The sequence below is a fragment of the Streptomyces sp. JLSY215 genome (genome assembly GCF_059682825.1).
In genome coordinates this window covers 2471865-2699115 of record NZ_CM185022.1, presented here as the reverse complement: position 1 = coordinate 2699115, position 227251 = coordinate 2471865, and the positions used below count along the sequence as shown (strand labels likewise).

Annotated in this window: 203 protein-coding genes, 1 other RNA gene and 2 riboswitches (2 of these 206 only partly in view); of the genes, 93 read left to right on the top strand and 111 right to left on the bottom strand. The window is 72.5% G+C overall.

All coding sequences use genetic code 11. From position 1 onward, the window contains the following. On the bottom strand, positions 1–474 hold the 5' portion of the coding sequence (locus AC5677_RS12085) for a glycosyltransferase family 2 protein (protein ID WP_497195038.1). 258 nt of this gene lie to the left of the window's left edge; only the first 474 of its 732 coding nucleotides appear in the window; its start codon is at positions 472–474; its stop codon lies beyond the left edge, outside the window. A gap of 238 nt (positions 475–712) precedes the next feature. Between AC5677_RS12085 and AC5677_RS12080 the strand changes: the two genes are divergently transcribed. Both AC5677_RS12080 and AC5677_RS12075 read left to right on the top strand, forming a co-directional pair. Next, positions 713–907, top strand: coding sequence for a hypothetical protein (locus AC5677_RS12080; RefSeq protein WP_497195037.1), 195 nt, complete (start codon positions 713–715; stop codon positions 905–907). Positions 908–919: 12 nt separating this feature from the next. Continuing rightward, positions 920–1255, top strand: a complete 336-nt coding sequence (locus AC5677_RS12075) for a hypothetical protein (protein ID WP_497195036.1) — start codon at positions 920–922, stop codon at positions 1253–1255. A gap of 36 nt (positions 1256–1291) precedes the next feature. Here AC5677_RS12075 and AC5677_RS12070 read toward each other — a convergent pair whose 3' ends face one another. Next, positions 1292–2746 (bottom strand): hypothetical protein, encoded by a 1455-nt coding sequence (locus tag AC5677_RS12070; RefSeq protein ID WP_497195035.1) that lies wholly within the window; start codon positions 2744–2746, stop codon positions 1292–1294. A 399-nt stretch (positions 2747–3145) separates the two neighbouring features. On the opposite strand from AC5677_RS12070, the gene AC5677_RS12065 reads away from it, so the two are divergent. After that, positions 3146–3676 (top strand): hypothetical protein, encoded by a 531-nt coding sequence (locus AC5677_RS12065; RefSeq protein WP_497195034.1) that lies wholly within the window; start codon positions 3146–3148, stop codon positions 3674–3676. A gap of 123 nt (positions 3677–3799) precedes the next feature. Here the strand turns inward: AC5677_RS12065 and AC5677_RS12060 are convergent, their stop codons facing one another. Next, on the bottom strand, positions 3800–4396 hold the full coding sequence (locus AC5677_RS12060; RefSeq protein WP_497195033.1) for a hypothetical protein: 597 nt from the start codon (positions 4394–4396) through the stop codon (positions 3800–3802). 206 nt (positions 4397–4602) lie between these two features. Between AC5677_RS12060 and AC5677_RS12055 the strand changes: the two genes are divergently transcribed. Together AC5677_RS12055 and AC5677_RS12050 are read left to right on the top strand one after the other, a co-directional pair. Then, complete coding sequence (locus tag AC5677_RS12055; RefSeq protein WP_497195032.1) at positions 4603–5154, top strand: DoxX family membrane protein; 552 nt, start codon at positions 4603–4605, stop codon at positions 5152–5154. A gap of 197 nt (positions 5155–5351) precedes the next feature. Beyond that, on the top strand, positions 5352–5852 hold the full coding sequence (locus AC5677_RS12050; protein ID WP_497195031.1) for a VOC family protein: 501 nt from the start codon (positions 5352–5354) through the stop codon (positions 5850–5852). 63 nt (positions 5853–5915) lie between these two features. On the opposite strand, the gene nicT is transcribed toward AC5677_RS12050, so the two are convergent. From nicT to AC5677_RS12035, 3 genes are all read right to left on the bottom strand, one after another. After that, positions 5916–7025, bottom strand: coding sequence for a Nickel transporter NicT (gene nicT / locus AC5677_RS12045; RefSeq protein ID WP_497196592.1), 1110 nt, complete (start codon positions 7023–7025; stop codon positions 5916–5918). Positions 7026–7056: 31 nt separating this feature from the next. Then, positions 7057–7303, bottom strand: a riboswitch (cobalamin riboswitch). Positions 7304–7350: 47 nt separating this feature from the next. After that, complete coding sequence (locus tag AC5677_RS12040) at positions 7351–8199, bottom strand: alpha/beta fold hydrolase (protein WP_497195030.1); 849 nt, start codon at positions 8197–8199, stop codon at positions 7351–7353. 97 nt (positions 8200–8296) lie between these two features. Beyond that, a complete protein-coding gene (locus AC5677_RS12035) occupies positions 8297–8848 on the bottom strand; it encodes a MarR family winged helix-turn-helix transcriptional regulator (protein WP_497195029.1) in 552 nt (183 codons plus the stop codon). A gap of 98 nt (positions 8849–8946) precedes the next feature. Between AC5677_RS12035 and AC5677_RS12030 the strand changes: the two genes are divergently transcribed. Beyond that, a complete protein-coding gene (locus AC5677_RS12030; RefSeq protein ID WP_497195028.1) occupies positions 8947–9348 on the top strand; it encodes a hypothetical protein in 402 nt (133 codons plus the stop codon). Here AC5677_RS12030 and AC5677_RS12025 read toward each other — a convergent pair. Both AC5677_RS12025 and AC5677_RS12020 read right to left on the bottom strand, forming a co-directional pair. Next, complete coding sequence (locus tag AC5677_RS12025) at positions 9311–9967, bottom strand: nucleoside/nucleotide kinase family protein (RefSeq protein ID WP_497195027.1); 657 nt, start codon at positions 9965–9967, stop codon at positions 9311–9313. The two genes, AC5677_RS12030 and AC5677_RS12025, sit on opposite strands and share 38 nt — an antisense overlap. 46 nt (positions 9968–10013) lie before the next feature. Then, the gene (locus AC5677_RS12020) at positions 10014–10499 is read right to left on the bottom strand and encodes a cupin domain-containing protein (RefSeq protein WP_497195026.1); all 486 of its coding nucleotides are present in this window, start codon (positions 10497–10499) and stop codon (positions 10014–10016) included. Between the two features lie 117 nt (positions 10500–10616). Here AC5677_RS12020 and AC5677_RS12015 point away from each other — a divergent pair, with 117 nt between their 5' ends. Further along, positions 10617–11198 carry a TetR/AcrR family transcriptional regulator gene (locus tag AC5677_RS12015; RefSeq protein ID WP_497195025.1) on the top strand — a complete coding sequence of 194 codons (582 nt, stop codon included), beginning with the start codon at positions 10617–10619 and terminating at the stop codon, positions 11196–11198. Positions 11199–11268: 70 nt separating this feature from the next. On the opposite strand, the gene AC5677_RS12010 is transcribed toward AC5677_RS12015, so the two are convergent. After that, entirely contained in the window at positions 11269–12432 is a 1164-nt protein-coding gene (locus tag AC5677_RS12010) for a methyltransferase (RefSeq protein ID WP_497195024.1), read from the bottom strand. Between the two features lie 194 nt (positions 12433–12626). Here AC5677_RS12010 and AC5677_RS12005 point away from each other — a divergent pair, with 194 nt between their 5' ends. Continuing rightward, positions 12627–13529: a universal stress protein gene (locus AC5677_RS12005; RefSeq protein ID WP_497195023.1), complete on the top strand. Its 903-nt coding sequence runs from the start codon at positions 12627–12629 to the stop codon at positions 13527–13529. Between the two features lie 43 nt (positions 13530–13572). On the opposite strand, the gene AC5677_RS12000 is transcribed toward AC5677_RS12005, so the two are convergent. The 5 genes from AC5677_RS12000 to AC5677_RS11980 all read right to left on the bottom strand — a co-directional run bounded on the left by AC5677_RS12000 (position 13573) and on the right by AC5677_RS11980 (position 18542). After that, positions 13573–14145 carry a GNAT family N-acetyltransferase gene (locus AC5677_RS12000; RefSeq protein WP_497195022.1) on the bottom strand — a complete coding sequence of 191 codons (573 nt, stop codon included), beginning with the start codon at positions 14143–14145 and terminating at the stop codon, positions 13573–13575. A gap of 106 nt (positions 14146–14251) precedes the next feature. Next, positions 14252–14908 (bottom strand): DedA family protein, encoded by a 657-nt coding sequence (locus AC5677_RS11995; RefSeq protein ID WP_497195021.1) that lies wholly within the window; start codon positions 14906–14908, stop codon positions 14252–14254. Between the two features lie 235 nt (positions 14909–15143). Then, positions 15144–15608, bottom strand: coding sequence for a DoxX family protein (locus AC5677_RS11990; RefSeq protein WP_497195020.1), 465 nt, complete (start codon positions 15606–15608; stop codon positions 15144–15146). Between the two features lie 60 nt (positions 15609–15668). Then, on the bottom strand, positions 15669–17621 hold the full coding sequence (locus AC5677_RS11985) for an FAD/NAD(P)-binding protein (protein ID WP_497195019.1): 1953 nt from the start codon (positions 17619–17621) through the stop codon (positions 15669–15671). Positions 17622–17897: 276 nt separating this feature from the next. Further along, positions 17898–18542, bottom strand: coding sequence for an HNH endonuclease family protein (locus tag AC5677_RS11980; RefSeq protein ID WP_497195018.1), 645 nt, complete (start codon positions 18540–18542; stop codon positions 17898–17900). Positions 18543–18753: 211 nt separating this feature from the next. Between AC5677_RS11980 and AC5677_RS11975 the strand changes: the two genes are divergently transcribed. Both AC5677_RS11975 and AC5677_RS11970 read left to right on the top strand, forming a co-directional pair. Further along, the gene (locus tag AC5677_RS11975; RefSeq protein WP_497195017.1) at positions 18754–19512 is read left to right on the top strand and encodes an ABC transporter permease; all 759 of its coding nucleotides are present in this window, start codon (positions 18754–18756) and stop codon (positions 19510–19512) included. Positions 19513–19691: 179 nt separating this feature from the next. Beyond that, positions 19692–20273, top strand: coding sequence for a TMEM165/GDT1 family protein (locus AC5677_RS11970; RefSeq protein ID WP_497195016.1), 582 nt, complete (start codon positions 19692–19694; stop codon positions 20271–20273). 87 nt (positions 20274–20360) lie between these two features. Here the strand turns inward: AC5677_RS11970 and AC5677_RS11965 are convergent, their stop codons facing one another. After that, positions 20361–21023, bottom strand: a complete 663-nt coding sequence (locus tag AC5677_RS11965; protein ID WP_497195015.1) for an HAD-IA family hydrolase — start codon at positions 21021–21023, stop codon at positions 20361–20363. A gap of 203 nt (positions 21024–21226) precedes the next feature. Beyond that, a complete protein-coding gene (locus tag AC5677_RS11960; RefSeq protein ID WP_497195014.1) occupies positions 21227–22180 on the bottom strand; it encodes a peptidoglycan-binding domain-containing protein in 954 nt (317 codons plus the stop codon). Positions 22181–22373: 193 nt separating this feature from the next. On the opposite strand from AC5677_RS11960, the gene AC5677_RS11955 reads away from it, so the two are divergent. The 5 genes from AC5677_RS11955 (at position 22374) to AC5677_RS11935 (ending at position 27581) form a co-directional block, all read left to right on the top strand. Further along, a complete protein-coding gene (locus AC5677_RS11955; protein WP_497195013.1) occupies positions 22374–24506 on the top strand; it encodes an MFS transporter in 2133 nt (710 codons plus the stop codon). A gap of 411 nt (positions 24507–24917) precedes the next feature. Beyond that, the gene (locus AC5677_RS11950) at positions 24918–25052 is read left to right on the top strand and encodes a keywimysin-related RiPP (protein ID WP_169314248.1); all 135 of its coding nucleotides are present in this window, start codon (positions 24918–24920) and stop codon (positions 25050–25052) included. 33 nt (positions 25053–25085) lie between these two features. Then, positions 25086–26921, top strand: a complete 1836-nt coding sequence (locus AC5677_RS11945) for a lasso peptide isopeptide bond-forming cyclase (protein WP_497195012.1) — start codon at positions 25086–25088, stop codon at positions 26919–26921. Next, the gene (locus AC5677_RS11940) at positions 26905–27156 is read left to right on the top strand and encodes a lasso peptide biosynthesis PqqD family chaperone (protein ID WP_497195011.1); all 252 of its coding nucleotides are present in this window, start codon (positions 26905–26907) and stop codon (positions 27154–27156) included. Before AC5677_RS11945 ends, AC5677_RS11940 begins: the two co-directional genes overlap by 17 nt. Further along, on the top strand, positions 27153–27581 hold the full coding sequence (locus tag AC5677_RS11935; RefSeq protein WP_497195010.1) for a lasso peptide biosynthesis B2 protein: 429 nt from the start codon (positions 27153–27155) through the stop codon (positions 27579–27581). Before AC5677_RS11940 ends, AC5677_RS11935 begins: the two co-directional genes overlap by 4 nt. A 12-nt stretch (positions 27582–27593) precedes the next feature. Here the strand turns inward: AC5677_RS11935 and AC5677_RS11930 are convergent, their stop codons facing one another. From AC5677_RS11930 to AC5677_RS11900, 7 genes are all read right to left on the bottom strand, one after another. Continuing rightward, positions 27594–28112, bottom strand: coding sequence for a GNAT family N-acetyltransferase (locus AC5677_RS11930; RefSeq protein ID WP_497195009.1), 519 nt, complete (start codon positions 28110–28112; stop codon positions 27594–27596). 132 nt (positions 28113–28244) lie between these two features. After that, positions 28245–28562 carry an antibiotic biosynthesis monooxygenase family protein gene (locus AC5677_RS11925; RefSeq protein WP_482712329.1) on the bottom strand — a complete coding sequence of 106 codons (318 nt, stop codon included), beginning with the start codon at positions 28560–28562 and terminating at the stop codon, positions 28245–28247. A 190-nt stretch (positions 28563–28752) separates the two neighbouring features. Next, a complete protein-coding gene (locus AC5677_RS11920; RefSeq protein WP_497196591.1) occupies positions 28753–28959 on the bottom strand; it encodes an EF-hand domain-containing protein in 207 nt (68 codons plus the stop codon). 136 nt (positions 28960–29095) lie between these two features. Beyond that, complete coding sequence (locus AC5677_RS11915) at positions 29096–30211, bottom strand: DUF2330 domain-containing protein (protein WP_497196590.1); 1116 nt, start codon at positions 30209–30211, stop codon at positions 29096–29098. A 315-nt stretch (positions 30212–30526) separates the two neighbouring features. Further along, positions 30527–32011, bottom strand: coding sequence for a glycine betaine/L-proline transporter ProP (proP, locus tag AC5677_RS11910; RefSeq protein ID WP_497195008.1), 1485 nt, complete (start codon positions 32009–32011; stop codon positions 30527–30529). A gap of 547 nt (positions 32012–32558) precedes the next feature. Further along, positions 32559–33569 (bottom strand): CU044_5270 family protein, encoded by a 1011-nt coding sequence (locus AC5677_RS11905; protein WP_497195007.1) that lies wholly within the window; start codon positions 33567–33569, stop codon positions 32559–32561. Next, on the bottom strand, positions 33562–34101 hold the full coding sequence (locus AC5677_RS11900; protein WP_497195006.1) for an RNA polymerase sigma factor: 540 nt from the start codon (positions 34099–34101) through the stop codon (positions 33562–33564). The genes AC5677_RS11905 and AC5677_RS11900 overlap by 8 nt, the downstream gene beginning before the upstream one ends. A gap of 81 nt (positions 34102–34182) precedes the next feature. Here AC5677_RS11900 and ctaD point away from each other — a divergent pair, with 81 nt between their 5' ends. After that, positions 34183–35862, top strand: a complete 1680-nt coding sequence (gene ctaD / locus AC5677_RS11895) for an aa3-type cytochrome oxidase subunit I (protein WP_497195005.1) — start codon at positions 34183–34185, stop codon at positions 35860–35862. Between the two features lie 62 nt (positions 35863–35924). Next, the gene (locus tag AC5677_RS11890) at positions 35925–36269 is read left to right on the top strand and encodes a hypothetical protein (protein WP_497195004.1); all 345 of its coding nucleotides are present in this window, start codon (positions 35925–35927) and stop codon (positions 36267–36269) included. 131 nt (positions 36270–36400) lie between these two features. Here the strand turns inward: AC5677_RS11890 and AC5677_RS11885 are convergent, their stop codons facing one another. Further along, positions 36401–37633, bottom strand: coding sequence for a cytochrome P450 (locus AC5677_RS11885; protein WP_497195003.1), 1233 nt, complete (start codon positions 37631–37633; stop codon positions 36401–36403). A gap of 426 nt (positions 37634–38059) precedes the next feature. On the opposite strand from AC5677_RS11885, the gene AC5677_RS11880 reads away from it, so the two are divergent. Together AC5677_RS11880 and AC5677_RS11875 are read left to right on the top strand one after the other, a co-directional pair. Beyond that, complete coding sequence (locus AC5677_RS11880) at positions 38060–39229, top strand: steroid 3-ketoacyl-CoA thiolase (RefSeq protein WP_497195002.1); 1170 nt, start codon at positions 38060–38062, stop codon at positions 39227–39229. A 115-nt stretch (positions 39230–39344) separates the two neighbouring features. Continuing rightward, complete coding sequence (locus AC5677_RS11875) at positions 39345–40670, top strand: alpha/beta hydrolase family protein (RefSeq protein WP_497195001.1); 1326 nt, start codon at positions 39345–39347, stop codon at positions 40668–40670. 90 nt (positions 40671–40760) lie between these two features. On the opposite strand, the gene AC5677_RS11870 is transcribed toward AC5677_RS11875, so the two are convergent. The 6 genes from AC5677_RS11870 to AC5677_RS11845 all read right to left on the bottom strand — a co-directional run bounded on the left by AC5677_RS11870 (position 40761) and on the right by AC5677_RS11845 (position 47887). Continuing rightward, the gene (locus AC5677_RS11870) at positions 40761–41660 is read right to left on the bottom strand and encodes an ECF transporter S component (RefSeq protein ID WP_497195000.1); all 900 of its coding nucleotides are present in this window, start codon (positions 41658–41660) and stop codon (positions 40761–40763) included. Continuing rightward, the gene (locus tag AC5677_RS11865) at positions 41657–43291 is read right to left on the bottom strand and encodes an ABC transporter ATP-binding protein (RefSeq protein ID WP_497194999.1); all 1635 of its coding nucleotides are present in this window, start codon (positions 43289–43291) and stop codon (positions 41657–41659) included. The genes AC5677_RS11870 and AC5677_RS11865 overlap by 4 nt, the downstream gene beginning before the upstream one ends. Next, positions 43288–44463, bottom strand: coding sequence for a CbiQ family ECF transporter T component (locus AC5677_RS11860; RefSeq protein WP_497194998.1), 1176 nt, complete (start codon positions 44461–44463; stop codon positions 43288–43290). Before AC5677_RS11860 ends, AC5677_RS11865 begins: the two co-directional genes overlap by 4 nt. Continuing rightward, positions 44460–45113 carry an SCO2322 family protein gene (locus AC5677_RS11855; RefSeq protein WP_497196589.1) on the bottom strand — a complete coding sequence of 218 codons (654 nt, stop codon included), beginning with the start codon at positions 45111–45113 and terminating at the stop codon, positions 44460–44462. Before AC5677_RS11855 ends, AC5677_RS11860 begins: the two co-directional genes overlap by 4 nt. 17 nt (positions 45114–45130) lie before the next feature. Then, positions 45131–46420 (bottom strand): SCO2321 family membrane protein, encoded by a 1290-nt coding sequence (locus AC5677_RS11850; protein WP_497194997.1) that lies wholly within the window; start codon positions 46418–46420, stop codon positions 45131–45133. Between the two features lie 196 nt (positions 46421–46616). Beyond that, a riboswitch (cobalamin riboswitch) is annotated at positions 46617–46731 on the bottom strand. Positions 46732–46807: 76 nt separating this feature from the next. After that, positions 46808–47887 (bottom strand): Strvi_7410 family MBL fold metallo-hydrolase, encoded by a 1080-nt coding sequence (locus AC5677_RS11845; RefSeq protein ID WP_497194996.1) that lies wholly within the window; start codon positions 47885–47887, stop codon positions 46808–46810. Positions 47888–48241: 354 nt separating this feature from the next. Here AC5677_RS11845 and AC5677_RS11840 point away from each other — a divergent pair, with 354 nt between their 5' ends. Beyond that, complete coding sequence (locus AC5677_RS11840; RefSeq protein WP_497194995.1) at positions 48242–49699, top strand: aldehyde dehydrogenase; 1458 nt, start codon at positions 48242–48244, stop codon at positions 49697–49699. Beyond that, positions 49699–49932, top strand: coding sequence for a ferredoxin (locus tag AC5677_RS11835; RefSeq protein WP_497194994.1), 234 nt, complete (start codon positions 49699–49701; stop codon positions 49930–49932). The genes AC5677_RS11840 and AC5677_RS11835 overlap by 1 nt, the downstream gene beginning before the upstream one ends. Positions 49933–50228: 296 nt before the next feature. On the opposite strand, the gene AC5677_RS11830 is transcribed toward AC5677_RS11835, so the two are convergent. Further along, complete coding sequence (locus tag AC5677_RS11830) at positions 50229–50864, bottom strand: TetR family transcriptional regulator (RefSeq protein ID WP_403824506.1); 636 nt, start codon at positions 50862–50864, stop codon at positions 50229–50231. 321 nt (positions 50865–51185) lie between these two features. Here AC5677_RS11830 and AC5677_RS11825 point away from each other — a divergent pair, with 321 nt between their 5' ends. From AC5677_RS11825 to AC5677_RS11810, 4 genes are all read left to right on the top strand, one after another. Next, positions 51186–52538 carry a glycosyltransferase family 4 protein gene (locus tag AC5677_RS11825; RefSeq protein ID WP_497194993.1) on the top strand — a complete coding sequence of 451 codons (1353 nt, stop codon included), beginning with the start codon at positions 51186–51188 and terminating at the stop codon, positions 52536–52538. An 88-nt stretch (positions 52539–52626) separates the two neighbouring features. After that, positions 52627–53499 (top strand): class I SAM-dependent methyltransferase, encoded by an 873-nt coding sequence (locus tag AC5677_RS11820; RefSeq protein ID WP_497194992.1) that lies wholly within the window; start codon positions 52627–52629, stop codon positions 53497–53499. Further along, a complete protein-coding gene (locus AC5677_RS11815) occupies positions 53496–54566 on the top strand; it encodes a prenyltransferase/squalene oxidase repeat-containing protein (protein WP_497194991.1) in 1071 nt (356 codons plus the stop codon). The genes AC5677_RS11820 and AC5677_RS11815 overlap by 4 nt, the downstream gene beginning before the upstream one ends. A 177-nt stretch (positions 54567–54743) precedes the next feature. Next, a complete protein-coding gene (locus tag AC5677_RS11810; RefSeq protein ID WP_497194990.1) occupies positions 54744–55313 on the top strand; it encodes a hypothetical protein in 570 nt (189 codons plus the stop codon). A 50-nt stretch (positions 55314–55363) separates the two neighbouring features. Here the strand turns inward: AC5677_RS11810 and AC5677_RS11805 are convergent, their stop codons facing one another. From AC5677_RS11805 to AC5677_RS11790, 4 genes are all read right to left on the bottom strand, one after another. Then, complete coding sequence (locus AC5677_RS11805; protein ID WP_497194989.1) at positions 55364–56374, bottom strand: LLM class F420-dependent oxidoreductase; 1011 nt, start codon at positions 56372–56374, stop codon at positions 55364–55366. Positions 56375–56586: 212 nt separating this feature from the next. Beyond that, positions 56587–57492 carry a hypothetical protein gene (locus tag AC5677_RS11800; protein ID WP_497194988.1) on the bottom strand — a complete coding sequence of 302 codons (906 nt, stop codon included), beginning with the start codon at positions 57490–57492 and terminating at the stop codon, positions 56587–56589. Positions 57493–57700: 208 nt separating this feature from the next. After that, the gene (locus AC5677_RS11795) at positions 57701–58672 is read right to left on the bottom strand and encodes an N-acetylmuramoyl-L-alanine amidase (RefSeq protein WP_497194987.1); all 972 of its coding nucleotides are present in this window, start codon (positions 58670–58672) and stop codon (positions 57701–57703) included. Positions 58673–58729: 57 nt separating this feature from the next. After that, entirely contained in the window at positions 58730–59380 is a 651-nt protein-coding gene (locus AC5677_RS11790) for a class I SAM-dependent methyltransferase (RefSeq protein ID WP_497194986.1), read from the bottom strand. 414 nt (positions 59381–59794) lie between these two features. Between AC5677_RS11790 and AC5677_RS11785 the strand changes: the two genes are divergently transcribed. The 3 genes from AC5677_RS11785 to AC5677_RS11775 all read left to right on the top strand — a co-directional run bounded on the left by AC5677_RS11785 (position 59795) and on the right by AC5677_RS11775 (position 65169). Then, entirely contained in the window at positions 59795–61975 is a 2181-nt protein-coding gene (locus tag AC5677_RS11785) for an acyl-CoA dehydrogenase family protein (protein WP_497194985.1), read from the top strand. Positions 61976–62170: 195 nt separating this feature from the next. Continuing rightward, positions 62171–63364: a lipid-transfer protein gene (locus tag AC5677_RS11780; RefSeq protein ID WP_497194984.1), complete on the top strand. Its 1194-nt coding sequence runs from the start codon at positions 62171–62173 to the stop codon at positions 63362–63364. 359 nt (positions 63365–63723) lie between these two features. Beyond that, positions 63724–65169 (top strand): MFS transporter, encoded by a 1446-nt coding sequence (locus AC5677_RS11775; RefSeq protein WP_497194983.1) that lies wholly within the window; start codon positions 63724–63726, stop codon positions 65167–65169. Positions 65170–65197: 28 nt separating this feature from the next. On the opposite strand, the gene AC5677_RS11770 is transcribed toward AC5677_RS11775, so the two are convergent. The 4 genes from AC5677_RS11770 to AC5677_RS11755 are packed head-to-tail and all read right to left on the bottom strand — an operon-like array spanning position 65198 to position 68903. After that, on the bottom strand, positions 65198–65803 hold the full coding sequence (locus tag AC5677_RS11770; protein WP_497194982.1) for a response regulator: 606 nt from the start codon (positions 65801–65803) through the stop codon (positions 65198–65200). Next, positions 65800–67230 (bottom strand): sensor histidine kinase, encoded by a 1431-nt coding sequence (locus AC5677_RS11765; protein WP_497194981.1) that lies wholly within the window; start codon positions 67228–67230, stop codon positions 65800–65802. Before AC5677_RS11765 ends, AC5677_RS11770 begins: the two co-directional genes overlap by 4 nt. 6 nt (positions 67231–67236) lie before the next feature. After that, a complete protein-coding gene (locus AC5677_RS11760) occupies positions 67237–67959 on the bottom strand; it encodes an ABC transporter permease (protein ID WP_497194980.1) in 723 nt (240 codons plus the stop codon). Continuing rightward, the gene (locus AC5677_RS11755) at positions 67959–68903 is read right to left on the bottom strand and encodes an ABC transporter ATP-binding protein (RefSeq protein ID WP_497194979.1); all 945 of its coding nucleotides are present in this window, start codon (positions 68901–68903) and stop codon (positions 67959–67961) included. Before AC5677_RS11755 ends, AC5677_RS11760 begins: the two co-directional genes overlap by 1 nt. Positions 68904–69288: 385 nt before the next feature. Between AC5677_RS11755 and chsH3 the strand changes: the two genes are divergently transcribed. The 3 genes from chsH3 to AC5677_RS11740 all read left to right on the top strand — a co-directional run bounded on the left by chsH3 (position 69289) and on the right by AC5677_RS11740 (position 72478). After that, entirely contained in the window at positions 69289–70164 is an 876-nt protein-coding gene (gene chsH3 / locus AC5677_RS11750) for an enoyl-CoA hydratase ChsH3 (protein ID WP_497194978.1), read from the top strand. 80 nt (positions 70165–70244) lie between these two features. Then, positions 70245–71330 carry a Zn-dependent alcohol dehydrogenase gene (locus AC5677_RS11745; RefSeq protein ID WP_497194977.1) on the top strand — a complete coding sequence of 362 codons (1086 nt, stop codon included), beginning with the start codon at positions 70245–70247 and terminating at the stop codon, positions 71328–71330. 176 nt (positions 71331–71506) lie between these two features. After that, on the top strand, positions 71507–72478 hold the full coding sequence (locus tag AC5677_RS11740; protein WP_497194976.1) for a 3-oxoacyl-ACP reductase: 972 nt from the start codon (positions 71507–71509) through the stop codon (positions 72476–72478). Positions 72479–72576: 98 nt separating this feature from the next. On the opposite strand, the gene AC5677_RS11735 is transcribed toward AC5677_RS11740, so the two are convergent. Then, the gene (locus AC5677_RS11735) at positions 72577–72744 is read right to left on the bottom strand and encodes a hypothetical protein (protein WP_497194975.1); all 168 of its coding nucleotides are present in this window, start codon (positions 72742–72744) and stop codon (positions 72577–72579) included. Between the two features lie 8 nt (positions 72745–72752). Continuing rightward, positions 72753–74195, bottom strand: coding sequence for a hypothetical protein (locus AC5677_RS11730; protein WP_497194974.1), 1443 nt, complete (start codon positions 74193–74195; stop codon positions 72753–72755). Positions 74196–74389: 194 nt separating this feature from the next. On the opposite strand from AC5677_RS11730, the gene AC5677_RS11725 reads away from it, so the two are divergent. From AC5677_RS11725 to AC5677_RS11715, 3 genes are read left to right on the top strand one after another with little or no spacing between them, the layout of a single operon-like run. Then, positions 74390–75256 carry a Nif3-like dinuclear metal center hexameric protein gene (locus tag AC5677_RS11725; RefSeq protein WP_497194973.1) on the top strand — a complete coding sequence of 289 codons (867 nt, stop codon included), beginning with the start codon at positions 74390–74392 and terminating at the stop codon, positions 75254–75256. Then, positions 75253–75996, top strand: a complete 744-nt coding sequence (locus AC5677_RS11720) for a zinc ribbon domain-containing protein (RefSeq protein WP_497196588.1) — start codon at positions 75253–75255, stop codon at positions 75994–75996. Before AC5677_RS11725 ends, AC5677_RS11720 begins: the two co-directional genes overlap by 4 nt. Before the next feature lie 3 nt (positions 75997–75999). Next, positions 76000–77199, top strand: a complete 1200-nt coding sequence (locus tag AC5677_RS11715; RefSeq protein ID WP_497194972.1) for a bifunctional RNase H/acid phosphatase — start codon at positions 76000–76002, stop codon at positions 77197–77199. Positions 77200–77415: 216 nt separating this feature from the next. On the opposite strand, the gene AC5677_RS11710 is transcribed toward AC5677_RS11715, so the two are convergent. Together AC5677_RS11710 and yaaA are read right to left on the bottom strand one after the other, a co-directional pair. Continuing rightward, positions 77416–78129, bottom strand: coding sequence for a bifunctional 4-hydroxy-2-oxoglutarate aldolase/2-dehydro-3-deoxy-phosphogluconate aldolase (locus AC5677_RS11710; protein WP_497194971.1), 714 nt, complete (start codon positions 78127–78129; stop codon positions 77416–77418). An 88-nt stretch (positions 78130–78217) separates the two neighbouring features. Continuing rightward, positions 78218–79015, bottom strand: a complete 798-nt coding sequence (yaaA, locus tag AC5677_RS11705) for a peroxide stress protein YaaA (protein WP_497194970.1) — start codon at positions 79013–79015, stop codon at positions 78218–78220. 224 nt (positions 79016–79239) lie between these two features. Here yaaA and AC5677_RS11700 point away from each other — a divergent pair, with 224 nt between their 5' ends. Next, complete coding sequence (locus AC5677_RS11700; protein WP_497194969.1) at positions 79240–80724, top strand: RNB domain-containing ribonuclease; 1485 nt, start codon at positions 79240–79242, stop codon at positions 80722–80724. Here AC5677_RS11700 and AC5677_RS11695 read toward each other — a convergent pair. Further along, complete coding sequence (locus AC5677_RS11695) at positions 80711–81325, bottom strand: hypothetical protein (protein WP_497194968.1); 615 nt, start codon at positions 81323–81325, stop codon at positions 80711–80713. The two genes, AC5677_RS11700 and AC5677_RS11695, sit on opposite strands and share 14 nt — an antisense overlap. Then, the gene (locus AC5677_RS11690; RefSeq protein ID WP_497194967.1) at positions 81322–82146 is read right to left on the bottom strand and encodes a MerR family transcriptional regulator; all 825 of its coding nucleotides are present in this window, start codon (positions 82144–82146) and stop codon (positions 81322–81324) included. Before AC5677_RS11690 ends, AC5677_RS11695 begins: the two co-directional genes overlap by 4 nt. Positions 82147–82223: 77 nt before the next feature. Between AC5677_RS11690 and rnpB the strand changes: the two genes are divergently transcribed. Next, an RNA gene (gene rnpB / locus AC5677_RS11685) (RNase P RNA component class A) lies at positions 82224–82635 on the top strand. A gap of 245 nt (positions 82636–82880) precedes the next feature. Then, entirely contained in the window at positions 82881–83258 is a 378-nt protein-coding gene (locus tag AC5677_RS11680; RefSeq protein ID WP_497194966.1) for a DUF6193 family natural product biosynthesis protein, read from the top strand. Positions 83259–83320: 62 nt separating this feature from the next. Here the strand turns inward: AC5677_RS11680 and AC5677_RS11675 are convergent, their stop codons facing one another. Continuing rightward, positions 83321–83473 carry a hypothetical protein gene (locus tag AC5677_RS11675; protein WP_497194965.1) on the bottom strand — a complete coding sequence of 51 codons (153 nt, stop codon included), beginning with the start codon at positions 83471–83473 and terminating at the stop codon, positions 83321–83323. A gap of 710 nt (positions 83474–84183) precedes the next feature. Here AC5677_RS11675 and AC5677_RS11670 point away from each other — a divergent pair. Beyond that, a complete protein-coding gene (locus AC5677_RS11670) occupies positions 84184–84435 on the top strand; it encodes a hypothetical protein (protein ID WP_497194964.1) in 252 nt (83 codons plus the stop codon). A gap of 426 nt (positions 84436–84861) precedes the next feature. Here AC5677_RS11670 and AC5677_RS11665 read toward each other — a convergent pair whose 3' ends face one another. Both AC5677_RS11665 and AC5677_RS11660 read right to left on the bottom strand, forming a co-directional pair. Beyond that, a complete protein-coding gene (locus tag AC5677_RS11665) occupies positions 84862–85764 on the bottom strand; it encodes a PhzF family phenazine biosynthesis protein (protein ID WP_497194963.1) in 903 nt (300 codons plus the stop codon). Between the two features lie 121 nt (positions 85765–85885). Next, entirely contained in the window at positions 85886–86728 is an 843-nt protein-coding gene (locus AC5677_RS11660; protein ID WP_497194962.1) for an SDR family oxidoreductase, read from the bottom strand. A 241-nt stretch (positions 86729–86969) separates the two neighbouring features. On the opposite strand from AC5677_RS11660, the gene AC5677_RS11655 reads away from it, so the two are divergent. The 4 genes from AC5677_RS11655 to AC5677_RS11640 all read left to right on the top strand — a co-directional run bounded on the left by AC5677_RS11655 (position 86970) and on the right by AC5677_RS11640 (position 92293). Next, positions 86970–88622 carry an alkaline phosphatase D family protein gene (locus AC5677_RS11655; protein ID WP_497194961.1) on the top strand — a complete coding sequence of 551 codons (1653 nt, stop codon included), beginning with the start codon at positions 86970–86972 and terminating at the stop codon, positions 88620–88622. A 140-nt stretch (positions 88623–88762) separates the two neighbouring features. Next, entirely contained in the window at positions 88763–90175 is a 1413-nt protein-coding gene (locus AC5677_RS11650) for a multidrug effflux MFS transporter (protein WP_497194960.1), read from the top strand. Between the two features lie 77 nt (positions 90176–90252). Continuing rightward, positions 90253–91302: a serine hydrolase domain-containing protein gene (locus AC5677_RS11645; protein WP_497194959.1), complete on the top strand. Its 1050-nt coding sequence runs from the start codon at positions 90253–90255 to the stop codon at positions 91300–91302. A 40-nt stretch (positions 91303–91342) separates the two neighbouring features. Next, the gene (locus AC5677_RS11640) at positions 91343–92293 is read left to right on the top strand and encodes a small ribosomal subunit Rsm22 family protein (RefSeq protein ID WP_497194958.1); all 951 of its coding nucleotides are present in this window, start codon (positions 91343–91345) and stop codon (positions 92291–92293) included. A 44-nt stretch (positions 92294–92337) separates the two neighbouring features. Here AC5677_RS11640 and AC5677_RS11635 read toward each other — a convergent pair whose 3' ends face one another. Continuing rightward, entirely contained in the window at positions 92338–92514 is a 177-nt protein-coding gene (locus tag AC5677_RS11635; RefSeq protein ID WP_497194957.1) for a DUF6243 family protein, read from the bottom strand. Positions 92515–92648: 134 nt separating this feature from the next. Here AC5677_RS11635 and AC5677_RS11630 point away from each other — a divergent pair, with 134 nt between their 5' ends. Then, positions 92649–93248 (top strand): TetR/AcrR family transcriptional regulator, encoded by a 600-nt coding sequence (locus AC5677_RS11630; RefSeq protein ID WP_497194956.1) that lies wholly within the window; start codon positions 92649–92651, stop codon positions 93246–93248. A gap of 141 nt (positions 93249–93389) precedes the next feature. Continuing rightward, positions 93390–94130, top strand: coding sequence for a bifunctional DNA primase/polymerase (locus AC5677_RS11625; protein ID WP_497194955.1), 741 nt, complete (start codon positions 93390–93392; stop codon positions 94128–94130). A gap of 77 nt (positions 94131–94207) precedes the next feature. Here the strand turns inward: AC5677_RS11625 and AC5677_RS11620 are convergent, their stop codons facing one another. The 4 genes from AC5677_RS11620 to efeO all read right to left on the bottom strand — a co-directional run bounded on the left by AC5677_RS11620 (position 94208) and on the right by efeO (position 98607). After that, positions 94208–95143, bottom strand: a complete 936-nt coding sequence (locus tag AC5677_RS11620; protein ID WP_497194954.1) for an SCO2278 family lipoprotein — start codon at positions 95141–95143, stop codon at positions 94208–94210. Then, a complete protein-coding gene (gene efeU / locus AC5677_RS11615; RefSeq protein ID WP_497194953.1) occupies positions 95073–96065 on the bottom strand; it encodes an iron uptake transporter permease EfeU in 993 nt (330 codons plus the stop codon). Before efeU ends, AC5677_RS11620 begins: the two co-directional genes overlap by 71 nt. A 69-nt stretch (positions 96066–96134) precedes the next feature. Then, positions 96135–97424 (bottom strand): iron uptake transporter deferrochelatase/peroxidase subunit, encoded by a 1290-nt coding sequence (efeB, locus tag AC5677_RS11610; protein WP_497194952.1) that lies wholly within the window; start codon positions 97422–97424, stop codon positions 96135–96137. Positions 97425–97452: 28 nt separating this feature from the next. Continuing rightward, positions 97453–98607, bottom strand: a complete 1155-nt coding sequence (efeO, locus tag AC5677_RS11605) for an iron uptake system protein EfeO (RefSeq protein ID WP_497194951.1) — start codon at positions 98605–98607, stop codon at positions 97453–97455. A gap of 418 nt (positions 98608–99025) precedes the next feature. Between efeO and AC5677_RS11600 the strand changes: the two genes are divergently transcribed. Next, positions 99026–99760 (top strand): PhzF family phenazine biosynthesis protein, encoded by a 735-nt coding sequence (locus tag AC5677_RS11600; RefSeq protein WP_497194950.1) that lies wholly within the window; start codon positions 99026–99028, stop codon positions 99758–99760. Positions 99761–99835: 75 nt separating this feature from the next. On the opposite strand, the gene AC5677_RS11595 is transcribed toward AC5677_RS11600, so the two are convergent. Then, entirely contained in the window at positions 99836–100531 is a 696-nt protein-coding gene (locus AC5677_RS11595; RefSeq protein WP_497194949.1) for a biliverdin-producing heme oxygenase, read from the bottom strand. A gap of 124 nt (positions 100532–100655) precedes the next feature. After that, positions 100656–101513, bottom strand: a complete 858-nt coding sequence (map, locus tag AC5677_RS11590) for a type I methionyl aminopeptidase (RefSeq protein ID WP_497194948.1) — start codon at positions 101511–101513, stop codon at positions 100656–100658. A gap of 67 nt (positions 101514–101580) precedes the next feature. On the opposite strand from map, the gene AC5677_RS11585 reads away from it, so the two are divergent. Continuing rightward, complete coding sequence (locus tag AC5677_RS11585; protein ID WP_497194947.1) at positions 101581–101835, top strand: hypothetical protein; 255 nt, start codon at positions 101581–101583, stop codon at positions 101833–101835. A gap of 6 nt (positions 101836–101841) precedes the next feature. Here AC5677_RS11585 and AC5677_RS11580 read toward each other — a convergent pair whose 3' ends face one another. Beyond that, positions 101842–102468 (bottom strand): hypothetical protein, encoded by a 627-nt coding sequence (locus tag AC5677_RS11580; protein ID WP_497194946.1) that lies wholly within the window; start codon positions 102466–102468, stop codon positions 101842–101844. 54 nt (positions 102469–102522) lie between these two features. Beyond that, positions 102523–103494, bottom strand: coding sequence for a dihydrodipicolinate synthase family protein (locus AC5677_RS11575; RefSeq protein ID WP_497194945.1), 972 nt, complete (start codon positions 103492–103494; stop codon positions 102523–102525). A 224-nt stretch (positions 103495–103718) separates the two neighbouring features. Between AC5677_RS11575 and AC5677_RS11570 the strand changes: the two genes are divergently transcribed. Continuing rightward, positions 103719–104402, top strand: a complete 684-nt coding sequence (locus tag AC5677_RS11570) for a FadR/GntR family transcriptional regulator (RefSeq protein ID WP_497194944.1) — start codon at positions 103719–103721, stop codon at positions 104400–104402. 7 nt (positions 104403–104409) lie between these two features. On the opposite strand, the gene AC5677_RS11565 is transcribed toward AC5677_RS11570, so the two are convergent. Continuing rightward, positions 104410–104985: a TetR/AcrR family transcriptional regulator gene (locus AC5677_RS11565; RefSeq protein WP_497194943.1), complete on the bottom strand. Its 576-nt coding sequence runs from the start codon at positions 104983–104985 to the stop codon at positions 104410–104412. A 104-nt stretch (positions 104986–105089) separates the two neighbouring features. Here AC5677_RS11565 and AC5677_RS11560 point away from each other — a divergent pair, with 104 nt between their 5' ends. The 7 genes from AC5677_RS11560 to AC5677_RS11530 all read left to right on the top strand — a co-directional run bounded on the left by AC5677_RS11560 (position 105090) and on the right by AC5677_RS11530 (position 111599). Beyond that, positions 105090–105536 carry an anthrone oxygenase family protein gene (locus AC5677_RS11560; protein ID WP_497194942.1) on the top strand — a complete coding sequence of 149 codons (447 nt, stop codon included), beginning with the start codon at positions 105090–105092 and terminating at the stop codon, positions 105534–105536. Positions 105537–105783: 247 nt separating this feature from the next. Continuing rightward, positions 105784–106881 carry a sialidase family protein gene (locus tag AC5677_RS11555; protein WP_497194941.1) on the top strand — a complete coding sequence of 366 codons (1098 nt, stop codon included), beginning with the start codon at positions 105784–105786 and terminating at the stop codon, positions 106879–106881. After that, positions 106878–108209, top strand: coding sequence for an ABC transporter substrate-binding protein (locus AC5677_RS11550; RefSeq protein WP_497194940.1), 1332 nt, complete (start codon positions 106878–106880; stop codon positions 108207–108209). Before AC5677_RS11555 ends, AC5677_RS11550 begins: the two co-directional genes overlap by 4 nt. Next, positions 108206–109186, top strand: a complete 981-nt coding sequence (locus AC5677_RS11545; RefSeq protein WP_497194939.1) for a carbohydrate ABC transporter permease — start codon at positions 108206–108208, stop codon at positions 109184–109186. Before AC5677_RS11550 ends, AC5677_RS11545 begins: the two co-directional genes overlap by 4 nt. After that, positions 109183–110043, top strand: a complete 861-nt coding sequence (locus AC5677_RS11540; protein ID WP_497194938.1) for a carbohydrate ABC transporter permease — start codon at positions 109183–109185, stop codon at positions 110041–110043. The genes AC5677_RS11545 and AC5677_RS11540 overlap by 4 nt, the downstream gene beginning before the upstream one ends. 39 nt (positions 110044–110082) lie before the next feature. Further along, positions 110083–110814 (top strand): NADPH-dependent F420 reductase, encoded by a 732-nt coding sequence (gene npdG, locus AC5677_RS11535; protein WP_497194937.1) that lies wholly within the window; start codon positions 110083–110085, stop codon positions 110812–110814. 575 nt (positions 110815–111389) lie between these two features. Further along, positions 111390–111599 (top strand): hypothetical protein, encoded by a 210-nt coding sequence (locus AC5677_RS11530; RefSeq protein WP_497196587.1) that lies wholly within the window; start codon positions 111390–111392, stop codon positions 111597–111599. An 8-nt stretch (positions 111600–111607) separates the two neighbouring features. Here the strand turns inward: AC5677_RS11530 and AC5677_RS11525 are convergent, their stop codons facing one another. Next, positions 111608–112414, bottom strand: coding sequence for a site-2 protease family protein (locus AC5677_RS11525; protein WP_497194936.1), 807 nt, complete (start codon positions 112412–112414; stop codon positions 111608–111610). A gap of 446 nt (positions 112415–112860) precedes the next feature. Here AC5677_RS11525 and AC5677_RS11520 point away from each other — a divergent pair, with 446 nt between their 5' ends. Further along, positions 112861–116337 carry an AfsR/SARP family transcriptional regulator gene (locus AC5677_RS11520; RefSeq protein WP_497194935.1) on the top strand — a complete coding sequence of 1159 codons (3477 nt, stop codon included), beginning with the start codon at positions 112861–112863 and terminating at the stop codon, positions 116335–116337. Positions 116338–116388: 51 nt separating this feature from the next. Here the strand turns inward: AC5677_RS11520 and AC5677_RS11515 are convergent, their stop codons facing one another. The 3 genes from AC5677_RS11515 to AC5677_RS11505 form a co-directional block, all read right to left on the bottom strand. Next, positions 116389–117219 carry an ABC transporter permease gene (locus AC5677_RS11515; RefSeq protein ID WP_497194934.1) on the bottom strand — a complete coding sequence of 277 codons (831 nt, stop codon included), beginning with the start codon at positions 117217–117219 and terminating at the stop codon, positions 116389–116391. Between the two features lie 73 nt (positions 117220–117292). Continuing rightward, on the bottom strand, positions 117293–118321 hold the full coding sequence (locus AC5677_RS11510) for an ATP-binding cassette domain-containing protein (RefSeq protein WP_497194933.1): 1029 nt from the start codon (positions 118319–118321) through the stop codon (positions 117293–117295). A gap of 201 nt (positions 118322–118522) precedes the next feature. Further along, positions 118523–119329: a TetR/AcrR family transcriptional regulator gene (locus AC5677_RS11505; RefSeq protein ID WP_497194932.1), complete on the bottom strand. Its 807-nt coding sequence runs from the start codon at positions 119327–119329 to the stop codon at positions 118523–118525. Between the two features lie 120 nt (positions 119330–119449). On the opposite strand from AC5677_RS11505, the gene AC5677_RS11500 reads away from it, so the two are divergent. Beyond that, the gene (locus tag AC5677_RS11500; RefSeq protein WP_497194931.1) at positions 119450–119668 is read left to right on the top strand and encodes a hypothetical protein; all 219 of its coding nucleotides are present in this window, start codon (positions 119450–119452) and stop codon (positions 119666–119668) included. A 129-nt stretch (positions 119669–119797) separates the two neighbouring features. On the opposite strand, the gene panB is transcribed toward AC5677_RS11500, so the two are convergent. Continuing rightward, positions 119798–120679 (bottom strand): 3-methyl-2-oxobutanoate hydroxymethyltransferase, encoded by an 882-nt coding sequence (panB, locus tag AC5677_RS11495; RefSeq protein WP_497194930.1) that lies wholly within the window; start codon positions 120677–120679, stop codon positions 119798–119800. Between the two features lie 225 nt (positions 120680–120904). Here panB and AC5677_RS11490 point away from each other — a divergent pair, with 225 nt between their 5' ends. From AC5677_RS11490 to AC5677_RS11475, 4 genes are all read left to right on the top strand, one after another. Further along, positions 120905–122524, top strand: coding sequence for an MFS transporter (locus tag AC5677_RS11490; RefSeq protein WP_497194929.1), 1620 nt, complete (start codon positions 120905–120907; stop codon positions 122522–122524). Then, positions 122521–123189 carry a TetR/AcrR family transcriptional regulator gene (locus tag AC5677_RS11485; protein ID WP_497194928.1) on the top strand — a complete coding sequence of 223 codons (669 nt, stop codon included), beginning with the start codon at positions 122521–122523 and terminating at the stop codon, positions 123187–123189. The genes AC5677_RS11490 and AC5677_RS11485 overlap by 4 nt, the downstream gene beginning before the upstream one ends. Before the next feature lie 306 nt (positions 123190–123495). Continuing rightward, positions 123496–124500 (top strand): endonuclease/exonuclease/phosphatase family protein, encoded by a 1005-nt coding sequence (locus tag AC5677_RS11480; RefSeq protein ID WP_497196586.1) that lies wholly within the window; start codon positions 123496–123498, stop codon positions 124498–124500. A gap of 166 nt (positions 124501–124666) precedes the next feature. Beyond that, positions 124667–125869: an MFS transporter gene (locus tag AC5677_RS11475; protein WP_497194927.1), complete on the top strand. Its 1203-nt coding sequence runs from the start codon at positions 124667–124669 to the stop codon at positions 125867–125869. Between the two features lie 544 nt (positions 125870–126413). Here the strand turns inward: AC5677_RS11475 and AC5677_RS11470 are convergent. After that, the gene (locus tag AC5677_RS11470; protein WP_497194926.1) at positions 126414–128165 is read right to left on the bottom strand and encodes an NAD+ synthase; all 1752 of its coding nucleotides are present in this window, start codon (positions 128163–128165) and stop codon (positions 126414–126416) included. A gap of 133 nt (positions 128166–128298) precedes the next feature. Next, positions 128299–129939 (bottom strand): multicopper oxidase family protein, encoded by a 1641-nt coding sequence (locus AC5677_RS11465; protein ID WP_497194925.1) that lies wholly within the window; start codon positions 129937–129939, stop codon positions 128299–128301. A 503-nt stretch (positions 129940–130442) separates the two neighbouring features. Here AC5677_RS11465 and AC5677_RS11460 point away from each other — a divergent pair. Further along, positions 130443–131171, top strand: a complete 729-nt coding sequence (locus AC5677_RS11460) for a DUF998 domain-containing protein (protein ID WP_497194924.1) — start codon at positions 130443–130445, stop codon at positions 131169–131171. Further along, positions 131168–132052: an alpha/beta fold hydrolase gene (locus AC5677_RS11455; protein WP_497194923.1), complete on the top strand. Its 885-nt coding sequence runs from the start codon at positions 131168–131170 to the stop codon at positions 132050–132052. Before AC5677_RS11460 ends, AC5677_RS11455 begins: the two co-directional genes overlap by 4 nt. On the opposite strand, the gene AC5677_RS11450 is transcribed toward AC5677_RS11455, so the two are convergent. Genes AC5677_RS11450 through AC5677_RS11440 form a run of 3 tightly spaced genes read right to left on the bottom strand, consistent with a single transcriptional unit; the run spans position 132018 to position 133950 of the window. After that, positions 132018–132662 (bottom strand): hypothetical protein, encoded by a 645-nt coding sequence (locus AC5677_RS11450; protein ID WP_497194922.1) that lies wholly within the window; start codon positions 132660–132662, stop codon positions 132018–132020. The two genes, AC5677_RS11455 and AC5677_RS11450, sit on opposite strands and share 35 nt — an antisense overlap. Before the next feature lie 38 nt (positions 132663–132700). After that, positions 132701–133648 (bottom strand): WXG100 family type VII secretion target, encoded by a 948-nt coding sequence (locus AC5677_RS11445; protein ID WP_497194921.1) that lies wholly within the window; start codon positions 133646–133648, stop codon positions 132701–132703. Beyond that, positions 133645–133950, bottom strand: a complete 306-nt coding sequence (locus tag AC5677_RS11440) for a hypothetical protein (protein WP_497194920.1) — start codon at positions 133948–133950, stop codon at positions 133645–133647. The genes AC5677_RS11445 and AC5677_RS11440 overlap by 4 nt, the downstream gene beginning before the upstream one ends. 320 nt (positions 133951–134270) lie before the next feature. Here AC5677_RS11440 and glnA (AC5677_RS11435) point away from each other — a divergent pair, with 320 nt between their 5' ends. Both glnA (AC5677_RS11435) and AC5677_RS11430 read left to right on the top strand, forming a co-directional pair. Next, positions 134271–135632 (top strand): gamma-glutamylpolyamine synthetase GlnA2, encoded by a 1362-nt coding sequence (gene glnA, locus AC5677_RS11435; protein ID WP_403509370.1) that lies wholly within the window; start codon positions 134271–134273, stop codon positions 135630–135632. Between the two features lie 26 nt (positions 135633–135658). Further along, on the top strand, positions 135659–138682 hold the full coding sequence (locus AC5677_RS11430; protein WP_497194919.1) for a bifunctional [glutamine synthetase] adenylyltransferase/[glutamine synthetase]-adenylyl-L-tyrosine phosphorylase: 3024 nt from the start codon (positions 135659–135661) through the stop codon (positions 138680–138682). 31 nt (positions 138683–138713) lie between these two features. Here AC5677_RS11430 and AC5677_RS11425 read toward each other — a convergent pair whose 3' ends face one another. Then, a complete protein-coding gene (locus AC5677_RS11425; protein WP_497194918.1) occupies positions 138714–139322 on the bottom strand; it encodes a TetR/AcrR family transcriptional regulator in 609 nt (202 codons plus the stop codon). 185 nt (positions 139323–139507) lie between these two features. On the opposite strand from AC5677_RS11425, the gene AC5677_RS11420 reads away from it, so the two are divergent. Next, positions 139508–141115: an APC family permease gene (locus tag AC5677_RS11420; RefSeq protein ID WP_497194917.1), complete on the top strand. Its 1608-nt coding sequence runs from the start codon at positions 139508–139510 to the stop codon at positions 141113–141115. Between the two features lie 75 nt (positions 141116–141190). Further along, positions 141191–142831: an amidohydrolase gene (locus AC5677_RS11415; protein WP_497194916.1), complete on the top strand. Its 1641-nt coding sequence runs from the start codon at positions 141191–141193 to the stop codon at positions 142829–142831. A gap of 115 nt (positions 142832–142946) precedes the next feature. On the opposite strand, the gene AC5677_RS11410 is transcribed toward AC5677_RS11415, so the two are convergent. The 3 genes from AC5677_RS11410 to AC5677_RS11400 all read right to left on the bottom strand — a co-directional run bounded on the left by AC5677_RS11410 (position 142947) and on the right by AC5677_RS11400 (position 146653). Then, positions 142947–143807: a phosphatase PAP2 family protein gene (locus AC5677_RS11410; protein WP_497194915.1), complete on the bottom strand. Its 861-nt coding sequence runs from the start codon at positions 143805–143807 to the stop codon at positions 142947–142949. Between the two features lie 148 nt (positions 143808–143955). Further along, positions 143956–145005 carry a LacI family DNA-binding transcriptional regulator gene (locus AC5677_RS11405; protein WP_497194914.1) on the bottom strand — a complete coding sequence of 350 codons (1050 nt, stop codon included), beginning with the start codon at positions 145003–145005 and terminating at the stop codon, positions 143956–143958. 25 nt (positions 145006–145030) lie between these two features. Further along, on the bottom strand, positions 145031–146653 hold the full coding sequence (locus tag AC5677_RS11400) for a glycoside hydrolase family 13 protein (RefSeq protein WP_497194913.1): 1623 nt from the start codon (positions 146651–146653) through the stop codon (positions 145031–145033). A gap of 224 nt (positions 146654–146877) precedes the next feature. Here AC5677_RS11400 and AC5677_RS11395 point away from each other — a divergent pair, with 224 nt between their 5' ends. The 10 genes from AC5677_RS11395 to AC5677_RS11350 all read left to right on the top strand — a co-directional run bounded on the left by AC5677_RS11395 (position 146878) and on the right by AC5677_RS11350 (position 160960). After that, positions 146878–148164 (top strand): extracellular solute-binding protein, encoded by a 1287-nt coding sequence (locus AC5677_RS11395; protein ID WP_497194912.1) that lies wholly within the window; start codon positions 146878–146880, stop codon positions 148162–148164. Next, on the top strand, positions 148161–149096 hold the full coding sequence (locus AC5677_RS11390) for a carbohydrate ABC transporter permease (RefSeq protein WP_497194911.1): 936 nt from the start codon (positions 148161–148163) through the stop codon (positions 149094–149096). The genes AC5677_RS11395 and AC5677_RS11390 overlap by 4 nt, the downstream gene beginning before the upstream one ends. 2 nt (positions 149097–149098) lie before the next feature. Beyond that, positions 149099–149950, top strand: a complete 852-nt coding sequence (locus AC5677_RS11385; protein ID WP_497194910.1) for a sugar ABC transporter permease — start codon at positions 149099–149101, stop codon at positions 149948–149950. 1 nt (position 149951) lies between these two features. Further along, positions 149952–151568, top strand: coding sequence for a glycoside hydrolase family 13 protein (locus AC5677_RS11380; RefSeq protein ID WP_497194909.1), 1617 nt, complete (start codon positions 149952–149954; stop codon positions 151566–151568). Further along, positions 151565–152608, top strand: coding sequence for a LacI family DNA-binding transcriptional regulator (locus AC5677_RS11375; RefSeq protein WP_497194908.1), 1044 nt, complete (start codon positions 151565–151567; stop codon positions 152606–152608). Before AC5677_RS11380 ends, AC5677_RS11375 begins: the two co-directional genes overlap by 4 nt. 111 nt (positions 152609–152719) lie before the next feature. Further along, positions 152720–153805 carry a hypothetical protein gene (locus AC5677_RS11370; RefSeq protein ID WP_497194907.1) on the top strand — a complete coding sequence of 362 codons (1086 nt, stop codon included), beginning with the start codon at positions 152720–152722 and terminating at the stop codon, positions 153803–153805. 121 nt (positions 153806–153926) lie between these two features. Next, entirely contained in the window at positions 153927–156368 is a 2442-nt protein-coding gene (locus AC5677_RS11365) for a hypothetical protein (protein WP_497194906.1), read from the top strand. Positions 156369–156411: 43 nt separating this feature from the next. Then, on the top strand, positions 156412–156582 hold the full coding sequence (locus AC5677_RS11360; RefSeq protein WP_497194905.1) for a hypothetical protein: 171 nt from the start codon (positions 156412–156414) through the stop codon (positions 156580–156582). Positions 156583–157052: 470 nt separating this feature from the next. After that, positions 157053–159794, top strand: a complete 2742-nt coding sequence (gene pulA / locus AC5677_RS11355; protein ID WP_497194904.1) for a pullulanase-type alpha-1,6-glucosidase — start codon at positions 157053–157055, stop codon at positions 159792–159794. Positions 159795–159841: 47 nt separating this feature from the next. Further along, the gene (locus AC5677_RS11350; protein ID WP_497194903.1) at positions 159842–160960 is read left to right on the top strand and encodes a hypothetical protein; all 1119 of its coding nucleotides are present in this window, start codon (positions 159842–159844) and stop codon (positions 160958–160960) included. A 5-nt stretch (positions 160961–160965) separates the two neighbouring features. Here the strand turns inward: AC5677_RS11350 and AC5677_RS11345 are convergent, their stop codons facing one another. The 9 genes from AC5677_RS11345 to AC5677_RS11305 all read right to left on the bottom strand — a co-directional run bounded on the left by AC5677_RS11345 (position 160966) and on the right by AC5677_RS11305 (position 172336). Further along, on the bottom strand, positions 160966–161487 hold the full coding sequence (locus tag AC5677_RS11345; RefSeq protein WP_497194902.1) for a GNAT family N-acetyltransferase: 522 nt from the start codon (positions 161485–161487) through the stop codon (positions 160966–160968). A gap of 427 nt (positions 161488–161914) precedes the next feature. Continuing rightward, the gene (locus AC5677_RS11340; RefSeq protein WP_497194901.1) at positions 161915–162616 is read right to left on the bottom strand and encodes a TetR/AcrR family transcriptional regulator; all 702 of its coding nucleotides are present in this window, start codon (positions 162614–162616) and stop codon (positions 161915–161917) included. A 71-nt stretch (positions 162617–162687) separates the two neighbouring features. Next, the gene (locus tag AC5677_RS11335) at positions 162688–163788 is read right to left on the bottom strand and encodes a PDR/VanB family oxidoreductase (RefSeq protein ID WP_497194900.1); all 1101 of its coding nucleotides are present in this window, start codon (positions 163786–163788) and stop codon (positions 162688–162690) included. A 2-nt stretch (positions 163789–163790) separates the two neighbouring features. Then, complete coding sequence (locus tag AC5677_RS11330) at positions 163791–164705, bottom strand: metal-dependent hydrolase (RefSeq protein ID WP_497194899.1); 915 nt, start codon at positions 164703–164705, stop codon at positions 163791–163793. 114 nt (positions 164706–164819) lie between these two features. Then, complete coding sequence (locus tag AC5677_RS11325) at positions 164820–166790, bottom strand: hypothetical protein (RefSeq protein WP_497194898.1); 1971 nt, start codon at positions 166788–166790, stop codon at positions 164820–164822. A gap of 76 nt (positions 166791–166866) precedes the next feature. Next, complete coding sequence (locus AC5677_RS11320) at positions 166867–167097, bottom strand: DUF397 domain-containing protein (RefSeq protein WP_497194897.1); 231 nt, start codon at positions 167095–167097, stop codon at positions 166867–166869. Between the two features lie 83 nt (positions 167098–167180). Continuing rightward, on the bottom strand, positions 167181–170336 hold the full coding sequence (locus AC5677_RS11315) for an alpha-N-acetylglucosaminidase (RefSeq protein WP_497194896.1): 3156 nt from the start codon (positions 170334–170336) through the stop codon (positions 167181–167183). Positions 170337–170396: 60 nt separating this feature from the next. Continuing rightward, positions 170397–171044 (bottom strand): LuxR C-terminal-related transcriptional regulator, encoded by a 648-nt coding sequence (locus tag AC5677_RS11310; protein ID WP_497196585.1) that lies wholly within the window; start codon positions 171042–171044, stop codon positions 170397–170399. Beyond that, complete coding sequence (locus tag AC5677_RS11305; RefSeq protein WP_497194895.1) at positions 171035–172336, bottom strand: sensor histidine kinase; 1302 nt, start codon at positions 172334–172336, stop codon at positions 171035–171037. Before AC5677_RS11305 ends, AC5677_RS11310 begins: the two co-directional genes overlap by 10 nt. A 132-nt stretch (positions 172337–172468) precedes the next feature. Here AC5677_RS11305 and AC5677_RS11300 point away from each other — a divergent pair, with 132 nt between their 5' ends. Genes AC5677_RS11300 through AC5677_RS11290 form a run of 3 tightly spaced genes read left to right on the top strand, consistent with a single transcriptional unit; the run spans position 172469 to position 174934 of the window. Then, on the top strand, positions 172469–173329 hold the full coding sequence (locus AC5677_RS11300) for a GNAT family N-acetyltransferase (protein WP_497194894.1): 861 nt from the start codon (positions 172469–172471) through the stop codon (positions 173327–173329). A gap of 41 nt (positions 173330–173370) precedes the next feature. Beyond that, positions 173371–174249, top strand: a complete 879-nt coding sequence (locus AC5677_RS11295; RefSeq protein ID WP_497194893.1) for a lysophospholipid acyltransferase family protein — start codon at positions 173371–173373, stop codon at positions 174247–174249. Further along, a complete protein-coding gene (locus AC5677_RS11290; protein ID WP_497194892.1) occupies positions 174242–174934 on the top strand; it encodes a DedA family protein in 693 nt (230 codons plus the stop codon). Before AC5677_RS11295 ends, AC5677_RS11290 begins: the two co-directional genes overlap by 8 nt. Before the next feature lie 21 nt (positions 174935–174955). On the opposite strand, the gene AC5677_RS11285 is transcribed toward AC5677_RS11290, so the two are convergent. The 6 genes from AC5677_RS11285 to AC5677_RS11260 all read right to left on the bottom strand — a co-directional run bounded on the left by AC5677_RS11285 (position 174956) and on the right by AC5677_RS11260 (position 181510). After that, positions 174956–175621 (bottom strand): winged helix-turn-helix domain-containing protein, encoded by a 666-nt coding sequence (locus AC5677_RS11285; protein WP_497194891.1) that lies wholly within the window; start codon positions 175619–175621, stop codon positions 174956–174958. 307 nt (positions 175622–175928) lie between these two features. Then, entirely contained in the window at positions 175929–176678 is a 750-nt protein-coding gene (locus AC5677_RS11280) for a rhomboid-like protein (protein WP_497194890.1), read from the bottom strand. Position 176679: 1 nt separating this feature from the next. Next, the gene (locus AC5677_RS11275) at positions 176680–177588 is read right to left on the bottom strand and encodes a DUF6891 domain-containing protein (protein ID WP_497194889.1); all 909 of its coding nucleotides are present in this window, start codon (positions 177586–177588) and stop codon (positions 176680–176682) included. Positions 177589–177699: 111 nt separating this feature from the next. Beyond that, positions 177700–178722, bottom strand: coding sequence for a glutamine synthetase (glnII, locus tag AC5677_RS11270; RefSeq protein WP_497194888.1), 1023 nt, complete (start codon positions 178720–178722; stop codon positions 177700–177702). 182 nt (positions 178723–178904) lie between these two features. Then, complete coding sequence (locus AC5677_RS11265) at positions 178905–180038, bottom strand: ARPP-2 domain-containing protein (protein WP_497194887.1); 1134 nt, start codon at positions 180036–180038, stop codon at positions 178905–178907. Continuing rightward, on the bottom strand, positions 180035–181510 hold the full coding sequence (locus tag AC5677_RS11260) for a hypothetical protein (protein WP_497194886.1): 1476 nt from the start codon (positions 181508–181510) through the stop codon (positions 180035–180037). The genes AC5677_RS11265 and AC5677_RS11260 overlap by 4 nt, the downstream gene beginning before the upstream one ends. 270 nt (positions 181511–181780) lie before the next feature. Here AC5677_RS11260 and AC5677_RS11255 point away from each other — a divergent pair, with 270 nt between their 5' ends. The 3 genes from AC5677_RS11255 to AC5677_RS11245 all read left to right on the top strand — a co-directional run bounded on the left by AC5677_RS11255 (position 181781) and on the right by AC5677_RS11245 (position 184931). Further along, positions 181781–182680 (top strand): Gfo/Idh/MocA family protein, encoded by a 900-nt coding sequence (locus AC5677_RS11255; RefSeq protein ID WP_497194885.1) that lies wholly within the window; start codon positions 181781–181783, stop codon positions 182678–182680. Between the two features lie 173 nt (positions 182681–182853). Continuing rightward, positions 182854–184449 (top strand): AMP-binding protein, encoded by a 1596-nt coding sequence (locus AC5677_RS11250; RefSeq protein WP_497194884.1) that lies wholly within the window; start codon positions 182854–182856, stop codon positions 184447–184449. A 209-nt stretch (positions 184450–184658) separates the two neighbouring features. Further along, on the top strand, positions 184659–184931 hold the full coding sequence (locus AC5677_RS11245) for a hypothetical protein (RefSeq protein ID WP_497194883.1): 273 nt from the start codon (positions 184659–184661) through the stop codon (positions 184929–184931). A gap of 84 nt (positions 184932–185015) precedes the next feature. Here the strand turns inward: AC5677_RS11245 and AC5677_RS11240 are convergent, their stop codons facing one another. From AC5677_RS11240 to AC5677_RS11230, 3 genes are all read right to left on the bottom strand, one after another. Then, on the bottom strand, positions 185016–185570 hold the full coding sequence (locus AC5677_RS11240) for a PadR family transcriptional regulator (RefSeq protein WP_497194882.1): 555 nt from the start codon (positions 185568–185570) through the stop codon (positions 185016–185018). Positions 185571–185609: 39 nt separating this feature from the next. Continuing rightward, positions 185610–187625 (bottom strand): oxidoreductase, encoded by a 2016-nt coding sequence (locus tag AC5677_RS11235; protein WP_497194881.1) that lies wholly within the window; start codon positions 187623–187625, stop codon positions 185610–185612. 118 nt (positions 187626–187743) lie between these two features. Continuing rightward, a complete protein-coding gene (locus tag AC5677_RS11230) occupies positions 187744–188391 on the bottom strand; it encodes a TetR/AcrR family transcriptional regulator (RefSeq protein ID WP_497194880.1) in 648 nt (215 codons plus the stop codon). Positions 188392–188555: 164 nt separating this feature from the next. On the opposite strand from AC5677_RS11230, the gene AC5677_RS11225 reads away from it, so the two are divergent. The 5 genes from AC5677_RS11225 (at position 188556) to AC5677_RS11205 (ending at position 195522) form a co-directional block, all read left to right on the top strand. Then, positions 188556–190109 carry an APC family permease gene (locus tag AC5677_RS11225; protein WP_497194879.1) on the top strand — a complete coding sequence of 518 codons (1554 nt, stop codon included), beginning with the start codon at positions 188556–188558 and terminating at the stop codon, positions 190107–190109. A 119-nt stretch (positions 190110–190228) separates the two neighbouring features. After that, positions 190229–191260: an agmatine deiminase family protein gene (locus tag AC5677_RS11220; protein ID WP_497194878.1), complete on the top strand. Its 1032-nt coding sequence runs from the start codon at positions 190229–190231 to the stop codon at positions 191258–191260. A gap of 99 nt (positions 191261–191359) precedes the next feature. Further along, positions 191360–192475 carry an agmatine deiminase family protein gene (locus AC5677_RS11215; RefSeq protein ID WP_497194877.1) on the top strand — a complete coding sequence of 372 codons (1116 nt, stop codon included), beginning with the start codon at positions 191360–191362 and terminating at the stop codon, positions 192473–192475. 199 nt (positions 192476–192674) lie between these two features. After that, entirely contained in the window at positions 192675–195263 is a 2589-nt protein-coding gene (locus AC5677_RS11210; RefSeq protein ID WP_497194876.1) for an MDR family MFS transporter, read from the top strand. Position 195264: 1 nt separating this feature from the next. After that, complete coding sequence (locus AC5677_RS11205) at positions 195265–195522, top strand: hypothetical protein (protein ID WP_497194875.1); 258 nt, start codon at positions 195265–195267, stop codon at positions 195520–195522. Between the two features lie 117 nt (positions 195523–195639). On the opposite strand, the gene glnA (AC5677_RS11200) is transcribed toward AC5677_RS11205, so the two are convergent. After that, complete coding sequence (glnA, locus tag AC5677_RS11200) at positions 195640–197049, bottom strand: type I glutamate--ammonia ligase (protein ID WP_497194874.1); 1410 nt, start codon at positions 197047–197049, stop codon at positions 195640–195642. 277 nt (positions 197050–197326) lie between these two features. Between glnA (AC5677_RS11200) and AC5677_RS11195 the strand changes: the two genes are divergently transcribed. After that, positions 197327–197794, top strand: a complete 468-nt coding sequence (locus AC5677_RS11195) for an RDD family protein (protein WP_497194873.1) — start codon at positions 197327–197329, stop codon at positions 197792–197794. Positions 197795–198007: 213 nt separating this feature from the next. Here AC5677_RS11195 and AC5677_RS11190 read toward each other — a convergent pair whose 3' ends face one another. From AC5677_RS11190 to lipB, 4 genes are all read right to left on the bottom strand, one after another. Next, the gene (locus AC5677_RS11190; RefSeq protein ID WP_497194872.1) at positions 198008–198727 is read right to left on the bottom strand and encodes a DUF4191 domain-containing protein; all 720 of its coding nucleotides are present in this window, start codon (positions 198725–198727) and stop codon (positions 198008–198010) included. A 10-nt stretch (positions 198728–198737) separates the two neighbouring features. Next, complete coding sequence (locus AC5677_RS11185; protein ID WP_497194871.1) at positions 198738–198953, bottom strand: SCO2195 family GlnR-regulated protein; 216 nt, start codon at positions 198951–198953, stop codon at positions 198738–198740. A 208-nt stretch (positions 198954–199161) separates the two neighbouring features. Then, on the bottom strand, positions 199162–200112 hold the full coding sequence (gene lipA, locus AC5677_RS11180) for a lipoyl synthase (protein ID WP_497194870.1): 951 nt from the start codon (positions 200110–200112) through the stop codon (positions 199162–199164). 156 nt (positions 200113–200268) lie between these two features. Next, positions 200269–201027, bottom strand: coding sequence for a lipoyl(octanoyl) transferase LipB (lipB, locus tag AC5677_RS11175; RefSeq protein WP_497196584.1), 759 nt, complete (start codon positions 201025–201027; stop codon positions 200269–200271). Positions 201028–201392: 365 nt separating this feature from the next. Here lipB and AC5677_RS11170 point away from each other — a divergent pair, with 365 nt between their 5' ends. After that, positions 201393–202850: an NsdA family TPR-like regulatory protein gene (locus AC5677_RS11170; protein WP_497194869.1), complete on the top strand. Its 1458-nt coding sequence runs from the start codon at positions 201393–201395 to the stop codon at positions 202848–202850. 20 nt (positions 202851–202870) lie between these two features. Here AC5677_RS11170 and AC5677_RS11165 read toward each other — a convergent pair whose 3' ends face one another. The 3 genes from AC5677_RS11165 to AC5677_RS11155 form a co-directional block, all read right to left on the bottom strand. After that, positions 202871–204127 (bottom strand): FAD-dependent oxidoreductase, encoded by a 1257-nt coding sequence (locus AC5677_RS11165; RefSeq protein ID WP_497194868.1) that lies wholly within the window; start codon positions 204125–204127, stop codon positions 202871–202873. Positions 204128–204338: 211 nt separating this feature from the next. Beyond that, positions 204339–205223, bottom strand: coding sequence for a TIGR01777 family oxidoreductase (locus AC5677_RS11160; RefSeq protein ID WP_497194867.1), 885 nt, complete (start codon positions 205221–205223; stop codon positions 204339–204341). A gap of 56 nt (positions 205224–205279) precedes the next feature. Further along, the gene (locus AC5677_RS11155) at positions 205280–205798 is read right to left on the bottom strand and encodes a DUF4240 domain-containing protein (protein ID WP_497194866.1); all 519 of its coding nucleotides are present in this window, start codon (positions 205796–205798) and stop codon (positions 205280–205282) included. A 381-nt stretch (positions 205799–206179) separates the two neighbouring features. Between AC5677_RS11155 and AC5677_RS11150 the strand changes: the two genes are divergently transcribed. Next, positions 206180–208117 carry a hypothetical protein gene (locus AC5677_RS11150; protein WP_497194865.1) on the top strand — a complete coding sequence of 646 codons (1938 nt, stop codon included), beginning with the start codon at positions 206180–206182 and terminating at the stop codon, positions 208115–208117. 27 nt (positions 208118–208144) lie between these two features. Here the strand turns inward: AC5677_RS11150 and AC5677_RS11145 are convergent, their stop codons facing one another. Beyond that, the gene (locus tag AC5677_RS11145) at positions 208145–208324 is read right to left on the bottom strand and encodes a hypothetical protein (protein WP_497194864.1); all 180 of its coding nucleotides are present in this window, start codon (positions 208322–208324) and stop codon (positions 208145–208147) included. Between the two features lie 223 nt (positions 208325–208547). Here AC5677_RS11145 and AC5677_RS11140 point away from each other — a divergent pair, with 223 nt between their 5' ends. Continuing rightward, a complete protein-coding gene (locus AC5677_RS11140; RefSeq protein ID WP_497194863.1) occupies positions 208548–209471 on the top strand; it encodes an SDR family oxidoreductase in 924 nt (307 codons plus the stop codon). An 86-nt stretch (positions 209472–209557) separates the two neighbouring features. Here AC5677_RS11140 and AC5677_RS11135 read toward each other — a convergent pair whose 3' ends face one another. From AC5677_RS11135 to AC5677_RS11105, 7 genes are all read right to left on the bottom strand, one after another. Beyond that, a complete protein-coding gene (locus AC5677_RS11135) occupies positions 209558–210583 on the bottom strand; it encodes a helix-turn-helix transcriptional regulator (RefSeq protein WP_497194862.1) in 1026 nt (341 codons plus the stop codon). A 492-nt stretch (positions 210584–211075) separates the two neighbouring features. Beyond that, a complete protein-coding gene (gene aceE, locus AC5677_RS11130) occupies positions 211076–213754 on the bottom strand; it encodes a pyruvate dehydrogenase (acetyl-transferring), homodimeric type (RefSeq protein WP_497194861.1) in 2679 nt (892 codons plus the stop codon). A gap of 278 nt (positions 213755–214032) precedes the next feature. Next, complete coding sequence (locus tag AC5677_RS11125; RefSeq protein WP_497194860.1) at positions 214033–214656, bottom strand: GntR family transcriptional regulator; 624 nt, start codon at positions 214654–214656, stop codon at positions 214033–214035. 220 nt (positions 214657–214876) lie between these two features. After that, positions 214877–216610: a 2-oxoglutarate dehydrogenase, E2 component, dihydrolipoamide succinyltransferase gene (sucB, locus tag AC5677_RS11120; protein WP_497194859.1), complete on the bottom strand. Its 1734-nt coding sequence runs from the start codon at positions 216608–216610 to the stop codon at positions 214877–214879. A gap of 53 nt (positions 216611–216663) precedes the next feature. Next, positions 216664–218052, bottom strand: coding sequence for a dihydrolipoyl dehydrogenase (gene lpdA / locus AC5677_RS11115; protein WP_403834695.1), 1389 nt, complete (start codon positions 218050–218052; stop codon positions 216664–216666). Between the two features lie 341 nt (positions 218053–218393). Next, positions 218394–219923: a leucyl aminopeptidase gene (locus AC5677_RS11110; RefSeq protein ID WP_497194858.1), complete on the bottom strand. Its 1530-nt coding sequence runs from the start codon at positions 219921–219923 to the stop codon at positions 218394–218396. A 683-nt stretch (positions 219924–220606) separates the two neighbouring features. Further along, entirely contained in the window at positions 220607–221428 is an 822-nt protein-coding gene (locus AC5677_RS11105) for an adenosylcobinamide-GDP ribazoletransferase (RefSeq protein ID WP_497194857.1), read from the bottom strand. A gap of 95 nt (positions 221429–221523) precedes the next feature. Here AC5677_RS11105 and AC5677_RS11100 point away from each other — a divergent pair, with 95 nt between their 5' ends. After that, positions 221524–222261, top strand: coding sequence for a hypothetical protein (locus tag AC5677_RS11100; protein WP_497194856.1), 738 nt, complete (start codon positions 221524–221526; stop codon positions 222259–222261). On the opposite strand, the gene AC5677_RS11095 is transcribed toward AC5677_RS11100, so the two are convergent. The 4 genes from AC5677_RS11095 to AC5677_RS11080 form a co-directional block, all read right to left on the bottom strand. After that, positions 222236–222940, bottom strand: a complete 705-nt coding sequence (locus AC5677_RS11095; protein WP_497194855.1) for a hypothetical protein — start codon at positions 222938–222940, stop codon at positions 222236–222238. The genes AC5677_RS11100 and AC5677_RS11095 overlap by 26 nt on opposite strands. A gap of 347 nt (positions 222941–223287) precedes the next feature. Further along, the gene (gene cobT, locus AC5677_RS11090; RefSeq protein WP_497194854.1) at positions 223288–224334 is read right to left on the bottom strand and encodes a nicotinate-nucleotide--dimethylbenzimidazole phosphoribosyltransferase; all 1047 of its coding nucleotides are present in this window, start codon (positions 224332–224334) and stop codon (positions 223288–223290) included. Positions 224335–224350: 16 nt separating this feature from the next. Further along, a complete protein-coding gene (locus AC5677_RS11085) occupies positions 224351–225001 on the bottom strand; it encodes a class I SAM-dependent methyltransferase (RefSeq protein ID WP_497194853.1) in 651 nt (216 codons plus the stop codon). 62 nt (positions 225002–225063) lie between these two features. Further along, positions 225064–226317: a bifunctional adenosylcobinamide kinase/adenosylcobinamide-phosphate guanylyltransferase gene (locus AC5677_RS11080; protein WP_497194852.1), complete on the bottom strand. Its 1254-nt coding sequence runs from the start codon at positions 226315–226317 to the stop codon at positions 225064–225066. A gap of 239 nt (positions 226318–226556) precedes the next feature. Here AC5677_RS11080 and AC5677_RS11075 point away from each other — a divergent pair, with 239 nt between their 5' ends. Then, positions 226557–226769 (top strand): hypothetical protein, encoded by a 213-nt coding sequence (locus AC5677_RS11075; RefSeq protein WP_497194851.1) that lies wholly within the window; start codon positions 226557–226559, stop codon positions 226767–226769. 78 nt (positions 226770–226847) lie between these two features. On the opposite strand, the gene AC5677_RS11070 is transcribed toward AC5677_RS11075, so the two are convergent. After that, positions 226848–227251, bottom strand: the 3' portion of a protein-coding gene (locus tag AC5677_RS11070) for a DUF3043 domain-containing protein (RefSeq protein WP_497194850.1). The gene runs 193 nt beyond the window's last position; only the last 404 of its 597 coding nucleotides appear in the window; its start codon lies off the right edge, out of view — the gene reads right to left on this strand; its stop codon occupies positions 226848–226850.

Here is a 227251-nt window from a genome sequence, read left to right as displayed (position 1 = left end):
GAATGTGGTCGCCTGGACGGACAGACGGTCCTCCAGCACCTCGCGGTAGAAGCGGGCGGGCTCCAAGGGGCCACCCGGAGGGTCGTAGGGACCCGGCGCAGTGCTCCCGTCCTCGTGGAGGTCGACGCAGGCGGATACACACCACGGAACGCGTTCCAGGGCCTCGATGTCCCGCTCCAGCGCGCCCGGCAGCAGCACATCATCCGCGTCCAGGGTCCGAATCAGGTCTCCTGTCGCGCGCGCGAGGGCGTGTGTACGTGTCACCGCTATACGCGCTTGCAGCCCTGTCCCGTAGGTGACCCTGGGGTCGGTGGGCAGGCTGTTCGCAGGGATGCCGGAGGTGCCGTCCTCCTGTATGCACCATTCCCACTGCCAGTCGTCCGGGAGCTTTTGGTCACGCAGGGATTCATAGGTGTCACCTATGAAGTGGTGGCCGCCGTTGTGCACAGCGGTGATGACGCTGATGGTCCGCATCGAATGGATCCTGACAGGGGGATTGGCTTTTCGGGATCATGACATGAGTCAATGGCCAAGGCTTTACTGTCGGCGCCCAGCGGGTCTCGCACGAGCCGGGAACTCGCGGCTCTCGGGAACTCGCGGCTCCGGGAGAGAGGCTCTCGCCGACTCCATCCACTCCGCTGACGGCAGTAGTTGACGAGACCGGGCCTGCGCCCAGTGCCCTTTGATGTGGGCGGTCGCCTAGCCTGTGGCCATGGATCAGGTGGAGGACGGTCGGCTGTCGGACGAGGAGTTCAAGGAGTTCCGCAGCTTCTTGAAGAGGTTCTGCTCCCACGATCTGGATCAGTGGGAGGCATTGCAGACCGCCACTCCTTCCGGTCCGGTCTACGTCACCATGTCCAGAAGCCTTCCGCCGGGCACCGACCCGAGCGCCTTCCGCTCGATCTGAACGGCGGCGAGTGTGTCCGTAAGGCTTCCGCAGTGTCCGCGCTGCGCTCAGGACTGGGTTCATCCCTACCGGTTCAAGGACGACGGGGCGGCCTTCTCGCTGTGCACGGAATGCGACTCCTTCTGGTGGCCGCATGAGGACCTGGAGATCTCCACCGCACGCTTCCTCGATGACGTGGTGGCCGCGCGGCTCGGGGTGCACGGCAACCCCTGGTCAACTCGGGTCTGGGCCGATGTCATCGAGCCGGCCGGGGCGGACGCCACGGGTGCATGTACCGGCGTACTCCACGCACTCCACCTGCGGCGGAACCCGCCAGCGTCACCGCCACCGCCACCCGGCCTCGGCTGAGCCGAAGCCGGGTGGCGGTCGGAAGTCTCGTCCGTCTCAGGGGCGTTTCGTGCCGGTGCGCACCGCGCCCTTGCCGCTCGCGAGCTTCCACTCGCGGTTCAACGGGCCGAGCGGAATGCTGCGCTCGAAGATCGGCGTGCCGAAGATGTCCAGATGCGCCCGGAGCGCGCCGGACAGATCGATCCCGCCGAACGCCGCCCACTTGCCGGCCGCCGAAGCCGTACCGTCCGAGGAGCCCGTGGCCGTGCCCGCCACCTCGGCACGCAGGTACGGGGCCACCGTGCCGGTGACGCCCACGGTGCCGTAGAGGCCGACACTGGCTTCGGCGCCGAGGGCGGCCTTCACCGTGCCGGCGGCGGTCGCGGTCGCCGTCACCGGCGTTCCGTTCATGCGGGCCTTGGCGATCGGCGTCCAGCCCTTGGCCCGGTTGTACGAACCGCCGACCCGGAAGCCGCCCTTGACCGCCTGCTTGACGTCGACGCTGACCTTTCCGTCCGCGTCGATCTGGAGATAGCAGGTGAGGTCGAGGTTGACCACGACCGGCACCGCACCGACCTGGATGACGGGGTCGGCATGCAGCTTGGCGAACGGTATCCGCAGCGGTTTGCCGTCCGGAGTGGACGCCGCCGCCTGCCCCTTGAACTCCCACTGCGAGGACCAGTCGCCGGCCAGGCTCAGGGACGCCGTTCCCGGCGTGCCGGAGGTGAGGGCCCTGCCGTCGTAGGAGAAGTCGACCTCGGGGGCGAGTTGGACGAAGCCCGAGGCGGAGGCGTCGATGGAGCCGGCGGAGCCCTTCACCGTGGGGAGCGCGGCGCTGACGTCGACCCGCAGACTGCCCAGCGGCAGCCGCGCGCCCTCGGGCCCGAAGTGCACCCCGCCGGTCTTCGCCCAGGAGACCTTCACCTTCGGGGCGAGCGGCTCGACCTTCACCGCGGACGGGTCCACGGGCACCTGTCCCTTCGCCGTGGAACCGCCCAGCAGGGCGCCCAGGGTGGCGGGGGCGGTCTTGACCTCGGTGCCCTTCCCGGTCCTGCCCACCACCTCGGTGACCTTGGCCAGGACGCCCTGGGGCGCACCGGGAGCGGGGGCGCTGGCGATGACGTCCCCAACGGCGATGGGCGCCACCGGCTTTGGCGTCGTCGGCCTCGGCGTCGCTTCCTTGCGCTGCGGGGGAGTGGCGTCGTTCGGACCGGAGAGGACGGCCCGTCCGCTGCGCTTGTCGAACTCGGTGACCTTCAGCGACGACTTGGCCGCGGGCCGGCCGCTCGCCGCGGGTGTCGCCACCGCGCTGGGCGCGGCGGTGCCGGCGGGTGCCGCGGCCACGGCGAGCGGCGGCTGCGGGTCAGCGTTCCGGGTGGCGGCGGCCACCGGCTCCCTGTCGTCGGCCGGCCCCGCGGCGGAGGGCCCGGAGGAACCCGCCCCACACCCGGCGACGAGCAGGGACGCGGCGGTCAGTGCCGGTAAAGCGGCATACCTGGTGGTTTTGCGCACAGTTGGTTCCTCGGGGGCGTGATGTGGGGGCGGCCGGAGGGAGTCGACACTCGGGCCGATGCGTTACTCGCTAGTAACGATCGCCAAGATCGTGCCACGGGGCATGTGTCCGCTGAGCCAATGTGCCGGTCATGGAGAGATGATCTGGATCACATCAAAGGTTGTCATCCCGGGTAACGGGCGGATGTTGGCGCTTTGGGGGCGTCTTTCCGTCATCGGATGAAAGGGGGGAGGCAGCTCTCGCGCGATCCGTCCGAGGTCGCCGTCGGGACCCGCCCGCACACCGGTAGCCCTTCCGCCCACCCGCATCCGCACCCGCATCCGCGACGCCGCCTCCATGTCCCTGCCGCGTCGCGCGTGCTCGCCGTTCGTGGTGCCGGTGCTCGCTATGGTCCGTGCATGCAAGCAGGAGATATCGCCACATGGGCGGGCGTAGCGGTCACACTGCTCATTTCGCTCTGCGCCTGGACCGACTCGCGGCGGCAGGCCCGCATCGGTCAGGAGGCCAACGAGATCAGCCATCTGCAGGCGGAGGCGGCCGAGCGGCGGGCGAGTGCGGTGGAGGACGCCCTTTCCGCGGCGCTGCGCATTCTGGGGGAGCGGGCGCCGGGGCCCTCGCCGGAGTTGCCCGAATCCTGTGGCGGGGGGCGTGGTGAGGTGCGGTGGGAGGTGCGGCGCCACGGCAGGCACCGGTTCGTACTCCGGAATGTGGGCTCGGACACCGCATTCGCGGTCCGTATCGATCCCGATGGGCTGGGGGCGGGTGCGCGCAACCTCCCGCAGGACGCCACGGTCCGGCCCGCGGAGTCCGTGCAGTTCGTGCTGGCGGCGGGCTTCGGGCGCCGGCTTCCGGGCGAGGTGCGCGTCCGGTGGTACGGGGGCGGGCGCGGGGAGGCGCAGGCGCAGGTGGTGGCGGTGCCCGTCGGGTGACCCGCGCTTCCCTAGGAGCGGCATGGCCGCGGCTCGATCGCACGGCCCGTCGGCCGCTGCCCGGCGGGGATCGCCCCGTTCCCAGTAGGGACCACCCCGTGCCCGGCAGGGGCCGCCCCGTTCCTAGTAGGGACCGCCCCGGAAGAACGCACTCCCGCGCATGCGTGGCCGGTCGCCCCGCGGATGCGCGGCATCGGAGCGGTCGCTCGGTGCCGAGCGTTCGGCGAGAGCCCGCAACCTCTCCAGGCCTTGCAGGACTTGGGGGCGATTGCCGGCCCGCTTCATCCAGACCGGAAGCCGAGGGAACATCGCATGCGTCGGCGAAGCGGTGTGCTGCCGCAGTGTGGCGCTGACGTAAGCGGTCAGCTCGTCGATGTGCTTCTCGTTGTACGCCCACAGAATCCGCCCGGAGCAGCGCGTCTGCAGCCACAGGGGCCGGCGGAAGAACGGATCCTCGGTGCCGCCCATCGCCGCGCCCGCAAGTGCGGCGCCCTGCACCTCGGCCTCCCATGCGTCGGTGGCCCCGCACGCCGCGCACACGAGACGGCGCGGCATGAACATCAGCTCACTGAAGAACCGTGGCGCATCGAGGTCGAGCCTGGGTACGACGAGGGCGCGGCCCCCGCAGCGCGGGCAGACCACCAGCATGCGGTCCGCGAACTGCACCAGCCACCGTCCCATGTCGATGTGGCGCGCCGGACCGCTCGGCTCAGGCTTCATGGCGAGCACCATGGCACACCCGCGGCGCGGCGTTCGACGGACGGTCCTTGGGCGGTCTTCCTCCGCGGGGTGGTGTGGCTTGTTCGTGGTTGTTCGTGGTTGTCCCTCTCGGGGTCGGTGTGTATGGTCGGGCAATGATTTGAACTTTCAAGTAAATCTTGATGCTGTTCGGCCCGCCCGACCTCGACACGGGAAGAGCGCTCGCTATGACGTCCCCCCTCAGTACTCTCCAGACCCCCTTGCTCGGCGCCGAGACGCGCCCGGCCCCGTCCCCGCACGGCTACGACACCGGGCTTCTCCTGCTGCGCCTCGCGCTCGGGCTGACCATGGCCGCTCATGGGGCCCAGAAGCTGTTCGGCTGGTTCGGGGGCGGCGGGCTGACGGGGACCGGGCAGTTCTTCGCGATGAGCGGCTATCCGTCGGGGACGACGATGGCCCTGGTCGCGGGGCTGAGCGAGACGCTCGGCGGGCTCGGGCTGGGGCTCGGGCTGCTCACGCCGCTCGCGGGCGCGGCGGTCGTCGGCACGATGATCAACGCGCTCGCCGTGAAGTGGGGCGGCGGCTTCTTCGCGCCCAAGGGCGTGGAGTACGAGCTGCTGTTGACCGCGGGCGCGGCCGCGCTGGCGCTGACCGGCCCGGGCCGCTATGCCGCCGACCGTCTTCTGCCCGTGCTGCGCGCGCACCGGCTCGCCCATGGGGTGGTCGCGCTGGTGCTCGCCGTGGTGGTCGCCGGGGGCGTGCTGCTGGTCCGGAAGTAGCCCAGACCGGCCTGCAGAGGGGCGGGCCTGTCCGCCGAAGCCGGGATGCGCCGCGGCAGGGATGCGCGAAAGCGGCGGTCCACAGAAGTAGCGATGCGCGGAAGCCACGATCCGCGGTGGCAGTGATGCGCAGAAGTAGCAGAAGTAGTCGGGCCGTGGCGTCCTGAGGGCGCCGCGGCGGGAGTTGGGAGAGAGTCTTGTCCGTACGCCGTCTCAATCACGCGGTGCTCTACATCCGCGATGTAGCGCGGTCCGTCGCCTTCTATACCGAAGCCCTGGGGCTGACGCTGGACGTCGAGATACCCGGGCGTGCCGCCTTCCTCAGCGCGGCCGGCTCGCTCAACGACCACGACCTGGGGCTGTTCGCGGTGGGAGCGGACGCACCGGGCCCCGAGGCCGGCCGGGCCGGGCTCTACCACCTGGCCTGGGAGGTCGGCACGCTCGGCGAACTCGCCGCGACCGAGGAGCGGCTCGCGGCCCGCGGTGCGCTGGTCGGCGCCACCGACCACCTCGTCTCCAAGTCCCTGTACGCCAAGGACCCGGACGGCAACGAGTTCGAGGTGATGTGGCGGGTCCCGCGGGAGGAGTGGCCCGGCCCCGACGAGACGAACCGGCTGCGCCCGCTCGATCTTGCGGCGGAGCTCAAGCGCTGGGGGCCCGACCTGATGACCGGCGCGGCGGCCGGCTCGGCCACCTGACGGCCGCACGCAAGCGGGGGGCGTACGGCCGCCGGTGCCCGGCCATGACCGGTCGGGCACGCCCTAGGCGTCCGACGCCGCCCGCGCCGCCCAGCGCTTTTCGACGCCGGACAGGCGCCAGTACGCCAGCGCCGCCGCCCACACCACCACGAACAGGCCGACGATGACGAAGCCGACGTTGTCGAGGTCCAGGCCCGAAATCCAGCCGGTCACCGGGTCGTTGAGGGCCAGCTTGTCGTGCAGCACGGTCACCAGCTCGATGGTGCCGATGAAGAAGGCGACGGCGATCGACAGGCCCGTGATGGTGAGGTTGTAGTAGACCTTGCGCACCGGGTTGGAGAACGCCCACTGGTAGGCGAAGTTCATGAACGTGCCGTCGAGGGTGTCGAACAGGCTCATTCCGGCGGCGAACAGCAGCGGCAGGCACAGGACGGCGTACCAGGGCAGGCCGGCCGCGGCGCCGCTGCCCGCCATCACCATCAGCGTCACCTCGGTTGCGGTGTCGAAGCCGAGCCCGAAGAGGAAGCCGAGCGGGAACATCTGGCCGGGGCGGGATACCGCGCGGGTGAAGCGTCCCAGGATGCGGTTCATGAAGCCGCGCGAGTCGAGGCGCTGCTCCAGCTCGGCCTCGTCGTACTGGCCGTCGCGCATCCCGCGGAAGACCCGCCAGATCCCGGCCAGCGCGATGAGGTTGAGGGCGGCGATGATGTAGAGGAACGTCCCCGAGACGGTGGTGCCGATGGTGCCCAGGACCTGGTGGGTGCGGGACTCGTCGTTGAGCAGCGTGCCGGCCAGCTGGGCGCCGCCCGCGACCAGCGCGGCCATCGCGACGACCACGCTGGAGTGGCCCAGGGCGAACCAGAAGCCCACCGAGACCGGGCGCTTGCCGTCGGCCATCAGCTTGCGGGTGGTGTTGTCGATCGCGGCGATGTGGTCGGCGTCGAAGGCGTGCCGCATGCCGAGCGTGTACGCCGTGACGCCGAGCCCGACGCCGAAGACCTGGCTGCCGACGGAGTAGTGGTACGGGACGACGAGCAGGAACAGCACGCCGAACGCGACGACGTGCAGGCCGGCTATGACGGCCATCAGGCCCGCGGTGCGGACGGTGTCCTGCCGGCGCCAGCGGAACGCGGCGGTAGCAGGGGTGGTCGGGGTATCGGTGGACAGGGCCATCCGGCGGTCACGCTCCAGCACCTCGTGGATCAGTTCGTGAGATGCCGTGGCCGGTCTCCTGGCTTGGGGGTACCACCCTGCTCCATGAGAGCTTGGGGGAGGGTGAACGCTTCCGGTCCCGCCTTCCCGGCCGCGGGCTGCGGTCAGTGGCGCCGTAGGCGCGGCTGCGCATACGGATGGGCCGAAAACTCCCCGATCACAGTGGCGAGGGCCGCTCCGGACTGGGACCACAAGGTCCGTCACCGGTCTTCCCGAACACCACGGCACCGCCACTCTAACCGCCGCCTCCACTCGGCGCGGACGACGGCCCTCGGGGCCGGCGGCGTCAGCGCGGCAGGGAGGAGAGGAAGACGCGCAGCTCGTGGTCGAAGAGCGTGACGTTCTCCAGGTTGACCATATGGCCCGCGCCCGGTATCCGGACCCTGCGGGCGCCCGGGACGGCGCGGGTGATCGCATCGGCGTTGGCGGCGATGTCCGAGCTGTCGAGATCTCCGTCGAACACGACCGTCGGCACCCGTATCTCCGAGAGCCGGTCGGCGGCGCCCACCTCGATCGGCATGCCGGCGCCCACACCGTCGGCGTGCGCCTCGACCGTGGCCACCGCCGAGGCGCGCATCCGCTCGCGCAACCCGGGATGCACCTGGGACGGTTGGCGGTACGGGCCGTCCACCCACATCCGCAGGAAGTGCTCGACATAGCGCTCCTGGCCGTCCGGTGCGCCGATCGCCGCCACCTGCTCCTTGATGTGCGCCAGGACGAACGGGTCGGTGAAGGGCCGACCGCTGACGCCGGGGGCGGCGAGCGCCAGGGCGGCGACCCGCTCCGGATGGGCGATGGCGGTGTCGAGGGCGACCCGGGAGCCGTGCGAGAGACCGACGAGGATGGCACGGGGGACGTCGAGGGCGTCGAGCAGGGCGCACAGATCGTCGTGGTTGGCCCAGTCCCCGGTCACGGTGGAGGACAGGCCGTGGCCGCGGGAGTCATAACGGATGACGCGGTGGCCGGAGCCCACCAGCCAGGAGAACTGCTCGTCCCACATGCGCTGGTCGAGCATGCCGCCGTGCAGCAGTACCAGTGCCGGGCCCTCGCCTGCCGTTTCGTAGAACAGCTCGCCGCCCTTGATCGGCACGGTGCCGTTGTCGAGCTCGGACCATGCGGCGAACGGGTGGGTCATTCTCTCTGCACTCCCTTGGGTGAGCATGTGGTGGCGCGGTGGTGTGGTGGCGTGGAGTCCTCGGGCCGTTGAGCCTTTGGGCCCTGGGGCTCGGCGGCTAGGGGTGGTCTTCGGGCCGGTTGTCCTGGGTGTCCGCACTCTCCGGGGTACTGCGTGGGCCGTTCGCGAGGCGCCGGAACTCCTCGCCGAGGCGGTCGAGCACATGAAGCGTCGTGCTGACGTCGCCGGCCGAGAGGTCGGCCAGTCCGCGGCGCAGCTCGGCGGCCTCGAACTCCTGGATTCCGCGCATCACCTCGCCGCCCTCGGGGGTGAGCTCGATCAGCGACGAACGGCGGTGCGCGGGGTTGGGGGCCGTCACCACCAGGCCCAGCTCCGCCGCGTGGTTCACCCAGCGCTGCACCGGCTGCCGGTCGAGCCCCATCGTGCGGGCCAACTGCGGCACGGTCCGGGGGCCTTCGCTGCGCAGCGCGTCGAGGAGAGCGTGCTCACCGGCGGTCATGCCCGTGCCTTCCAGCTCCCGCTCCACCGCGCGCACGATCGTGCGGTGCAGGGGCCACAGGCGTCGTATGACGTCGTACAGCAGCTCTTCGGCGGTGGCCGGCCGGTCGCCGCCACCATCCCGCTGAACATCCCTCTCAACGACACTCATGATGTCATGATGACATCGAAGATGTCGTTTGGGAAGGGGCTTGGCGCGGAAGGATCCAGGCGAGGTGTCCGGTGGATTCAGCCTGGGAGGGACGGAAGATGACGGTGCGTCTGCTGCGCGCGGTGGGGGCGGCGACCGCGGTGTACGGGGTCGCGGTGGCGGCGCTGCCCGATCTGCTGGCCCGTCCCTCGGGGCTGGTCAACGACGACGGACGGAGCGAGCGGGCCACCCGGACCTCGCTGCGGCCGCTCGGCTGGCGTGATGCGGCGAGCGGGCTCGCGATGGCGCTGGCTCCCGAGGGGCCGGCGCTGCGCACGGCGGCGTATCTGCGCATCGCGGCGGATTTCGGGGACGCCGCGCTGCTCGCCGCGACCCTGCCGGGGCGCGAGCGGAAGGCGAAAGCGGTGGCCGTGTCGGTGGGGTGGGGTGCGCTGTCCGTCGTGGGTTTGCTGGGGGCGATGCCTAGTCGGCGTCGGGGAGGGGGGCTTCTTCGGGGGTGAAGGTGACGATGAGGTCGGCGCGGTCCCGGGTCGCCGCCACGGTGCGGGCATTGGCTTCGTCCGAGGTGCGGACGAAGCGTTCGGCGTCGGCGCGCGGGCGGCCGAAGCGTTCATGGCGGTCGACCAGGCGGCGGATGCGTTCCGGCGTGTCCAGGTCGACGTACCAGACCTCGTCGAGGAGGGCGCGGATACGGGACCAGGGTGCGGAGTCGAGAAGGAGGTAATTGCCCTCGGTGACGACAAGGGGGATATGGGGCGCCACGGGGATGCTCCCGGCGACCGGCTCCTCGATGCGGCGGTCGAAGGCCGGGGCGTAGACGGCGGTGTCGGGTTCCGGGGAGCGCAGCCGGGTCAGCAGCGCCGCGTACCCGGCGGGATCGAAGGTGTCGGGTGCGCCCTTGCGGTCGGTGCGGCCCAGGCGGTGCAGCTCCGCCTCGGCGAGATGGAAGCCGTCCATCGGGACGAGTACCGCCTGCCCCGCCAGCTCCGCCACCACGTGGGCGGCGAGGGTGGACTTGCCGGCGCCCGGCGGCCCCGTGATGCCGAGCAGGCTGCGCCGGCCGGGACGGGCGCCCGCGGCGAGCCGGCGGGCGCGGGGCAGGAGGTGCTGGGGATCCATGATGGGTCCATCGTGCCCGATGGGCGGCTCGTCGCAGGGCCGCGCGTCAGTCCTGGTACTCCATCCCGTACTTGGCGCCGATCTCATTGAGGCGGCCGAGGTCGGGGTGCCCGTCCTTCATGACCACCGGGCCCGCCTCGAACATGTCCTCCACGAACGCCTCCCAGCCGCCGGGTGAGGAGATCTGCAGGCAACGGGCGGGCGGCTGGGAGGCGTTGCGCAGGGCGTGCGGCACGCCGTGCGGCAGCAGGGTGCACATGCCGGGAGTCAGCCGGTGGGTCGCGCCCTCGATGTCGACCTCCATCTCGCCCTCGAGGATGTAGAGGAACTCGTCCGCGTGGTGATGGACGTGCGGCGGGATGTCGATGTCGAGCTGGGTCTCCAGGACGGAGAGCCGGCCCTCGGTCTCGTCCGCGCGGGCCTTGACGGCGAAGCCCGGCGGGAGGGGCACGCGCCCCGGTCGCCGTTCCCCGGCCGGCAGCACGAAAAAGCGCTCGGCGGGCCGCCTGGGTTCGTCTGTCTCGTTGCGCATGGTGATCGCTGATCCTCTCCGGAGGCGGAAGGGGCGTACGGGTACGGGCGGGGCAGAGACTGAAAGAGGAATCGGAATCCGATTCCATTTATGGAGCGTAGCAGTAGCATCGGCCCTGTGACAGCTTCCTCGCCCTCCTCCGCGCCGCAGCGCCGGCCGCGTGCCGACGCCGAGCGCAACCGCACCCGTGTGCTCGACGCCGCGCGCGAGGTGTTCCGGGCACGGGGTGACGAGGCGCAGATGCCCGAGGTCGCGCGTGCCGCCGGGGTCGGTGTCGGGACGGTCTACCGGCACTTCCCCAGCCGGGCGGCGCTGATCGCCGCCGTGGGGGAGCAACGGCAGGCGGAGATCGTGGAGTTCGGGCGTACGTCCTGTCTGCCGTGTGCGGAGGCGGCGGAAGGGCTGGCCGCCTACATCCGGCACATCGGCGAGGTGCTCAGCGCCGAACGCGGGCTGTCCGCGTCCATCGAGGCGGCCTTCGGGTCCACCGAGCCGACCGGGGAGGGGCGGGCGCGGGCCGAGGGGATCGCCGCCCAACTCCTCGCCCGCGGCAAGGAGGAGGGCACCGTACGGGCGGATGCCGAGGTCGCGGACGTGGTGATGATCGTGTGCGGGCTGGCCGCGGTGATCCGCAACGACGCCGGGGACTGGCGCCGCTATGTGCACAACGCGTGTGCGGGGCTGCGGAATCCGGGCTGAGGGGCCGACGAGCCGACGGGCTGAGGGGCCGACGGGCCCGTGCGGCCGACGGCCCCCGGCCCGTACGGTGTCAGCCCGCCGCGCCCAGCCGCCACAGGGACGTGACCTCGGCCGCGCGGGCGACGTACAGCGGGTCGGAGGTATCGCGGGCGCGGGGATGGCGCGGCGTGATGTCGAGCCGGTCCAGGACCGTGAGGCCGCCGCGGGCGAAGGCGTCGAGGAGCTCGGCGTGCGGCCGCAGGCCGAGGTGTTCGGCCAGGTCGGACAGGATCAGCCAGCCCTCGCCGCCCGGTGTCAGATGCTCCGCCAGGCCACCCAGGAAGCCGTGCAGCATCTGGTTGCCCGGGTCGTACACCGCGCGCTCCACCGGGGACGTCGGTTTGGCGGGCACCCACGGGGGGTTGCAGACGACCAGCGGGGCGCGCCCGGCCGGGAAGAGGTCGGCCTCGACCACCTCCACCTGCCCGGCGACACCCAGCCGTTCGGTGTTCTCGCGGGCGCACGCCAGCGCACGCGGATCCTGGTCGGTGGCCACCACCCGCCGCACGCCCCGCCGCGCCAGCACCGCGGCCAGGACGCCGGTGCCGGTGCCGATGTCGAACGCCAGCTCCCGGCCGGGCAGCGGCGCCTCGGCCACCAGGTCGACGTACTCGCCGCGGGCCGGTGAGAAGACCCCGTAGTGCGGATGGATCCGGTCGCCGCCGAGCGCCGGGATCTCGACGCCCTTCCGGCGCCATTCGTTGGCGCCGATGAGGGCGAGCAGTTCGCGCAGGGAGAGGACGGAGGCGGTGCCCGGGGCGTCGGGCGCCGCGGAGCCCGGGGCCGCCGGCGGGCCGTACGCCCCGGCGCAGGCCTCGCGGACATCCGGCGCGCGGTGCAGCGGGACGGCGTAGGACGCATCGAGCGGGATCAGCAGCATGCCCAGGATGCGGGCGCGCTGGTTCTGGGCGGCGCGGTGCAGATGGAAGGCCTGCGTGACGTCGGCGGGGGGCGTCTTGCGCGGGCGGCGGTCGATGCGCCGGGCCATCGCCGTCAGCAGCTGGCGGGCGTTGTGGAAATCGCCGCGCCACAGGAGCGCGGTGCCTTCGCAGGCGAGTTTGTAGGCGTCGTCGGCCTTCGTGCGGTCGTCGGCGATGACGATCCGGCGGGGCGGCGGGGAGCCGTTCTCGGAACGCCAACGGGCGGAGCGGGCCTCGTCGGCCTCGGTCCATTCGACGACCGGCGGAGAGTTCACCGAAATGTGCCTTGCGTGAGTGGTTCGGGCCCCGCGCTGCGCAGGGGGGATGGTCGACTTTACTCCGTGCCGGGCCCACATCGCCGTCCGCTGTCGTCGGCACCCGCGCGGGCGCAGCATGGAGAGAGGCGGACAAACAGGGCGCAGAGGACATGGCGCCGTCGCCGGAGATGCCGAACGTGATGGGGGTGTCCATGCCGGAGAGCGGGAGCCTGCCGGTCATTGTCGCGGTGGACGGATCGGTGGACAGCGAGCGGGCGTTGCGCTGGGCCGCGGAGGCGGCGCGGCTGCGGTCCGCGTCGCTGCAGGTGGTCCATGTCTGGCCGTATGTCACCGCCGAGCGGGTCGCCGACGACGACGGGACCGGGGATCCGGTGCTGGACGAGCTGCGCGCGCAGCCGCTGGCCTGGGGCCTGCCGGACGTGGAGTTCCGCAGCCTCAGCGGGCTGACCGACACCCAGCTGCCCGCGCTCGGTGCCGAGGCGCAGCTGCTCGTCCTGGGCTCGCGCGGGCGGGGCGGCTTCGCCAGCCTGCTGCTCGGCTCCAACGGTCTGGCCTGCGCCGCCCAGTCGGCCTGCCCGGTCGTGGTGGTGCCGCGCCCGGACCGGGGCGGCGCGCGGCGCGACGAGAACGGTGAGGCGGTGCCGCCGCCCTCCCCGCAGCTGACCCTCGGCGCGGACGCCTCCTCCGAGGAGCCCGGCGCGATCGGCTTCGCGCTCGCCGAGGCGAGCCGCCGCGGCGCCCGGCTCAAGGTCGTCTCCGGCTACTCCTGGCCGATGCTGATGCCGCCCGCGTTCGAGTACGTGACGGCGTACGAGACCACGCAGCGGGAGTACGAGGACGCGCTCGGTACGCAGCTGGCGGACGCGCTCGCCCCGCACCGCGCCCGCCACCCGGAGGTCGACGTCCAGGTGGAGCTGCGGAACGCGGACGCCGCCGGACAGTTGGTGGAGGCGTCCCGGGACAGCGATCTCGTGGTGGTCGCGCGGCGCCGCCGCAGGCTGCCGATCGGCCGGCGGCTGGGGACGGTGGCGCATGCCGTACTGCTGCACGCCGTCTGTCCGATCGCGGTCGTGCCGGAGGACCCGGCGGCGTAGGGGCGCCCGGGGATCCGGCCGGTGGGGGGCCGGGCGGCCGCCGTCAGTCGATGCCGAAGGCCGCCGCATAGCGGACCGTGCCGCGCGGGGGTGCGCTGCCGTCCAGGGAAAGCGCCATGAAGGCTTCGTCGGGCCACGGCTGCGGGGGCAGGACGCCGAAGCGGCTGACGGCCGGTACGAAGCCGAAGCGCGGGTAGTACGGCGGGTGGCCGAGCACGATCGCGGTGCGTTCCCCGGCGGCCCGCGCCGCCTCCAGCAGTGCCTGGATGACGGCACCGCCCGCACCCCGCTTCTGGTGCTCGGGCGCCACCGCGCACGGGGCGAGCGCCACCGCGGGGACATCGTCGACGTAGCAGCGCGTCAGCAGGGCGTGGGCGGCGACCGTGCCGTCCGGGGCGTCGGCGACGTACGACAGGCCCGGGAGCCAGGCCGTACCGTCGCGGCGCAGCGCATCGACGAGGTCCGCCTCGGCGGCCGTCTCGAACGCGGCGAGGTTGATGCGGCGGACGGCCGGTATGTCGGCGGAGGTCTCGGGGCGGGGCCGCCAGGGGCCGGTACGTCCGGTGTCGGTGCCGTCCGTCTCGTTCACATCGCTCGCTTCGTTCGCACTGCTCATGCGGACAAGCGTCGCATCAGGGTCCGGCAATGGGCCACGCGTTTTCCGACCGCTGACCGCTGACCGCCGAGTACCGGCCGACCCCGCCGACCGCGCCCCGCCGCCCTCAGTGAGCCGCCCGGCGCTCCGGCCGCCGCATCAGGAACACGGCCGCCGACCCCGCCGCGAACAGGGCGAGCACGGACAGCGCGGGCCCCACCCAGGACGTGCCGAGCCACTGGCCGCCGAAGTAGCCCAGGCTCACGCTGTACGCGGCCCAGGCGAGGCCGGCCAGCGCGGACCAGGGCAGGAACTCGCGGACCGTGCGGTGTGCGACACCGGCGCCGAGGCTGACCACCGAGCGGCCGGCGGGCGCGAAGCGGGCCAGGACGACGATGCCGCCGCCCCCGCGGGTGAGTGCCGCGCCGAGACGTTCCTGCGCGGCGGACAGCCGGCGGGAGCGTCCGATGGCCCGGTCGAAGCGATCGCCGCCGCGCCAGGCCAGGCGGTAGGCGACCATGTCGCCGAGCACGGAGGCGGTGGCCGCACACAGCACCAGGGAGAACATTTCGGCCAGGTGGGGCGTCCCGCCGTGGGCGGCGACACCGGCCCGCACGGAGTCGACCGCGTCGGCTGCGGTGCCGGTGCCGGCGGCCGTGGTGGCCGCGGCGATCACCAGGACCCCGCTGGGCAGGATCGGCACAAAGACATCGAGGACGATGGAGAGGCTGACGATCACATACACCCAGGGGGTATCTCTGAGGGACCCCAGGCTTTCCAACAACGCGCCACTCCCGGTCCGGACCCCGCCGCGACGTCGCTCGGTGCGGCAGGGGCGGCTCTACAGCCATACAGCGTACGCCTGGCCTTCTCGGCCGTCTGACCTGGGGCGCAAATTGTTGTATGGGTCACGTATGTGGGGTGGCGGGGCCCGGTCGAGACGCGGTACGGCCCGTACGGCAGCGGTGCCGTACGGGCCGTGAAGGTGCCCGGGGTGCGGAGGTCCCGGGGCGGGAGCGTCAGACGGTGCTGGGCTCGGGCTCCGCGGCCGGCGCCTGCTCGGCCTGGCGGTCGCCGAAGAAGAGACGGTCGAGGGACCAGGCACCGGGGCCGATGAAGACGATCAGCAGGAAGGCCCAGCAGAACATCGCGGACGCTTCGCCACCGTTCTGAATCGGCCACAGTGCCGAGCCCTGGTGGGCGGAGAAGTACGCGTACGCCATCGAGCCGGAGCTGATGAACGCCGCCGCGCGGGTGCTGAGGCCGACCATCACGAGGAGGCCGCCGGCCAGCTGGATGACCGCGGCGTACCAGCCGGGCCAGGCGCCCGTCGGGACGGTGGCGCCGGTGCCCATGGCGCCGCCGAGAACGCCGAACAGCGAAGACGCGCCGTGGCAGGCGAAGAGCAGCCCGACGACGATGCGGAAGAGCGCGAGTATGTGCGGGGCCGATCTCTGGGTGAAGGCGTTCAGGGGAGCGGACATAGGGATCTCCTACGGTTTCTGGGGACGAGGGAACCGTTTGGAGGCATAGGTTAGGCGAGCCTAATCTGTACTTGCAAGTTCAACTTCTGTCCGAACCGCCGGTTCCCGCGCCGCCCTTGGCTCCCGCGTCGCCACCGCGAGCGCCGCCCGCGCCACCGCGTCCGTATCGGCCAGTGTCACCGACCCCACCCCGGGGCGCGCGCCCGCCGCCGTCACCCAGTGCACGCCTTCCGTCGGCACGCCGACCGCGAACCGCCGCGGATGGCTCCTGCCGTCGGCCTCGATGAGGCGGTACGGGCTCGGCGACACATCCAGGCCGCCGGTCTCGTAACCGTCCACCGTGTGCGGCCGGCACCCCCCGTCGGCCAGCAGGCCGGCCAGCAGCTCATCGGCGGTGCGCCGCAGATCGGGTTCCGGCAGCCGCGCCTCTATCAGGGCCGCCGCCGTCACCTCCGACCCCGGGACATCCGGCGAATGCGCCGTGAAACCCGGCCCGTGGCCGTCCGCGGCGCCGAGCCGTACCTCCATCCGGGGCCCGATCACCTCCAGCACCCCCGCCGCCATCAGCGCCGCCATCTCCTCTATGCGGCGCCGCGGCGGCCCGATGGACAGGAACGCGTTGAGCGGGGTGTACCAGCGGTCCAGGTGGTCGCGGCGGGAGACGCCCCGCAGCCCGCCGTGGTCGACGATCTGCCGCAGCTCGTTGCGCAGATCGCGCAGCACGTCCAGCGCCGCCTTGACGGGGCCCGCGACATTGCCGCGCCGGGCGTCCGCGACGTCCTGCCGCAGCCGCGCCAGCAGCCATCCCCGGAAGGCGGCGCGGCCGGCGAAACGCCGGTCCCCGTGCGGGCGGGAGACCCGCTCCCAGTCCCAGCGCTCGGCCGGGGCGATGCCGAACGCATCCAGGGCGGCGGCCTCTTCGGGACTGCGGTGCGCGCTGCCCAGGAAGCGCGCCCGGAACCCCTCCCGGCCCGGGGCGCCGCCCGGTGCGCGGCCGGCCAGCAGCGCCTCGTAGTAGACCGTCTCCACCTCCTTGGCCACCAGGGGCCACACCTCCGTCAGGAAGTCGGGCAGGTCCCCGGAGTCGGCGCGCTCGCGGAAGGCGGCGATCACATCCTCCGTGAGCAGCAGCGGCAGATGACGGCCGTGCGCACCCTTGGCGTTGTCACCGCGCGCGTGGTACGGAACGCCGCGCCGGGAACCCGCGTACAGCCGGGGCTCGCGCCCGGACGGCTGATAGACCAGCGTCCCGTCCGCGCCCCGTACGAACCGGCCGCCGCGGGCCGTCGTCAGCAGCGCCATGTGATCGAAGAAGTTCAGGCCGAGCCCGCGCAGCAGTACGGGGCGGCCCGGGGCCAGCGCCGCCAGCTCCGCGGCGAGGTCGGCGGGGTTGGCGGGCGGGAGGTAGTGCAGGCCGCGGACGGCGGCGTAGTCGGCGAGCCGCCGCTGCTCCGGGTCGGCCGCGGACGGCAGATGGCCCTGGGCGAGCACCACCGCGCCCAGGCCGCGCAGCGTCCGGCCGTCGTCCAGGCGCAGCGTCTGGGAGCCGTCGGCGGCCTCCGTCAGACGTACCGCGCGGGCGGCGTGCGGCACGACCGTCACCCCCTCCGGGGCGGTGCGCACCACCTCGCCGTGGAACCACTCCAGATAGCGGCCGTACAGCGCCCGCCCCGGATAGTCGTCCGGGCCGACGTCGCAGCCCTCCCAGGCGTACAGGCTCGGCCCGGTACGTATCGGCCCCGCGCAGGCCACGCTCTCGTCGGTGAACAGCGTGACCTGCGAGGCCACGGTGTTCATCAGCAGCTCGGGCGACTGGGCGGTGCGCCATACCTGGCCGGCGCCGGGCGGCGCGGGGTCGATGAGATGCACCGTCGGGCGGGCGTCCGCGGCCAGTCCGGCGGCCGAGGCGCAGATCCGCTCCAGGACACTCGTGCCGCGGGGCCCCGCGCCCACGATGGCGATGGCGGGCCGGGTGTGGCGGTCGGCGATGTGGTCGGCGGCCAAGAGAGGCACTCCCTGGAGCGAAGGCGAAGACGCGGCCTATCATCACCGCCCGCCCCCGCCGTACGGCACCCGGGTCGGCAAAGAAATTCCCCGGATGCGCGCGCCGCTCACCAGGGCGGTTGCCGTTCGGAGGGCGCCGATCCGTCCGCATCACCGCTTTCCCCGGCAACCCGCGCACCGGCGGCAAAAACCGGCCGGACCGCCCCGATTCCCACGCCGCCCGCACGCCGCGGCGCCCGCCGCCCGGTGGTCCCGGACGGCGGGCGCGAGAGGTGTCCGGACGGTTCAGCAGCCGTCCAGGATCTTCTTCAGCGCGGCCTTCTCCGCCGAGTCCGCGGTCATGCCGTACTCGTGCTTCACCCACACCCACATCCGGGCGTACTCACAGTGGTATGAGGCCTTCGAGGGCAGCCACTTCGCCGGGTCCTTGTCGCCCTTCTCCTGGTTGACGTTGTCGGTGACGGCGATCAGCTGGGAGTGCGTCAGGTCGTTGGCGAGCTCCTGGCGGCGCGCCGTGGTCCACTGCGCGGCGCCCGACTTCCATGCCTCCGACAGCGGGACGACATGGTCGATGTCCAGATCGGATGCCTGGGTCCAGGTCGCCCCGTCGTACGGCGAGACCCACTTGCCGCTCACCGCCGCACAGCTGCCGTCCTGCTGCACGTCCGTACCGTCGCGCTTGAGCACCACCTCGCGGGTGTTGCAGTTGTTCCCCTGGTCGATCCAGTGCGGGAACTTGTCGCGGCTGTATCCGTCCTGCGGACCCTCGGGCTGCTCCTTGATCTCACCGAGGTACGTCCGGGCGGTGGCCGCGTCCGGCGGGCTGGGCGGCGCCGCCACGGCGGTCTGGCCGCTCAGCATCAGCGTGCAGACCAGCGCCGTGGCCGCGCCCGCGGCGACGGTCACTCGACGCGCGTAGAACTTGGGCATCGAAACTCCCTTGAAGTGGGGGGAAGTTGAGCTGCGGTGCGGGCCCATGGTGGCGACGTGGGGTTTCCACCGGATGGGCACCAGGTAACAGAGTGGCGACATGCTCACGTCAGTTCAAGTGGTCCGGGGAAACGTGCTGATGGAGCGCCATGAGCGGGCCGGAGCAGTCCGGTTGGGCCGCGCCCGCGCATCCGCCCCCTACAGTGAGCGCGTGCTGCTGCCGGTGAACGTCACTCTCGGGGTCGTCCTCGCCGTCCTGTTGGCCGTCGCCGTGGCCGTCGCGGCCGTGGCGCGCCTCGGCCATGCCAGGGCCATCGCCGCCGCGGGCCTGCGCGCCGCCGCCCAGCTGGCGGCCGTCTCTTACCTCATCGGCTGGGTGGTGCGGGCGCTCCCCTGGCTGGTCTGCTTCCTCCTGCTGATGTTCGCGGTGGCGGTACGGACCGCGGGCCGCCGGATCACCCAGAACCACACCTGGTGGTGGGCCGCCGTGCCGATCGCCACCGGCGTGGCCCCGGTCATCGGCCTGCTGCTGCTCACCGGCCTCCTCCCGCCGCGCGGCCTCACCCTCGTCCCCGTCACCGGCATCCTCATCGGCGGGGCGCTGACCGCCACCGTCCTGGGCGGGCGGCGGGCGCTGGACGAGCTGGAGAGCCGGCGCGGGGAGTTCGAGGCGGGCCTCGCGCTCGGGCTGCTGGACCGGGACGCGCGGATGGAGGTGGCCCGCCCGGCCGCGTCGGACGCGCTGCTGCCGGGGCTGGACCAGACCCGGACGGTGGGGTTGGTCACACTTCCCGGGGCCTTCGTCGGGATGCTGCTGGGCGGCGCCTCGCCCGTACAGGCCGGTGCGGTACAGCTGTTCGTGCTCGTGGCGCTGCTGGTGGTGCAGGCGGCGGCCTGTGCGGTGGTGCTCGAGCTGGTCGCGCGCGGACGGATGCACCGCGTACCCTTGGCGGCAGCAGAAGGGGAGTAGCTCTCCGCCGGACCGTCGACATACTGCGCGCCCTCGTGGCGCGCCGGCGCCCGGAGCGCGGTAGGTAACCCGTACCGCGCCAGCGAGACCTTCGGCCGCAGTGTTTGACGCTGCCGTGCCGAAGCGACCCCTCTTCCGGGCCCTTTTGGTACGGCCCGACCGATCGAGGTATTCACCCCGTGTTCAGCTTCACCGTCGCCGCCGTCGTTTTCGGCGTCATCTTCCTTGCCGAGCTGCCCGACAAGACCGCTCTCGCGGGCCTGATGCTCGGCACCCGTTACCGGGCCTCCTACGTCTTCGCCGGCGTCGCCGCCGCCTTCCTGGTGCATGTCGCGCTCGCCATCGCCGCGGGCAGCGTGCTCACCCTGCTCCCGCACCGCGTCGTCCAGGCGGTGGTGGGTGTGCTGTTCCTGGCGGGCGCCGCCGTCCTGCTGTTCAAGAAGGACGACGACGAGGAAGAGGTGACGAAGCCCGCCGACCAGAGCTTCTGGAAGGTCTCCGGGGCGGGCTTCATGATGATCCTGGTGGCGGAGTTCGGCGATCTGACGCAGATCATGACCGCCAACCTCGCCGCCCGTTACGACAACCCCCTCTCGGTCGGCGTCGGCGCCGTCCTGGGGCTGTGGGCCGTGGCGGGCCTGGGCATCCTGGGCGGCCGCACGCTGATGAAGTACGTACCGCTCAAGCTGATCACCAAGATCGCGGCGGGCGTGATGGCGCTGCTGGCGGGCTTCAGCCTGTACGAGGCGATCGCCGGCTGAGGCGGCGGAAGGCCCGGACGGACGGGCTGACGGCCGGAAGAACGGGCGGCAGGCCGGGTGGACCGGCCGCCGTCCGCCCGGCGCCGGTCAGGCCGCGATGTGCACGGCTATCAGGCCGTCGGCCAGCGCCTCGACGCGGATCCCGGTGAGGTCGCGCACCTGCGCGGTGGGCGCGAAGGCGGCGGCGCGCTCGCCGACCCCGACGACCCGCATGCCGGCCGCCCGGCCGGCCGCGATGCCCGCCTCGGAGTCCTCGAAGACGAGGCAGTCCTCCGGGGCGTGGCCCAGTTCGGCGGCGCCCTTGAGGAAGCCCTCCGGGTCGGGCTTGCTGGCACTCACGCTCTCCGCCGTGATCCGCACGGACGGCATGCGCAGCCCGGCGGCGCCCATCCGGGCATCGCTGAGGGCGATGTCGGCGGAGGTCACCAGGGCGTGCGGGAGCCGGGCTATGGCGTCCATGAAGGCGGGCGCACCGGGGACCGGCACCACACCGTCCATATCGGCGGTCTCCTGCGCCAGCATCCGGCGGTTGTCCGCCAGATTGAGCTCCATCGGACGGTCGGGCAGCAGCGCGGCCATGGTGGCCCAGCCCTGCCGCCCGTGGACGACCTCGAGCACCTCGTCCGCGGCCAGGCCCTGCTCGGCCGCCCAGCGGCGCCAGCAGCGCTCGACGACGGCCTCGGAGTTCACGATCGTGCTGTCCATGTCCAGCAGCAGTACGCGGGCGGTGAGCGTGGTGGTGGCCGTCATCGGCGGGCTCCTGGGCGCTACGGCGGTGGGACAGGCGGGACGCGCGGAGATGCGCGCAGACACAAGCGGTCCCGCCCGCCGGTCAGGGAATGCGGGCGGAACCACTTTGTTTCTACACGATACAAAACGGTCCCGGGTCCGGACAACCGCCCCCCGTCACGGGCCCGCCTTCCAGCCGTCCCGCCTTCCAGCCGTCCCGCCCCTCACGGCTCGTCGGTCTGCGATTCCAGGGACGCCCGGGTCTGCTCCCCGTAGACGCCGTCCTGGTCGCCGGTCACTCCGTACGCCTGCTGATAGCGCGACACCGCGTCCCGTACGTCCGCGTCGTACCGGCCGTCATCCGGATCCAGGTAGCGGCCCAGCTGCCGCAGCCGGTTCTGCAGCTCCGCCACCTCCGGGCCGCTGGACCCCTCGCGCAGCACGATCGGGCCGGTGGGCGCGGAGCTCGGCCGCCCGCCGGGGGTGTGGCCGATGCTGCCGGAGGCCCGGGTGGGGGCGGGGGGAGGCGGCGTCGGCGTCCGGTAGGGCGTGATCGTGTCCCGGGGCGCCGGCCCGTTGCCGGGGCGCCGCGAGGGCGACCGGTGCGTGGGCGGGGCGGCGGGGGAGACGGTGGGGGAGGGGCGGGTGCCGCGTGTGGGGAAGGCGGCGGTGGGGGCGGCCGTGCCGTGGTCGGGCGGCGCGGCCCGGTCCCGTTCGCCGCCGGAGAGCGCATCGCTGCCGATCAGCACCGCGGTGGCCGCCACGGCGGCGCCGGCGACCGCCAGTACGGCCGGTAAGGCGCGCTTACGGGGTGCGGTGCGGACGGCCGGGGCGTCCGGGGAGGCCGGCCCGCCCGGGGAGGCCTCGGTGAACGGTGCCGCATCGGACGAGAGGAACGTCCTGGAGGTGGGGCCGGAACGGCGCGGCCGGGGAACGGTGGGCAGCGCCTCGGGGACGGCGGAGGCCGCTCCCGTACGGGGGTCAGGACGGGAGCCTTGCGCGAAGCCGTCCCAGGAGCCGTCCCGCTCCTCGTCGGCCCCGTCCTGGCCGGGTAACGACACATACGGCCTGATGCGCAGCGGATCGAAGTCCTCCGCGCCGACCGCCGCGCACAGGCAGGTCGGCCGCCCGTCGCCGCGTACGGGGGCAAAGCAGTGCGGGCAGGTCTGTGCCGTCACGAACGGTCGCCTCCAAGGAGCTGTCGAGCCCTCGAACAGGCAGCGATTATCCAGAGCCCGCCCGGTCCGCGCAGGCGCTCCGGGACATCCGCCGGGCATCTCCCCGATGTCCACCGGGCGACCACCGCCACGGGATGCGCCCGCCTCCGGCCATACCCCGCTCGGCGGGCCATTTCGGGCGGAACCCACCACGATGGAAGGACGCGAAGGGCGGCCCGCGCCGGGGGAGAGCCGTCCCGAACCGAGGGAGACGCATATGGCGCAGGACATCGGCGCCCCGGCCGTACCCGGCGCGGGCCAGTCCCGGCGGACGGTCCTGGTCGCGATCGGCGCGCTGCTGCTCGGCCTGCTGATCGCGGCGCTCGACCAGACCATCGTCGCCACCGCGCTGCCCACCATCGTCAGCGAACTCGGCGGCCTCGACCACCTCTCCTGGGTGGTCACCGCCTACCTCCTGGCCTCGACGGCCGCGACCCCGCTGTGGGGCAAGCTCGGCGACCAGTACGGCCGCAAGAGGCTGTTCCAGGCCGCGATCGTGATCTTCCTGATCGGCTCCGTGCTGTGCGGCATCGCCCAGGACATGGGGCAGCTGATCGCCTTCCGGGCCCTCCAGGGGCTGGGCGGCGGCGGCCTGATCGTGCTGTCGATGGCGATCGTCGGCGACATCGTGCCGCCCCGTGAACGCGGTAAGTACCAGGGCCTGTTCGGCGCCGTCTTCGGCGGCACCAGCGTCCTGGGGCCGCTGCTGGGCGGGCTGTTCGTCGACCACCTCAGCTGGCGCTGGGTCTTCTACATCAACGTCCCCATCGGCATCGTCGCGCTGGCCGTCATCGCCGCCGTACTGCACATCCCGCGCCACCGCACCCCGCACCGGATCGACTACCTGGGCACCGCGCTGATCGCCGCCGTCGCCGCCTGCTTCGTGCTGATGACCTCCCTCGGCGGCGTGACGTACCCCTGGGGCTCCTGGCAGACCGTGGGATTCGGGGTGCTGGGCGTCCTTCTGCTCGGCGCGTTCCTCCTGGTGGAGCGCCGGGCCGCGGAACCCGTGCTGCCGCTGCGGCTGTTCACCCTGCGCACCTTCTCGCTCTGCGCCGTCATCGGCTTCGTCATCGGCTTCGCGATGTTCGGCTCGATGACGTATCTGCCGACGTTCCTGCAGGTCGTGCAGGGGGTCACACCGACGATGTCCGGTGTGCACATGCTGCCGATGGTGCTCGGCATGCTGCTCTCGTCCACCGCCTCGGGCCAGATCGTCTCCCGCACCGGCCGCTACAAGGTCTTCCCGATCACCGGCACCGCCGTGGTGGCGCTCGGCCTTCTCCTGCTCCACCAGCTCGACCCGGCCAGCGGCGTCGCCGAGATGAGCGCCTACTTCTTCGTCTTCGGCGCCGGACTCGGCCTGGTCATGCAGGTCCTGGTGCTCATCGTGCAGAACGCCGTCCCCTACCAGGACCTGGGCGTCGCCACCTCCGGCGCCACCTTCTTCCGCTCCATCGGCGCCTCGTTCGGCGTCTCCATCTTCGGCACGGTCTTCACCGGCCGGCTCCGCCCCCGGATCGCCGAGGCCCTCGCCGGGCACCCGCTGCCGCCCGGAGTCGGCCCGGCGAAGATCGCCGAGGACCCGCGGACCGTCGCCCGGCTCCCGGCCGCCCAGGCCGCCGGCGTCCTGAACGCCTACTCCGTCTCCATCACCGACGTCTTCGTCTACGCCGTCCCCGTCGTCCTCGTGGCCTTTGCCCTGGCCTGGTTCCTCAGGGAGGAGCCGCTGCGCCGCAGCGTCACCGCCCCGGAGACCAGCGAGGTGCTCGCCTCCAACCCCGTCGAGCGGTCCTCGCGCGACGAATGCGCCCGCGCACTGTCCAAACTGGGCAGCCAGGAAGGCCGTAAGCACATCTACGAGAAGATCACCGCGCGGGCCGGCCTCGACCTCAAACCGGCCGCCGGCTGGCTGGTGCTGCGCATCCACCGCTACGGATCGGTGGAGGCGGCGCTGCTCGCCGAGCGCACCAATGTGCCGCTCGGCGTGATCTCCGAAGCCATCCGCCAGCTGGAGGAACGCGGCCTGGCCGAACGCCAGGGGCTGATGCTGCTGCTCACCGACCGCGGCCGCGAGACGGCCGGCCGGCTCTCGGCCGCCCGCCAGGAATCACTGGCGGAACTGCTGGGCGACTGGTGGACCAAGGACCGCCCCACCGACCTGACCGACCTCGTGCGGGAGCTGACGGCGGAACTGTGCGGATCGGACGCGGAGGAGCCGCACAACGGCGATGCCCGCCCGACCGTGCCCCGTACGCCGCACGGCCGGCCGGGGGTGTCGAAGTGAGGGGACGCCCGCGCCGCGGGCCGGGGAGGCGCCGGGGATTGTCAGTGGGCTCGTTTACGGTCGGGAGCAGGTGCTGAGAAGCGCCGGAGGGCGCTGCGGGGGAGGGGATCGGGAGTGGCCGGGCATCGGGAACTCGCCGTGCACGAAACGCATTTCATCGAGAAGCTCGCGCGGCGGCGCACGACATTCGACCCGCCGGGGTTCGCCGATGCCTGCCCGGCTCTGCGGGAGAAGTGCGCCCGCTCAGGGCGCACAACACCCCTGCCACCAGCGGCATTTCTCCGGAACCTAACCGTCCGGATCGGACATGACCAACCAGATCGTAAAAAAATTCGATCAAGTCCCTGGTACGGGTGTTAACTTGTGAGCCGGTAGTCGGATGACTGCCGGTTTGTACTGAAGGAGGCTGTTATGGAAGAGCAGACCGAGCTGTCGAACGTGGAGCCTTACGCGCCCCCGATGCTGGTCGAGGTCGGCGAGTTCAGCGAGGACACGCTGGGCTTCATCGGCTGGGGCAAGGACATCTTCGGCCACTACGGCGGCTGATCGTCGACAGCTGACTCTCAGGAGCAAGCAGCAATGACCGGTGCTGGGTTCGTGGTTCTGCCGGACACGGCGTCCGCAGTCGAGGTGCGCGCGGCGCTGCCCTGGGCGGCGCCGCGGGTGCACTCGCATGCGTCGGGGCGCCCATGGCTGGTAGGACGGTGGTCGCCCGGAGAGATCCAGGTGGTCACCGCGGGCCCGGTACGCGTGGCGGTGATCGGGGTCTGCCCGGTCACCGCCACGCGGTTGTCCGAACTCACCGCGCGGATAAGGACGGTGTCCGATGTGGACGCCCTCGCGGCGGCGCTGCCCGGCTCCTGCCACGTCGTCGCCTCCGTCGACGGCCGGCTCCGCGTCCAGGGCAGCCTGACCGGCCTGCGCCGGGTGTTCCACACCCGGGTGAACGGCCTGACGGTGGCCGCGGACCGGGCCGACGTCCTGGCCTCGATGACCGGTGCCGGAATCGACGAACGCGCCCTGGCGGTACGGCTGGCCTGCGGCGGGCTCGTCCCGTCCCCGATCGGCGACCTGCCGCTGTGGAAGGGCATCACCCCGCTGGCTCCGGACCACTATCTGGTGTGGGACGGCGAACAGGCCCGGGACGTACGGTGGTGGCGGCCGCCGACCCCCGAACAGCCGCTGCCGGACGGGGCGCGGGCCGTACGGGAGGCGCTCACCGCCGCCCTGCAGGACCGCGGACCGGCCGAGGGCCGGTTGAGCACGGACCTGTCCGGCGGTATGGACTCCACCTCCCTGTGCTTTCTCGCCGCTCGCAACGTCCCGGACCTCCTGACGTTCCGATGGGGCGAGGCCGAGGCGGGCAACGACGACGCCGCCTTCGCCGCCCACTCCATCGGCTCCCTCGACCGGGCCGACCATGTGGTGGTGCCCCCCGGCGAACTCCCCGCGCTGTTCGCCGATGCGGGGACACCGGTCGACACCGAGGAGCCCTACCCCTTCGTCCGCACCGCCGCGCGCACGCACCACACCGCGCGGCTGCTCGCCGACCGGGGATCGCACCGCCATCTCGCCGGTCACGGCGGGGACGAACTCTTCACCCCGTTCCCCGGCTATCTGCACGGGCTGCTCCGGCGTCATCCGGTGGCCGCGCTCCGGCATGTCCGCGGCTATGCCGCGCTCAAGCGCTGGCCGCTGCTGCACACCCTGGGTGCGCTGGTGCGACCCGGTGACGAGGCGTCATGGTGGCGGGCGCAGGCCGACCACCTCACCGACCCGCCGCTGCACAAACGCCGACCCGGTCTGGGCTGGGGCCTGTGGCCGTTGCGCGCCCCGTCCTGGGTCACCGGCACGGCCGTCGCCGAGGCCCGGGACATACTGCGGCAGACCGCGGACACCACCCGGCCGCTCTCCCGTGACCTCGGGCAGCACCAGCTGCTGCGCGCCGTGCGCACCAGCGCCCCCTGGTACCGGCTGCTGGCCCGCCCGTTCGCCGACGCCGGTGTGCAGCTCGACTCGCCGTTCTTCGATGACCGCGTCGTCGAAGCCGTGGCGGGTGTCCGGGTCCACGAGCACTCCGGCCCGTGGCGCTACAAGCCACTGCTGGCCGAGGCGATGCGCGGCATCGTGCCCGAAACGGTGCTCGGCCGCTCCACCAAGGGCGAATTCAGCGAGGAGGCCAGCTCCGGCCTGCGCCGCAACCTCCCCGCGATTCTGGAGCTGTTCGCCGACTCCGCCCTGGCCGCCCACGGCCTGATCGACCCCGACGAACTGCGCACCCGCCTGCTGGCCCCGCAGGCGGACAACGCCACGGGCATCGCCCTGGAACCGCTGATCGGCTGCGAGACCTGGCTGCGCGCCGCCACCCGACCCACCCCTGCTTGGAGGTTCGACGCCCATGCGTCTGCATCCTGACGTGGTCTCCACCGACACCGACGACGGCACCGTCCTGCTCAACGGACGCACCGGACGCTACTGGCAGCTCAACGCCACCGGGGCCCATGTGCTGCGTGGGCTCCTCGACGGCCACAGCCCCGACGACATCGCGGCGGGCGTCGCGGCCCGGCACCGGATAGACCGGTCCCGGGCCGAGCGGGACGTCACCACCGTGATCGACCAACTCCGTACCGCGGGGCTGGTGATCGCGTGAGCATGCCCGTCGCGCTGGCCGAACGCCGCCGATTGCCCCTGCACCGACGGCTCGTGCCCCTGCTGGCCGTCGGCGTCGCCCGTCTGCTCGCCAAGGCCAAACCGGCCCGGCTGCGCACCGTCCTCGCATTCGCCCGCCGTGGCGCCGCCCCGGCCACGGCCGACCAGGCCCTCGCGGCCCGGGAGGCGGTCGTCTCGGTCAGCCTGCGCTGTGCCGGTCAAGGCTGTCTGCAACGCTCCATCGCCACCGCACTGCTCTGCCGCATACGCGGCGCCTGGCCCACCTGGTGCACGGGCGTACGCACCCACCCCTTCGCCGCCCACGCCTGGGTGGAGGCCGACGGCAGGCCCGTCGGCGAACCCCACCCCAAGGGCCACTTCAAACCGCTGATCTCCATACCTCCGCTGCGGGGGGACGAGGGATAGCCGGCCCCGGACTCACCCACCGAGCCGCTTCTCGAAGAAGATCTCCGCGTAGATGTCGTCGTGGTAGCGCGGGATCTCCGTGAAGCCGTGCCGCCGGTAGAGGGCGATCGCCTCCACGAGATCGAGCCGGGTGTCCAGCCGGATGCGTTCGGCGCCCATCCGGACCGCGGCCGACTCGGCGGCCGCGAGCAGTCCCCCCGCGCCACCCTGGCCGCGGTAGGGGACGCGGAGGAACATCTGCTTGAGTTCCGCGGTCCGCTCGTCCAGCAGCCGTACCCCGGCACACCCGGCGGCGGCGCCGCCGTGCCGGGCGATCAGCAGCACGCCATGAGGAGGCGTCAGATGGTCGTCCGGATACCCCGCCAGGCCTTCCGCGATCTCCTCGGCCGTCGCGCGCCGCCCCTCGTGCAGCTCGAAGTAGCGATCGGCGACCTCGGTGTAGTAGTCGCGCAACAGCGACCGGCCGTCCGGCGAGAGGAAAGGCTCGGCGGAGACGGCCCAGGGAAGGCGCAGGGCGGCGGTCTGGCTCATGGCGACATTGTCGCCGCGGCCGGGGAGCGGGACGCAAGGGATTTTGGCGGCGCGGGCGGTCGCAGCCGGCTCGGGCCGCTCGCCGCCCTCGGCGCCGCCGACGTCCCCGCGGATCCGCGCCGCGAACCGCGGCTAGGCGTTCTTGGGCGCTGCCTGCTGCACGACCTCGAACGACCACACGGTGGAACCGCTGGCGGCCGGCTTCGGCCGGTCGCTGCCGCCCTGGTGAGCCGCCTTCATGGGTCCCTCCATCCACGCCTGGAACGACTCCTCGTCACGCCACCGCGTGTACACCAGGTAGTCGTCGGTGCCCTCGACCGGGCGGAGGAGCTCGAACCACTCGAAGCCGTCCGAGCTCTCCACCGCATGGGCGCGGGAGGCGAAGCGCTTCTCGAGGGTTTCCCGCTGCTCGGCGGGGACAGTCAGTACGTTGATCTTGACTACGCTCATGGCCCCATCTTGCCGCATGGGACATCGGCGGCAGCGAGCGGCACCGTGGCGGATCACAGCACCCGGGAGGCGCGGTTGGAGCGCCCGGGAGGTTGCGGTCGAACAGCCCCGAGGCCGGTGGGACGGGGTACTCCTCCCGCGCGCGCCTCAGGGCCGGTGCATCAGCGACGTGCTTACTTCATCGACGTGCTTACTTCATCATCTGCTTGAACTCGTCGAAGTCGATGATGCGGTCCTTGTTCGCATCCGACTTCATGGCGTTCTTGGCCTTCTCCCTGAGCTGGCCCTGATGCCCTTCGCGCTTGAAGTGGTTGGCCATTTCGACGATGTTGATCTGCCCGTCACCGTCGGTGTCGATCTGCTCGAACAGCTCTCTGGCCTCGGTCTCGGTCATGATGTCCTCTCGTTGACGGTGTGCTGAAGACCCGAACGGTCAACGGAAGAGTGGCTGGATAGCCGGGCATATAACCCTTCAGGACTGTCGATTCATTCCAATGCGGGTCAATTCAGGCACCGGGATCCGAGGCCTTGCCTCACTCGCTCGGCGCAGCCGACGACGACGGCTCCGCCGCCTGCGGTACGGGCCCCGCGGGCGGCGGCACCGCACGGCGCCGCCTGCGCCCCCGCAGCACCAGCGCGGTCACGGCCACGCTCACCGACATCAGCGCCGCCGCCCCGACCACCGTGAGGAGCCAGGCCGGGACGCCGCCCACCTTCATCAGCACATAGGTGTAACGGACCCGCTGGAACGGCGTATCGGTGGTCGCGCGCCGCAGCTCATGGTCGCCGGTGATGCGCTCCGGCTGCGGGAAGCTCTGGTCGATGGCGGTCAGAAACGCCCCGCCGCGGCCCGCGAGGTCACCGACCGCGGTGCCCCTGGGCTTGATCCGGCCCGCGAAGAAGACCTCCGGCCTCGCGCCGCCGATGCTGCTGCGCGGCTCCATCCGGTGCGGCGCCAGGACGTAGAGGCCCAGCGACTGCGGTGTTTTGGCGAGCCGGGACAGGCGCATGGGATAGACCAGCCGCTCGCTGGCGAAGGACAGATGCAGCGGATCGAGGGTGCCGTACAGACGGCCGTACCGCTCGGCGGGGGCCAGCCGGATCGCGACGTACTCCCAGTGCTGCGCCACGTACGGGCGCAGTGCGGTCGCGAGCGCCCCGGGCAGCCGGAAGCCGTGGGACTTCAGCCAGCCGCGCAGCGCGTCGGGGTCGGTGGCGGTCAGCCGGGCCACGTCGAACGGGCCCAGGCGCTCCCGGCCGACGACGCCGACACCGGGGCCGCCGGCCCCGGGCATCGGGGCGTCGGCGGTGTCCCCGCCGCCCCATCGGAACGGCCAGTCGTCGCTCCGGGGCCAGAAGTAGGAGCGTTCCTTGTCGGCCGGTGCGGTGATCCCGGCGAGCTCGCTGAACAGGGCGGAGTCGCCGAGCTTCACCGTCGCCCGGTGCGGCACCGGCATGATCCAGGCGGCGTCCGGGGCGGTCCCGTTCACCGTCAGGCTCATGACGATCTGCTCGGTCCTGCCGTCCCAGCGCACCACGGAGGTCTCCCGGTCCACCGACAGGGTGGTCTTCGGGTCCACGACCATCGCACCGCAGCCGCAGGCGTACGCGGGTCTGGCCAGCGACACCAGCTGCACGGCCAGCAGCATCAGCACCACCAGCACGGCCCGCTGCCGCCGCGCCGCCCGGTGTTCCCTCGCCACGCCCACCGTCGTCCCCCGTTCGTTCGCTGCCCGTCGATGTGATCGGCAGCGACTCAGACGGACGGGACGGTACGGACGGTTCCCCTTTCCGGGTTCCGGCGGGTGCGGTGCGGGTTGCGGCGGGCGTGGGGGTGGGCGTGCGCGTGCAGCGGCTGCGTGCCGTGCACCCCGCGGAACGCAGGAAGGCCGCCGGGGGACCGGCGGCCTTCCTGGGGGTGCGCGGGGGGAGCGGACCCCCTGCTTACGGGGAAGCGTCCGGGGTCAGGCCGCGGATCCGACCTCGGCGCGGCGTGCCGCGCGGACGATCTCGCGGGCCTCGGCCTCCGTCTCGACGGCCGGCGGCGAGCCGGGCAGCGGCCTGCGGGCGCTCTCGGACATCCGCCAGACGGCGATACCACCGATCACGGCCGCCGCCATCATGTAGTACGCGGGCATCATCTTGTTGCCGGTCGCCCCGATGAGGGCGGTGACCACCAGGGGAGTGGTCCCGCCGAAGAGGGAAACCGAGATGTTGAAGCCGATCGACAGCGAGCCGTAGCGGAGCTTGGTCGGGAAGAGCGCCGGCAGCGCGGAGGGCATCGCGGCGGTGAAGCACACCAGCAGCAGCCCGAGCGCCGCCATGCCCAGCGCGATGGCGGCCAGCGAACCCTGCCGGATCAGCAGCAGCGCCGGCACGGACAGCACCAGGAAGCCGACGCAGCCCGCGGCGATGACGGGGCGGCGGCCGAGGCGGTCGGCCAGCTTGCCCGCGAACGGCTGCACACCCATCATCACGACCATCACGCCGAGCACCACCAGCAGCCCGTGCGTCTCGTCGTACTTCAGCTCCGAGGTCAGATAGCTCGGCATGTACGACAGCAGCATGTAGTCGGTGACGTTGAAGACCAGGACCAGCCCGACGCACAGCAGCATTGCCCGCCACTGACCGAAGACCATCTCGCGGAGGCCGATCCGCTTCTCGGCCTCGCGGCGCTCCTTCTCCTTCGTCCGCGCCTCCTTCTCCAGCCGGGCGAAGGCCGGGGTCTCCTCGAGACGCATCCGCAGATAGAGGCCGATGATGCCCATCGGGCCCGCGATCAGGAACGGGATCCGCCAGCCCCACGCGTTCAGGTCGTGGGTGGACAGCAGCGCGGTCATCAACGTGACCAGGCCGGCGCCGCCGACGTAGCCGGCCAGCGTGCCGAACTCCAGCCAGCTGCCGAGGAAGCCGCGCTTCTTGTCGGGCGCGTACTCGGCGATGAAGGTGGACGCGCCGCCGTACTCACCGCCGGTGGAGAAGCCCTGCACCAGCCGCGCGACGAGCAGCAGGATGGGCGCGCCGACGCCGATGGTGGCGTAGGAGGGGATCAGGCCGATGGCGAAGGTGCCCGCCGCCATCATGATCATGGTGATCGCGAGGACCTTCTGCCGGCCGATGCGGTCGCCGAGCGGTCCGAAGACCATGCCGCCGATGGGACGCACCAGGAACGCCGCCGCGAACGCACCGAAGGTCGACAGCAGCTGCGCGGTCGGGTTCCCGGACGGGAAGAAGACGTGTCCGAGGGTCACCGCGATGTAGCTGTAGACGCCGAAGTCGAACCACTCCATCGCATTGCCGAGGGCCGCCGCGGACACCGCTCGTCTGACCATCGCGGGATCGACGACGGTGACCTCGTCCGACGCCCGCTTCTCCAGGTCGGGTGCGGCATCGGTACGGCTGCGGCCGTGGGAAAGGGGCCCGGGTGCGACGGGGGACTGCGTCGGCACGTGTTCGCTCGCCTGCGCTCTCTTGGACGACTGCATGACATGCCCCGCCGTGGGGTGACGGGGCGGAGCCCGCCATGGGGTGACGGGCAAAGGTCGACCATAGGGGCAGAACGGATCATCACGGACAGTGTGCGGATGGCCGCGCGGTCGGTCGTATACCCGCTCCTTGCTGGGCAAACGCCTGTCTCGAAGGATTTCTGCGGGACTTCCGTCTGTGATCCATCTCGCGGCGATTCACTGCAACCATCACGCTCTGTGCTGCATGGCGTGCCGAATACGCCGTGGGGGGTACGGCCGGAATGTCATCGGAAACGTCGATGGCGTCACCCGGCGCTTCCGGCGCATCACAGGGCGCGTCCGTCATGCCGCCGGCCGCGGACACGAAGACGGCGCGGCGGCGTTCTTCGCCACCGCGCCGATGGATCGTCGCGCCCCTCAAGGATCGGCCATGCGCGCGGACCCCGCCACCTGAGCGGCGGGCGGGGGTGACGCGCTCAGGGAAGCGGCCCGCTCCCGGAGGCGCCCCACGGCCGGATGCGGAGCGGACTCACGGCATCCACGCCTCGTACGACAGCACCTCCCCGGCCTTGATCCGGAACTCCGGCAGAGCCTTGGTGAAGGTGACCTCGCTGCCCAGCAGTTGCCCGGTCCGGGGGTCGAGGATGACCATCTGGCGGGTGGCGTTCATGCCGCCGTCCGGACCGTCGTAGACATACGCCTGCCCCCGGCGGCCCAGCCGGTCGGTGACCGTGCCCGCCGGACGCAGTCCCTCCGCATCGGCCAGCACCCGGACGATGGCCGCCGTCTCCCGCGGCCCCGGAGTCCATTCCTGACGCAACGACGAGAGCGCCGACAGCAGCTGGGGCGTCCTGGGGCCCGCGCCCCCGTACAGCGCCGCGAGCATCTCGCGCAGTGCCTCGGGGTCGGTCGGCGGCTTCGTGCGGGCGACCAGGCTGCGCTGCCCGCCCGCCGAGCCCGCCGGATAGGACTTACGGTGCAGCACCTTGCCGTCATGCACGGTGCGCCAGCCGCCGCCGGTGTCGTCGATCACCGGGCGCCCCGGGTGCCGGGGGTCGGTGGCCACGACGAGTTCGGAGCCGCTGCCGTCGGCGCGCCAGCGGGTGATGCGCTCCTCCGGCACGGTGACCGGCGGCGCGGCGTCGGGGCCCGCCTCCATACTCAGATTCCAGCTCTGCAGATGGCTGCCCCGGCGCGGCCCGTCCGCGGCACCGGCCGCCCGCGCCCTGGCCTCGGCCCTCCGGGCCAGCTCGTCCAGCGCCACGGACGGGGCGCCGGTGCGCGGGGCCAGCGCGACGGGCACCGCGACGGCCTTGGCGGCGCCGGCGTCGGAGAAGGTGAACGCGAGCACGGCCCCCAGCGCGAGCACCGCCGCCTCGGCCCGCAGGACGAGGCGGCGCCGGGCCTGCCGCGTCCGACGGCTGTGCAGCAGCCGGTTGAGGCCGCGCTCGGCGCGGGCGGGCAGCGGGCGGTCCCGCCAGGGACCTTCGCCGTTCCGTACGGGGTTGGCCGCGCGCAGCAGATCCAGTTCGTCACTCATGGCCACAGCCTCCAGCTCGTACGGACACGGTCATCCGCGTACGGTCGATCTCCGCGCGCAGCCGCCGCCGCGCCCGGTGCAGCCGCATGGCCGCCGCGCTCTGCCCGCACCCCAGGGCCACCGCCAGCTCCTCGAGGGACAGTTCCTCCCAGGCCGTCAGCCGCAGCACCTCCTGGTCGGCGGGCGACAGACGGGCCAGCGCGTCGTGCACCCAGGAACCGGGCCCCTCCGCATCCGGACTCTCCACCGTCTGCTTGCGGTGCGCCGCCTCGTGATTGCCGATCCGGTGCAGCAGCCGCCGGTAGCGCCCCAGCCCGCGCACCGTGTTGGCCAGGCAATTCCGGGCCACCCCGTACAGCCAAGGCAGCGGGGGATCGGGAAGTTCGGCGCGGCGTCTCCAGGCTATGGAGAAGACCTCCGCCACCACTTCCTCGACCTCGTGTGCCTGCCCGTCCAGCCGCCGCGCCACAAAGCGGCTGACCGCCCAGTAGTGCGCGCGATAGGCATCGGCGAAGGCGTCGTCCGTGCTCATGAACCGTCTGTGTCCGGCATGGCCCCGATCTTCACACCCAAAACCGGTGAATATTTCCGGGGCCCCGGACACCTACCGGGCATGACGGCCCTCACGACGACCCCCACATCCTCCACCTCCCCCGGGCCCCCCGGGAAACGACCCTCGGGGACCCGGCAGGCGGTGAACTGGCTCACGACCACCGACCACAAGACCATCGGCACGCTCTACCTGGTCACCGCGTTCGCCTTCTTCTGCGTCGGCGGCCTGCTGGCCTTGCTGATGCGCGCCGAACTGGCCCGCCCCGGGCACCAGATCATGTCCAACGAGCAGTTCAACCAGGCGTTCACGATGCACGGCACGATCATGCTGCTGATGTTCGCGACGCCGCTGTTCGCCGGGTTCGCGAACTGGCTCATGCCGCTGCAGATCGGCGCGCCGGATGTCGCCTTCCCCCGGCTGAACATGTTCGCCTACTGGCTCTATCTCTTCGGCTCCCTCATTGCCGTGGGAGGTTTCCTCACCCCGCAAGGCGCCGCGGATTTCGGCTGGTTCGCGTACGCGCCGCTCGCCGACGCCGTGCATTCCCCCGGTGTCGGCGCCGATATGTGGATCATGGGTCTGGCCTTCTCGGGCTTCGGCACGATCCTCGGTTCGGTCAACTTCATCACCACGATCATCTGCATGCGGGCACCCGGCATGACGATGTTCCGGATGCCGATCTTCACCTGGAACGTCCTGCTGACCGGTGTGCTGGTCCTGCTGGCCTTCCCGGTCCTGGCCGCCGCGCTGTTCGCCCTGGAGGCGGACCGTGAATTCGGTGCCCATGTATTCGATGCGGCACATGGCGGAGCGCTGCTCTGGCAGCACCTCTTCTGGTTCTTCGGCCATCCAGAGGTGTACATCATCGCCCTGCCGTTCTTCGGCATCATTTCCGAGGTCATTCCGGTGTTCTCCCGGAAGCCGATGTTCGGTTACATCGGTCTGATCGCGGCGACGATTTCGATTGCCGGTCTTTCGGTCACGGTCTGGGCGCACCACATGTATGTGACGGGCGGCGTGCTGTTGCCGTTCTTCTCCTTCATGACGTTCCTGATCGCGGTGCCGACCGGTGTGAAGTTCTTCAACTGGATCGGCACGATGTGGAAGGGCTCGCTGTCCTTCGAAACGCCGATGCTGTGGACCGTCGGCTTCCTGATCACCTTCGTCTTCGGTGGTCTGACCGGCGTCATCCTGGCCTCGCCGCCGATGGACTTCCACGTCTCCGACTCGTACTTCGTCGTGGCGCACTTCCACTACGTCGTCTTCGGCACGGTCGTCTTCGCGATGTTCGCCGGCTTCCACTTCTGGTGGCCGAAGTTCACCGGAAAGATGCTCGACGAGCGCCTCGGGAAAATCACCTTCTGGACGCTGTTCATCGGCTTCCACGGCACCTTCCTCGTCCAGCACTGGCTCGGTGCCAACGGAATGCTGCGCCGCATCCCCGACTATCTGGCCGCCGACGGATTCACCACACTCAACACCGTCTCCAGCATCTTCTCCTTCCTGCTGGGCCTGTCGATCCTGCCGTTCTTCTACAACGTCTGGAAGACCGCCAAATACGGCAAGAAGGTCGAGTCCGACGACCCGTGGGGCTACGGCCGCTCTCTGGAATGGGCGACCTCCTGCCCGCCGCCACGGCACAACTTCCGTGCGCTGCCGCGTATTCGCTCCGAATCACCGGCATTCGACCTGCATCACCCGGAGATCGCACGCGAGGTGGAGAGCGGGGCACACGGATGAGCGAGCGAGGGGAGTTGCGGAGGACGGAAGGCCGGAGAGTGCGGCGGGGCGAGGAACGGGGAATGCGGATGCACGACGCCGAGGCGGTCATCAACGAGATCGAGGGATATCTGCTCTGGGAGGCGGAAAAGGAGCGGGCCCGCACCCGCGCCGACGCCTTCTGCGCGGGTCTGCCCTGGCTCACCGACACCCAGCGCCGAGAAGTGGAACTGCGCTACTGCCAGGACCAGCACCACGCAACACAGGCCTATCTGGAGCGCATCGCCGCACGCAGCGCCTCCCTGCGCACCGAATACGACGGCGCGTACCAGGCGCTGCGGCGACGGCTGATCACGGCATGGCTCAGCGGAACGGCGGCGGTGGCGGTCATGGTGGCGCTGGTGGCCGCCGGTCTCACCGCGCACTGAACGGGCACCCGGCGCGCCCCGAGGCACCCGGCGCGCCCGAGGCACCCGGCGCGCGGGGCCCGGCCGGGAGGAGCGGCAGGGCGTGGCGGCGGTGCGTGACGGCGGTGCGTGGTGCGGTTCCGCCCGCCCCGTCAGCCGTAGCGCACCTGCAGTTCCTTGACGCCGTTGAGCCAAGCGGAACGGAGCCGGCGCGGATCGCCCGCCAGCGAGATATCGGGCACGGCATCCGCGATGGCGTTGAAGATCAGGTTGATTTCGAGGACCGCGAGGGACTTGCCGAGGCAGAAGTGGGGCCCGCCGCCCCCGAATCCCAGATGGGGGTTGGGGTCGCGGGTGATGTCGAAGACCTCCGGGTGGTCGAAGACCTCCGGGTCGTTGTTGGCGGAGGAATAGAAGATCCCCACCCGCTGGCCCTGTTTGATCCTTGCGCCGCCCAGTTCGGTGTCCTGGGTGGCGGTGCGCTGGAAGGAGACCACCGGCGTCGCCCACCGCACTATTTCCTCGGCCGCGGTATCGGGGCGCTCGCGTTTGTAGAGCTCCCACTGATCGGGATGGGTGAGGAAGGCATGCATGCCGTGGGTGATGGCATTCCGGGTCGTCTCGTTACCGGCGACCGCCAACAGCAGGACGAAGAAACCGAATTCATCGGAACCGAGGTTCCCGTCGTCCTCCGCCGCCACCAGGCGGCTCACGATGTCCTTGGCCGGACACTCCTTGCGTGCCGCGGCGAGGTTCATCGCGTACGAGATCAGCTCCATGGCCGCGTTGGTGCCGACCTCTTCGGTGATGGCCAGTTCGGGATCGTCGTACGCGATCATCTTGTTCGACCAGTCGAAGATGCGGGCCCGGTCGTCCTGGGGAATGCCGATGAGTTCGGCGATCGCCTGGAGGGGGAGTTCGCAGGCGATGTCCGTGACGAAGTCCCCGGACCCCTTCTGCCGCGCCTCGTCGACGATCCGCGCCGCCCGGTGACGCAGGGCGTCCTCCAGGGCGCGGATGGCGCGCGGGGTGAAGCCGCGCTGCACTATCTGGCGGACCCGGGTGTGTTCCGGCGGGTCCATGTTCAGCATGATCAGCTTCTGTACGTCGATCTGGTCGCGGGTCATGGACTCGTTGAACCGGATGATGGAGGTGTTGAGGTTGGCGGAGAAGATGTCCGGTTTCGTGGACACCTCCTTGACGTCCTCATGGCGGGTGACGACCCAGTAGCCGTCGTCGCCGAAGCCCGCGATGCCGTGCGGCTGGGCGTTCCACCACACGGGCGCGGTCTCCCGCAGCTGCGCGAACTCCGGTAGCGGGACGCGGGTTCGGTAGACGTCGGGGTCGGTGAAGTCGAACCCTTCGGGCAACGCTGGGCATGACATGAGCGACTCCTGGCCAATCTGGCATCCGAGAGTTCTGGCAGTTCCTGGGCAGTTGCGGGGCGGTCGTAGGGCAGTCGTGCGGCAGTCATGGGGCACTTCCGGCGCGGGGCCGACGTGTGGGTGACGCGGGCCGACGCGGCGCTGATGCAGTTCTGATGCGGCTCCGATGCGGTTTCTCCGGCGGCTCCGAGGCGGTTCGCGAGGCAGTTCTGACGCCCCCTCAGATGTCGGTCGCCGTGAAGGTAGTAACGAGTTCTACAAGTGGCAAGGGGTGCGACGGGACCTGTTGCCGACAAGGGCGGTGCACAACCCTTGCGCGCCGGGGCGCGGCTCATAAGACTGTTTGTAGAAGTAGAACGCGTACTAGTTCTTCTTCCGTGGGTGCCGGGACGCCCCGCGGACGCGAGGAGAGGACGAGTCAGTCACATGGCCGCGGAACCCGTCATCGTCGAAGCCGTACGCACCCCCATCGGGAAGCGCGGAGGCGCGCTCGCCAACCTCCACCCCGCCTACCTCCTGGGCGAGACCTACCGCGAGCTCCTCGCGCGCACCGCCATCCAGCCCGACTGCATCGAGCAGATCGTCGGCGGCACCGTCACCCACGCCGGCGAACAGTCCATGAACCCCGCCCGCAACGCCTGGCTCGCGATGGGCCTCCCGTACGAGACCGCGGCCACCACCGTCGACTGCCAGTGCGGCTCCTCCCAGCAGGCCAACCACATGATCGCCAACATGATCGCGGGCGGCGTGATCGACATCGGCATCGGCTGCGGCGTCGAGGCGATGTCCCGTGTACCGCTGGGCAGCGGCTCCAAGCACGGCCCCGGCAAGCCCTGGCCCGACGAGTGGAACGTCGATCTGCCCAACCAGTTCGAGGCGGCCGAACGCATCGCCCGCAACCGCGGCCTGACCCGCGAGAACGTCGACTCGCTCGGCCTGATCTCGCAGGAGCGGGCCGCCACCGCCTGGTCCGAGGAGCGCTTCAAACGCGAAACCTTCGCCGTCCAGGTCCCCACCACCGAGGAGGAACAGGCCGCGGGCCAGGGCATGTGGCGGCTGGTCGACCGTGACGAGGGACTGCGCGACACCACCATGGAAGCGCTGGCCGGCCTCAAGACCGTGATGCCGACCGCCGTGCACACCGCGGGCAACTCCTCCCAGATCTCCGACGGCGCGAGCGCGGTGATGTGGGCCTCCAAGCGCATGGCCCGCGCCCTCAAACTCAAGCCGCGGGCCCGCATCGTGGCCCAGGCGCTGGTCGGCTCCGATCCGCACTTCCACCTCGACGGGCCCATCGACGCGACCCGCGCCGTGCTCGGCAAGGCCGGTATGTCCCTCAAGGACATCGACCTCGTCGAGATCAACGAAGCCTTCGCCTCGGTCGTGCTCTCCTGGGCCCAGGTCTTCGAACAGGACCTGGCGAAGGTGAATGTGAACGGCGGCGCCATCGCCCTCGGCCACCCGGTCGGCGCCACCGGCGCCCGCCTCATCACCACCGCCCTGCATGAACTCGAGCGCACGGACAAGGAATTCGCACTGATCACGATGTGCGCGGGCGGCGCCCTCGCGACGGGGACGATCATCCAGCGCCTGTAGCTCGTAAGGGGACCTGCCTGCCTGCGGGTACGGGCATGCGTACTGCGGTAAACCCCAAGCGAGTTGGGAGGAGAACCGCATTCTCCGCCGCGCCCGCTCTTCGTACCGTCGCCGCATGACCAGAACGCAGCAGACCCCACCGGCAGCAACGAGCGCACCGTCCCGACGCCCCGCACCACGACGGCGGTCACGTGGACCGGCCGTGGCCGCCGCCATGGTGCTGGCCGCGCTCACCACAGCCCCGGCCCTCGCCGCGCCGCAGGCCGTCGCGGCACCGGCACCGGCCGGTACCCCGACGGCCGGGCCGGGACGCGACGCGGGACGCGGGGCGCTGCTCTCGCTCACCCCGCTCGCCGTCCTGAACCGCGACGAAGTCATCGCGCAGGCACGCACGGCAGGCCTCGACGCGGGCACCGCGCGGCACGGCGTCGCCGCCTACCGCCTCACCTACCGCACGATCACCCCGGACGGCCGCCCGACCACCGCATCCGGACTGCTGGCCCTGCCCCGCTCCCTGACCGGCGGCCGCCCGCTGCCGACCGTCGTCCATGCCCACGGCACCCTCGCCTACCGCGGCTATGCACCCTCAGTGGCCGAGGGCCCCGACCGGACCGTTTCGATGCTCTACGCCTCGGCGGGACGCGCCGCCCTCGCGCCCGACTACCTCGGCCTCGGTACGAGCCCCGGCCGCCACCCCTACATGGACGCCCGCTCCGCGGCATCGGCTTCCCTCGACATGCTCCGCGCGGCCCGCTCCGCCGCCCCGAAGCTGGGCGCGGCGCTCGGCCGGAAGGTCTCCGTCACCGGCTTCTCCCAAGGCGGTCAGGTCGCCATGGAGCTGGGCCGGGAGCTGGACCGCGGCGCCGACCCCCACTTCCGCCTCGCCGTGCTCGCGCCCGTCGGCGGCCCCTACGACCTCGACGGCAGCGAACTCCCCGCCATGTTCGACTGCCGGATCAACCCCCGGTCCGCCGTCTTCTACATGGCCTTCTTCCTCACCGCCCAGAACCGCCTCCACCCGCTCTACACCGACCCGACCGAGGTGTTCCGCGCCCCCTACGCCGACCGCGTGGAAGACCTCTTCAACGGCGAACACCCGGCGGAGGACATCGCGGGCAAGCTGCCCGACCGCCTCGAAGACCTGCTGACGGACGCCTGGTACCAGAAGCTCCAGCACCCGTCCGGTGCTCTGCTGGACGCGCTGCGCGCCAACGACCGCACCTGCGACTGGACGCCGGACCGCGGCCTGCCCGTCACCCTCTACACGGCGGCCGGCGACCGGGACGTCCCCCTCGCCAACGCGCGCAGCTGCGCACGGGAGCTGACGAGCCGCGGCGCGAAGGTCACCGTCGTCGACCAGGGCCGGGACGCCGACCACTACAGGTCCTTCCTCCGCTCGCAACCGTCCATCGCCCGCGCTCTCCCCGTCGTCGGGGAGTGACGGCCCGGCGGGCACGTCCGGCGCACGCGCGGCACGGCCCGCCCGCGGACCCCGCCGCCCCGGCCCCGCCGTTCAGGACAGGCGCAGCGATCAGGCGTCCGTTTCCGCGCCCTTGGCCGGACCGGAGAAGGACACCGGTGCGTCGAAGGCGGCCCGGCGGGTGGCGCGGCGCAGGGCCTTGAGGACGGTTCCGCCGAGGGTGCAGGTCAGGATCACGGTGACCAGGGCCCGGGGGAGGTCCCAGCCGAGGGAGGTGGCGAGACAGTAGGCGAGGAAGCGGGTGAGGTTCTCGTGCAACGGGTCGCCGGGGACGAAGGAGACGCCCGAGGCCATTCCGCCGATGTAGGGCCAGCCCTGGAGGTTCATGATCAGGCCGTAGAGGACGGCGGCGACCGCCCCGTAGGCGGCGAGCAGGGCGAGTTCGCGGCGGCCGCGCAGCCTCCACCAGGCGCTCGGCCCCTCTTGCCCCGAGGGGACCTCGTCGCCGCCGGGCAGCAGGCCGGCGCCCATGGACACCCAGCCCATGGTCAGCATCTGGAACGGCAGCCAGGGGCCGACGCCGCCGGTCAGCAGCGCCGACGCGAACATCGCCACGGATCCCAGGACGAAGCCGAAGCCGGGGCCGAGCACCCGCCCCGCCAGCACCATCAGGAAGAACATTGGCTCGATGCCGGCGGTGCCCGCTCCCAGCGGGCGCATGGCGGTTCCGGCCGCGGCCAGCACGCCGAGCATGGCGATGGCCTTCGCGTCCAGGCCGCTGTCGGCGATGGTCGCCACGACGACGGCGAGCAGCATCGGCAGCAGCGCGGCGAACAGCCACGGCGCGTCCTTGGAGTGCGCGAGCCCGGAGGCGGAGTCGGCGAGCAGCGGCCAGCCGAACGCCATCACGCCGATGGCCGAGATGAGCACCAGAGCGGCGAGGGCACGGGGCCCCAGGCGTACGGCGCGGGTCCGGTGCCCGGCGGGGGAGTCGGGGGCGGCCGGAGTCACGGCGTGGCCTCCAGGGCGCGGGCCACCTGGGGGACGGTCAGCCACGGGAGCGGGGCGAGGACCTTGGCGACCTGCGGCGCGAAGGAAGGGGACGAGACCACGACCTCGCTGGTGGGGCCGTCGGCGACGACCTCACCGTCGGCGAGGATGACGACGCGGTGCGAGAGCTCCGCGGCCAGTTCCACGTCATGGGTGGCCAGCACGATGGCGTGCCCTTCGGCGGCGAGGGCGCGGAGCACGTCGATCAGGCGGGCCTTCGCGGCGTAGTCCAGGCCGCGGGTGGGCTCGTCGAGAAGGAGGAGCGGCGGGCGGGCGGTCAGGACCACCGCCAGGGCGAGCGCGAGGCGCTGGCCTTCGGACAGGTCGCGGGGGTGGACGGAGTCCGGAACGTCCGGCAGCAGCCGGGTGACGAGTTCGCGGCAGGTGCCGGCGGGCGCGTCCGCGTCGTGGTCGGCGGCGGCGCATTCGGCGGCGACGGTGTCGGCGTAGAGGAGGTCGCGGGGCTCCTGGGGGACGAGGCCGACGTGCTGGAGAAGGGTGCGGGGGCTGGTGCGGTGCGGGGTGACACCGCCGACGCGGACCGTGCCGGCGGACGGTTCGTGCATGCCGACGAGGGTGGTCAGGAGCGTCGACTTGCCCGCACCGTTGCGGCCCATCAGCGCGAGGGTCTCGCCCGGCTGGACGGTGAGGTCCACCCGGTGCAGGGCATCCACCGGCCCGCGTCGGACACCGAGCCCCGAGACCACCACAGCGGGGCCGCCGGCGCCCGCGCCTCCCGAGCCACCGGCAGCACCGGCCGCCCCGTCCGGCGCCACGTCCGCCAGCCGCTCCCGGAGCGACGCCGCCTTGCGCCGGGCATCGCGTACCGACAGCGGCAGCGGCGACCAGCGGGCGAGCCGTCCGAGGGCCACCACCGGAGGGTGCACGGGGGAGACGGCCATGATCTCCGCGGGATCGCCCATCACCGGCGCCGCGCCGGGCGCGGGCAGCAGAATGACCTGGTCCGCGTACTGGACGACCCGCTCCAGCCGGTGCTCGGCCATCAGGACCGTCGTACCGAGGTCATGGACCAGGCGCTGGAGCACGGCCAGGACCTCCTCGGCGGCGGCCGGGTCGAGCGCGGACGTCGGCTCGTCCAGGACCAGGACCTTGGGGTGCGTGGTGAGCACCGAGCCGATCGCCACCCGCTGCATCTGGCCGCCGGAGAGCGTGGCGATGGCGCGGTCGCGCAGGTCCGCCAGGCCCAGCAGGTCCAGCGTCTCCTCGACGCGGCGGCGCATCACGTCCGGGGCGAGGCCGAGCGATTCCATGCCGTAGGCGAGCTCGTCCTCGACGGTGTCGGTGACGAAGTGGGACAGCGGATCCTGGCCCACCGTGCCGACGACATCGGCCAGTTCACGCGGCTTGTGGGTGCGGGTGTCACGACCGTCGACGGTGACGCGGCCGCGCAGGGTGCCCCCGGTGAAATGCGGTACGAGCCCGCAGACGGCGTTCAGGACGGTGGACTTGCCGACGCCGGACGGGCCGACCAGGAGGCACAGTTCGCCCTCGGGGACGGTCAGGTCGATGCCCTGGACGGCGGGCGCTCCGGCGTCCCCGTAGGTGACCGAGACCTGCTCGAACCGGATCACTGGGTGGGCTCCTTCGTGAGCGGGGCGGAGGGCTGCGGGGCCCCGGTTCCCGCGGCGCGCGGCCGCCCCTGGAGCCGCGCCGCGCGCCCCGTACCGGACGGCATCGGGGCGACGAACGCCGGCAGCAGGCCCAGGAGGAGGGAAGAGGCCGGCCAGAGGGGCAGGACCGGGGCGGTCAGCGGGACGGCGGGCGGGTGGAGGGCGGCGGGTGCCCAGGAATTCGCCCAGATCATCAGGGCGGCCACGGCGATGCCCGACCCGGCGACCAGGCAGGCGCGAAGGCCCCAGCGTTCGGGCCGGTAGCGGGTGCGGACGGAACGGCGGCCGCCCAGCCACAGCCCCCCGAGCGCCGCCGCGAGCCCGGCGAGCAGCAGCGGCAGCCCGTACCCGGCGCCGGCGTCCGACAGCAGCCCGTACGTGCCGGCGCAGACGCCGAGCAGCCCGCCGAGGGTGAGGACGGAGGTGGTGTGCCGCACGGCGGGCGGGACCTGGGCGCTGCGCCCGTAACCGCGCGCATCCATCGCCGCGGCCAGCGCCACCGACCGCTCCAGCGCGCCCTCCAGCACCGGCAGCCCCACCTGGAGCAGCGCCTTGAACCCGCGGTCGGGCCGCCCGCGCAGCCGCCGGGCCGCCCGCAGCCGCTGCACGTCGGCGACCAGGTTCGGCGCGAAGGTCATCGCCACGACGACCGCCACCCCCGCCTCGTACAGGGCACCGGGCAGGGACTTCAGGAGCCGCGCGGGGTTGGCGAGCGCATTGGCGGCGCCGACGCAGATCAGCAGGGTGGCCAGCTTCAGCCCGTCGTAGAACGCGAAGACCATGCCCTCCGCGGTGACCCGGCCGCCGATCCGCACCCCCTTCGCCCAGTCGGGCAGCGGCACCTCGGGCAGCGTCACCAGGGTGTGCGTACCGGGGATCGGCGAGCCGAGGACCACCGCGAAGACCAGCCGGATGACGATCACCAGCAGGCCGAGCCGGACGAACGCCCGGTAGGAGCGGGCCCAGGGCGCGTCCGTACGGCGGGCCGCGACGACATAGCCGGCCACGCCGACCAGCAGCCCCAGCAGCAGCGGATTGGTGGTACGCGAAGCCGCGGTCGCCAGGCCGAGCGCCCACAGCCACCAGGCACCGGCGTGCAACGCGTTGCTGCGGGTCGCCTGCGGGGCGCTCATCCGCGTCGGCGGCGTGCCTGCCACACGGCGGCCGCGCCCAGTACGACGACGGCCGCGATGCCGCCGAGCAGCCCGGCGGACGGGCCGCCGTCGTCCCCGTCACCCGCCGCCGCCTGCGAAGACGGCGCCGCGGAGGGCTTCTTCGCCCCGCTCACCTGGTCCGCGCACCCCGACCTCGGATAGCCGGCGATGCCGCACAGCAGCGCGTTGGGGTCGTAGCGCAGCGGCTCGGCGACCGCGGCCAGCGCCTCGCCGGCCGAGGCGTCCTCGGGCACCCGGGCGCACTCCGTACGGGCCTTGGGCGGCGTCTCGCCGTCGGGTGCGTCCGCGGCGCTGCCGAAGTCGATGACGATGCCGACCCGTTTGCTGCCGGATCTGGCCGGCGTGCCCTGGCACAGCGCGGCGAAATCGGCGGCCGTGCGCGGCTTGCCGGCCGCGGCGGAGTCGGCGCTGACGGTGAACCGGAACCCCTGGACGCTGCCGTCGGCCGGGCGCACCGTGGCCGGGCCCTCGGAGGCGTACGACCAGGCGCCGCCCTTGCCGTCCCAGAACGACCAGTAGCGGTACTCCTGGGCCTGCGCGGGCGCGGCCGCCAGCCCCGTGACCGCAGCGGCCAGCAGCAGTGCGCCGGCCGTCTTGCCGCGCCGCAGGGGACTCCTGCGCCGCCTCACAGCTCGTTCTTCTTCTTCTTGTTCCGGCCGCTGATCAGGAAGCCGATCCCGGCGCCGAAGGCGAGCCCGACCCCGATGATCCACCAGGGGATGCCGTTGCTGTCGCTGTCCTGGGCGTCTTTCTGCGGTGCGGCCGACGGCGCCGCGCTGCCCGCGGGCTTTGGGCCGGTGGCGTTCAGCGCGGCCACCAGGTCGGTGCCGCCGAAGGAGCGCGGGTCGGCGCCGGCGGCGTGCGCGGCGAGCACCAACTGGGCGTAGGCGGCCGGACCGTTCTGCTTCGCCCAGTCCGCCGAGTGCTTCTCCAGCCACTTCAGGGGCTTCTGCGCGGCGGCTCCGTGCGAACCGGCCGCCAGCGCGACGACCGTGTCGGCGGTGTTGCCGACGTCGGGCTGCTCCTCCGCGCCCGGCATCGCGGACATCAGGTGCTGACCGTTCTTGTCCAGCTGCGCGACGAGGTAGGCGCTCGCGGCCGACGCGGCCCGCTCGGGGCCGTTCTTCGCGCCGGACTTGCCGTCCTTGCAGGCCAACGCCTCGACCGGCTCGTCGACGTCCTTGCCCGCGGGGGCCACGACAAAGCCCTTGCCCAGGGCGCCCGGCGCGGCGGCCGCGGTGGCATCGGCGTTCGGGGCCAGCTTGCCGTCCTTCGGCTGGTAGGCGAACGCGCCCCGCTCGCCCTCCTTGGCGGCACAGCCCAGCTGGAAGGCGAGCAGCGCATCGAAGGGGCTCTTGCCGCTCTTCTTCGCCGTCACGGACGCGGGCTTCTCGCCGGCGGAGGCGAGCGCGCCGATGACCACCGAGGTGGAGTTGGCGTCGCTGGGCGAACCGGCCATCGAGCTCCAGCCGCCGTCCTCGTTCTGCACCGACTTCAGCCAGTTCACGGCCTTCTTCACGGCGCCGTCGTGCCCGCCGAGCGCGGCCAGCGCCTGCACCGCGGCGGCGGTCTGGTTGGTGTCCCGCATCGTCTTCGCGTCGCAGGCCTTGCCGGGATCGGCGCGGAAGGCCGTGAACGCACCGTCGGCACACTGCTGCCCGGTGAGCCAGTCGATGCCGGACGCCGCGGGCTTCACGCCCGCCGTGTCCTGCGCCAGCAGCGCCAGCGACTGCCGCCAGACACCGTCGTACTGCGGGTCCTTGCTCCCGTACAGCCCGGCCGGCAGCTTCTTCGGCGACGTGGAGGGGGCGGCGTCGGCGGCGTACGCGGCGGGGGCGGCGGCCGTGCCCAGCAGGGCCGCGGTGGCCAGCGCCGGGGCGGCGCGGCGTGCCAGGACGGCGAGGGAATGCGCCATGGGAGCCATGGTGGCCATCGGGTCGGTGCCTCTCGGGTCGGGGTGCAGCGGTGCTACGCGGTGGTGACGTGGTACGCAGCCGCGCTCGGCCGGCCCCCGCGCGCCGGTCGGCGGATCGCGGCGGTGGCACCGGGCTCAGCTCCGTATACCTCGACGGTGCCGCACACCGGCCGTCGAGGACGGGCCTGGTGGCGGGAGCCTTGGTCGTGCCCCAGCGGGTGCTCCGGCTCGGACGGTCGGGCCGTCCTCACGGTTGCGGGTCAGCGCCGGATTTCCACCGGCTTCCCCCGATCGGGCACGGATGAAGTTGTCCCGCACACCCTAACCGGCGGCCGCACCGGCCCCGCCTCCCGTACGGGCCCTGGGCCGCGCGGGCCGTACGCCTCGCTAGACCGCGACGTACGTCGCGGGGTCCGACCCCGGCACCGGCTCGGCGTGCCCCAGCTTCACCAGGCGTCGCAGATGGGCCTCGGCCTCCGAGACGGCGATATTGCGGGAGCCGTAGGGGATCTGTTCCCAGGGGCGGTTCCACTCCATGGACTCGGCGAGCTGCCAGGCGGTCCGCGGTGTGCGGAGCAGTGCTCTCAATCCGGACAGCCGCTCCTCATGGTGAGCGATGAGCTCGCGTACGCGCCCCGCCGCGTCGGTGAACGCATGCTGATGCGCGGGCAGCACCTCCGCGGGCGCCAGCCGCCCGATCCGCTCCAGGGAGTCGAGGTAGTCGCCCAGGGGGTCGGTGGCGGAGGCGTCGTCCGGGTCCTCGTACAGGCCGATGTGCGGGGTGATCCCGGGCAGCAGATGATCACCGGAAAAGAGCCGCCCGAAGCCGCCGCCCCGCCCCGGGGACCGCTGCCCCGAGGCCCCGGCGCCCAACACCCCCGGATGCTCCTCCTCCAGATGCAGGCACACATGCCCCGGCGTGTGCCCCGGCGTCCAGATGGCGCGCACCCGCCTCCCGGGCAGATCGAGCAGCTCACCCGGTTCGATCTCCCGGTCCGGCAGCGCGGCCCGTCGGCCGGGCAGTTTCCGGCCACGCCCGCCCGCGCGAGCCTCCCGCAGCGGCGCCAGATGCTCCTCCGGTGCGCCCGCCGTCGTCAGCTTGACGAGCAGATAGTCGAGCCACTGCCCCGGTACGGCCTCCCGGGTGCGGCGGACCACGGCCGTATCGGCCGCATGCATGGCGATCCACGCGCCGGACGCCTCCCGCACCTTGGCCGACAGCCCGTGGTGATCGGGGTGGTGATGGGTGATCAGCACGCCGTGGATATCGGCGATGGCGAACCCGCACGCGGTGACCCCGGCGACGAGCCTGTCCCAGGAGTCCGGGTCGTCCCAGCCGGTGTCGATCAGCACCGGCCCGCGATCCGTCTCCAGGAGGTGCACGAGGGTGTGGCCCAGCGGGTTGTCCGGGATGGGCACGGCGATGCTCCACACCCCGCCCTGATGGTCGGTCACCTGCGTCGTCATCCCGGTCCCCTCTCGGTGTGCCGTACAACTTCACTATAACTAGAACTGGTTTCACGTCATCCCGAAGTGGACCTTGCAGGGCCGGTGTTGGGATTCGGTCCGCGCCGTGGACTCCATCAACTAGAACTGGTATCAGTTCCTGTGCGCACCGTATTCCTGATGGAGCGTCAGGAATCGGCAACCGGTCCCGGAATCCGCCCGCAGACGAGCACCGCAGGAACCAGCACACAACCCACCACAGGAACCGGCGCAGAACCAGCAAGGCCCCATCGCAGGAAACAACGCAGGAACCAGCGCAGCAATCAGGGCAGCAATCAGGGCAGCAACCGTCAGAACCGTCGGGAGGCGGCAGCGATGAGCAGCGACGACCTCGTCGAGCACGGAAAGCTCTATATAGGCGGTGAGCTGGTCGACCCGGCCGGCGGCGACACGATCGAGGTCGTCTCACCGCACACCGAACAGGTCATCGGCCGCGTCCCGCACGCCTCGCGGGCCGATGTCGACCGTGCGGTGGTCGCGGCCCGTACGTCCTTCGAGTCCGGGGTCTGGGCGAACGCCCCTCTGGAGGACCGGATCGCGGTGGTGACCCGCATCAAGGACGCCATCGCGGTACGCAGCGAGGAGATCGCCAAGGTCATCAGCTCGGAGAACGGCACCCCGTTCACCTCCGGTGTCATGGTGCAGTCGCTGGCCGCGATGATGGCGTGGGACTCGGCACTGACCGTGGCCCGCGACTTCCCCTTCGAGGAGCGGCGGGCCGGGGCGCTGGGCCCGATTCTCGTACGGCGCGAGCCGGTCGGGGTGGTCGCGGCGGTGGTGCCGTGGAACGTCCCGCAGTTCACCGCCGCCGCCAAGCTCGCCCCGGCGCTGCTGGCCGGCTGCTCGGCGGTGCTGAAGGTGTCGCCGGAGACCCCGCTCGATGCGTACCTCCTCGCGGAGATCGCGACCGAGGCCGGGCTGCCGGAGGGCGTGCTGTCGATCCTGCCCGCGGACCGCGAGGTGAGTGAGTACCTGGTCGGGCACCCGGGCGTCGACAAGGTCTCGTTCACCGGCTCGGTGGCGGCGGGCAAGCGCGTCATGGAGGTCGCGGCGCGCAACCTCAGCCGCGTCACGCTGGAGCTGGGCGGCAAGTCCGCCGCCGTCATCCTGCCGGACGCGGATCTGGACGCGGCGGTGGCCGGCATCGTGCCGTTCGCCTGGATGATCAACGGGCAGGCCTGTGTGGCCCAGACCCGGATCCTCGCGCCGCGCAGCCGGTACGACGAGATCGCCGAACGGTTCACCGCGGCGGCCGCCGCGCTGAAGGTCGGCGACCCGCTGGATCCGGCCACCGAACTGGGCCCGCTGGTCGCCCGCCGCCAGCAGCAGCGCTCGCTGGACTACATCGCGCTCGGCCAGCAGGAGGGCGCCAAGGTCCTCACCGGCGGCGGCCGGCCGAAGGGCCAGGACACGGGATGGTACGTCGAGCCGACCCTCTTCGGCGAGGTGGCCAACTCCATGCGGATCGCCCGCGAGGAGATCTTCGGCCCGGTCATCTGCCTGCTGCCGTACGACGACGAGGCGGAGGCGGTACGGATCGCCAACGACTCCGACTACGGGCTCTCGGGTTCCGTATGGACGGCGGACGTCGACCACGGCATCGACATCGCGCGGCGGGTGCGCACCGGTACGTACTCGGTGAACACCTTCAGCATCGACATGCTCGGCCCGTTCGGCGGCTACAAGAACTCCGGGATCGGGCGGGAGTTCGGCCCCGAGGGCTTCGGCGAATATCTGGAGCACAAGATGATCCATCTGCCGGCGGGTGCGTGATGGGGGACCGCTGGCGGGTGGAGGTGGACCGCAGCGTCTGCATCGGGTCCGGGATGTGCGTCGGCGCGTCGCCGGACGGCTTCCGGCTGGACACGGCGCGGCAGTCGCATCCGGTGGCGCCGGAGGGGGACGCCTCCGAGAGCGTGCTGGCGGCGGCGGAGGGATGTCCGGTCGAGGCGATCCTGATCACGGTCGCGGAGACGGGGGAGGCGGTGTTCCCGCCGGAGGAGTGAGGGCCGCGGGGGGCGGGGCGGGCCCGGGGCCCGTAGGGGGTGGGGGCGGCGGTCCCCTAAGGGTAGGGAGGGCCCCTTGCGGGTCCCACTACCCAGGTGGGCCGCGGAGCGAACGCGCGGCGCGAGGGCCCGCAGCGAAGGCGCGGAGTGCGAGCCCGCAGCGAACGCGCGGAGTGAGAGCCGGGAGCTGACGCCGGGAGCGAACGTGCCGGGCGAACGCCGCCCGGCCCGGCGCTGCGCCCGGCGTCACCGCTCCGGCACCGTCACCCCTCCGGCACCGTCCCGCTCCGGCGTCGTCACCCCTCCGGCGTCGTCACCCCGATCAGTCGGCAGACCGTCTCGATGTCGATCTTGACCTGGGCGATGGAGGCCCGGCCGGACAGCCAGGTGATCAGGGCCGAGTGCCAGGTGTGCTCGATGACCCGGACCGCCGAGAGCTGTTCGGGGGTGGGCGGTCCGTCCAGGCCCATGGCGTCGAGGATGATCGCGGTGGTCAGCCGGGAGACGGTGTCCACCTCGGGGCTGACGGAGCGGTCGGCGAAGGTCAGGGCGCGCACCATGGCGTCCGCCAGATGCGGCTCGCGCTGCAGGGCGCGGAAGGCCCGCATCAATGTCTGGGCGACCCGCGCGCCCGGGTCCTCCTCCGACGGCGGGCGCTTGCGCAGCGTTTCGTGCATGTGCTGGAGCTGGTCCTGCATGGTGGCGACCAGCAGATGCACCTTGGAGGGGAAGTAGCGGTAGAGGGTGCCCAGCGCGACGCCCGAGAGCTCGGCGACCTCCCGCATCTGCACGGCGTCGAAGCCGCCACGGCCGGCCAGCTTGGCGCTGGTGTGCAGGATGCGGCGGCGCCTGGCCTCCTGACGCTCGGTCAGGGGAGGACTCGCGGGAAGCGTCGGCCCGGCCGCCCCGGCCGCCTTGGATTCCGTAGTCATGTGTCCCATTCCGTGGCTTTCCATCCGCTGTGCGGTGAGTGCCGGTGGTGTGATCGGCACAGCATGGCAGGGGGTCGGGTCGTGGCGCGAATCACCTGGTGCGCCTCTGTTGGCTTCGTTCTCGGCCGGTAGATTCAAAGCTTCTGAACTGATCGGTAACCAGCCGCCGGGCGGCGACCTGCCGATCGCCCGTCGACGGCTGCCCGTCGGCGGCCGGCCGACGATGACCGGCCGATGGTCGGCCGATCAGTTCTGAAACTTGTTCTAGATTACCGCCAGCGGTTACGCTCCGGCGAAAGTCCAGTGAGAAGGGGGCCGAGCGTGACCGCAGAGGCCGTCCAGGCAGCCGCGCCCCGCCCGGCAGAGGCCCCCTCGGCCTCCGCCCCGACGGGCGGCGATCGCCCCCTGAGCATCGCGATGCTCACGTACAAGGGGAACCCGTTCTGCGGCGGACAGGGTGTCTACGTACGGCATCTCTCGCGCGAGCTGGCGCGGCTGGGTCACACCGTCGAGGTCATCGGCGCCCAGCCCTACCCCGTCCTCGACGACGGGGTGACGCTGACCGAGCTGCCCAGCCTCGACCTCTACCGTCAGCCCGACCCGTTCCGCACGCCCAAGCGCGGCGAGTACCGCGACTGGATCGACGCCCTCGAGGTCGGCACGATGTGGACCGGCGGCTTTCCCGAACCGCTGACCTTCTCGCTCCGCGCCCGGCGCCATCTCGCCGCCCGCCGCGGCCGGTTCGACGTCGTCCACGACAACCAGACCCTCGGCTACGGCCTGCTCGGCGGCCCCGGCGCGCTCGGCGCCCCGCTGGTCACCACCGTCCACCACCCCATCACCGTCGACCGCCGCCTCGACCTGAACGCCGCCGCCGACTGGAAGCGCCGCGCCTCCGTCCGCCGCTGGTACGGATTCACCCGGATGCAGAAGCGCGTCGCCCGCAGGCTGCCGTCCGTCCTGACCGTCTCCGGCTCCTCCCGCCAGGAGATCGTCGACGACCTCGGTGTCCGCCCCGACCGCATCCACGTCGTGCACATCGGCGCCGACACCGACCTCTTCTCGCCCGATCCGGCGGTCCCCGAGGTGCCGGGCCGGATCGTCACGACCTCCAGCGCGGACGTCCCCCTCAAGGGCCTGATCCACCTCGTCGAGGCGCTCGCCAAGGTCCGTACCGAAAATCCCGAGGCGCATCTGGTGGTCGTCGGCAAGCGCGCCGACGACGGGCCGGTCGCCGCCGCCATCGAGCGGCTCGGCCTGTCCGGCGCCATCGAGTTCGTCAAGGGGATCACGGACGCGGAGCTCGTCGATCTCGTCCGCGGCGCCCAGATCGCCTGCGTCCCCTCCCTCTACGAGGGCTTCTCGCTGCCCGCCGCCGAGGCGATGGCCACCGGGACGCCCCTGCTGGCCACCACCGGCGGCGCCATCCCCGAGGTCGCCGGGCCCGACGGCGAGACCTGTCTGGCGGTGCCCCCGGGCGACGCCGGTGCGCTCGCCGCCGGGCTGCTGCGCCTCCTGGGCGACGATGCGCTGCGCCGCCGCCTCGGCGCGGCCGGCCGGGAACGCGTCCTGGCCCGCTTCACCTGGCGGCAGGCCGCCATCGGCACCGCCGAGCGCTACCGCGAGGCCATCGCCCTCCAGGGCGCCCGCACCGCCGCCGCCCGCCGCACGTAGCACCCGACCCCGCAGCCACCACCACAGCCAACCCCGCCCGTCGCCCGACCTCCACCGCCCAACTACCGCCGGACGAAAGCAGAACGCCGTGCTGACCGTCGACTTTTCCCGTTTCCCGCTCGCCCCGGGCGACCGCGTGCTCGACCTGGGCTGCGGCGCCGGCCGGCACGCCTTCGAGTGCTACCGGCGCGGCGCGCAGGTCGTCGCCCTCGACCAGAACGGCGAGGAGATCCGCGAGGTCGCCAAGTGGTTCGCCGCGATGAAGGAGGCCGGTGAGGCCCCGGCCGGCGCCTCCGCCACCGCCATGGAGGGCGATGCGCTGGCCCTGCCCTTCCCCGACGCGAGCTTCGACGTCGTGATCATCTCCGAGGTCATGGAGCACATCCCGGACGACAAGGGCGTCCTCGCCGAGATGGTCCGCGTCCTGCGGCCCGGCGGCCGGATCGCCGTCACCGTCCCCCGCTACGGCCCCGAGAAGATCTGCTGGGCGCTCAGCGACGCCTACCACGAGGTCGAGGGTGGCCATATCCGCATCTACCGCGGCGACGAACTGCTCGGCAAAATGCGGGAGGCGGGGCTCGAGCCGTACGGGACCCACCACGCGCACGGCCTGCACAGCCCGTACTGGTGGCTCAAGTGCGCCTTCGGGGTGGACAACGACAAGGCGCTGCCGGTGAAGGCGTACCACAAGCTGCTGGTCTGGGACATCATGAAGAAGCCGCTGGCCACCCGGCTCGCCGAGCAGGCGCTCAACCCCGTCATCGGCAAGAGCTTCGTCGCCTACGCCACCAAGCCGCATCTGCCCGAAGCGGCGGCCGGGACCACCGCAGCCACCGAGGCCGCCGCCCCCGAGGCGAAGAAGGCCGCCGGGTCCACGACGCCCGCCAAGACGGCAGTCAAGAAGCCCGCCAAGGCCGCCGCGAAGAAGTCCGCCAAGCCCGCCGCCGGGGCCGCCAAGTGACGAGTCCCGGGCGTACCGAACGGCTGGTGCTGCCGGGGGTACTCACCGCCGAACAGGCGGCGCGTACGGTCGCGGGCATCCTGGCGACCCAGCGCGAGGACGGCGCGATCCCCTGGTTCCGCGGCCACCACCTCGACCCGTGGGACCACACCGAGGCCGCCATGGCCCTGGACGCGGCCGGTGAGCACGAGCGCGCCGAGGCGGCGTACGACTGGCTGGTACGGCATCAGAATCCGGACGGTTCCTGGTACGCGGCCTACGCCGACGGCGACGCCGACGCCCCCACCGACCGCGGCCGGGAGACCAACTTCTGCGCGTACATCGCGGTCGGCGTCTGGCACCACTACCTGTCCACCGGCGACGAGGCCTTCCTCGACCGCATGTGGCCCGCCGTCTACGCGGCGATCGAGTACGTCCTCGAGCTCCAGCAGCCCGGCGGCGAGATCGGCTGGAAACGCGAGGACGACGGCACCCCGGTCAACGACGCGCTGCTGACCGGCTCGTCCTCCGTCTTCCAGGCGCTGCGCTGCGCCCTCGCACTCGCCGAACAGCGCGAGGAGCCACAGCCCGACTGGGAGCTGGCCGTCGGCCGGCTGGGCCACGCGATACGCAGCCACCCCGAACGGTTCCTGGACAAGGCCCGCTACTCCATGGACTGGTACTACCCCGTCCTGGGCGGTGCGCTGCGCGGCGCCCAGGCCCGGGAGCGCATCGACGCGGACTGGGAGCGCTTCGTCGTACCGGGTCTGGGCGTGCGCTGTGTGCTGCCCAACCCCTGGGTCACCGGCGGCGAGAGCGCCGAACTGGCGCTGGCGCTGTGGGCGATGGGGGAGTCCGACCGGGCGGTGCAGATCCTCAAGTGGATCCAGCACCTGCGTGCCGAGGACGGCATGTACTGGACGGGCTATGTCTTCGACGACGACGCGATCTGGCCACGGGAGCTGACCTCCTGGACGGCCGGTTCGCTGCTGCTCGCGGTGGCCGCCCTGGGCGGCGACGAGGCGACCACCACGGTCTTCGGCGGGGAACGGCTGCCGGCCGGCCTCGACCCCGACTGCTGCCGTTAGGGCCTGACCCATCGGTCGGACACCGGGGCCTGACCGATCGACAGGCGCCGGTGTCTTCGGGTCCGGAGACACCGGGGCGGCGGCCCATTCGGCGGGCTCCAGGTGGCGGGCCCCCGGCGGGCGGGTGACGCTGCGGACGTGCGCCCGCAGTCGACCGAGCCCGCCGGAGGCCGTACCGTGTCCCTTTCCCCGTCCCACCGCCCCGCCCCGGCGCGCCTGCGCCGGGCCGCCCCGGCCCTGCTGCTGGCCTGCACCCTGACGCTGGGTGCGGCCGGCTGCGGCCCCAAGGACGAGACCACCGGATCCTCCGCGACGCCCAGCGGCACCAGCTCCGCGGAGCGCCAGAAGTTCGCCAAGACCCGGTTCGTCACCAACGCGGGACTGGCGGCGGGCGCCACCTACCAGTGGATCGTCAAGCCGTACCGGGCCGGGAAGTTCAAGAAGGGCGCGGACGGGCGGACCTTCGCGTTCGTCAAGGCGGGCCTGGCGGGCGTGTTCACGTACAACAGGCTCAAGGCCGCGGTGGCCAACGCCAAGGGCGACCCGACCCTCGCCAAGGCCGTCGCCCCGCTCACCAGCGGTATCGACTCCCTCAAGAACATGGGCACCAAACTCGGCAAGGGCGACGTGAGCGGCGCCGATGTCAGCTCGTTCCAAAACGTCATCAACGAGGTCAAGGGGGCGGGCCGGAGCGCGGGCGCGGAGGTGAAGGACCAGATCCCGTCCGCCGGTCAATTGGGAGGCTGAAGGGGTCGCCCTGGGACGCCGAAGAGGCCACCGGGCGGCCACCGGGGCGGTCAGGAGTTCAGCTCGGCCAGAACCCGTAGCGTCCGCGGATCCGGGGCGGTCACCAGAAGGTCGGTGACCGGTCCCCGGCGCCACAACTCCAGCCGCTCCGCGATCCGTTCGCGCGGTCCGACCAGCGAGATCTCGTCCGCGAAGGCATCCGGTACGGCCAGCACCGCCTCCTCCTTGCGCCCCTGGAGGAACAGCCGCTGAATCCGCCGCGCCGCGTCCTCGTACCCCATACGGGCCATCAGGTCGGCGTGGAAGTTCTTGGCCGCGTGCCCCATCCCGCCGATGTAGAAGCCGAGCATCGCCTTGACCGGCAGCAGCCCCTCGGCGACATCGTCACAGACCACGGCGCGCGCCATGGGGGCGATACGGAAGCCTTCCGGGGCGTCCGCCAGCGACGCCTGGTAGACGTCGGTGCGCAGCGGCGACCAGTACAGCGGCAGCCAGCCGTCGGCGATCCGGGTGGTCTGGGCGATGTTCTTGGGGCCCTCGGCGCCCAGGAGGATCGGGAGACCGGCGCGCAAGGGGTGGGTGATGGGTTTGAGGGGCTTGCCGAGGCCGGTGCCGTCCGCGCCGCGGTAGGGGTGGGTGTGGAAGAGGCCGTCCACTTCCACCGGGCCCTCGCGGCGCAGGGCCTGCCGGATGACCTCGACATATTCGCGGGTCGCGGTCAGCGGGCTCTTGGGGAACGGCCGCCCGTACCACCCCTCGACGACCTGCGGCCCGGACAGTCCCAGGCCCAGCAGCATGCGGCCGCCGGAGAGATGGTCCAGGGTCAGGGCGTGCATCGCGGTGGCAGTGGGGGTGCGGGCGGCCATCTGGGCGATGGCGGTGCCGAGGGCGATGCGGGAGGTGTGGGCGGCGATCCAGGTCAGCGCGGTGAAGGCGTCCGAGCCCCAGGCCTCCGCGGTCCACACCGAGTCATAGCCCAGGCGTTCGGCCTCGCGGGCGAGTTCGAGATGCCGGGGGTCGGGGCCCCGGCCCCAGTAGCCCAGCGCCAGTCCCAGTCGCATACGGCCGCCCTCCCCGGTCGACTTTCCTGTCCGCCCCTTCCTGACGGCCCGTCAGGAAGCGGTGTCCGGCGAACTGTACGGCCGGGCCGTGGACATGGCAACGGACGGGCGGCGGGCAGGGCGGGGGCACGGCAGCGGCCCCCCGCCCGCGAGGGGCGAGGGGCCGCGAAAGGACCGCTGTGCGTCCGGCGTTGCTCCGGTGGTGTCCGGTCTCAGCCGCGCTGGATGCCGGTGGTGTCCTGAAGGACGCCGCGCCGGCCGTCCTGGGTCTGCGCGATCAGGGCCTGGCCGCGCTGCTCGACCGCGAGGTACCAGGTGCCGGGCGCCAGTTCGGCGATCGGCGCCGGGGAGCCGTCCTCGCCGTAGAGCGGGCGGGCGACGGGCACCGCGAACCAGAACGGCGCGAAGTCGGCCGGGGTGGCACCCGCCGGAGCGGCGGCCGCCGGAGCGGCCGCGCCCTGCGGGCCGCCGGCCGTGGCGTCGGCCTGGGGCTGCTGGCCGTAGGGCTGGCCGGGCTGGGGCTGACCGGGCTGCGGCTGCTGCTGGCCGCCCGGGTAGCCGTAGCCCTGGCCGGGCTGGGCCTGCTGCTGGGCGGCGGGGTAGCCGTAGCCGGGGTTGGGGTTCACGCCGTACGGGGACGGGCCGCCGGCCGGCTTGTCCGGGATCAGCGCGGCCTTGAGGGCGGGGACCTGGCTGGTGGCGATCGCCGCGCCGGACATCGCCAGCAGGGCGATGAAGGCGAGGATGCAACCGATACCGATGGTGTTGCTGTAGCCGTCATAGCCGGCACCGCGGCCGAAGCCGTCGAACAGAGTCCACAGCGAGGACCAGGCGGCGAACACGCTGAACCCGGTGCCGAGCTGGCCGAGCTCCAGACCGAGGAACTTGCGCTCGCCCAGCGCGCGGCCGGCCACGATCAGCGCCGCGGCGAGGATGCCGCCGAGGAAGATCGACGGCAGTACCGGGAAGAGCTCGGAATCCCACCCGTTGGGCATGTCCCTGCTGGGGCACGTGCCGGGGCAGCTCTGCGAGATGAAGTTGAGGAACGAGGCGATGAACAGCAACACCGCTGCTCCGATCACCACGCCGTCGCCTCGAGTGAGGGAGCGGATGTTCACGTAAGGGTCCTTTGTCGTTTTCGTGGATCTGGTCGACGCTGTCGCTGGCGCGCGCGGTGCGAGGCACGGCAGGGACCCATCGTAAAGGGGAACCTATCGCCGAATCCGCCGGGCCGTCTTCTTGGTATCGGTTCCTGTACGGAATGCGGTACGAGATGCCGTATGAGCGTCGTATGGCACCCCGTGTGCGGCGGTATCGCGGCTCCGGTCAGCTTGTCAGGAAGTCCGTAATGCCCTCGGTGATCCCGCGCGCCGCCTTTTGCCGCCAGGCCGCGTCGGTCAAATGCGCGGCGTCCTTCGGGTCGCGCATATTGCCGCACTCGATGAACACCTTCGGGACCGTGGAGAGGTTGAGGCCGCCGAGATCGGAGCGTACGTCGAGACCCGTGCCGTCGCCGATGTAATTGGACGGCGCGCTTCCGGTGGCCGCCACGAACCGTCCGGCCAGCCGCTCGCCCAACTGCCGCGAGGGCGCGACGATCGCCGAGGTGTCGGCCGCGCCCGCCGTGACGCGCGCGGGCAGGATGACGTGGAAGCCGCGGTTGCCGACGGCCGAGCCGTCCGCGTGGATGGAGACCGCGGCGTCGGCGTGCGCGGTGTTGCCGGCGGCGGCGCGCTCGTCCACACAGGGGCCGTACGGACGGTCGCCGTCCTGGGTGAAGACGACCTTGGCGCCCTGGTGCCGCAGGAGGGTGCGGGCCCGGCGGGCGACGTCCAGGGTGAAGGAGGCCTCGGCGTAACCGGCGTCGGTGGACGTGCCGGTGGTGTCGCACTCCTTGCGGTCGTTGCCGATGTTCACCAGCCGGGCGATCGCCCCGCCGTGATCGCGGTTGTGCGGATTGTGCCCGGGGTCGATCAGCACGGTCTTCCCCTTGAGGCTGCCGTGCGGATCGCCCTTGCCCTTCCCGGCACCGGTGCCCCGGGCGCCGTCGTCCCCCTTGCCGTCCTTCTTGCCGTCCGTCCCGTCCGGCTTGCCGCCGCCGTCATGGCCGGTCCCGCTGCCGTCGGTGGACGTGCTCGGCGCGGGGTGTGCGGCGCGTGGTGGCTCGCCGCCGCTGCCTCTGTGCGACCGGAGGAAGAGATAGCCCGCGGCGGCGCCCACCAGGACGGCGGCCAGCACGAGGACGGCGACGGTGCCGCGCAGGCGGCGGTGCGGGGGGAAAGTACTGCCGTTCGACACGTCCGCGATCGTAGCCCGCGTGGTCGCCGCCGCCCCTCCGGTGCCCGTCCGGCCTGCTCAGATGCCGGAACCGGTGCGCCGCAGCACATGCAGCGAACGGTGCGCCGCGACCTCGGTGAAGGCGCCGGACTCCAGGGCCCTGCGGTAGATCCGGTAGGGGGCCTGGCCGCCGTCCGCCGGGTCCGCGAAGACGTCGTGGATGACCAGCAGCCCCCCGGGCGCGACATGCGGCGCCCAGCCCTCGTAGTCGGCGGTGGCGTGCTCGTCGGTGTGTCCGCCGTCGATGAACACCAGTCCGGCCGGCGCCCGCCAGACGGCCGCGGCCTGCGGGGAGCGGCCCACCACGGCGATCACGTGCTCCTCCAGGCCGGCGGCGTGCAGGGTGCGGCGGAAGGTGGGCAGGGTGTCCATCCGGCCGACCTCCGGGTCGACGACCGTCGCGTCGTGGTACTCCCAGCCCGGCTGCTGCTCCTCGCTGCCCCGGTGGTGGTCGACGGTGACGGCCACCACGCCGGCGCCCCGCGCGGCGTCCGCGAGCAGGATCGTGGACCGGCCGCAGTAGGTGCCGACCTCCACCAGCGGCAGCCCGAGCGCCGCTGCCTCGACCGCCGCCGCGTACAGGGCGAGCCCCTCGTCCACGGGCATGAAGCCCTTCGCCGCCTCGAACGCGGCGAGAATCTCCGGCTGCGGAGCCGTGGGAGCGGCCATGGGCTTCCTCCTGGTGGTGCGGTCGGGGGTCGGGGGGGCTCATGCTGCCGTACGGGGCGGGACGGGCGGTGTGCGGGTACCCGGCTGCCGGGGCATATGGAGGTCCGCCGGAGGTTCGCCCGCAGCCCGCCCGGAACCACGTATTCCGATTCCGGATATCGGCATGCGGCCCGTATTTCCCGTCGGCCGATTACCGGATGCCGGAATACGCGGAATTCACGGCGGGCGTGCGCGGGGAGCGCGGAGGCGTGGGAGGGGGTATTGGCGGCGTGCGAGGGAAATTCACCGAACTGTTTCCTGTTCGGATCCGGACCGTTTCCTGGTGAATGCGAACGGCTGCCGGATCCGCGCCGCGCGGTACCCGCGGTGCGGTCGCCCTTCCGTCGAAATGGAACGTGTTCTAGTCTGCGGCCCATGGGCATCGGAATCACGCAAGAGCAACGTGACCTGGCCGAGGCGGCGCGCGGCTGGGTCGCGCGGGCCATGCCGCCCGAGGAGATCCGCAAGCTGCTCGACGCCCCGCCGGGGCGGCACGGCAGGCCGGCCTACTGGGACCGGCTCGCCGCGCAGGGCCTGCTCGGACTGCATCTGCCCGAGGCCGACGGCGGAGGCGGCGGCGGACTCCTCGACCTCGCCGTCGTCCTGGAGGAGATGGGCCGCGCCGGGCTCCCGGGCCCCTATCTGCCCACCACCCTCGCCGCCGAGCTGCTGCACCGCGGCGGACACCGGGACCTCGCAACGTCCCTGGCGGCCGGCGAACTCCTCGGCGCCGTCGCACTCGGCGCGGGCTCCCTCACCGCCGTCGAAGGCGCCGACGGCTACGTCCTGGACGGCGCCGCGCCCCCGGTCCTGGCCGGCGGCGACGCGGACCTGATCGTGCTGGCCGCGGAGGCCTCCACCGGCACGGTCTGGCTCGCGGTCGACACCGCGACGCTGTCCGTACGCGTCCAGGAAAGCGCCGACCCGACCCGGCCGGCCGCCGAGGTGACCGCGGACGGCGTCACGGTCCCCGCCGCACGCCTCCTGGCCGTCGACAGCGCACTGGTCCGCGATCTGGCGGGGATCCTGTTCGCCGCCGAGGGCTGCGGCACCGCCGCCTGGGCGCTCGCCACCGCCGCCGAACACGCCGCGGTACGCGAACAGTTCGGCCGCCCGATCGGCCAGTTCCAGGCCGTCAAACACCTCTGCGCCGACATGCTCGTACGCGGCGAACAGGCCCGCGCCCTGGTCTGGGACGCCGCCCGCGCGGTGGACGAGGCCCCCGAGGTCCGCGGCCTGGTCGCCGCGCTGGCCACCGCCACCGCACTCGACGCCGCCTTCACCTGCGCCAAGGACTGCATCCAGATCCTCGGCGGCATCGGCTTCACCTGGGAACACGACGCCCATTTCCATCTGCGCCGGGCCACCGCGGCCCGCCAGCTGCTCGGCAGCGGCGACACCCACCGGCTGCGGGCCGCCCGCTACGGCGCGGACGGCGCCCGCCGGACCCTGCACCTGGAACTCCCCGCCGAGGCGGCGGCCCACCGCGAAGCGGCCCGAACGGCCATCGACGCCGCACGCGGCCTCGACCCCGCCGCCGCACGCCGCGCACTCGCCCCCACCGGATACGCCGCCCCGCACCTCCCCGAGCCCTACGGGCTCGGCGCCACCCCCGTCCGGCAACTGGCCATCCAGCAGGAGCTGGCGGAAGCCGGCGTCAGGATCAGCGACCTGGGCATCGCCACCTGGGTCGTCCCCTCGCTCATCGCGCACGGCACCGACGCGCAGAAGGACCGCTACCTGCTGCCCTCCCTGCGCGGCGAGCTGCTCTGGTGCCAGCTGTTCTCCGAGCCCGAGGCCGGCTCCGACCTGGCCTCGCTGCGCACCCGCGCCGAGAGGACGGACGGCGGCTGGCGGATCAACGGCCAGAAGGTGTGGACCTCGGCCGCACAGTGGTCGAGCCACGGCATCCTCCTCGCCCGCACCGACCCCGACGCGCCCAAGCGCAAAGGGCTGACCTTCTTCCTCGTCGACATGAAGACCCCGGGGATCGACATCCGCCCACTGAAGGAGATCACCGGCGACGCGCTCTTCAACGAGGTCTACTTCGACGATGTGCTGCTGCCCGACGACGCGGTGGTCGGCGAGGTCGACAACGGCTGGAAGGTCGCCCGTACCACCCTGGACAACGAACGCGTCCACATGGCCGACCAGTTGACGTTCGACACCGGGCTGACGGCGCTCATCGACCGCACCGCCGAACTGGACGGAGCCGTACGGGCGCGGGTGGGCGCACTGGCCGCCGAGGCGCACGCCCTGGCCTGCATCGGGCTGCGCACCACGCTCCAGCAGGTGTCGGGCCTGGAACCGGGCGCCGGCGCCAGCGTCCGCAAACTGGTGCAGACCGCACACCAGCAGAAGGTCGCCGAGCTGGCGCTGGAACTCCTCGGCCCGGACGGCGCGGTACGCGAGGGCGCCGGTGAACGGGCGCTGCACGGCTTCTTGATGTCGCGCTGTCTGACCATCGCGGGCGGCACCACCCAGGTGCAGCTGAACGTCGTCGCCGAGCGGCTGCTGGGCCTGCCCCGCGACCCGGAGCCCCGCCCTCTGACCTGACCGCCACCTGATCTGAACGTCCCGATCCGAACGTCCCCGATCCGAACGTCCCCGATCCGAACGTCCCGATCCGAACGTCCCCGATCGGAACGTCCCGATCTGAACGCGCCCGATCCGAACGCCCCTGATCTGACCGCCCGGTGACTCTCTCCGGCAGCTCTTTGGTGACTTTCGTGACTTTCCAGGAGGACCTGCATGGCTGGCAAGGCGTACATCGTCGGTGTCGGGATGACCAAGTTCGAGAAGCCCGAGACCCGCGACTGGCAGTACTGGGACATGGCGAAGGAAGCGGGCGGCAAGGCGCTCGCCGACGCCGGGATCGGCTACGAGGCCATCGAGCAGGTACCGGTCGGCTACTGCTACCAGGCCTCGACGGCCGGGCAGCGCGCCGCGTACGAACTCGGACTGACCGGCATCCCCGTCTACAACGTCAACAACAACTGCGCGACCGCCTCGACCGCGCTGATGATGGCGCGTCAGTTCGTCGAGGCGGGCATCAACGACTGTGTCCTGGCCCTCGGCTTCGAGAAGATGAAGCGCGGCGCACTCGGCGGCGGCGCGGACGGCGGCGACTTCGCCACGTCTCCGGTCGCCCGCCACTACGGGGTGATGGCGGCCGCCCATGGCTTCGAGATGACCCCGCCCACCGCCCAGATCTTCGGCAACGCGGCCCGCGAACACATGGAGCGCCACGGCACCACCGCCGAACAGCTCGCCGCGGTCGGCGCCAAGAACCACCGGCACTCCGCGCACAATCCGCACGCCCAGTTCCAGGACGTCTACACGGTCGAGGAGATCCTCGCCGCCAAGACCATCCACCGGCCGCTGACCAAGCTCCAGTGCTCCCCGACCTCCGACGGCGCGGCCGCGGCCGTCATCGCCTCCGAGCGCTTCGTACGGGAACACGGCCTGACCGACCGTGCGGTGGAGATCGTCGCCCAGGCCATGACCACGGACACCGACGACAGCTTCGCCTCCGGCTCCTGCATCGACGTCGTCGGCCAGCCGATGTCACGGGCCGCGGCCCGGCAGGTCTACGCGGCGAGCGGACTGGGCATCGAGGACGTGGACGTCATCGAGCTGCACGACTGCTTCTCCATCAACGAGCTGCTGACGTACGAGGCGCTGGGCATGTGCGCGGACGGGGAGTCGGGGAAGCTGGTGGCCGACGGCGCCACGACATACGGGGGCCGTTGGGTGGTCAACCCCTCCGGCGGTCTGATCTCCAAGGGCCACCCCCTGGGCGCGACCGGCCTCGCCCAGGCCGCCGAGCTGGTGTGGCAGCTCCGGGGGACGGCGGGGGAGCGCCAGGTGCCGGGGGCCCGGGTGGGACTGGCGCACAACATCGGGCTGGGGGGCGCGGCGGTGGTGACGCTGCTGCGGAGGTGAGGGCGCGGGGGCCGGGGGCCGGGGGCGCCAGGGGCGCGGGCCGGGGTGGTGCGGCGGTTGAGGGGCTGAGGGGCCGCGGAGTGGGCGTGACGGGGGCCGGGGGCGCGGGGGTGCGCATGGCGTTAACTGGGCTGTTGGCGTGGGTAGTTGGTCTGCAAGGGGCTCCCTCTACCCCTAAGGGATCACCACCCCCACCCCCTACGGGGCTCGCGCCCCCACCCCGCGCGCCCCCCGCCCCGCCCCCGCCCCCCCCAGCCCCCTCGCACCTGCCGCCCCGCCTCCGCCTCCCGACCTAGGTCTCCCGCCAGGCGACGGATGCGCTGATATACCGATGCAGGGTGCAAGCGTCGAATGCGAGCATGGTCGGCATGCCCCCGATAGCCACCCCCACCAAGCTGCCCGGAACCGAGCGCCGCACGGCCGCACCGCCCTGGCTGGTGATGCTGCTGGTCTGCGCCGGGCAGTTCATCGTCATCCTGGACGTCTCCGTCGTGAACGTGGCGCTGCCCGCCATGCGGACCGGTCTCGGACTGAGCGAACTGGGCCTGCAGTGGATCGTCAACGCGTACGTGATCACCTTCGCGGGCTTCATGCTCCTCGGTGGGCGGGCCGCCGATCTCTTCGGCCGTAAGCGGGTCTTCGTCCTGGGGCTGGCGCTCTTCACCATCGCCAGCCTGGCTGGGGGGCTGGCCCGGGAGCCCTGGCAACTGATCGCGGCCCGTACGATCCAGGGCGTCGGCGCGGCGGTGCTCTCCCCGGCCACTCTCACGATCCTGACCACGTCGTTCCCGGCGGGCCCGGCCCGTACGAAGGCCATAGCCACCTGGACGGCGGTCGGCGCGGGCGGCGGCGCGGTGGGCGGTCTGGTCGGCGGCGTGCTCACCGAATATCTGTCGTGGCGCTGGGTGCTGCTGATCAACGTGCCGGTCGGGGCGCTGGTGCTGATCGCCGCGGTGCTGTGGCTCACCGAGAGCCGGCAGAGCGCCGGGCGGCGGCTGGACGTGCCCGGCGCGCTCCTGGTGACCGGCGGTCTCGGGCTCGTGGCGTACGGCATCGTGCAGACCGAGACCTACGGCTGGACCTCGGCGTCCTCGCTGGTGCCGCTGGCCGCCGGGCTCGTCGTGATCGCCGCCTTCATCGCCGTCGAGGCGCGCACCAAGGCCCCGCTGATGCCCCTGGGGCTCTTCCGGCTGCGCTCGGTCTCCTCCGCGAACGCGGCGATGATGCTGGCCGGCGCCGCGATGTTCTCGATGTGGTACTTCCTGTCCCTCTATGCGCAGAATGTGCTGGCCTATACGCCACTGGAGGCGGGGCTCTCCTTCATCCCGCACTCGCTGTGCATCGTCCTGGGCTCGAAGATCGCGCCGCGGCTGATGAACCGGATGGGTGCCAAGAGCCTGGCCGTCACGGGTGCGGTGATCTCCGCGTCCGGCATGGTCTGGCAGGGCACGATGGACGCCAACGGCACCTACCTCGGCACCATCCTGGGCCCCGGCATCCTGATGGCGCTGGGCGCGGGCCTGACCGCCACCCCGGTCGCTTCCATCGCCACCTCCGGCGCCGACCCCGCCGACCAGGGCCTGGTCTCCGGTCTGATCAACACCTCCCGCCAGATGGGCGGCGCGCTCGGCCTCTCGGTCCTCTCCACGATCGCCGCCTCCCGGATCGCCGGCGGCCACGGCCGGGAGGCGCTGGCGGACGGCTACGGACTGGCCTTCCACGTCGGGTCGGTGGTGCTGCTCGGCAGCATCCTGCTGATGGTCCTCGCCCTGCCGCGCCGCCAGGCGGGCGCCGCGCAGAGCTGAGCGGGGGCCCGGCCCGGCCGGCCCCGCCCTACAGCCAGCCGTTGCGCCGCGCCGCCCGTACCGCCTCCATGCGGTTGCGGGTCCCGGTCTTCCCGATGGCCGCCGAGAGGTAGTTGCGGACCGTGGCCTGCGACAGATGGAGTTTGGCGGCGATATCGGCGACCGTGGCGCCGTCCACGGCCGCGGTGAGCACGTCGCGTTCGCGCTGGGTGAGCGGATTGGGGCCGGCGCTCAGGGCCGCCGCGGCGAGGCCGGGGTCGATGACCCGTTCCCCGGCCAGTACGCGCCGGATCGCCGCCGCCAGATCCTCCACGGGGCCGTCCTTGACCAGGAAGCCGGACGCCCCGGCCTCCATGGCGCGGCGCAGATAGCCGGGGCGGCCGAAGGTCGTCACGATCAGCACCTTGCAGGACGGCAGCTGAACCCGCAGATCCGCCGCGGCGTCCAGGCCGCTGCAGCCCGGGAGTTCGATGTCCAGGAGCGCGATGTCGGGGCGGGCATCCAGGGCGGCGGGGACGATCTGATCGCCCGCCGCCACCTGGGCCACGACCTTCATGTCCTCCTCCAGGTCGAGCAGCAGCGCCAGCGCGCCCCGCATCATTCCCTGGTCCTCGGCCAGCAGGACCTTGATCACCTGGTCAACTCCTCCACATCCGCCATCTCACCCGTGCCGACCGGAAGTTCGGCCGTGACCCGGAAGCCGCGCCGGCCGTCGGCCCCGCTCTGCAGGGTGCCGCCCGCCGCGGCCAGCCGTTCGGCCAGCCCCTTCAGGCCCGTGCCGCCCACCGGACCGGAACGTCCGGGACCCGCCGCCCGGTGCACGGGGCCGGTGCCGTCCGCGCCGAAGGGTTCGTCCGCGGCGTCCACACCGTCCGTCGTGCCCTCCACGCCGTCCCCGGCGCCGTGCGCGCCGGCCTCACCGCCGTGTCCCGGGGCCCGGTCCCATAGCCAGGTCAGGCCACCGGCCGGGGCAGCACCGGAGCTTACGGGACCGAGGCCGTCGTCGGTGATCGTCAGCCGTACGCGGTCGTCGTCGGCGTGTACGTCGATCTCGCAGCGGGTGGCGCGGCTGTGCCGGACGGTGTTGGTGACGCCCTCGCGGACGACCCAGCCCAGCAGCGCTTCGGCCTGGGTGGGCAGGGGCGGCCCCGCCTGCCGTACGACGGGCTCGATGCCGGCCGCCTCCAGCACCGAGCGGGCCCGGTCCAGCTCGGTGGTCAGGCTGCCCTCGCGGTAGCCGGTGACCGCCTCACGGATCTCGGTCAGCGCCTGGCGGCCGACCGCCTCGATATCGGCGGCCTGCCCGAGCGCCGCCTCCAGGTTGCGCGGCGCCAGCCGGCGGACCGCCTCGGCCTTGACCACCACCACCGACAGGGTGTGCCCCAGCAGGTCGTGCAGATCGCGGGAGAAGCGCAGCCGCTCCTTCTCCACGGCGCTGCGGGCCAGCTCCTGGCGGGTGGTTTTCAGCTCCTGGATGGTGTCGAAGAGGTTGAGGACCGTGGCGGTGACCATCCCGGACAGGAACGTGCCGTAGCCGACGCCGAACGCGCCCTGGCCGCTGTCGTGCCAGCCGGTCAGATACCCGGCCGTACCGCTGAGCGTGATCAGCCATACGGCGAGCTTCTTGCCGCGCAGGGCGCGGACCGTGCCGGACGCCAGCGACAGCAGCGGGAAGAACAGGAACCAGTCGCCGCCGAACCCGAGGGCGATGGCGAAGGTGACGGCGGTCAGCGCGCCCAGGGCGATGAGGGGGTAACGGGAGTCGCGCAGCCGGGGGTTGAACGACGTCCAGACGACGCTGATGTAGAGGGAGTTGAAGGCGAGCAGGCCCAGGCCCGCCAGCCAGGGGTGGTCAGACTTGCCCTGGATGATGTTGGAGAACGCGCCCATGCCCATCAGCAGCCACGGCAGGAACGCGTACTTGCCGGGCCCCCTGTCCGTCTTCTTCTCCGCGCCCCTCGTGACGCACGGGGCGACGTCGGTGGCGTTGTCGCCGCAGCCTTCGCCGCCGGGGGCCTGCCGCTTGGTGTCGTGCACTGTTGCTTCCCAGGTTTGCGCCATTGTCGGTCACACCGTCCGTGCGGCCCGACGGTACGCGTACACCGCGTAACCGCCGAAGAGTGCCAGCCAGGCGGCCAGCACCGCCACTGCGCCCAGGCCCGGCGCCCCGCCCTGGGTGACGTTCCGGCCCAGCTCGGCGAAGCGGTTGCCCGGTGTCCAGGAGGACAGGGAGCGCAGCCAGCCGGGGAACAGCTCGGCGGGGAACCAGAGGCCGCCGATGATCGAGATCAGCAGCATGCAGCCCGTGTTGACCACTCCGGTGGACTGCGAGGAGAGACGGTAGCCGTTGGCGAGGCCCAGCAGGGTGAAGGGCGCGGTGCCCACCCACAGCAGTACGGTCAGCGCGGCCCACTGCCAGCCGGGCATCCGGACGCCGTTGACGAGCGCGCCCACCAGCAGCACGGAGGCGATCGCCGGCAGCACCGTCACCGTGCTCGTCAGCCCGCGGGCCACCACCACCCGTATCGGGCTCAGCGGAGTGATGCGCAGCTGCCGCAGCCAGCCCAGGTGCTTGTCCTCCGCGACGCCGGTGCCCGTGCCGATCGCCGCGCCCAGCGCGCCGTACGCGGCCATGCCGACCATCGAGGCGATCTTCCATTCCATGCCCGCGCCGCCTGTGCCGATGTTGGTCATCAGCACATACATCAGCACCGGCATCCCGATGCCGAAGATCACAAAGCCTTTGTCGCGCAGCGTGCGGCGGACTTCGAGGCGGATGTAGCCGAGCATTACGCGATCTCCTTCTGGGACGGGGTGGTGAGGGTGAGGAAGGCGTCCTCCAGGCTGGCGGGGGCGACCTGCAGGCCTCGTACGAGACCGAGCCCGGCCAGCGCCAGGACCGTCGCGTCGGACTCCGCCGTGCGCAGCAGGGCGCGATCGCCCCGTATCTCCACGGAGCTCACACCGGGCAGGGAAGCCAGCGGCTCGGACGGCGCGCCCGCGAGGTCGAACGACACCAGCGACCCGCCGGCCCGCCGCTTGATCGCCTCGCCGCTGCCGTCGGCCACCACCCGGCCGCCGTCGATCACCACGATCCGGTCGGCGTTGTCGTCCGCCTCCTCCAGGTAGTGCGTGGAGAAGAGGATGGTGTTGCCGCGCCGCGCATAGGCCCGCATCGAGCGCCAGAAGGCGCGGCGCGCCTCGACGTCCAGCGCCGCGGTCGGTTCATCGAGCACCAGCAGCTCCGGGTTGCCGGCCAGGGCCACCGCGAAGCGGACCCGCTGGGCCTGCCCGCCGGACAGCTTGTCCACCCGCCGCCCCGCGAACTCGCCCAGGCCCGCCAGCTCCAGGGCCTCGGTGACGTCCATCGGACGCGGGTAGGTCGAGGCGACGAAGCCGATCAGTTCGCGGACGGTGACCCGGGGAACGGGCTGACCGTCCTGGAGCATCGCGCCCACTCTGCCCGCCCGCACCGCCGCCTCGGGCTCGGCGCCGAACAGCCGTACCGTCCCCGAGCTGGGCGGCAGCAGCCCCAGCAGCATGTTGATGGCGGTGGATTTACCGGCGCCGTTGCGCCCGAGCAGCGCCACCGTCTCGCCCGTGCCGATCTCCAGGTCGAGCCCCTGTACGGCACGGACCGCGCCATAGCTCCGGGTCACTCCCGTGAATCCCACCGCCGCCGCGGCGCCGCCCGCCGCCCGTGCCGCGCTCACCGGCCCTGCCGTTCGTGTCATGCCCGACGCCATGTCCGACCTCCCCGTTGATTTCCTGTCCACGACATTACGGAGAGTTGCGGAGGGGCGGCAGATGCGAATGTGTGTGTTCGGCCCTGACAAATGTCATGGGTGCGCGGGTGGGGGTCAGGGTCACCCCGATGTGCGTCGGGGGCATCGTGATGCGTGTCAGGGGCACGGGTCCGCCGCCCCCGGCCTGACAACGTGTCAGGGGTCTTCCGAGTGCCGGGTGGATCGGCTATATATGAGGGCCATCGGCTAGAACGCGTTCTAGAAGTGCCCCGACCCGAACGCCGCCGGGCCGACCCGAAACGACCCCGGCACGGCCGACGGTGCGGACGGCCGTGCCGGGGTCTTCCCACCGTGGTGAAGGAGCGACCGCCCCATGCCCATCGACGCCGCCAAGGCCACTTCCGCCGAGCCGCGGACCACCGAACTCGCCTGGGATCACAAGGACATCCAGCTCTACCACCTCGGCATCGGCGCCGGCGCCGCCACCCCGGACAAGCCCCACCCCGCCACCGACCCCGACGAACTGCGCTACACCCTCGAGAGCGCGCTGCAGGTCCTGCCCAGCTTCGCCACCGTCGCCGGCGGCGGCATGGCGGTGGCGGGCGGACTGTCCGCCCCCGGGATCGACGTCGACCTCGCCGCCGTCCTGCACGGCGGCCAGACCGTCACCGTCCACCGCGCCATCCCGGTGCGCGGCCGCGCCACCCAGACCTCCACCGTCCCGGCGGTCTACGACAAGCAGAAGGCGGCCGTCATCGTGCTGCGCTCCGAAGTGGCGGACGACGACGGGCCGTTGTGGACCTGCGACACCCAGATCTTCGTCCGCGGCGAGGGCGGCTTCGGCGGCGAACGCGGCCCCTCCACCCGCCTCGAACTCCCCGACCGCACCCCCGACCGCACCACCGAACGGCTCATCCGCGAGGACCAGGCCCTGCTCTACCGCCTCTCCGGCGACTGGAACCCGTTGCACGCCGACCCGGAGTTCGCCAAGCTCGCCGGCTTCGACCGGCCGATCCTGCACGGGCTGTGCTCGTACGGCGTCACCCTCAAGGCCGTCGTCGACACGGTGCTCGGCGGCGACGTCGCGCGCGTCCGCTCGTACACCACGCGCTTCGCGGGCGTCGCCTTCCCGGGCGAGACGCTGCGCATCCGCATGTGGGAGGGCGAGGGCCGAACGCAGGTGTCGGTCACCGCGGCCGACCGGGACGACGCGCCGGTCCTGGCGGACACCGTCATCGAGCACAGCTAGCCCAGGGGACACCCCGCGCCCCCTCGGAGGACCGCCCGCGCCCCCAGGGGGAGAGCCCGCAACCCGGAAGGAGCCGTGACATGCGCGCAGCCGTACAGCACGAGACAGGACAGGACAAACTCGAGGTCCTCGACGACATCGAGGCGGTGGGGTTCGGGCCCGGCAAGGTCAGGATGCGGGTACGGGCCACCGGGCTGTGCCACTCCGACCTCTCCGCGATGAACGGGGTGCTGCCGCAGCCCGCGCCCTTCGTCCCCGGGCACGAGGGCGCCGGGGAGATCCTCGACGTCGGCGACGGCGTCACCGGCCTGAGCCAGGGCGACCGCGTCCTGATGTGCTGGCTGCCCGCCTGTGGGAGCTGTCCGTCCTGCAAACGCGGCCAGACGCATCTGTGCCTGGCCGGATTCATGAACGCCGGCACCCCCAACTTCAGGCGCTCCGGCGGCAGCCCCTCCGACGTCTTCGGCTTCGCCGGGACCGGCACCTTCGCCGAGGAGGTCGTGGTCGCCGCGAACTGCGCGGTCCCGATCCCGGACGACGTCCCGTACGAGATCGCCGCGCTGATCGGCTGTGGCGTCACCACCGGGCTCGGCGCCGCCCTCAACACCGCCAAGGTGGAGGCCGCTTCCTCCGTCGCGGTGATCGGCTGCGGCGGCGTCGGCATCTCCACCATCCAGGGTGCGAAGGCCTGCGGTGCGGCGGAGATCATCGCCGTCGACCCGGTGCCCGCACGCCGCGAGGCGGCACTGCGCTTCGGCGCCACCGAGGCGGTCGCCCCCGACGAACTCGCCGACGCCAAGCAGCGCGTCACCGCGGGGGAGGGCTTCGACTACGTCTTCGAGGTGGTCGGCAAGTCCGCCACCGCCCGCACCGCCTACGAGATGACCCGCCGCGGCGGCACCCTGTGCGTGGTCGGCGCGGGCGCGATGGACGACACCTTCCAGGTCAATATGTTCGAGCTGTTCTTCGACGAGAAGCGGATCCTGCCCTCGCTCTACGGGGGCGCGGATGTGCTGCGCTCCTACGAGCGGGCCATCGCCCTGTGGCGGGCCGGCCGGATCGACCTCGAGGGCATGATCACCCACCGCGTCCAGCTCGCCGAGATCAACGACGCCCTCGACCAGATGCGCTCCGGCACCGCGCTGCGCACCTGCATCGAGATCTGACGGCGAAGGACCGGCCGCCGTCCCCTGAGGCCACCGGCCCGCAGTGCACGAGCGGCCCACGGCCCGCGAGCGGCCCGCAGCTCACGAGCACGCAGCCCACCGGCGCACAGCCCACCAGCCCACAGCTCACCAGCCCACAGATCTGACGCACCCCGTTTGCCAAGGAGAGGACAGTAATGGCACAGCCACTGCCACTGCCGCTTGAGGGCCGGACCGCGATTGTCACCGGTGCCGGCCGCGGCCTGGGACGCGCCGAGGCCCTCGAACTCGCCCGCCTCGGTGCCGCCGTCGTCGTCAACGACTTCGGGCAGCCGGGCCGGGACGGCACCGGCGAGGCATCCGCCGCCCCGGCCGAGGCGGTGGCCGCGGAGATCCGGGCGGCGGGCGGCCGGGCCGTCGCCCACCTCGGCGACGTCGCCGACTTCGAGCAGGCCCGCGCGCTGGTCCAACTGGCCGTCGACCAGTACGGGGAACTCGACATCCTGGTCAACAACGCGGGCATACTCCGCGACCGGATGGTGTTCTCCATGAGCGAGGACGAATGGGATTCGGTCATCCGCGTCCACCTCAAAGGCCACTTCAACACCACCCACTTCGCCGCCGTCCACTGGCGCGCACGCTCCAAGGCGGCCGGCGGCCCCGTCTACGGGCGGATCGTCAACACCTCGTCCGAGGCGTTCCTCGCGGGTTCGGCGGGCCAGCCCAACTACGCCGCGGCCAAGGGAGGCATCGTCGGGCTCACCACCTCCACGGCGCTGGCGCTGGCCAAGTACGGCGTGACCGCCAACGTCATCTGCCCGCGCGCCCGCACCCGGATGACCGAGGACGTCTTCGCCGGCATTCCCGCCTTCCAGGGGGACGGAGAGCCGCAGGAAGGCACGCTGGACGCGCTCGCGCCCGAGCATGTCTCGCCGCTCGTCGGCTATCTGGCCTCACCGGCCGCGGCCCGGGTCAACGGCCAGCTGCTGGTCGTCCACGGCGGCATCGTGGCCATCGCCGAACGCCCCAGGATCGCCGCGAAGTTCGACACCGCGAAGGACGCCTTCAGCTTCGAGGAGCTGGACGGGCTGCTCACGCCGTACTACGCGGAACGACCGCCGAACGAGACGTTCGGCGCGGCCGAGGTGCTGGGCCTCAAACACGGGTGACCCACAACGGCCGTGGCCGCCGTCCCCGTGAAGCGGGGCGGCGGCCACGGCCGTTGTCCGTCCGGATGGCGGAAAACCGCCGGTCCGGACCGGGCGCATCACGCGCCCTGAGTCTGCTTCTCCCGGCGGTGCCGGCCGTGCGGGTCGGCCGGGCCCTGCTCCGTGGCCGCCGGGCCACGGTGCCTGCCGGAGCTTGCCGCCTCGGCGCCCTGGGCGGAACCCTCCTGCGGGCGCGCCTCGGTCGTGTCGGTTCGGGCTTCGGACATGGAAAGAGTCACTCCGTCAGATCGCTTACAGCTGTACGCGTCGGGACCTCCCCCAGCAACCGCAGGGGCTTGCCCCAAGCGGAACTGTCGGTGGCCGGGTCAACCGGCTGCGTAGCCCCCGACGGAATTCTAACTTGGCGGGAAATAGCGCTCCACCGGGCCTCCGGGGCCGCCAGGGGTGCCTGCTGCAGGGGTACTGGCCTGCACATGTGGGGATGCGCGGGGATGCCGGGCGGTTCCGCGCAGCCGTCCGGAAGTTGTGCAGATGGTGTGGAGCCGTCGTCGGCATCCCCCGCATCCGGGACAATCCCGTCCCCGCTCCTGGCGACGACCTCCACGGAGGGGCCGTGCCCGGCACCCGCGCCCTCGCCTGTCCGCGCGGCCACCTCCGCGCCTGCACCCGCGCACGAACCCGCACCCGCACCCCTGCTTGGTACGGGCCCCAGCGGTACGGCCATCCGCGCCACCCCGCACGGCCGCGCGTCCGTCGCGCAGGGCAGCAGCAGTTCGCCGCCCGCCGTCCACAGCCCCGTCCCCGCCAGCCACCCCTCCGGCACCGGGAGCTGCCGCAACTGCCGCCCCGACGGCTGCCATACGCCCAGCCGCGGCCCGTCGGCGGTATCGATCCGGAACGCCACCGCGCAGCTCTCCGGCATCAGCACCCGGCCCGGCTGCACGGCGAACGGCGTGACGAAACCGTCGGCCGGCCGCAGGCATTCGGGAAAGCGCACCGGCAGGCTGCTGCCGAGCACACCCCAGCCCATCCGGTCGTGCCCGGGGGCGTCCGACCTCAGCAGCAGCAGTCCGCTGTCCGGATCGGCCATCAGCAGACGGTCGTTGCTGTCCTCGGTGATCTGCAGCAGCGGGCTGACCCCGCCGCCCCGCTCCAGGTCGACCACCACGGTCTTGGTCCGGCCCGTCAGCTCCTGGTCCAGGGCCAGCAGCCGACCGTCGCGATCCAGCCACACGCCGCCCGTGCAGCGCCCCGGGATCTCGGTGACCCGCTCGGGGCCGTGCGCGCCGCCGTGCACCCGCCACAGCTCGGTGCCGTGCGACCCGGTGGCCAGGCCGTAGCCGAGCATGCCGCCCGGCACGGGCGGCAGCAGCGTCAGCCCCGGTGTCGTGACGATGCCCAACAGGAGTTCGCCGGTCCCGGGGCCCGTCGGGTACAGCAGGGAGACCGCGTAGCGGTCGGCGATCCGGCGCAGGATCAGTACCCGGCCGTCGGCGAGCGGGAGCAGTTCGCTGTCCGGCTCCTCGGGCTGGCTGCCGGGCAGCGGTACGGCGTACGGCTCCGGGCCGCTCAGCGTCCAGCGCTCCGGAAACCGGCTCCCGGCGGCGTCGTCGTGACGGGCGAGCCGGGCGGCGTACGAGCCGTCGGCGGCGATCGTCAGCGCCGCGCGGTGCGGGCTGTCGAGCACCGTGGCGCCCTCGGTGGCACAGATCGTCATCGGGTGGTCACCTCCAGTCAGGAAGCGACGGTAGTTTTCGCACTTCCGGCCGATCAACGAGAGTTGCCACACTTCACGCATAAGGGTGGCGGTTGTCCGGTTCGCCGGTCGCGCGTGGGGCGGTTGTGCTGCGCATGCGGTCGCCGGAGCCGCGGCCCCGCGCCCTGTCACAGCCGGGAGGTAACCTTCCACCCGTGCCCGTACTGTCTGAAGTCCTCGCCGCGCTCGACGCCCTCTGGCCCCCCGAGCGGGCCGAAGGGTGGGACGCCGTCGGCACGGTCTGCGGAGACCCCTCCGCGGAGGTCCGCCGCGTGCTGTTCGCCGTCGACCCGGTCCAGGAAATCGTCGACGAGGCGGTGCAGCTCGGCGCCGACCTCCTCGTCACGCACCACCCGCTCTATCTGCGCGGTACGACGACGGTCGCGGCCTCGACCTTCAAGGGCAGGGCCGTGCACACCCTGATCAAGCACGACATCGCGCTGCACGTCGCGCACACCAACGCCGACACCGCCGACCCCGGCGTCTCCGACGCCCTGGCCGGAGCCCTGGATCTGCGCATCCTCGGCCCGCTGGTGCCGGACGCGAGCGACCCGGCCGGCCGTCGCGGCCTCGGCCGGATCTGCGAGCTGGCGCACCCGATGACGCTGGCCGACTTCGCCTCGTACGCCGCGGCCCGGCTGCCGGCCACCGCGCAGGGCATCCGGGCGGCCGGCGACCCGGGCCGTGAGATCCGCACGGTCGCCGTCTCCGGCGGCTCCGGCGACAGCCTCTTCGACGACGTACGGGCGGCCGGTGTGGACGCGTTCCTCACCGCCGACCTGCGCCACCACCCGGCCTCCGAGGCCACCCAGCAGACTCCGCTGGCACTGCTCGACGCCGCCCACTGGGCCACCGAATGGCCGTGGTGCGAGCAGGCCGCGGCACAGCTCGACGCGGTCTCCGACCGGCACGGCTGGGGCCTGCGTACGCATGTCTCCCGTACGGTCACCGACCCCTGGACCGCCCACGCGGCGTCCGCCCCCTTCACCGCCCCGACGAATACCCCAGGAGCCCCCCGCTGAACGCCGCGCCCGCCGACCAGATCCGCCTCCTCGACATCCAGGCCCTGGACGTGAGGCTCACCCAGCTCGCGCACCGGCGCAAGAACCTGCCCGAGCTCGCCGAGCTGCAGACCCTGGAGGCCGACCTCACCCAGCAGCGCGACCTGCTGGTTGCCGCGCAGACCGAGGAGAGCGACACCAGCCGCGAGCAGACCAAGGCCGAGCAGGACGTGGACCAGGTGCGCCAGCGTGCCGCCCGCGACCAGAAGCGCCTGGACTCCGGAGCCGTCACCTCCCCCAAGGACCTGGAGAACCTCCAGCACGAACTGACCTCGCTCGCCAAGCGGCAGGGCGACCTGGAGGACGTCGTCCTCGAGGTCATGGAGCGTCGCGAGGCCGCCCAGGAGCGGGTCGGCGAACTCTCCGGTCGGGTCGAGGCCATCCAGGCCAAGGTCGATGACGCCGCCGCGCGCCGGGACGCCGCCTTCGCCGAGATCGACGCCGAGCGCGACACGGTCACCAAGGAGCGCGAGCTGACCGTCGCCGACATCCCGGCCGACCTCCTCAAGCTCTACGACAAGATCCGCACCAAGGAGGGCGGCGTCGGCGCGGCCCGCCTCTACCAGCGCCGCTGCGAGGGCTGCCGCCTGGAGCTCAACATCACCGAGCTCAACGACGTGCGGGCGGCCGCCGCCGACACCGTCCTGCGGTGTGAGAACTGCACCCGCATCCTGGTCCGCACGCCCGACTCGGGCCTGTAGGCCATGGCGCGGACGTTCATCGTCGAGGCCGACGGCGGGTCCCGGGGCAACCCGGGGCCGGCCGGCTACGGCGCGGTGGTCCTCGACCCGGCGACCGGTGAGGCGCTGGCCGAGGCCGCCGAGTTCATCGGCACCGCGACCAACAACGTCGCCGAGTACAAGGGCCTGGTGGCCGGGCTGCGCGCCGCGCACACCCTGGACCCCGAGGCCACCGTCCATGTCCGGATGGACTCCAAGCTCGTCGTCGAGCAGATGTCGGGCCGCTGGAAGATCAAGCACCCGGACATGAAGCCGCTGGCCGCCGAGGCGAAGAAGGTCTTCCCGTCCGACCGGGTCACCTACGAGTGGATCCCCCGGGAGAAGAACAAGCACGCCGACCGGCTCGCCAACGAGGCGATGGACGCGGGCAAGATCGGCAAGCAGTGGGAGCCCCGCGACTCCAAGGCGGCGCTCGCCACCTCGGCCGCGCCCGCCCGCAGCGCCGCCGCGCGGGCCGCCGACGAAGCCGCGGAGGCCGCCGAGGCCGCCGGGGCGACCGAGGCGGCGGGCCCGCCGTCCGGCTGGGGCGCCCCCGACCTCGGGGTGCCCGCGACGTTCGTCCTGCTGCGGCACGGCGAGACGGCGCTGACCCCCGAGAAGCGGTTCTCCGGCAGCGGCGGCGGCGATCCCGAACTCTCCGCCGCCGGCCGCCGCCAGGCCGAGGCCACCGCCGCCGCGCTCGCCGCCCGGGGCTCGATCCAGGCCGTCGTCAGCTCACCGCTGCGGCGCTGCCGGGAGACGGCCGGGGCGGTCGCCGCCCGGCTCGGCCTGGAGGTCCGTATCGAAGAGGGCCTGCGGGAAACGGACTTCGGCGCGTGGGAGGGGCTGACTTTCGCCGAGGTGCGCGAGCGCTTCCCCGAGGACCTCGACGCCTGGCTCGGCTCCGCCAAGGCGGCGCCCACCGGTGGCGGCGAGTCGTTCGCCACGGTCGCCCGCCGGGTCGCGGTCGCCCGCGACAAGCTGATCGCCCGCTACACGGGCAAGACCGTCCTCCTGGTCACGCATGTCACGCCGATCAAGACCCTGGTCCGGCTGGCGCTGGGTGCCCCGCCCGAGTCGCTGTTCCGGATGGAGTTGTCGGCGGCGTCGCTGTCGGCGGTGGCGTACTACGCGGACGGGAACGCGTCGTTGCGGCTGCTGAACGAGACGGCGCATCTGCGGTAGGCGACCCCGTACGGGAAAAGGGCCTGGAGCATCGGACGTCCGGTGCGCCGGGCCCTTCGCGTGGGGCGAACGGTGGCAGCCGCCGGGCAGTCGTCAGGCAGCCATCGGGCAGCCGCCGGTCAGTCGGCAGGTGGTCGTCAGGCAGTCATCGGGCAGTCGTGTCAGTCCGCTGCCGTACATCGCCGGCACTGCCGCAGGCCGCCGCACGCCCCGGTCTCAGAGCGCCAACTGCGCGGCCTCCCGGGCGAGTTGACGCACCCGGTCCCAGTCCTTCGCGGCCAGCGCATCGGCCGGGAGCATCCAGGTGCCGCCGACGCAGCCCACGTTCGGCAGGGCCAGGTACGAGGGCGCCGAGGCCAGGGTGATTCCGCCGGTCGGGCAGAAGCGGGCCCGCGGCAGCGGGGAGGCCAGCGACCTGAGGTAGGGCACCCCGCCCGCCGCCTCGGCCGGGAAGAACTTCAGCTCGGTGATGCCCTCGTCGAGCAGGGTCACCACCTCCGAGACCGTCGAGACGCCCGGCAGGAACGGCACCCCGGAGTCCTTCATCGCCCCCAGCAGCCGCGGCGACCAGCCGGGGCTGACCAGGAACCGGGAACCGGCCGCGCGGGCCGCCTCGACATGTTCGGGGACGAGCAGGGTGCCGGCGCCGACCACCGCGTCCGGGACCTCGTCGGCGATGGCCCGGACGGCGTCCAGCGCGGCGGGCGTCCGCAGGGTCACCTCGATGGCCGGCAGCCCGCCCGCGACGAGCGCACGGGCGAGCGGCACGGCGTCGGCGGCGTCCTCCAGCACGACGACCGGGATGACGGGGGCGAGCCCGAGAACGGAGGACGGGGGTCCTCCCTGCTCGACCGAGGTGGAGAGCTCGTGGGAGGAAGCGGGTGCAGGGGCGGGCACGGGGGCGGAGGCGGCGCTGGTCACGCCGCCCATGGTGCGCGCACCATCCATTCCTCGCAACGAGCGTTGCGCATGTTGCAATCGCCCGGGTGGTCCGCCAGGACCTCGGACGTCGGCCGCCCTACAGCTCCGTCACGATCACATCGAGGGCCCATGCCTTGCCGCCCTTGGCCGGGGCCTCGGCCTCCACCGCGTAACCGAGCCCGCGCAGCGCCTCCACCAGCTCCGCCGGACCGGCCGGCCGCAGCCCCGCGCTCAGCAGGTCCCGGACCAGCCGCCCCTTGGTCGCCTTGTTGAAGTGGCTCACCACCGAGCGCTTCTCGACCCCGTCCACGATCTTCGACTGCAGCACCCGCACCGTGGCGGTCCGCCCCGCGACCTCGCCCTTGGGCTTCCACGCCGTCGCATACGCCGCCGACCGCAGATCGAGCACCAGGCCGTCCCCGGCCGCCTCGGGCAGCACCTCGGCCATCGGCGCCCGCCAGTAGGCACCCAGCGCGCCCAGCGCCGGCAGCTTCACGCCCATAGAGCAGCGGTAGGACGGAATCCGGTCGCCGATCCGCACGGCGCCCCACAGCCCCGAGAACACCAGCAGCGACTCCTCGGCCAGCTGCCGCGCCCGCCCGTCCAAAGAGGCCAGCCCCAGGGCGTCGTAGAGCACCCCGGTGTAGATCTCCCCGGCCGGCCGCGTCCCCGCCGTCCGCAGCCCGGCATTCTTGGCGATCTCGCCCCGCAGCCCCTGGCTGAGCCCGAGCACCTCCTGGGCCTTGGCCTCATCCGCCGCACACAGCTCGACGAGCTCCTCCAGCACCGCCTCCCGCGCCGAGTTCAGCCCCGGCAGCGACAGCGATCCCACGTCCAGCGTCGGGCCGCTCTCCCCCGCGGCCTTCCCCTCGGACGGCGGCAACAGCACGAGCACGGTGTTCTCCTTCACGGCGGTACGGGCGGGGGTGCGGCCCCGGGAAAGCGTATGGCCTGCGGCCCGCGTCCGAAGAACCCGTTCGAGCGGCGAGAACGGGAACGCGCTCAGGCGGGGGAGAGAGGGGCCACGCGCGCGATGAGGACACACCCGGCGGAAAGGGCGCGCCCGGGGCGGACGATCACACCGCGCCGCAGGCGGCGGCCCACCATACGCTCGGTTACATGCCCCGTCGCCATATGCATGTGACCGACGCTGCCGAGGCGCCGCTGCGCGCCGCGCTGCACGACCTGCGTGCACAGCTGGAGATCCCGGACCACTTCCCGCCCACGGCCCAGGCCGAGGCGGAGAGCGCCGCCCGAGCCCCGCGCATCCCGGCCCCCGACGGCGCAGTGGTGACCGAGCACACCCTCGAGGACGCCACCGACCTCCCGCTCTTCACCATCGACCCGCCCGGCTCCCTCGACCTCGACCAGGCCATGTTCCTGTCCCGGCGGCCCGGCGGCGGTTTCCGTATCCACTACGCCATCGCCGACGTGGCCTCCTTCGTGACCCCCGGCGGCGCCCTCGACGCCGAGGCGCACCACCGCGTGGCCACCCTCTACTTCCCCGACGAACGGATCCCGCTGCATCCGCACACCCTCAGCGAGGGCGCCGCCAGCCTGCTGCCCGACCAGGACCGCCCGGCCGTCCTGTGGCAGCACGACCTCGACGCGCAGGGCGCCCTGACCGCCACCTCCGTACGCCGCGCCCTGGTCCGCTCCCGCGCCCGGCTCGACTACGCGGGGGTCCAGCGGGCCATCGACGACAGGACCGCCGAGGAACCGCTCGCCCTGCTCCGCGAGATCGGCCTACTGCGGGAGGAGCTGGAGGTCGCCCGGGGCGCGATCTCCCTCAACGTCCCCGAGCAGCAGATCGTCGAGCGGGGCGGCCGCTACACCCTCGCCTTCCGCGCGCCGCTCCCGGCGGACGGCTGGAACGCCCAGATCTCCCTGCTCACCGGCATGGCCGCGGCCGAGCTGATGCTCGCCGCCGGCACCGGCATCCTGCGCACGCTGCCCCTCGCCCCCGACGGCTCCGTGGCCCGCCTCCGGCTGACCGCCCGCGCCCTCGGCGTCGACTGGCCCCACCACACGTCCTACGCCGCCCTCATCCGCACCCTCGACCCGCGCCGCGCCGCCCATGCGGCCTTCCTCCAGGAGTGCACCACCCTGCTGCGCGGCGCCGGCTACACCGCCTTCGACGGCGCCCCGCCGAACGCCTCGGCCGCGCAGCACGCCGCCGTCGCCGCCCCCTACGCGCACGCCACCGCGCCGCTGCGGCGCCTCGTCGACCGCTACACCTCCGAGCTGTGCCTGGCGGCCTCGGCCGGCAGCGAACCGGCCGACTGGGTCCGTGGCGCGCTGGCCGCCCTGCCGCACGAGATGGAGACCGGCACCCAGCGCGCCAACCAGGTCGAGCGGGCCTGCGTCGACCTGGTGGAGGCGGCGCTGCTGCACGACCGGGTGGGCGAGGTCTTCGACGGCCTGGTGGTCGAGACCGATGAGGAGGACGCCACCCAGGGCACCGTCCACCTCTGCGACCCGGCCGTCATCGGCCGCATCGAATCCGCCCCCGACGGCCCGGACCTGCCCCTCGGCCACCACATCCGGGTCCGGCTGACCGCCGCCGACCCGGCCCACGCCCCGGTCCGCTTCACTCCTGCCTGACGGGGGCCTTCTCCCCGGCCGCCGCCCGTACCGCCGCCACCGCGCCCCGCGCGTCATCGGCATGGAACCGCACCGTACGCACCGCCTCCCGCCGCCCCGACAGCCGCACGGCCACGACCGGTTCGGCCAGCTCGACCGTCACGGAGGTCTGCCCGCCCACGGCCATCGCCACCGCCCCGTCCGCGCCCTTGCCGTCGCCACCGGACCGCAGGTCGTGGCGTACGGAGACGACCGCCTCCAGAGGGATCCGTATCTCCATCCGGGCGCCGGCCCGCAGCAGCAGCGTGTCCGCCCCGAGCACATGCGGCCGGGTGACCGCCGTCGCCTGGAACCCCAGCATCATCAGCACCGTGTAGACATCGACGACCAGCATCACCGCATGCGGCACCGGATGGTTCGCGAGCAGCACACCCACCCCGACGGTCTCCACCCCGCACACGAACGTCAGCGCGTACACGAACGCCGCCTGCCCCGCCGCGTACGGCAGGGCCCGCTCGCCCGCCCTCACGCCGATCCGGCGCCGCGCCGCCCACCACACCAGACCGGCCAGCGACCGGGCCTCGTGCGCGGCCACCCGGCGCAGCGTGCCGCCCCGGCTCACCGGGCCCGCTCCGCGAGCAGCCGGATCGCCTGCCGCACGGCCTCCGCCTGCGCGGGCGCGAAATGCGCGTAGTACGCCGCGAGGAACCCGTCGTCCGCCGCCGCGCCCTCCCCGGCGGCCCGCCCCCAGTGCTGCGCGTCCATCCCGGCGATCACCGTGTCCGGAATGCAGTCGGCGAGCGCCTGCGCGGCCTGCGCCACCCGGGGATCGTCCGGCGCGGCCACTGCCAGCGCATCGAGCAGGCCGTACACCTCGTACGTCCGCTCCATCGCCCCCGGCGCCGCGCTCACCTCCCCCAGCAGCTCCACCATCCGCTTGCCCGCCGCTTCGCCCTCCGTTCCGCCCGCCGTGGACTCCAGCAGCGCCAGCACCTCCCGTTCCTTCGCCGCCATTGCGGGCTCGGGACCGGGACGCGCGGCGGACGTACGGGCCATCTCCCCGAAGAGCGCGGCCAGTTCGTCCGACACCGGGCCCTCCGCGGGAAGTCCGCCGTGCTCCTCGGCCTGCCGCCGCAGGGCGGCCAGCCGGGCCCGCCGCGCCCCGATCTCCGCCTCCTGGCGGGCCAGGTCCGCATCCAGCTCGGCCAGCACCTCGTGCAGTTCGCGCCCCGAATCGTCGGCCAGCACGTCCCGCACCTCATCCAGCCCGAGACCCAGCTCCGTCAGCCGCCGCAGCCGCGCGAGCGCCACCGCGTCCCGCAGCCCGTACTCCCGGTAGCCGTTGGCCCGGCGTTCGGGCTCGGCCAGCAGCCCCAGGTGGTGGTAGTGGCGCACGGCGCGGGTGCTGACGCCGACCAGTCCGGCGAGTTCTCCGATCCTCATGGGGCCAGTAGAAACGTTGCCGTCGCGGCAAGGTCAAGCCGCCGGAGCGCGCCAGGTAGCATGGTCGGCACGGCGGACGAGCCGGCCGGGCGGCCGCGTGGAGATCTTCTGGTCTCCCCGAGGAACGTCCGGGCTCCACAGGGCAGGGTGGTGGGTAACGCCCACCCGGGGTGACCCGCGGGACAGTGCCACAGAAAACAGACCGCCGGGGCCGCAAGGTCCCGGTAAGGGTGAAACGGTGGTGTAAGAGACCACCAGCCTCCGAGGTGACTCGGAGGGCTAGGTAAACCCCACCCGGAGCAAGGTCAAGAGGAGCCGCCATTCCGAACGGGATGACGGCTCTGCGCGGACGATCGAGGGCTGCCCGCCCGAGTCCGCGGGTAGACCGCACGAGGCTGTCGGCAACGGCAGCCCTAGATGGATGGCCGCCTCCCCTCGGCCCGCAAGGACCGGGGGAGACAGAACCCGGCGTACAGGCCGACTCGTCCGCCGCCTTCCGGCACCTGTTGCCCGAGCCCCGTCCGGAGTGAGGGTTCTCGGCCGTGCCGGCGCGTGGCCCGGCCACGGGGAGCGGCGGCACCACGGCCGCCCGACCGTCTCGTACCCGTCCGCCCGGCTTGTACGGGACGGCACGGAACGTTCGCCCTCCGGAGGGCAGGCGTGCCCCAAAGAGTGGTCAAGAGTTATCGCCGCGAGCTGGCCGAAATCGTTCGGTGACTAGCAGAATGCGGGGCATGACGGAGGGTGCGCCTGAGGACGACATCATCGAGGCCGCATGGCAGAAGCTGCTCGCGGCCCGCCGCGTGGACGGCCGGTTGCTGCGCGCCGCCTACGCCGAGCCGCGGCTACGGCAGCTGTTCCCCTGGGTCGGCATGGCCGAGCTGCACTTCAGCCGGTGCACGGAGCCGCGTTGGACCTGGGACGTCCCGTACATCGCCCCGATGATGGGCGGCGGCTTCCTCGTCGGCGGGCCCGCGCGGTCCCAGAGCGTCGGTCCCGCCCCGACCGCGGAGGCCGCCATCGCGATGGTCGTCGAGCGACTCCCGCCGGGCTGCCGTCGCGCCTTCGTCGGCACGCCGGAGGAGCTGGCCGAAAAGGAACGGTCTCAGTAGTCGGGGCGGATGCCGCCGCCCGCTCGGTCTTCACCGCGCGGGCTGCGGCGGGGCGCGTTGGGTCAGCGGTTCTGTACCCACCACGTCACGAGGCCGATGACCGCCGTGCCGCAGGCGTACGAGGCGCCGCGTACGAAGTTGGTGGCCGCGAGCCGGCGATAGCCGCGCCATCGGCCGGCGCGAGGGGGTGGCGGGTGAGCTTCCGTAGACTGCATGGGGAGTCCCCTTTCGTGAACGCGAGAAGCGACAGCGGGTTCCACGCAGGGAGCCCTCACCGGCCCGAGGTTGGTCGCCGGAAGGCCGGGTGCGGGCTCCCTCGCACTGCACCACCCTACGTGATTGTGCGATTGTGAAATCGCCCGGGGGTGGGTGCCCGCGCCGCGGGGTGGCCCCAACTGGCTTGTCGGGACGCGGTGTTGGGCCCGGTCGCCGCTCGGCCTCCGTCGGCCGACGGATTTTCCGTGTGCTGCCTTGCGGGTCCTCGCCATTCCTTCCTCTGGGGTGATGGACCGTTACGGGGAAAGCGGGACGACCGGAAATTGCGCCGATGCCCGGGGATATTGGCCGCGGCGTGGAAGGTGCGTGTTCCGGCGTCGAGAGGAAAGGCGTGAAATGTGCGGTGCGGTGCGTGAAGTGTGACGTCGGGGCTCACTCGTCTCGATGGTTCGAGTCTCCATAGCCCCTGGTCACAGGCTGGTTTGTGCCTTTATGCTCCGTGTCGCGGCCGGTCAAACTCGTCCGATCGGGTAGTGCGGCGCCGTCCGTGCCGCGGGCTAATGTGGCGGCGTTCCGGAGGGGTCTGAATTTCCGTGCGGGGGTGATGAATTCCTTGTGCCCGCCCCCGTGGGGTGGATTTCTGACCTCTCCGGAATTTCTCCGTGCCGGATGAAAAAGTCCGGCCACTGGTGCAGGGAAAGGCTGGTTCATGGGAAAGCTGACGCGTGCCGCGATTGCCGGACTGATGGTGCTGGGGGCCGGACTGGCGGCGGTGCCCGCCGCTCAGGCGGTGCAGGTGCAGGGGCAGGGGTGCCGGTACTACTACACCAGTTGGGGTCAGGGCCCCAACGGTGAGACGACGGGGTACGGGGATTACGCGGAGGGCGACCGCGACCCCGAGGGCCGCGTCTGCCAGAACGGCTGGTGGCAGGACCCGGACGAGCAGGAGGGCGGCTGGTAGGCGGCCCTGATCCCTCGTAGTCGAGCCCGCCGATGGCCGTACCGGCCGTCGGCGGGCTCCGGCTCGTCGCCACCGGGCCCGTGCGCACGGTGCGCCAGTACCCTCGTACGGATTTCTTCGAAAAGACGTACGGGGGATGCGGTGCTCAGGCACTACTACCGGCTGGTTTATTGGAAACGGCGGATCGCCCGGGCGCTGGGGCTGCGGAGCGGCGGCCGGGGTGCGGGGCCGCGCGCGCATCCGCGGGCGTCCGGGCGGGGCGCCGGGCGTGGACGTGGACGTGGACGTCAATTCGCGTATCACGCACGACCGTTGCTGGTGTTCGGTGCGCTGGTGGCGATCGTCGTGGGGTTGTCGGCGCTGATCGCGTGGGTGGACGACCCGCTGGGGTGAGTGGGGTGCGGGGCGCGGGGCCCCGCGTCCCGCTCAGTCCTCCCCGAGGGCGGTCGCCGTCCCGCTGACGTGCGACCGCGGGTCCCCCGCGCGCAGCTCCACCGTCAGCAGGCCCGGCCGGCCCATGTCGTGGCCCTGGTGCAGGGTGAGCGTGGCCGGCTCCGTGACCAGGGCCAGCTCCCGGGCGTACGCGCCGAAGGCGGCCGCCGCGGCGCCCGTTGCCGCGTCCTCGACGACGCCGCCCACCGGGAACGGGTCGCGGACGTGGAAGACCGACTCCGACTCGCGCCAGACCAGCTGAAGGGTGGTCAGGTCGAGGCGGTGCATCAGGGCGGCCAGACGGTCGAAGTCGTAGTCGAGGTCGGCGAGGCGGTCGCGGGTGGCGGCGGCGAGGACGAGGTGGTTGTTGCCGGCGAAGGCGATACGGGGCGGCAGGGCCGGGTCGAGGTCGGCGGCGGGCCAGTCGAGGGCGGCCAGGGCCTCGGTGAGGTCGGCGTCGGTGACGTCCTCGACGTGCGGTGCGACGCTGGTGAGGGTGGCCTGGAGGACGCCGGACTCCTCGCTGACGGTGACCGGGACCGGGCCCGCCTGGGTCGCGAAGAGGAGGTCGCCGGGGCCGATCCGCTCGGCGAGGGCGACGGCGGTGGCGACCGTCGCATGGCCGCAGAACGCCACCTCCGCGAGCGGGCTGAAGTAGCGGATGGTGAAGGCGCGGCCCGGCTCGCCGCCCAGGCCCTCGGGCGGCGGGGTGAGGAACGCCGTCTCCGAATAGCCCACTTCGGCCGCTATGGCGAGCTGCGCGGCGTCGTCCAGGCCCGCGGCGTCGAGGACGACGCCGGCTTGGTTGCCGCCCTTCGGGTCGGTCGAGAAGGCGGTGTAGCGCAGGACCTCGGGGGTGGTCCGGGCGGCGTCCTGGGCGGCGTTGTCCTTGGTCATGTCGGGGGAACGCGACGCTCGCGTCCGGCTATTCCCCGTCAGCGCGGAGGAACGCAGAGGAACGCAGAGGAACGCAGAGGAACGCAGAGGAACAGAGGAATGCGGCGGAACGCGGCGGAATTCAGCCCCGCCCGATGTACGGCATGGCGGTCGCCATGACCGTCGCGAACTGGACGTTCGCCTCCAGCGGCAGCCCGGCCATGTGCCGCACCGTGCGGGCGACGTCCGCCGCGTCCATCACGGGCTCGACCGCCGTCTCGCCGTTGGCCTGGAGGATGCCGGTCTGCATCCGGCCGGTCATCTCGGTCGCGGCGTTGCCGATGTCGATCTGTCCGCAGGCGATCCGGTACGGACGGCCGTCCAGGGAGAGGGACTTGGTCAGGCCCGTCATGGCGTGCTTGGTGGCGGTGTAGGCGATGGAGTGCGGACGCGGGACATGGGCGGAGATGGAGCCGTTGTTGATGATCCGGCCGCCCTGCGGGTCCTGCTCCTTCATGGCGCGGAACGCGGCCTGGGCACAGAGGAAGGAGCCGGTGAGGTTGACGTCGACGACCGCGCGCCAGTCGTCGTACGACAGCTCTTCCAGGGGGCCGGGCCTGCCGAACGTGCCCGCGTTGTTGAAGAGCAGGTCCAGACGGCCGAACCGGTCGCGGACGGCGGCGAACAGGGCGTCGACCTCGTCGGGGCGGGTGACATCGGTGCGTACCGGGACGGCCGTGGGGCCGCCGGCGCCGAGGTCGCCGACCTGCCGGGCCGTTTCGTCGAGGGCTTCCGGGCGCCGTCCGGCCAGGACCACATGCCAGCCGGCGGCGAGCAGCTCCCGGGCGACCGCCCGGCCGATGCCGGAACCGGCGCCGGTGACGACGGCCACCTTGCCGTGGGCCGGAGCCGTCTCGGCCCGGTCCGTCCGGCCCGGCCCGTCCGCCCCGTCCGTCGCGCCGGCCTCGTTCGTGTTCTGTGCCATGGCGGCAGCGTAAACGCGACACCGGGAGCGGAGCGGACGGTGCCCAGCATGTGGCCGGGGCCCGGCGCGGCGGGTCGGCGCGCCGGGCCCGCGCCATGGCGAGGTGCCGCGATTGTCCCGGGGTGCCCCTTGCGGGCCCAGTCCTCATGCGGCTGTCATGTATGCGTCGGATCGAGGACAGCGCCGCGCCAGGACCCACCCCTCCAATGACTGGTGACAACCACCGTCAGGGGAGGGGCAGATGACTCACCACGCCGCGCACCAGCAGCAGACCCCGGCGCACGAGCAGGAGATCCGGGCCGCCGCGGCGCACGTCGGCCGCCGCCGCTTTCTCACCGTCACCGGCGCCGCCGCCGCGCTCGCCTTCGCGACCAACCTGCCGGGCGCCGGCGCCGCCCACGCCGCGGAGGCCGACGCCCGGAAGATCAGCGAGAACCCCTTCACCCTGGGCGTGGCCTCCGGCGACCCGCTGCCCGGGTCCGTGGTCCTGTGGACGCGGCTCGCACCGCGGCCGTACGAGGTCGGCAACGGCATGCCGAACGCCAGAGTCACGGTCCGCTGGGAGGTCGCCTACGACGAGAAGTTCACGCGGCTCGCGGGCAAGGGCAGCGCCGACGCGCACCCGGAGTTCAACCACTCCGTGCACATCGAGCCCACCGGCCTCGCCCCCGACCGCGTCTACTACTACCGCTTCCGCGCCGGCAACTGGATCAGCCCTGTCGGCCGCACCCGCACCGCCCCCGCCCGCGGCGCCCGGATCTCCGACCTCAAGCTCGCCGCGGTGTCCTGCCAGGCCTACCACGACGGCTACTTCACGGCCTACCGCCACCTGGCGCAGGAGGACCTCGACGTCGTCTTCCACCTCGGTGACTATCTCTACGAGTACCCGGTCAACGCGGTCGGCGGCGCCCGCAACTACACCGACCGGACGCTGCCCGCGCTCTTCGACCGCGAGACGGTCACCCTCGACGACTACCGGCTGCGCTACGCCCTCTACAAGTCCGACCCGGACCTCCAGGCCGCCCATGCCGCGCACCCCTTCATCGTCACCTGGGACGACCACGAGGTGGAGAACAACTACGCCTCCGACATCAGCGAGGACAACCTCCCGCCCGCCGAGTTCCTCATCCGCCGGGCCGCCGCCTACCGGGCGTACTGGGAGAACCAGCCGCTGCGCCGCCCGCAGCGGCCCAAGGGCGCGGACGCCCAGCTCTACCGCCGCATCCACTTCGGGCAGCTCGCCCAGTTCGACATCCTCGACACCCGTCAGTACCGCTCCGACCAGGCGTACGGGGACGGCTGGCACGCGCCGGGTCCGGAGTCGCAGGACCCGAAGCGCACGCTGACCGGCGCGGCGCAGGAGCGGTGGCTGATCGACGGCTGGCGGGCCTCCACCGCGCGGTGGAACGTGGTACCGCAGCAGGTCACGTTCTCCGAGCGGCGCAGCGCCACGGGTGACGCCTACAAGGTCAGCATGGACGGCTGGGACGGCTACACGGCCTCGCGGGAACGGGTGCTGGCGGGCGCGGAGTCGGCCGGGGCGGACAACCTCGTCGTCCTCACCGGCGATGTGCACGTCCACTACGCCTTCGACATCAAGAAGGACTTCAAGGACCCCGGCTCGCGCACCGCGGGCGTGGAGTTCGTGACCAGCTCCATCGCCAGCGGCAAGGACGGCGCGGACAAGCCCGCCAACTGGGGCACGTACATGGCCGCCAACCCGCATCTGAAGTTCTACAACGGGCGGCGCGGCTATGTGACCGTCACCCTCGGGCAGGACACCGCGCGCGGCGACTACCGGACGGTGTCCGCGGTCACCACGCCCGGGGCGCCGGTGCGGACCGCCGCGTCGTTCGTCTCCGAGGCGGGTGACCCGGGGCTGAAGCCGGTCTGAGGAGGGGCGCCCGTCCACCGGAGGACGCAGGACCGGACGCAGGACCGGACGTAGGACCAATGGACGGGCCGAAACCCCGGCCGGGCGCCGCCGTGTGCGTGCCACCATGGTGCGGCCATCACTCACCCATGGAGACGCTCATGACGGAGCCCGGCCCCAGCGCGGCCGCATCCCCGGCCGACCCGCAGGCCGAACCCCAGGCCCCCGCCCAGGTCCCGCCCCAGGCCGACGCCCAGGCCGACCCCGAGGACCAGCCCGCCATATCCGGGCGGGACGCGGCGCCGGCGGCGGCTGCACCCGCTGCATCGTCCGCGGCTCGCCGCACCGGCCTTCTCGTCACCCTCGTCCTCGGCGGCCTCACGGCGGTCCCGCCGCTCTCCATGGACATGTATCTGCCGGCCCTGCCGCAGGTCACCGCCGCGCTGCGCAGCCCGGCCGCCACGGTGCAGCTGACCCTCACGGCATGCCTGGCCGGTATGGCCCTGGGCCAGATGATCGTCGGCCCGATGAGCGACAAGTGGGGCCGCCGCCGCCCGCTGCTGGCCGGCATGGTGATCTACATCCTGGCGACCGCGCTGTGTGCGTTCGCCACCAACGCCGAAGTCCTCATCGCCTTCCGCCTGTTGCAGGGCCTAGCGGGCGCGGCCGGCATCGTCATCGCGCGGGCGGTGGTGCGCGATCTCTACGACGGTGTGGAGATGGCCCGGTTCTTCTCCACGCTGATGCTGATCTCGGGGGTCGCCCCGGTGGTGGCACCGCTGATCGGCGGCCAGATCCTGCGGATCACCGACTGGCGCGGCGTCTTCGTCGTCCTGACCGCCGTCGGCGTACTGCTCACGCTCCTGGTGTGGCGCAAGCTGCACGAGACCCTGCCCCCCGCCCGGCGTCACTCCGGCGGCCTCGGCCAGGCCCTGCGCACCATGCGGGATCTCCTCGCCGACCGCGTCTTCTCCGGCTACCTCCTCGTCGGTGCCTTCGCCTTCGCCGCCCTCTTCGCCTACATCTCCGCCTCGCCGTTCGTCGTCCAGGAGATCTACGGCGCCTCGCCGCAGACCTTCAGCCTGCTGTTCGGCATCAACTCCGTGGGCCTGGTCCTGGTCGGCCAGATCAACGGCAAGGTGCTGGTCGGCCGGGTCAGCTTCGAGAAGGTGCTGGGCATCGGCCTGACGGTGATCGCGGTGGCGGCGACGGGGCTGCTGCTGATGTCCTGCGGGATCTTCGGTGACGTCGGCCTGCTGCCGATGGCCGCGGGCCTCTTCGTCCTGATGTCCGCGATGGGTCTGGTCATGCCGAGCACCAACACCCTGGCCCTGCTGCGCACCCCGCACGCGGCCGGATCGGCCTCCGCCCTCCTGGGCACCTCGACGTTCCTCCTCGGCGCGGTCGCCTCCCCGCTGGTGGGCATCGCGGGCGAGCGGACGGCCGTACCGATGGCCCTCGTACAGCTTTCGTGCGCCGTTTTGGCGCTCGTGTGCTTCCTGGGGATGTGCCGCCCGTGGCAGCGTAGGGGGGAGAGCGTCGGCGGCACGACGGGCGAGAGGAAGTCACTCTGAACGCACCGGTACTCAGACACGGCACCCCGGCCCAGGCGGGACTCGACCCCGCGTGGCTGGAGCGGCTGGTCCACGGCGTGCGGGCGCTGCCCGAGGGCCGGCCCGCCTGGTGCGCGGGCGCGGTGGTGCTGGCCGGGCGCGGCCCGTACGTCGCCGCCGAGGCCGCGGCCGGCTGGGCGGTCCGCTATCGCGCGCATGACCCCGAGCGGGACCGCGGCCTGGATCTGCCCCGCGACCTGTGGGAGCCGATGCGGGTCGGTACGGTCTTCGACCTCGCCTCGCTCAGCAAGCTCTTCACCGCGATCGTCGCCCTCCAGCAGGTGGAGTACGGCCGCCTGGACCTCGACGACGAGGTGCACGCCCATCTCCCCGCCTTCGCCCCCGGCGTCACGGTCCGCCGGCTGCTCACCCACACCTCGGGCCTGCGCCCCGAGCTGCCCTTCTACGAGCGCACGGGGCGCGCCGCCCAGCTGGCGCTGCTGTGGGCGGAGTCGGCCGCCCCGGCGGGCCCGCCCGGCGGCGCGTACGGCTACTCCGACCTCAACATGATCGCGCTGCAGCTCGTGGTGGAGTCGCTCACCGGCCGCCGCCTGGACGCCCTCGTACGGGAGGACATCTGCCGTCCGCTGGGCCTGGCCTCCACCTCCTACGGGCCGCTGGCGGCGCCGGGCGTGGCGGCGACGGAGGACCAGCGGCGGCCGTGGGCCAAGGTGGACCGGGGGCTGCTGCGCGGCGTGGTGCACGACGAGAACGCCTGGGCGCTGGGCGGCGTCGCCGGGCACGCCGGTCTGTTCTCCACCGCGCAGGACCTGGCCGTACTGTGCCGGGCGCTGCTGGGCGGCGGCGCGTACGGTGCCGCCCGCATCCTCGGGCCGCAGGCGGTGGCCGCCCTGCTCGATCCGCCGGGCCTCGGCTTCGGCGTCGACCAGCCGTATTTCATGGGGGAGTTGGCGGGCCGGGGCGCGGCCGGGCACACCGGGTTCACCGGCGCCAGCCTGGTCCTGGACCGGGCCACCGACACGTTCCTGGTGCTGCTGGCCAACACCGTCCACCCGCGGCGCGCGAACGGCGGCAGCGCCCCGCGCGCGGCCGCCGCGACGTGCCTGGCCCGCGCCGTCGTCCGCTGACCGGCGGGGCGGCGCCCGGCGGCCCCGTAAACTTGGCCCAATGCACGAGGAACTGCGCGCCGCCCTGGCCGGCCTGCTCGACGGCCTGCCGCCCAAGCAGGCCGCGCAGGCAGTCGACCGGCTGATCGCCAACTACCGGGGGACCACCCCCACCGACGCCCCGGTCCTGCGCGACCGCGCCGATGTCGCCGCGTACGCCGCCTACCGGATGCCCGCGACCTTCGAGGCCGTACGGGCCGCGCTGACCGCCTTCGCCGACCGCGTCCCGGACTGGTCCCCGGCCACCCATGTCGACATCGGCGGCGGCACCGGCGCCGCCACCTGGGCCGCCGCCGCCACCTGGGCGGGCCACCGCAGCACGGTCCTGGACTGGGCGCAGCCCGCCCTCGACCTGGGCCGCGAACTCGCCGCCGGGATCCTGCCCGACACCCGGTGGCAGCGGCAGGTGATCGGCGAGGGGCTGACCGTCCCGGCGGGCACGGACCTGGTGACCGTCTCCTACGTCCTGGGCGAGCTGCGCCCCGACGACCGCCGGGCGGTGGTCGAGGCCGCCGCCACCGCCACGTCCGTCGTACTGATCGAACCGGGCACCCCCGACGGCTATCTCCGCATCCGCGAGGCCCGCGACCAGCTCATCGCGGCGGGCCTGCGGGTGCTCGCGCCGTGCCCGCACAGCGACACCTGCCCCATCGTCGTCGGTGAGGACTGGTGCCACTTCTCGGCCCGGGTCAGCCGCTCCTCGCTGCACCGCCAGGTCAAGGGCGGCTCCCTCCCGTACGAGGACGAGAAGTTCAGCTACGTCGCGGCCACCACCCTCGACGCCCCCGCCGCCCCGTCGCGGATCATCCGCAAGCCCCAACTCCGCAAGGGACAGGTCCTGTTGGAGCTGTGCACACCGGAGGAGGGGCTGCGGCGCGCCACCGTCACCAAGCGGCACGGCGCCGATTACCGCGCCGCCCGGGACGCGGCCTGGGGCGACGACTGGGCCTGACGCGCCGCCGCCACCCCGGTCGGCGCACCGGGTGCCGCAACCGGTTACCGTTCCCCGCGTTCCTCCCGCAGTCTGCGCAGCAGCTCGCGTCGCTGGGCCTGCGGGTCGGGGCGCCCTCCGGCTCCGTGGCCGCCCTGTCCGCCGCCGCGCAGGGCGCCGCGGGAGAGCTTGTTGCGGGTGCCGCCCACGCCGAGCATGCCGCCTGCGTTTCCCTTGCTCATGGTTCCGTCCTTCCCTCGACCGATCGCGAGACGGGTCGTCTCGTTCGACATCGAGCATGGTGCAAGACGATGCGTCTCGTCAAGCAATTTCGAGACGATACGTCTCGCCTTATGCCCTGGCTAGACTCGGCCGCATGGCGAACAAGACAGCCCCCGACTCCTCCCGCCGCAGCGAACGCTCCCGCCGCGCGATCTTCGACGCCGCCCTCGCGCTGGTCGGCGAGGTCGGCTACGAGAAACTCACGATCGAGGGCATCGCCTCCCGGGCCGGGGTCGGCAAGCAGACGATCTACCGCTGGTGGCCCTCCAAGGCCGCCGTCCTCCTGGACGCGTTCACCGCCGGGGTCGACGAGGACTACGAGCGGGGCCTGCCGGACACCGGGGACCTGGCGGCGGATCTGAAGTTCGTGCTGCGGGCCACCGCCGACGAGTTCAACGACCCCGCCTTCCAGGCCCCCTACCGCGCCCTCGCGGCGGCCGGCGCCGCCGACGCCGAACTCTCCCGCACCTTCGTCGGCCGCCTGCTGGAGCCCGGCATCCGCGTCTACACCGACCGGATCCGCGCGGCCCAGGAATCCGGCGAGGTGGCCACCGGCATCGACCCCCGGATGGCCGCCGAGTTGGTACTGAGTCCGTTCTCACAGCGCTGGCTGATGCGCACCGGCGAACTGACCCACGACTACGTCGACACCCTGGTCGACCTGGCCTTGAGCGGTCTGCGGACACGCGACTGACCGGTCCGGCGGATTGCCGCGATGGCGGCAATTGCCGGTATTCACCCCCCATTCGTTCACCCCGGATCCGTACACCGGTCACCCGAGGCGCAGGATGGTGGCAGCATTGATCCCAGACCACCGCTCGAAGTGAGGGGATAGATGGACCGCAAGAGCAGGTTCTCCCAGTGGCTGCGCCGCCCGAAGAGCGGATCGGACGGCGACATGGACACGGGATCGACGGCTGCGCGCGGCCGCGAGGACCTGCTGCTGGCGGCGGCCGACGCGGGTTTCCCGGTGGCCCCGGCGGCGCACCCCTCCGGCTACGGCTGTTCCTGTGAACGCATCGGCTGTCCCACCCCCGGCCGGCATCCCGTCTCCTTCGGCTGGCAGACCGTCGCCACCACCGACCGCGACAAGGTCGCCGCCTGGGTACGCACCCTCCCGCAGGCCAACTTCATCACCGCCACCGGCATCGCCCACGACGTGCTCGACGTCCCCGTGGAGGCGGGCCGCAGCGCCCTGGGCCGGCTGGACGCGGCGGGCATCGACGTCGGCCCCGTGACCCTCAGCGGCGCCGGCTTCGGCGACGGCCGGATGCTGTTCTTCACCGCCACCCGCGGCACCCCGGACGACGAGGACGAGTGGTGGCCCTGCGAGCTGGACTGCCACCCCGAGACCCTCGACGAGCATCCCGGGCTCCGCTGGCACTGCCGCGGCAGCTACGTCCTGCTGCCCCCCTCGACGCTGCCCGGCGAACAGCCCGCGGTGACCTGGCTGCGCGGCCCCGAGCTGCCGCTGCCCGACCCGCTGACGCTGCTGGAGTCGCTCACCGACGCCTGCGCCCAGTTCCTCGAGGGCGCGCCCGACCACGAGACCACGGCCTGGCCGATCGGCCGCTGACCGCACGGGACGGGCCCGGCCCGCGAAAACGCCCGAGGGGCCGCCGGATTTCCGGCGGCCCCTCGGCGCGTGCGGTCCTACTGCGCCGTCAGCGAGGTCTTCGCATCCAGCCGGTACAGGAACTGGACCTTGCCGCCGGCGCTCTTCGCCGGCACCTTGACCGCCTGTCCCGAGACGTTGGAGATTGCCATCTGGGTGGTCTTCTTCTTCATCGGGCCCTTCAATATCCCCCGCAGCTCCGGCCCCACCGTGATGATCATCCCCGGGGAGACCGTCTTCTGCTGGTGGTAGAAGGTCGCGAAGAACACCAGCGCCCCGCCGTCCGCCGTGCGCAGCGCGACCGGCGGGAAGTTCGCGGGGGAGTCCTCGTACAGGATCCGCGAGCCCACGCCGTTGGCGTCCTCGGCCCGCTTCGTCCGCCATGCGTCGGTGTGCGGGCCGGGCGCGAAGACATCGGGCTTGCCGGTGTTGAGGTAGTCCGCGTACGTCTTGCTCAGCTTGCCCGGGTCCACCGCCAGGCCCGACCCGCCGCCCGTCGGCACGGTCTCGGCGAAGCCGCCGTCCATCTTGAACTCGGGCGCCTTGCTGCTCGTGAACGTCGCCTGATAGACCACGCGCCACGGTGCGTCGATGCTGTCCCGGCTGAACACCAGGTACCAGCGGATGAATTCACCGGTGCTGCGGGACCTGAGGTTGGTGAGCGCATCCGCGATGAACGCCCTCGGCCAGCCCGCCTGCTTGGGCACGGTGAAGTGCGCGTCCTTCACCGTCACCGGCGCGGAGTTCGGCGAGCCCTTGGGGTTCATACCGTGTGCCGCCTTGACCTCCGCCTGGTCGAGGGCGAGCATCGCGCCGGCCTCGTAGGTGGGGTTCAGGTCGGGGTCGAGCGTGCGGCGGATCTTGTTGAAGCCGTCGATGAAGCGCGTGAGGGCCTTGTCGCCCTCAGCCTTCGTCACCGCCGGCACCATCTCCCGCTCGCCGTGCACCGTCATGCACCCGCTCAGTATCACCATTGCCGCCGCTGCCGACGTCAGTGTTGCGGGCACCCGGAACGGCGACCTGCGTGTCATGGGGCTCGGGCTCCTTCGGGGCGACCGGGGCGGACTGGGAGCCCGCCGGGGTGGCACGATTCGGCGCCACCCTACCGGGGGCGAAGAAGAACCCGAGCGTGGGGATCAGATACAGAGCCCACACCGTGACCTGAAGGACCGTCGGATCGGGCTGGAAGTTGAAGATGCCCTTCAGCAGCGTGCCGTACCAGCTGTCGACCGGGATCTGCGCGCTGATGTCGAACGCCTGGGTGCTCAGTCCCGGCAGGATGTCGGCCTCCTGCAGATCGTGGAAGCCGTACGCCAGCACGCCCGCCGCGACCACCACCAGCATTCCGCCGGTCCAGGTGAAGAACTTCGCCAGGTTGATCCGTACCGCGCCGCGGTAGAACAGCCAGCCCAGCACCACGGCCGTCAGCAGCCCCAGCAGCGCGCCGATCAGCGGCCGTACACCGTCGTTGGCGGACTGGGCGGCCGTCCAGATGAACAGCGCGGTCTCCAGGCCCTCGCGGCCGACCGACAGGAAGGCGGTGACCACCAGCGCCACCGTGCCCATCTGGAGCGCCGCGTCCAGCTTGCCGTGCAGCTCCTTCTTCAGATGCCGCGCGGTACGCCGCATCCAGAAGACCATCCACGTCACCAGGCACACCGCGATGACCGACAGCGAGCCGCCGAGCGCCTCCTGCGCCTGGAACGTCAGCGTCTGGGAGCCGAACTGGAGCGCCGCCCCGAAGCCGAACGACAGCACCACCGCGATGGCGATGCCGGTCCAGACCGGCCGCAGCGCCTCCCGCCGGCCGGTTTTGACCAGGTAGGCGATGAGGATGCAGACCACGAGGCTGGCTTCCAGGCCCTCGCGCAGACCGATCAGGTAGTTGCCGAACACGTCGGTTTCTTCCCTTCCTTCATGAAGTTGACGACGGTGGCGACGGCGGTGCCGACGGCGTCGGACGGGTCAGGCGAACAGCTCCCGGCCCCACCAGTCGTCCGCGTTCCGGACGCCCGGCGGCACCGCGAAAATCGCCGAACCCACGTGCTGGATGTATTCGTTGAGGGCGTCGTTGGCCGCCAGCTTCTGCTGGAGCGGCACGAAACCATGGCGGACGTCGCGCTGGTAGGCGAGGAAGAACAGCCCCGCGTCCAGCCGGCCCAGGCCGTCCGTACCGTCGGTGAAGGAGTAGCCGCGGCGCAGGATCTGCACCCCGCCGTTGGAGTCCGGGTGCGCGAGGCGGACATGCGCGGTCGGCAGCATCGACTTCAGATGCGGGGTGTCCCGCTCGTGCTTCTTGCCGACCGGCGCGCCCTCGGCCTTGTCCCGGCCGAAGACGTCCTCCTGCTCCTTGAGCGAGGTGCGGTCCCAGGTCTCGATGTGCATCCGGATCCGGCGCGCGACGAGGTACGAGCCGCCGGCCATCCAGCCCGCGTCGCCCTTGGCGTCCTTCTCGCCGACCCACACATGCTTGGCCAGCGCCGCGGTGTCGGTGCCCGCGATGTTGTGGGTGCCGTCCTTGAAACCCATCATGTTGCGCGGGGTCTGGGCGTCCGGCGTCGTCGAGGACGTCTTGCCGAATCCCAGCTGCGACCAGCGGATGGCTATCTTGCCGAAGCCGATCCGGGCCAGATTACGGATCGCATGCACCGCGACCTGCGGATCGTCCGCGCAGGCCTGCACACACAGATCGCCGCCGCTGCGCGCCTTGTCCAGGTTGTCGCCGGGGAACTGCGGCAGATCGATCAGCGCCTCGGGCCGTCGGCCCTTGATCCCGAAGCGGTCCTTGCCGTCCTTCTCGAACAGCGACGGGCCGATGCCGAAGGTGAGGGTGAGCCGGGACGGCGGCAGGCCCAGCGCCTCGCCGGTGTCGTCCGGCGGCGCCTCCGCCAGCCCGCCGACCGCGCCGTCGCCGACCGCGTCGCCCGCGGTCATCCGCGCCGCCGCCTTCGTCCACTCCTTGAGCAGCGCGATCAGCTCGTCGCGGTCATCCGTCGTGACGTCGAAGGCGGCGAAGTGCAGCCGGTCCTGGACCGCGGAGGCGATCCCGGCCTGGTGGGCGCCGTGGAAGGCGACCGCGGCGCCCGCCGTGGCATCCGCCCCGGCCGGCTGGGCGTCACTGCCGGTGCGCAGCGCCGCCGCCGTACCGCCGGCCGCGACCGCGCCGAGCGCCAGCCCCGCGCCTCCCCAGCCCAGCAGCGACCGCCGCGAGGGGGCGCGTCCGGCCGCGCCGTCGTTCGTCTCGTCGTTGGACATGCGACGTCCCTCCCTTTCCCGTACCGGACTACTTGTTCTCGGCCACCGCGGCGGCCAGCTTCGACAGCGGCTCGGCCAGCGCGTTGACGCTGTCGGACAGGGTCTTGCGCTCGCCCTTGCCGACCGTGTCGTACGAGGCGAAGCCGTCGGCGGACTTGCTGTCGCGGTGCTTGTCGAGCTGCCCGAGGATCGCCTTGAACTGCTTGTCCAGCTCCTTGGCCAGCGCCGGGTCGTTCTTGGCGGCGACCGGCTTCAGCAGCTCGTACGCCTTCTGGGCGCCCTCGACGTTGGCGTGGAAGTCGATCAGGTCGGTGTGGCTGTAGCGCTCTTCCTCACCGGTGACCTTGCCGGTGGCCACCTCGTCGAGCAGCTCCTTGGCGCCGTTGGCCATGGTGGTCGGGTTGATCACGGCCTTGCCGACCCGCCCCTGCCAGTCCTTGAGGTCCTTCATCAGCTCGTCGGCGAGCTTCTTGTCGTCCCCGGAGATCTTCTTCTTCTCCCACAGGGACTGCTCCAGCTTGTGCCAGCCGGTCCACTTCTGGCCGTCCGCCAGACCGTCCGCACGCGTGTCGACCTTGGGGTCGATGTCACCGAACGACTCGGCCACCGGCTCGGTCCGCTCCCAGCCGATCCGCGACACGGCATAGGCCTTCTTCGCGGCCTCGACGTCCCCGTCCTTCACCGCGTCGGCGAACTTCTGCGCCGCGGGGACGGTCAGGTCGGCCTGCTCCTGGGCGTACTTGCGGTACGCGCTGACCGCGGCGTCCAGCTGCGGGTTCCGCTTGGCCGTCGCGCCCTTGCCGGTCGCGGTCACCTTCTGGCGGATGCCGCCGCCCTTCATACCGGGCTTGCACGCGATCTCGTACGTACCGGCCTTGATCTCGGCGGTGATCTCCGCCTTGGTGCCGGGCCCGATGTTCTCCCGCTCGGTCACGATCCGGTCGCCGGGCGCGTAGACATACACCTCGGTGATCTTGGAGCCCTTGTTCTGGACGGCGAACTGCACATGCCCGGCCGGGAACTCCTTGGCCGAAACCTTGCACTCGCTGTCCGTCGCGGTCACCTCGACCGTGCCCTTGCCGCCCGCGCTCTTGCCGTCGCTCTTCTCGGCGCAGCCGGCGACGGCGGTCAGGGTCGCGGCCACGGCGATGGCGGCGACGACGGGGGAGCGGTGGGCTCGCATACGGACTCCAGGCGGGCTCGGGCGATGCAAAAACAGGGGGACGGACATCAGGGCTGCCACTAAGGCAGCCCTAAGTTATCTGAGGCTTACCTGGTTCTGCCCACCCTGTCCAGTGATCCCGCTCTCACGGACAACGACCTGATTACGGATGGGGTCGACCTCGGTCACGGAAGCGTCATGGTTCGGTCAAGGTAAGGGGCGTCGCCTGCGGCGGGTCATGACCGGTGATATTCGGCCGACGGGCCGCCGAGCGGCGTGGCGAAAACCATGCGGTGCGAGGTCCGCGGAGCCCATGGCGACCACGGCATCCGTGCCGCACATGATCGTCGGCGCACGCACGGGTGCTGTTGGATGAGGGACGGGAACGGGGGCCGCAGCGATGCGGCGAGCCATACGGAACGGCCGAGGGGGCAGGGAAATGAGCGACGGCGGAGCGGGCGATGCGGGCATGACCGGCGGGGGAGCGGCGGTGGAGCTGCACGTCCTCCGGGTCTTCTGCGGCGGCGAGGGGCGGGGCGGCAACCTCCTGGGCGTCGTCCGCGACGGCGCCGCCTTCCCGGCCGAGCCGGACCGGCAGGCCCTCGCCGCCCGGCTCGGCTTCAGCGAGACGGTGTTCCTCGACGATGCGGCCCGGGGCGTGGCGGACATCTACACCCCGAGCGTGCGGCTGCCGTTCGCCGGGCATCCGCTCGTCGGGCTGGCCTGGCTGCTGCGCCACCTCGGACGTCCGGTGACCGTGCTGCGGCCGCCCGCCGGTGAGGTGGCGGTCGCGTACGACGGGGAGTTCACCTGGGTACGCGGCCGGCCGGAGTGGGTGACCGGGCGCCGGACCCAGGAGTACGGGTCCCCCGCCGAGGTCGACGCGCTGCCCGCGCCGCCGCCGGGCGAGGGCTGGCTCTACGCCTGGGCCTGGCGGGACACCGGCGCGGGCGCCGTACGGGCCCGCGGATTTCCCCGGCGCGGCGACAACATCGCGGAGGACGAGGCCACCGGCGCCGCCGCGCTCGTCCTCACCCATGAGCTGGGCCGCGGCCTCGACATCCGCCAGGGCGCGGGCTCCCGGATCCTGACCCGGCCGCGGCCGGACGGCGCCATCGACATCGGCGGCCGCGTCGCGCTCGCCGGGGTCAGGGAGGTGGAGCGGGCGCGGTAGGGGAGGCCGGCCGGGCGTCACGGCCCACGCCGTGCGCCCAGCCGCTGCGCGCTCCGCACGCGCCCGCACCCGCCCTCAGGCGCTCAGCGGGAACTCCGCGCCCAGCTCCCGGAAGACCGCGCTGTTCAGCGCGAACGCCCGCTTGCACTCGTCGACGACGCGCTGCTTCTCCAGGTCGTCGACCGGCAGCGCGTCGAGCAGTTCACGGTACTCGCGCTTGAAGGCGGCGGGGTTGCCTATGTCCTCGAAGACGTAGAACCGCACGCCGTCGCCCTTGCGCGCGAAGCCCCAGGTCTTCTCGGCCGTACCGCGGATGATCTGGCCGCCGGAGAGGTCGCCGAGATAGCGGGTGTAGTGGTGGGCGACATAGCCGGCCGGCCACTCGTGGGCGCAGTCGCGCACGCGGTCGGCATAGGCGGCGGTGGCGGGCAGCGGCTCCAGTCCCGCGTGCCAGGACGGGCCGGCCAGGTGGGTGAGGTCGCGTTCCAGCTCGGTGGTGCGGGCGAGCTCGGGGCGGATGAAGGGGCCCGCCACCGGGTCGTCGGCGAGCGCCTGGGAGGTCTCCTCCAGGGCGCGGTAGACGAACCACAGCTGCTCGGTGTAGCGCCGGTAGGCCGCGACCCCGAGCCTGCCGCCGAGCAGATCGCTCATGAACGAGGAGTTCTCCGCCTCGGTGTGCTGCTCGTGCGAGGCGGTGCGGATGACCGTCGAGAAGGGGGGCGGTGAATCCGGGAGCTCGGGGGACGACGGAGTCGGGCTGGACGCTTCCAAAGCGGGCCTCCGGGGCCGAGAGGAGCGGAGGGAACAGGCGGTCCACCCGTTCCCGACAACCTGTCGGTAACCAGCGTACCCCTGTTCCCGACGCCCTGTCGGTAAAATTCGGCCCCTGCTTGCGTCAGGGAAGCGTGAGGATCTCCACCCCGGTCTCCGTCACCACCAGTGTGTGCTCGAACTGCGCGGTCCGCCTGCGGTCCTTGGTGACCACGGTCCAGCCGTCCTCCCACATGTCGTACTCGTGGGTGCCCAGCGTCAGCATCGGCTCGATGGTGAAGGTCATGCCGGGCTTGATGTCGGTGGTGTGGTGCGGGCTGTCGTAGTGCGGAACGATCAGGCCGGAGTGGAAGGCGGAGTTGATGCCGTGACCGGTGAAGTCGCGGACGACCCCGTAGCCGAAGCGCTTGGCGTACGACTCGATGACCCGGCCGATGATGTTGATCTGCCGGCCCGGCTTGACCGCCTTGATCGCACGGTTCAGCGCCTCGCGGGTGCGCTCCACCAGGAGGCGGGACTCCTCGTCCACCTCGCCGCACAGGTAGGTGGCGTTGTTGTCGCCGTGCACACCGTTGAGGTACGCGGTGACGTCCAGGTTCACGATGTCGCCGTCCTTGAGGACGGTGGAGTCGGGGATGCCGTGGCAGATGACCTCGTTGAGCGAGGAGCACAGGGACTTCGGGAAGCCGCGGTAGCCGAGCGTGGACGGGTAGGCGCCGTGGTCGCACATGAACTCATGGGCGACCCGGTCGAGTTCATCGGTCGTCACGCCCGGTGCGATGTGCTTGGCGGCCTCCGCCATCGCCTGCGCGGCGATCCGGCCGGCGATCCGCATCTTCTCGATCGTTTCGGCATCCTGCACCTCGGGCCCGGTGTACGGGGCGGGTGCGTCCTTCCCGACGTACTCCGGGCGCGGGATCGAGGCGGGGACGGGGCGGGTGGGGGAGATGCTCCCCGGGACAAGAAACGACTGGCCAGACATGCCAGCGAGTGTATCCGCGGGCCATCGGGCAGGATGGCGGGACGGGAGCGATCCACAGGAGGCGGCAATGGCGCTGTTCAAGAGGCGTACGGTCGGCAAGCCGGGCGAGTGGTACTACTGCCTGCGGCACCAGAAGGTCGAAGAGGGCCCCGAGTGCCGGGCCGCCGACCGCTTCGGCCCCTACGCCAGTCGCGAGGAAGCGGCGCACGCCATGGAGACGGCGCGCGAGCGCAACCTGGAGTGGGAGACCGACCCCAAGTGGCACGACAAGGGCGAGGGCCGGGGGGACGGCCAGGGGGAGCAGGGCGAGCAGACCTCGTAGGCCCGCTCACCACCGCGGCGGCGGTGGCGCCGTCAGCCCGTCGGCGAGGCGGGCCAGCCGGTCGCGGAAGCGGCGGCGGGGGGTGGTGCCCAACGGGGCGGGCACGCTGTTCTCCCCGGCGGCCGCGCTCACCAGATGCTGCAACGTGTCGAGGTCGAGGCCCTGGGCCACCTCGTCGGCGCGCTCCGGCGAGGTCAGCGCGTCATGGGCCAGGGCGTGCAGATCGCGGTCGCCGCCGTCCAGCGCGAGCACCGTCGCGCCGTTGCAGCGGGCGTCGTGCACCCGCTCCAGCAGCCCGTCGCCGGGCCGCTCCGGCGTGACGACCAGCAGCGTCGCGCCGCGCCCGGCGGCCTCCAGCCTGCCGAGCCCCACGGACAGATGCGCCGGTGCGCCGCCGGGCACGCGGTGCCGGACCAGGGTGGGCGACAGCTCCGGCAGGCCCGACCAGGCGGCTTCGTCGTCCAGGTGGGCGGCCAGATGCCAGGGCTCGTACCCGGCGCTGCCGACCAGCAGCAGGCCGCCGTCGTGCGCGGCGACCGAGGCGCGCAGCGATGCGGCGAAGCGGCGGGTGGACCGGAGCCACTCCGTCCCGGCGAGCACCTCGCGCAGCAGCGCGACCCGTACGGCATCCATGGGCCCGCATCCTGCCGCGGGCCGCCGCGCCCCGGTGGCCGTTCGCCCGTCGGGTCACCCGTACGGGACCTTCTCCGGCGCCAGCCCCACGGCGGTGAGCAGCCGTCCGACCTCGGCCACCGACTCCTCGCGCAGCGGGATCTGCGGGAAGGCGGTGGCGCCGTGGTCGATCACGCCGCGGAGCCACAGGGCCGTCTTGAAGGAGCCCAGCGCGGCGGAGCTGCGGCCCATCTCGTCCTCCGGGGCGACATCGGTGACGGAGAACAGCGCGACCAGGCGCTCCTGTTCGGCGGCCGCCCGCGCCCAGTCGCCGGCCCGCGCGGCCTCGTAGAGCCGTACATAGCCCGCCGGGTCGACGTTGCCGATGCCCGGTACGACGCCGTCGGCGCCCGCCAACAGGACGGCGTCCACGGTGAGTTCGGAGCCGGTGAGGACGGAGAAGGCGGGTGCGGGGCCGGTGCCGCGGCCGTTGCGGCCGCCGAGCGCGACGAGCAGACGGCGCAGCCCGGCCTCATCGCCGCTGCTGTCCTTGAGCCCGGCGAGCGTGCCGTCCTCGGCCAGCTCGCGGATCAGCGCGAGCGGCAGTCTGCGGTGCACGGCCATGGGGATGTCGTACGCGAAGAGGGGCAGCGCGGCGTCGGCGCGGAGGCGGCGGAAGTGGGCGGCGATCTCGCGCGGGTGGGTGCGGGTGTAGAAGGGCGCGGTGGCGACCAGGGCGTCGGCGCCCAGGACGGCGGCGGTCCGCGCATGGTCGAGGACGCGGGGCGTGGTGGTGTCGATGACTCCGGCGAGTACCGGGACCCGCCCGTCCGCGGCCTTGACGACGGTCTCCAGGGCGGTGGCGCGCTGGGCGTCGGTGAGGTAGGCGACCTCGCTGGTGGAGCCGAGCGCGAACAGCCCGTGGACGCCGCCGTTGACGAGGTGGGTCACCAAGCGGGAGAGGGAGACGGTGTCGACCTCGCCGTGCCGGTCGAGCGGGGTGCACACGGGCGGGATGACGCCGCGCAGCGGTGCGGGCAGTGCCATGAGGGCTCCAGCGGCTCCGGGGTGGCTCCCACGTCCCTTCCCCGGCCCTCTCCCGCGCCCGTTCCCGTCAGCGAGGCCGGCAAGGCGCAGGTGGCACGCGGGACATGGGAAGTCCTGTGTCGGGGTCACAATAGGCGCGTGCTCCGGCGCTCGGCCAAGGGACGCGCGGTCCTGCGGCCGAACGGGGCGGGGCGCGGCGGCCGCGGGAGAGGGAGAGTGACCACATGGCACACGGCACGACGGCGGAGGGCGCGCAGGCACGGATCAAGCAGCTCATCCTGCGGGACGGGCTGGCGCCGGGCGACCCGCTGCCCCCCGAGTCCGAACTGGTCCGCCTCCTCAACGTCAGCCGCAACTCGGTGCGCGAGGCGCTCAAGGCCCTGCAGGCCGTCAGCATCGTGGAGGTCCGGCACGGTTACGGCACCTACGTCGGCCCGCTCACCCTCGAACCGTTCGTCGAAGGCGTCGCCTTCCGCGCCGCGGTCGCCCACCGGCACGGCGAACCGGGCCTGTACGAGCTGATGGAGGTCCGCGAGGCGCTGGAGGCCGGGCTGATTCCCGCCGTCGCGCGCAGTCTGCCCGCCCAGGACCTCGCCGTCCTCAAGGACCTGGTGGCGCAGATGACGGCGGAGGCGCACGAGGGGCAGGTGCAGAGCAGCACCGACCGGGCGTTCCACCAGGCCCTGTACCGCTCGCTGGGCAATGTCCTGCTGGTCGAGGTGCTGGACGCGTTCTGGGTGGCGCTGCGGCAGGTGCGCGAGCACTGCGCGGACGGCAGCCAGGACCCGCAGGAGACGGCCCTTCGGCACCAGGCCATCGTCGAGGCGCTGGAGGCCGGCGACGGCGATCGGGCGGTGGCGGCGATGCACCGGCACTTCGACGGCATCCGCCGGCGGCTCGCCGAGTAACGCCCGGTCAGCGCCCCGCGAACCGGTCCACCAGGAGATCGAGTCGCCGCGGCCCCTCCGACGGCGGCAGGCGGCCCGAGCGCGTGAGCGCGACCAGGCCGTGCAGCGCCGACCAGAAGACCTCGACGAACAGGGCCGGTTCGGCGTCCCCCGCGACCTCGCCGAGCGTGCCGAGCAGCGCCTCGAAGGACTCGCGCAGCGGCGCGGGCGTCTCCGCGTCGGCGAACGCCAGGCCGGTGTCGAGGAGGAACATCGCGTCGTAGAGCGCGGGGTTGCGCTCGGCGAAGTCGACATACGCCCCCGCGAGCGCGGCCACCGCGGCCCGCCCCGCCGGCCCGTCCGCCACCGCGCGCCGGATCGCCGCCGTCAGCTCGGTGAAACCCTCCAGGGCCACCGCCCCCACGATCTCCCGCTTGCCGCGGAAATGGCTGTAGAGCACGGGCTGGCTGTACTCGATGCGCTCGGCCAGCTTGCGTGTGGTGACGGCGTCCCAGCCGTGGGACTCGGCGAGTTCGCGGGCCGTCGCGACGATCAGCCGGTGGCGGTGGGCCCGCTCGCGTTCCTTGCGTTCCTGTACTGACATCTCTCGATGCTAGCACCGCTAGACATTCGAGCGCTGCATTCGCTAGCATCGCACCACAACCTAGCGGCGCTAGAAAAAGTGCCCGCGGAGCCTCTGGAGGGGACATGCAGCACACACTGGCCATCGTCACGGTCGTGGTCGTCGGCATGCTGGTGGGCGTGGAGTTCGCGGTGGCGGTCTTCGTCAATCCGATCCTGGACCGGCTGCCGGACAACGGTGGCGTCGCGGCCCGCAGCGACGGAGCCCGGATCCTCGGCAAGGTGATGCCGTTCTGGTACATCGGCTCGGTCGTGCTCGGTGCCCTCCGGGCGGTTCTGGGGTGGGGCGACGCGGGGGCGGGGCTCATCGTCGCGGCCACCGGCCTGCTCGTCCTGAGCGTGCTGATGTCGATCGCGCTGCTCGTCCCGATCAACTCCCGCGCCGCCAAGTGGAACGACGAAGGCGTGCCGGCGGACTGGAAGCAGCAGCTCGGCCGCTGGGACCGGTTCCACTATGCGCGCGTCGCCGTCATCGTCGCGGCGTTCGTCCTGATGGTCGTCGAGCTGGCGTGACGCTCCCGGGGCCGGCTTCCGGCACAGGGCCCGCCCGGCCCGCGGTCCACGGACCGCGGCCGGGCCCGTCGGCCTGTCCCGGCGGGGCGTGCGCCGGCGGATCGTTCACCGCGATTTCACCCGGAGTCGAGTGTCGCTTTGCCGACACGAAAACGGGTCATGTCGGGTGCCTTGACGGTCAGTTGGGCCCTCTTTATGGTCACCGGACAGCGGACATCCTACGTCCGGCCGTTGGGGGTGACCCGTGGTGGACGAGCGCGACGAGAGTTCCGTGCCGTACCGCGCCGGGACCGAGGGGTATACGAGCTTCCGGATTCCGGCCGTGGTGCGGGCGCGCTCCGGTGCCGTACTGGCCTTCGCCGAGGGCCGCGTCACCTCGGCCTCCGACACCGGCGACATCGATGTCGTCCTCAAGCGCTCCTCCGACGGCGGCCGCACCTGGGGCCCGCTCCAGGTCCTCGCCCGCAACGGCACCGGAACGGCCGGCAACCCCGCCCCCGTCGTCCTCGCCACCGGCCGGGTGCTGCTCCTGCAGGTTCACAACGCCGCCGACGCCACCGAGGACCGCATCCGCCGCGGCCGGGTCCCGCCCGCCGACGGCCGCCGCGTCTGGATCCAGCACAGCGACGACGACGGCGCGCACTGGAGCCCGCCCCGCGAGATCACCGACCGGGCCAAGCGCCCCGAATGGCGGTGGTACGCCACCGGCCCCGGCCATGCGCTGCGGCTGCGCCACGGCCCGTACGCCGGACGCCTGGTCGTCCCCGCCAACCACTCCACCCCGCCGGCCGACCCGCAGGACACCGGCGCCGAGGCCCGCTACAACGGCGGGCACGCGCTGCTCAGCGACGACGACGGCGCCACCTGGCGGATCGGCTACACCGACGGCGACACCCACGCCTCGGTTGCACCCAACGAAACCACCGCCGCCGAACTCCCCGACGGCAGCCTCTACCTGAACACCCGGACCGAGACCGCCGCGGCCTGGCACCGCGCCGACGCCCGCTCGGCCGACGGCGGCGCACACCTCGACGCCCCCTTCCGCCCGCAGGCGGGCCTGGCCGGACCGGTCTGCCAGGGCAGCCTGCTCCACCTCCCCGACCGCGACGAACTGCTGTTCTCCGGGCCCGCCCACCCGGCCGCCCGCGCCCTGCTCACCCTCCGCACCAGCCGCGACCGCGGCCTGACCTGGCGGACCCTGCGTACCGTCTCCGGGCTGCCCGCGGCCTACTCCGACCTCGTACGGCTGGACCCGGCGAGCGTCGGACTGCTCTACGAAACCGGCGACTACAGCGCCTACTCGACGATCACCTTCCGCCGCATCCCCGTGGAGGAACCCGCATGACCAGCAAAGACCTGCACCGCAGATCGGTCCTTGGCGGGGCGGCCGCCGTCGCCGCCGGCTTCGCGCTCGCCGGCTGCGGCGACGGCGGCGACGGCGACCCCGCACCCAAGGAACGCAAGAAGGGCCAGAAGATCGATCTGACCTTCTGGTCCTGGGTACCCGGCATCGACAAGCCCGTCGACCTGTGGAACCGCAAGAACCCCGAGGTCCAGGTCAAGGTCGAGAAGGTGTCGGCCGTCGACGGCGAGCAGTACGCGAAGATGCACGCCGCCATCAAGGCGGGCAACCCGCCCGACCTCGGCCAGATCGAGTTCCCGGTGATCCCCAGCTTCCTCCTCGACAACGGCCTCCTCGATCTCGCCCCGCTCGGTGCCGCCCGCCACAAGGACAAGTTCTTCGGCTGGCAGTGGCAGCAGTCGGTGTTCGGCAAGGGCATCTACGCCATCCCCCAGGCGTCCGGCCCGATGGGCCTGTTCATCCGTCAGGACCTGTTCGAGAAGTGGGACGTCCACACGCCCACGACCTGGGACGAGTACGAGACGGCCGCCAAGGCGATCCGTAAGAAGGGCGCCTGGATCGAGACCTTCTCCGCCACCAACGGCAACCGCCTGGCCGGCCTCGCCTGGCAGGCGGGCGCCAAGTGGTACGCCACCCACGGCGACACCTGGATCATCAACGTCGACGACGAACCCACCCGCAAGGTCGTCGACTACTGGGAAGCCCTGGTCAAACAGAAGCTCATCAAGACCATCCCCGACCGGCAGAACGCCTGGTACAAGGACCTGCAGACCGGCGCCATCGCCGCCTGGGTGGGCGCCAGCTGGGGCGATGCGCTGCTGGTCGGCAACGCACCCGGCACCAAGGGGAAATGGCGGGCCGCGCCGCTGCCCCAGTGGAAGGCCGGGGCCGATGTCTTCGCCAACTGGGGCGGCTCGACCACCGCCGTCTTCGCCAAGGCCCACTACCCCAAGGACGCCCTGGACTTCGCCGTCTGGCTCAACACCGACCCCGAGTCCATCGCCCTGCTGATCGACGGCGGCTACGGCTTCCCCAGCGCCAAGAAGGGCTACGCCACCACCGACCTCGACGTCGACAAGCCGTTCTTCGGCGGCCAGGAGTACAGCAAGATCTTCGCCGCCGCCGGGGCGCACGTCGACACCAGCTGGCAGTGGGGACCCGGCGTCGACACCCTCTACCAGCGCCTGGGCGACGCCTTCACCGACGCGCTCGGCACCGGCGCCTCCTTCCGTTCCGTCCTGAAGAAGGTCCAGGGCCAGACCATCGCCGACCTCAAGGGCAAAGGCCTGAAGGTGGAGAGCGGAGCGTGAGCCGGGACACGCTCAGCCGTCCCGAGCCGGTCACTCCGTCAAAGGGCGACGCCCGGCGTCCCGCGCGCCGCGCCTCGCGCACCGAGGTCCGCAACGCCCGCGCCGCGGCCGGCTTCGTCCTGCCCTTCCTCGCCCTCTTCGCGCTCTGCTTCATCGCGCCGATCGTCTACGCCGTCCACCAGAGCCTGCACAAGACCGAACGCACCGGCCCGCTCGGCCTCGGCGGCCAGGAACACGAGGCGTTCGCCGGCCTCGCCAACTACGCGCATGCGCTCTCCGACGACCAGTTCCTGGCCGGATTCGGCCGGGTGCTGCTCTTCGGCGCCGTCCAGGTCCCGCTGATGATCGTGCTCGCCACCACCCTGGCACTGCTCCTGGAGAGCGCCTCCGCCCGCGGCATCCCCTTCTTCCGCAGCTCCTTCTTCCTCCCCTACGGCGTCCCCGGCGTGATCGCCTCGATCCTGTGGGGCTTCCTCTACGTCCCCGGCATCAGCCCGCTGGTGAAGATCGCCCAGTCCGTGGGCTGGGACGTGGACTTCCTCGCCCGCGGCACCGTCCTGTGGTCCATCGCCAACATCGTCACCTGGCAGTTCACCGGCTACAACATGCTGGTGCTGATCGCCCAGCTCAAGTCCGTGCCCGGCGAGCTGTACGAGGCGGCGCGGATCGACGGGGCCAACGCCTGGCAGGTCGCCCGGCACATCAAGATCCCGCTGATCCGCCCGGCACTCGTGCTGACCTGCGTCTTCAGCATCATCGGCACCCTCCAGCTGTTCGCCGAGCCCAAGGTGCTGCGCCCGCTCGCCTCGTCCATCGACACCGGCTTCACCCCCAACCTGCACGCCTACAGCGAGGCGTTCGTCGGCAACAACCAGCATGTGGCGGCGGCCGAGGCGGTGCTGCTCGCGCTGGTGGCGTGCGTACTGTCCTTCGGCTTCCTGCGGCTGGTCGGCGGGCGCAAGAAGGAGCGCGGATGACCCGGACCCTGACCCGGCCCCCGGTCCGCTACCGGATCATCACCGCATCGCTGCTGACCGTTGCCGCGCTCTACTTCCTGGTGCCGGTCTACTGGCTGATCGTCTCGTCCACCAAGTCCAGCGCCGACCTCTTCGGCACCTTCGGCTTCTGGTTCTCCGACCACCCGCGGCCGCTCGGCAACCTCGCCGACGTCCTCACCTACGACCACGGCATCTACGCCCGCTGGTTCGCCAACTCCCTGCTCTACGCCGGGATCGGCGCCGTCTGCGCGACCCTGCTGTCCGCCGCGGCCGGCTATGCGCTGGCCAAATTCCCCTTCCGCGGCCGGGAGGCGGTCTTCAACACCGTGCTCGCCGGGGTCCTCGTCCCGGGCACCGCGCTCGCCCTCCCGCTCTACTTCCTCTTCAGCGAACTGGGCCTGGCCAACACCTACTGGGCGGTCCTGATCCCCAGCATGGTCAGCCCGTTCGGCGTCTACCTCTGCCGGATCTACGCCGCCGCCGCGGTGCCCGACTCGCTCCTGGAGGCGGCCCGGATCGACGGCGCGGGCGAGGCGCGGATCTTCGGCCGGCTGGGACTGCGGATGATGACTCCGGCGCTGGTCACCGTCTTCCTGTTCCAGTTCGTGCACATCTGGAACAACTACTTCCTGCCGCTGGTGATGCTCGCCGACTCCGACCTCTATCCGATCCAGCTGGGCCTGACCTCCTGGACCGGCTTCGCCGACCGCAAACCGGTGCTCTACCAGTACACGGTGGGCGGGGCGTTCCTGTCCGTGGTGCCGCTGATGGTGCTGATGCTGGTGCTCCAGCGGTACTGGCGTGCGGGGCTGACCGAGGGCAGCGTGAAGGCATGACCCGGTCCTCCGCGGCAATGGCGTGACAGTATCGCTGTCATGACTACTCCTGACGCTGCCCAGTCCCCGAACGCCGCGACCCGAGCGAAGGCCGCCCTCAAGCGCGACCCCTGGGACCTCCCGGACGTCTCCGGCCTCGTCGTCGGCGTCCTCGGCGGCACCGGTGACCAGGGACGCGGCCTGGCCTACCGGTTCGCCCAGGCCGGCCAGAAGGTGATCATCGGCTCCCGGGCGGCCGAGCGCGCCCAGGCCGCCGCGGACGAACTCGGCCTCGGAATCGAGGGCGCGGCCAACGCCGAGTGCGCCCGGCGCAGCGATGTGGTGATCGTCGCCGTGCCGTGGGACGGCCACGCCAAGACCCTTGAGGCGCTGCGCGAGGAGCTGGCCGGCAAGCTCGTCATCGACTGCGTCAACCCGCTCGGCTTCGACAAGCGGGGCGCCTACGCGCTCAAGCCGGAGGAGGGCAGCGCGGCCGAGCAGGCCGCGGCCCTGCTGCCCGACTCCCGGGTCACCGCCGCCTTCCACCACCTGTCCGCGGTGCTGCTGCAGGACCCCGAAACGGAGCGGATCGACACCGATGTGATGGTCCTGGGCGAGTCCCGCGCCGACACCGACGTGGTCCAGGCGCTGGCCGCCCGCATCCCCGGGATGCGCGGCGTCTTCGCCGGACGCCTGCGCAACGCCCACCAGGTCGAGTCGCTGGTCGCCAACCTGATCTCGGCCAACATCCGCTACAAGGCGCACGCGGGGCTGCGGATCACGGACGTGTGACCCCTTCGCTGCGCTTTGCCTGGGCCGTACGTTGTCGGCTGTCCCGCCGTGGGTGGTTTGTCGCCGTTGCGCCTGCGCGGCGGGCGTGGGTTTGTCGGGTGCGGTGCCACCCCTCCGGACTTCGTCCTGCGGGGTGGCCCCTCCCGTGGGTGGGTGGAGTCTCGTGGGGGCGGGCGTCTCGTGTCGGGTGCAGGTGATTGCGTCCACTAGGTGCACCTGACCACCGACGCATACCCCCACCGTCTTCTCCCACCCCCAACGGGGAGGGGGCGGGCCGCAGGACGGAGTCCGGAGGCCCGGTCCCGTAGCCGAACAGCCCCGCGCAAGCGGCACCGCCCGCCGCAGGCGCAACGGCGGCAAACCCCTACGGCGGGCAAGCCGAAAACGTCGGCCCAGGCAAAGCGCAGCGAACGGGCCGCAGGCGCAACGGCGACGAACCCCTACGGCGGGGAAGCCGACAACGTGGGGCCCAGGCAAAGCGCAGCGGACCGGCCCAGGCGAAGCCTCCCGGACCGGATGGGGGACACTGGGGCGGAATGCCCGAAGCCGCTGACCTCTCCCAGGAGACGACCCCCATGCCCCGCCTGCTTCCCTCCGGCCCGTCCCGGCGACTCGCTCTCATGGCCATCGCCCTGTGCGTCCTCGCCGTCGCCGCGGCCGTCATCTCCTTCGTGAACGGCAGCTTCGTCGGCATCGTCTGGGTCCTGATGGCCGGTATCTCCAGCAACATGGCGTGGTTCTACGTGCGCAAGGCGAAGCTGGAGGGGCAGGCGGCGGCCGGCTGAGGCCGCCCCTAGAGGCTTCCGCCGCCCGACAGCGCCTGCGGCTCGTCCTGCCAGAACCGGAAGAGCTCCTGGCCCTGGTACGTGTCCCAGTCCGTCACGCCCAGGGCGCGCAGAACCGTGTCGACCAGGCCGAAGAACACATGGTTGATCTCCGGCACCCACAGCAGGCCGAACACCGCCAGCAGCCCGAACGGTGCGATCGGCTCCACCTGGCGCCGTATCTTCAGCGACAGCCACGGCTCGATCACGCCGTAGCCGTCCAGGCCGGGCACCGGCACAAAGTTCAAGATCGCGGCGGTGACCTGGAGCAGCGCCAGGAACGCCAGGGCGTAGCGGAACGGCTCGGGCACACCGTCCAGGGCGTGCAGCCAGAACGGCGCGGTGCACACCGCCGCGAACAGGATGTTCGTCAGCGGTCCGGCCGCCGAGATCAGGCTGTGCCGCCAGCGGCCCCGGATCCGGCCGCGCTCGATGAACACCGCGCCGCCGGGCAGCCCGATCCCGCCCATGATCACAAAGATCACCGGCAGCACGATGCTCAGCAGGGCGTGGGTGTACTTGAGCGGGTTCAGCGTCAGGTAGCCCTTGGCGCCCACCGAGATGTCGCCGCTGTGCAGCGCGGTGCGGGCGTGCGCGTACTCGTGCAGGCACAGGGACACCACCCAGCCGGACACCACGAACAAGAAGACCGCGAACCGGGTGTCGGCGGCTATGGTCCCGCTCCACACCGCCCATCCCGATACGGCCATGACGGCGACGAGCGCGAGGAAGACCGGGCTGATGCGCCGGTCGGCCCGCTGGAGGGCTGTGGTCATGTGGCGTGCTCTCCCCGAGGTGGCGTGGTCGGCAGCCATGACCGTAACCGCCGCACGGCTGTTTCCGCACGGTCCCCGGCGGCGGCCGTTCGCGGCGGAGCGCCCGGCGCGGCCGGTGGCGGCCCGTCCTCGCTGCCGGTGACCTTGTAGGTCGGTGACCTTGTAAGGGCGGTGGCCTGGTAAGGCGGTGACCTGGTAAGGCGGTGACCTGGTCTGGTAAGGAAAACACCGCGCGGTATCCGCCGGTTTCCGGGCACAGTGGACCTCGGGGAAATATCAGGGGGCGGGCCTCGCCGTATCGGGGACGCCTCGGGGGCTCCTCAGGGGGCATGCGGGGGATCATCAGGGATGCAGCCGGCACATCGGCGAGTTTTCGGGGGACCGTTCAGGAATGCGAGAGGCGTGAGCGCAGGGTGAGCGGCGCGGCCGTGCAGGACAATGGGCCGGTGCGCTACGGAATTCTCGGCACCACGCAGGCCGGCCGGGCCGACGGGACCCCCGTCGCCCTCGGCGGCGCACGGCTGCGCGCCCTGCTCGCCGCCCTGGCGCTGCGCCCCGGCCGGGCGCTCTCCCCGGATCTGCTGATCGCCGACGTCTGGGGCGCGGCGCCGCCCGCCGACGCCGCCGGTGCCCTGCAGGCCCTCGTCGGCCGGCTGCGCCGGGCCCTGGGCCACGCCGCCGTCGCCTCGGCCGACGGCGGCTACCGTCTGTGCGCCGAGCCCGACACCGTCGATCTGCACCGCTTCGAACGGCTGGCCACGGACGGCGGCCGGGCGCTCGCCGAGGCGGACCCGGCCCGCGCCGCCGCCCTCCTCGACGAGGCGCTGGCCCTCTGGCGCGGCCCGGCGCTGGCCGATCTGCCCGAGCCGGGCGTCGAGGCGGCCCGCGCCGAGAACCGCCGCCTGGACGCCCAGTGCGACCGCCTCGCCGCCGACCTCGCCCTGCACCGCCCGGAGCGGGCGCTGCCCACGCTGGCCGCGCTCTGCCGGGACCACCCCCTGAACGAACCCCTCCAGGCTCTGCGGCTGCGCGCGCTGCGTGCCGCCGGGCGCGGTGCCGAGGCGCTCGCCGCCTACGAGGAGATACGCACCGGCCTCGCCGACCGCCTCGGCACCGACCCGGGCCCCGAGCTGCGCGCCCTGCACGCCGAGCTGCTGCGCCCGGCGCCGCCCGCAACGCCCGCCCCGTCCCCTGGCACGGCCCCGGACCCGGACCCCGGCACGGCCCCGGACCCCGTACGCCCCGTGGCGGCCCGCCGCCCTGGCAACCTCCGCGCCCGCCTCACCTCCTTCGTGGGCCGCGACGCCGACATCGCGGCGCTCCGCGCCGACCTCGCCGCGCACCGCCTGGTGACCCTGCTGGGACCCGGCGGCGCCGGCAAGACCCGCCTCTCGCAGGAGGGCGCCGAAAGCGCCGCGGCCGCCGCGCCGGACGCCTGGCCGCACGGCGTCTGGCTGGCGGAGCTGGCGCCGGTCGACGATCCGGCGACGGTGCCCGAGGCGGTGCTCACCGCGCTCGGCGCCCGCGAGACCGTCGTCCGCGGCACCGCCGCCGAGGGACTGCGCGCGGCCGGCGACCCCACGGCGCTGGACCCGCTCGCCCGGCTCGTCGAGCAGTGCGCGGGCCGTCGGATGCTGCTGGTCCTCGACAACTGCGAGCATGTGATCGGCGCCGCCGCCGAACTCGCCGAGCGGCTGCTCGCCGCCTGCCCCGGCGTCACGGTCCTGGCCACCAGCCGCGAGCCGCTGGCCGTACCGGGCGAGGTGCTGCGGCCGGTCGAGCCGCTGCCCGACCCGGTGGCGCTGCGGCTGCTCGCCGACCGCGGGGCCGCCGCCCGCCCCGGCTTCCGGACCGACGCCGACGAGGACACCGCGGCGGCCTGCGCCGAGATCTGCCGCCGCCTGGACGGACTGCCGCTGGCCATCGAACTCGCCGCCGCCCGGCTGCGGATGCTCTCCCCGCGGGGGATCGCCGACCGCCTCGACGACCGCTTCCGGCTGCTGACCAGCGGCAGCCGTACGCTCCTGCCCCGCCAGCAGACGCTGCGCGCCGTCGTGGACTGGTCCTGGGAGCTGACCGACGCCTCCGAGCGGGCGGTGCTGCGCCGGCTGTCCGTCTTCGCCGGCGGCTGCGATCTGGCCGCCGCCGAGCAGGTGTGCGCGGGCGACGGCGTCGACGGCCGCGATGTGGCCGCGCTGCTCGGCTCGCTGATCGACAAGTCGCTGGTGGTGGCCGCGCCCGTCGGCCAGGTGCGCGGCGTCGGCCGCTCCGGTGACGGTGGTCTCCTCTGCGCAGGGGGGTCCCCCCGCTCGAACGAAGGGGAGGAGGCAGCAGCCGAGAGCGCGGGGAACGGCGCGTACACCGGAGCGATGCGCTACCGGCTGCTGGAGACGGTGGCGGAGTATGCGGGCGAGCGGCTGGACGAGGCCGGTGAACGGGCCGCGGTCGAGCGCCGTCATCTGGTCACCTACCGCGAACTGGCCCGCACCACCGACCCGTTGCTGCGCGCGCCCGGCCAGCGCGCCGCGATGGACCGCCTGGAGCTGGAACACGACAATCTGCGCACCGCGCTGCGCCGCGCCGTCGCCGCCCGCGACGAACACGAGGCGCTGTGCCTGGTGCTGTCCCTGCACTGGTTCTGGTCGCTGCGCGACCACCTCAGCGACGCGCGCCACTGGGCGCAGGCGGCCGGGGCGCTCGGCCCCAACCCCTTCCTGCCACCGCTCGTCGACACCCCCGACCTCTTCGAGCGGCCCATCGACAAGCCGCCGCCCATGGATCCCGAGCAGCTCGTGGAGGCCCGCCGCGGGGCCCGGCTGGTGTCGCTCTCCTGCCAGGAGAGCGACATCGAGGCGCTGCGCAGCCCTCAGATGCGGGAGGAGCTGGCGGGGATCATCACCGCCTACCGCAGCGGGATGCCGCAGACCTGCCGGATGCCGGGCCTCCTGTGGTACTTCGCGGTACTGATCTCCGGCCGGTTCGAGCAGTTGACGGAACTGGTCGACAGCGCGGTGCGGACCAGCCGTGACCTCGGTGACGACTGGAATCTGGCCTACGTCCTGCAGCTGCGTTCCAAGGTCCTCAACGACCGCGCGAACGGCCTGGAACAGGCGATGACCGACGCCGACGAGGCCCTGCGGATCTTCGTCCGGATCGGCGATGCCTGGGGCGCCGCCGAGGCGCTGTCCGGGCGCGGCGAATCCCGGGAGAAACGCGGCGAGTACGCGCTCGCGGCGGAGGACTACCGGGCGGCGATGGCCTACGCCGAGGATCTGGGCGCGCACGGACAGACGATGATGCTGCGCGCCCGGCTCGGCGGCGTCCTGCTGGAGGAGGGCCAGGCACGGGCGGGGGAGCGGCTGCTGCGCGCGGTCATGGCGGAGAGCACGGAGGTCAGCAGCGGCCGCGACGCCGAGCCGTTCGCGCGCATCACGCTGGCGACGCATCTGGCCGTGCAGGGCCGTACGGCCGAGGCCCGCGCGGAGCTGGAGACGGTGCGCGAGACATTCGGCCCGCGCGCACCGGAGCTGTTCGTCGGGCTCCTGGAGACGTCGCTGGTCGCGCTGGACGTCGAGGAGGGGCACGACGGGGCGGAGCTGCTGGTGCGGTTCCGGGCGGCGCTGGAGATGACCCGCGACGAGCTGGCGCAGATGGTCGCGCCGGATCTGCCGGTGATCCAACTCCTCACCGGCGCACGGGTGGTGATGGCCGTACGCGGCGAGCGCGGCGCCCAGGACGCGGCCCGTCTGGTGGGGGCCTACGACGCGCTGCGGTCGGTCTCGCACGCCCCGACCCTGGTCGTACGGAGGGACCGCAGGCGGACGGAGGCGGCCGCGCGGGCGCTGCTGGGCGACGCGGCCTTTGAGCGCGGGTACGCCGAAGGCGATGGCCTCCGGATCGAGGAGGCCATCGCCCTCATCTGACGCGAGCCGGGCGAGGACTGCCCCGCGGGGAGGCCCCCCGCGGGGCGTGCGTCAGGTCTTGCTGCGGAACTTCGCTATCGCCAGCGGCATGGTGATGGCCGTGATGGCGACCGCCCAGCCGAGGGTGATCAGCGCCGGGTGCGCGACGGCACCGTCCGCGTTGATCAGGGCGCGGGCCGCGTCCGCGAGGTTGGAGAGCGGGTTGACCTGCGTGAAGTCCTTCAGCCAGTCGGGCATCTTCGTCGTCGGCGTGAAGATCGACGAGCCGAACTGCAGCGGCATCAGCACCAGCATCGCCATGCCCTGCACCGCCTGCGGGGTCTTCACGCTGAGCCCCAGCAGGATGAAGATCCACATCAGGGCGGCGCCGAAGGCCGTGGACAGTGCGACCGCGCCGAGGAACGCGAGCAGGCTGCCCTTGATCTCCAGGCCCAGCAGGAAGCCCATGCCGAGCAGGATCGAAGTGGCGATCAGCATCCGGCCGATCTCGACGACGATCTTGGCTATCAGGACCGAGGACCGGGCTATCGGCATGGTCCGGAAGCGGTCCATGACGCCCTTGCGGAAGTCCTCGTTGACGCCCGTGCCCACCGCCATGGCGATGTTCAGGCCCATCATCGCCATCAGTCCGGGCACCAGATGCTGGACGTAGTCGTGCTGATGGTTCTTGCCGGCGATGGCGCCACCGAAGACGTAGGTGAACAGCAGGGTGAAGATGACGGGCATCAGCAGCACGTCCATCATCGACTCGGGGTCCTGCTTGATCTGCAGGGCGTTGCGGCGCACCAGCGCCCCGATGTGCCGCAGATTGGCGCGCAGGCCGATCCGGCCCTCGTCGGCGCCCGGCTTCACGGCCGGTGCCGTCAGTGTGGCCGCACTCATGCCGATACCTCGCTTCGCTCGGCCCCGCATTCGCGCGGCGCGCACCTTTTGATGATTCGCTCGCTGCGCTCACTCATGCCGATACCTCCGCGTAGCTCTGGTCCGTGGTGTCTTCGAGGGCCGTGGCCTCGGAGGTCTTCTGGCCCGTGATGGCCAGGAACACCTCGTCCAGGCTGGGCAGATGGGTGCTGATCCCGGAGAGCGCGAAGCCCCGCTGTCCGAGCAGGCCGACCACGGCGGTCAGCTGCTCGTCGCTGATGATCGGGACGTTGACCACACCCCCGTCGTGGTCGGCGGTCGCGCCCGCGATGCCGTCCAGACCGGCCTGCGCGAGGGCGCCGACCATCCGGTCCAGCTCGGCCGGATCGGCCGGCCGGATGCCCAGCGTCCGGCCGCCGACCTTGGCCTTGAGCTCGTCGACCCGGCCCTCGGCGATCACTCGGCCGCGGTCGATGACCGTCAGCTCGTCGGCCAGCTGCTCGGCCTCTTCCATGTACTGGGTGGTGAGCAGCACCGTCGCGCCGTCGTGCACCATCCGCCGGACCTCTTCCCACACCTCGTTACGGGTACGGGGATCGAGTCCGGTCGTCGGCTCGTCCAGGTAGAGCACGGCCGGGCGGCCGATCATCGAGGCGGCCAGATCCAGCCGGCGGCGCATTCCGCCGGAGTACTTGGCGGCCGGGCGCTTGGCCGCCTCGGTCAGCGAGAACCGCTCCAGCATCTCGTCCGCGCGGCGGCGGGAGTCCTTGCGGGACAGATCGAGCAGCCGCCCGATCATGTAGAGGTTCTCCCAGCCGGAGAGCTTCTCGTCGACCGAGGCGTACTGCCCGGTCAGGCCGATCGTGCGGCGCAGTGCGCGGGGCTGGCGCACCACGTCGAAGCCGGCCACCACGGCCCGGCCGGCGTCCGGCACGAGAAGGGTGGACAGGCAGCGTACGAGGGTCGTCTTGCCGGCGCCGTTGGGGCCGAGCACGCCGAGCACGGTGCCTTCCCGCACGTCCAGGTCCACACCGTCGACGGCCCTGACATCGCCGAAGTGCTTGACCAGACCGCGCACCTCGACGGCATTGCCGTCCTTGGTGATTGTCGTCTGTCGCGTCATGCCGTCAACGGTGACAGGGGCCACCGACAACGCACCGACAGGCCACCGACAGGGAGAGCCGGCGGGTGTCGGAGGGGCGGCGGTGCGGTTGCCGGTGGCCCGTCCGTACAAGAATCCCGCCGAAAAGCCCGCCGGGCATCCAGCCGGGAATACCGGCCCCGTGCCCCCGCGTTGTGGCCCCGCAGGGGGCGCTCGCATCCCCTAAGGGATCTGTTCGCCCACCTCCTGAGGCCCATCCGGCGGATCACCGTCCGTCGGGAAGATGCGCGACAGGTGGTAGTCCAGCACCGCCCGCACCTCGGCCAGCGACCGGCGCTCGTGCAGGACGTCCAGGCCCAGGCCGGTGGCTCCCGAGACCAGCAGGTCCGCCTCGTGCCGTACGTCGAGGCCCGGGTCCGTGCTCCCGGCGGCCTGCCCCGTCCCGATGATCTCCGCGACGAGTTCCTCCAGCGGCTGCTCGGCGGCCAGGAACACCGCTGCCAGCGACGGGTCGGTCAGGCTGCGGGCGTAATACGCCGCGAACACCCGGAGCGCCGAGGCGCGTTGCCCGTCGAGCGGCAGGAATTCGTCCAGCAGGGCGCGCAGCAGTCTGTGCGGATCCGTCATGTCGAACGGAATACGGGCCCTGGCCAGCCGTTCGTTCTCCTCGTGCAGCAGCCGCAGGGCATCGACCAGGAGGGCGTGTTTGCCGGCGAAGTGGTACTGGACCACGCGCAACGAAACCCCGGCCTCGGCCGCGATCCGGCGCATGCTCGCCGCATCCAGGCCTTCCTCGGCGGCGATGCGCCACACCGCCTCCGCGATCCGGTGCCGTTGGCGCGCCTGGGTGTCCGTCTGCCGCGCCGTTGTCCGCTCGGCCGGGCTGCCCGGTTCCGGCAGGTGCTCCTTGCGTCGGCGGTACGCCCGGCCCTGGCAGCTACGGGAGCAGTAGACGGCGGGACGGCCTCGCGCCGAGGGGGCGATGCGGGTGCCGCACACCAGGCACGCCGTTCCTTTTTCGTCACGCATATCTCTCATCGTAGCGTCGATAATAGTGTGACGAAATGCGGCAAATCCGCAAGAAAATAGGCCCATTGGGATGGCGTCATTGATACGTTCGTACCCCAATTCCCCACAGGAGAAGAGGCCATGAAGTACGACGCTCTGCAGGTTCTGGGTGCGGTGGTGACGGCGGTCTTCGGCCAGGGCCTCGTCCGGCTCCTGATCGATCATGAACACCGAGGTCTGCTCGGGTGGCTGCCCGGCGGCTTCGTCCCGGTGCTGCTGGCGCACGCGGCGCTCACCGCCGCCGGCGTCGCCCTCGCGGGCTGGGCCCATACGCGTGCGAAGGCCCTCGGCCGCCGCTAGGTGAGGGATATCGGCCTGGACGGGCGAACGGCCCGCGGGATCCTTTCCCGCGGGCCGTCCGCCGACAGGACGGGACGGTCACGCCGCCCCGTCGACAAGCTCCCATGGGCAAGCCCTCATCGGCAGGCTCTAGTGGAAGGTGTGCTCCTCCGCCGGGAACGACCCTCCGACGACGTCCTCCGCGAACGCCTTCGCGGCGCCGCCGAGCAGCTCACGCATTTCGAGGTACTTCTTCACGAACTTCGGCACCCGGCCCGCCGTCATTCCCGCCATATCGGTCCAGACCAGCACCTGGGCGTCGCAGTCCAGGCCCGCGCCGATGCCGACGGTCGGGATGTGCAGGGAACGGGTGACCTCGGCGGCCAGCTCCGCCGGGACGGCCTCCAGCACGACCGAGAACGCGCCGGCGTCCTGCACCGCCTTGGCGTCCCGCAGCAGCTGCTGGGCCGCCTCCTCGCCGCGGCCCTGGACCGGGTAGCCGCCGAAGGCGTTGACGGACTGCGGGGTCAGCCCGACATGGGCCATCACCGGGATGCCGGACGAGACCAGCAGCTCCACCTGGTGCGCGGAGCGCTCCCCGCCCTCCAGCTTGACGGCGCCCACCCCCGCTTCCTTGACCAGCCGGGTGGCGTTGCGCAGCGCCTGCACCGGGCCTTCCTGGTACGAGCCGAACGGCAGATCGGCGACGACGAGGGCGCGCTTGGTGCCGCGGACGACGGCGGCGGAGAGGTAGGTGATCTCGTCCATGGTGACCGGCACGGTGGACTCGTAGCCGAGGTGGCAGTTGCCCATCGAGTCGCCGACGAGCAGGACGGGGATGCCCGCCTCGTCGAAGACGGATCCGGTCATGGCGTCGTAGGCGGTGAGCATCGGCCACTTCTCGCCGCGCTCCTTGGCGGCGGCGATGTCGCGGATCGTGATGCGGCGCGAGCTGGTTCCCCCGTACAGGGTCTTGCTGCTCTCGGAGGCGGGCTTGGCGCCCGGCTTCCGGGCAGGCGAAAGCTGCGTCATTTTGACGGCTCCTGTTCGTCATCTCGAGGCACCCTGACGGTGTCCCCGGACTCCCCTCCATGCTGGCATGCGCGGCGCGTGCAGGGAAAGGGGGCGGTGCGTGCAGGGACACGGGGCGGCGACCGGCCGCGACGGCAGGGCCCTGACCTGCGGAGGTGCCGCCACGAAAGATCAATTCATCGATACGGAACGGGTCCGTATCGAAAAGCGGGTATGGTGGACGTCATGACCACCGACTCCACCGCGCCCGGCGCGCCGCCCGCCCGCCAGGTTCCCGCCGGGATCCACCGGCGCCGCTGGATGATCCTCTACGTCCTCATGCTCAGCCTGCTGATAGTGGTGCTGGACAACTCCATCCTCAACGTCGCGATGAAGACGATCGCGTCCCCGGCCCCCCACGGCCTCGGCGCCACCCAGAGCGAGCTGGAGTGGGCGATCAACGCCTACACGCTCGTCTTCGCCGGGCTGCTGTTCACCTCCGGCCTGCTCGGCGACCGCCTGGGCCGCAAGAAGGTCCTGCTCTTCGGCCTGGCGGTGTTCGGCGTCGGCTCGGTGCTCGCCGGGATGGCCGCCACGCCCACCGAGCTGATCGCCTTCCGTGCCGTGATGGGCCTGGGCGGCGCCTTCGTCATGCCCGCCACCCTCGCCATCCTGATGAACGTCTTCGAGCGCGAGGAACAGCCCAGGGCGATCGGCATCTGGGCCGGCGGCGTGGGCCTGGCCATCGCGATCGGCCCGATCGCCGGCGGTCTGCTGCTGGACCGCTTCTGGTGGGGCTCGGTCTTCCTGGTCAACGTCCCGATCGTGCTGATCGCGCTGGTCGCGATGGTGATCCTGGTGCCCGACTCCCGGGACCCCCGCCCCGGCCGGCTGGACCCGTTCGGCGTGCTGCTGTCCGTCATCGGCCTGGTCCTGCTGGTCTACGGGATCATCAAGGGCGGCCAGCTCGCCGACTTCACCGACCCGCAGGTACTGGGCACCATCGCCGGCGGCCTCGCGGTGCTGACGGTGTTCGTCCTGCACCAGAAGCGCAGCAGCCATCCGTCCATCGACATCCGCTACTTCCGCAAGCCCGCCTTCTCGGCCGCCGTCGGCGCCGTCGCGCTGGTCTTCTTCGCGCTGATGGGCGTCACCTTCTTCATCGTCTTCTACGTGCAGAGCGTGCGCGGCTACAGCCCGCTGGAGGCCGGTCTGCTGATCCTGCCGCTGGCCGCCGCCCAGCTGATCTTCTCGCCGCGGGCCCGGCTCGCCGTGGACCGCTTCGGCGCCCGTGCGGTGTGCACCGCCGGCATGCTGACCATCGCCGTCACCATGTCCGGAATGCTGCTGCTGGACACCGGCACGCCGATCTGGGTCCTGGAGGTGGTGTTCTTCCTCCAGGGCACCGGCATGGCGCACATCATGCCGCCGGTCACCGTCGCGATCATGCAGTCGCTGCCCCGCGAGAAGGCCGGCTCCGGCTCGGCGCTCAACAACGTCTTCCGGCAGGTCGGCGGCACCCTCGGCGTCGCCGTACTGGGCTCGGTGCTGTCCACGACCTACCGCGACGGCGTCCAGGACAAGATCGGCGCGCTGCCCGGCATCTCGGACGCCGCGCGCCATGCGGCCGGCGAATCCATCGAGGCCACCCTCGGTCTCGCCCGGCACCTGGGCCCGGCCGGGCAGGACCTGGTCGTCTCCGCCCAGAACGCCTTTGTGCACGCCATGCATGTCACCGCGCTCGGCTCCGCCGGCGTCGCGGTGGTGGGCGCCGTGGTGGTCGCCGCCTTCCTGCCCGGCAAAATGGCATCGGCCCCGCGTGATACGGAGCCGAACGAACAGCGAAAGGCGGGCGTGCAGCGATGAGCCGGGCGGCGGGAGACTCCGAGGCGGCGGCCGGTGCGCGGCCGGGACGGCCCGGCCGGGCGGACCCCGTACGCCGCGGCAGACCGCGCAGCGCCGCCGCCGACTCCGCCATCATCGAGGCCGTACTCCGCCTGATCGAGGAGGGCGTCGGCATCGGCGAGCTGTCGATGGAGCGCATCGCCCGCGAGGCCGGCGTGGGCAAGGCCACCGTCTACCGCCGCTGGCCCGGCAAGAGCGCCCTGATGCTCGACGTCATGCGGTCCCTGGACGTGCCGCCCCCGCCGCTGACCGGCGAATCCGTACGCGACGACCTCGTCTCCCTGCTGGAGTTCCTGCGCCGCCGCGGACTGGCCAAGCGCAACTCCGCGCTGCTGCGCACCGTCGTCAGCCATGTCCAGGGGCACCCGGAGCTGTGGGCGGAGTACCACGAGACGGTCGTACGGGCCCGTAACGAGGCGGTGCTCAAGGTGCTCCGGCGCGGTATGGCCAACGGCGAGATCCGCACCGACCACCCCGTCGAGACCCTCGCCGACCTGTTCGTCGGCCCGATGCTGGCCCGCGCCATCCTCCACGAATGGAAGGAACTCCCCGAGGGCCTCGCGGAGGACATCGTCGACATGGTCCTGGAGGGCGTACGTCCCCGGCCGCAGCCGGCGGCGCGCTGAACCCGGCCGCCGCACCGGTCCGTTGCCGCCCTCCCCGCACCAAATGTCCCGTCCCGCATGACCGGACCATGCCCGTTCCGTCACAGCCGCTGTCACGAACCCGCCCGCGGGAACCCCGGCCCGTCGCCGCACCGTCCTCACTGGCGAGCAGGCACGGCCGGGAAAGCGCAGCGCGTACATGCGCGGCGCCCTTCCGGGGCAGCGCTGATCTAAGAACGGGTATAAGGGCCATCGCCTAGGGTCGGGGACCACAGGCGAGGCGCACCAGAGCAAGGCAGTGAGGACAGCTACATGGCGCAGGCATATATGACGGAGCCGGGACAGGGGCGCAACGCCCAGCAGGACCGTTCCCGGGCCGGACGCCTGCGGAACTGGTGGCGCCCTGAGGGGATGTGGCGCCGCGGCATCGTGCTCGCGGTACTGGCCGTACTGCTCGGGCTGCTGATGTTCCTGCACGCCCGGGTCCCCAACACCGTGGGAAACCTGGGCAGTCTGCTGGAGACGTTCCTGCCCTGGCTGGGCCTCGGCGTCCTGCTGCTGCTGGTCCTCGCGGTGCTGCGCCGCTCCGCGACCGCGCTGCTCGCGCTCGTCCTGCCCGCCGCGGTCTGGCTCAACCTCTTCGGCGGACAGCTCACCGACAAGGCGGGCACCGGCGGCAACCTCACCGTCGTCACCCACAACGTCAACGCCGACAACCCCGATCCGGCGGCCACCGCTCAGGACATCGTCAACTCCAAGGCCGATGTTGTCGCCCTCGAGGAGCTGACCGCCACCGCCCTGCCCACCTACAAGCGGGAAATGGCCAAGGCGTACCCGTACCACACGGTCGAGGGAACCGTCGGGCTGTGGAGCAAGCTGCCGCTGAGCGACGCCCGGCCGGTGGACATCAAGATGGGCTGGACCCGCGCGCTGCGCGCCACCGTCACCGCCGCCGACGGGCAGAAGGCCGGCATCTACGTCGCGCATCTGCCGTCCGTACGGGTCAAGGTCGAGGCGGGCTTCACCGCGGGCCAGCGCGACGGCAGCGCCGAGGCGCTGGGCGAGGCGATCGCCGCCGACCCGCTGAAGAAGACGATCCTGCTCGGCGACCTCAACGGCACCATGAACGACCGCTCGCTGGCCCCGGTCACCTCCCAGATGCGCTCCGCGCAGGGCGCCGCGGGCGACGGCTTCGGCTTCAGCTGGCCGGCCGCCTTCCCGATGGCCCGGATCGACCAGATCATGATGAAGGGGATCGACCCGGTCGCGGCCTGGACGATGAAGGCCACCGGCAGCGACCACCTGCCGCAGGCGGCGTCCGTCAAGATCTGACGCGACGGGCCCGTCACCCCCCGGGCCCGTCCCGTCGCACGCTTGTCACCTGCTGTTTTCGCGCCTGAATACTGGACCTGAGAGACTTTGTTCCGTAAACGAACTTAAGGTCTCCCGCCTCGCGCGCCCGCACGCGCGCACCCACCCCTGAAAGGTCCAGGTCCCCATGCCCTTGGCTCTGCTCGCTCTCGCGATCTCGGCCTTCGGAATCGGCACCACGGAATTCGTGATGATGGGCCTGCTGCCCGAAGTCGCGGACGACCTGGGCACCTCGGTGCCCACCGCCGGCTACCTCGTCTCCGCCTACGCCCTCGGTGTCGTCATCGGCGCCCCGCTGCTGACCGCCCTCGGCTCCCGCATCCCGCGCAAGCGGATGCTCGTCCTGCTGATGGCGCTCTTCACGGCCGGCAACCTCGCCTCCGCCCTCGCGCCCGGCTTCGGCACGCTGATCGCCGGCCGGCTGCTGGCCGGGCTTCCGCACGGCGCGTTCTTCGGCGTCGGCGCGGTCGTCGCGGCGCGGCTGGTGCGCGAGGGCCGCCAGGCGCGCGCGGTGGCCACCATGTTCCTCGGCCTGACCATCGCCAATGTCGTCGGCGTACCCGCCGCGACCCTGCTCGGCCAGCACCTCGGCTGGCGCGCCACCTTCCTGGTCGTCGCCGCCATCGGGCTGGCCGCGATGGCGGCGCTGGCCCGCCTGGTCCCGCCGCTGCCTGCCGAGGAACGCACCGGCCTGGCCCGCGAACTGCGCGCGCTCGCCGACCGCCAGGTCCTCCTCGGCCTCCTCACGACCGTCTTCGGCTTCGCCGGCGTCTTCGCCGTCTACAGCTACCTCGCGTCGATGATGACCAAGGTGACCGGCTTCTCCGCGACCTCGGTCCCGCTCGTCCTCGCCCTCTTCGGCATCGGCATGACCCTCGGCGCGCTGGCCGCGGGCCCCCTCACCGACCGCGCCCTGCGCCCCACCCTGTACGGCTCGCTGGCCGCCCTCGCCGTCGTCCTCGCGGTCTTCCACTTCACCGCCCAGGTGAAATGGGCCGCCCTGGTCACCGTCGTCCTCATCGGCGGCATCGGCTTCCTGACCACCACCCCCTTGCAGATGCTGGTCATGAACAAGGCCCGCCAGGCCCCCACGCTGGCCGCCGCCTCCAACCAGTCCGCCTTCAACCTCGCCAACGCGGGCGGAGCGTGGGCCGGGAGCCTGGCCCTCTCGGCCGACTGGGGCTGGACGTCCCCGACTCTGGTCGGGGCCGTACTGGCGGCCGTGGGACTGGCCGTCGCCGTGCTCGCCGGTCGTCTGGACCGCGACAACCCGTCCCGGGTGGTGGCCGGTGGCCGGGTGACTGCCGAGGCGGCTTCCGCCGCCACCTGAGCCCCCACGTGTTCGGCTGGCCCGCCGTGGGGGTTTGCCGCCGTGGCGCCCCTTCGCTGCGCTTTGCCTGGGCCGACGTTTTCGGCTTCCCCGCCGTGGGGGTTTCGCTGGGTTCGCCTGCGGCGGGCGGTGCCGCTTGCGCGGGGCTGTTCGGCTGCGGGGCCGGGCCTCCGGACTCCGTCCTGCGGCCCGGCCCCTCCCCGTGAGGGGTGGGAAGAAAACCGGTGGGGGCGTGCGTCGGTGGTCAGGTGCACCTGGTGGACATGATCACCTGCACCCGACACGAGACGTCCGCCCCCACCGGCCTTTCCCACCCACCCACGGGAGGGGCCACCCCGCAGGACGAAGTCCGGAGGGGTGGCACCGCACCCGACAAACCCACGCCCGCCGCGCAGGCGCAACGGCGAGCAACCACCACGGCGTGAAAGCCGACAACGTACGGCCCCGGCAAAGCGCAGCGAAGGGGCCGCAGGCGCAATGGCGAACCACCACCACGGCGGGACAGTCGACAACGTGGGGCCAAATGCAAAGCGCAGCGAACGGGTCAGCCCTCCCGCCAATGATTCGTGATCGGCAGCCGCCGGTCCTTCCCGAAGCCCTTTGCGGAGATCTTGGTGCCCGGCGGGTACTGGCGGCGCTTGTACTCGGCGCGGTCGACCATCCGCAGCACGCGGGTCACCAGCTCCTCCTCGAAGCCCTGCGCCACGATCTCCTCGCGGCCCTGGTCGCGGTCGACATACAGCTCCAGCACGCGGTCGAGGACGGCGTAGTCGGGCAGCGAATCGGTGTCGACCTGGCCGGGGCGCAGCTCCGCGCTCGGTGGTTTGGTGAGGGTGTTCTCCGGGATCGGCGGGGTCTGGCCGCGGTCGGCCGCCGCCTGGTTGCGCCAGCGGGCGAGCTGGAAGATGACGGTCTTGTAGACGTCCTTGATCGGGCCGTACGCGCCCACGGAGTCCCCGTAGAGCGTCGAATAGCCGCACGCCAGCTCGGACTTGTTGCCCGGCGCGAGGACGAGGTGGCCCTCCTGGTTGGAGATCGCCATCAGCGTCGTGCCGCGCAGCCGCGACTGGAGGTTCTCCTCGGCGAGGCCGGTCAGCCCCAGGGCCTCCATGTACGTGTCGAACATCGGGCCGATCGGCACCGTGCGGAAGGCGAGGCCGGTACGGCGCGCCAGTTCGGCGGCGTCGGTGAGGGAGTGGTCCGACGAGTAGCGCGACGGCATCGCGACGGCGTGGACGTGCGCCGGGCCCAGCGCGTCGCAGGCGATCGCGGCGACCAGCGCGGAGTCGATGCCGCCGGAGAGTCCGATGACGACGCTGTTGAAGCCGTTCTTGGCGACGTAGGCGCGCAGCCCGACGACCAGCGCGGTGTAGATCTCCTCGATGTCGCCGAGCCGTTCGGCCTCTCCGCCGAGCGTCTCGGGGGAGTACGGCGGCAGCGGGTCGGGCGTCAGGACGACGTGGTCGACGCGCAGACCGTCGTCCAGCACGCCGGAGGGCGCCTCGGGCGCCGCGCCCGGGAGTTCGAGGTCGATCAGGACGCAGCCCTCCGCGAACTGCGGCGCCCGCGCGATGACCCCGCCGTCCTTGTCGACGACGATGGAGTCCCCGTCGAAGACCAGCTCGTCCTGCCCGCCGATCATCGCCAGATAGGCGGTGGTGCAGCCGGCCTCCTGCGCGCGTTTGCGCACCAGTTCCAGCCGGGTGTCGTCCTTGTCCCGTTCGTAGGGCGAGGCGTTGATGGAGAGCAGCAGCCCGGCGCCCGCGCTCCGCGCCGCCGGGACGCGGCCGCCCTCCTGCCACAGGTCCTCGCAGATGGCGAGGGCGACATCGACGCCGTGCACCCGGACCACGGGCAGCGTGTCACCGGGGACGAAGTACCGGAACTCGTCGAAGACGCCGTAGTTGGGCAGGTGGTGCTTGGCGAAGGACAGCGCGATCTGACCGTGGTGCAGTACGGCGGCGGCGTTCTGCGGGGCGCCGGCCGGCCGCCCGTAGCGCCGCTCGTCCCGCGCGCACCGGTCGAGATAGCCGACGATCACCGGGAGCTCGCCCAGTCCCTCGTCGGCCAGCCGGCGGGCCAGTGAGCGCAGCGCGGCGCGGCTGGCCTCGACGAAGGACGGGCGCAGCGCGAGGTCCTCGACGGGGTAGCCGGTCAGCGCCATCTCGGGGAAGGCGACGAGGTGGGCGCCCTGGTCGGCGGCGTGCCGCGTCCAGTGCACGATCGTTTCGGCGTTCCCGGCGATATCGCCGACACAGGAGTCGATCTGGTTGAGGGCGAGACGAAGTTGGGCCACGGGATCAGTGTAGTTGAGTCTAATCGTCTAGGTGACGTTAAGGGGGGGTGGGGGAGCGCCCCGAGGAGTTTTCCGGGGAGCTCCCCCCAGACGAGAGGGGACGCCGGGCAGGGCCGCGGCCTCCCGCCCCGCCCTACTTCTTCAGGTAGCCCAGGATCGTCATCATCCCCGACTCCGAGTGGTAGATGTTGTGGCAGTGCAGCATCCACAGGCCCGGATTGTCGGCGTCGAGGTCGACGCTCACCCGGGTGCCGGGCAGCACGTTCAGGGTGTCCTTGCGGGCGCCGCCGTCGGGCAGCTCGAAGGTGTGCCCGTGCAGATGCATCGGGTGGAACATCCCGCTGCGGTTGTGGAAGGTGAGCCGCACCCGCTCACCCGCCGAGACCGGGTAGCGCTGGGACGGGGTGTACTGCTTCCCGTTGATCGCCCAGTTGTACTTCCGCATGTTCCCCGTGAGACGGAAATCGATGGTGCGGTCGACGCGCCGGGACTGCCCCCGTGCGGACTCCGCGGCCTTCAGTTCGTGCGCGGTCAGCAGCTTGCCGTCGAGGTTCCTGGGGCGGGTGTCGGGGCCGGGCGCCTCGCCGCCGCCGGTGCGCAGCACGGCCAGCGCGGTGCGGTTCTTGCCCTCGGCGAGCGCGGTGAGCGGGAAGACCCCGTCCTTGGCGGTGACCAGGACGTCATAGCGCTCGCTCATGCCGATCAGCAGGGCATCGGTGGTGGCGTGTTCGACGGGGTGGCCGTCGGTGTGCGTGATGGTCATGGAGTGGCCGCCCAGCGCCACGCGGTAGGCGGTCTCGCCGCCCGCGTTGATGAAACGGATGCGGATGCGGTCGCCGGGCTTGGCCCGGAACACCCGCGGGTCCTGGGGCGTACAGCCGTTGATGAGGTGGTACGGGTAGTACACATCGCCGGCATGGCCGCCCAGCAGCTTGCTCCGGGCGCCCCTCAGCAGGCGGGGCGGGCCGGCGGCCGCGGGCTGTGCCGTCCCGCCGCCCGTGTCGGGGCTGTCGTGGCCCATCTCGCCGTGGTCCATGCTGCCGTGGCCGGAGGAGCCGCCGTGGCCCTTGTTCAGTTCGGCCAGCACCGCGTCCGGGGTGCTGCCGTCCACCCCGTCGAGCCAGTCGTCCACCATGACGATCCACTCCTTGTCGTAACTGAGCGGCTCCTTGGGGTCGTCGACGATCAGCGGGGCGTACAGCCCCCGGTCGATCTGCACGCCGACGTGCGGGTGCATCCAGTACGTGCCGGGGTTCGGGGTGGCGAACTCGTAGGTGAAGGACGCGCCGGGCTTGATGGGCCGCTGGGTGATGCCGGGGACGCCGTCCATGTCGTTGCGCAGCACCAGCCCGTGCCAGTGGACGGTCGTGTGCGCCGGGAGGTGGTTGGCGACCTCCATCTGGAAGGTGTCGCCCGCGGTGACCCGGAGTTCCTTGCCGGGCAGCTCGTCCCCGTACGCCCAGGAGCGGACGGTTCGGCCGCCCAGGTCCAGTTCGGTGGCGGCGGCGGTGAGCTTGAACCTGCGTACGGTGCCGTCCGTGTGGCGCTTCTTCTCGGCCGCCATGACCTCCGGGCCGTCGGGGGTGACGAAGCCGTCCGGCGTGCCGTCGTGCGGCATGCCGTTCTTCGCGTCGTCCAGGACGTCCGCGCCGCCGCGCGGGCCGGACCGGTCGCCGGAACAGGCGGCCAACAAGCCGCCGCCCACGACGGCGGCACCGGCGCCGAGCACGGCGCGGCGCGAGCGGGACGGGGGCTGGGGGGAATCCGTACGCATGGGTGTACCTCGTGTCGGTGTCGAAGGTGATGAGGTCGGTGGCGGAGCGCGCGTGCGCGAACGCGGGCAGGCGTCGGCGTCCGGGCGCGCTCCTACACGCGCAGCACCGACAGTTGGGCGAGGAGTCCCGGCGGGGCGGTGGCCCGTCCGGCCGTGCGCGGGCCGGTCTCAGGCAGCCGGTGCGGGGCGCGGGGCGCCCGGGACCGGGCGCGGGGTGCACCGCCGTGTCCGCAGGGTGGGGAGGTCGCCCCACCGGCTCCGCCGCCGGTGTGCACGCGGCGCGGACCGTCCGAGGGGACGCCGGACTTCTCGCGCCCTGCCCGCGGCGGGTATCGAGCCCGAAGGGCGGCCCGCCGGCCGCGGCCGGGCGCGTCCGCCCGTAGCGCCGCGCGCCGGTATCACCGCAATGCTGTAGTCCACCCGCCTATCCTTGGCCTTCCCACGCGTTCCGCGTGCCCGGCGCTCCGTCCGACCGGCCGGGTCCACCCGATCCGATCACCAGGATGGCCGTGCCCCCCTCCCGCCGCGTCCACCTACGCCGCCGGGCGGCCGCGGTCCTGCTGCTGCTCGGGGCCGTCGCGTACACGGCCTGGGTCCTGGAGTTGGTGATCGCCACCGGAATCGACCCCGTGCGGGCGTACGTCAGCGAACTCGCGGCCGCCGACCAGCCGCTGGGCGGGCTCTTCCGCGCCACGGACCTGGTGGCCGGGCTGCTGGTGCTGGCCGGCGCGCTGACCGCCCTGGCCGCCCTGGAGCGCAGGCCCTGGACGACCGCGGGCTGGACCGCGCTCGCCCTCTTCGGCGCGGCCACCGCCCTCGACTCCCGGCTCCCGCTCAGCTGCGCGCCGACCGGCGACCCGGCCTGTGCGGCCCGGGAGACCGCGGGCCTGGTCCCGGCCACCCACACCGCACACGCCGTCAGCAGCTCCCTCGCCCTGTCCGGCGCGCTGGCCGCCCTGGTCCTGCTCACCGTCGCGGCCCGCCGATACGGCCACTGGCCGGTGCTCGCCCGCCTCGGCCCGCCGCTGGTGCTCGCCGAACTCGCCGCCACCTTCTGGACGCTGGCCTCGGTCGCGGCCTTCACCGCGGGCCGGGGCACCTGGGCGCTCGGCGCCGGCCAGCGCCTCCAGGTCCTGCTGGTCGCCCTGTACATCGCGCTGCTGGCAGGGTGCGTGGCCCGCCCGGCCGGGCACAAAGACATCAGGACACCGAAGCCGGAGGCACGCCCATGACCAGACGCCCGCTCCGCATCCCCGGCCGCATCCACACCGTCGACGGCATCCGGCTGCACGTCCTCGCCGAGGGCGGCGGCCCGCCCTGCGTCCTCAGCGGCGGCCTCGGCATGGCCTGGTTCGACTGGGACGCGGTGGCCGCGCTGCTCGCCCCGCACCGCACCGTCATCCGCTTCGACCGTCCGGGGCTGGGCCTGAGCGCGCCCTCGCCGACGGCGCCCACCCTCGCCGCCGAGGCCGATCGGATCGCCCATGTCCTGGACGCCCTCGGCCACCACGGCCCGGCCACCGTCGTCGGCCACTCCCTCGCGGGCTTCCACGCCGAGGCCTTCGCCCGGCTCCACCCGCACCGCTGCGCCGGTCTGGTCCTGGTGGACGCCAGCGTCGAGGAGGACCCGCGGCCGCTGCTGCCCCGCGCGGTCCGTACGGCCTGGGCGTCCGGCCTGGCCACCACGCTGTCCGCCGCCGGGGTGCCCCGTGCCGCCCTCCCCGCCGCCCGCCGGCTGATAGGCCGCGCCACCACCGTCTCCAGCCATCCGCCGCACCCTTGGGAGAGCGCCGGCTACCGCACCAGCCGGGTGCTGCGCGCCTGTGTCCTGGAGAACGCCACCTACCCGTACCAGGCCGCCGAGCTCCTCGCGCTGCGCCCCGCGCATCCGCTGCCCGCCGTCCCGGTCACGGTCCTGGCGGCCTACGACGGCGGCGAGAACGCCCGCGATCTGCGCTGGCTGGAGCGTCAGCGGGCGCTCGCCGCGGAGCTGGGCGGCCGGTTCGCGGTCGCCGCCCCGGCCGGCCACCTGGTGATGGCCGACACCCCCGAAGCGGTCGCCCGCGCCGTACTGGATCTCAGCCCTGTTGATCCTTCGACAGCAGGCCGGTGAGCCAGGACACGTGCTCCGGGCTCACTTCAAGGGCAAGCCATGAGCCGTCGGGGAACGCGATGTCCACCCGCCGCTTGTGGCGCGGAGGGTGCGGTTCGCGACGCAGGCCGTAGCTCCCGCGGGGGAACTCATGGAGCAGCTGTGCCGCGTCCCGCTCCGGGGACGAAGGCTCGTCCAGCAGCAACAGTCGCCGGTCGGTGAAGGCGAGCGCCAAGTGCCAGTTGCCGTCCACCGAGGCGGCGTCCGGCGGGCCGATACGGGTGCTGATGATGAACCGGCCCGCCGCGCTGTTCCAGCCGCCCGCCCAGACCCGCCCCCGGAAGATCAGGCGGAAGCCGCGCCAGGTCTTGCCCGCCCCCGACTCCAGCAGCTCGCGGGGAAAGGCGATCAGCCACGTGAGGAAGACGACGGGCAGAAGAAGCCACTTCCATCCCGTGAGCCGCGCCTCCTCGGGCACGGGACGGCGGTAGCGCCTGGGGACGGTGTACGGAGCCACGGGATCGAGCCGTACGGGCAGCGCACCGTGCAGTGTCTCGCCGGGGGCGAAGTGAGCGGCGGAGTGCTCGATGAGCCACGCGTCGCGCTCCGGGACCACGGGGGAGGGGTGCATATCCGTTCCTTCTGTCCATTTCCGCTCGGCTCCGGCGCTCAGCCAAAGGTGTCTTCGATACTGCCCTTGGGCACGCGGTACGGCTCGGGCGACTTCGGGCCCTTGCCGTTGTGTTCGTCCAGCGCTTCCTGGCCGAAGTGCTCGATCGCCTCCTTGGCCGGGGCGACAGGTTCGCCGGTGAGGCCGGTGAGGCCGCCGATGAGCGGCTTCGAGCCGTGCTTGGCGATCTGGCCGGTCACGATGTGCTGGGCCCACCAGTCCTTGGAGCGGTAGGCGCCCTTACCGAGCGGGCCGCCCGCCTTGCGCAGGACGGAGGCGACCGCCTTGGCCTCCTTGAAGGACTTCTCACCCTTCTTGAGTTCCCGGACGGCCTTCATCAGGTCCCGCAGGGTCTTCGCCAGCTCGGTGGAGACCTTCTCCACCCTGCCCAGGAACACGGCGACCTCGGCCTCGGCGACCAGCCCGTCCACCACGGTGGCCAGTCCGAGCGTCAAGATGTCGGTGACCACCATCGCGGCGAGCGTCATCGCCGCCCACTCGATGGCCTCCCGGATGATTGCGACGATGGCGTCCTCGGCGAACTTGCACTCCTTGGCGGCCTGGCTGAGGATCTGCGCGGTGTCGCCCATCTCCTTGGCGGTGCCGTCGATCGCCTCGACGATCTTGCCCATACCGTGGCCGAAGCCTTCGGAGGCGTCGCCCTCCCACTGCTCGGGCAGCGCGTGGGCAGCGGTGCGCAGTCCCTCGGACACCTTGTGCAGCGCATCGGCCTGCGCGCGCCACTCCTGGGCGGCGTGGGTGAGCTGCGTCGGCATTCCGGTGACTTTTTCGAGCTTTTCCCACAGCCCGACCTTGTCCAGGAACCACCGGATCGCGTCATCGAGCCCGGCGTCGATGCCGTGCTCCTCGCTGTTGTGCACCTCCTCGATGGTGGGGAGCTGCTCGATCTCCTTGTTGAGCCATGCGTACGCATCCGACGCGCTCATGCACCGAACCCTTCCTGGAGGGCGTGCTCGTTCGCGACATAGGCGCCGCCCGTGGCCCGCAGGTTCTCCGCGGCGGCCTGCAGCAGATCGACGATGTCACGCAGGTTCTGCTGCGCCGCCGAGGCGTGCTCGTTGTACGAGCTGTGCAGCTCGTCGGACTCCGGCAGCTTGCCGAAGGCGCCCGAAGGAATCTCCACGTGCTCCAGGGCCCGCGCGATCCGCGGGACGGCTTCGTGCTGCTGCTCGGTGCCGGACGCAGTGTGGAAAATCGCGTCCGGGTTGATCTGGAACCCCTGCCCCATTACCCGTCTCCCCCGTCTTTCGGGTCGCCCATCACAATCCCGGCCAAGGCTAGGAAAGGGACAACATGGATCCCCAAATTCGTGGTCAACGCCTTACCACCGGCCATTCAAGACTCGGCCAAGCCCCCCGATTGCCACCCCTGGCCGCGCTGACGCTACGTACTGCGGGAAGGATCGGGGGGAGGGTCACGGCCCGGCGGTTCTGCTTCAGGCCAAGGGTGCGTAATGTGACGGTAACCCCCTCACGTGATACTGGTGTGCCACGCCGCGTGATCCCACGCACGTGGACAGGCCGATTGACCTGCAAGGATTGGTGAACCATGGACAAGCAGCAGGAGTTTGTGCTCCGGACTCTGGAAGAGCGCGACATTCGCTTCGTCCGGCTGTGGTTCACCGACGTGCTGGGCTTCCTGAAGTCGGTGGCGGTGGCCCCCGCGGAGCTGGAGCAGGCCTTCGACGAAGGCATCGGCTTCGACGGCTCGGCGATCGAGGGATTCGCCCGGGTGTACGAGTCCGACATGATCGCCAAGCCCGATCCGGGCACCTTCCAGATCCTCCCGTGGCGCGCCGAGGCCCCCGGCACGGCCCGGATGTTCTGCGACATCCTGATGCCGGACGGCTCGCCCTCCTACGCCGACCCGCGCTACGTCCTCAAGCGCATCCTGGCCAAGACCTCCGACCTCGGCTTCACCTTCTACACCCACCCCGAGATCGAGTTCTTCCTGCTCAAGGACAAGCCCGTCGACGGCCGGCGGCCCACCCCCGGCGACTCCTCGGGCTACTTCGACCACACCCCGCAGAACGTCGGCATGGACTTCCGCCGCCAGGCGATCACGATGCTGGAGTCGATGGGCATCTCGGTGGAGTTCAGCCACCACGAGGGCGCCCCCGGCCAGCAGGAGATCGATCTGCGCTACGCCGACGCGCTCTCCACCGCCGACAACATCATGACCTTCCGCCTGGTCATGAAGCAGGTCGCGCTGGAGCAGGGCGTCCAGGCCACCTTCATGCCCAAGCCGTTCTCCGAGTACCCGGGCTCGGGCATGCACACCCACCTCTCCCTCTTCGAGGGCGACCGCAACGCCTTCCACGAGTCGGGCTCGGAGTACCAACTCTCCAAGGTCGGCCGCTCGTTCATCGCCGGTCTGCTCAAGCACGCGGGCGAGATCTCCGCCGTCACCAACCAGTGGGTCAACTCCTACAAGCGCATCTGGGGCGGCGCCAACCGCACCGCGGGCGCCGGCGGCGAGGCCCCCTCGTACATCTGCTGGGGCCACAACAACCGCTCCGCGCTGATCCGCGTCCCCATGTACAAGCCCGGCAAGATGGGCTCGACCCGGGTCGAGGTCCGCTCCATCGACTCCGGCGCCAACCCGTACCTGACGTACGCGGTGCTGCTCGCCGCGGGCCTCAAGGGCATCGAGGAGGGCTATGAACTCCCCGCCGGCGCCGACGACGACGTCTGGGCGCTGTCCGACTCCGAGCGCCGCGCGATGGGCATCGAGCCGCTGCCGCAGAACCTCGGCGAGGCCATCGAACTGATGGAGCGCAGCGAACTGGTCGCCGAGACCCTCGGCGAGCACGTCTTCGACTTCTTCCTGCGCAACAAGAAGCAGGAGTGGGAGGAGTACCGCTCCGAGGTCACGGCCTTCGAGCTGCGCAAGATGCTCCCCGTGCTCTGAGCACCGCGCCACCGAGAGGCTGCATCATGGCTCTACCCGCGCCGCAGGGACGGCGGAGCAGCACCCACTCCCGGTTGCTGAGGCACGGGTTCACGGACCCCTCGGCGGCCGGGCGGCTGCTCGACACCCCCGAATTCTCCCCGGTACGCGAGGACTCGGTGCTCCTGGAGGCGCTCGGCGGCACCGCGGACCCCGACCTCGCGCTGCTGGGCCTGGCCCGGCTGGTGGAGACGCTTGAGCCGGAGGAGCAGCAGGAGCTGCTGAGCATGCTCGTGGCGGCCAAGCCGCTGCGCGACCGGCTGCTGGGGGTGATGGGCGCGTCCGAGGCGCTGGCCGACCACCTCGTCCGGCATCCGGACGACTGGCGCTCGCTGGTCACCTACGAGTCCGTCGACCTGCACCCCACCACCCCCGAGTTCGAGCAGGCGCTCGCGGAGGGCATCTGGGGGGAGCGGGGCGAGGGCCGCTCCCGTGCGGACGCGCTGCGCGTCGCCTACCGCCGGTGTCTGCTGGGCATCGTGGCACGCGATGTGTGCGGTACGACCGATGTCGCCGAGGCCGCGGCGGAGCTGGCCGATCTGGCCACCGCCACGGTACGGGCCGCCCTGCAGATCAGCTACGAGGAGGCGCCCGGCGACGCGGCGGTCTCCCGGCTGGCCGTCATCGCCATGGGCAAATGCGGCGCCCGGGAGCTGAACTACGTCTCCGACGTGGACGTCATCTTCGTCGCGGAGGGCAAGGAAGGGGTCGATGAGGCCAAGGCGCTGCAGGCCGCCACCCGGCTCGCCTCGCGGATGATGCGGCTGTGCTCGGACGTCACGGCCGAGGGCACGATCTGGCCGGTGGACGCCAACCTCCGCCCCGAGGGCCGCAACGGCCCGCTGGTGCGCACCCTCAGCAGCCACCTCGCCTACTACCAGCGCTGGGCCAAGACCTGGGAGTTCCAGGCGCTGCTCAAGGCCCGCCCGATGGCCGGTGATCTGGACCTGGGGCAGGTGTACGTCGATGCGCTGGAGCCGATGGTCTGGCAGGTCTCCGACCGGGAGAACTTCGTCGCCGATGTCCGCCAGATGCGCGGCCGGGTGATCGCCAACATCCCCGCCGACCGCGTCGAACGCGAGCTGAAGCTCGGCCCCGGCGGACTGCGCGACGTCGAATTCGCCGTCCAGCTGCTGCAGTTGGTGCACGGCCGCAGCGATCCCACGCTGCGCAGCGCCAGCACCCTGGACGCCCTGGCGGCGCTGGCGGCCGGCGGCTACGTCGGGCGCCAGGACGCCGCCGCGCTGGACTCCGCGTACCGCTTCCTGCGCGCGCTGGAGCACCGCATCCAGCTCTTCCGGATGCGCCGTACGCATCTGATGCCCGAGGAAGAAACGGATCTGCGGCGCCTCGCCCGCTCATTGGGCTTGTTTACCGAGCCCGTTGACACCCTCCGCAAGGAGTGGAAGTGGCACGCTAGAGAAGTGCGCCGACTGCATGAGAAGCTCTTCTACCGTCCTCTGCTCGATGCCGTCGCCCATCTGGAGCCCGGCGAGACGAGACTGTCGGCAAAGGCCGCGGGCCATCGCCTGGAAGCCCTCGGGTACGCCGATCCGGTCGCCGCGCTGCGCCATCTGGAGGCGCTGGCGTCCGGCGTGACCCGCAAGGCGGCGATCCAGCGGACGCTGCTGCCGGTACTGCTCGGCTGGTTCGCGGACTCCGCCGATCCGGACGCCGGACTCCTCAACTTCCGCAAGGTTTCGGACGCGCTCGGCAAGACCCCGTGGTACCTGCGGCTGCTGCGCGACGAGGGCGCGGCCGCCGAGAACCTCGCCCGGGTGCTGTCCGCCGGGCGGCTCGCCCCCGATCTGCTGCTGCGCGCCCCGGAGGCGGTCGCGCTGCTCGGCGCCGCCGACGGGCTCCGGCCACGCGGCCGGGCCGCCCTGGAGCAGGAGGTGCTGGCCGCGGTCGGCCGCGCGGACGGCGCCGAGGCGGCGGTCGCGGTGGCCCGTGGGGTGCGCCGCCGGGAGCTGTTCCGGACCGCCGCCGCCGACCTGATCGGCGCGTACGGCACGGACGGCAACCCCGCCGAGAAGGACCACGGCCACGCCATCGACGCCGTCGGCACCGCGGTCTCCGACCTCAACGCCGCCACCCTCGCCGGCGCGCTGCGCGCCGCCGTCCGCGAGCAGTGGGGCGACACCCTGCCCACCCGCTTCGCCGTCATCGGCATGGGCCGCTTCGGCGGCCGGGAGATGAGCTACGGCTCGGACGCCGATGTGCTGTTCGTCCACGAACCCCGCGAGGACGCCGACGAACACGAGGCCGCCAAGGCCGCCCAGGCCATCGCCAACGAAATGCGCCGGCTGCTCCAACTCCCTTCTGCGGACCCTCCGTTGCTCATCGATGCGGATCTGCGCCCGGAGGGCCGGTCGGGCCCGCTGGTGCGCACCCTCGCCTCGTACGCGGCCTACTACCGGCGCTGGTCGCTGGTGTGGGAGGCGCAGGCACTGCTGCGCGCCGAACCGGTCGCGGGCGACGCCGGGCTGGGGCAGCGCTTCGTGGAGCTGATCGATCCGCTGCGCTATCCGGCCGAGGGGCTGGGCGACGACGCGGTGCGCGAGATCCGGCGGCTCAAGGCCCGGATGGAGTCCGAGCGGCTGCCGCGCGGCGCCGACCCGACCACCCACACCAAGCTGGGCCGCGGCGGTCTGAGCGATGTCGAGTGGACCGTACAGCTGCTCCAGATGCGGCACGGCTGGGAGATCCCCGGGCTGCGCACGACCCGGACCCGCGAGGCGCTGGCCGCGGCCCATGCCGCCGGGCTGATCGGCACCGAGGAGGCGGCGACCCTGGACGAGGCCTGGGTGCTGGCGGCGCGGGTGCGCAATGCCGTGATGCTGGTCCGCGGCCGCCCCGGCGACACCTTCCCGGTGGACGGCCGGGAGCAGGCGGCGGTCGGCCGCTACCTCGGCTACGAGGAGGGCCACGTCGGCGAGATGCTCGATGACTACCGCCGGATCACCCGGCGGGCTCGCGGCGTGGTGGAGGAGCTGTTCTACGAAGGGTGAGCGGCGGCCGCACGGCGCCTGACCGGCGGCCTCACGCCGCCGCCAGCAGCCCCCGGCAGTGCGCGAGGAAGCCGGCCAGCGTCAGATCGAAGGCCTGATCGGCGCGGTCCGGGCCGGTGGCGTCCTGCGCCGCGGCCAGCCGCGGCGCGCCGACGTCGCCGGAGGCCACCCACATCGGCTCGGGCGCCGACATGTCCAGCGCCGAGCCCAGCACGATGTTGTCCAGCCCGGTGATGACCGGCATCACGGCGTCCGGGGCGAAGCCCGCGTCCAGCAGGAGCCCGACCACCCGCTCGTACTGCGCCAGCACCCTGGGCGCGCGGATCGGCGAGGTCATCAGCATCGGGATCGTGCGCGGATGGGCGGCGAACGCGGCGCGGTAGGAGCGCGCCCAGGCCTCCAGCGCGACGTCCCAGCGGGCGTCACCCAGGGTCCCCGGGTCGATCGCGTCGGTGACCCGCTCCCGCAGCAGCTCGATCACCCCCGCCCGGCCGTCCACGTGGTGGTACACCGAAGCGGTCTGCACGCCGAGCCTGCGAGCCACCTCCGGAACGCTGAAGTCGCCCTTCTCGTCGACGAGTTCGAGCGCCGTCGCGCCGATGCGCTCCTTGTCCAGCAGGGCCTTGCGTGGCCGCCCCATCGTGTCCCCTCCCGGCCGAGCCCGTTCCAAGGTCTTCCCGAATCGTACGGCGAGGGGTACCTTCCACACACGAAAACCGAAAGCCTTTAGGTTTTCGCCTCGCGGTCCAGCAGCCGTCACCATCCCGTACGTGCCGTGCCGCCGCCTCTCTTCCGCTCTCCGTCCCCGCAGAAGGGCACCGAGTCATGGCCGTGGAGTCAACGTCCCGTAACGGGACCCCTCAGCAGACCGCACCCCCCGCCCCCGGCGCGGCCCCCCAGCTGCGCCGCGGCACGCTCGGCGTCGCCGATATCGCCTTCTTCGTCATCTCCGCGGCCGCCCCGCTCACCGTCATGGCGGGCACCTCCCCGCTCGCCATCGGCGCCGGCGGCATCGGCGCCCCCGTCGGTTACGTCCTGGCCGGCGCCACCCTCGCCCTCTTCGCCGTCGGCTTCACCACCATGGCCCGCCATGTCCGCAACGGCGGCGGCTTCTACGCCTTCATCACCCGCGGCCTCGGCCGCCCGGCCGGCTTCGGCGCCGCCACCGTTGCCCTCCTCGCGTACAACGGCATGCAGATCGGCGTCTACGGACTGCTCGCCACCGCCACCCAGGACGCCCTGAAGGCCTTCTGGGGCATCGGCGTCCCCTGGCCCCCGATCGCCGTCGCCGGCGTCCTGGTCATCTGGTACCTCGGCTACCGCTCCATCGACTTCGGCGCCAAGGTGCTGGGCGTCCTGCTCGTCGCCGAGACCGGCATCCTCGTCCTGCTCGCCGGGGGAGTGCTGCTGCACGGCGGTGCGCACGGCCTCTCGGCGGACTCCTTCACCGCGGGCAGCGTCCTGGTCCCCGGCACTGGCGTGGTCCTCGCCTTCGCCTTCGCCGCCTTCACCGGCTTCGAATCCACCGCCATCTACCGCCGCGAGGCCCGCAACCCGGCGCGCACCATCCCGCGCGCCACCTACATCGCGGTCGCCTTCCTCGGGCTCTTCTACGCCTTCACCATCTGGATCGTCATCCAGGCCTACGGCAGCGACAAGATCGTGGCGGCCGCCCTGCACGACCCGGCGGGCCTGTTCTTCACCGCCACCACGCAGTACGTCGGCACCTGGGCCGCCGACCTGATGCACCTCTTCATCATCACCAGCATCCTCGCCTCCCAACTGGCCTTCCACAACGCGATCAACCGCTACGGCCTGGCCATGGCCCAGGAAGGCGTACTGCCCTCCCCGCTCGGCCGGGTCCACCCGCGCCACCGCTCCCCGTACCTCGCCGGAGCCGCGCAGAGCGTCCTCGCCGTCGCCGTCGTCGCCGGCTTCGCGCTCGCCGGCATGGACCCCTATCAGCAGCTCCTCCTGTGGATGAACACCCCGGGAATGCTGGGCCTGTTGGCCCTCCAGGCGGTCACCGCGGTCGCCGTGCCGTGCTACTTCCGCCGCTTCCGCCACAGCGAGGGGAAGCTGCGCACCGTCATCACGCCCCTCGCCGCCACCGTGCTGATGGTCCTCGCGCTCTGGCTCGTCATCGCCAAGATCGACCTGATGACGGGCGCGCCGTTCGCCACCAACACGGTGCTGGTCCTCACCGTCCCCGTCGCCTTCCTTCTCGGCCTCGCCCTCGCCCGGCGGGTACGCCGCACCCGCCCCGAGGTCTACGCGGGCTTCGCGGCGGAACCGGCCGAGGACGAGGAAGAGGCCGGGGAGGAGGCCGGTGCCCTGCCCGGGGCCGAGCCCGCGGCCGAGGCCTCCGAACCCGCCGAGGAGGCCCGCCGCCCCGCCGAGGAGGCCCGCCGCCCCGCCGAAGAGACCCGCTGACCCACCGGCAGCGGCAGCCGCCGCGGCCACCACGCCCCTCCGCACCGCCCCCTCCGCACCACCCAAGGAGCCCGCATGTCCGCCCCCGCGCCCCTCACCGCCGCCGACACCATCCTGACCGGCGCCCGGGTACGCACCCTCGACCCCGCGCACCCCACGGCCGAGGCCGTCGCCGTCAAGGACGGGCGGATCGCCGCGGTCGGTCAGGAGCGGGACGTACGGGACTGGCGCGGCGCGGCGACCGAGGTCATCGACCTGGCCGGGGCGACCCTGACCCCCGGCCTGGTCGACGGCCACAGCCACCCCGTCTGGGGCGTCGAGATGGCCACCGGCCTCGACCTCTCCGGCTGCCGCGACCTCGACGGACTGCGCACCGCGCTCGCCACGGCCGCCCGCGCGCTGCCCCCCGGCGGATGGCTCACCGCCTGGGGCCTGGACCACAACGTCTTCGCCGGCGCCCCGGTCCACCGCGATCTGATCGAGGACGCGCTCGGCGGCGCACCCGCCTTCATCCGCCTCTACGACGGCCACTCGGCGCTGGCCAGCGGCCGCGCCCTGGAGGCCGCGGGGATCACCGGCCCGCGCGCGTTCGTCCAGCGCGCCAGCGTCGTCTGCGACGCCGACGGCCGCCCCACCGGCCATCTGATCGAACACGCCGCGATGGAGCTGCTGACGCCCGTCATCCCCCGGCCCTCCGCCGCCGACCGCCGCGCCCGCCTCCTCGACCTCCTCGACGAGATGGCCGCCCATGGACTCACCGGCGCCCACGTCATGGACATGGAGAACGCCGACGTCCCGGAGCTGTTGACGGGCATCGAGGACACCACCGAACTCCCCGTCCGCCTCCGCCTCGCGCCCTGGTGCATGCCCGGCATCGACAAGGACGGTCTCGACCAGCTCATCGCACTCCAGCGGCTGGCCGGCCGGCACTGGCGGGTCGGCGGCGTGAAGTTCTTCATGGACGGCACCGTCGAGGGCGGCACGGCCTGGCTGGAGCACCCCGACTGCCACGGCCAGGGCACCGAGGCCTTCTGGCCGGACCCGGCGGCGTACACCCACGCCGTGCACCACCTCGCCCGCGCGGGCGTGCGCACCGCCACCCACGCCATCGGCGACGCCGCCGTACGGCACGTCCTGGACACCGTCGAACTGCTCGGCGACGACCGCATCGGCGCCCGCTACCGCCACCGCATCGAGCACATCGAGACCGTCCCCGGCGACCAGCTGCCCCGCTTCGCCCGCCTCGGCGTCGCCGCCTCCATGCAGCCCACCCACACCGCCTACACCCGCGCCGACCACACCGATGCCTGGTCCCGGCGGGTCGGCGAGGAGCGCGCCGGACGGGCCTGGCGCTGCCGCGATCTGCGGGACGCGGGCGCGGTTCTGGTCCTCGGCTCCGACTGGCCGATCGCGCACCACGACCCCCGCCAGGTCCTCGCCACCGCCCGCCTGCGCCGCCCGGCGGGCGAACCCGGCATCGCCCCCGTCACGCCCGGCCAGGCCCTGACCGGGCTGATGGCCCTGGAGGGCTGCACCTCCCACGCCGCCCTCGCCGTCGGCGAGGAGTCCGAAGCCGGCCGGATCGCCCCCGGCTTCCGCGCCGACCTCACGGCCCTGGCCGTGGACCCGGTCACCGCCCCGGCCGACGAGCTGGGCAGCGCACCCGTCCGCCTGACGATGACGGGCGGGCACATCACGCACCGCGGGGTGAGCTGACGGCGCATAGCTATACGGCCGGCGTTGCGCCATTCGGGTGACGGGCGGTGCCGCGCGGAGCGGCCCCGCCCACCCGGATGCCCCACCGGTACGGGGCCGAACGGCGGGCCGCCGCTCAGCCCGCCTTCAGCAGATTCACGTCCGGCGCCGCCACATGGCGCGTCAGGCGGTGCGGCAGCATGCCGTACCAGCCCAGCGCCACCGTGAACCCGAAGGCCAGGCACAGCGCCCCGCCGACCGCGTCCAGCCAGAAGTGGTTGGCGGTGCAGACGATGACCAGCAGCGTCACGGTGGGGTAGAGCACCCCGAGGATCCGCGCCCACAGCGGCTTGGCCAGCAGCGCGACGGTGACGCCGCACCACAGCGACCACCCGATGTGCATCGACGGCATCGCGGCGTACTGGTTGGACATCGAGGCGAGATTGCCGGACGCCATCGAGCCCCAGGTGTCGTGCTGCACGACCGTGTCGACGAAGCCGCCGCCGGGCATCAGCCGGGGCGGCGCCAGTGGGTAGAAGTAGTAGCCGAGCAGCGCGACACCGGTCGTCGCGAAGAGCGCCATCCGGGCCGCGGCATAGCGGCCCGGATGCCAGTGGTAGAGCCAGATCAGCACGCCGATCGTCACGATGAAGTGCAGGGTCGCGTAGTAATAGTTCATCGACACGATCAGCCACGTCACGGAATTCACCGCGTGGTTGACGGTGTGCTCGACGGCGATGCCCAGAGCGTGCTCGGCCTGCCAGATCCAGTCGGCGTTCCTGAGCGCCTTCGCCTTCTGCTCGGGTACGGCGTTGCGAATGAGTGAGTACGTCCAGTAACTGACGGCGATCAGCAGGATCTCGAACCAGAGTCGCGGTGCGCGAGGGGCGCGCAGCCGGGCCCACCGACGGCCTTTCAGCGGGCGGTCCGCGCTCCCCCCATGGGGCGGCGGGGTGGCGGGCCGACCTTTCACAGTCTTCACATTCGCATCACCCATAGGCAGACAGTCTGCCAGAAACGGGCGTGTCGCCGATCATCCTTCGGTCGGGTATTCGACGGTCCGTATCCCTCTCCGGGCGGATACGGACCGTGGAAAACACCCGGGAAAAACCAGCGGAAAATCCGGCCGGACCCCGATACCCGTCTCAGGGTGTACGGGCCGGCCGGGGAACCTTCGCCGTCCTCGGAACCGAAGCGGTCGAACCGCGCACCACCAGCTCGGGGTGGAAGACGAACTCGCTGTGCGGCGCGGGGGTGCCGCCGATCTCCTCCAGGAGCGCCCGCACCGCCGCCTGCCCCATCGCCGTGACCGGCTGCCGGATCGTGGTCAGCGGGGGATCGGTGAAGGCGATCAGCGGGGAGTCGTCGAAGCCGACCACGGACATCTCGCCCGGTACCTCCAGCCGCCGCTGCCGCGCCGCGCGGATCGCGCCCAGCGCCATCATGTCGCTGGCGCACACTATGGCCGTCACCCCGCGGTCGATCAGCGCGCCGGCCGCGGCCTGCCCGCCCTCCAGGGTGTAGAGGGAGTGCTGGATGAGCGGTCCCACCTCGGCCGGGCCGAGATTGAGGCGGTCGCGCATGCTGCGGACGAAACCCTCGATCTTGCGCTGTACGGGCACAAACCGTTCGGGCCCGAGCGCCAGCCCGATCCGGCGGTGGCCGAGCGCGCTGAGGTGCGTGACCGCCAGATCCACCGCGGCCCGGTCGTCGGGGGAGACGAACGGTGCCTGCACCTTGTCGGAGAAGCCGTTGATGAGGACGAACGGCACTCCCTGGCCGCGCAGCTGCGCATAGCGCTGCATATCGGCGGAGGTGTCGGCGTGCAGACCGGAGACGAAGATGATGCCGGCGACGCCGCGGTCCACCAGCATCTCGGTCAGCTCGTCCTCCGTGGAGCCGCCCGGGGTCTGCGTGGCGAGGACCGGTGTGTAGCCCTGGCGGGTCAGCGCCTGCCCGATGACCTGGGCGAAGGCCGGGAAGATCGGGTTGTTGAGCTCGGGCGTGATCAGCCCGACCAGGCCCGCGCTGCGCTGCCGCAGCCGTACCGGGCGTTCGTAGCCCAGCACATCGAGGGCGGCGAGCACCAACTGGCGGGTGCTTGCGGAGACGCCGGGCTTTCCGTTGAGAACCCGGCTGACGGTGGCCTCGCTGACACCCGCCTGTGCTGCGATATCGGAGAGCCGGGCGGTCATGGGATGGGACTGTACCGGGCGCATGTCAGATTGCCCACCAGGTGCAGCTGTCACCGGGGACCACGGCCGACGCGCCGTCGACGGTCACCGGGGCGCTGGAGAGCAGCGGCCGTCCGGGCAGCGGGAGTTCCACCGCGCGGGTGAGGGTGTTGACCGTACACAGCACGCCGGGGCGGCGGAAGGCGAGCAGCCCCTCGGGGGCCGGCTGCCAGCTCATCTCCCCGTCGCCCAGGCCCGGCAGACGGCGGCGGAGGCCGAGGGCGGTGCGGTAGAGCTCCAGGGTGGAGCCGGGGTCGCCGGTCTGTGCCTCGACGGTCAGCGGGCGCCAGTCGGCGGGCTGCGGCAGCCAGCTGCCGCCGGGCCCGAAGCCGTACGGGGGCGCGTCGCCGGACCACGGCAGGGGCACCCGGCAGCCGTCGCGGAATCCGTCCTGGCCGTTGGCGCGGAAGAAGGAGGGGTCCTGGCGGACCTCGTCGGGGAGGTCGGTGACCTCGGGCAGGCCCAGTTCCTCGCCCTGGTAGAGGTAGACCGAGCCCGGGAGGGCGAGCATCAGGAGGGCGGCGGCGCGGGCGCGGTCGAGGCCGCCGCCGAGGCGGGTGCGGTGGCGTACGACGTCGTGATTGGACAGCACCCACGTGGCCGGGGCGCCGACGGGCCGCATCGCGTCGAGGGACTCGTCGATGACGGTGCGGAGGTCGGTCGCGTCCCAACGGGTGTTGAGGTAATGGAAGTTGAAGGCCTGATGCAGCTCGTCGGGGCGTACGTAGAGCGCCAGCCGTTCGGGGCTGGGGGCCCAGGCCTCGGCGACGCCGATCCGCTGCCCGGGGGTGCCGCCGCCTGGCCGGGGGCCGGCGGAGTAGTCGTCGAGCAGGCGGCGCCAGGAGCGGTGGATGGCGTGCACGCCGTCCTGGTCGAAGAAGGGGAGGATCTGGGTGCCGATGAGCTGGGCCTGCTCGCCGTGGCCGATGTCCGGCAGGCCGGGCGCCTTGACCATGCCGTGGGCGACGTCGACGCGGAAGCCGTCCACGCCGAGGTCCAGCCAGAAGCGCATGATGGCCTCGAATTCGGCGTGGACGTCGGGGTTGTTCCAGTCCAGGTCGGGCTGTTCGGGGGCGAAGAGGTGGAGATACCAGTCGCCCCGGTCGGTGCGGGTCCAGGCCGGGCCGCCGAAGACCGACTCCCAGTCGTTGGGCGGCAGCTCGCCGTGCTCACCCTTGCCGGGCCGGAAGACATAGCGCTGCCGGGCGAGTTCGGGGTCCAGGAACCACGGGTGCCGGTCGGAGGTGTGATTGGGGACGATGTCGACGATCACCCGCAGATCCGCGTCATGGGCGGCGCCGATCAGGTCCCGGGCGTCGTCGAGGCTGCCGAAGAGCGGGTCGACGGCGCGGTAGTCGGCGACGTCGTAGCCGCCGTCGGCCTGCGGTGAGGCATAGAACGGGGTGAACCAGACGGCGTCCACGCCCAGCGCCTTGAGGTACGGCAGCTTCCCGCAGGCGCCGCGCAGATCTCCGATGCCGTCGCCGTCGCTGTCGGCGAACGAGCGGACGTAGACCTGATAGATGACGGCGTCCCGCCACCATCCGGGACCTCGGTGTGGTGCGGGGGCCTGGGGGGCGGGGCTGGGGGAAGTGAGCTCCTGGGTCATCTGCCGTCCCTGTCGAGGTCAAGAGGCCTTGGTGCCTTCACGGAATCAACGCTCGGGCGGGCGCGGGGTGACGGTGCCGGGGTGCCGCGGGGGCGCCGTTCCGGCCATCTTGCTGCAATATCTTCCAGAAATCTTGCAGCAATTTGCCGCAAAGTCTTTCCGAGCTGGTTTCCGCGCTGTTACGTTCCTGACCGCCATCTGAGGCGATTCCCTAAGGAGTTCATATGCGGCGTGGCATACCTGGCGTACGCGGAATCACCGTCACCGCACTGGTGGCGGGCCTGGCGCTGACGGCGAGCGGATGCGGCGGAGGGGACGGCGGCGGCAACGCCGGCAGCGGCGGCGAACTGTCCGGAACGGTTACTTTCTGGGACACCTCCAACGACGCCGAGAAGGCGACCTACCGCAAGCTTGCCGAGGGCTTTCAGAAGGAACACCCCAAGGTCCACGTTCAGTATGTGAACGTCCCCTTCGGCGACGCCAACGCCAAGTTCAAGAACGCCGCCGGCGGCAACTCCGGTGCCCCCGACGTGATGCGCACCGACGTCGCCTGGGTCGCCGACTTCGCCAACCTCGGCTATCTCGCCCCGCTCGACGGCACCCCCGCCCTCGACAAGACCGGCGACTACCTCCCGCAGGCCGTCGGCTCCACCAAGTTCAAGGGCAAGACCTACGCCGCGCCCCAGGTCATCGACACCCTCGGCCTCTTCTACAACAAGAAACTGCTCAAGGACGCGGGCGTCGACGTGCCCAAGACCTTCGCCGAACTGGCCGGCGCCGCCAAGAAGATCAAGGCCAAGACCGGCGCCACCGCCCTCTACCTGCGCGGCGACGACCCCTACTGGTTCCTGCCCTACCTCTACGGCGAGGGCGGCAACACGATCGACGCCCGCTCCAAGACCGTGCAGATCGACAACGCCGCGGGCGTGAAGGCCTTCCGCGCCATCAAGGACCTGGTCGACTTCAAGACCGCGATCACCGACGCCACGGACGGCCAGGACAACCAGCTCAGGGCCCTCAAGGACGGCAAGGTCGCGATGGCCGTCGACGGCCCCTGGGACATCGAGGGCGCCCGCGCCGGCCAGGCCTTCAAGGACAAGAACAACCTCGGCGTCGCCCCCGTGCCCGCGGGCAGCTCGGCGCAAGGATCCCCGCAAGGCGGCTGGAACCTTTCCGTATACGCCGGCAGCAAGAACCTGCAAGCCTCCTACGCCTTCGTGAAATACATGAGCTCCGCGAAGGTGCAGCAGGAGACGACCGAGAAGCTCAGCCTGCTGCCCACCCGTACCTCCGTGTACCAGGTGCCGGCCGTCAAGCAGAACGAGATGGTCAAGTTCTTCAAGCCCGCCGTCGACAAGGCCGTACAGCGCCCCTGGATCGCCGAGGGCAACTCCCTCTTCGAGCCGATCAAGGTCCAGATGAACAAGGTGCTCACCGGCGCCGACACGCCCGAGCAGGCCGCCAAGGCGACCGGCGCCGCCTACCGAAAGCTGCTCAAGGACTACAAGTGACCCTCGCTGTACGGGTGCGCCGGGCCCTTGGCACCCACTGGTACGCATGGACGATGGTCGCCCCCGTGGTACTGGTCATCGGGGTGATCATCGGCTACCCGCTGGTGCGCGGCGTCTTCCTGTCCCTCACCGACGCCAACGAGGCCAACGTCCAGCGCGACATCGGCGTCAACCACATCCCCGCCACCTACAAGTTCACCGGCCTCGACAACTACACGGCGGTGCTCTCCGACGGCGTCTTCTGGGACCGCCTCGGCTGGACCGTCCTGTGGACCGTCGCCTGCGTCTCCCTCACCTTCCTCATCGGGCTCACGCTCGCCAACATGCTCAACCGGACGCTGCGCGGCCGCACCTTCTACCGCCTCGCGCTGATCCTGCCCTGGGCCATCCCCGCCTTCATCTCCGTCTTCACCTGGCGGATGCTCTACAACGAGAAGAGCGGCCTCCTCAACAAGCTGCTGTCCGGCGGCGGCATCGACGCCATCCCCTGGCTCAACGACCCGACCTGGGCGAAACTTTCGGTCATCGCCGTCAACGTCTGGCTGGGCGTGCCGTTCATGCTGGTCACGCTCCTCGGCGGCCTGCAGTCCATCCCCGGCGAGCTGTACGAAGCCGCCGAAATGGACGGCGCGGGACCCTGGCAGCGCTTCCGCCACATCACCGTTCCCGGCCTGCGCGCGGTCAGTGCCACCGTCATCCTGCTCTCCACCATCTGGACCTTCAACATGTTCCCGGTGATCTTCCTGCTCACCCGGGGCGGCCCCGGCGACGCCACCGAAATCCTGGTGACCTACGCCTACCGGCTCTCCTTCGTCGACAGCCCCCGCAACTTCTCCGAGTCCGCGGCCTGGGGCGTCCTCATCCTCGTCCTGCTCTCGATCGTCGCGGTCGTCTACCGCCGGGCGCTGCGCAAGCAGGGAGAGGTGTGGTGACCATGACCCGTGAACCCGCGCCCCGCCGGCGCAACCAGCGAAGCCGGGCGGCATCCATCGGCCTGCACACGGCCCTGGTCCTCGCCGCGGCAGTGGCCGTCTTCCCGCCGCTCTGGCTGCTGGTGACCTCCTTCAAACCCAAGACCGACGCCTTCACCACCAGCGTCGTCACCCACCCCACCCTCGCCAACTACACCCACGTCCTGGCCGACACCGAATTTCTGACCTGGTTCCGGAATTCCGTTGTCATCGTCGGACTGACCACCGTCCTCGGCGTCTTCATCGCGGCCACCACCGGCTACGCCGTCAGCCGCTTCCGCTTCCCGGGCATGCGCCCGCTGATGTGGCTGCTGCTGATCACCCAGATGTTCCCGGTGGCCGTACTGATCGTGCCGCTGTACAACCTGATGGCGACCCTGGGCCTGCTCAACCAGCCCGCCGGGCTGGTCATCACCTACCTGACCATCGCCGTCCCGTTCTGCGCCTGGATGATGAAGGGCTTCTTCGACACCATCCCGGTGGAGATCGACGAATCGGGCCGGGTCGACGGCCTCAACCCCTTCGGCACCTTCTGGCGCCTGGTCCTTCCGCTGGCCAGGCCCGGACTGGCCGTCACCGGCTTCTACACCTTCGTCACCGCCTGGGCCGAGGTCGCCTACGCCTCCGCCTTCATGACCGGCGAGGAGAACCTGACGCTCGCCGGCGGCCTGCAGACCTTCGTCAACCAGTACACCAACGACTGGGGTTCGATGACCGCCGCCGCCGTGATCATCGCCGTACCGGCCGCGCTCGTCTTCGCCTTCGCCCAGCGCCACCTCGTCTCCGGCCTGACCGCCGGCACCACCAAGGGATGACATGACCGCACAGCACAACGTCACTCCTGCCACCGACTGGTGGCGCGACGCGGTGATCTACCAGGTCTATCCGCGCAGTTTCGCCGACGGCAACGGCGACGGCATGGGAGACCTGGCGGGCATCCGCGGCCGCCTGCCCCATCTCCGCGACCTGGGCGTCGACGCCGTCTGGCTCAGCCCCTTCTACGCCTCCCCTCAGGCCGACGGCGGCTATGACGTCGCCGACTACCGCGCCATCGACCCGATGTTCGGCACCCTCTCCGACGCCGAGGCCGTGATCCGCGACGCTCATGACCTGGGCCTGCGCATCATCGTCGACATCGTCCCCAACCACTGCTCCGACCAGCACGAATGGTTCCGCCGCGCGGTCGCCGAGGGCCCGGGGTCGGTCGCCCGCGAGCGCTTCCACTTCCGCAAGGGACGCGGCGAGAACGGCGAGCTGCCGCCCAACGACTGGGAGTCCATCTTCGGCGGCCCCGCCTGGACCCGCCTGGCCGACGGCGAGTGGTACCTCCATCTCTTCGCCCCCGAACAGCCCGACTTCAACTGGGAACACCCCGCCGTCCAGGACGAGTTCCGCTCCATCCTGCGTTTCTGGCTGGACCTGGGCGTCGACGGCTTCCGGGTGGACGTCGCCCACGGTCTCGTCAAGGCGCCCGGCCTGCCCGACATGGGCCACGGCGAACAGCTCAAGCTCCTCGGCAATCAGATCCTCCCCTTCTTCGACCAGGACGGCGTGCACGACATCTACCGCAGCTGGCGGGCCGTCCTCGACGAGTACTCCGGCGACCGCATCGCCGTCGCCGAGGCCTGGACCCCCAGCGCCGAGCGCACCGCCCTCTACCTCCGTCCCGACGAGCTGCATCAGGCCTTCAACTTCCATTACCTCAACACCCGTTGGGATGCGACCGACCTCCGCACCGTCATCGACGAGTCCCTCGACGCGATGCGGCCCGTCGGCGCCCCGGCCACCTGGGTGCTGTCCAACCACGACGTCGTACGCCACCGCACCCGCCTCGGCGGCAGCCTCGACCGCGCCCGCGCCGCCGCCCTCCTGATGCTGGCGCTCCCGGGCTCGGTCTACCTCTACCAGGGCGAGGAACTGGGCCTGCCCGAGGTCACCGACCTCCCCGACGAGGTCCGCCAGGACCCCTCCTTCTTCCGCGCCAACGGCCAGGACGGCCTCCGCGACGGCTGCCGCGTCCCCCTCCCCTGGTCGGGCGACGCACCCCCGTACGGCTTCGGCGACACCGGCAGCTGGCTGCCGCAACCCGCCGACTGGGCACCGCTCACCGCCCAGGCGCAGACCGGCGCCCCCGACTCCACCCTGGAGCTCTACCGCACCGCCCTCGACCTCCGCCGCACCCACCCGGCCCTGGGCGCGGGCGACACCGTCGAATGGCTCGACGCCCCCGCCGGCGTACTGGCCTTCCGGCGACCCGGCGGCCTCGTCTGCACGGTCAACACCACCGAGGCGGCGGTGAAGCTGACCGAGCGCCCCGGCCGCGTCCTCCTCTCATCCCTTCCCCCCTCTCACCTCTCCACTTCCCGTCACCTTTTGAACACCGAAGGTGACTGCGTGGTTGCAGCCGACACCACCGTCTGGTGGGAGGAGTGACCCTGCCGACACCCCGCCCCACCCCGCGCCTGGCCGACATCGCCGCCCAGGCGCAGGTCAGCGAGGCAACCGCCAGCCGCGTCCTCAACGGCAAGGCAGGCGTCGCGGCGAGCACCCGGCACCGTGTGCTCGCCGCCCTCGACGTCCTCGGCTACGAACGTCCGGTACGCCTCAAACGCCGCAGCGCGGGCCTGGTCGGCCTGGTCATCCCCGAACTCACCAACCCGATCTTCCCGGCCTTCGCCCAGATCATCGAGCAGTCCCTGGCGGGCCACGGCTACACACCGGTCCTGTGCACCCAGATGCCCGGCGGCGCAACCGAGGACGAACTCGTCGAACAGCTCGAGGAACGCGGTGTCACCGGCATCGTCTTCCTCTCCGGCCTGCACGCCGACACCGCCGCCGACCCGTCCCGCTACACCCGCCTGACCTCACGAGGAGTCCCCTACGTCCTGATCAACGGCTACAACGACCGCATCGACGCGCCCTTCGTCTCACCCGACGACGGCGCCGCCGCCAGGATGGCCGTACGCCACCTGGCCGAGCTGGGCCACGAACACATCGGCCTCGCCGTAGGACCCGCCCGCTACGTCCCCTCGCGCCGCAAGGCCGAGGGCTTCGCGGCGGCGCTGGAGGAGTCGTTCGGCCTGTCGAGGGGGCAGGCCGAACGACGCGTCCGGCACACCCTGTTCAGCGTCGAGGGCGGCCACGCGGCCGCCGCGGCGCTGCTCGACGACGGGTGTACGGGCATCGTCTGCGGCAGCGATCTGATGGCGCTCGGCGTCGTCCGCGCGGCCCGCCAACGGGGCCTCGGCGTCCCCGGCGACCTCTCCGTCGTCGGATTCGACGACTCGCAGCTCATCGCCTTCACCGACCCACCGCTGACCACGGTGCGACAGCCGGTACAGGCGATGGCGACAGCGGCGGTCGGCGCACTCATCGAGGAGATCCAGGGAAACCCCGTACAGCGCACCGAATTCGTCTTCCAGCCGGAACTGGTCGTACGGGGCTCCACCGGCCCGGCCCGCCCGCCGCGGTGAGGCCGCCCCGGCACCGGGCGTTCCCGTTGCCGGACCCTTCGGGCACGCTTGTGGGCGGCCTCGATACGTTCCAGGTCAACGGGGGACGGGCACACAACCGGGGGACAAGCCATGACGATCACTCCTCACCTGGTGGCGAAGTACCGGATCCCAGGGGTCCAGGACCTCTCGACGGGCGGAGGGTGGTTCGTTCGGAGCACGCCGCTTCCGCGGCTGATGCTCAAGGATCCGGACTCGCTGCGGGTGTACGAGCTGGGCGAGGAACTGGAATTGCTCGCCGCTTTCCCCAGACCCTCGTCACGCCGGGGGTACATGAGAGACCGGGTTGCTCCGGACCTGTCCTTCGTGGTGTTCCAGGGAGAGACCTCGTACACCGCCGTCGACCGGGACGGTAACCGGATGTGGCAGCGGTCCTTCGGCGTCTGGCCTGCAAGCCGTGCCGGGCACGTCGGCTTCGCCATGGCGGGACCGTACCGAGAAGCCCAGACCCTGTTGCGACTGCCTTCCGGCGCCGTCGGCAAGACCCTGTTCGTCGCGCTGGACACCGCGGGAAACGAGCTGGCGCGCAGCGTCCTCCCGTGCGGCGGAGACGAGCGGTTCGTCCACCTGGCGTGGGGATCCGAGGGGTACCTGACGGGTGTGCACGCATCCGGCGGTGGAGCAAAATCGACGCTCCATCAGGCATCCCTGGTCTGCGGCCATATCGTCCTCGGAAAGAAGATGACCGCCCGCGCCGGAGCGCCGGCTCCGCGCGACCGGATCGTCTTGGACGTGAATCCGTCGGGCACCGGGGAGATGAGCGTCGACGAACACGGCCGGGACGTCCGCTGGCACCGTTTCCCGTCCTCCGAAGTGGCGGCGGTACTGCAGCTCGGCGACTTCCCCCCACCGGGCACGGGAGACTGCGCGGTCCATGACCGGCCGTGGATCTCCAGCCGGGGCGGCTATGTCGACGCGGACACCGCCCTGGTGACCCTGCACAACTCGTACGACGAGGCCAGGGTCCACATGTTCGGCTGGGACATCTGGGAGGAGCACAGCCACTGGCTGGCCGACCCGGCGACCGGCCGGCTCCACGGCCGGATCGCATACCCGATGCGCGACGTCGACAACGTATGGCTCCTTGGTGACGGCACCTGGCTGACCGCGGAACGGGACACCCTCCACCGCTGGTCGGCGCCGGGGAACGAGCGCTGAATCCGGCCGCATCCCCCGCCGAAGGACCAGGTCGGAGGGCCTTTCGCCGACGCCGGACGGGATTGTCAGACCCCCCTGTCAACATGTCTGTCACGTAACTCCGTTGAACCGAGGCGCCGCAATGAATTCCCCTGAGCAGACAGCGTTCAAGATGGCCTTTCAGCTGGCCGACCCGTCCCTCTACGGTCCGTTGCTCACCCGGTTCCGGACCGAGGTCCGCTCGTTGCTGAGCACGCAGAAGGAACTGCCGTCCCAGCTGGTGGAGGCCGTTGCCGCATCCGGCGACCTGGAGCTGTGCGCCGCTCTGTTGGGCAATTCCCATCCGGACCTGTGCGATACGGCGAGCCTCCTGAAGCTCGCCGGACTCGGCGCCCCCGGGCTCGCACGCGGCCTGTTCCGGATCGCACGGGAGCAGGCGGAGCCCGGGGTCCAGGCGGCCGTCCTCGCTGCCGCCGACCCCGCCGACCCCGGCTGGTACGCGCCGGGCGGGCTCGTCGAGATGCTGCTCGGGGAGGCGCGGAGCAGCATGCTCGCGCCTGCCCTGAAGGGCCCGTTCCCGGAAGTCGTTGCGCACGCCACGCGGGTGCTCGTATCGGACCTTCCGCTGCCGGTGGCGCTGGATGCCTGCGCTGTCCTGCTCGCGCACGGCGGTCCGCAAGCACTCGCCGACCTGGCCGACACCCTCGACGGGCCCGCCCACCCCGGTCTCCTGGCGCTGCTGCACGAGGCCGCCACCGCGCCCGACGCGGCCGCGCTGCTGCGGGACCGGCGCGCGCCGGGGGAGTGGACCGACCTGGCGGCCGTCTCCGTACTGCTGCGGATACGCGGCGACGTCGGAGACATGGACCGCATGCCGGTCCAGGTGCCCCTCGACTGGGATCTGATACGGCGCGAGCACGAGCGGAGCCCGTTCCGCGGCCGACGGCTGATGGCCCTGAGCAAGTGGCCCGACTGCCCCGAGGACCTCGTCCTGGAGGCATTCCGGAGCGAACCGCATCAGTCGGCGCATTACACCGCGCGGCTGCCCATGGAGACGCTGCTCGGCCCCGAGGCCCGCGAGCGGCGCTTCGACCTCGATGACCTCATCCCGCGTGGCGTGTCCGCGGGCTGGCTGCCCCTCGATCGCGTCCTGGCCGAGGCGGCGCCCGCCCGCAAGGTCCTGGCCGCCCTGGAGTACGACCACGAGCCGACCCGTAAGGCCGTCGCCGAGCTGATCGCTCCGCTCGGGGACGACGCCACCGCATGGCTGACCTTCTACAAGCGCCTGCGCCGCTTCGAGGGCTCCGCCACCGAACTGATCGCCAAGGTGTGCGCCACGACCAGGCGCGTCACCGAGTGGCCCGATCCGCTGGGCCCCGGCGAGCCGGGCAAGGAGGAAGCGGTGGGTGCCCGCCGGGTCTTCCTGGACCTCTTCGGCTGCGCGCCGGAGGAGGTGCGGGTCGCGCTCGTACCGCATCTGGACATGCGGGCCGTCCAGCATCTGCTGGCCATCGGCACGCCGTCGCCGCGCGTCTGCGCCGAGCTCGTCGCCGTCCACGGCCCGGAGCTGGCGGCCCACACATCCGACATCGTCCTGGTCAAGGAAGTGATCGACGCGCTCCTGGACCGCGATGACCCGCTCATCAACGCCCAGCTCTTCGACGATCACCGACTCGACCAGAAGGAGCGGATACGGATCCTGGCGGGCGTCGGCCGGAGCGGCGGGGCGGTTCCCGTCCACGATGAGCTGATCTCAAAACTCCGGCACCGCCGCCTCAACGACGGCGGCCGCCACATGGTCGCGGCAGGTATCACCTCCGGTGACGCCCAGGTGCTCGAGGTCGTACTGGACCGGCTCAGGCTGTACACGGAGGCCGGCCGGCTGCGCCTGGTGATCGCACTGTGGGAGCGCCAGGGCCCGGACACCGTCCGCGCGCTGCTGACCCAGGACCGGTTCGACCAGGACAAGCGCTCCTGGCCCCTCCGCACCGGGCGGGCGATTCTGAAGGCCCTGGACACCCCGGGCGGCCTGGACAGCCTGCGCGAGCGGCTCACCGCAGAGGAGGACCCGGCCCGGGTGGTGGCCTTCCTGCGCAACGTCCGCGACGCCGACGAGGCCGCCGCCTACACCGACCGCATCGGCAAGGCAGTCTCCGAGGGCACCACGCTCCCCTGGGACGCGCTGATACGGACCCACGCCGAGGATCCCCTGCCGGCGGGCCTGCTGCTCGCGCTCGCGGAAGACAGGGACTGCCCTCGGGCGCTGCTCCAGAACTGCCTGGCCGACGTGCACCTGTCCCGCGCCGAGTGGTGCGTCGGGTCCGCCCTCCGCCGGGGCTCACTCGCCTCCGAAGACCTGGTGCACCACGCCCATCCGGCCGCAGCCGTTGTCGACTACCCGTCCCTTCCCTACCAGCGGCTCGGGAAGGGCGCCTGGACCCAGGCCCGCGCCGAGGCCCGGAAGCTGGCCCAGGAACACCTCGGCTCGAACGTCGAGGCCTGGGCCGTGGCCCTTCGCCTGCTGCCGGAGTTCCACGGCACGGTCCCCGAGCTCATGGCCACGGCAGGCGCCGTCGCCGGCTGACGCGGCAACGGGCGCCCTTGCTCCCGCCTCCTGGGCGGCGTACGTGACGAACGCCGCCCAGGACCCGGGCGGCACCGCGCGCCGCGGGCCGTCCTTGTCCCTGGAGTCGCGGATGGAGAGTCAGCGCTTCAGCGCCACCCCACGGGGCGCGGGCCTCGCCCGGTACCCAGCAGTCCGCCAACTCGACGTATGGGGGCTTCCCGTACGGGAGTGAGGTCTCCGCATCGGTCGCGCTGATCGTCGGTGAACCCGCCAATGCCGCCACCCACGGCCGCGTACCCGGCCGCGACTTCGAGCTGCGGCCCACCCGGCTTTCGGGGTCGGCCCGCCCCGGCAACCTGCGTATCGCGGTCGCTGACGCCTGTACGGAGCCGCGTCCGCCCGGGACCGGTGTGGTGCGACTCCCGCCTCCCGAGAGCGAGTTCGGGCGCCGACTCGCCCCGGTCGGCGCACTCGCCTCCTGCCGGCGGGTGGAGGAGCGGCCGCCGCCGGGCAAGACCGTCGTCGCCGAATGCTTCTTCAGGCGTCTTGAGGTCCGTGAGGCCGGTCCGGCCGGCCGGGCGCGTAGGGCCCGGGTTGCGGGCCTCCGGCCGGCCGGACCGGCTACCGCAGGAACTTAACACCCTTGCAATATCTTGCGTAAGGTCTTGCAGTCATCAATCAACGCCGCTAGAACCAAGACCCATGCCCTCCACGGAACTCCGGTACCGGCCTCGCAAGCGCCTGGCCGCCGCCCTCGCCCTCGGCGCGGCCGCCCTGCTCGTCACGCCCCCGCAGCAACAGGCGCACGCCGCCCCGCCGGGCCCGGCCAAGGCCGAGGCGCAGTGGATCGACCGCGACACCGTCGTCTGGAAGGGCGCCGAACGCGCCCCGGCGCAACTGGAGTTCGGGGACCCCGGGGCACCCGCGCACCGCCTGCGCCTGACCCCCGGCACCCTCACCCCCGCCGAGCGGACCGCCTACCCCCACCTGAAGGACTTTCCCGCCTTCACCGTCGACCCGCGCGACCGCGGCCTGGCCCGCAACGCCTTGCGCAACAGACTGATCGCCACCCAGCAACGCGCATCGGGTGCGTCGCCCGCCACCACCGGCGTCCAGATACCCGGCGTGCTGGACGACCTGTACGGACGCGCCGCTCAACACACCCGCCTGGGACCGACGTTCGACGCCGGTCACCGCCCCAGCCTCGCCGTCTGGGCGCCCACCGCCCGCACCGTGGCGCTCGAACTGGACGGCCGTACGGTCCCGATGCGACGCGACGACACCACCGGCGTCTGGCGCGCGCAAGGAAACCCGTCCTGGACCGGAAAGCCGTACCGGTATGTCGTCCGCGTCTGGGCGCCCAGCGTCGGCAGGACGGTCACCAACAAGGTCACCGACCCCTACTCCACGGCGCTGACCGCAAACTCTTCCCGCAGTCTCGTGGCGGATCTCGGGGACCCTCGGCTGGCCCCCCAGGGCTGGTCGCAGCTGAAGAAACCCGTTGCGGTCCCCTTGCGCAAGGCCCGCATCCAGGAGTTGCACATCCGCGACTTCTCCGCCGAGGACCGCACCAGCCGCCACCCCGGCCAGTACCTCGCCTTCACCGACACCCGCTCGGACGGCATGCGCCACCTGAAATCCCTTGCAGCGGCCGGAACGTCTTACGTTCACTTGCTGCCGGCTTTCGACGGCGCCACCATCCCCGAACGCCGCACCGACCAGCAAGACCCTGCGCAACAACCCGACTGCGACCTCGTCACGCTGCCCGCCGACTCCGACCGGCAACAGGAATGCGTCGGCGAGACGGCCGCCCGCGACGCCTACAACTGGGGCTACGACCCCCTCCACTACACCGTCCCCGAAGGCTCCTACGCCTCCGACCCCGGCCCTGCTTCCGGGGGTTCGGCAAAGAGCACAGGCGGCGCGCAGCCGAGCGGACCACGCCGCACCCTCGAATTCCGCCGCATGGTGCAGGGCCTGAACGGGATCGGCCTGCGCACCGTCATGGACGTCGTCTACAACCACACCGCGGCGAGCGGCCAGGACCCGAAGTCGATCCTCGACCGCATCGTCCCGGGCTACTACCACCGCCTCTTGGACGACGGCAGCGTCGCCACCTCCACCTGCTGCTCCAACACCGCACCCGAGCACACCATGATGGGCAAGCTCGTCGTCGACTCCGTCGTCACCTGGGCCAGGCAGTACAAGATCGACGGCTTCCGCTTCGACCTCATGGGACACCACCCGAAGGCCAACATCCTGGCCGTACGCAAGGCCCTCGACGCCCTGACCCCGGCCCGCGACGGCGTGGACGGCAAGGCGATCATCCTCTACGGCGAGGGCTGGGACTTCGGCGAGGTGGCGGGCGACGCGCGCTTCGTCCAGGCCACCCAACGCAACATGGCGGGCACCGGCATCGCCACCTTCAGCGACCGCGCCCGCGACGCGGTCCGCGGCGGGAGCCCCTTCGACGCCGACCCCCGCGTCCAGGGCTTCGCCTCCGGCCTCTTCACCGACCCCAACTCCTCACCGGCCAACGGGGACCCGGCAGCCCAGCGCGCCCGCCTCCTCCACTACCAGGACCTCATCAAACTCGGACTGACCGGCAATCTGGCGGACTACACCTTCACCGACACCACCGGTCACCAGGTCAAGGGCTCCCAGGTCGACTACAACGGCGCCCCCGCCGGATATGCGGCCGCGCCCGGCGACGCCCTCGCCTACGCCGACGCCCACGACAACGAAACCCTCTACGACGCCCTCGCCTACAAGCTTCCGCCCACCACCTCGGCCGCCGACCGTGGCCGTATGCAGGTCATCGCCCTGGCCACCGCCGCCCTCTCCCAGGGCCCGGCCCTCTCCCAGGCGGGCACCGACCTGCTCCGCTCCAAGTCCCTGGACCGCAACTCCTTCGACAGCGGCGACTGGTTCAACGCCCTCCACTGGAACTGCACCGACGGCACCGGACCCGGCATCGGCAACGGCTTCGGACGCGGCCTGCCCCCGGCCGCCGACAACAAGGACAAGTGGCCCTACGCCCGTCCCCTCCTCGCCGACCCGGCCCTCCACCCCGACTGCGCCACGATGACGGCCACCTCCGCCGCCTACCGCGACTTCCTCCGCATCCACGCCACCGAACCGGACTTCGGCCTCCCCACCACCGCCGACGTCCAGTCCGCCCTCTCCTTCCCCCTCTCCGGCACACAAGAGACCCCGGGCGTCATCACCATGCGCCTCGGCCACCTCGTCGTCCTCTTCAACGCCACCCCACACCTCCAGACCCAGCGCCTCCCCGCCGCCGCGGGCACGCCGTACACCCTCCACCCCCGCCAGGCCCACGGCTCCGACCCCATCGTCAAGTCCGCCTCATACCAAGAGAGTTCGGGAACTTTCACCGTCCCACCCCGCACCGTCGCCGTCTTCACCCGTACCCCGGCCCCTTAATCGGAGATCATCGGGCCGGGGCGGCCGGAATGTGTGAGGGTGCCGTCATGAGCGAGGCGATACGACGCACCTGCCGCGAATTTGCGGAGACCTTGGTCCGGCTGGGCATAGCGACACCGGAACAGGCCGCCGCCGGCCTGGCCGAGACCAGCGGATTCGGCTACGACGTGGACGAGAAACACGAGAGCGCCGACGAGCTGACCTTCTTCGTCGGCGAATGCGGACTCGGCTTCCAGTTGCCGGAAAAGATGCCGGGCGATGTCAGCGACGGGTATGAGGAACTGCTGCTCGATGTCGCGGCATGCTCGGGCGGCTCGGTGGTGGTCGATGACGTCGAGCTGGTGGAGAACGAGGACGGCGAGGAGTACCTGCATGTCCGCCGCAACGGCCGGTCACTCTGGTACCACACGGAGCACGACAAGGACTTCCGGCGCTACATGGACTGGATGGCCATCTGCGACGCCGTCGGCGACCTCGTGCCCGGCGGTGACGATCCACGGAACTTCCACCAGCTGGACGAGGACGCCGTGGGCGCCTGGTGGCTCCTGCTGACGCCCGAGCAGGCCGAGGGTCTCGAGGAGTTCGGCCTGCCGATGTCGGATTCGCTCGGCAACCCGGTCCGCAACGATCTCCCCACCGCGGAGCCCGACACGCCCGCCTGGTACCTGGAGGACGACCGCCTGCACGCGAACGAGGCGTCCCGCCGGTTCCTCGACGAGTGGCTGTCCTCCATGGACACCGCACTGGACCGGTGGCGGACGGCCCATCTGCCCGACGGCTTCCCCTTCGACTTCTCCCTGGAATCGCTCTCCGCGCTGGAACGTCTGATGTGGGACCGCTTCGACGGCCCCGACGCGCTGAAGGCGGCGGCCCGGGACGAGTTCGTCCAGGGCGCGGTCCGCTACATGGGCGAGACCGCGCTGCGTCTGTGGCCGTGCCGCTGGGCGTACCAGCGCTCCGACGACGACCCGGAGGCGTTCGGCAACGGGCCGGTGATCCATTCCGACACCCCCAGCGGTTTCGGGGGCGAGCTCCGTCCCGCCGCCGCGCTGCGGCTCCTGGTGCAAGAACGCACGCCCGGTTCCCTGGCCGAACGCCTTGAAGGCATCGCGGACTCGGTCGACGACTACCGCAAGGCGCTGCGTGCCCGCACCGGCGGCCGCTGACGCCCCTAGGGGACCAGCCGTTTCTCCAGGAGGGTGACGCCGTACCTGCTGCCGCCCGGCCCCTCCTTGAACGGCTGCTCCCCGACGACGGTGTAGCCCGCGCCCTCGTAGTACGGGCGAAGCCGGGGATTGCTCGTCATGCAGTCCAGCCGGGACCACTCCCGCCCCGCCGCCACGATCCGCCGCTCGGCGTGCCCCAGCATCCCGCGCCCGGTCCCGGCCGGGGCGTGCCCCCGGTCCACCATCAGCCGGTGCACATACCCCGCCACCGGCGGCTGCTCACCCCACGCCGGTACGTCCTGCCACCACAACTCGAAGCCGCCGACCACCCGCCCGCCCGCCTCCGCGAGCCACACCTCCCCCGCCTCCCGCTCCGCTATCCGCCGCCGGAAATGCTCGGCGTCCTTCCCGCCCGGCTTCCACTGCGCAATGCCGTTGTCCTGCATCCAGCGGGCCGCGCCGTCGTAGAGGGCAACCAGGGTGGCCAGGTCGGGGTTGCCGGCGAGGCGGTAAGTGATCACGTCCATCCCCCGATTGTGCCTGTTCGCTGCGCTTTGCTTTTGGCCCCACGTTGTCGGCTGGCCCGCCGTGGTGGCTTGTCGCCGTTGCGCCTGCGGCGGGCGTGGTGTTGTCGGGTGCGGTGACGGCCCTACACGGCTTCGCCGCTACGGGCCGTCCCCTCCCGTGGGTGGGTGGGAGAGGCCGGTGGGGGCGGACGTTTCGTATCCGGTGCAGGTGATCGTGTTCGACAAGGTGCACCTGACCACCGACGTACACCCCACCCTCCTTCTCCCCACCCCCCACGGGGAGGGGGCGGGCCGCAGGACGGAGTCCGGAGGCCCGGTCCCGCAGCCGAACAGCCTCGCGCAGCGACCACAGCCCGCCGCAGGCGCAACGGCGAGACACCACCACGGCGGGCCAGCCGACAACGTGGGGCGCAGGCCAAGCGCAGCGTCACGCGCTGCGAACAGGCAAATGCATCAACCGACCCACCAGCTCCGCGAACATGCCGTTCTCCGGCTCGTCCGCCAGCATGCGGCGGACCACGTCCGCCATCGGCTCGTCGTATGCCGCGCTCACCGCCGCCAGCGCGGCGAAGTCGTGTACCAGTTGCCGTTCCAGTTCGGCGCGCGGAATGCGGCGTCCGTCCAGCCACAGCAGCGCGGTGGTCTCGGCGAGTGAGATCCACGAGCGGACCACCAGCGCCAGCCGCGGCGGCGGGGCGGGGACGCCGAGATGGGCGAGGATCTGGTCGTACGCGGCCTGGCGCACGCCGTCGATCAGCGCCCCGGTGCGGCTCTGCGACCCGGTCGCGGGGCCGCCCCGCATCAGGGCGGAGAAGCCGGGGCCGTGCTCGTCCACGAAGTCGAAGAACCGCTCCATCACGCGCAGCAGCCGGGCGCCGAGCGGGCCCTCGTGCGGTTCCAGGAAGCGGGCCGAGAGCTCCTCGGCGGCGCGCCGCAGCGCGGCTTCGTACAGCTGTTGTTTGCCGGGGAAGTAGTGGTAGACCAGCGGCCTCGATATCCCGGCCGCCTCGGCGATCTCGTCGATCGACACGTCCTCGGGGGAACGGTGGCTGAAAAGATCGAGTGCGACGCCGATGAGCTGCTCGCGCCGCTCCTCGACGCCCATCCTGCGGCGCGCCCCGGTCGTCATGCGGACACCCTAACGACCCGGGGCGGCCCAGGGAATCACGGCCCTGGCAAGCCGGGTATCGGCCGCGGTGGCTAGAGATCGAGGACGAGGCGTTCGCCCGCCCGGCCCCGCGATACACAGATCAGCAGCGAGTCGTCGCGCTCGGCGTCCGTCAGCAGATCGTCGCGATGCTCCACCTCGCCGGACAGCACCCGCTGTTGGCACGTGCCGCAGAAGCCCTGTTCACAGGAGTACGGCAGGTCCGGCAGCGCCTGGTCGCGGATCGCGCGCAGGGCGCTGCTGTCGGCCGGCACGGTGACCGTGCGGCCGCTGCGGCGCAGCTCCACTTCGAACGGGGCGTTCTCGCCGGCCGGGGCCGGGGCGGCGGGCGCGAACCGCTCGGTGTGCAGGGCCAGTCCCTCGGGGCCGTCGGGCAGCAGCGCGGCCACCGCGTCCATCAGGGGCTCGGGGCCGCAGCAGTAGACGGCCGCGTGCGGGGGCGCGTCGGCGAGCAGCGTGGCCAGATCCGGCCGCCCGTCCTCGTCCTCGGCGACCACCGTCACCCGGTCCGCCGCGGCCCCCGCCAGCTTCTCGATCTCCTCCAGGAACGGCATCGAGGCCCGCGACCGCCCGCCGTACAGCAGCCGCCACGGCACGCCCTCCCGCTCCGCCTGCCGCACCATCGGCAGGATCGGGGTGATGCCGATGCCGCCCGCGATGAAGACATAGGCATGGCACTCGTCCAGGCGGAAGCGGTTGCGCGGGCCGCGGACCTCGACGGCCGTGCCCACGTGCAGCTGTTCGTGCACCTCGCGCGAACCGCCCCGGCCGTCCTCGATCAGCCGGGCGGCGATGGTGTACGCGCCGGGCGTCGAGGGCTCCCCGCACAGCGAGTACTGGCGCACCGTCCCCGACGGCAGTACCACGTCGATATGCGCCCCGGGCTCCCAGGCCGGCAGGTCGTCGCCCTCCAGGCGCAGCCGTACGACTCCCTCGGCCTCCTCCGTCCTCTCGGCGACCAGGAGGTGGCGCGTCGTCCCCGGTGCGCTGCGTCCCCTTCCGGAGATGGGGTTCTCGAGCGCGGGCATCGGCCACAGCGGCGACGCCTTGATGCGGCGGCGCAGCGCCCGGCGGGCCACCAGGGCCGCCGCGGCCACCACAACGACGGTGTGGATACGGGGTGTACGGGGCATTTTCAGGCACCTCCGGCCGTGGCGGACTCGGCCGCCGTCGCGGCGGGGGATCCGGCGAGATAGGCGACGGCCTGCGCGGTGCTGCCGTGCTGGGACGGGTGGTAGGCGCGGCTGAGGTACTGGGGAATGGAGCGGGCCATGGCGCCCGCCGTCGGCAGCGTCCCCTGCCGCCCGGCGCGGAAGAACTCCCGGAAGCTGGCCTTTCCGTCGATCAGGGTGGGGTCGTTCTCCATGAAGAAGCGGGTGCCTCTCTGCCAGAGAAACACCAGAGCGGTGAATGCGGTTGCCCAGGTCCGCACCCGCCGCCGGTAGCCGCCGTCCAGGTGGAGGAAGAGGTCGAAGGCCACGGACCGGTGCTCGACCTCCTCCGCGCCGTGCCAGCGCAGCAGGTCGAGCATGGTCGGATCGGCGCCCTTGGCGTCCAGGGCATCGGCGTTGAGTACCCAGTCGCCCAGGAAGGCGGTGTAGTGCTCGATCGCGGCGATGGTGGCGACCCGTTCCAGCAGCCACCACTTCCGGGCCCGGCCCGGCGGCAGGGTCCGGTCGCCCAGCAGCTTCTCGAAGAGCCAGTCGACCTGCGCGGTGTACGGGGTCGGGTCCAGGCCCTGCGCCTTGAGATGCGGCAGGACGTCGTCGTGCGCCTGGGAGTGCATCGCCTCCTGGCCGATGAACCCGATCACGTCCTCGCGCAACCGGGCGTCGCGGATGTACGGCAGCGCCTGCTTGTAGACATGGACGAACCAGCGCTCGCCGGCCGGCAGGAGCAGGTGCAGAACGTTGATGGTGTGGGTGCTGGCGGGGTCGCCGGGTATCCAGTGCAGGGGGGTGTCCGCCCAGTCGAAGGCGACGTTGCGGGCCTTGAGGGGGATGTGCTCGGACGCGACCGGCTGGGGCCGCAGCGAGGCCGTATTAGACATGGCGTCAATGTACTGGCGGGTAAAGAATGTCGATACCCCTCGGACACACCTTTCCGGCCGTGGGTCCCCGTACCGCCCGAGGCGCCGGGTACGGGGACGCCGCGGCCGGCGGCCTCAGCGGAGCGCGCCGACCTCGGTGCCGTCCGCCAGCCGCCCCGCCAGCTGTGCCTGGGCGCCGGCCGGCGCCCGCACCGCCATCAGATGCCCGGCGGCCCGGCCTTGCACCCCGCCGGTGGCCGTGAGGGACGTGACCTTCCCGCTGCCCGCCGCCAGCAGCCACCACTGGCCGCCGCTCGCTTTCCACAGCACCCCGGCCAGCGCCCGCGGCGCCCGCGGTCCGCAGGCCGTACCGTCCGTGACGTTCGCCGCCACCGCCCCGGGCGCATACGGTCGGCCGGCCGGGGCGGGGGGCTGGAACTGCGCCAGCGTCCGGCTGCCCGCCCCGCGCCAGGTCTCCGCCCGGGTGCACACCCATGTCGCGCTGCCCGCGCCCCCGGGCAGCGGCTGCCGCGCGAACTCCCAGGAATTCACGCTCCGTACGCCCTGGCCGCGCACCGCCGCCAGCGCGCAGCCGCCGCGCGCCCATGCCGTCCGGGCCTGCGGGGTGCGCACCTCGCCCGGTTTGCGCGGGGTGCCGTACGTCAGCCGGGCCGGGGACAGGTCGCCCAGGTCGGTCAGCAGCCGGCCGTCCATGCGCAGCGCGGGCCAGGTCGTGCACTTCTGGTCGGGGCGGGGGGACGGCGCGGGGTCGGTCACGCCGCTCGCGTCCACGCCCAGCCGCTGTCCCGCGGCGTCCGGCGCGAGCAGATCGACCAGATCGACGGACGTCACCCAAGGGGCCGTCAGATAGCGGACGTTGCCCTCCGTGCGGCCCACCACCAGGGCGCTCGCCGAGGCGGCGTCCGCGCCGTCGGTACGGGCGAAGTCGAGCGCCGCGCCCCTGCCGTCCTCCTGCCCCTCGCCGTCCGCCGCCTCGGCGTACCGCACCACCCGCAGGCCGTCATGGAAGAGCACGACGACGGAGTGGTCGACGACGCCCGCGAACAGCAGCTGCGCGGGCCCGGCCGCGGGGCCTGCCGGGGTGCCCGGCGTGGCCGAGAGCCGCACCCCGGCGCCTGGCCTGGCCCACACCGCCAGCGCCCGGCGCAGCAGCGCCCGGTCGCCGGTCCGGTCGCCGCGGGCGGGCCACGCCGAGAAGTCCTGGCGCGCCGCGCTCTCCCAGGCCTGCGCGGACACCGCCGTCAACTTCCCGGGATCCAGGGCCGCCTCGGCCGCGGCGTTCTGCGCGTACGGGGGAGCGGCGGCGCCGTCCGGCCCCCAGCCCTTACCCGGCAGCCCCAGCAGCGCCCCGCACACCACCACGGCCGCGCCCGCCGCCAGCGCCGCCCGGCCGTGCTGCCGCCGGCGGATCAGATCCGTCGGCCGGGCCTGGAGGGCGCACGGGTCGAACTCCGCCGACTCCAGCAGCGACCGGTCCCGGCTGCCCGCCGGGACCGCAGCTCCGTCGGCCTCGTCCAGCGCCTCCCGGGCGTCGGCCACCCCGGACGCCTCCAGGACACAGGCCGTCTCATGGGCCGTCAGCCCCTCCAGATCGCGCAGGACGAACGCGGCCCGGCCGGGCCCGGACAGCGCCGACAGCGCCTGGTCCAGGGCGAGTTCATCGGCGCCGCCGGAGCGCGGGAAGAGGCGCAGTCCCCAGACCTGGGGGAACAGGGGAGGACGGCGCCACCGGGCGCGTCCGGTGGCGAGCGCGTCCTTGAGCACCTGCTGACGCAGGAAGGCGTAACCGGGGTCGGCGGCCGGCTCGCCGCCGGAGCGCGGGGCGGGCGGTGCCGGTAGCACAAGATCGCGGGCGGCGGTGCGCCGGCGCGGGAGGGTGCGCTGCACCACCGCATGGGCGGTGAGCACCCGCCGGCCGCGTCCGCCGCCGGGCGGCAGGACGAGATACGCCAGCCGTACCAGCCGGGGGTAGTGCTCGACCAGCGCGGCCTCGGCCTGTTCGACGCCGATGGCCTCGCCGATGTCGGCGGGCCCATCGGCGGAAGTGCGGTCCGGACGCGGGGATGTCGCTTGCTGCTGCTCCACATTCGGTGGAACGAGTGAATCCTGTGATGGTCACCCGGGGGCCGTCCGCTCGCCCCCACGGGTGACCCGGACGGCGCTACCGCAGGTCGAACTCGCCGTCCCGCGCGCCGAGCACGAAGGCCCGCCACTCCGCCTCGGTGTAGCGCAGAACCACATCGGGCTCGGTGGAATTGCGCATCGCCACCGCGCCGCGCTCCAGGAACGCGATCTCCACCGCCTCCTCGGCGTCGTCGCCGGCCGGGCGCTGCCAGACGGCGCCCGAGATGTCGAGGCCGTAGAGCCACTCCTTGTCCGCTGCGGTGCCCATACCGATTCCCCTCGCTCGTGATTCAGATCCGGCCAGCGTACGGGGTGGCCGATCGCCCCCTCCAGTGGAGCGCAGGCGGCCGGTCAGGACATCTGCCACCGGCGGAATTCGGCCGTTCCTCTTTGCCTGGTGGCGTCCCCGGTGGCGGAGTTGGCGGCGCACTGGTGCAGGCCGGTGTCCTGCGCGACGGCGGCCCCGGGGACGGTGACGGTGGCGATCTCGCGCCAGGTCCCGCCGCCGTCGGTGGAGCAGGCGCCGGTGTAGGTGCCGGCGGCCCCCCGGTCCGGCCCGCGGGTCAGGCGGAGCCGGACCGGGGCGGCGATCCCGGTGAGCCGCCGGTAGGTGTCCAGGGTGCCGTCGCCGGTGGCGTCGTAGGAGAGGACGACCCCGTTGGCGGGCGTCACGGAGAGGTTCAGGAAGCCGGGGGAGGAGGAGTGGGCGAGGCGGTTGCGGACGATGATGCCCGCGCGGGCCCAGGGGCCGGTGGTGGCGTCCTGGCGCGTCACCTCCACCGTCACCGATCCGCCCTCCCGGAGCGCGCCCGCCCGGTAGAGGGCGCCGAATTCCGCCGTCCCCTTCCACAGGTCGGCTCCCGCGCCGTCGATCGCGAAGCGGTCGTCCAACTGGCCGAAAACCGCCGCATTGGTGGTGACGGTCAGGAGGTTGTCGTCCAGCGGGCCGGCCACGAAGAGGGTGCCGTGGCGGACCGCGCGGACCCGGGGCTCACCCCGGGGCCCGTACTCGACCGTCAGGCCGTAGGGCAGCGGGCTCAGCGGATCGGCCGGCGGTCCGGCCGGGGCGGTCACCCGCCACCGTGCCTCGCCGGTGCCGCCGGGCGGGACGGAGGGCAGCGCGAGGGGGCCGTCGGCGGTGGCGTCGAGGCCGCTGAGTGCGAAGTCGACACGGCCGGTGGCGCGCAGGCCGTTGACGTTGCGCAGGGCGGCGGTGACGGTGGCGTGGCCGCCCGGCGGCACGGTCTGCGGGTCGGCGGTGAGGGTGGCGGTGCCCTGGTAGGGGGCCGCGGCGAGGGTGTCGTGGACGCGGCGCGCGGTGCGGTGGGGGTCGGCCGTGGGGCGCAGCGGGTAGTCGTTGCGCCGCTGTGTCCAGGGCTCCTCCATGGCGTACCAGTCGAAGGACCGCGGCGGCCGGTCCGCCGCCAGCGCGTCCTGAAGTTCGTTCAAGTACGCCTGCCACTGGGGGAGATGGACGTCGCCGATCAGGCCGTGCCAGTCGCGGTTGGCGTAGTTGGCGAGCCCGCCGCCGTCCGCGGTGGCCCGGTCCGCCCAGGTGGTGATCAGGGCGCGGGCGCTGTGTTCCAGCCGGGCCCGCTCCGCGTCGCCGGACGCCATCGCCCTGGCGTCGGCCAGCCACGGCCCGAGCAGGAAGTGCCGGTGCGCGCCGGTGACCTCCTCGCTGAGCCGCATCAGCTCCAGCCACAGCCGCGCCAGCGCACCGAACGCCGGCCGGTCCTTGCGCCGGTAGGCGTCCTGGAGCTGCCCGATCAGCTGCCAGGAGCGGTTGGCCAGGGCCTGCCGGGCGGCGTCGGTCAGGTCGTGGCGGTAGGCGTCGCTGGTACGCAGCTGCGGGCGGACCTTCAGCAGCGCGGCGAACGCGGCGTCGAAGCCGGCCGGGTCGCACGCCGGGGTGTGGGTGGCGTAGCGGGTGCCGGAGCGGGCGGCCAGGTCCGGGCGGGCGGCGAAGACCGAGTCGTGCGGGCGGCCGTCCTGGCTGTCGATCGCGTACGCGCCGGTGCACAGCGCGGCGAACGCGGCACGGGCGTGGTCGTCGCGGGCGCCGTAGCGCAGGTCGGCGTAGCGCGCGAACCATGCGGGGCGGTCCACCGGGCGCCGGCGCCAGGCCAGTTCGCTGAACAGCTCGAAGGCGGCGGGATCGCGTTCGGCGGCCTCCGGCATATAGGCCGTACCGGCCAGCCGGCTGCCCTCCTTGTCCCGCCATGCCGTGAAGCGCTTCACCCACATATGGGTCTTGGCGCCGATCGTGGTCCGGCCGCCGAAGTTGGGGATGGAGCCGAAGGCGTACGGCACCCCGCCCCAGTCCCGCTCCCGGTCGGTGACCTTGTCGAGGTCGCTGAGGCCGTCCACGATCAGCATCCGGTCGTGGTCGACGGCGTCCAGCAGATCGCGCCGCGGATTCTCCTGCCAGCCGAGGATCACCCAGACGGCGCCGGGGCGGGCGGTGCGCAGCGCCTTCTCCACGGCGCGGGCCGCCTCCGCGACCGGTACGTCGCCCGGGTCGCCGCCCTCGTGCAGCAGATCCATCTTGAAGTGGTCCGCGGGGCCCAGGAGCCGGTGCTGATGGCGGTAGAAGGCGGCGGCGACCTCGGCGAAGACGTCGGTGCGCGGGTCGAGCCAGTCGGGGCGCCTGAGACCGGACCAGGTGCCCTGAGGGACGGTCCGGGCCCCGGGGTTGCGGGCGGCGAAGCCGTCCGGGACGGTGCCGAAGTAGCCGGGCAGCACGGGGTGCATGCCCAGGGCGCGCAGCCGGGCGTTGATCCGGCTGCCCAACTCGGCGCGCTTGGCGATGAGTTCGGGACTGATGGGGCCGCCGTAGGCGCTCATGTTCTGGAGCAGCCACCACGGCTGGTGCGAGGGCGCCGGAAGCCAGGTCCGGGCCTCGGCGTCGGAGTAGCCGAATTCCGTCAGCACGCGGTGGTAAACGGCCTCGGTGCCGGGGGTGACCAGCACCTCGTTGACGCCGTGCAGCGCGAGGACGTCGATCAGACGCTCCCAGCGCGCCCAGGTGGCGTACGGGGCGGTGTAGCCGTCGTGGGTGTCGTTGAGGGCGAAGCGGTGCGGCAGCGCGGTGGCGCGTTCGAGCGGCGCGGTCGGGGCGGGCAGCCGGGCGGGCAGGGCCGGCTGGTCGCCGGCCCAGGAGAGATGGGCGTGGCAGGTGTACTTGAGGTACCAGTGGACGCCGGTCAGGAGCGTGGCGGGGCCGGTCCCGGCGACCGTGATCCGGCCCTCCGTGCCCTCGACCCGGAAGCGGTCGGCGTCCCCGCCGCCGTCCGCCGCGAGCCGTACCAGGCGGAACTGGCCGGCGTGGTCGGGCAGCAGCCGCTCCAGCGCCGCCCGCGCCGCGGCGGTGCCGTCCGCGGCCGCCGGCTCCGGCCGGGGCAGGGCGGGCCCGGCGGCCGCGGCGGGCGCCGCGGCCCCGAGCGCCGCCCGTGCGCCGATCGCTCCGGCGGTTCCCAACAGTGCGCGTCGTGACGGTCGGCTCACGTGTGCCCCCACTGCTCGGCGGTAACAACGGACCCGTGCGTGGGGCACGCTAACGGTCGGTCAGCCGCGGTCCAAGTAGGCCAGCACGGCCAGCACGCGCCGGTTGTCGTCGTCCGAGGGGGGCAGATCCAGCTTCCCGAAGATGTTGGAGGTGTGCTTGGCGACCGCCCGCTCCGTGATGACCAGCCGGCCCGCGATGGCCGCATTGGACCGGCCCTGCGCCATCAGCTCCATCACCTCCACCTCCCGCGGCGTCAGCCGCCCCATCGGCCGGTCCCGCGCCCGCCGCGCCAGCAGCTGCGCGATGACCTGCGGATCCATCGCCGTACCGCCGGCCGCCACCCGGCGCACCGCGTCGATGAACTGCTCGGCGTCGAAGACCCGGTCCTTGAGCAGATAGCCCACCCCGCCGCTGCCGTCGGCCAGCAGCTCGCGGGCGTAGAGCTGCTCCACATGCTGCGAGAGCACCAGCACGGGCAGGCCGGGCCGGGCGCGCCGGGCCGCCAGGGCGCACTGCAGCCCCTCGTCCGTGAACGAGGGCGGCAGCCGGACATCGACGATCGCCACATCCAGCTCCCGCTCCGCCAGCGCCCGCGCCAGCTCGGGCCCGCTCTCCACCGCCGCGGCGATCTCGAAGCCGTACGCCTCCAGCATCCGGGTCAGCCCGTCGCGCAGCAGGAAGAGGTCTTCGGCCAGTACTACGCGCACGGGGTCCCGCCCGGTGTCGCGCCGGTCGTCTCGCACGGAATCTCCATCGTCACCAGGGTCGGGCCGCCGGCCGGGGAGCTGACGGCGAGGACGCCGTCGAAGGTACCGAGCCGGCGTTCGACCCCGCGCAGCCCGGAGCCGTGTGACGCACCGTCGCCCGAGGCCGGCGCGGCGCCGCCCCGCCCGTTGTCGGCGACCGCGATGCGCAGCCGTCCGTCGGTGTGCCCGATGTCCACCCGTATGCGGTCCGCGCCCGAGTGCTTGACGGCATTCGTCAGGATCTCGCTGACCGCGAAGTACGCGGCCGACTCCACCGGCGCCGCGACCCGTCCCGCCGGCGCCACCGTCACCTCGACCGGCAGCTCCATCCGCAGCGCCAGCGCCCGTACGGCATCGCCCAGGCCGCGCTCGGCCAGCACCGGCGGATGGATGCCGCGCACCAGATCCCGCAGCTCGGTCAGGGCCTCGGCGGATGACCGGCGGGCCCGCCCCAGCATCTCCTTGGCCCGCGCCGGGTCCTTCTCCACCAGCGCCTCGATCGCGCCCAGGTTCATGCCCATCGCCACCAGCCGGGCCTGCGCCCCGTCGTGCAGATCGCGCTCGATCCGCCGCAGCTCGGCCGCCGAGGCGTCCGTCGCGTCCTGCCGGGTCTCGGCCAGGTGCGCCACCCGCGCCGCCAGCTCGGCCCGGGGCGGCGTCAGGAACACCTCGGCCAGCCGGAAATGGGCCCGCAGCAGCACCGGACCGCCCCACACGGCGAGCACCAGGAGGGCGATGCCGAGCGGCGGCGCCGCCAGCAGCGCCACCGGATGGTCGGTGGTCAGCGGACCGAACCCGAGCGCCTGGGTGCCCAGCCCCGTCACCCACTGGAAGAGCGGCAGCAGCACGAACGCCACGCCGTACCCGACCAGCGACGACGGCAGCAGCGCCAGCGCGCACCCCACCGTCGCATCCACCGGCAGCCACAGCAGCTCGCGCCAGGTCGCCGGGTCCCGCAGCAGCACCGCGCAGCGCCGCGCCTGGCCCGCCGGGCCCTGGCCCAGCCCCGGCGGAAAGGGGCGGTACGCCGCGGGGATGCGCAGCCCCGAGACCTCCCGCCCCCACACCCGGCGCCGCTGCGCGAAGCTCCGGGCCGACGCCACCACGGCCGGGGTGGTCAGCACCCCCAGCCCGATCACCATCAGCGCCATGGACAGCACGGTCAGCACGAACAGCACGACCGAGCCCACCTCGGCGACCAGGGCCAGCCCCAGCCCCCGGGCCGCTGCGACCAGTGTTCTGCGGACCCTCATCCGTACGCTCCCTGGGCTTCACGCGCCCGGCCGTCGGGCGCGGGGACAGTGTGGCGCGTAGAGAAGGCCAGGTCATTGGGGTAAGCACCACCTTTTCGGTGGTGCACACACCACCACCCAAGGAGGGCTCCCATGCGCACGGCATCGACCGCGTCCGCCGCCATCCCCACACCCGCCACCCCCGTCTCTCCCGCCCCGAACCCCGTCCCGAACCCTGCTTCGAGCCCTGCTTCGAGCCCCGGCGGGAGTCCCGCTCCCGCCGCCGACCCGGCCGCCGCCCCCGGCTACACCGCCGTGATCGCCGACACCCAGGAGCAGATCCGCGCCGCCCAACGCCTGCGCCACCAGGTCTTCGCCGAGGAGATGGGCGCCACCCTGCACTCCCCGCTGGCCGGCCACGACATCGACGCCGTCGACGACCTCGCCGACCACCTGGTCGTCAGCCGCACCGCGACCGGCGAAGTGGTCGGCACCTACCGGCTGTTGCCGCCCGGCCGCAGCGCACGACTCTACTCCGACGGCGAGTTCGACCTCACCGCCCTGGCCCCGCTGCGCCCCTCCCTCATCGAGGCGGGCCGCTCCTGCGTCCACCCCGACCACCGGGGCGGCGCGGTGATCAACCAGATGTGGGCGGCCCTCGCCCGCTACACCCTGCTCTCCGGCCACCGCTATCTCGCCGGCTGCGCCTCCGTCCCGCTCACCGACGGCGGCACCGCCGCCGCCCACGCCTGGCAACTGGGCCGCACCCGCTACGCCGCCCCGCCCGAACTCCAGGTCACCCCCCACCGCCCCTGGCACAGCACCGTCCCCGCCCCCGAACGCCCCAGCGCCGCGCAGCTCCCGCCGCTGCTCCGCGGCTATCTGCGCATCGGCGCCGTCATCTGCGGCGCCCCTGCCCACGACCCCGAGTTCGACGTCGCCGATTTCTTCGTCGTCCTGGACATGGAGCGCCTCGGCGACCGCTACCGCCGCTTCTTCCTGGGGGAGCGGTGACCGGGGGTGCCGTGACCGGAGGTGCCGTGACCGGAGGTGCCGTGACCAAGGACGCGGCGCCCGGCCCCTGGGACGTGTGGTCCGACTGCACCCCGGACTGCGCCACGCACGCCCTGCCGAGGGTCGCGCTGCCCCACGCCGCCCGGCGGGGCGCCGCGTTCGCGCGGGCGGTGCGGCGCGCGCTGACGGACGGCGGACGGATGGCCGATCCCCTACGGCTGCGCACCCACGCCCGTGCGCTGATCGCGGCGCTCGGGATACGGCGGGAGGGCACGGCGGACGGCTTCACGGTGCCCGCCGGCGGCCCCGGCACCCTCATCGTCGTCAACCACATCTCCTGGCTCGACATCCCCGCACTGCTCGCCGTCGAACCGGTCACCCTGCTCGCCAAGCGCGAGGTCGGCGGCTGGCCGGTCGTCGGCGGCCTCGCCCGCCGCGCCGGTACGTACTTCATCGACCGCACCAACCCCCGCCAACTCACCTGCACCGTCGGCGAATTGACCGACATCCTCGCCTCCGGCCGCTCGGTCGCCGTCTTCCCGCAGGCCACCACCTGGTGCACCGCCGGCCAGGGGGCCTTCCGCCGGGCCACCTTCCAGGCCGCCCTCGACGCGGGCGCACCCGTCCGCCCGGTGACGATCGACTACGCCCAGGGCGGCCGGCCCAGCACGGTGGCCGCGTTCTGCGGCGAGGACACCTTCGTCGCCTCCTTGCGGCGGATCCTGGCGGCCCGCGCGCTGGCCATCCGGGTCACGGCGCATCCGGCCCTTGCGGGGCAGGGCCGCGACCGGCGCGAGCTGGCCGCCCTGGCGGAGCGCGCCGTACTGGGCGGGCGGGTGCCGGACGGACCGGCGGCGGGCGCGCCCGCGGTGCCCGTGGCGCGACCGGCTCCCGAACCGGCGGCCCACCACCATGTTTGACCAGCTGGACCAGCTCACCGAGCCGCTCCGGGGCATGCTGGACTCGCCCTGGCTGTGGCTGATCGTCCTGCTGGTGTCCGGGCTCGATGCGCTGCTGCCGTTCATGCCGAGCGAGACCACCGTCGTGCTCGTCGCCGTGCTGATCGGTCCGCATCCGCCGCTGCTCGCGCTGCTGGCCGCCGTCGCGGCGGCCGGGGCGCTGGCGGGCGACTGCCTCGGCTACGCCGTCGGCCGCTACGCCGGGCCCCGCGCCGTCGCCTGGCTGCTGCGCGGCGCACCCGGCCGGGGCCACCCGCGGCGGAACGGCCGCACCCGGGCCCGTACGGCGGTCGAGCGCCACGCCGCCACGCTCGTCATCGCGGGCCGCTTCCTGCCCGGCGGGCGGGTGGTCGCCGCGCTGTCCACCGGCAGCGTCCGCTTTCCGCTGCGCCGCTTCGTCCTGCTGGACGCGCTGGGGGCCGCCCTCTGGGCGCTGTTCAGTACGGCCCTCGGGGGGCTCGGCGGCGCGGCGCTCACCGACTCCCCGGTGAAGGGCCTGCTGCTGGCGTCGGGGGCGGGGCTGGTGGTGGCGGGGTGTGTGGCGTATCTGCGTCACCGGGGCGGTCCCGGCGGTCCGGCGGATGCGGGTGGCGGGGCCGCCGCCGTCCGGCCGGGCCCGTGCCGGGGCGTACGGGACGGGGCCTGACCCCGTCCCGTCGCGGCATCCCTAGGCGCTGGGCACGTACTTGTAGCCGACCCGACGGACCGTCACGATCGACGACCGGTGCTCGACGCCCAGCTTGCGGCGCAGCCGGGCGACATGGACATCGACGGTGCGGCCGTCGCCGACATGGCCGTAGCCCCACACCGTGGTCACCAGCTGGTCGCGGGTGTGCACCCGGTGCGGATGTGCCACCAGGTGGGCCAGCAGCTCGAATTCCAGGTAGGTCAGGTCCAGCGGCCGGCCGTGGACCCGTACGGTGCGCTGCTCGGGGTCTATCCGTACGATCGCGTCGCCCGCCCAGGAGGTGGCCGTCGCGGTCGGCTCGGCGGCCGGCCGTGGGGCGGGGACCTGGGCGTTCCGGTCGGGCTGCGGGGCGTGTTCGGCGGGGACGAGGACGAGGTAGCCGACCATCGGCGGCTGGCCGGGCAGGACGGGCAGGCTGGCCTGGGGCGCCGGAAGCCAGGTCGCGCCGGCGTCCAGCAGCTCGGCGACCGACTGGATGCCGTGGCGGGCCGGGGGGCCGCCCGGCCGGAGGCCACCAGGGGCGGCGGGTGACGGGAGGGCTTCGTCGGGCGCCACGGCGCGCAGGCGGTGCCGGTGCGGCGCGGTGGCCTGGGCGGACAGGGGGGCCGTCGCGGAAGTGGCAGGCAGCGTACGGACGTTCGTCATCGGGATCAGCTCTTTCGCGCAGGAGGGCGTCGGGGACGTCGTGCGCGCGGGCAGGGCTGGGGACGCCGGTCGGCGGCGTCGGTGAGGCGTGTGCGGGCCCGCGCTCAGTGCGCGCGGCAACACAGACGGTCGAATGCGTGCGCCTGCCGGGACGGCCAGAAAGGCTCGAGGTCGCTGCGACCCGTCGCGGTGTGAGGAAGGCTGGCCATGGCCCTATTGAACCAGACGGCCGAGGAGATGGGGAACGGAGTTGACCGACGTCACGGCGCTGTCCGTATGGCGGACTTCACCGACGGCACCGGCCGCGTCACGCCGCCCGTATCCCGCCGGACCGGCTCCCGGCGGCCCGCTTCCCGGCGGCCAGGCTCCCGGCCGGCCGCGTCCACGCCTTCGGTATCCCTGCCTTCGGTATCCCGCCCGTCCGTATCCCGCCCGTCCGTACCCCGACCGCCCGTATCCCCGTGCCCATCGCCACCCCGAGCACCAGCGCCGTCAGATGGCCGGCATCGGTGAACGTCCGCTCCCGGCGCAGCACGGGACGTATGCCCAGCGCCAGCAGACCGGCCGTCGCCGCGGTCCGGGCGCCGCGGTGCGGGACGGCGGCGGCGAGGGCGCCGAGCGTGGCCTGGAAGCCGTAGCTCGCGCCGACGTCGATGGCCCGCGCGGTCCCGTCGGACGGATCGTCCGCCTCGCCCCGCACGGCACCGTGCCCCCGGGCGCGCAGGCCCGCGTACACGAGCAGGCTCGCCCCGATGTGCCCGGCCGCGAACACCCCGGCCGCGCGGGCGGTGCCCCAACGCGCCTCGGCCGTACCGAGCGTGGCCAGCAGCGCGGCGCCGTACGCCGCCGGCAGCGGCTCCTCGACCCATGCCGCGCTGGTGACCAGCGTCTGCCATCGCCCGGCCCGCAGATTGGCGACGTTGGTGGACCGGGCGCGCAGCACCTCCGTCCGCCGCTCCCGGGGCAGCCGTGCGGTGGCGTACGCGCCGAGCTGGACGGCGCCGACGTACAGCGGAGTCGCCCAGGGAAGGGCCAACCGCCTGCGGAACCGGGCCACTTCAGTCTCCCGCCGGCAGCCGCTTGCGCCAGTCCAGCGGGGCGACCGCGATGACCTTGTCCGGATTGCCGTCCCACTCCGCCGGCAGGCCCGCCTCGGTCAGCGCGGCCACCACCGTCCGCCCGACCTCCGCCGGCTCCCGCCCGGAATCCGCGTAGGCGCCGTAGCGGACCGAGAGGCCGCCGCCGTCCGCGAGCGTTTCGGTGTCCTGGTAGTGGAAGAAGACGAAGCCGTGGTCGCCCTCGGCGCTCTCGGCGCCGATCTCGGCCACTCCGCAGCCGCTGCAGCAGGTGAAGTTCATCCGCGCCGTCAGCCCCTGCCGCTCCAGTGCCGCGAACACCCCCGCCACCCGGTCCGCATCGGTCACCTCGGGCCATGCGGCCTGCTCGGCGAGCCGCTCCTGCCAGGGGCCGAGGGCGATCCGTGCCGCCTCCTCCAGCGAGAGCGACGACACCCCGGGGTCGTCGAAGACGTCACAGAGGTCCTGGGCGACCTGACGGAAGGTCCGGAAGCCGGACCGGATGGTTTTGCGCGCCTGCTTCTCGGCGTCGGCGCGGAGCTCCGGCGGCACGTCGGGTGTGGACACCAGATCGGCCGGGCGCCACTCCAGCGCCGTACGCCAGAACTCCCCTCCCCGAGCCCAGTCCAGGAACACCGCTATGACGCGGTCGGCGTCGGTGCACTCGGCGCTGAAGTGCTGCTCGGGGCCACCCTCGCGGTACTCCACCGCGAACGGACCGTCGCCCTCCCGCCAGACCTGCAGGAACTGCTCGTCCTCCTCCGGGATCCGCTCGACGACCGCGAAATGGTCGTCCTTGCCGCCGATCCGCCGGAGCAGGGTGGTCAGTTCGGCTTCGGCCGGGCGGGAAAGGGTCCGCCCGTCCTCGGTCTTGACGGTGATCGCACGCATGCCCACAGCGTGCCAGGCGGCACTGACAATCGGCCGCCGCAGGGCACGCGAAGGGGCCGGACCACAGCGGCCCGGCCCCGGTTCGCGCTCTTCGACGGTGTGCTACCGGTCTCAGACCTGCTCGCGCCGCGCCAGCTCCGCGCAGCAGGTGTCCACCATCAGGCGGGTGACCACATACGGGTCGACGTTGGCGTTCGGCCGACGGTCCTCGATGTAGCCCTTCTTCTCGACCTCGACCTGCCACGGGATGCGCACCGAGGCGCCGCGGTCCGAGGCGCCGTAGGAGTACTGGTCCCACGGGGCGGTCTCGTGCGCGCCGGTCAGGCGGTCCTCGATGCCGGTGCCGTACTGGCGCACGTGCTCCAGCGGCTTGCCGTCCTGGCCCAGCGCCTCGCACGCGGTGATGATCGCGTCGTAGCCCTCGCGCATCGCCCGGGTGGAGAAGTTGGTGTGCGCGCCCGCGCCGTTCCAGTCACCCTTGGCCGGCTTGGCGTCCAGCGACGCGGTGACGCCGTACTCCTCGGACACCCGGTGCAGCAGCCAGCGCGCCACCCACATGTGGTCCGAGACCTCCAGCGGCGGCAGCGCGCCGACCTGGAACTCCCACTGGCCGGGCATGACCTCGGCGTTGATGCCGGACAGGCCGAGTCCGGCGGCCAGGCACAGGTCGAGGTGCTTCTCGACGATCTCGCGGCCGAAGATCGCGCCGGCGCCCACACCGCAGTAGTAGTCGGCCTGCGGGGCGGGGAAGCCACCGCCCTCGGGGAAGCCGAGCGGGCGGTCACCCTTGAGGAAGGTGTACTCCTGCTCGATGCCGAAGATCGGCTCCTGGTCGGCGAACTTCTCCGCGACCGGGCGCAGCAGGGCACGGGTGTTGGAGGAGTGCGGCGTGAGGTCGGTGTGCAGGACCTCACACAGGACCAGGAGGTGGTCGCCGCCGCGGATCGGGTCCGGACAGCTGAACACGGGCTCCAGGACGAGGTCCGAGGAGTGACCTTCGGCCTGGTTGGTGCTGGACCCGTCGAAGCCCCACCGGGGCAGCTTGCTCGCGTCCGCAAGGATCCTGGTCTTGGAACGGAGCTTGGCGGTCGGCTGGGTGCCGTCGATCCAGATGTACTCGGCCTTGATGGTCACGGGGTCCTCATATACGGGTAGGTGCGGGTACGCGTGCGGGCGTACCTCTGCACTCTGGCAATCAGCCGTTTCCCGTCCGTTGCCCGTATGTGAACCACAGGTTACTCAATCGGACATCCTTCAATTCCATGCCGTCTTGCCCGGAATTGCCTTGATTTGCCCGATCGAATGTCCCGGCAGGCCTATACATCATCCTTCAGCAGGTCCGCGAACCCCAGATGCCGGATCCGCCGCGCCAGCTCCTCGACGGCGATGTCCATCGCCGCCGCGGTCTCCCCGAGGTGCCAGTCGTGCGCGGCGAGCCGGTCCAGTATGTATCCACGCCGGACCTGCTTGTCGGAGAGCCGGAACGTCTTGAGATAGGCGACCCGGCCCTTCGCGTCGGTGATTATCTCGCCGATGTGCTGGGCGCGGTGCAGCGCGAACGGCGGCAGGAAACGGGACAGCCGGAACCGTCCCATCCGGTACACCTGGCGGACCGTATACGACTCGTCCAGCAGATCGCCCGCCATCAGGTCGTGATGCTGCTCCGCCCACTCCCGCTGCCGCCGCGCCGCGGCAGCGCGCAGATCCGCCACCGACGCGATGTACTCCGGCGCGATCCGCACCGTGAACTCCGGCACCGACCTGGGGCCGTACCGGCCGTACTGGTACATCAGCTCGCCGTACAGATCGTGCACCAGCGAGGGGTGCAGCGCCCGGTAGTCGTCCGGATGCGGCACCACGAACGCGGCCGCCAGCGCATCGGCGACGTACACCATCACCCCGCACTGCCCCGGATGGATCTCGAAGATCCGCAGCGCATCGCCGAGCCCGCGCACCTGCCCGCCCCGGTACGCCGTCTCCGCGCGCGGCGACAGCCCGTCGCGCACCGCACGCCGCGTCCACTCCTCCCACACGACGGACGGGCCGCCGAAATGCAGCGCCAGATAGCCGTCGAGCGCCAGGTGGAGCGGCAGGAAGCGCAGCCCCACCGGGTCGCCGCCCGCCGCCCGGGACCTGGGCTGCCGCTGCACCAGCTTGCGCGGCAGATGCAGCGGCGCGCAGTCCACCGGGTCGCGCCCGTCGCCGAACTGCGAGCCGTACGCGGCGGCGGGAGTGCCATCACCCGTCCAGTTCGCCACGAAACCATGCGGAATGTACGAGGTGTACGAGGTGCGCCGGCCGGCCGCCACCGTGGCCTCGCCCTCGTCGTAGATCTCGCGGTGCAGCCGCAGATCCGCGACCGGCTCCGCGCGCAGCAGCGGGACCAGCCGGACGGCACCCCACACCTGCGCCGGGCCGGTGCTCAGCCCGCCCAGATCCAGCCTGCTCATACCGCGTCCCCTTCCGGGCCCGTCGCCTCACCCAGGAACTGCCGCACCCGGTCGTCCAGGTGCGCGCGCAGCTCCGCCACCCCCGTACGGCCCTCCGCGAACCGCGCCAGCTGCACCAGCGCGGGCAGATCCTCGGCGTTGCGCACCCCCGCCGTCGGCACCGAGGCCGACAGCCGCCGTACGTCGAAGTCCTCCGCGTCGTACACCGGGTTGAGATGGACGACGGCCGTGCGGCCCTCCGGGTCCAGCGCGGTCCGCCATGCGCGCAGGACCTCACCGGCCAGCCCGGGCGGCGCGTTGTCCCAGCCGTCCGAGACGATCACCAGCCGCTCCGGCGCGGACTCCAGCGCGTCCAGCAGCCGCATACCGAGCGGCGTCGGCCCGTAGGGGTGGGCCAGCAGCGCGTCCTGCCGACCCGACGTCCACAGCGGCAGATAGCTCCCGGCGAGCGCCTCCAGCAGGAAATGACAGGCCAGCGCGACCGCCAGCGGGCGCTGCCGCTTCTGCCGCGACCCCGAGGCGGAGAAACTGTCGTCCAGGACGGCCGCCACCCGGCCCCACGTCCCGGCCTGCGCGCCCGCCGTGCGCCGCGCCGCGGCCCGCAGGGCACCGGTCAGCTCCGCGCGGCGCGCCACCCGGTCGTCGAGGGACAGCCCCAGGACGTAACCGGCCAGCCGGGTCAGCGGCATTCCGGTGAGGTCCGCGCCCACGTCCGCGCGGTGCGTACGGGCCGACTCCTGGAGGCGCAGCCGCTCCAGCCGCGTCATCCGGGGTGCGATGCGCTCCAGGAAGGTGCGGCGGTCGATGCCGCGCTTCGCCGCGAAGCCCTCCGCGACGGTGAACGGCAGCTCGTACAGGGCGCCCTGCTCGTAGTGCGCCCGCTGCCAGGCGTTGAGCAGCGGCGTGACGTAGTGCCTGCGGCGGCCCGGCGCGAAGAGGAAGTCGCCCAGCTCCCCGTGGTCGCCCGTGCTGCCGAGGGGCAGATGGGCGTGGCGCGCCGCGCACTTGAGACCGGAGCGGTATTTCACCGCGTCCAGTGCCGGGTCGGGTCGCGCGGCGAACCAGTCGCGCATGATCGCGCGGGTGCGGCGGTTGTTCACCTTGGCGGCGCGCAGCGCGCGGAACAGCCGGTACACCCGCGGCGCCGGCAGCCGCGCCAGCCGGGCCGCGACCAGCCGCCCCTCCACCCGGCGCTCCTCGGCACCCGCCTCGGCCGCCGACTCCAGCAGCCGCCGCACGATCAGCGCGGCGTTGTGGTCATTGATGTCGAGCGCGAGCGAAGCGGCGTACAGCGGGCGGTAGTTGACCCGTACGTACTCATGGAGGAAGTCCAGCGACATGTGCTGCGCGGCCTCGCCGGAGTGGAATTCGCGTTGCCCGGTGGAGGTGATCGCGGCATTCACGAACAGCAGCACATCCTCGGCCGCCACCAGATCCGCGTGCGTCGTTGCCGGCGCGGCGCGCGTCGCCATTCCGTCCTCCCCCGTAGCGAGAAGCCGGCCGGGGAATGGGGGCGCGAACAGCGAATCGTTGCTTAGCAGAGCAGGTCCGGAAGTCGCACCGGAGTCCCGCGGCCGGCTCGGGCAACCTAACACCCGCGGGGCGGGGCGGGCGCGGGGATTACGGGGGCGGGGAGTACGGGCGGGCGGGGGCGAACGATGCGGGGAGCACGGGCAGGGGGATTTCCGGCCGTCGGCCGCGGGACGCCGGAGGTTGTCAGTGGCGCGGGGGAGACTGGCGCCATGAACACTTCGGCCCCGGCTCTGCGCATCGGACTCGTCGGCACCGGCCCATGGGCGCGGCGGGTGCACGCCCCCGTTCTCGCCGCCCACCCCGGCGTCGCCCTCACCGGCGTCTGGGGGCGCAGACCCGCGGCCGCCGCCGAGCTGGCCGAGGCCCACGGTGCCCGCGCCCACGCCACCCCCGACGAGATGTTCGCCGAGTGCGACGCCGTCTCCCTCGCCGTACCGCCCTCCGTCCAGGCACCGTTGGCGATCCGGGCCGCCGAGGCCGGCTGCCACCTCCTCCTGGACAAGCCGGTCGCGACCACGGTGGCCGAGGCCCGCGCCGTGGCCGGGGCCGCCGACCGCGCGGGCCGCGCCTCGGTCGTCTTCTTCACCGCGCGCTTCGGGGAGCGCGAGGGCGCGTGGATCGCCGCCCAGGCGGCGGCCGGAGGCTGGTTCACGGCACACGCCGACTGGCTGGGGTCGGTCTTCGCCGAGGACAGCGACAGCCCGTACGCCGACTCGCTCTGGCGCCGGGAAAAGGGCGCCTTGTGGGACGTCGGCCCGCACGCCCTGTCCGTCCTGCTCCCCGTCCTCGGCGACGCGGAGACCGTCACCGCCACCCGCGGCCCGGCCGACACGGTGCTGCTGGCGATCCGTCATGCCGGCGGCGCGGCAAGCTCGGCGACGCTCAGCCTGACCGCCCCCGGGCCCGCGTCCGGCGTCGAGGTCACCCTGCGCGGCAGCGCGGGCACCACCGCACTGCCCCGCCGCCAGGCCGGCCCGGAGCCGGCCTTCCACCGGGCCGTCGACGCCCTGCTGGACGCCGCCCGCACGGGCCGGCCGCATCCCTGCGACGTCCGCTTCGGGGTACGGGTGACCGAGATCCTGGCAACGGCGGAGGAGGCATTGGGGTGAGCGGGGCACCCCGTGCCGCACCGGCCCTCCCCCTACGAGGATCCTTGTCGAGAAAGGCAGGATCGACCCGCCGTACCGCCCTGCCGCCCTGCTGCGCCACGGCCAGGGGGGCAACGGGCGATGACAGGACGACCGGCCACCACCCGCCCCACCGACCCGAGGAGCAGCACCCGATGACGCACGCCACCGAGCCCCGCCCCACCGACACCACCGGCCCCGTCAGCTACGTCGAACCCCTCCTCGCCGCCCTCGCCCGCGACCCGGCCTGCCCCGCGGTGACCTCCGAGGACGGCACGGTCACGACCGCCGGCGCCTTACATGCCACCGTGCACCGCATGGCGGCCGTGCTCGCCGACCGCGGCATCGGCCGCGGCCGCACCGTCTCCCTCCTCAGCGGCAACCGCCCCGAGGTGCTCGCCGCCCGCTACGCCGCCAACCTCCTCGGCGCCCGCGTGGTCTTCCTGTACGTCGGCATGGCCCCCGAAATCCTGGCCCGCATCGCGGACAGCGTGGATACCGCCCTGCTGCTCGTCGACCCCGAACTCCACGACACCGCACGGGCGCTGCTCGGCCACCTCGACGCCCCGGCTCCCGAGGTCATGACCCTCGGCCCGGTGCCCACGGACACCGCCGCCCCGGGCCCTGACCTCCTGGCCGCCTGCGCCGCGCTCCCCGCCACCCCCGACGTCCCGTGCGCCGCCCGCCCCGAGGACGACTGGTGCATCCGCCACACCGGCGGCACGACCGGCATTCCCAAGGGGGTCCGGATGGCGAACGCCCCGTACGCCCGGATGGTCGCCCAGTGGCTGCCGGCCGGCGACGATGCCCCGCCCCGCTTCCTCGCCTGCACCTCACTCGCCCACCTGGCGGGCATCCTCGCCGACACCGCCCTCGCGGCCGGCGGCACGGTCGTACTGCACCGCACCTTCGACCCCACCGCCGTGCTCGCCGCCATCGCCCGCGAGCGCATCACCCACCTCTGGCTGCTGCCCCCGCTCCTCTACCGCCTCCTGGACGACCCCACCCTCCCCACCACCGACCTCGGCTCGCTCACCAGCATCACCTACGGCGGCTGCCCCGCCTCGCCCACCCGGCTGCAGCAGGCGGCCAAGGCCTTCGGTCCGGTGCTGTACGGGATGTACGGCATGTCCGAGGCGATGCTGATCACCGTGGCCCTCCCGGAGGACCACACCCCGACCGGCCCCGGCGGCCGGATCACCGTCGGCCGCGCGATGCCCGGCGTGGAGCTCGCCATCCGCGACGCGGCGGGACGGGACCTGCCGGTGGGGGAGCAGGGGGAGGTCCATGTGCGCTCCGCCGGTGTGACGACCGGCTACTGGAAGCAGCCCGAGCAGACCGCGCAGGTGCTGCCCGGCGACGGCTGGCTGCGCACCGGCGACGTCGGCGTTCTGGACGACGAGGGCCGGCTCTACCTCGTCGACCGGGTCAAGGACCTGATCATCGTCGTCGGCGGCCATGTCCATCCGGCGGAGGTCGAGGACCTGCTGCACACCCACCCGGCGGTCGCCCACTGCGCGGTCTACGGGGTGCGGACGCCCGATGAGGCGGAGGAGGTGCATGCCGCGGTGGTGCCCGCGCCGGGCCACACCGTGGACCCCGAGGCGCTCCGAGCCTTCGTCACCGAGCACAAGGGCGCCCTCTACGCCCCCGTCGCCGTCCATGTGGTCGACGAGATCCCGCTCACCCCCGTCGGCAAGCCCGACAAAAACCTCCTCCGGGCGACGACCACGAAGCCCGCGACGCCCTGACCGGGGACGGCCGCGACGCCCTGACCGGGGCCGTCCGGGAGGCCGTCGAAAACACCGTCCGAAGCGCCGTCCGGAGCGCCGTCCGGAGTACTGGCCGGAGCGCTGGCCAGGGGGCTCAAATCCCCCCTGGCCAGGGGCTTTTGTCAGTGGTGGCCGGTAGAATGGGAACCAGTCAGTGAGGGTTCACCCAGCACTCCAGGAGGTCGCCGATGGCCGCTGCCGCACTCATGACGAAGCCTCTCCCGAGCCACCCGCTGCCCAAGAAGCCGCTGCCGGCCGGATGGCCGCGCGAACGCTACGAATCCCACAACCGCCGCCTGAAGGCCATGCGCCTGGCCATAGCCCTGCTCGACACCGGCGTCTACCGCCCCGAGCAGGCCCACAACCGCAGGATCCGCAGCACCGCGGCCGCCATCGGCGTGCACGCGCCGTCCGACGCGACCTGCCGCCTGGTCCGGTCCCTCATCTACGACAACTGCTGACGCCGACAGCTGATGCCGACCGCTGACAACGACACCCGCTGACAACGAAACCGCCGACGGTGCGGGCGGGCGGCCGGTCCGGGGCTACTCCCCGGGCCGCCCGCCCGCGCCCATCTCCTCGACCTCCGCCAGCGCCTCGTCCAGCCACGCCACCCAGAAGGTCTCCAGCCCGATCCCGGCGCGCAGCACGAGCCGCCGCAACCGGTCCTCGGGGCCGGCCGGGGACCCGAAATCGCGGCTCTCGATCTCTTCGTACTCCGTCAACTGCCGCCGGTGCAGCGCCAGATGGCGGCGCAGCTCCTCGTCGAGCCCCGCGCGCCCCACCACCGCCGCCGCCCGCAGCCGCAGCAGCAGCGCGTCCCGGATGGGCTTGGACTCCTGCTCACCGGACGCCCAGTCGGTCAGCTCCGCGCGGCCCGCGGGCAGCACCTCGAACTCCTTCTTCTGCCCACGGGCCGGCCGCTCGGACGGCAGTGCGCGGATGAGCCCGGCCTGTTCCAGCTTCCCCAGCTCGCGATAGATCTGCTGATGCGTCGCCGACCAGAAGTAGCCGATCGACCGGTCGAACCTGCGCGTCAGCTCCAGCCCCGAGGAAGGCTTCTCGAGCAGCGCGGTGAGAATCGCATGCGGAAGGGACATGAGGAGATCCTAGGCACCGCGCTCACCCCGTCGGCCGGGTCACAGGGCCGCCGCCAGCTCCGTCCCCTGCGCGATGGCCCGCTTGGCATCCAGCTCCGCCGCGACATCCGCGCCGCCGATCAGATGCACCGCCCGCCCCTCGGCCCGCAGCTCCTCGTACAGATCCCGCCGCGGCTCCTGCCCCGTGCACAGCACGACCGTGTCCACGGCCAGCGTGCCAGGCGTGCCGTCGACCGTGAGGTGCAGCCCCTCGTCGTCGATCCGCCCGTACGACGCCCCCGCGACCATCGTCACGCCCCGGTGCCGGAGTTCCGTACGGTGGATCCAGCCCGTCGTCTTGCCCAGCCCGGCGCCGACCTTCGACGTCTTGCGCTGGAGCAGATGCACCTGGCGCGGGACCGCGGGCCGCTCCGGGGCCCGCAGCCCGCCGCGCTCGCCGTACGTCATGTCCACACCCCAGGCGCGGAAGTACGTCTGCGCGTCCCGGCTCGCGCCGTCCCCGGCATCGGTCAGGAACTCCGCGACATCGAAGCCGATGCCGCCCGCCCCGAGGATCGCGACGCGCTCGCCCACCTCCGCGCCGTCGCGCAGCACATCGAGATAGCTGACCACGCTCGGATGGTCGATGCCCTCGATCTCCGGTACCCGCGGCACCACCCCGGTCGCGACGACCACCTCGTCGTACGCCTCCAGGTCGGCGGCCGTGACGGTGGCGCCGAGCCGCACCTCGACCTTGTGCACCGCGAGCTGGGTGCGGAAGTACCGCAAGGTCTCCTCGAACTCCTCCTTGCCCGGCACCCGCTTGGCGATGTTCAGCTGTCCGCCGATCTCCTCGGCCGCATCGAACAGCGTCACCTCATGCCCCCGCTCGGCGGCCGAAACGGCGCACGCCAGCCCGGCGGGACCGGCCCCGACGATCCCGATGCGCTTGCGGCGCCGGGTCGGTGAGAGCACCAGCTCGGTCTCGTGGCAGGCCCGCGGATTGACCAGACACGACGTGATCTTCCCGCTGAAGGTGTGGTCGAGGCAGGCCTGATTGCAGCCGATGCAGGTGTTGATCTCGTCGGCCCGCCCCTGCTGCGCCTTGCCGACGAAGTCCGGATCGGCGAGGAACGGCCGGGCCAGCGACACCATGTCCGCCCGCCCGTCGGCGAGCAACTCCTCCGCCACCTCGGGGGTGTTGATGCGGTTGCTGGTCACCAGGGGAACGGAGACCGACCCCATCAGCCGCTTCGTCACCCAGGTGTACGCGCCGCGCGGCACCGACGTCGCGATGGTCGGGATCCGGGCCTCGTGCCAGCCGATCCCGGTGTTGATGATCGTCGCACCCGCCGCCTCGATCTCCTTGGCGAGCGCGATCACCTCTTCCAGGGTGGAGCCGCCCGGCACCAGGTCCAGCATCGACAGCCGGTAGATCAGAATGAAGTCCGTACCGACCCGCTCGCGGATACGCCGCACGATCTCCAGCGGGAAGCGCACCCGGTTCTCGTACGAGCCGCCCCACCGGTCCGTACGGTGATTGGTCGCCCCGGCGATGAACTCATTGATCAGGTACCCCTCGGAGCCCATGATCTCCACACCGTCGTACCCGGCGGACCGGGCCAGTTCGGCCGCCCGCGCATAGTCCTCGACGGTCTGCTCGACCTCGTCGTCGGTCAGCGCATGCGGGGTGAAGGGGCTGATCGGAGCCTGGATCGCACTGGGGGCCACCAGCTGCTCGTGGTACGCGTACCGCCCGAAGTGCAGGATCTGCATCGCGATCCGCCCGCCCGCCGCATGTACCGCGTCCGTCACGGTGCGGTGCTGCGCCGCCTCCGCCTCGGTGGTGAGCTTGGCGCCGCCGTCGTACGGCCGGCCGGCCTCGTTCGGCGCGATGCCGCCGGTCACCATCAGGCCGACGCCGCCCCGTGCCCGCGCGGCGTAGAAGGCCGCCATCCGCTCGAAGCCGTTCTCGGCCTCCTCCAGGCCGATATGCATCGATCCCATCAGCACCCGGTTGGGGAGCGTGGTGAACCCGAGGTCGAGGGGGCTCATCAGGTGGGGGTACGGGCTCATCGGGCGCCTCCTTGGACAGCGGTCGTCAGGGACGTTCTAGTCCACCCGAAGGTTGTTGTGCAACAAGTTGCATAAAGAGTGACGCGTACGACGCCGACACCCCGCGGCACCGGCCCCGCTACGACCCCTCGGGCCCGCGCCGCTGCTGCGCGGCCAGCCCGTCGAGCATCAGCCCCAGCCCCAGTTCGAACCCCCGGTCGTCCAGCGCCGCCCTTCCGGCGCCGGTCCCGGCCGCGGCCTCCAGGGAGTCGGCGAGGGCCGGATACGTCGGCCGGTAGCCGTCCGGGGAGCGCGCGAAGCCCGCGGTGAACGTCTCCAGGGCGGAGCCGAGCACCAGATAGTCCAGGGCCGCCGCCGCCTCGGCCGCCCGCTCCGGAGTGCAGCCGGCCCGGCCCAGGGCGGCGAGCAGGCTGTCGTACCCGCGCAACGCCTTGTCGGCCTCGACCCTGCGCCGCGCGACCAGGGCGATCATGTTCGGGTGGCGCAGATACACCCGGCGGTAGCCCCGGGCGTAGGCGGCGATGCCCTGCCGCCAGTCCGGGTCCTCCAGCGGCGTCAGATCGATCTCTTCGTTGATCAGCTGTGAGGCGGCGTCCAGTGCGTCCTCCTTGGACGCGACGTGATGGTAGAGCGACGCTCCGCGCACCCCGAGACGCTCCGCGAGCGTCCGCATCTTGAGCGCCTGGGGACCCTCCTGGTCGAGGAGGTCGAGGGTGGCGCGAGCGATGATCTCGCGGCTCAGCAGCGCCCGGCTCGGTCGGCCCATGTGGTGCTCCCCCTACTTCCTGCCGCCTGCCGCCAGGTTATCCGGCGGTAGGGCTTCACAGGCGGGCAGGGCCGGGCTATGGTCCCCGCAACCCAATATCTAACAACGTTAGATTTAGGCTCCGGGGCGCGCCGCGACCGTCCCCCCTTCCCCCGAAGGTGCTCATGACTGATCCCACCCCCATGGCTCCCGCCGACGGATCCCCGCCGGACAGCGACGCCGCCCGCCTCCAGGACCTGGGCTACCGCCAGGAGCTGCGCCGCAGCCTCGGCGTGCTGGGCAACATCTCCATGGGCTTCGCCGTCGTCTCCCCGGTCGTGGCGCTGTACGCGGTGGCCATGGTCGGCACGATGGTCGCCGGACCCGCCTGGATCTGGGCGCTGCCGCTCGTCCTGCTCGGCCAGTGCCTGGTCGTCAACGTCTACTCCGAGCTCACCTCCCAGTGGCCCGTCGCCGGCGGCCCGTACCAGTGGGGCCGCCGCCTCCTGGGGCCGTCCTTCGGCTGGATGGGCGGCTGGGTGTGGCAGTTCGCCGTGATGTTCGGCAACACCACCGTGGCCTACCTTGCCGCACCCTGGGTCTTCGCCCTGATCGGCGTCACGCCCTCACCGGGGCAGATGGTGGCCGTGTCGATGGCCATCCTCATCGGCTGCATGCTGGTCAACGCCTACGGCATCAAGATCCTCAGCCTGGTCGTGTCCCTGGGCATCGCCGCCGAGGCGATCGCCTCGGTGCTGGTCGGCCTGACGCTGCTGCTGTTCTTCCGCGAGCACGGCTTCGCCCTGTTCACCACGACCATGGGGGCCGAGGCGCTGTCCGGCGGCTCCTCCGTCCTGGCCTTCCTCGCCGCCGTCGCCGTCGCCGGCTGGGCCTTCATCGGCTTCGACGCCTGCGTCTCCACCTCCGAGGAGACCAAGGACGCCGGCCGCCAGGTGCCGCGCGCCATGTGGTGGTCGCTGCTCAGCGTCGGCGCCGTGGTGATCCTCAACGCCATGGCGGTCGCCCTCGCCCATCCGCACCCCGAGAAGGTCGTGTCGGACCAGGACCTCGACCCGGTGACCACCGCCGTGACCACCGCCTTCGGCTCGTGGTCGGACAAGCCCTTCGTCGCCGTCGTCCTCGTCGGCTTCCTGGCCTGCGCGATGGCGTCCCAGGGCGGTGCCGCCCGCGGTCTGTACTCCCTCGCCCGGGACGGCGTCTTCCCGTGCTCCGCGCAGGTCAAGAAGGTCAACGGGCGCCAGGCCCCGATCGGCGGCCTGATCGCCTCCACCCTGGTGAGCGGCACCGCCCTGCTGCTCGGCCTGAACGCCACCGCCATCGGCAGCCTGATCGCCTTCGGCACCGCGGCCACCTTCCTGCCGTTCTTCCTCACCGCGCTGGCCGCACTGATCGCCCGGCTGCGCGGTACCTGGGTCCCGTCCGGCCACATCCGGCAGGGCGCGAAGGGCACCTTCCTCAATGTGCTGGCGGTCCTGTGGACCGGCTTCGAGGTCGTCAACGTCTGCTGGCCGCGGGAGATCCTCGCCCCGCCCGGCGCGCCCTGGTACCAGGTCTGGGCCGGTCTCCTCGGCACCGCCGTGATCATCCTCATCGGACTGCTCTACCTGGTCGTCAAGCGGCCGCAGGACACGATCCGCGCCGCCGACGCCACCCCGGCACCCGCCGCCGGCGAGCCGGCCGCCGAGGCCACCGGCGCACTCGCCACCGAGGCCCCCTGATTCCTCGCGGCCCGTCACCCGGGTCCGCCAACCGGCCCGGCCCCAGGCCCGCGAGACCCCGCACCCCCCACCACCCGATAAGCACAACGGGCGAGCCCGCTCGCCCCGAGGAGTCATTCATGAACATGCCCACGACCCGCCGGGCGGAGCTCCGTGCGCCCGCCGAGTGGGAGCCGCACGCCGGCGCGCTGATGGCCTGGCCGCACGACGAGGACGGCGGCTGGGGCGGCAATCTGCCCGCGGCGCAGGCCGAGATCGCCACCATCGCGCGGACCATCGCCCGCTTCGAGCCGGTCACGATGGTGGCCGAGCCGGGCACCGCCGACGACGCCCGCCGCGCGTGCGGAGACGCCGTAACGGTCATCGAGCACCCCGTCGACGACTGCTGGACCCGCGACACCGCGCCGATCTTCGCCCTCGACCGGACCGGCACCACGGTGACCGGGCTGGACTTCGCCTTCAACGGCTGGGGCGGCCAGTTCCCGTACGAGAAGGACAACCTGCTGCCGGTGGGTGCCTGCGAGCACCTCGGCGTGCCCCGCAAGCCCGTCGACATGGTGCTGGAGGGCGGCGCCGTCCTCACCGACGGCGAGGGCACGCTCATCACCACCGAGGAGTGCCTGCTCCACCCCAACCGCAACCCCCACATGGCCCGCGACGAAATCGAGCGCACCCTGCTCGACGCGTACGGCGCCGACAAGCTCATCTGGCTCCCGTACGGCCTCGACGGCGACGACACCACCAACGGCCATGTCGACCTCGTCGCCGCCTACCTCGCCCCGGCCAAGGTCCTGCTGCACACCCAGCCCGACACCAGCCGTCGCAACCACGCCCGGATGGCGGCCAACAAGGCCGTCCTCCAAGGCACCACGGACGCCCGCGGCCGGTCCTTCGAACTCGTCGAGCTGCACCAGCAGCCGCACTACACCCTCGGCGACGACGATGTGGTCACGTTCAGCTACACGAACTACTACCTCACCGCCGCCGCCGTGATCGTCCCCACCTCGGGCACCGCCGAGGACGAACTCGCCCTGGCCCGCCTCCGCCCGGTCTTCCCCGACCGGGAAGTGATCGGTGTCCCCGCGGCCACCCTCGCCTGGGGCGGTGGCGGCGTCCACTGCGTCACCCAGCACATCCCGCGCGCCCGGTAGCGCGCCCCTGAACCTCGGGAGCCGCCCCGCCGGGCGGCTCCCGAGTCCTCCCTCATCCGTGCGGACGGGACCGTCCGCCCTTTGTCCAGGAGTGATCTCATGAACGTGACAAGAATGTCCCGTCGTGGTTTCCTCGGCGCCGCAGCCATGACGGCCGCCGCGGTCACCACCTTCAGCGGCCGCGCCCTCGCCGCCACCTACAACGGCGAGAACTACACCGCGCCCGCCGAGTGGGAGGCGCACTCCGGCTGTGTCATGGCCTGGCCCTGGGACCGCACCGACGGCTGGGGAGCACTGCTGAACGACGTCCAGGCCGAGATCGCCGGCATCGCCACCGCCATCGCCCAGTACGAGCCGGTCGTCATGTTCGCCGAACCGGGCGAGGCCGCCGCGGCCCGCGCGCAGTGCGGCAGCACCGTCACCGTCACCGAGTACCCGGTCAACGACTGCTGGGCCCGCGACACCGGACCGATCTTCGCCCTCAACCAGCCGAAGAACGCAAAGCTCGGCCTCGACTTCGGCTTCAACGGCTGGGGCAACAAGTACCCGTTCGACAAGGACGACTTCCTGCCCGTCGGCGTCTGCCAGTACCTGAACGTCCCCCGCCAGGACGTCGCGATGATCCTCGAGGGCGGATCCGTCATCACCGACGGGCAGGGCACGCTCATCACCACCGAGGAGTGCCTGCTCAACCCCAACCGCAACCCCGGCATGACCAAGGCCCAGATCGAGAGCACCCTGCGCGCGGCCTACGGCGCCACCAAGGTCATCTGGCTGCCCTACGGCCTGGCCTTCGACGACATCACCAACGGGCACGTCGATCTGATCGCCGCCTACCTCGGCCCCGCCAAGCTCCTGATCCACACCCAGCCCGACACCGCCAACCCGAACCACGACCGGATGGAAGCCAACCGCGCCGTCCTGCAGAACACCACCGACGCCCGCGGCCGCAGCTTCCAGCTCGTGGAGATGCACCACCAGCCGCAGTTCACGCACCACGGGCTGCAGGTGAAGACGTTCAGCTACACCAACTACTACGAGACCGGCGGCAGCGTGGTCGTCCCCACCGCCGGTGAGTCGACGGACGCCCTCGCCCTCGCCCAGCTCCAGACGCTGTTCCCGGCCAAGCAGATCGTGGGCAAGTTGGCCCGCACCCTCGCCTGGGGCGGTGGCGGCGTGCACTGCGTGACCCAGCACATCCCGGCGACGCAGTAGCGCAGGACGCGGCGCCGCGGCAGCTGTACGGGGGTCAGCTCTGCGGCGCCGTACGCGCGGACACCGCGGCGCCCGGGCGGCCGCCGCCCGGGGGCGCGACGCACGCAAAGGGACGTACAACGGGCGGCCGCAGCGGAAAGGAAGCAAGGGAAGTGCGGAATCCCGTACCGGGGCCCGCACCGTGGATTACCTTGCCCCCGTGGACCAGTTGATCCCCTCAGACCCGACGCACATAGGCCCGTACCGCCTGATCGCCCGCCTCGGCGCCGGCGGTATGGGCCTGGTCTATCTGGGCCGTTCCGAGGCCGGGCGGACCGTCGCGGTCAAGGTCGTCCAGGACGAGCACGCACAGCACCCGGAGTTCCGCAGACGCTTCGCCCGTGAAGTGGCGGCCGCCCGGCGGGTGGGCGGCACCTGGACGGCGGACGTGCTCGACGCCGACACCGAGGCCGCGGTGCCCTGGGTGGCGACCCAGTACATCCCGGGGCCCGACCTGACCACCGTGGTGGCGGACGACTTCGGGCCGCTGCCCGAGAACTCCGTGCGGGTGCTGGCCAACCGCCTCGCCCTCGCCCTCCAGGCGGTGCACGAAGCGGGCCTGATCCACCGGGACCTCAAACCGTCCAACGTCCTGGTGACGGTGGACGGCCCGCGCGTCATCGACTTCGGCATCGCCCGCGCCATGGACAGCCTCGCCGGGGACAGCCTGCACACCCGCACCGGCATGCTGATCGGCTCCCCCGGCTTCATGTCACCCGAGCAGGTACGCGGCCTCGAACTCACCCCCGCCAGCGATGTGTTCTGCCTGGGCGCCGTCCTCGTCTTCGCCGCCACCGGACGCCTGCTCTTCGGCGCCACGGAGACCGGGCTGAACGCCCACCTCTTCCGGATCGCCGAGGAGGAGGCGGACCTGGCCGGCGTACCGGCGTCGCTGCTCGATCTCGTCCGCGAGTGCCTCGCCAAGGACCCGGCCGAGCGGCCCACCCTCCAGCAGGTCGCCGCCCGCACGGAGGCGGACGCGGACGGGGAGTGGCTGCCGGGCGCGGTGCTGGCCCAACTCGGCCGCCATGCCGCCCAGTTGCTGGACTACGCCCCCGAGACGGCCGTCGGCACGCCCGCTGCCGCCGCCGCTGCGGCGCCGCAGCCGTCGGCACCGCCGCCGCCCGCGTACTCGCCCACCACCCCGGCGCACTCCGTCCCCCCGCAGGGCTTCGGACCACCCCCGGGCGCGGCCCCCCACGCCTGGCCCGCCGCCCCCGTCCCGCCCCATCTCCAGGACCCTTCGCTCCCGCACCCCAGGCGCTGGGGCGGCCTGGCGGTGGTCGCACTTGTACAGCTGTTCGTGCTGCTCGACGCGGCGTCCCTGCGGCTGGCGATGCCGTCCGTCATGGCCGACCTGCACTTGCCCTCCGACGCCCTGAGCCCACTGTTCACCGCGTACGAACTGGCCTTCGGCGGGCTGCTGCTGCTCGGCGGGCATCTCGCGGACCTGGTGGGCCGCAAGCGGATGCTGATCATCGGGCTGGCCGGCTTCGCGGCGGCCGCGGCGCTCGGCGGTCTCGCCCCCACGTCCGGCGTGCTGGTCGCCGCCCGCGCCCTGCAGGGCGTCTGCGCCGCACTGCTGTCGCCGGCCGCACTGGGACTGGTGGCGGCCAACTTCACCGACCCGAAGGAACGCGGCAAGGCCTTCGGGATCTACGCCGCGGTCGCCGCCGGCGGCTCGGCGGTCGGCCTGCTCGCCGGCGGATGGCTGCTCGAGTACCTGGGCAGCTGGCGTATCTCCCTGTTCGCCCTCGTCCCCCTCACAGTCATCGTCCTGATCGGTGCGGCCACCCTGGTGCACGACCGTCCGGTGCGCACCGGCCCCCGCTTCGACGCGCCGGGCCTGCTGCTCGGCTCCGGCGGAATCCTCGCCCTCGTCCACGGCTTCCACGAGACGGCCTCGCGCGGCTGGACCGACCTCCTGGTGCTGGCCCTGTTCGCGGTCGGCATCGCCCTGCTCGTGGCCTTCGCGGCGTGGCAGCGCAAGGCGGCCACCCCGCTCCTGCCGCAGTACCTCACCCGGGACCGCAATCGCCTCGGCGCCTTCCTCGGGCTGTTCCTGGCCGGCGCCGGCACGTTCGCCCTCTTCCCGACCCTGACCGCGTACCTGCAGACCGTCCAGGGCTACTCCCCGTTCGGTACGGCCATGGCGATCCTGCCCACGGCCGTCGCGGTCGTCATCGGCGCCACCCAGGTCTCCGCCCGTCTGCTGCACCGCGTGGCGCCACGCAACCTGATCCTGCCGGGCCTGCTGCTCACCGCGCTCGGCCTGGCGTTGCTGGCCCTCCTCACCCCCGACAGCCAGTACGCCACCCTGGTCCTGCCCGCCATGCTCCTCGCCGGCCTCGGCCTCGGCACGGCCCTGATGCCCCTGTTCTCCCTCGCCACGGCCGGCATCGCCGCACCGGACTGCGGCGGGGGCGCGGCAGCGACCACCACGGCCCAGCAGCTGGGCGGGACGCTCGGCGCGGCGCTGTTCAGCAGCATCCTCTCCTCGGCCCTCGCCTCCGGGCTGCGGATGCTCCGCGGGTTCGGCTCCACCTCCGCCCATGCGGTCGGCAACCCCCAGGCCATCAACCCGCGCCAGCTCCCACCGCAGGTGGCGCAAGCGATCACCAAGGCAACCCTCGGCGGCTACACCACCGCCCTGTGGTGGTCCGTAGGCATCACACTCCTCGCAGCCCTGACCGCGACCCTGCTGGTCAGGTCCACCGCCCCGGCACACGACCAGCGGGAGAACGGCTGACATGGCTCGCCGCAAGGACAAGACGAAGCGAACGGCCCTCAAGCCGCCCGCCCCCGGCCCGTTACCCGAGCTGGAACGCGAGGGCTACGGCGACGCCCAGCCCGACCCGCTCGACTCGATGGCGAAAAAGGCCGACAGAGGCGAGAAGTTCACCACGTACGGAGAAAAACCGGAGACCGGAGAACGCGACCTCCACGACGAAGAATGGCGCCCCCACGACCGCCAAGGCCCCTACGGCCAACGCCGCCGCCGGAACTGACCCCTTCCCACACGCCCAAAAAAGGCCGCCGGCCGTGCCCCCCGAAACGGGAGGAACACGGCCGACGGCCCACAGACGACCCGGGGGAGCGGAAACCCGCTCCGGCCCGCGGCGATCTTAGATGTCGAAGTACAGCTCGAACTCGTGCGGGTGCGGCCGCAGCTGGATCGGCGCGATTTCGTTGGTGCGCTTGTAGTCGATCCAGGTCTCGATCAGGTCGGAGGTGAAGACGCCGCCCTGCTGGAGGTACTCGTTGTCGGCCTCGAGGGCGTCGAGGACGGCCGGGAGGGAGGTCGGGACCTGGGGGACGCCCGCGTGCTCCTCGGGGGCGAGCTCGTAGAGGTCCTTGTCGATCGGCTCGGCGGGCTCGATCTTGTTCTTGACGCCGTCGAGGCCCGCGAGGAGGAGGGCGGAGAAGGCGAGGTAGGGGTTCGACGACGGGTCCGGGGCGCGGAACTCGACGCGCTTGGCCTTCGGGTTCGAACCCGTGATCGGGATGCGCATGGCCGCGGAGCGGTTGCGCTGCGAGTAGACCAGGTTGACCGGGGCCTCGAAGCCGGGGACCAGGCGGTGGTAGGAGTTCACCGTCGGGTTGGTGAAGGCCAGCAGCGACGGGGCGTGCTTGAGGATGCCGCCGATGTAGTAGCGGGCGGTGTCCGAGAGGCCCGCGTAGCCCTGCTCGTCGTAGAAGAGGGGCGCGCCGCCCTGCCACAGGGACTGGTGGACGTGCATGCCGGAGCCGTTGTCACCGAAGATCGGCTTGGGCATGAAGGTGGCGGTCTTGCCGTTGCGCCAGGCGACGTTCTTGACGATGTACTTGAACAGCATCAGGTCGTCGGCGGCGGCGAGGAGGGTGTTGAACTTGTAGTTGATCTCCGCCTGGCCGGCCGTGCCGACCTCGTGGTGCTGGCGCTCGACCTCAAGGCCGGAGGCCTCGAGCTCGAGGGAGATCTCGGCGCGCAGGTCGGCGAAGTGGTCGACCGGCGGGGCCGGGAAGTAGCCGCCCTTGTAGCGGACCTTGTAGCCGCGGTTGTCCTCGACCGCACCGGTGTTCCAGGCGCCGGCCTCGGAGTCGATGTGGTAGAAGGATTCGTTCGACTTGGTCTCGAAACGGACGCTGTCGAAGACGTAGAACTCGGCCTCGGGACCGAAGTACGCGGTGTCCGCGATGCCGGTGGAGGCGAGGTAGGCCTCGGCCTTCTTGGCGATGTTGCGCGGGTCACGGCTGTACTGCTCGCCGGTGATCGGGTCGTGGATGAAGAAGTTGATGTTGACCGTCTTGTCGCGGCGGAAGGGGTCCACGCGGGCCGTCGACAGGTCGGCGCGCAGCGCCATGTCGGACTCGTGGATGGCCTGGAAGCCGCGGATCGAGGAGCCGTCGAAGGCGAGCTCCTCGGCCGGGTCGAACGCCTTCGCCGGGATCGTGAAGTGCTGCATCACACCGGGCAGGTCGCAGAACCGGACGTCGATGAATTTGACGTCCTCGTCCGCGATGAACTTCTTGGCCTCGTCGGCGTTCTGGAACATCCCACTCCTCCTAGCCCGGTCACCGGTCGGCGGACCCGGGGTTGCCGGGGTTGCTACTCGGAGCGCGTCCCTGTGCAGTGGCGCGCTCGCCCGACCTTAGGCAGGCGGGATTTCTCAAGCATGACCCATTTGTTTCGCCGAGGTTAACCGCCGCGCGGTCGCCTTTGTCCCCCAGTGTGCGCCAAAGAGCCGCATTCCGGGCACCTCCCGGCCCGCGCCCCGGTCCCGTGCCGGACCTCCGCGAAAGGAGCGAATCCGGTCGCAGTACCGTTGTCGGGTGGACAACAGGCAAGCAATCGGATCGTGGATCTCCGGGCCCCGCGCGACGGCCGAGGACATGGGTGTCGACTTCGGCTACCGCGGCGAACGGCTCGGGCTGCCGGAGCAGGGGCCCGGCTCGATCGCGCGCTTCGGGCGCCGGCTGGGCGCTCTGTGCATCGACTGGGCGCTGTGCATGCTCATCGCCTACGGGCTGCTCAGCGGCGGCAAGGTGCAGTCGGCGAGCAACTGGGCGCTGCTGGTCTTCGCCGTGCTCAGCCTGCTGACGGTCGGCACGGTCGGCTTCACACCGGGCAAGCGGATGCTGGGCCTGCGGGTGGTCGCCGAGGGCGGCGGGCCGGTTTCGCTGCCGCGGGTGGTGCTGCGGACCGTTCTGCTGGTCGTGGTCATCCCGGCGGTGGTCTGGGACCGGGACGGCCGCGGGCTGCACGACCGGCTGGCCCGGTCCGTCGAGGTACGGATCTGAGACAAAGGCAGGTCCGAGGACCTGGGGCCGGGGCCGGTACCAGGGGCTCGTGTCGAGGGCGAGCGTCCCGTGCCCGCCCCGCACTCGCACCAAGCCCTCGCCCCCGCCACCTCCACTCCGCCTCCACGCACTCGTATACAGCCCCCCGCACACCGCCCCACACAAAACGCCCCGGAGCCAAAGCCCCGGGGCGTCGTGATAGGTCCTGTCGGATCAGCGGCCCTTGCCGCCGCCCTTCGGCATGCGCATGCCCTTGGGCATCGGGCCCTTCGGGACCGGCATGTTGCTCATGAGGTCGCCGAGGGCGCGCAGCCGGTCGTTGACGATCGTCACCTGGGCGCCGGGCAGCACGCGCGGAAGCTTCAGAAGGGTCGTACGGAGCTTCTTCAGCGGCACCTGGCCCTCGCCGTCGCCCACGATGATGTCGTGGACGGGGGCGTCGGCGACCGTACGCGCCATCCGCTTCTTCTCGGCCGCCAGCAGGCCGCGCAGGCGGTTGGGGTTGCCCTCGCCCACCAGCACGATGCCGGCCTTGCCGACGGCGCGGTGCACCACGTCCTGGCTGCGGTTCATCGCCACCGCGGGGGTGGTCGTCCAGCCGCGCCCGACGTTGTCCAGCACGGCGGCAGCGGCTCCGGGCTGGCCCTCCATCTGCCCGAAGGCAGCCCGCTCGGCGCGCCGTCCGAAGACGATCGCCATCGCGAGGAAGGCCAGGACGAAGCCCAGAATGCCTGCGTAGATGGGGTGGCCGATCGCGAAGCCGATGGCAAGGAGAACGCCGAATACGACGATGCCTACGCCAGCGACGACAAGACCGACCTTGGAGTCGACCCCACGGGTCATCTTGTAGGTCAGGGCGATCTGCTTCAGTCGCCCGGGGTTCTCAGCGCCGGCAGCGCCGGAAGCGCCCTCAGCGTTTGCCTTCCTCGCCATACAGCGCAGTCTACGTGGCCTGGGGACGGCGGGTCGCCGCGGCCTCCAGTACGTACTCGGCCTCGTACCGGTCCTTGGCGCGGCGGCGGTCCTCCAGGACCGATGTCCACGCGTTGCGGCGAGCCGTGCGCTGGCCGCCGCGCAGCAGGACGGCCTCGACGGCACGCAGGGCGCCGGTGACGGAGGGCAGGGGACGGGGGGTGGCGCGGAGCGGCGCGGCCTGCATCGTGTGGACTCCCTCGGGGAGGTCGGAGGCGCGATGGCTGCGGGAGCAGTGCGTGCATCCATCGTCACGGAACGGTGTTACCAACGGATGACCTGCTGGTCAAACACCGATGAAACGTTGACGCGGCCCGCACGCCCCCGGCCTGGGGGAGTGCGGGCCGTGTCCTCACAGCATGTGCCACGATTCACAAGACGGCACGCCGGGCGGATCAAACCGCCTGACTGGACGCCTCGACCTCGCGCCGCTCGATGGCCTGCTGGTAAAGGCGGCCGGCACGGTAGGAGGAGCGGACCAGCGGGCCGGACATGACACCCGCATAGCCGATCTCCTCGGCCTCCTCCTTGAGCTCCACGAACTCGGCGGGCTTGACCCAGCGGTCGATGGGGTGGTGCCGCACGGTCGGGCGCAGGTACTGGGTGATCGTGATCAGCTCACAGCCCGCGTCGTACAGGTCCTGCAGCGCCTGGCTGATCTCCTCGCGCTCCTCGCCCATGCCCAGGATCAGGTTGGACTTGGTGACGAGTCCGGCCTCGCGGGCCTTGGTGATGACCTCCAGCGACCGCTCGTAGCGGAAGCCGGGGCGGATCCGCTTGAAGATCCGCGGGACCGTTTCGACGTTGTGGGCCAGCACCTCGGGGCGGGAGGAGAAGACCTCGGCGAGCTGCTCGGGGACCGCGTTGAAGTCCGGGATCAGCAGCTCGACGCCGGTGCCGGGCATCGCGGCGTGGATCTGCCGGACCGTCTCGGCGTAGAGCCAGGCGCCGCCGTCCTCCAGGTCGTCGCGCGCGACGCCGGTGATCGTGGCGTACTTCAGGCCCATGGTCTGCACGGACTCGGCGACCCGGCGGGGCTCGTCGCGGTCCAGCGGCTGCGGCTTGCCGGTGTCGATGAGGCAGAAGTCGCAGCGGCGGGTGCACTGCTCACCGCCGATGAGGAACGTCGCCTCGCGGTCCTCCCAGCATTCATAGATGTTGGGACAGCCCGCCTCCTGGCAGACCGTGTGCAGTCCCTCGCTCTTGACCAGGCCCTGCAGATGGTTGTACTCGGGACCCATTTTCGCCCGGGTCTTGATCCACTCGGGCTTGCGCTCGATGGGGGTCTGGCTGTTCCGGACCTCCAGGCGCAGCATCTTGCGTCCGTCGGGTGCGACAGCGGACACGTCCGGCTCCCTACGACTTCGATTCTTCGGCGTCCACCAGGGTACGCCCGTAAATTCGCACGTTTTTACGTCATGCCCTTGCGTTACCGCTGGACGTCATGGCGTTACGTGCAGGGCAACCCCGTACGGCGGGGTCGCATTCCCGGCGACTTCGCGTCAGACCGCGCGGGGCAGGAGCTCGGCGCCCTCCAGGACGTCGCGCAGATGCTTCTCGGCGACGGGCAGCACCTCGGCGATGGTGATGTCGCGGCCCAGCTCATTGGCGAGCGAGGCGACGCCGGCGTCACGGATACCGCACGGGACGATCTTGTCGAACGAGGTGTTGTCCGGGTTCACGTTCAGCGAGAAGCCGTGCATCGTGACGCCCTTGGCGACGCGGATGCCGATCGCGGCGAGCTTGCGGTCCTCGCGGCGCTGGCCGGCGTTGGAGGGGGCGTACTCGGGGCCGTTGAGCCGCGGGTCGAACATCTCGTCCGCCACCCGCGGGTCGAAGTCCAGATTCAGCCCGCCCAGCGCCGCCCGCTGCTCCACCGGGTCGCCCAGCACCCACACGCCGCTGCGCCCCTCGACCCGGCTGGTCTCCACGCCGAACTCGGCGCAGACCCGGATCAGGGCGTCCTCGAGGCGGCGGACATGGGCGACGACGTCCACCGGGCGCGGCAGCTTCTGGATCGGGTAGCCGACGAGCTGGCCGGGGCCGTGCCAGGTGATCTTGCCGCCGCGGTCCACATCGATGACGGGAGTGCCGTCCAGGGGCCGCTCGTCGTCGGACGTGCGCCGTCCGGCGGTGTATACGGGCGGGTGCTCCAGCAGCAGGCAGGTGTCCGGGACCTCGTCGGCGAACCGGGCGGCATGTACCCGGCGCTGCTCCTGCCACGCGGTCTCGTAGTCCACGGCATCGGCACCGAAGCCCATATGCACAAAGCGCAGCCCCTCGGGTGCGGGGGTCTCCCCCCGAGAGATCGCAGTCACGGCAGCTCCTCTTCGCACTTCCGTCTCCCGCTGCACGGTGCTGCACCAGGAGAGTCATATCGCGCCCATGCAACTGTACGACCGCCGCGCCCGCCCGCTGCAGGCGGCCGGTTCCGGGCCGCCGGGGTCCGTTCCGCCGGGCCGGAGGTTTCCTGCTCACACGATCGGATGAACGCGGGGCACAGGTCGTCAGAACGGCGCCGAAGGCCGTTACATTCACGCCGTCCCACAAGGGCGAAGGAGCGTTGCCGGACAGGGTGAGCCGAGCCCGGCGGCCAGGCTCGGAAGGCAGGAGACCGGTAAAGCCGATGACCGAACGACCCCCGCAACACACGCCCAACCGCCAGCTCGCCGCGCTCATCGCCGAGGCGGGATTCTCCAACGCAGGGCTGGCCAGAAGGGTCGATCAGCTCGGCATCGAGCACGGCCTCGACCTGCGCTACGACAAGACCTCGGTGACCCGCTGGCTGCGCGGCCAGCAGCCCAGAGGCACCACCCCCGCGCTGATCGCGGAGGTCTTCACCCGCAGGCTGGGGCGCCGGCTCTCGGCGCAGGATCTCGGCCTGGACGCCTGTGCGCCGGTGTACGCCGGGCTCGAATTCGCCGCCAGCCCCAGCGAGGCCGTGGACATCGTCAGCGGCCTGTGGCGCAAGGACTCCGGCAGCCATGCCGAACTCCGCAAGATCGCCTTCACCCCCGCCGGGCTCGTGGTGCCCAGCCGGGACTGGCTGATCGGCCGCGCCGACGAACGCGTCGCCCGCGGCGAGACCGGCGCGGACGCCGGCGGCCGGGTCCCGGTCCAGGGCGGCCGCCCGGCCGTGCCGCGCCAGCGGCGCACCGACCGCGTCGACCGCACCCCGGGCGCCCGGGTCACCTCCGGCGACATCGCCGCGCTCCGCTCGGTCGGCGAGCTGTTCCGGGCGCTGGACCACGCCTACGGCGGCGGCCACGCCCGTCAGGCCCTGGTGCGCTACCTGGAACACGAGGCCGAGCCGATGCTGCGCGGCACCTACGGGGAGGCGACCGGCCGCCGGCTCTTCGCGGCCGCCGCCGATCTGACCCGGCTGGCCGGCTGGACCTCGTACGACATCGCCGCGCACGGCCTGGCGCAGCGGTACTTCGTCCAGGCCCTGCGGCTGGCGCAGGCGGCCGGCGACCGGGCGTACGGGTCCTACGTCCTGGTGACGATGAGCCGGCAGGCCGTCTATCTGGGGCACGGCAGGGAGGCCGTCCAGCTGGCGCGGGTCGCCCAGCAGGGCGTCGGCAGCAGCGCCCCGCCGGTCGTCCAGGCGCTGCTGCACTCCGCGGAGGCGCGCGGGCACGGCCTGATGAGCGAGGTCCGGGCCTGCACGGCCGCGCTGGCCCGCGCGGAGCGGGCGCTGGAGGCCGCCCGGCCCGGTGACGACACCCCGTACTGGGCGCGGTTCTTCGACGAGGCCCAGCTGGCCGACGAGCTGGCGCACTGCCACCGCGATCTCCAGCAGTACCGCGCCGCCTCCCAGCACGCGGAGCGCTCGCTCCAGCTCCGGCCGGCCTCCTTCGCCCGCAGCCGTCTGTTCTGCCGGGTGGTGCTGGCGAGCGCCCGGCTGGGCCTGGGAGAGCTGGAGCAGGCCTGCACGCTCGGCGCGGAGGCGGCGCTCCAGGCGTCCGAAATGCGGTCGGTACGCGCCCATGAGTACGTACGGGACTTCGAGCGCCGCCTGGAGCCGTACCGCGATGCGGCGGCGGTGCGCGGGTACCGGGACCGGGTCGCCGCCATGGGGTGAGGGCCGCCCGGCGGCGCGGCTCATGCCGCCGGGTGCAGGGTGCGCGGCTCGGCGAGGGCCGGCAGGCCGAAGTCCCGCAGCAGGGCGCGGGCGGCCCGGCGGCCCGAGTGCAGCGCCCCCTGGAGCGTGCCGGTGTCCCGGTGGTCGCCGCACACATACAGCCCCGACAGCACCCGCACCGGCCGCTGGGGATCGAACGGCGCGGGCATCGCCGGTACCGCGTAGGGATCGTGATGGCCGCTCAGCAGCCGCCAGCCGTCGGTCGCCGTGCCGTAGAGCTTCTCCAGCTGCGGCCGGACCGTCTTGTCCAGGACGGACAGCGGCAGCGAGGCGGCGGCGCCGAGCACGGTCGTGGTGATCAGCGAGTGGCCCGGTGGCGTACGCGAGGGATCGATGGCGCCGGCGGCGTAGGTGTGCGCCACCGGGCCGTCCGTCGGGAGGATCAGCGCCGTGTCCCGGGAGGGGGCCAAGCCGTTGCGCGGGCCCGGGGCGGTGCCCGTCGTGTGGTGCAGCACGGTCACCGGATGGAAGGCGGGCACCCGCAGCCCCGGCAGCAGCTCGGCCGCGTCGTGCGCCCCGGTCGCCACCAGGACGGCGCGGCAGGCCAGCGGCCCGTGGGCGGCGGTGCCGACGCCGTTGGCGGAGACCGAGGTGGCGCGGACGGACGTACGGACCGTGCCGGGGGGCAGGGCGGCGGCGAGGAGTTCGGGGACGGCGCAGGCACCGCCGGCCGGCAGGCACAGGCGGCCCTCGGCGAAGTCGCGCAGTACCCGGGCGGCCGCGCGACTGGAGCCGCGCAGCCGGGGGTCGCAGGTCAGCGCGGCCAGCAGCGGCCGCAGAAACGCGTCCTGGGGGCGCGGGGGGAAGCCGGGGCGGCCCGCGAGGGTCTCAACCACCGGGCGGTCGGCGGGTGTTGAGGGGGTGGCGCGCGAGAGGGCGCGCGCCGCGTACAGTGCGCCCCTCGTGCTCCGGGGCGAGCTGATGCGCTGCGCCCGCAGGCCGTTGTGGAGACACAGACCGGGCGCGAACGGCCGCAGCGCCAGCGCCCCGAGGCCCGGTGTACGGCGCAGCTCGCCGATGGAGACCGCCAGCGGGCGGCCGCTCCGGTCCAGCCGGAAGCCGTCGATCTCCTCGGTCGCGGCCCGGCCCCCGATCCGTGGCGCGGCCTCCAGTACGGTCACCGACACTCCGGCGCCGGTCAGATGGCGGGCGGCGGCGAGACCGGCCGGGCCGGCTCCCACGATGACGACGTCCACGGTCGATGCGGTGCGCGGCACGGGGCCCTCCCGGGGGGTCTGTCCCGGCGGTGGCGGCACCGGTGCGGTGGCCGGTGCCGCCGTGCGGGATGCCGGTGGTCTGTGCCGGGACCTTAGGGAGGGGGCGGGGGAATACGACAGGGGGCGTCCGGGGCGCGCCGGTGCGTCGCCTTCCGCGCTGCCGTCGGTGCCGGCTCCCGCACCGCCGGGTCCTGCGCCGGGCCGTGGCCGGTCATGCGGCGCGTACGGCGTCCATGATGCGGGGGTGGGCGAAGGCGAAGCCGGAGTCCAGCAGGCGCCGGGGAATGATGCGCTGGCTGGACAGCACATCGTTGGCGAACTCTCCCAGGGCGAGCCGCAGCACGGGCGCGGGGACCGTGAAGAGGGTGGGGCGGTGCAGGAATGCGCCCATCACCGCGGTCGCTTCCCGGTTGGTGACGGGTTCGGGGGCGGTGAGGTTGACGGGACCGGTGAGGGACTCGGTGTCGATGAGGTGGCGGAGCGCGGCGATGTGGTCCTGGAGGGAGATGAAGCTCCAGTACTGGCTGCCGTCGCCCAGCCGGCCGCCCAGCCCCAGGCGGAAGACCGGGAAGAGCTGCCCCCAGGCGCCGCCCGAGCGCGCCACGACCAGGCCGGTGCGGGCGAAGACCGTGCGGATGCCCGCGTCCTGTGCGGGCCCGGCGGCGTCCTCCCAGGCGACGCAGACGTCCGGCAGGAAACCCGAACCGGGCGCCCCGCTCTCGTCCGTGCGCCGGTCGCCGGTGTCGCCGTAGTAGCCGATCGCGCTGCCGCAGACGAAGACGCGCGGCGGGGTGTCCATCGAGGCGAGGGCGGTGGCGACGGCCTTGGTTCCCAGTACGCGGCTGTCGCGGATCTCGCTTTTGTACGCGGCCGTCCAGCGGTGGTCGCCGACCCCCGCGCCCGCCAGATGGACCATCGCCTCGCAGCCCGCGAGCTCGGCCACGTCGACCTCCTGGCGCCGGGGGTCCCAGCGCACCTCGTCGGCGGCCGCGGGCGGGCGCCGTACGAGCCGGACGACGTCATGCCCGTCCGCCCGCAGCGAGCGAACGAGTTCCGTGCCGATGAGACCGGTCGAGCCGGTGATCGCGATCCGCATGGGCCCATACTGCCCGCCGGGGCGGGGGAGGAGCCGCACGCGGGTGGCCGCGCGCCCTATGGCTTGAAACGGTCCCAGAGCCGGGGGAAGCGCTCCGCCAGGGTGTCGTCGTCGTCGAAGTCGAGGTACGTGCCGAGCGGTTCACGGGGCGGCGGCGACAGGCCGAGGTCGGGCATCACCACGCCGGTCAGCCGCTCGTAGGCCTCGTCGGCCGCATAGCCCAGCTCCTCCGCGTCGCCGTCCACCTCCTCGTCGAAGTCCGCCACGAGTTCGGCGAGGTGGTCCGGGTCGTGCAGGGCGCCCTCGAAGACCTCCCGGCCCTGGCCGATGAGCCAGCAGCGGAAGTAGTCGAAGGCGTCGTCGCTGGCGCCGTCCAGCATCACCGACGCCGCGGCCCACAGGTCCCAGGAGTACGCGCGGTTGTAGCGGGACTCGAAATGGCGGGCGAAGTCCGTGACGGCGTCCGGGTCCAGCCCGAGCAGCCGCTCGACCAGGGCGTCGGCCTGCTCCTCGGGGTCGCCCTCGGCGGCCTCGCGGGAGGCGTCGATGAGCTCCCAGAACTCCGTCTCGTCCATCACCGCTCCAGCATCGGCCCTGGCGCCGCGCCGCGCACGCGGAGTCCCCCGGATGCGACGCGGTTGTTACCCGAGCGGTGACGGGACGTCTGCTGCCGGACCGGTGACGGGTGCTGCCGGACCGGTGACGGGACGTCCGGGGCGTCCGGGACGTACGCGACGTACGCGGCGTACGGGACCGGTGCGCGGGGCGCGGGCCCGGTGGCCGCTCGTCCGGCCGGCGATCCGTCGTGCGACCGCCGCCGCGCCGTCATCCGGGCCGCCATCCGGTCCGCCGTCCGACCGCCGTGTGACCGTCTCAAGAATCACTCGTTGGAAGGCGTGCAACGACCATCCGCGGCATTTCCCCCCATACGCGAAGGGCTGTTTCAGGCCATGCCCATGGACGAAAGAACTCGGGCCGATGTCGAGCGGGCCGAGGCGGCCATCGTCGAGCACTACCCGCGGCTGGTCCGCCTCGGCTACCTCGTCCTGCCGCCGTCGATGGGCCGCCACCGCCGGGTCCTGGCCGCCCACGGCCTGGTCCAGCGGGCGCTGCCACGGGCCGGCCGGCGCGGCCGGGACCGCAGCACCCTGCCCGCCCAGCGCGGCCCGGAGACCGGATCCGGCTACGAGCTGGTGCGGCTGCGCACCCTGCGGCTGGCCCTGGCGTACGAGGACCGGCCCGCCCGGCCGCTGCCCGCGGTGCCCCTCGTCTGGGGACTGCGGCTCTTCCCCCGGGCCGGCGGCGCCGATGAACTCGCCCTGGACCGGGCGCTGTCCGCCGTACCCGCCCCCGTACGGGCCGCCGTCGGGCTGTGGCACCTGGAAGGGCTCGACGGGGACAGCGCCCGCGCCGTCCTGGTGGCGGCCGGGGTCGGGGACCCGGACGCGGCGCAGCGCGCCGCCGGCCTGCTGGACCGGGCCACCGGCGCGGGCACCACGGCGCTGCTGAACTCCGGGGAGTTCGACCCGTGCACGGTGCAGACCCGGCCCACGGACCTGCTGCGCCGCCGCCAGCGGGTGCGGGCGTCGGTCGCGCTGGCGGCCGTACTGGCGGTCGGCACGGCCGTCGCGGGGGTGGCGGGCGGCGACGACCCCGGGCCGCGGCGCGAGACCCTCGCACAGCAGGCGCTGGACCCGGCCCGGCTGCTGCGCACCCCCAACGACCAGTGGGCCGACACCGCCCGGCTGGACTTCACCGCCTGGCCGCCCCGCGGACGGCAGGCCGGCGACCAGGAGCTGCTGGGGCGGGCGCTGCGGGTCTGGGCGGCACCGCCCGCCGGAACGCGGATCACCGCATCCGCCGGGACCTCCACCGGACCGCCGCACCAGCCGCCCCGCCTCCTGTACGCGGGCCTGATCGACAACGTCATGGTGGTGGTCCTCCACGACGGCGACCGGCTGGTGCGCTACGCCGAACCGGCCGACGCCACACCCACGCTGCACTTCGCACGGGTCGACAACGCGGACCTGGCGACCGCCGGCGCGCTGGTGATCGGCCGCGGAAACGGCTGGATGCGCTATCTGCTCGCACCGTGGGTGTCGGACATCACCGTCCTCGATCTGCTCGCGCCCGACGCCCCGGGGCGCGGCCTGCATCTCGCCCCCGACGGGGTCACCGACCGGATCCCGACGCCGCCCGAGGACGGCGGTGACTGCGGGAGCTGGCCGGCGGCCCGGCTGCGCTCCTCGACGCGGATCGCCGAGAGCCGCGCCTTTGTGCTGACCGACCTCGGAGACCTCGCGCCCGTCCGGCTGACGTCCCTGCCCGCGCTGCCGGGTGCCCCCGGGCCGGGCGAGGCCGACGAGGCCGGGGACGGCCCCGCGCCGCTGAGCTGGGCCCGTACCGCCTGCTCGCTGCGCTCGCTGCGGGGCGCGGGCGTGCGGTCCGTCAACAACTGGGCGTACGCCGCACAGCGCCTCCCGGAGGACGGCGGTACCTCCCACCCCGGCGGAGCCGGGAGCGGCGGAGGCAGCGCCACCTGGGTCTGCACCCGCGCCGACACCTGGCGCGGCCCCGGCCGGATCACCGTGCAGTTCCAGCCGCCCGCCGCCCGTCCCGTGGACCCCGGGCGGATCGCCGGGCAGGCCCTCAACACCGCCGCCTGCAGCCGCTACGGACGCCCCGTGGTCGGCCGGATCCACTGGCAGGCGAAGTCCGGGAAGTGGTACCTGCTCGCCGCGGGCAGCAACGGCGTCGGCGGGATCGACGTCACCGGCGGCGTACGGGCCGGCGCCAAGGGGGCCACGCTCGCCGTACCCGCTCCGCAGGGCGCACCGGCCGAGGTGACGGGGCGGCTGGCGGACGGGGGGAGCGTGCGGGCGGTGGGTCCGTGAACGGCTCGCACGCTAGGTGGGGACGAATCAGAGGATCCACAACGCCAGGCAGACGGGCGTCAGAACGCCCACGAGCCCCGGAACCAGGAGCGCGTAACCGAGGATCTTGACGGCCCGGTGCCGCTGCGCCCGGCAGGCGGCGGAAAAGGTGAGGGCGATGATGCCGTAGAACGGCAGCGTGATGAAGCCGAAACCCGCCGCTTCCATCGTCTTCCTCTTCCCCCGATGTCCCCCGATGCCTGGTCCCGGCAGATTACTGGGGGCCCAATCCGGAATAGCGAGCCCGGAATACCGAGCCCGGGGGACCGGTCCCGGGAAACCGAGCCCGTAATCCCGACAGAGGGTGTCGGGATTCGCTGTCAGGGTCGCGAGATACGCACAGGAAACGGGGCGAGGCGCCGAGCGGCGTCCGACAGCTGGGAGCGGCAGCATGACGGTGAACGACAAGGAACTGACCGGCACGGTGGCGCTGGTCGCCGGCGCGACCCGGGGCGCGGGGCGGGCGATGGCCGTGGAACTGGGCCGGGCCGGCGCGCTGGTGTACGTGACGGGGCGGACGACCCGGGAGCGGGTCAGCGAGGTCGGCCGGCCGACGGAGACGATCGAGGAGACCGCGGAGCTGGTGACCGCGGCAGGGGGCACCGGGATCGCCGTACCGACCGACCATCTGGAGCCGGCGCAGGTCGAGGCGCTGACCGCGCGCATCGACCGGGAGCAGGGACGACTGGACGTCCTGGTGAACAGCCTCTGGGGCGGCGACCATCTGCTGCAGTTCAACACCAAGCTCTGGGAACTCGATCTGAACGGCGGGCTGCGGATGTTCCGCCTCGGCATCGACAGCCACATCATTACCAGCCACTTCGCGCTGCCGCTGCTGATCCGGCGGCCCGGCGGACTGGTGGTCGAGATCACCGACGGCACCGCCGCCTTCAACCGCACCTACCGCGAGAACCTCTGCTTCGACCTCACCAAGAACGCCCCGCACCGCATCGCCTTCGGCCTCGCCGCCGAACTCCAGGAGTACGGAGGTACGGCCGTCTCGCTCACCCCCGGCTTCCTGCGGTCCGAGGAGATGCTGGACCACTTCGGTGTGACGGAGGAGAACTGGCGCGACGCGGTGGCCAAGGAGCCGCACTTCGCCATCGCCGAATCACCGGCCCTGATCGCCCGCGCCGCGCGGGCGCTGGCCGCCGACCCGGACCGGGGGCGCTGGAGCGGACAGTCGCTCTCCAGCGGCCAGTTGGCGAAGGAGTACGACTTCACGGACACGGACGGCTCCCGGCCGGACTGCTTCGGCTACTTCGAGGACGTGGTCATGGGCGGGAAGGACGCGACGGCGGCGGACTACCGGTAGGGCGCAGGTCCGGCAGGTCCGGCAGGTCCGGCAGGTCCGGCAGGTCCGGCAGGCACGCGCGGGTACGTGCGGGCACGCGCGGACGGCTATGCGTACAGCGCGGCCGTCCGGGCGGCGGCCGCCGCGAGCCGCTCGCGCAGCCCGGGGGGCGCCAGCACCTCGCCCTCCGGGCCGAGCGCCAGCAGCTGGGCATAGGCGACCTCCTCGGACTCCACGGCCAGCGTGACCGTCAGCCGCCCCTCCTCGTCGGGCCCGCCCGCCTCCCGGGCCGCGGCTATCGCCTCCCGGGCCGCCACGCGCTCGGTGACGTACGGCAACTGGAGCGCGCCGCGCGGCGAGAGCCGGAGGACCACCTCTTCGCGCAGGATCGAGCGGGCGAACTCCGCCGCCCGCTCGGCCCAGAACGCGGGCAGATCGAACTCCTCGTCCCGGCCGAAGCGTTCGCCCCCGGCCTCGACGGCGGTGAAGCGGTCGACCCGATAGACCCGGAAGGCGCCCGCCCGTCGCCCGGCCACCGCCCCTGACGCAAGCCCTTCGGGCTGCTCCTCCGTCGCCCGCGCCGCCAGATACCACACCCCCGCCTTCAGCACGAGGCCGTACGGCTCCAACTCCCGTTGCACCTCGGTGTCCTTGCGGAGGTAGCGCGCGGTGATGCGGCGGTCGTCCCAGACCGCGTCGGCGAGGGCGGGCAGCAGGGCGGGCGTCGTGGGCTCCTGATACCAGGCGGGCGCGTCGAGATGGAAGCGCTGGGCGGCGCCCGCGGCGGCGTCCCGCAGCTCGGGCAGCAGGGCGGCACTGACCTTGAGGCGGGCGGCGGAGGCGGCGTCGGCGAGGCCCATCTCGCGCAGCGCGGAGGGCACTCCGGACAGGAAGAGCGCCTCCGCCTCGCTGCGCCCGAGACCCGTGAGGCGGGTGCGGTAGCCGCCGACCAGGCGGTAGCCGCCGGCCCGGCCGCGGTCGGCATAGACGGGCACGCCCGCTTCGGAGAGCGAGAGGACGTCCCGGGCGACCGTGCGCTCGGAGACCTCCAGCTCGCGCGCCAGCTCCGCGGCCGTCATCGACGGCCGCGACTGGAGCAGTAACACCATCTTGATCAGCCGGGCAGCGCGCATGCCCTCATCATGCCGGGCACCACTGACAACGCCCGCGCGCAGCGGCCGGGCTCCGCGCGAGGTCAGGGGAACTTCGGGGTACCCCTAGGGGAAGCCCGACGACCAGACCCGCCCACCCCCCGAAGGGGGGTGGGCGGCGGGGAAAAACAAAAAAGGAAGCGGCGGGCGCGAAGAGGCGCAAGGCCCAGGGAAGAGACGCAAGGCCAGGGAAGAGGCGCAAGGCCAGGACCGCCCGCGCACGAACACCCCCCCCGCGCATGAACACCCCCCACACACCGCAGAACCGGCCCGGCCGAGTCAGGGCATGGCCGGCCGGGCCGGTGGGTTCCCGTGCGAAGGCCCCGGGCGCGGGAAGGTGGCCTCCGCACGGGAGTCGGGGGAGAGCCCCGCCACGGGGGCTCTCAGGGGCGGGCCGGTGGGCCCGCAGGGCGGGCGGCGCCCGGTGTCGGCCGGGGCCGCCCGTGTCTCATCGGCCGCTTGTGGCCGCGGGCCTCACAGCCCGTACTGCTGCCGGGCCTCCTTGACCGTCTCCGGCTTGACCTCGCCCCGGCGGGCCAGCGCGGCCAGCGCCTGGACGACCACCGACTGCGGGTCGACGCCGAAGTGGCGGCGGGCCGCGTCGCGGGTGTCCGAGAGGCCGAAACCGTCGGTGCCGATGGAGGTCCAGTCCTGCTCGACCCAGGGGGCGATCTGGTCCGGAACGGCCCGCATCCAGTCGCTGACCGCGACCACCGGACCGGGAGCGCCGGCCAGTGCACGGGTGACGTACGGGACCCGGTCCTCGCCCTCCAGGCGGGCCGCATCGCACTCCAGGGCGTCGCGGCGCAGCTCGCCCCAGGAGGTCGCGGACCATACGTCGGCGGCCACGTCCCAGTCCTCGGCGAGCAGCCGCTGCGCCTCCAGGGCCCAGTGGATCGCGGTGCCGGAGGCCAGCAGCTGGGTGCGCGGGGTCTCGGACGTCGCGTTGGCGGCTTCCTTGAAGCGGTAGAGGCCCTTGATGATGCCCTCTTCGACGCCTTCGGGCATGGCCGGCTGCTGCTTGGGCTCGTTGTAGACGGTGAGGTAGTAGAAGACGTTCTCGCCGGTGGGGAATTCGGCGGTCTCGCCGTACATCCGGCGCAGACCGTCCTTGACGATCACCGCGATCTCGTACGCGAAGGCCGGGTCGTAGTTGAGCGACGCCGGGTTCGTGGACGCGATCAGGTGCGAGTGGCCGTCGGCGTGCTGGAGGCCCTCACCGGTCAGGGTCGTACGGCCCGCGGTGGCGCCGACGATGAAGCCCTTGCCGAGCTGGTCGGCGAGCTGCCACATCTGGTCCGCGGTGCGCTGCCAGCCGAACATCGAGTAGAAGATGTAAAACGGGATCATCGGCTCGCCGTGGGTCGCGTACGACGTGGCGGCGGCGATGAAGTCGGCCATGGCGCCGGCCTCGGTGATCCCCTCGTTGAGGATCTGGCCGTCGGTGGCCTCCTTGTAGTACATCAGCTGGTCGCGGTCGACCGGCTCGTACGTCTGGCCCTTCGGCGAGTAGATGCCGGCCGAGGGGAACAGCGACTCCATACCGAAGGTACGGGCTTCGTCCGGGACGATCGGCACCCAGCGACGGCCGGTCTCCTTGTCCCGCATCAGGTCCTTGACCAGGCGGACGAAGGCCATCGTGGTGGCCATCTCCTGCTTGCCGGACCCCTTGAGGAGCGCCTTGAAGGCGCGCTCCTCGGGCTGCGGCAGCGCGGCCGAGGCGTGCAGGCGGCGGGCCGGGGCCGGGCCGCCGAGCGCGGCGCGGCGCTCCTGGAGGTAGCGGACCTCGGGGGAGTCGGCCCCCGGGTGGCCGTACGGCACCAGGTCCTCGTCCAGCCTGGCGTCCGGGATGGGAAGGTCGAGCAGGTCGCGCATCGCGCGGAACTCCTTGCCCGAGAGCTTCTTCATCTGGTGGTTGGCGTTCTTGGACTCAAAGCCGGGGCCGAGGGTGTAGCCCTTGACGGTCTGGGCGAGGATCACGGTCGGCGCGCCCTTGAACTCGACGGCCGCCTTGTACGCCGCGTACACCTTGCGGGCCTCGTGGCCGCCGCGGGAGGTGTGGAAGCACTCGGCGATCTTCGCGTCGGTCAGGACCTTCGCCATCTCGACGAGGGCCGGCTCGGCGCCGAAGAAGTGCTCGCGGATGTAGGCCACGTCGCGGGTGGCGTACGTCTGGAACTGCGCGTCCGGCACCTGGCGCAGCCGGCGGACCAGCGCGCCGGTGGTGTCGAGCTGGAACAGCTGGTCCCAGGCCGAGCCCCACAGCGACTTGACGACGTTCCAGCCGGCGGCGCGGAACTGCGACTCCAGCTCCTGAACGATCTTGAAGTTGGCGCGCACCGGACCGTCGAGGCGCTGCAGGTTGCAGTTGATGACGAAGGTCAGGTTGTCCAGGCCCTCGCGGCCGGCCAGCGCGAGCGCGGCCGTCGACTCGGGCTCGTCCATCTCGCCGTCGCCGAGGAAGGCCCAGACGTGCGAGTTGGCGGTGTCCTTGATGCCGCGGCCCTGGAGGTAGCGGTTGAAACGGGCCTGGTAGATCGCCGAGAGCGGGCCGAGGCCCATGGAGACGGTCGGGAACTCCCACAGCCAGGGCAGCCGCCGCGGGTGCGGGTAGGAAGGCAGGCCCTTGCCGCCGGACTCCTGGCGGAAGTGGTCGAGGTGGTCCTCGGTGAGGCGGCCGTCGAGGAAGGCGCGGGCGTAGATGCCGGGGGAGGCGTGGCCCTGGATGTAGAGCTGGTCGCCGCTGCCGTCGCCCTCCTTGCCGCGGAAGAAGTGCTGGAAGCCCGTCTCGTACAGCCAGGCCGCGGACGCGAAGGTCGCGATGTGGCCGCCGACGCCGAACCGCGAGCCGCGCGTCACCATGGCGGCGGCGTTCCAGCGGTTCCAGGCGGTGATCCGGGCCTCCATCGCCTCGTCGCCGGGGAAGGCGGGCTCGGCGGAGGTCGGGATGGTGTTGACGTAGTCCGTCTCCAAGGGCGCGAGCCCGGGGGCACCGTTGTGCTCCAGGGCGCGGCGCATCAGGTACGCGGCCCGGTGCGGGCCCGCGGCCTTGGTGACGGCGTCAAGCGATTCGCGCCACTCGGCGGTCTCCTCGGGGTCCCGGTCCGGGAGCTGGTCGAGCTGGCTGTACGGCAGGCGTACGGGTTCGGGCATGGGTGGCCCCTTTCCGGACGGTGGGTCGGGAGTGCGAGTGGTGCTTGGCAGGCAGGGGTGTCGCGCCCCGAGAGACGACGATACGCCCCTGATCGATGATCGATCAACGCTCCGCGCGGGAAAAACCGCAGGTCGGCACGGGGTGCCGCACATTTCGGCACGCGGTGCCAGTCGAAAGGGGGCTGTGGAGGCGGCCGGAAACGGGGCGCGGGACAACGGCGAGCGGGGCGTATCGGAGGCTCACTCCGATACGCCCCGCGGGCCCCGCCGCAGCGTCCTCAGACCCTCGGCGCGCAGCTCAGCACGTGTGTCTTGAGCAAGGTCCCGATCTTCGGGTCGCGCCGCCGGAACGCGTCCACGATCTCCTGATGGTCCTGTGCATGCGACCGCGGCTCCGGGCTGAACCAGCGGATCGACAGCGTCGTCCAGACCTCGATGCCCAGCGACTCCCAGGTGTGCAGCAGCACGGCGTTCCCGGCCGCCTGCACGATCTCCCGGTGGAAGGCCACCGTGTGCCGCACCTGCGCCTCTCCGTCCCCCGTCCGGTCGGCCTCCCGCAGCGCCGCCACCTCGCGCTCCAGGGCCGCCGTATCGTCCGCCAGACGGCCCGCCGCCAGCTCCGCGGCCACCTGCTCCAGCCCGGCCCGTACGGGATAGCTCTCCTTGAGGTCGTCCGCGGTCAGGTTCCGTACCCGGACGCCCTTGTTCGGCGCCGACTCGATCAGCTGCAGCGACTCCAGCTCCCGCAGCGCCTCACGGACCGGCGTCTGGCTGACCTCCAGCTCCACGGCGATCCGGCGCTCCACGATCCGCTCGCCCGGCTGCCACCGGCCGCTGACGATCCCCTCGAGGATGTGCTCGCGGATCTGCTCGCGCAGCGAATGGACGACGGGCGGGGTCATGAGGTGCTCCTTCAGAGCGGGGTGGTGACGAGGGGAGGCCGAGGGGGCCGAGGGGCCCATTATCCGGGAGGCGGGGCGGATCGGGCAGAAGGCGAAGGGGCCACCGGCGGCCGGGACGCCCGGGGACGCCCGGGGCCGGTCAAGGACGCGCAAAGGGGCCGGCCCCGGCTCGTGAGAACCGGGGCCGACCCCTGGCACACCTAAGGCTTGCCGGCCGGAATCAGAGACCGATCTCGGTCTCGAACTCGGCGGCCTCCAGGATCTGCTTGACCGTGGTCAGGTAGCGGGCGGCGTCGGCGCCGTCCACCAGACGGTGGTCGTAGGAGAGCGCGAGGTAGGTCATGTCGCGCACCGCGATGGTCTCGCCGAGGTCCGGGTGGTTGATGACCACCGGGCGCTTGACGGTGGCACCGATGCCCAGGATGCCGACCTGGTTCGGCGGCACGATGACCGTGTCGAACAGCGCGCCGCGCGAGCCGGTGTTGGAGATGGTGAAGGTCGCACCGGACAGCTCGTCCGGGGTGATCTTGTTGCCGCGGACCTTGCCCGCCAGCTCCGCCGTCTTCCGGGCGATACCGGCGATGTTGAGGTCGCCCGCACCCTTGATGACCGGGGTCATCAGGCCCTTCTCCGCGTCCACCGCGATACCGACGTTCTCGGTGTCGAAGTAGGTGATGGTGCCCTCGTCCTCGTTGATCCGGGCGTTGACGACCGGGTGGGCCTTCAGCGCCTGGACGGCGGCCTTGACGAAGAACGGCATCGGGGAGAGCTTGACGCCCTCACGCTGCGCGAAGGCGTCCTTGGCCTTGTTGCGCATCCGCATGATCGCGGTGATGTCCACCTCGACCACGGAGGTCAGCTGCGCCTGGCCGTGCAGGGCCTTCATCATGTTGTCGCCGATGACCTTGCGCATCCGCGGCATCTTGACGGTCTGACCGCGCAGCGGGGAGACCTCGAGGGCCGGAGCCTTCGAGACCGCGGCGGCCGGGGCGGCAGCCGGAGCAGCGGCCTTGAGGGCCTCCGCGGCGGCGATGACGTCCTGCTTGCGGACCCGGCCACCGACACCGGTGCCCTTGACCGTGGCGAGGTTGACGCCGGTCTCCGCGGCGAGCTTGCGCACCAGCGGGGTGACGTACGCGGCCTCCTCACCCGCGGCGGGAGCCGGGGTGACGGGAGCCGGGGCGGCAACCGGAGCCGGCGCCGGCGCGGGGGCCGGAGCGGGCGCGGGAGCCGGGGCCGGAGCGGCCGGGGCGGGCGCCGGAGCGGCGGCGGCCGGAGCCGGGGCCGGAGCGGCGGGCGCGGGAGCCGGGGCGGCGGGGGCGGCCGGGGCCGGAGCGGCCGGAGCCGCACCCTTCGCACCGATGACGGCGAGCTTGGCGCCGACCTCGGCGGTCTCGTCCTCGCCGACCACGATCTCCAGCAGCGTGCCGGAGGCGGGCGCCGGGATCTCGGTGTCGACCTTGTCGGTGGAGACCTCCAGCAGCGGCTCGTCGGCCTGGACCTCCTCGCCGACCTCCTTCAGCCAGCGGGTGACCGTGCCCTCGGTGACGCTCTCGCCGAGCGCGGGGAGGACGACATCGGTGCCCTCGGCGCCACCCGCGGGGGCGGCGGCGGGGGCGGGAGCCTCGGCCGCGGGGGCCGGGGTGGGCTCGGGCTGCGGCTGGGCCGCGGGGGCCTCGGCGGCGGCCGGGGCGGGGGAGGCAGCGGGCGCGCCCGTGCCGTCGTCGATGAGGGCCAGCTCGGCGCCGACCTCCACCGTCTCGTCCTCGGCCACCTTGATGGAGGCCAGGATGCCGGCGGCCGGGGCCGGGATCTCGGTGTCGACCTTGTCGGTCGACACCTCGAGCAGCGGCTCGTCGGCCTCTACGCGCTCACCCTCGGCCTTGAGCCAGCGGGTGACGGTGCCCTCGGTGACGCTCTCGCCGAGCGCCGGCAGGGTTACGGAAACCGCCATGGTTTCTGTTGCTCCTATCGAATGTGCGGATGTGGTCGCGCCCGGGACTGGGGTCAGTCGTGGGAGTGGAGAGGCTTCCCGGCCAGCGCCAGGTGGGCCTCGCCGAGAGCTTCATTCTGCGTCGGGTGCGCGTGTACGAGCTGCGCAACCTCGGCCGGCAGGGCCTCCCAGTTGTAGACCAGCTGGGCCTCGCCGACCTGCTCGCCCATACGGTCACCGACCATGTGGACGCCGACCACGGCACCGTCCTTGACCTGGACGAGCTTGATCTCGCCCGTGGTCTTGAGGATCTTGCTCTTGCCGTTGCCCGCCAGGTTGTACTTCAGAGCGACGACCTTGTCGGCGCCGTACAGCTCCTTGGCCTTGGCCTCGGTGATACCCACCGAAGCGACCTCGGGGTGGCAGTACGTCACGCGCGGCACACCGTCGTAGTCGATCGGCACGGTCTTGAGACCGGCCAGCCGCTCCGCCACCAGCATGCCCTCGGCGAAGCCGACGTGTGCGAGCTGGAGGGTGGGAACGAGGTCACCGACGGCCGAGATGGTCGGCACGTTGGTCTGCATGTACTCGTCGACCAGGACGTAGCCGCGGTCCATCGCGACGCCCTGCTCCTCGTAGCCCAGGCCCGCCGAGACCGGCCCGCGGCCGATCGCGACCAGGAGCACCTCGGCCTCGAAGGTCTTGCCGTCGGCGAGGGTGACCTTCACGCCGTCGGCGGTGTACTCGGCCTTGTCGAAGAAGGTGCCGAGGTTGAACTTGATGCCGCGCTTGCGGAAGGCCCGCTCCAGCAGCTTGGAGCTGTTCTCGTCCTCGACCGGGACGAGGTGCTTGAGGCCCTCGACGATGGTCACGTCGGTGCCGAAGGACTTCCACGCCGAGGCGAACTCGACGCCGATCACGCCGCCGCCCAGGACGATCGCCGACTTCGGCACGCGGTCCAGCTTGAGCGCGTGGTCGGAGGAGATGATGCGGTTGCCGTCGATCTCCAGGCCCGGCAGCGACTTCGGCACGGAGCCGGTCGCCAGCAGGACGTGGCGGCCCTGGATGCGCTGGCCGTTCACATCGACGGAGGTCGGGGAGGACAGCCGGCCCTCACCCTCGATGTAGGTCACCTTGCGGGAGGCGATCAGACCCTGCAGGCCCTTGTACAGGCCCGAGATGACCTCGTCCTTGTACTTGTGGACGGCCTCGATGTCGATGCCCTCGAAGGTGGCCTTGACGCCGAACTGCTCGCTCTCGCGAGCCTGGTCGGCGATCTCACCGGCGTGCAGCAGAGCCTTGGTGGGGATGCAGCCGTTGTGCAGGCAGGTGCCGCCGACCTTGCCCTTCTCGATCAGGGCGACGTCCAGGCCCAGCTGAGCCCCGCGCAGGGCAGCGGCGTAACCACCGCTACCGCCTCCGAGGATCACTAGGTCGAAAACGGTGCTGGCGTCGTTCGCCACGTCACGTCCTCCATGCATGGGTACGCCGGAGCCGGTCTCCAATGACCGGACGGCGGCTGTGGTTCGGCCGCTTGAATTTCGGCCCTGGGTAAGGGGGGCCCTGTCCTGCCGAGAACCCATCTTCGCACTTGTTGAACCCGGACGGGACGGCGGGCCGGGCTCGGAGGGGGCCGAGGGGCCACCTCAAGGGGGTTACCGGGGCGTACGGACGTACGGATTTCGTTGAGGGCGAACGGATCCGCGCGGGGTCCGTACGGGAGAGAGGAAACGCACACCTACGGCCCCGGGCTGTGAGCCCGGGGCCGTACGGACATAAACGGGCAAGACGGCGGGCGGGCCGCTCAGCCGAGGTCGCCCGCGGCCGTCCGCTCGGCCAGCCGCACCAGGGTCCGCACCGCGGAGCCCGTGCCGCCCTTGGGCGTGTACCCCCAGGGGGCGCCCTCGTGGAAGGCCGGGCCCGCGATGTCCAGGTGGGCCCAGGGGATGCCCTCGCCGATGAACTCCTTCAGGAAGAGCCCGGCGACCAGGCCGCCGCCCATCCGCTCACCCATGTTGGCGATGTCGGCGACCGGCGAGTCCATGCCCTTGCGCAGGTGGGCGGGCATCGGCATCGGCCAGGACTGCTCGCCGACCTCCTCCGCGATCTCGTGGATCGAGGTACGGAAAGCGTCGTCGTTCGCCATGATCCCGAAGTGGCGGTGGCCCAGCGCCAGCACCATCGCACCGGTCAGCGTCGCGACGTCCACGATCGCGTCCGGCGACTCCTCCGAGGCGCGGGTGAGCGCATCGGCCAGGACCAGGCGGCCCTCGGCGTCGGTGTTGAGGACCTCCACGGTCTTGCCGCTGTACATGGTCAGCACGTCGCCGGGGCGGGTGGCGGAGCCGGAGGGCATGTTCTCGGCGAGCGCCAGCCAGCCGGTGACATTCACCTCCAGGCCCAGCTTGGCGGCGGTCACGACCGCGGCGAAGACGGCGGCGGCGCCGCTCATGTCGCACTTCATGGTCTCGTTGTGGCCGGCCGGCTTGAGCGAGATGCCGCCCGAGTCGTACGTGATGCCCTTGCCGACCAGCGCGAGGGTCTTGGTCGCCTTGGCGTGCGTGTGCGCGATCCGCACCAGCCGCGGCGGGGCCTCGGAGCCCTGGCCGACGCCGAGCAGACCGCCGTAGCCGCCCTTCTTCAGCGCCTTCTCGTCCAGCACCTCGACCTTGAGGCCGAACTCCTTGGCCGCGGCCTGCGCCTCGGCCGCGAAGGTCTTCGGGTCGAGGCCGTTGGAGGGGGTGTTGATCAGGTCACGGGCGCGGTTGATCTCCGCGGCCAGCGCCTGGGCGCGCTCGGCGGCGGCCTTGAACTCCTTGTCGCGCGGCTTGGCGCCGAGGATCGCCGCCTCGCCGAGCGGCGCCGACTTGGTGTCGTTCTTCTTCGCGCCCTTGCCGTTGCTGCGGTACGCGGTGAAGGTGTACGCGCCGAGCAGGGCGCCCTCCGAGACCGCGGCGGCCGCCTCGGCGTCCTCGACGGGGAGTGCGAAGGCGGCCTTCTTGCTGCCGGTCAGCGCGCGGGCGGCGCTGCCCGCGGCGCGCCGCAGCGCCTCGCTGCCGTAGCCGTCGCCCTTGCCCGGGGCCTCGCCCAGGCCGACCGCCAGCACGACCGGTGCCTTGAGGCCGTCGGCGGCGGGCAGCTTGGTCACCTCGCCCTCGGCACCGGTCGCGCCGAGGGTCTCCAGCACGGCGGCGAGCTTGCCGCCGAACGCCTTGTCCACGGCCTCGGCGCCGGGGGCGACCACGACGCCCTTGGGGCCCTTGGCCACGCCGACGACGACGGCATCCGCACGCACCGTTGCGGCGGAAGAAGTACTGAGGGTCAGTGCAGTCACGGTGATGAGAGTCCTGTTCCGTCCGGGAATCCGTTGTGCGCCCTGGGCGCTGCTGCGGCCGAGCCTACGCTCGGCAACGCCGCAAGGCTTGGCCTGTCGCCGCAACGGCCGGTAACGGTGCGTCGGGGAACGAGGCGGTCCGGTCGGTGAACCCGTACCCGTCGAGGGGGAGTTGGGGGCCGGATGACCCCGCGGTTCGGAGGGGGCCGGGGGGGGGAGGGATGGGCCCGTGGGGGTGGTGGGGGGAATCCCTACGGGGTGGGCGAACGGATCCCTTAGGGGTGACGAGCGCCCCTTGCGGGCCTCAACGGCGGGCGGCGGGCGGGTATTCCCGCGGCCGGCCGCGCCGGATGTCCGGTCTGTGTCGCCGGTCCGCGTCGCCCGGTCCGCGTGGCTCCGCCCCGCCGTGTCGCCCGGTCCGCATCGCTCCGCCCCGCCGTGTCGCCCGGTCCGCGTGGCTCCGCCCCGCCGTGTCGCCCGGTCCGCATCGCTCCGCCCCGCCGTGTCGCCCGGTCCGCGTGGCTCCGCCCCGCCGTGTCGCCCGGTCCGCGTGGCTCCGCCCCGCCGTGTCGGCCGGTCCGCATCGCTCCGCCCCGCCGTGTCGCCCGGCCCGCGTGGCTCCGCCCCGCCGTGTCGCCCGGCCCGTGTCGCCCCGTCCCGCCGTGTCGCTCCACCGGCCGCCGTCACCCGAGTGCGAGCAGCACCAGCGCCGCCAGCCCCGCGCTCTCCGCGAGCGCGCCGAAGACATCCCCTGTCACCCCGCCGAACCGCCGCCGGCAGTGCCGCAGCAGCAGTTCGCCGGCCCCGAGCCCGCCCAGCGCCGCCAGCCCGGCGTGCAGCGCGCCGTACGCACCGAAGCCGTACCCGCCGAACAAGCCACCCGCCGCCGCGCACAGGGCGGCGACCAGCGCGGCGCACACCAGCGCGGCCCGCAGCGGAACGGCGCCCGCGACCGCCGCGCCCAGCCCCTCCGGCCGGGCCGCGGGCACGCCCGCACGGGAGGCGAGGGTCAGCGCGCACCGGGCCGTGACCCCCGCGACCACCGCCGCCACCGCGCCCGGCGCCCAGCCCCGTGCGTACAGCCCGTCCAGCACGGCCACTTGGGCCAGCAGGGTGAACAGCAGCGTGATGACCCCGAACGGGCCGATGTCGGACTGCTTCATGATGCGCAGCGCGTCCTCGGCGGGCCTGCCGCTGCCCAGCCCGTCGGCGGTGTCGGCGAGGCCGTCCAGATGCAGGCCGCGGGTGAGCGCGGCGGGTACGGCGGCGGTGCCGACCGCGGCGAGCAACGGGCCGCCGCCGAGCAGGAGCAGCGCCCCGCCGACCGCAGCTGCGGCGAGCGAGACGACCAGCCCGGCCAGCGGCGCGCAGAGCATCCCGCCGCGGGCGGTCTCGCGGTCCCAGCGGGTCAGCCGCACCGGGAGCGCGGTCAGCGTCCCGAAGGCGAAGCGCAGGGTGTCGGCGGGGGACGGCGGGTCGGGGGAGTCGCCGGGGGTGTCGCTCATCGCGGCAGGCTATCCCGGCCGTTCCGCGCCCCGGAGGCGCCGAATTCGCCCATAAACCCCGTAAATTGCGCTTACACGGCAAAGGGGAGCGTGGGATGGGTCACTGGTGGTACCGCAACATCGTCGAGCCGGGGAAGCTCCCGCTGCTGCTCGCCCTCGCCTCCTTCGTCCTGACGTTCCTGGTGACCCGGGTCATCACCCGGCTCATCCGCGCGGGCAGGGGCCCGTTCCGCAACATCGCGCCCGGCGGGGTGCACGTCCACCACGTCGTCCCCGGTGTCGTCCTGATGGTCGTCGGCGGCTTCGTTGCCCTCGCGGGCAGCCGCCGCGGCTTCGGCTCCGGCGTCGCCGCGGTGCTCTTCGGCATGGGGGTCGGGCTGGTCCTGGACGAGTTCGCGCTGATCCTCCACCTGGACGACGTGTACTGGACCGAGGAGGGCACCAAGAGCGTCGAGATCGTCATCCTCACCGTCGCCCTGGTCGCCCTGATCCTCGGCGGCTTCCTGCCGTTCGGCGTCAACGAACTGACCCCCGCGGAGACCCAGGACCGCTTCCAGGTCGTGCGGACCGTGGGCGTCAACTTCCTTCTCGCGGTGATCGCCCTGATCAAGGGCAAGGGCCGGCTCGCCGTCATCGGCGTCTTCGTGCCCTTCGTCGCGCTCTTCGGCGCCGTCCGGCTGGCCCGCCCCAACTCACCCTGGGCCAGACGCTTTTACCGCAACCGCCCCAAGGCGCGGGCCCGCGCCACGATCCGCGCCTACCGCCACGACCGCCGCTGGTCGGCCCTGCGCCGCAAGACCGAGCACCTCATCGGAGGCGCCCCCAGCCGCTGACCCGCCGGGCCCCGCGCGAAGTGCCCGGCCGCCACACCTCCCACACCCCGCACAGCAAAAGCACCGCCAGCACCGCCGCGATGTGCTCCTTGCCCGCCAGGTTGCTCTTGATGAACAGCACCTCGAAGACCATGGCGGCCACCACCAGGGCGCAGGTGAACCAGGCCCGGTAGCGCCAGCTGACGAAGATCGCCAGGCCCACCACCGCCGCCGACGGGCCGGTGTCGATGACGTACTTGTCCGCGTCCGGCAGCCCGATGGGCGAGTCCGGACCGATCCACAGGCCGATCCGCGCGTACATCGTCCCGGCGAGCGTGGCCAGATAGGCGACGGCGAACATCACCCGCCAGCCCACACAGATCTCCGCGAGCCCGAAGACGATCAGCATCTGCGCCAGCGCGCCCCACACCGGCAGATCCAGCGCCGGCACGAACAGCGACAGGGGAGTGCGCAGCAGCGCCAGCCAGAGGTGCTCATAGGCCTGTACGGACCCGATGTTCTGGATGGGGCGGTAGCCCCAGGGCTGGTTCTGCACGATCTGGAAGACCAGCGTCAGACACACCGCGGTCAGCGTCACCGGGATCGCCCGCAGCTTCTTCGTGGCCAGCGCGGACCACCCGGTCCCCAGCAGCGGGCCCCACTCGGCACGCGCGGCGCGGCGCAGAGCAGGCTCGGTCATCTGTGGTTCTCCAGGTACGTGCGGTGCGGCCGGTGCGGCGGACCGCGGGCGAGCCGGATGCACCGGGCGTCGGCGCTCTTGTCGATGAGCATGTACCGCAGTTCGCCTATAGGGCGGTATTTCGCCTGAGCGAGGGAGCGATTTGATCTGCCACCACCGGGAGGAGAAGCCGAGCGGCGCGCGCGGCCGGCGCGGCACCGGGCCCGCGCCGAGCCGCGTGCCATCTCCGTAGACGGAGCACGGCGTCGCAAAGTTGAGCGAACGCCGGAGTGATCTTCACCGCACCCGGCCGCTCCCGGCCCGCACCGGCCGGGTACGGCGGACCCCAGCGGTCCGCCGCGTACGGCTCAGTCGCGTACCGGAAGCTCCGCCGCCAGGGCCGCGGCCGCCTGCACCAGCGGCAGCGCCAGCAGCGCCCCCGTCCCCTCGCCCGCAGTGACGCCGTGGTCGAGCAGCGGGGTGAGCGCGATCCGGTCCAGGGCCTTGGCCTGCGCCGGCTCGCCGCTGGCCTGCCCGGCGAGCCACCAGTCCGGCGCCCGGAACGCCACCCGCTGCGCCACCAGCGCACAGGCCGCCGAGACCACCCCGTCCAGGATCACCGGCGTCCGGCGCACCGCGCTCTGCAGCAGGAAACCGGTCATCGCCGTCAGGTCCGCGCCGCCGACCGCCGCCAGCAGCTCCAGCTGGTCGCCGAGCACCGGCCGGGCCCGCCGCAGCGCGTCGCGGATCGCCGCGCACTTGCGCATCCACGCCAGATCGTCGATACCGGCGCCGCCCCGCCCGGTGACCACCGAGGCATCCGTACCGCACAGCGCGGCGATCAGCGTGCTCGCGGCCGTGGTGCCGCCGACGCTCAGATCGCCCAGCACCACCACATCGGTCCCGGCGTCCGCCTCCTCGTCCGCGACCGCCATCCCGGCCCGGAACGCCGCCTCGGCCTCCTCGGCGCTCAGCGCGTCCTCGATGTCGATCCGCCCCGAACCGCGCCGCACCCGGTGCCGGGTGACCTCCTCCGGCAGCTCCTCGGGAGCGCAGTCCACCGCCATGTCGACGACCCGCAGCTGCGCCCCGGTGGCCCGCGCCAGCACGGCGGCCGGGCTCGAACCGTCCAGCACGGCCCGCACGAGATCCCTGGTGCCACCGGCCGGCCGTGCCGACACCCCCAGCTCCGCCACCCCGTGATCGCCCGCGAACAGCAGCACCCGCGGCCGCTCGACGGGCCGCACCGGCACCCTCTGCTGCGCCGCGGCCAGCCATTCGCCCAGCTCGTCGAGGCGGCCGAGCGCCCCCGCCGGCACGGCCAGCCGCGCCCGCCGCTCCTCGGCGTCACGGCGCGCACCGCCGTCGGGCCGCTCGATCAGATGGGCGAAGTCATCGAGGTTCAGGGCACTCATTCGGCGCAGATTACCGTCAAGTCGCAGCTGACGCGGCGCGGTGCCGGGAACGGGCATCGGCGAACCGCACCTCGCACACCAGCGGCGCCGGCAGCCGCCCGAAACGCCCCCGGCGCACCGGCACCTCCCGTACCGCCACGATCCCCGGATGCACGCTCGCCACCCGCGGCAGCTGCGCACGGTCCAGCCCCCAGCGCAGCGGACCGGGCGACCGCATACCGGACAGCGCGGCACCCCGCCGGGCGAGCGCGGCCACCCGCCGCGGCAGCACGTCGAAGACCAGCGCCCCGTCCGGGAACCGCTCCGCGCACGCCGCCAGCAGCGCCCGTACCGCCGCCGGGGACAGCCGCATCAGCACCCCGGGCGCCGTGACGATCACCCCGAGATCCGGGTCCCGCACCGCGTCCAGCCAGCCGTGATCCCCGGCGGCGCGGGCGACCGTACGGCGCCGGGGACCGTCCGGGAGCAGCATCCGGCGCACCGCCGCGATCTCCGGGGGCTGCACCGTCAGCCAGGTCAGCCGTCCGTTGTCCAGCCGCCAGAAGCCGGTCCCCAGCCCCTCGCCGAGCGCGACCACCGTCGCCTCCGGCCGTCGCTTCACATAGGCCCGTACGGCCGCGTCGAAAACCCCCCGCACGCCGGCTCCGGCCGGCTCGGATCCGTTCACGCCTCAAGAGCACCCGCCGCCGCGCCCCCAGGCAAGCGGACACGGGCCGGGCGGGCCCTGCATCATCCGCGCAGCGCAAGCGCCTGCCCCGCGACGACCAGCAGCACCTGCTCGCACTCCGCCCCGAACGCGGCGTTCAGCCGCCCCAGTTCGTCCCGGAAGCGACGGCCCGCCGCCGTGGCCGGTACGACCCCGGAGCCCACCTCGTTGCTGACCGCCACCACCGGACGACGCGTCGCCCGCACCGCCGCGACCAGCGCCTCGACCCGCTCCCGCAGCGCCCGCCGGCCGCTCGCCTCCCACACCTCGTCGTCCCACGCCCCGACCTCGTCCATGACGTGCGTCAGCCACAGCGCCAGACAGTCGATGAGCAGCGGCGACAGATCGCCCGGTCCGACGGCCTCCGCGCCCGGCGCCGCGCCCTCCAGCAGCGGCACCAGATCGCAGGTCTCCACGCTGCGCCAGCTCGCCGGGCGCCGCTCACGGTGCAGCCGGACCCGCTCCGCCCACTCCGTATCGCCCTCCCGCGTCCCGCCGGTCGCCACGTACAGCACGTCCGGGAACGACGCGAGCCGCCGCTCCGCCTCCGCCGACTTCCCGCTGCGCGCCCCGCCCAGCACCAGCGTGCGGCGCGGCAGATCCGGCACCGCGTGGTACTCGCCGACCACCAGCGTCCCGCCGTCCGGAACGGTGCGCGCGCCCGCCGCCGCGAGCCGCCGGTGCAGTTCGGGACCCGGCGGCGCACCGTGGTCGATGTGCACGGCGACCACATCCGTCGCCGCGTCCACCGCCCCGCGCGCCCGCAGCCGCGCCAGCCCGTCCGGCCGCTCCAGGACGTCCAGGAGCACCATGTCGTACGGACCGGCCCCGCCGTTCCCGTGGCCGTGCCCGTCGTCCAGCCCCGCCGGCGCCCCGCCCGGCGGCAGATACAGCAGCCGCTCGCCCGCGATACCGGTGATCTCGTACCCGGTACCGGGGATGTCCACGGCGAGGGCCTTCACCCGGTGCCCGTCCAGCAGCGCCAGCTCCCGCCCGTCCGCGACCCGGCCCGGCGTCGGCAGCCCGGCCGGCACCTCCAGCGCGGGCCCGTCGTGCGGATGCGAGAGCAGCACCTGGCGCACTCCGGCCAGCGATTTGCCCGCCCGCGCGGCCGCGAAGGCGGGGCCCGGCGTCAGATCGATGAGCAGTACGCCGTCGACGAGCAGCGCGGTGGCCGCCCGCGCCTCGTCGCCGATGGCGACCGCACAGGCGGCACACGGGCAGTCGGGGCGCGGCAGCCCCTTGGGGGCGCCGGTGCCGAGGAGAGTCAGTTCCACCCGGCGATTTTCTCGCGTCCGGGCGCGCTCAGCGCGCCGGGGGACCAGGGACACGGCCATTCCCGTGCGGCGGGGCGGGCCGGGGCGTGGACCGCTGGTGGTTTCGGCCGGTGGCCGGGGCATGCTCCCGGCGCCGCTATAGGCTGCGGATCAGCACGGAAGCATGACAGGGCGGGGCGTGCACCAGGGGCGTTCCGCCGTGGCGGCAGACCGGTACTCGGTGGACCCAGGAGGCGGACATGGCATGGACGTGGCAGTTCGAGAAGGCGGACGGGACCAAGGCGACGCCCGCCGTGGAACCCGAGGAGTTCACCACGCAGGGGGATGCGGAGTCCTGGATCGGCGAGGAGTGGAAGGCGCTGCTCGACGGCGGCGTCGACCAGGTCCGCCTCTTCGAGGACGGCACGGAGATCTACCCGGCCCCGATGAGCCTGCAGGCCGCGGAGGACTGAGCGAGGGCACCTCGCGGCGCCCGCCCGCCCCTCGGCCGGCGGGCGCCCCGCGCTCCGTCCGGCCGCCGGCCCGCTGCGTTACGGCCGCTGACCCCGCTTGACCTGCGGCTTGGGCAGCCGCAGCCGCCGCATCTGCAGGGTGCGCATGATCGCGTACGCCTTGACGCCCTTGAGGTTCTCGTTGGGGAAGCGCTCGGTGAGCACCTTGCCCAGGCGGAACCAGATGACGACCGAGTCCAGCACGATCAGCACGATGATCACGAGCCAGAGCAGCAGCGCGATGCTCTGGATCCCCGGCTGCCGGATCATGGTGAGCACCAGGATGATCACGGCCATCGGCAGGAAGAACTCCGCGACGCACCAGCGCGAGTCGATGTAGTCACGGGCGAACCGGCGCACCGGTCCCTTGTCGCGCACCGGCAGATAGCGCTCATCGCCGCTGGCCATGGCCTCGCGCTGGCGGGCCATGTCCACCCGCCGGG

Bases quoted from the DNA above. Each gene is read 5' to 3' on its own strand.
- AC5677_RS11805 (WP_497194989.1), bottom strand. From the start codon at position 56,374: ATGCGACTGGGACTGGCGCTGGGCTACTGGGGCCGGGGCCCCGACCCC.
- AC5677_RS11745 (WP_497194977.1), top strand. From the start codon at position 70,245: ATGCGCGCAGCCGTACAGCACGAGACAGGACAGGACAAACTCGAGGTC.
- AC5677_RS11790 (WP_497194986.1), bottom strand. From the start codon at position 59,380: ATGGCCGCTCCCACGGCTCCGCAGCCGGAGATTCTCGCCGCGTTCGAG.
- AC5677_RS11350 (WP_497194903.1), top strand. From the start codon at position 159,842: ATGAGCGAGGCGATACGACGCACCTGCCGCGAATTTGCGGAGACCTTG.
- AC5677_RS11335 (WP_497194900.1), bottom strand. From the start codon at position 163,788: ATGCCCCGTACACCCCGTATCCACACCGTCGTTGTGGTGGCCGCGGCG.
- AC5677_RS11400 (WP_497194913.1), bottom strand. From the start codon at position 146,653: ATGACCCAGGAGCTCACTTCCCCCAGCCCCGCCCCCCAGGCCCCCGCA.
- AC5677_RS11370 (WP_497194907.1), top strand. From the start codon at position 152,720: ATGACGATCACTCCTCACCTGGTGGCGAAGTACCGGATCCCAGGGGTC.
- AC5677_RS11285 (WP_497194891.1), bottom strand. From the start codon at position 175,621: ATGACGAACGTCCGTACGCTGCCTGCCACTTCCGCGACGGCCCCCCTG.
- AC5677_RS11405 (WP_497194914.1), bottom strand. From the start codon at position 145,005: ATGACCGCCCGGCTCTCCGATATCGCAGCACAGGCGGGTGTCAGCGAG.
- AC5677_RS11330 (WP_497194899.1), bottom strand. From the start codon at position 164,705: ATGTCTAATACGGCCTCGCTGCGGCCCCAGCCGGTCGCGTCCGAGCAC.
- npdG (WP_497194937.1), top strand. From the start codon at position 110,083: ATGACTACTCCTGACGCTGCCCAGTCCCCGAACGCCGCGACCCGAGCG.
- AC5677_RS11410 (WP_497194915.1), bottom strand. From the start codon at position 143,807: ATGGGTGATGCGAATGTGAAGACTGTGAAAGGTCGGCCCGCCACCCCG.
- AC5677_RS11755 (WP_497194979.1), bottom strand. From the start codon at position 68,903: ATGACACGAACGGCAGGGCCGGTGAGCGCGGCACGGGCGGCGGGCGGC.
- AC5677_RS11875 (WP_497195001.1), top strand. From the start codon at position 39,345: ATGACCAGAACGCAGCAGACCCCACCGGCAGCAACGAGCGCACCGTCC.
- AC5677_RS11420 (WP_497194917.1), top strand. From the start codon at position 139,508: ATGGCCGTGGAGTCAACGTCCCGTAACGGGACCCCTCAGCAGACCGCA.
- AC5677_RS11305 (WP_497194895.1), bottom strand. From the start codon at position 172,336: ATGAGGGTCCGCAGAACACTGGTCGCAGCGGCCCGGGGGCTGGGGCTG.
- AC5677_RS11185 (WP_497194871.1), bottom strand. From the start codon at position 198,953: ATGCAGGCCGCGCCGCTCCGCGCCACCCCCCGTCCCCTGCCCTCCGTC.
- AC5677_RS11490 (WP_497194929.1), top strand. From the start codon at position 120,905: ATGACCACCGACTCCACCGCGCCCGGCGCGCCGCCCGCCCGCCAGGTT.
- AC5677_RS11250 (WP_497194884.1), top strand. From the start codon at position 182,854: ATGACGCACGCCACCGAGCCCCGCCCCACCGACACCACCGGCCCCGTC.
- AC5677_RS11700 (WP_497194969.1), top strand. From the start codon at position 79,240: ATGCCCCGTCGCCATATGCATGTGACCGACGCTGCCGAGGCGCCGCTG.
- AC5677_RS11265 (WP_497194887.1), bottom strand. From the start codon at position 180,038: ATGAGCAGGCTGGATCTGGGCGGGCTGAGCACCGGCCCGGCGCAGGTG.
- AC5677_RS11835 (WP_497194994.1), top strand. From the start codon at position 49,699: ATGGGGGACCGCTGGCGGGTGGAGGTGGACCGCAGCGTCTGCATCGGG.
- pulA (WP_497194904.1), top strand. From the start codon at position 157,053: ATGCCCTCCACGGAACTCCGGTACCGGCCTCGCAAGCGCCTGGCCGCC.
- AC5677_RS11550 (WP_497194940.1), top strand. From the start codon at position 106,878: ATGACCAGCAAAGACCTGCACCGCAGATCGGTCCTTGGCGGGGCGGCC.
- AC5677_RS11135 (WP_497194862.1), bottom strand. From the start codon at position 210,583: ATGCGCGCTGCCCGGCTGATCAAGATGGTGTTACTGCTCCAGTCGCGG.
- AC5677_RS11430 (WP_497194919.1), top strand. From the start codon at position 135,659: ATGGCTCTACCCGCGCCGCAGGGACGGCGGAGCAGCACCCACTCCCGG.
- AC5677_RS11450 (WP_497194922.1), bottom strand. From the start codon at position 132,662: ATGCACCCCTCCCCCGTGGTCCCGGAGCGCGACGCGTGGCTCATCGAG.
- AC5677_RS11640 (WP_497194958.1), top strand. From the start codon at position 91,343: ATGCACGAGGAACTGCGCGCCGCCCTGGCCGGCCTGCTCGACGGCCTG.
- AC5677_RS11690 (WP_497194967.1), bottom strand. From the start codon at position 82,146: ATGAGGATCGGAGAACTCGCCGGACTGGTCGGCGTCAGCACCCGCGCC.
- AC5677_RS11240 (WP_497194882.1), bottom strand. From the start codon at position 185,570: ATGTCCCTTCCGCATGCGATTCTCACCGCGCTGCTCGAGAAGCCTTCC.
- AC5677_RS11930 (WP_497195009.1), bottom strand. From the start codon at position 28,112: ATGAGCCAGACCGCCGCCCTGCGCCTTCCCTGGGCCGTCTCCGCCGAG.
- AC5677_RS11885 (WP_497195003.1), bottom strand. From the start codon at position 37,633: ATGTCATGCCCAGCGTTGCCCGAAGGGTTCGACTTCACCGACCCCGAC.
- sucB (WP_497194859.1), bottom strand. From the start codon at position 216,610: ATGGCGGTTTCCGTAACCCTGCCGGCGCTCGGCGAGAGCGTCACCGAG.
- AC5677_RS11125 (WP_497194860.1), bottom strand. From the start codon at position 214,656: ATGACCCCGCCCGTCGTCCATTCGCTGCGCGAGCAGATCCGCGAGCAC.
- AC5677_RS11300 (WP_497194894.1), top strand. From the start codon at position 172,469: ATGCGCACGGCATCGACCGCGTCCGCCGCCATCCCCACACCCGCCACC.
- AC5677_RS12055 (WP_497195032.1), top strand. From the start codon at position 4,603: ATGACGTCCCCCCTCAGTACTCTCCAGACCCCCTTGCTCGGCGCCGAG.
- AC5677_RS11980 (WP_497195018.1), bottom strand. From the start codon at position 18,542: ATGCCCAAGTTCTACGCGCGTCGAGTGACCGTCGCCGCGGGCGCGGCC.
- AC5677_RS11635 (WP_497194957.1), bottom strand. From the start codon at position 92,514: ATGAGCAAGGGAAACGCAGGCGGCATGCTCGGCGTGGGCGGCACCCGC.
- AC5677_RS11900 (WP_497195006.1), bottom strand. From the start codon at position 34,101: ATGAGCACGGACGACGCCTTCGCCGATGCCTATCGCGCGCACTACTGG.
- AC5677_RS11840 (WP_497194995.1), top strand. From the start codon at position 48,242: ATGAGCAGCGACGACCTCGTCGAGCACGGAAAGCTCTATATAGGCGGT.
- AC5677_RS11385 (WP_497194910.1), top strand. From the start codon at position 149,099: ATGACCCGTGAACCCGCGCCCCGCCGGCGCAACCAGCGAAGCCGGGCG.
- AC5677_RS11395 (WP_497194912.1), top strand. From the start codon at position 146,878: ATGCGGCGTGGCATACCTGGCGTACGCGGAATCACCGTCACCGCACTG.
- AC5677_RS11620 (WP_497194954.1), bottom strand. From the start codon at position 95,143: ATGGTGATACTGAGCGGGTGCATGACGGTGCACGGCGAGCGGGAGATG.
- AC5677_RS11505 (WP_497194932.1), bottom strand. From the start codon at position 119,329: ATGCGTGACGAAAAAGGAACGGCGTGCCTGGTGTGCGGCACCCGCATC.
- AC5677_RS12040 (WP_497195030.1), bottom strand. From the start codon at position 8,199: ATGACCCACCCGTTCGCCGCATGGTCCGAGCTCGACAACGGCACCGTG.
- efeB (WP_497194952.1), bottom strand. From the start codon at position 97,424: ATGTCCAACGACGAGACGAACGACGGCGCGGCCGGACGCGCCCCCTCG.
- panB (WP_497194930.1), bottom strand. From the start codon at position 120,679: ATGACGCAGCTTTCGCCTGCCCGGAAGCCGGGCGCCAAGCCCGCCTCC.
- AC5677_RS11075 (WP_497194851.1), top strand. From the start codon at position 226,557: ATGGCATGGACGTGGCAGTTCGAGAAGGCGGACGGGACCAAGGCGACG.
- aceE (WP_497194861.1), bottom strand. From the start codon at position 213,754: ATGCCCGAACCCGTACGCCTGCCGTACAGCCAGCTCGACCAGCTCCCG.
- AC5677_RS11660 (WP_497194962.1), bottom strand. From the start codon at position 86,728: ATGGCACAGAACACGAACGAGGCCGGCGCGACGGACGGGGCGGACGGG.
- AC5677_RS11275 (WP_497194889.1), bottom strand. From the start codon at position 177,588: ATGCGTGCGATCACCGTCAAGACCGAGGACGGGCGGACCCTTTCCCGC.
- AC5677_RS11440 (WP_497194920.1), bottom strand. From the start codon at position 133,950: ATGGGGCAGGGGTTCCAGATCAACCCGGACGCGATTTTCCACACTGCG.
- ctaD (WP_497195005.1), top strand. From the start codon at position 34,183: ATGACGGCCCTCACGACGACCCCCACATCCTCCACCTCCCCCGGGCCC.
- AC5677_RS11255 (WP_497194885.1), top strand. From the start codon at position 181,781: ATGAACACTTCGGCCCCGGCTCTGCGCATCGGACTCGTCGGCACCGGC.
- AC5677_RS11235 (WP_497194881.1), bottom strand. From the start codon at position 187,625: ATGAGCCCGTACCCCCACCTGATGAGCCCCCTCGACCTCGGGTTCACC.
- AC5677_RS11945 (WP_497195012.1), top strand. From the start codon at position 25,086: ATGACCGGTGCTGGGTTCGTGGTTCTGCCGGACACGGCGTCCGCAGTC.
- AC5677_RS11760 (WP_497194980.1), bottom strand. From the start codon at position 67,959: ATGCTCGGCTACATCCGCCTCGAAGTCCGCCGCACGCTGCGCGACAAA.
- AC5677_RS11525 (WP_497194936.1), bottom strand. From the start codon at position 112,414: ATGACCACAGCCCTCCAGCGGGCCGACCGGCGCATCAGCCCGGTCTTC.
- chsH3 (WP_497194978.1), top strand. From the start codon at position 69,289: ATGCCCATCGACGCCGCCAAGGCCACTTCCGCCGAGCCGCGGACCACC.
- AC5677_RS11880 (WP_497195002.1), top strand. From the start codon at position 38,060: ATGGCCGCGGAACCCGTCATCGTCGAAGCCGTACGCACCCCCATCGGG.
- AC5677_RS11515 (WP_497194934.1), bottom strand. From the start codon at position 117,219: ATGAGTGCGGCCACACTGACGGCACCGGCCGTGAAGCCGGGCGCCGAC.
- AC5677_RS11860 (WP_497194998.1), bottom strand. From the start codon at position 44,463: ATGAGCGCCCCGCAGGCGACCCGCAGCAACGCGTTGCACGCCGGTGCC.
- AC5677_RS11780 (WP_497194984.1), top strand. From the start codon at position 62,171: ATGGCTGGCAAGGCGTACATCGTCGGTGTCGGGATGACCAAGTTCGAG.
- AC5677_RS11950 (WP_169314248.1), top strand. From the start codon at position 24,918: ATGGAAGAGCAGACCGAGCTGTCGAACGTGGAGCCTTACGCGCCCCCG.
- glnA (WP_403509370.1), top strand. From the start codon at position 134,271: ATGGACAAGCAGCAGGAGTTTGTGCTCCGGACTCTGGAAGAGCGCGAC.
- AC5677_RS11190 (WP_497194872.1), bottom strand. From the start codon at position 198,727: ATGGCGAGGAAGGCAAACGCTGAGGGCGCTTCCGGCGCTGCCGGCGCT.
- AC5677_RS11415 (WP_497194916.1), top strand. From the start codon at position 141,191: ATGTCCGCCCCCGCGCCCCTCACCGCCGCCGACACCATCCTGACCGGC.
- AC5677_RS12020 (WP_497195026.1), bottom strand. From the start codon at position 10,499: ATGCGCAACGAGACAGACGAACCCAGGCGGCCCGCCGAGCGCTTTTTC.
- AC5677_RS11445 (WP_497194921.1), bottom strand. From the start codon at position 133,648: ATGAGCGCGTCGGATGCGTACGCATGGCTCAACAAGGAGATCGAGCAG.
- AC5677_RS11715 (WP_497194972.1), top strand. From the start codon at position 76,000: ATGGCGCGGACGTTCATCGTCGAGGCCGACGGCGGGTCCCGGGGCAAC.
- AC5677_RS11205 (WP_497194875.1), top strand. From the start codon at position 195,265: ATGGCTCGCCGCAAGGACAAGACGAAGCGAACGGCCCTCAAGCCGCCC.
- AC5677_RS11220 (WP_497194878.1), top strand. From the start codon at position 190,229: ATGAACATGCCCACGACCCGCCGGGCGGAGCTCCGTGCGCCCGCCGAG.
- AC5677_RS11740 (WP_497194976.1), top strand. From the start codon at position 71,507: ATGGCACAGCCACTGCCACTGCCGCTTGAGGGCCGGACCGCGATTGTC.
- cobT (WP_497194854.1), bottom strand. From the start codon at position 224,334: ATGAGTGCCCTGAACCTCGATGACTTCGCCCATCTGATCGAGCGGCCC.
- AC5677_RS11830 (WP_403824506.1), bottom strand. From the start codon at position 50,864: ATGACTACGGAATCCAAGGCGGCCGGGGCGGCCGGGCCGACGCTTCCC.
- AC5677_RS11730 (WP_497194974.1), bottom strand. From the start codon at position 74,195: ATGACGATCTGTGCCACCGAGGGCGCCACGGTGCTCGACAGCCCGCAC.
- AC5677_RS11955 (WP_497195013.1), top strand. From the start codon at position 22,374: ATGGAAGGACGCGAAGGGCGGCCCGCGCCGGGGGAGAGCCGTCCCGAA.
- nicT (WP_497196592.1), bottom strand. From the start codon at position 7,025: ATGGCCCTGTCCACCGATACCCCGACCACCCCTGCTACCGCCGCGTTC.
- AC5677_RS11095 (WP_497194855.1), bottom strand. From the start codon at position 222,940: ATGACCGAGCCTGCTCTGCGCCGCGCCGCGCGTGCCGAGTGGGGCCCG.
- AC5677_RS12060 (WP_497195033.1), bottom strand. From the start codon at position 4,396: ATGAAGCCTGAGCCGAGCGGTCCGGCGCGCCACATCGACATGGGACGG.
- AC5677_RS11345 (WP_497194902.1), bottom strand. From the start codon at position 161,487: ATGGACGTGATCACTTACCGCCTCGCCGGCAACCCCGACCTGGCCACC.
- AC5677_RS11245 (WP_497194883.1), top strand. From the start codon at position 184,659: ATGGCCGCTGCCGCACTCATGACGAAGCCTCTCCCGAGCCACCCGCTG.
- AC5677_RS11680 (WP_497194966.1), top strand. From the start codon at position 82,881: ATGACGGAGGGTGCGCCTGAGGACGACATCATCGAGGCCGCATGGCAG.
- AC5677_RS12065 (WP_497195034.1), top strand. From the start codon at position 3,146: ATGCAAGCAGGAGATATCGCCACATGGGCGGGCGTAGCGGTCACACTG.
- AC5677_RS11260 (WP_497194886.1), bottom strand. From the start codon at position 181,510: ATGGCGACGCGCGCCGCGCCGGCAACGACGCACGCGGATCTGGTGGCG.
- AC5677_RS11340 (WP_497194901.1), bottom strand. From the start codon at position 162,616: ATGACGACCGGGGCGCGCCGCAGGATGGGCGTCGAGGAGCGGCGCGAG.
- AC5677_RS11140 (WP_497194863.1), top strand. From the start codon at position 208,548: ATGACGGTGAACGACAAGGAACTGACCGGCACGGTGGCGCTGGTCGCC.
- AC5677_RS11160 (WP_497194867.1), bottom strand. From the start codon at position 205,223: ATGCGGATCGCGATCACCGGCTCGACCGGTCTCATCGGCACGGAACTC.
- AC5677_RS11600 (WP_497194950.1), top strand. From the start codon at position 99,026: ATGAGCGACGGCGGAGCGGGCGATGCGGGCATGACCGGCGGGGGAGCG.
- AC5677_RS11320 (WP_497194897.1), bottom strand. From the start codon at position 167,097: ATGGGCACCGCAGCGGACAAGGAGTGGCTCTACGGCCTCGACATCTCG.
- AC5677_RS11965 (WP_497195015.1), bottom strand. From the start codon at position 21,023: ATGACGGCCACCACCACGCTCACCGCCCGCGTACTGCTGCTGGACATG.
- AC5677_RS11570 (WP_497194944.1), top strand. From the start codon at position 103,719: ATGGCACACGGCACGACGGCGGAGGGCGCGCAGGCACGGATCAAGCAG.
- AC5677_RS11365 (WP_497194906.1), top strand. From the start codon at position 153,927: ATGAATTCCCCTGAGCAGACAGCGTTCAAGATGGCCTTTCAGCTGGCC.
- AC5677_RS11290 (WP_497194892.1), top strand. From the start codon at position 174,242: ATGTTTGACCAGCTGGACCAGCTCACCGAGCCGCTCCGGGGCATGCTG.
- AC5677_RS11585 (WP_497194947.1), top strand. From the start codon at position 101,581: ATGGCGCTGTTCAAGAGGCGTACGGTCGGCAAGCCGGGCGAGTGGTAC.
- AC5677_RS11100 (WP_497194856.1), top strand. From the start codon at position 221,524: ATGGGTCACTGGTGGTACCGCAACATCGTCGAGCCGGGGAAGCTCCCG.
- AC5677_RS11850 (WP_497194997.1), bottom strand. From the start codon at position 46,420: ATGGCGCATTCCCTCGCCGTCCTGGCACGCCGCGCCGCCCCGGCGCTG.
- AC5677_RS11150 (WP_497194865.1), top strand. From the start codon at position 206,180: ATGGACGAAAGAACTCGGGCCGATGTCGAGCGGGCCGAGGCGGCCATC.
- AC5677_RS11665 (WP_497194963.1), bottom strand. From the start codon at position 85,764: ATGACCAAGGACAACGCCGCCCAGGACGCCGCCCGGACCACCCCCGAG.
- AC5677_RS11905 (WP_497195007.1), bottom strand. From the start codon at position 33,569: ATGAGTGACGAACTGGATCTGCTGCGCGCGGCCAACCCCGTACGGAAC.
- AC5677_RS11625 (WP_497194955.1), top strand. From the start codon at position 93,390: ATGGACCGCAAGAGCAGGTTCTCCCAGTGGCTGCGCCGCCCGAAGAGC.
- AC5677_RS11380 (WP_497194909.1), top strand. From the start codon at position 149,952: ATGACCGCACAGCACAACGTCACTCCTGCCACCGACTGGTGGCGCGAC.
- AC5677_RS11785 (WP_497194985.1), top strand. From the start codon at position 59,795: ATGGGCATCGGAATCACGCAAGAGCAACGTGACCTGGCCGAGGCGGCG.
- AC5677_RS12080 (WP_497195037.1), top strand. From the start codon at position 713: ATGGATCAGGTGGAGGACGGTCGGCTGTCGGACGAGGAGTTCAAGGAG.
- AC5677_RS11990 (WP_497195020.1), bottom strand. From the start codon at position 15,608: ATGTCCGCTCCCCTGAACGCCTTCACCCAGAGATCGGCCCCGCACATA.
- AC5677_RS12030 (WP_497195028.1), top strand. From the start codon at position 8,947: ATGACGGTGCGTCTGCTGCGCGCGGTGGGGGCGGCGACCGCGGTGTAC.
- AC5677_RS11230 (WP_497194880.1), bottom strand. From the start codon at position 188,391: ATGGGCCGACCGAGCCGGGCGCTGCTGAGCCGCGAGATCATCGCTCGC.
- AC5677_RS11735 (WP_497194975.1), bottom strand. From the start codon at position 72,744: ATGTCCGAAGCCCGAACCGACACGACCGAGGCGCGCCCGCAGGAGGGT.
- AC5677_RS11915 (WP_497196590.1), bottom strand. From the start codon at position 30,211: ATGCTGCTGGCCGTGCAGCTGGTGTCGCTGGCCAGACCCGCGTACGCC.
- AC5677_RS11105 (WP_497194857.1), bottom strand. From the start codon at position 221,428: ATGAGCGACACCCCCGGCGACTCCCCCGACCCGCCGTCCCCCGCCGAC.
- AC5677_RS12005 (WP_497195023.1), top strand. From the start codon at position 12,627: ATGCCGGAGAGCGGGAGCCTGCCGGTCATTGTCGCGGTGGACGGATCG.
- AC5677_RS11560 (WP_497194942.1), top strand. From the start codon at position 105,090: ATGCAGCACACACTGGCCATCGTCACGGTCGTGGTCGTCGGCATGCTG.
- AC5677_RS11845 (WP_497194996.1), bottom strand. From the start codon at position 47,887: ATGACGACGCAGGTGACCGACCATCAGGGCGGGGTGTGGAGCATCGCC.
- AC5677_RS11630 (WP_497194956.1), top strand. From the start codon at position 92,649: ATGGCGAACAAGACAGCCCCCGACTCCTCCCGCCGCAGCGAACGCTCC.
- AC5677_RS11465 (WP_497194925.1), bottom strand. From the start codon at position 129,939: ATGCGTACGGATTCCCCCCAGCCCCCGTCCCGCTCGCGCCGCGCCGTG.
- AC5677_RS11475 (WP_497194927.1), top strand. From the start codon at position 124,667: ATGCCCTTGGCTCTGCTCGCTCTCGCGATCTCGGCCTTCGGAATCGGC.
- glnA (WP_497194874.1), bottom strand. From the start codon at position 197,049: ATGTTCCAGAACGCCGACGAGGCCAAGAAGTTCATCGCGGACGAGGAC.
- AC5677_RS11565 (WP_497194943.1), bottom strand. From the start codon at position 104,985: ATGTCAGTACAGGAACGCAAGGAACGCGAGCGGGCCCACCGCCACCGG.
- AC5677_RS11485 (WP_497194928.1), top strand. From the start codon at position 122,521: ATGAGCCGGGCGGCGGGAGACTCCGAGGCGGCGGCCGGTGCGCGGCCG.
- AC5677_RS11650 (WP_497194960.1), top strand. From the start codon at position 88,763: ATGACGGAGCCCGGCCCCAGCGCGGCCGCATCCCCGGCCGACCCGCAG.
- AC5677_RS11425 (WP_497194918.1), bottom strand. From the start codon at position 139,322: ATGGGGCGGCCACGCAAGGCCCTGCTGGACAAGGAGCGCATCGGCGCG.
- AC5677_RS11155 (WP_497194866.1), bottom strand. From the start codon at position 205,798: ATGGACGAGACGGAGTTCTGGGAGCTCATCGACGCCTCCCGCGAGGCC.
- AC5677_RS12035 (WP_497195029.1), bottom strand. From the start codon at position 8,848: ATGAGTGTCGTTGAGAGGGATGTTCAGCGGGATGGTGGCGGCGACCGG.
- AC5677_RS11925 (WP_482712329.1), bottom strand. From the start codon at position 28,562: ATGAGCGTAGTCAAGATCAACGTACTGACTGTCCCCGCCGAGCAGCGG.
- AC5677_RS11580 (WP_497194946.1), bottom strand. From the start codon at position 102,468: ATGGATGCCGTACGGGTCGCGCTGCTGCGCGAGGTGCTCGCCGGGACG.
- AC5677_RS11215 (WP_497194877.1), top strand. From the start codon at position 191,360: ATGAACGTGACAAGAATGTCCCGTCGTGGTTTCCTCGGCGCCGCAGCC.
- AC5677_RS11575 (WP_497194945.1), bottom strand. From the start codon at position 103,494: ATGGCACTGCCCGCACCGCTGCGCGGCGTCATCCCGCCCGTGTGCACC.
- AC5677_RS11775 (WP_497194983.1), top strand. From the start codon at position 63,724: ATGGTCGGCATGCCCCCGATAGCCACCCCCACCAAGCTGCCCGGAACC.
- AC5677_RS12000 (WP_497195022.1), bottom strand. From the start codon at position 14,145: ATGAGCAGTGCGAACGAAGCGAGCGATGTGAACGAGACGGACGGCACC.
- AC5677_RS11670 (WP_497194964.1), top strand. From the start codon at position 84,184: ATGGGAAAGCTGACGCGTGCCGCGATTGCCGGACTGATGGTGCTGGGG.
- AC5677_RS11655 (WP_497194961.1), top strand. From the start codon at position 86,970: ATGACTCACCACGCCGCGCACCAGCAGCAGACCCCGGCGCACGAGCAG.
- AC5677_RS11460 (WP_497194924.1), top strand. From the start codon at position 130,443: ATGGCCGTGCCCCCCTCCCGCCGCGTCCACCTACGCCGCCGGGCGGCC.
- AC5677_RS11940 (WP_497195011.1), top strand. From the start codon at position 26,905: ATGCGTCTGCATCCTGACGTGGTCTCCACCGACACCGACGACGGCACC.
- AC5677_RS11500 (WP_497194931.1), top strand. From the start codon at position 119,450: ATGAAGTACGACGCTCTGCAGGTTCTGGGTGCGGTGGTGACGGCGGTC.
- AC5677_RS11710 (WP_497194971.1), bottom strand. From the start codon at position 78,129: ATGGGCGGCGTGACCAGCGCCGCCTCCGCCCCCGTGCCCGCCCCTGCA.
- AC5677_RS12025 (WP_497195027.1), bottom strand. From the start codon at position 9,967: ATGGATCCCCAGCACCTCCTGCCCCGCGCCCGCCGGCTCGCCGCGGGC.
- AC5677_RS11480 (WP_497196586.1), top strand. From the start codon at position 123,496: ATGACGGAGCCGGGACAGGGGCGCAACGCCCAGCAGGACCGTTCCCGG.
- efeO (WP_497194951.1), bottom strand. From the start codon at position 98,607: ATGCGAGCCCACCGCTCCCCCGTCGTCGCCGCCATCGCCGTGGCCGCG.
- AC5677_RS11540 (WP_497194938.1), top strand. From the start codon at position 109,183: ATGACCCGGACCCTGACCCGGCCCCCGGTCCGCTACCGGATCATCACC.
- AC5677_RS11675 (WP_497194965.1), bottom strand. From the start codon at position 83,473: ATGCAGTCTACGGAAGCTCACCCGCCACCCCCTCGCGCCGGCCGATGG.
- AC5677_RS11510 (WP_497194933.1), bottom strand. From the start codon at position 118,321: ATGACGCGACAGACGACAATCACCAAGGACGGCAATGCCGTCGAGGTG.
- AC5677_RS11145 (WP_497194864.1), bottom strand. From the start codon at position 208,324: ATGGAAGCGGCGGGTTTCGGCTTCATCACGCTGCCGTTCTACGGCATC.
- AC5677_RS11890 (WP_497195004.1), top strand. From the start codon at position 35,925: ATGCGGATGCACGACGCCGAGGCGGTCATCAACGAGATCGAGGGATAT.
- AC5677_RS11530 (WP_497196587.1), top strand. From the start codon at position 111,390: ATGCCCCGCCTGCTTCCCTCCGGCCCGTCCCGGCGACTCGCTCTCATG.
- lipB (WP_497196584.1), bottom strand. From the start codon at position 201,027: ATGGGCTTCGGTGCCGATGCCGTGGACTACGAGACCGCGTGGCAGGAG.
- AC5677_RS11455 (WP_497194923.1), top strand. From the start codon at position 131,168: ATGACCAGACGCCCGCTCCGCATCCCCGGCCGCATCCACACCGTCGAC.
- AC5677_RS11765 (WP_497194981.1), bottom strand. From the start codon at position 67,230: ATGGCGCAAACCTGGGAAGCAACAGTGCACGACACCAAGCGGCAGGCC.
- AC5677_RS11170 (WP_497194869.1), top strand. From the start codon at position 201,393: ATGACCGAACGACCCCCGCAACACACGCCCAACCGCCAGCTCGCCGCG.
- map (WP_497194948.1), bottom strand. From the start codon at position 101,513: ATGTCTGGCCAGTCGTTTCTTGTCCCGGGGAGCATCTCCCCCACCCGC.
- AC5677_RS11225 (WP_497194879.1), top strand. From the start codon at position 188,556: ATGACTGATCCCACCCCCATGGCTCCCGCCGACGGATCCCCGCCGGAC.